The 228,655-nt window shown below is 72.4% G+C and carries 205 protein-coding genes and 1 riboswitch (2 of these 206 cut by a window edge); of the genes, 89 read left to right on the top strand and 116 right to left on the bottom strand.

What is annotated here, in order from left to right:
• The 6 genes in view from JX575_RS05115 to JX575_RS05090 are tightly spaced (at most 32 nt apart) and all read left to right on the top strand, a layout consistent with a single transcriptional unit that may run on beyond the window.
• Nucleotides 1-477, top strand: partial view of an acyl-CoA carboxylase subunit beta gene (locus JX575_RS05115; RefSeq protein WP_186341400.1) — the final stretch only. The gene continues 1,161 nt to the left of window position 1, outside the view; 477 of the gene's 1,638 nt are visible here — the last part of the coding sequence; the start codon falls outside the window, past its left edge; its stop codon occupies nt 475-477.
• Complete coding sequence (locus JX575_RS05110; protein WP_206054521.1) at nt 477-737, top strand: acyl-CoA carboxylase subunit epsilon; 261 nt, start codon at nt 477-479, stop codon at nt 735-737. The genes JX575_RS05115 and JX575_RS05110 overlap by 1 nt, the downstream gene beginning before the upstream one ends.
• 32 nt (nt 738-769) lie before the next feature.
• Complete coding sequence (locus tag JX575_RS05105; RefSeq protein WP_186341399.1) at nt 770-2,458, top strand: DUF885 domain-containing protein; 1,689 nt, start codon at nt 770-772, stop codon at nt 2,456-2,458.
• On the top strand, nt 2,455-3,084 hold the full coding sequence (locus tag JX575_RS05100) for a nucleoside triphosphate pyrophosphatase (RefSeq protein WP_186341398.1): 630 nt from the start codon (nt 2,455-2,457) through the stop codon (nt 3,082-3,084). Before JX575_RS05105 ends, JX575_RS05100 begins: the two co-directional genes overlap by 4 nt.
• 18 nt (nt 3,085-3,102) lie before the next feature.
• Nucleotides 3,103-3,738, top strand: coding sequence for a CDP-alcohol phosphatidyltransferase family protein (locus JX575_RS05095; protein ID WP_241005341.1), 636 nt, complete (start codon nt 3,103-3,105; stop codon nt 3,736-3,738).
• Nucleotides 3,738-4,196 (top strand): VTT domain-containing protein, encoded by a 459-nt coding sequence (locus JX575_RS05090; RefSeq protein ID WP_186341397.1) that lies wholly within the window; start codon nt 3,738-3,740, stop codon nt 4,194-4,196. The genes JX575_RS05095 and JX575_RS05090 overlap by 1 nt, the downstream gene beginning before the upstream one ends.
• Before the next feature lie 14 nt (nt 4,197-4,210).
• Here JX575_RS05090 and JX575_RS05085 read toward each other — a convergent pair whose 3' ends face one another.
• The 4 genes from JX575_RS05085 to JX575_RS05070 all read right to left on the bottom strand — a co-directional run bounded on the left by JX575_RS05085 (nt 4,211) and on the right by JX575_RS05070 (nt 8,468).
• On the bottom strand, nt 4,211-5,428 hold the full coding sequence (locus JX575_RS05085; protein WP_186341396.1) for an ABC transporter permease: 1,218 nt from the start codon (nt 5,426-5,428) through the stop codon (nt 4,211-4,213).
• On the bottom strand, nt 5,425-6,306 hold the full coding sequence (locus JX575_RS05080; protein WP_186341395.1) for an ATP-binding cassette domain-containing protein: 882 nt from the start codon (nt 6,304-6,306) through the stop codon (nt 5,425-5,427). The genes JX575_RS05085 and JX575_RS05080 overlap by 4 nt, the downstream gene beginning before the upstream one ends.
• Before the next feature lie 114 nt (nt 6,307-6,420).
• On the bottom strand, nt 6,421-7,119 hold the full coding sequence (locus JX575_RS05075; RefSeq protein WP_277395313.1) for a response regulator transcription factor: 699 nt from the start codon (nt 7,117-7,119) through the stop codon (nt 6,421-6,423).
• A complete protein-coding gene (locus JX575_RS05070) occupies nt 7,116-8,468 on the bottom strand; it encodes a sensor histidine kinase (protein WP_186341394.1) in 1,353 nt (450 codons plus the stop codon). The genes JX575_RS05075 and JX575_RS05070 overlap by 4 nt, the downstream gene beginning before the upstream one ends.
• A 154-nt stretch (nt 8,469-8,622) precedes the next feature.
• On the opposite strand from JX575_RS05070, the gene JX575_RS05065 reads away from it, so the two are divergent.
• A complete protein-coding gene (locus JX575_RS05065; RefSeq protein ID WP_186341393.1) occupies nt 8,623-9,978 on the top strand; it encodes an HNH endonuclease signature motif containing protein in 1,356 nt (451 codons plus the stop codon).
• 56 nt (nt 9,979-10,034) lie between these two features.
• On the top strand, nt 10,035-10,370 hold the full coding sequence (locus JX575_RS05060; protein ID WP_186341392.1) for a YnfA family protein: 336 nt from the start codon (nt 10,035-10,037) through the stop codon (nt 10,368-10,370).
• A gap of 24 nt (nt 10,371-10,394) precedes the next feature.
• Here the strand turns inward: JX575_RS05060 and JX575_RS05055 are convergent, their stop codons facing one another.
• Nucleotides 10,395-11,591: an acyl-CoA dehydrogenase family protein gene (locus tag JX575_RS05055; protein ID WP_186341391.1), complete on the bottom strand. Its 1,197-nt coding sequence runs from the start codon at nt 11,589-11,591 to the stop codon at nt 10,395-10,397.
• A 495-nt stretch (nt 11,592-12,086) separates the two neighbouring features.
• On the opposite strand from JX575_RS05055, the gene JX575_RS05050 reads away from it, so the two are divergent.
• Nucleotides 12,087-13,868: a biotin carboxylase N-terminal domain-containing protein gene (locus JX575_RS05050; protein ID WP_241005340.1), complete on the top strand. Its 1,782-nt coding sequence runs from the start codon at nt 12,087-12,089 to the stop codon at nt 13,866-13,868.
• A gap of 12 nt (nt 13,869-13,880) precedes the next feature.
• Here JX575_RS05050 and JX575_RS05045 read toward each other — a convergent pair whose 3' ends face one another.
• On the bottom strand, nt 13,881-14,828 hold the full coding sequence (locus JX575_RS05045; protein WP_186341390.1) for an AraC family transcriptional regulator: 948 nt from the start codon (nt 14,826-14,828) through the stop codon (nt 13,881-13,883).
• 83 nt (nt 14,829-14,911) lie between these two features.
• Here JX575_RS05045 and JX575_RS05040 point away from each other — a divergent pair, with 83 nt between their 5' ends.
• The gene (locus tag JX575_RS05040) at nt 14,912-15,403 is read left to right on the top strand and encodes an anthrone oxygenase family protein (RefSeq protein ID WP_186341389.1); all 492 of its coding nucleotides are present in this window, start codon (nt 14,912-14,914) and stop codon (nt 15,401-15,403) included.
• 15 nt (nt 15,404-15,418) lie between these two features.
• On the opposite strand, the gene JX575_RS05035 is transcribed toward JX575_RS05040, so the two are convergent.
• Complete coding sequence (locus JX575_RS05035; RefSeq protein ID WP_186341388.1) at nt 15,419-16,177, bottom strand: TetR/AcrR family transcriptional regulator; 759 nt, start codon at nt 16,175-16,177, stop codon at nt 15,419-15,421.
• 124 nt (nt 16,178-16,301) lie between these two features.
• Here JX575_RS05035 and JX575_RS05030 point away from each other — a divergent pair, with 124 nt between their 5' ends.
• Nucleotides 16,302-17,243: an NAD-dependent epimerase/dehydratase family protein gene (locus tag JX575_RS05030; RefSeq protein ID WP_186341387.1), complete on the top strand. Its 942-nt coding sequence runs from the start codon at nt 16,302-16,304 to the stop codon at nt 17,241-17,243.
• 60 nt (nt 17,244-17,303) lie between these two features.
• Nucleotides 17,304-20,696, top strand: a complete 3,393-nt coding sequence (locus JX575_RS05025; protein WP_186341386.1) for a pyruvate carboxylase — start codon at nt 17,304-17,306, stop codon at nt 20,694-20,696.
• Here JX575_RS05025 and JX575_RS05020 read toward each other — a convergent pair.
• Genes JX575_RS05020 through lpdA form a run of 4 tightly spaced genes read right to left on the bottom strand, consistent with a single transcriptional unit; the run spans nt 20,683 to nt 25,717 of the window.
• Nucleotides 20,683-21,624 (bottom strand): SGNH/GDSL hydrolase family protein, encoded by a 942-nt coding sequence (locus tag JX575_RS05020; protein ID WP_186341385.1) that lies wholly within the window; start codon nt 21,622-21,624, stop codon nt 20,683-20,685. The two genes, JX575_RS05025 and JX575_RS05020, sit on opposite strands and share 14 nt — an antisense overlap.
• Nucleotides 21,621-22,853, bottom strand: coding sequence for a SpoIID/LytB domain-containing protein (locus JX575_RS05015; RefSeq protein WP_186341384.1), 1,233 nt, complete (start codon nt 22,851-22,853; stop codon nt 21,621-21,623). The genes JX575_RS05020 and JX575_RS05015 overlap by 4 nt, the downstream gene beginning before the upstream one ends.
• Nucleotides 22,854-22,911: 58 nt before the next feature.
• On the bottom strand, nt 22,912-24,303 hold the full coding sequence (locus tag JX575_RS05010; RefSeq protein ID WP_186341383.1) for an NAD(P)H-quinone dehydrogenase: 1,392 nt from the start codon (nt 24,301-24,303) through the stop codon (nt 22,912-22,914).
• Between the two features lie 10 nt (nt 24,304-24,313).
• Entirely contained in the window at nt 24,314-25,717 is a 1,404-nt protein-coding gene (gene lpdA / locus JX575_RS05005; protein WP_186341382.1) for a dihydrolipoyl dehydrogenase, read from the bottom strand.
• 67 nt (nt 25,718-25,784) lie between these two features.
• Here lpdA and JX575_RS05000 point away from each other — a divergent pair, with 67 nt between their 5' ends.
• From JX575_RS05000 to JX575_RS04980, 5 genes are all read left to right on the top strand, one after another.
• Nucleotides 25,785-26,237 (top strand): gamma-glutamylcyclotransferase, encoded by a 453-nt coding sequence (locus tag JX575_RS05000; RefSeq protein WP_186341381.1) that lies wholly within the window; start codon nt 25,785-25,787, stop codon nt 26,235-26,237.
• A gap of 45 nt (nt 26,238-26,282) precedes the next feature.
• Nucleotides 26,283-27,095 (top strand): purine-nucleoside phosphorylase, encoded by an 813-nt coding sequence (locus tag JX575_RS04995; protein WP_186341380.1) that lies wholly within the window; start codon nt 26,283-26,285, stop codon nt 27,093-27,095.
• A 7-nt stretch (nt 27,096-27,102) separates the two neighbouring features.
• Nucleotides 27,103-27,900, top strand: coding sequence for an NAD(P)-dependent oxidoreductase (locus JX575_RS04990; protein ID WP_186341379.1), 798 nt, complete (start codon nt 27,103-27,105; stop codon nt 27,898-27,900).
• Between the two features lie 270 nt (nt 27,901-28,170).
• Nucleotides 28,171-28,323, top strand: a complete 153-nt coding sequence (locus JX575_RS19590) for a hypothetical protein (protein ID WP_241005339.1) — start codon at nt 28,171-28,173, stop codon at nt 28,321-28,323.
• Between the two features lie 34 nt (nt 28,324-28,357).
• The gene (locus JX575_RS04980) at nt 28,358-29,350 is read left to right on the top strand and encodes an aldo/keto reductase (protein ID WP_186341378.1); all 993 of its coding nucleotides are present in this window, start codon (nt 28,358-28,360) and stop codon (nt 29,348-29,350) included.
• Nucleotides 29,351-29,378: 28 nt separating this feature from the next.
• Here JX575_RS04980 and JX575_RS04975 read toward each other — a convergent pair whose 3' ends face one another.
• The gene (locus tag JX575_RS04975; RefSeq protein WP_186341377.1) at nt 29,379-30,698 is read right to left on the bottom strand and encodes a DUF2252 domain-containing protein; all 1,320 of its coding nucleotides are present in this window, start codon (nt 30,696-30,698) and stop codon (nt 29,379-29,381) included.
• A 38-nt stretch (nt 30,699-30,736) separates the two neighbouring features.
• Here JX575_RS04975 and tpx point away from each other — a divergent pair, with 38 nt between their 5' ends.
• Complete coding sequence (gene tpx, locus JX575_RS04970) at nt 30,737-31,234, top strand: thiol peroxidase (protein ID WP_186341376.1); 498 nt, start codon at nt 30,737-30,739, stop codon at nt 31,232-31,234.
• A 59-nt stretch (nt 31,235-31,293) separates the two neighbouring features.
• On the opposite strand, the gene JX575_RS04965 is transcribed toward tpx, so the two are convergent.
• The gene (locus tag JX575_RS04965) at nt 31,294-34,458 is read right to left on the bottom strand and encodes an amidohydrolase family protein (RefSeq protein WP_186341375.1); all 3,165 of its coding nucleotides are present in this window, start codon (nt 34,456-34,458) and stop codon (nt 31,294-31,296) included.
• Nucleotides 34,459-34,690: 232 nt separating this feature from the next.
• On the opposite strand from JX575_RS04965, the gene JX575_RS04960 reads away from it, so the two are divergent.
• From JX575_RS04960 to JX575_RS04930, 7 genes are read left to right on the top strand one after another with little or no spacing between them, the layout of a single operon-like run.
• Nucleotides 34,691-35,851 carry an ABC transporter substrate-binding protein gene (locus JX575_RS04960; RefSeq protein ID WP_186341374.1) on the top strand — a complete coding sequence of 387 codons (1,161 nt, stop codon included), beginning with the start codon at nt 34,691-34,693 and terminating at the stop codon, nt 35,849-35,851.
• 29 nt (nt 35,852-35,880) lie between these two features.
• Nucleotides 35,881-36,963 (top strand): iron ABC transporter permease, encoded by a 1,083-nt coding sequence (locus tag JX575_RS04955; protein WP_186341785.1) that lies wholly within the window; start codon nt 35,881-35,883, stop codon nt 36,961-36,963.
• Entirely contained in the window at nt 36,960-37,811 is an 852-nt protein-coding gene (locus JX575_RS04950) for a heme ABC transporter ATP-binding protein (protein ID WP_186341373.1), read from the top strand. The genes JX575_RS04955 and JX575_RS04950 overlap by 4 nt, the downstream gene beginning before the upstream one ends.
• Nucleotides 37,805-39,004, top strand: coding sequence for a hypothetical protein (locus JX575_RS04945; protein ID WP_186341372.1), 1,200 nt, complete (start codon nt 37,805-37,807; stop codon nt 39,002-39,004). Before JX575_RS04950 ends, JX575_RS04945 begins: the two co-directional genes overlap by 7 nt.
• Complete coding sequence (locus JX575_RS04940; RefSeq protein WP_186341371.1) at nt 39,001-40,449, top strand: hypothetical protein; 1,449 nt, start codon at nt 39,001-39,003, stop codon at nt 40,447-40,449. The genes JX575_RS04945 and JX575_RS04940 overlap by 4 nt, the downstream gene beginning before the upstream one ends.
• Nucleotides 40,446-42,692: an Ig-like domain repeat protein gene (locus JX575_RS04935; RefSeq protein ID WP_186341370.1), complete on the top strand. Its 2,247-nt coding sequence runs from the start codon at nt 40,446-40,448 to the stop codon at nt 42,690-42,692. The genes JX575_RS04940 and JX575_RS04935 overlap by 4 nt, the downstream gene beginning before the upstream one ends.
• 7 nt (nt 42,693-42,699) lie before the next feature.
• Nucleotides 42,700-43,374 (top strand): biliverdin-producing heme oxygenase, encoded by a 675-nt coding sequence (locus tag JX575_RS04930; protein ID WP_206054519.1) that lies wholly within the window; start codon nt 42,700-42,702, stop codon nt 43,372-43,374.
• A gap of 97 nt (nt 43,375-43,471) precedes the next feature.
• Here JX575_RS04930 and JX575_RS04925 read toward each other — a convergent pair whose 3' ends face one another.
• Nucleotides 43,472-44,119, bottom strand: coding sequence for an MOSC domain-containing protein (locus tag JX575_RS04925; RefSeq protein ID WP_186341369.1), 648 nt, complete (start codon nt 44,117-44,119; stop codon nt 43,472-43,474).
• A 16-nt stretch (nt 44,120-44,135) separates the two neighbouring features.
• A complete protein-coding gene (locus JX575_RS04920; protein WP_186341368.1) occupies nt 44,136-44,507 on the bottom strand; it encodes a VOC family protein in 372 nt (123 codons plus the stop codon).
• A 102-nt stretch (nt 44,508-44,609) separates the two neighbouring features.
• On the opposite strand from JX575_RS04920, the gene JX575_RS04915 reads away from it, so the two are divergent.
• The 3 genes from JX575_RS04915 to yidC all read left to right on the top strand — a co-directional run bounded on the left by JX575_RS04915 (nt 44,610) and on the right by yidC (nt 47,506).
• The gene (locus tag JX575_RS04915; RefSeq protein WP_186341367.1) at nt 44,610-46,274 is read left to right on the top strand and encodes a phospho-sugar mutase; all 1,665 of its coding nucleotides are present in this window, start codon (nt 44,610-44,612) and stop codon (nt 46,272-46,274) included.
• A gap of 105 nt (nt 46,275-46,379) precedes the next feature.
• Complete coding sequence (locus JX575_RS04910) at nt 46,380-46,658, top strand: hypothetical protein (protein ID WP_186341366.1); 279 nt, start codon at nt 46,380-46,382, stop codon at nt 46,656-46,658.
• A gap of 56 nt (nt 46,659-46,714) precedes the next feature.
• Nucleotides 46,715-47,506: a membrane protein insertase YidC gene (gene yidC / locus JX575_RS04905; RefSeq protein ID WP_186341365.1), complete on the top strand. Its 792-nt coding sequence runs from the start codon at nt 46,715-46,717 to the stop codon at nt 47,504-47,506.
• A 6-nt stretch (nt 47,507-47,512) separates the two neighbouring features.
• Here the strand turns inward: yidC and JX575_RS04900 are convergent, their stop codons facing one another.
• Nucleotides 47,513-48,118 carry a hypothetical protein gene (locus tag JX575_RS04900; protein ID WP_186341364.1) on the bottom strand — a complete coding sequence of 202 codons (606 nt, stop codon included), beginning with the start codon at nt 48,116-48,118 and terminating at the stop codon, nt 47,513-47,515.
• A 141-nt stretch (nt 48,119-48,259) separates the two neighbouring features.
• Between JX575_RS04900 and deoC the strand changes: the two genes are divergently transcribed.
• From deoC to JX575_RS04885, 3 genes are read left to right on the top strand one after another with little or no spacing between them, the layout of a single operon-like run.
• On the top strand, nt 48,260-49,192 hold the full coding sequence (gene deoC / locus JX575_RS04895) for a deoxyribose-phosphate aldolase (protein WP_206054598.1): 933 nt from the start codon (nt 48,260-48,262) through the stop codon (nt 49,190-49,192).
• Between the two features lie 5 nt (nt 49,193-49,197).
• Nucleotides 49,198-50,637 carry an aldehyde dehydrogenase family protein gene (locus JX575_RS04890; RefSeq protein ID WP_206054518.1) on the top strand — a complete coding sequence of 480 codons (1,440 nt, stop codon included), beginning with the start codon at nt 49,198-49,200 and terminating at the stop codon, nt 50,635-50,637.
• Entirely contained in the window at nt 50,634-51,494 is an 861-nt protein-coding gene (locus JX575_RS04885) for an aldehyde dehydrogenase family protein (RefSeq protein ID WP_186341362.1), read from the top strand. The genes JX575_RS04890 and JX575_RS04885 overlap by 4 nt, the downstream gene beginning before the upstream one ends.
• Before the next feature lie 25 nt (nt 51,495-51,519).
• Here the strand turns inward: JX575_RS04885 and JX575_RS04880 are convergent, their stop codons facing one another.
• Nucleotides 51,520-52,497: a winged helix-turn-helix domain-containing protein gene (locus JX575_RS04880; RefSeq protein WP_186341361.1), complete on the bottom strand. Its 978-nt coding sequence runs from the start codon at nt 52,495-52,497 to the stop codon at nt 51,520-51,522.
• Between the two features lie 94 nt (nt 52,498-52,591).
• On the opposite strand from JX575_RS04880, the gene JX575_RS04875 reads away from it, so the two are divergent.
• On the top strand, nt 52,592-53,137 hold the full coding sequence (locus JX575_RS04875) for a nuclear transport factor 2 family protein (RefSeq protein WP_186341360.1): 546 nt from the start codon (nt 52,592-52,594) through the stop codon (nt 53,135-53,137).
• Here the strand turns inward: JX575_RS04875 and JX575_RS04870 are convergent.
• Nucleotides 53,127-54,794, bottom strand: a complete 1,668-nt coding sequence (locus tag JX575_RS04870) for a substrate-binding domain-containing protein (RefSeq protein ID WP_186341359.1) — start codon at nt 54,792-54,794, stop codon at nt 53,127-53,129. The two genes, JX575_RS04875 and JX575_RS04870, sit on opposite strands and share 11 nt — an antisense overlap.
• A 97-nt stretch (nt 54,795-54,891) precedes the next feature.
• Between JX575_RS04870 and JX575_RS04865 the strand changes: the two genes are divergently transcribed.
• Nucleotides 54,892-55,500, top strand: coding sequence for an ATP-binding protein (locus tag JX575_RS04865; protein ID WP_186341358.1), 609 nt, complete (start codon nt 54,892-54,894; stop codon nt 55,498-55,500).
• Here the strand turns inward: JX575_RS04865 and JX575_RS04860 are convergent.
• Nucleotides 55,484-56,563 carry an adenosine deaminase gene (locus JX575_RS04860; protein ID WP_186341357.1) on the bottom strand — a complete coding sequence of 360 codons (1,080 nt, stop codon included), beginning with the start codon at nt 56,561-56,563 and terminating at the stop codon, nt 55,484-55,486. The two genes, JX575_RS04865 and JX575_RS04860, sit on opposite strands and share 17 nt — an antisense overlap.
• A gap of 36 nt (nt 56,564-56,599) precedes the next feature.
• Here JX575_RS04860 and JX575_RS04855 point away from each other — a divergent pair, with 36 nt between their 5' ends.
• Nucleotides 56,600-57,052 (top strand): MaoC family dehydratase, encoded by a 453-nt coding sequence (locus tag JX575_RS04855; protein ID WP_186341356.1) that lies wholly within the window; start codon nt 56,600-56,602, stop codon nt 57,050-57,052.
• Nucleotides 57,053-57,061: 9 nt separating this feature from the next.
• On the opposite strand, the gene JX575_RS04850 is transcribed toward JX575_RS04855, so the two are convergent.
• From JX575_RS04850 to JX575_RS04840, 3 genes are all read right to left on the bottom strand, one after another.
• Nucleotides 57,062-58,648: a VWA domain-containing protein gene (locus JX575_RS04850; protein ID WP_186341355.1), complete on the bottom strand. Its 1,587-nt coding sequence runs from the start codon at nt 58,646-58,648 to the stop codon at nt 57,062-57,064.
• A 94-nt stretch (nt 58,649-58,742) separates the two neighbouring features.
• Nucleotides 58,743-60,026 (bottom strand): thymidine phosphorylase, encoded by a 1,284-nt coding sequence (locus JX575_RS04845; RefSeq protein WP_186341354.1) that lies wholly within the window; start codon nt 60,024-60,026, stop codon nt 58,743-58,745.
• Nucleotides 60,023-60,436: a cytidine deaminase gene (locus JX575_RS04840; protein ID WP_186341782.1), complete on the bottom strand. Its 414-nt coding sequence runs from the start codon at nt 60,434-60,436 to the stop codon at nt 60,023-60,025. The genes JX575_RS04845 and JX575_RS04840 overlap by 4 nt, the downstream gene beginning before the upstream one ends.
• A gap of 280 nt (nt 60,437-60,716) precedes the next feature.
• On the opposite strand from JX575_RS04840, the gene JX575_RS04835 reads away from it, so the two are divergent.
• The 4 genes from JX575_RS04835 to JX575_RS04820 all read left to right on the top strand — a co-directional run bounded on the left by JX575_RS04835 (nt 60,717) and on the right by JX575_RS04820 (nt 66,205).
• Complete coding sequence (locus JX575_RS04835; protein WP_186341353.1) at nt 60,717-61,835, top strand: BMP family ABC transporter substrate-binding protein; 1,119 nt, start codon at nt 60,717-60,719, stop codon at nt 61,833-61,835.
• A gap of 265 nt (nt 61,836-62,100) precedes the next feature.
• Entirely contained in the window at nt 62,101-63,624 is a 1,524-nt protein-coding gene (locus JX575_RS04830) for an ABC transporter ATP-binding protein (protein ID WP_186341352.1), read from the top strand.
• Nucleotides 63,621-64,907, top strand: coding sequence for an ABC transporter permease (locus JX575_RS04825; protein ID WP_241005338.1), 1,287 nt, complete (start codon nt 63,621-63,623; stop codon nt 64,905-64,907). The genes JX575_RS04830 and JX575_RS04825 overlap by 4 nt, the downstream gene beginning before the upstream one ends.
• Entirely contained in the window at nt 64,904-66,205 is a 1,302-nt protein-coding gene (locus JX575_RS04820; protein WP_241005337.1) for an ABC transporter permease, read from the top strand. Before JX575_RS04825 ends, JX575_RS04820 begins: the two co-directional genes overlap by 4 nt.
• A 60-nt stretch (nt 66,206-66,265) precedes the next feature.
• Here the strand turns inward: JX575_RS04820 and JX575_RS04815 are convergent, their stop codons facing one another.
• The 9 genes from JX575_RS04815 to JX575_RS04775 form a co-directional block, all read right to left on the bottom strand.
• Nucleotides 66,266-67,453 (bottom strand): amidohydrolase, encoded by a 1,188-nt coding sequence (locus tag JX575_RS04815; protein WP_186341351.1) that lies wholly within the window; start codon nt 67,451-67,453, stop codon nt 66,266-66,268.
• Between the two features lie 12 nt (nt 67,454-67,465).
• Nucleotides 67,466-68,455 carry a methylmalonyl Co-A mutase-associated GTPase MeaB gene (meaB, locus tag JX575_RS04810; RefSeq protein WP_186341350.1) on the bottom strand — a complete coding sequence of 330 codons (990 nt, stop codon included), beginning with the start codon at nt 68,453-68,455 and terminating at the stop codon, nt 67,466-67,468.
• Nucleotides 68,455-70,623, bottom strand: a complete 2,169-nt coding sequence (gene scpA, locus JX575_RS04805) for a methylmalonyl-CoA mutase (RefSeq protein WP_186341349.1) — start codon at nt 70,621-70,623, stop codon at nt 68,455-68,457. The genes meaB and scpA overlap by 1 nt, the downstream gene beginning before the upstream one ends.
• A complete protein-coding gene (locus JX575_RS04800) occupies nt 70,620-72,464 on the bottom strand; it encodes a methylmalonyl-CoA mutase family protein (RefSeq protein WP_186341348.1) in 1,845 nt (614 codons plus the stop codon). The genes scpA and JX575_RS04800 overlap by 4 nt, the downstream gene beginning before the upstream one ends.
• A gap of 88 nt (nt 72,465-72,552) precedes the next feature.
• Nucleotides 72,553-73,329, bottom strand: coding sequence for a succinate dehydrogenase/fumarate reductase iron-sulfur subunit (locus JX575_RS04795; protein ID WP_186341347.1), 777 nt, complete (start codon nt 73,327-73,329; stop codon nt 72,553-72,555).
• Between the two features lie 8 nt (nt 73,330-73,337).
• On the bottom strand, nt 73,338-75,197 hold the full coding sequence (locus JX575_RS04790) for a fumarate reductase/succinate dehydrogenase flavoprotein subunit (RefSeq protein WP_186341346.1): 1,860 nt from the start codon (nt 75,195-75,197) through the stop codon (nt 73,338-73,340).
• Entirely contained in the window at nt 75,197-76,009 is an 813-nt protein-coding gene (locus JX575_RS04785) for a hypothetical protein (RefSeq protein ID WP_186341345.1), read from the bottom strand. The genes JX575_RS04790 and JX575_RS04785 overlap by 1 nt, the downstream gene beginning before the upstream one ends.
• A gap of 93 nt (nt 76,010-76,102) precedes the next feature.
• The gene (locus JX575_RS04780) at nt 76,103-77,710 is read right to left on the bottom strand and encodes an APC family permease (protein WP_186341344.1); all 1,608 of its coding nucleotides are present in this window, start codon (nt 77,708-77,710) and stop codon (nt 76,103-76,105) included.
• Between the two features lie 28 nt (nt 77,711-77,738).
• Entirely contained in the window at nt 77,739-78,806 is a 1,068-nt protein-coding gene (locus tag JX575_RS04775; RefSeq protein WP_186341343.1) for a DUF2776 family protein, read from the bottom strand.
• Nucleotides 78,807-79,022: 216 nt separating this feature from the next.
• On the opposite strand from JX575_RS04775, the gene JX575_RS04770 reads away from it, so the two are divergent.
• The 5 genes from JX575_RS04770 to JX575_RS04750 all read left to right on the top strand — a co-directional run bounded on the left by JX575_RS04770 (nt 79,023) and on the right by JX575_RS04750 (nt 82,346).
• Nucleotides 79,023-80,495 (top strand): APC family permease, encoded by a 1,473-nt coding sequence (locus JX575_RS04770; protein WP_186341342.1) that lies wholly within the window; start codon nt 79,023-79,025, stop codon nt 80,493-80,495.
• Nucleotides 80,496-80,536: 41 nt separating this feature from the next.
• Entirely contained in the window at nt 80,537-80,941 is a 405-nt protein-coding gene (locus tag JX575_RS04765) for a hypothetical protein (RefSeq protein WP_186341341.1), read from the top strand.
• A gap of 73 nt (nt 80,942-81,014) precedes the next feature.
• Nucleotides 81,015-81,224: a hypothetical protein gene (locus tag JX575_RS04760; RefSeq protein ID WP_186341340.1), complete on the top strand. Its 210-nt coding sequence runs from the start codon at nt 81,015-81,017 to the stop codon at nt 81,222-81,224.
• The gene (locus tag JX575_RS04755; RefSeq protein WP_186341339.1) at nt 81,221-81,895 is read left to right on the top strand and encodes a hypothetical protein; all 675 of its coding nucleotides are present in this window, start codon (nt 81,221-81,223) and stop codon (nt 81,893-81,895) included. The genes JX575_RS04760 and JX575_RS04755 overlap by 4 nt, the downstream gene beginning before the upstream one ends.
• Nucleotides 81,896-82,004: 109 nt before the next feature.
• Nucleotides 82,005-82,346 carry a hypothetical protein gene (locus JX575_RS04750; RefSeq protein WP_186341338.1) on the top strand — a complete coding sequence of 114 codons (342 nt, stop codon included), beginning with the start codon at nt 82,005-82,007 and terminating at the stop codon, nt 82,344-82,346.
• 12 nt (nt 82,347-82,358) lie between these two features.
• Here the strand turns inward: JX575_RS04750 and JX575_RS04745 are convergent, their stop codons facing one another.
• The gene (locus JX575_RS04745) at nt 82,359-84,578 is read right to left on the bottom strand and encodes a LuxR family transcriptional regulator (protein WP_206054516.1); all 2,220 of its coding nucleotides are present in this window, start codon (nt 84,576-84,578) and stop codon (nt 82,359-82,361) included.
• A 65-nt stretch (nt 84,579-84,643) separates the two neighbouring features.
• The gene (gene bsh, locus JX575_RS04740) at nt 84,644-85,615 is read right to left on the bottom strand and encodes a choloylglycine hydrolase (protein WP_186341337.1); all 972 of its coding nucleotides are present in this window, start codon (nt 85,613-85,615) and stop codon (nt 84,644-84,646) included.
• Nucleotides 85,616-85,881: 266 nt separating this feature from the next.
• On the opposite strand from bsh, the gene JX575_RS04735 reads away from it, so the two are divergent.
• The 3 genes from JX575_RS04735 (at nt 85,882) to JX575_RS04725 (ending at nt 89,480) form a co-directional block, all read left to right on the top strand.
• The gene (locus tag JX575_RS04735) at nt 85,882-86,583 is read left to right on the top strand and encodes a succinate dehydrogenase cytochrome b subunit (protein ID WP_186341336.1); all 702 of its coding nucleotides are present in this window, start codon (nt 85,882-85,884) and stop codon (nt 86,581-86,583) included.
• A 43-nt stretch (nt 86,584-86,626) separates the two neighbouring features.
• Nucleotides 86,627-88,648, top strand: a complete 2,022-nt coding sequence (locus tag JX575_RS04730; RefSeq protein ID WP_186341778.1) for a fumarate reductase/succinate dehydrogenase flavoprotein subunit — start codon at nt 86,627-86,629, stop codon at nt 88,646-88,648.
• An 88-nt stretch (nt 88,649-88,736) separates the two neighbouring features.
• Complete coding sequence (locus tag JX575_RS04725; RefSeq protein WP_186341335.1) at nt 88,737-89,480, top strand: succinate dehydrogenase/fumarate reductase iron-sulfur subunit; 744 nt, start codon at nt 88,737-88,739, stop codon at nt 89,478-89,480.
• 85 nt (nt 89,481-89,565) lie between these two features.
• Here the strand turns inward: JX575_RS04725 and JX575_RS04720 are convergent, their stop codons facing one another.
• Together JX575_RS04720 and JX575_RS04715 are read right to left on the bottom strand one after the other, a co-directional pair.
• Nucleotides 89,566-90,630: a YihY/virulence factor BrkB family protein gene (locus JX575_RS04720; protein ID WP_186341334.1), complete on the bottom strand. Its 1,065-nt coding sequence runs from the start codon at nt 90,628-90,630 to the stop codon at nt 89,566-89,568.
• Nucleotides 90,627-91,142: a 2'-5' RNA ligase family protein gene (locus JX575_RS04715; protein ID WP_186341333.1), complete on the bottom strand. Its 516-nt coding sequence runs from the start codon at nt 91,140-91,142 to the stop codon at nt 90,627-90,629. The genes JX575_RS04720 and JX575_RS04715 overlap by 4 nt, the downstream gene beginning before the upstream one ends.
• A 59-nt stretch (nt 91,143-91,201) precedes the next feature.
• Between JX575_RS04715 and trpS the strand changes: the two genes are divergently transcribed.
• Entirely contained in the window at nt 91,202-92,257 is a 1,056-nt protein-coding gene (gene trpS / locus JX575_RS04710) for a tryptophan--tRNA ligase (protein ID WP_241005336.1), read from the top strand.
• 34 nt (nt 92,258-92,291) lie between these two features.
• Here trpS and JX575_RS04705 read toward each other — a convergent pair whose 3' ends face one another.
• From JX575_RS04705 to JX575_RS04695, 3 genes are all read right to left on the bottom strand, one after another.
• Complete coding sequence (locus JX575_RS04705; protein ID WP_186341332.1) at nt 92,292-92,450, bottom strand: hypothetical protein; 159 nt, start codon at nt 92,448-92,450, stop codon at nt 92,292-92,294.
• Nucleotides 92,451-92,614: 164 nt separating this feature from the next.
• Entirely contained in the window at nt 92,615-93,862 is a 1,248-nt protein-coding gene (locus JX575_RS04700; RefSeq protein WP_186341331.1) for an MFS transporter, read from the bottom strand.
• Nucleotides 93,863-93,930: 68 nt separating this feature from the next.
• Complete coding sequence (locus tag JX575_RS04695; RefSeq protein ID WP_186341330.1) at nt 93,931-96,144, bottom strand: NADP-dependent isocitrate dehydrogenase; 2,214 nt, start codon at nt 96,142-96,144, stop codon at nt 93,931-93,933.
• A gap of 174 nt (nt 96,145-96,318) precedes the next feature.
• Here JX575_RS04695 and JX575_RS04690 point away from each other — a divergent pair, with 174 nt between their 5' ends.
• Entirely contained in the window at nt 96,319-97,449 is a 1,131-nt protein-coding gene (locus JX575_RS04690) for an aquaporin (RefSeq protein ID WP_186341329.1), read from the top strand.
• Between the two features lie 7 nt (nt 97,450-97,456).
• Here JX575_RS04690 and JX575_RS04685 read toward each other — a convergent pair whose 3' ends face one another.
• The gene (locus JX575_RS04685; protein WP_186341328.1) at nt 97,457-98,161 is read right to left on the bottom strand and encodes a hypothetical protein; all 705 of its coding nucleotides are present in this window, start codon (nt 98,159-98,161) and stop codon (nt 97,457-97,459) included.
• A gap of 106 nt (nt 98,162-98,267) precedes the next feature.
• Between JX575_RS04685 and JX575_RS04680 the strand changes: the two genes are divergently transcribed.
• Nucleotides 98,268-99,257, top strand: a complete 990-nt coding sequence (locus JX575_RS04680; protein WP_241005335.1) for a malate dehydrogenase — start codon at nt 98,268-98,270, stop codon at nt 99,255-99,257.
• A gap of 116 nt (nt 99,258-99,373) precedes the next feature.
• Here JX575_RS04680 and JX575_RS04675 read toward each other — a convergent pair whose 3' ends face one another.
• The 7 genes from JX575_RS04675 to JX575_RS04645 all read right to left on the bottom strand — a co-directional run bounded on the left by JX575_RS04675 (nt 99,374) and on the right by JX575_RS04645 (nt 106,772).
• On the bottom strand, nt 99,374-99,748 hold the full coding sequence (locus JX575_RS04675; RefSeq protein ID WP_186341326.1) for a DUF3017 domain-containing protein: 375 nt from the start codon (nt 99,746-99,748) through the stop codon (nt 99,374-99,376).
• 1 nt (nt 99,749) lies between these two features.
• Nucleotides 99,750-100,598, bottom strand: a complete 849-nt coding sequence (locus JX575_RS04670) for a bifunctional methylenetetrahydrofolate dehydrogenase/methenyltetrahydrofolate cyclohydrolase (protein ID WP_186341325.1) — start codon at nt 100,596-100,598, stop codon at nt 99,750-99,752.
• A 26-nt stretch (nt 100,599-100,624) separates the two neighbouring features.
• On the bottom strand, nt 100,625-101,959 hold the full coding sequence (locus JX575_RS04665; protein ID WP_241005334.1) for an MFS transporter: 1,335 nt from the start codon (nt 101,957-101,959) through the stop codon (nt 100,625-100,627).
• A gap of 18 nt (nt 101,960-101,977) precedes the next feature.
• Nucleotides 101,978-103,555, bottom strand: a complete 1,578-nt coding sequence (purH, locus tag JX575_RS04660) for a bifunctional phosphoribosylaminoimidazolecarboxamide formyltransferase/IMP cyclohydrolase (RefSeq protein WP_186341323.1) — start codon at nt 103,553-103,555, stop codon at nt 101,978-101,980.
• Nucleotides 103,556-103,580: 25 nt separating this feature from the next.
• A riboswitch (ZMP/ZTP riboswitch) is annotated at nt 103,581-103,658 on the bottom strand.
• Between the two features lies 1 nt (nt 103,659).
• Nucleotides 103,660-104,277: a phosphoribosylglycinamide formyltransferase gene (gene purN / locus JX575_RS04655; RefSeq protein ID WP_186341322.1), complete on the bottom strand. Its 618-nt coding sequence runs from the start codon at nt 104,275-104,277 to the stop codon at nt 103,660-103,662.
• A gap of 9 nt (nt 104,278-104,286) precedes the next feature.
• On the bottom strand, nt 104,287-105,489 hold the full coding sequence (locus JX575_RS04650) for a YibE/F family protein (RefSeq protein WP_186341321.1): 1,203 nt from the start codon (nt 105,487-105,489) through the stop codon (nt 104,287-104,289).
• Nucleotides 105,490-105,491: 2 nt separating this feature from the next.
• Complete coding sequence (locus JX575_RS04645) at nt 105,492-106,772, bottom strand: DUF6350 family protein (protein WP_186341320.1); 1,281 nt, start codon at nt 106,770-106,772, stop codon at nt 105,492-105,494.
• A gap of 115 nt (nt 106,773-106,887) precedes the next feature.
• Between JX575_RS04645 and JX575_RS04640 the strand changes: the two genes are divergently transcribed.
• Genes JX575_RS04640 through JX575_RS04630 form a run of 3 tightly spaced genes read left to right on the top strand, consistent with a single transcriptional unit; the run spans nt 106,888 to nt 109,795 of the window.
• Nucleotides 106,888-108,786 (top strand): hypothetical protein, encoded by a 1,899-nt coding sequence (locus JX575_RS04640; RefSeq protein WP_186341319.1) that lies wholly within the window; start codon nt 106,888-106,890, stop codon nt 108,784-108,786.
• A gap of 36 nt (nt 108,787-108,822) precedes the next feature.
• Nucleotides 108,823-109,560 carry a hypothetical protein gene (locus JX575_RS04635; RefSeq protein WP_186341318.1) on the top strand — a complete coding sequence of 246 codons (738 nt, stop codon included), beginning with the start codon at nt 108,823-108,825 and terminating at the stop codon, nt 109,558-109,560.
• 40 nt (nt 109,561-109,600) lie between these two features.
• Nucleotides 109,601-109,795 carry a hypothetical protein gene (locus JX575_RS04630; RefSeq protein ID WP_186341317.1) on the top strand — a complete coding sequence of 65 codons (195 nt, stop codon included), beginning with the start codon at nt 109,601-109,603 and terminating at the stop codon, nt 109,793-109,795.
• A 19-nt stretch (nt 109,796-109,814) separates the two neighbouring features.
• On the opposite strand, the gene sucD is transcribed toward JX575_RS04630, so the two are convergent.
• Together sucD and sucC are read right to left on the bottom strand one after the other, a co-directional pair.
• Nucleotides 109,815-110,696, bottom strand: a complete 882-nt coding sequence (sucD, locus tag JX575_RS04625; protein ID WP_186341316.1) for a succinate--CoA ligase subunit alpha — start codon at nt 110,694-110,696, stop codon at nt 109,815-109,817.
• A gap of 17 nt (nt 110,697-110,713) precedes the next feature.
• A complete protein-coding gene (gene sucC / locus JX575_RS04620; RefSeq protein ID WP_186341315.1) occupies nt 110,714-111,883 on the bottom strand; it encodes an ADP-forming succinate--CoA ligase subunit beta in 1,170 nt (389 codons plus the stop codon).
• 128 nt (nt 111,884-112,011) lie between these two features.
• Between sucC and JX575_RS04615 the strand changes: the two genes are divergently transcribed.
• A complete protein-coding gene (locus JX575_RS04615) occupies nt 112,012-113,346 on the top strand; it encodes a deoxyribodipyrimidine photo-lyase (RefSeq protein WP_186341314.1) in 1,335 nt (444 codons plus the stop codon).
• A 208-nt stretch (nt 113,347-113,554) separates the two neighbouring features.
• Entirely contained in the window at nt 113,555-114,322 is a 768-nt protein-coding gene (locus JX575_RS04610; protein WP_206054515.1) for a M23 family metallopeptidase, read from the top strand.
• Between the two features lie 36 nt (nt 114,323-114,358).
• Here the strand turns inward: JX575_RS04610 and pcrA are convergent, their stop codons facing one another.
• The 6 genes from pcrA to JX575_RS04580 form a co-directional block, all read right to left on the bottom strand.
• On the bottom strand, nt 114,359-116,716 hold the full coding sequence (gene pcrA / locus JX575_RS04605) for a DNA helicase PcrA (protein ID WP_186341312.1): 2,358 nt from the start codon (nt 116,714-116,716) through the stop codon (nt 114,359-114,361).
• A 36-nt stretch (nt 116,717-116,752) separates the two neighbouring features.
• Nucleotides 116,753-117,106: a hypothetical protein gene (locus JX575_RS04600; protein WP_186341311.1), complete on the bottom strand. Its 354-nt coding sequence runs from the start codon at nt 117,104-117,106 to the stop codon at nt 116,753-116,755.
• 9 nt (nt 117,107-117,115) lie between these two features.
• Nucleotides 117,116-117,574, bottom strand: coding sequence for a universal stress protein (locus tag JX575_RS04595; protein WP_186341310.1), 459 nt, complete (start codon nt 117,572-117,574; stop codon nt 117,116-117,118).
• A gap of 1 nt (nt 117,575) precedes the next feature.
• Nucleotides 117,576-118,991, bottom strand: a complete 1,416-nt coding sequence (locus JX575_RS04590) for an APC family permease (RefSeq protein WP_186341309.1) — start codon at nt 118,989-118,991, stop codon at nt 117,576-117,578.
• A gap of 67 nt (nt 118,992-119,058) precedes the next feature.
• The gene (locus JX575_RS04585) at nt 119,059-119,724 is read right to left on the bottom strand and encodes a response regulator transcription factor (RefSeq protein ID WP_186341308.1); all 666 of its coding nucleotides are present in this window, start codon (nt 119,722-119,724) and stop codon (nt 119,059-119,061) included.
• Nucleotides 119,721-121,079, bottom strand: coding sequence for an ATP-binding protein (locus JX575_RS04580; protein WP_186341307.1), 1,359 nt, complete (start codon nt 121,077-121,079; stop codon nt 119,721-119,723). The genes JX575_RS04585 and JX575_RS04580 overlap by 4 nt, the downstream gene beginning before the upstream one ends.
• 143 nt (nt 121,080-121,222) lie before the next feature.
• Between JX575_RS04580 and JX575_RS04575 the strand changes: the two genes are divergently transcribed.
• Both JX575_RS04575 and JX575_RS04570 read left to right on the top strand, forming a co-directional pair.
• The gene (locus tag JX575_RS04575; RefSeq protein ID WP_186341306.1) at nt 121,223-122,416 is read left to right on the top strand and encodes a PspC domain-containing protein; all 1,194 of its coding nucleotides are present in this window, start codon (nt 121,223-121,225) and stop codon (nt 122,414-122,416) included.
• Nucleotides 122,417-122,427: 11 nt separating this feature from the next.
• The gene (locus tag JX575_RS04570) at nt 122,428-122,811 is read left to right on the top strand and encodes a hypothetical protein (protein WP_186341305.1); all 384 of its coding nucleotides are present in this window, start codon (nt 122,428-122,430) and stop codon (nt 122,809-122,811) included.
• Nucleotides 122,812-122,814: 3 nt separating this feature from the next.
• On the opposite strand, the gene JX575_RS04565 is transcribed toward JX575_RS04570, so the two are convergent.
• Both JX575_RS04565 and JX575_RS04560 read right to left on the bottom strand, forming a co-directional pair.
• Nucleotides 122,815-124,503 (bottom strand): aminotransferase class V-fold PLP-dependent enzyme, encoded by a 1,689-nt coding sequence (locus tag JX575_RS04565; protein WP_241005333.1) that lies wholly within the window; start codon nt 124,501-124,503, stop codon nt 122,815-122,817.
• Nucleotides 124,500-125,540, bottom strand: a complete 1,041-nt coding sequence (locus tag JX575_RS04560) for a glycerophosphodiester phosphodiesterase family protein (protein ID WP_241005332.1) — start codon at nt 125,538-125,540, stop codon at nt 124,500-124,502. The genes JX575_RS04565 and JX575_RS04560 overlap by 4 nt, the downstream gene beginning before the upstream one ends.
• A gap of 59 nt (nt 125,541-125,599) precedes the next feature.
• Here JX575_RS04560 and JX575_RS04555 point away from each other — a divergent pair, with 59 nt between their 5' ends.
• From JX575_RS04555 to JX575_RS04540, 4 genes are read left to right on the top strand one after another with little or no spacing between them, the layout of a single operon-like run.
• On the top strand, nt 125,600-126,160 hold the full coding sequence (locus JX575_RS04555) for a YbaK/EbsC family protein (RefSeq protein WP_186341304.1): 561 nt from the start codon (nt 125,600-125,602) through the stop codon (nt 126,158-126,160).
• Between the two features lie 53 nt (nt 126,161-126,213).
• Nucleotides 126,214-127,254, top strand: a complete 1,041-nt coding sequence (locus JX575_RS04550) for an LLM class F420-dependent oxidoreductase (protein WP_186341303.1) — start codon at nt 126,214-126,216, stop codon at nt 127,252-127,254.
• 34 nt (nt 127,255-127,288) lie between these two features.
• Nucleotides 127,289-128,437 (top strand): acyl-CoA dehydrogenase family protein, encoded by a 1,149-nt coding sequence (locus JX575_RS04545; RefSeq protein WP_186341302.1) that lies wholly within the window; start codon nt 127,289-127,291, stop codon nt 128,435-128,437.
• A gap of 21 nt (nt 128,438-128,458) precedes the next feature.
• Nucleotides 128,459-128,674 carry an amphi-Trp domain-containing protein gene (locus tag JX575_RS04540; protein WP_186341301.1) on the top strand — a complete coding sequence of 72 codons (216 nt, stop codon included), beginning with the start codon at nt 128,459-128,461 and terminating at the stop codon, nt 128,672-128,674.
• Here the strand turns inward: JX575_RS04540 and JX575_RS04535 are convergent.
• Nucleotides 128,664-129,551, bottom strand: coding sequence for an alpha/beta hydrolase (locus JX575_RS04535; RefSeq protein ID WP_186341300.1), 888 nt, complete (start codon nt 129,549-129,551; stop codon nt 128,664-128,666). The two genes, JX575_RS04540 and JX575_RS04535, sit on opposite strands and share 11 nt — an antisense overlap.
• A gap of 56 nt (nt 129,552-129,607) precedes the next feature.
• Here JX575_RS04535 and JX575_RS04530 point away from each other — a divergent pair, with 56 nt between their 5' ends.
• Complete coding sequence (locus tag JX575_RS04530; RefSeq protein WP_186341299.1) at nt 129,608-130,432, top strand: DinB family protein; 825 nt, start codon at nt 129,608-129,610, stop codon at nt 130,430-130,432.
• Nucleotides 130,429-130,794: a hypothetical protein gene (locus tag JX575_RS04525; RefSeq protein ID WP_186341298.1), complete on the top strand. Its 366-nt coding sequence runs from the start codon at nt 130,429-130,431 to the stop codon at nt 130,792-130,794. Before JX575_RS04530 ends, JX575_RS04525 begins: the two co-directional genes overlap by 4 nt.
• An 8-nt stretch (nt 130,795-130,802) precedes the next feature.
• On the opposite strand, the gene JX575_RS04520 is transcribed toward JX575_RS04525, so the two are convergent.
• Nucleotides 130,803-131,750, bottom strand: a complete 948-nt coding sequence (locus JX575_RS04520) for an FAD-dependent oxidoreductase (RefSeq protein WP_222129640.1) — start codon at nt 131,748-131,750, stop codon at nt 130,803-130,805.
• Between the two features lie 49 nt (nt 131,751-131,799).
• Nucleotides 131,800-133,500, bottom strand: coding sequence for an NAD(P)/FAD-dependent oxidoreductase (locus tag JX575_RS04515; protein ID WP_186341297.1), 1,701 nt, complete (start codon nt 133,498-133,500; stop codon nt 131,800-131,802).
• 158 nt (nt 133,501-133,658) lie between these two features.
• Here JX575_RS04515 and JX575_RS04510 point away from each other — a divergent pair, with 158 nt between their 5' ends.
• Entirely contained in the window at nt 133,659-134,852 is a 1,194-nt protein-coding gene (locus JX575_RS04510; RefSeq protein ID WP_206054514.1) for an MFS transporter, read from the top strand.
• Entirely contained in the window at nt 134,849-135,031 is a 183-nt protein-coding gene (locus JX575_RS04505) for a hypothetical protein (RefSeq protein ID WP_186341296.1), read from the top strand. The genes JX575_RS04510 and JX575_RS04505 overlap by 4 nt, the downstream gene beginning before the upstream one ends.
• Before the next feature lie 6 nt (nt 135,032-135,037).
• On the opposite strand, the gene JX575_RS04500 is transcribed toward JX575_RS04505, so the two are convergent.
• Nucleotides 135,038-136,438, bottom strand: coding sequence for a DUF222 domain-containing protein (locus JX575_RS04500; protein ID WP_241005331.1), 1,401 nt, complete (start codon nt 136,436-136,438; stop codon nt 135,038-135,040).
• Between the two features lie 173 nt (nt 136,439-136,611).
• Nucleotides 136,612-138,798 carry a hypothetical protein gene (locus tag JX575_RS04495; protein WP_186341295.1) on the bottom strand — a complete coding sequence of 729 codons (2,187 nt, stop codon included), beginning with the start codon at nt 138,796-138,798 and terminating at the stop codon, nt 136,612-136,614.
• 1,388 nt (nt 138,799-140,186) lie between these two features.
• On the opposite strand from JX575_RS04495, the gene JX575_RS04490 reads away from it, so the two are divergent.
• On the top strand, nt 140,187-140,972 hold the full coding sequence (locus tag JX575_RS04490) for a sigma factor-like helix-turn-helix DNA-binding protein (RefSeq protein WP_186341294.1): 786 nt from the start codon (nt 140,187-140,189) through the stop codon (nt 140,970-140,972).
• 784 nt (nt 140,973-141,756) lie between these two features.
• Nucleotides 141,757-142,173, top strand: coding sequence for a hypothetical protein (locus tag JX575_RS04485; RefSeq protein WP_186341293.1), 417 nt, complete (start codon nt 141,757-141,759; stop codon nt 142,171-142,173).
• A gap of 119 nt (nt 142,174-142,292) precedes the next feature.
• Here the strand turns inward: JX575_RS04485 and JX575_RS04480 are convergent, their stop codons facing one another.
• Nucleotides 142,293-143,447, bottom strand: a complete 1,155-nt coding sequence (locus JX575_RS04480; protein WP_206054513.1) for an IS30 family transposase — start codon at nt 143,445-143,447, stop codon at nt 142,293-142,295.
• A 566-nt stretch (nt 143,448-144,013) separates the two neighbouring features.
• Between JX575_RS04480 and JX575_RS04475 the strand changes: the two genes are divergently transcribed.
• The 3 genes from JX575_RS04475 to JX575_RS04465 all read left to right on the top strand — a co-directional run bounded on the left by JX575_RS04475 (nt 144,014) and on the right by JX575_RS04465 (nt 147,382).
• A complete protein-coding gene (locus JX575_RS04475; RefSeq protein WP_186342340.1) occupies nt 144,014-144,817 on the top strand; it encodes a hypothetical protein in 804 nt (267 codons plus the stop codon).
• Between the two features lie 664 nt (nt 144,818-145,481).
• Nucleotides 145,482-146,255 (top strand): hypothetical protein, encoded by a 774-nt coding sequence (locus JX575_RS04470; RefSeq protein ID WP_186342341.1) that lies wholly within the window; start codon nt 145,482-145,484, stop codon nt 146,253-146,255.
• 269 nt (nt 146,256-146,524) lie between these two features.
• A complete protein-coding gene (locus tag JX575_RS04465; protein WP_206054512.1) occupies nt 146,525-147,382 on the top strand; it encodes a YihY/virulence factor BrkB family protein in 858 nt (285 codons plus the stop codon).
• A gap of 136 nt (nt 147,383-147,518) precedes the next feature.
• Here JX575_RS04465 and JX575_RS04460 read toward each other — a convergent pair whose 3' ends face one another.
• Entirely contained in the window at nt 147,519-148,172 is a 654-nt protein-coding gene (locus tag JX575_RS04460; RefSeq protein WP_186342343.1) for a flavin reductase family protein, read from the bottom strand.
• A 76-nt stretch (nt 148,173-148,248) separates the two neighbouring features.
• Entirely contained in the window at nt 148,249-149,601 is a 1,353-nt protein-coding gene (locus JX575_RS04455; RefSeq protein WP_186342344.1) for a carotenoid oxygenase family protein, read from the bottom strand.
• 184 nt (nt 149,602-149,785) lie between these two features.
• Between JX575_RS04455 and JX575_RS04450 the strand changes: the two genes are divergently transcribed.
• Nucleotides 149,786-149,971 carry a PspC domain-containing protein gene (locus JX575_RS04450; protein ID WP_186342345.1) on the top strand — a complete coding sequence of 62 codons (186 nt, stop codon included), beginning with the start codon at nt 149,786-149,788 and terminating at the stop codon, nt 149,969-149,971.
• A gap of 21 nt (nt 149,972-149,992) precedes the next feature.
• Here the strand turns inward: JX575_RS04450 and JX575_RS04445 are convergent, their stop codons facing one another.
• Entirely contained in the window at nt 149,993-150,943 is a 951-nt protein-coding gene (locus tag JX575_RS04445) for a class II glutamine amidotransferase (RefSeq protein ID WP_186342346.1), read from the bottom strand.
• 123 nt (nt 150,944-151,066) lie between these two features.
• Between JX575_RS04445 and JX575_RS04440 the strand changes: the two genes are divergently transcribed.
• Both JX575_RS04440 and JX575_RS04435 read left to right on the top strand, forming a co-directional pair.
• Nucleotides 151,067-152,800: a helicase gene (locus JX575_RS04440; protein ID WP_241005330.1), complete on the top strand. Its 1,734-nt coding sequence runs from the start codon at nt 151,067-151,069 to the stop codon at nt 152,798-152,800.
• A 34-nt stretch (nt 152,801-152,834) separates the two neighbouring features.
• Nucleotides 152,835-154,478 (top strand): ABC-F family ATP-binding cassette domain-containing protein, encoded by a 1,644-nt coding sequence (locus JX575_RS04435; RefSeq protein WP_186342347.1) that lies wholly within the window; start codon nt 152,835-152,837, stop codon nt 154,476-154,478.
• A gap of 156 nt (nt 154,479-154,634) precedes the next feature.
• On the opposite strand, the gene JX575_RS04430 is transcribed toward JX575_RS04435, so the two are convergent.
• Complete coding sequence (locus JX575_RS04430) at nt 154,635-154,910, bottom strand: excalibur calcium-binding domain-containing protein (protein WP_186342348.1); 276 nt, start codon at nt 154,908-154,910, stop codon at nt 154,635-154,637.
• A gap of 67 nt (nt 154,911-154,977) precedes the next feature.
• On the opposite strand from JX575_RS04430, the gene JX575_RS04425 reads away from it, so the two are divergent.
• Entirely contained in the window at nt 154,978-155,313 is a 336-nt protein-coding gene (locus JX575_RS04425; RefSeq protein ID WP_186342349.1) for an HNH endonuclease signature motif containing protein, read from the top strand.
• 15 nt (nt 155,314-155,328) lie between these two features.
• Here JX575_RS04425 and JX575_RS04420 read toward each other — a convergent pair whose 3' ends face one another.
• Nucleotides 155,329-155,610 (bottom strand): hypothetical protein, encoded by a 282-nt coding sequence (locus tag JX575_RS04420; RefSeq protein ID WP_186342350.1) that lies wholly within the window; start codon nt 155,608-155,610, stop codon nt 155,329-155,331.
• Nucleotides 155,611-155,649: 39 nt separating this feature from the next.
• Here JX575_RS04420 and JX575_RS04415 point away from each other — a divergent pair, with 39 nt between their 5' ends.
• Nucleotides 155,650-156,159 carry a metallophosphoesterase gene (locus JX575_RS04415; RefSeq protein ID WP_186342351.1) on the top strand — a complete coding sequence of 170 codons (510 nt, stop codon included), beginning with the start codon at nt 155,650-155,652 and terminating at the stop codon, nt 156,157-156,159.
• Here JX575_RS04415 and JX575_RS04410 read toward each other — a convergent pair.
• Entirely contained in the window at nt 156,128-156,661 is a 534-nt protein-coding gene (locus tag JX575_RS04410) for a DUF2243 domain-containing protein (protein WP_186342352.1), read from the bottom strand. The two genes, JX575_RS04415 and JX575_RS04410, sit on opposite strands and share 32 nt — an antisense overlap.
• Nucleotides 156,662-156,697: 36 nt before the next feature.
• Nucleotides 156,698-156,898 (bottom strand): hypothetical protein, encoded by a 201-nt coding sequence (locus JX575_RS04405; protein WP_186342353.1) that lies wholly within the window; start codon nt 156,896-156,898, stop codon nt 156,698-156,700.
• Between the two features lie 94 nt (nt 156,899-156,992).
• Between JX575_RS04405 and JX575_RS04400 the strand changes: the two genes are divergently transcribed.
• From JX575_RS04400 to JX575_RS04390, 3 genes are all read left to right on the top strand, one after another.
• Nucleotides 156,993-158,852 (top strand): AMP-dependent synthetase/ligase, encoded by a 1,860-nt coding sequence (locus JX575_RS04400; RefSeq protein ID WP_186342354.1) that lies wholly within the window; start codon nt 156,993-156,995, stop codon nt 158,850-158,852.
• A 44-nt stretch (nt 158,853-158,896) separates the two neighbouring features.
• Nucleotides 158,897-159,982 carry a hypothetical protein gene (locus tag JX575_RS04395; protein ID WP_186342355.1) on the top strand — a complete coding sequence of 362 codons (1,086 nt, stop codon included), beginning with the start codon at nt 158,897-158,899 and terminating at the stop codon, nt 159,980-159,982.
• 121 nt (nt 159,983-160,103) lie between these two features.
• A complete protein-coding gene (locus JX575_RS04390; protein ID WP_186342356.1) occupies nt 160,104-162,254 on the top strand; it encodes an MMPL family transporter in 2,151 nt (716 codons plus the stop codon).
• 3 nt (nt 162,255-162,257) lie between these two features.
• Here the strand turns inward: JX575_RS04390 and map are convergent, their stop codons facing one another.
• From map to JX575_RS04360, 6 genes are all read right to left on the bottom strand, one after another.
• The gene (map, locus tag JX575_RS04385; protein ID WP_186342357.1) at nt 162,258-163,028 is read right to left on the bottom strand and encodes a type I methionyl aminopeptidase; all 771 of its coding nucleotides are present in this window, start codon (nt 163,026-163,028) and stop codon (nt 162,258-162,260) included.
• Nucleotides 163,029-163,038: 10 nt separating this feature from the next.
• The gene (locus JX575_RS04380; protein WP_186342358.1) at nt 163,039-163,731 is read right to left on the bottom strand and encodes a hypothetical protein; all 693 of its coding nucleotides are present in this window, start codon (nt 163,729-163,731) and stop codon (nt 163,039-163,041) included.
• 48 nt (nt 163,732-163,779) lie between these two features.
• Nucleotides 163,780-165,012, bottom strand: coding sequence for an ROK family transcriptional regulator (locus JX575_RS04375; protein WP_186342359.1), 1,233 nt, complete (start codon nt 165,010-165,012; stop codon nt 163,780-163,782).
• Between the two features lie 8 nt (nt 165,013-165,020).
• Entirely contained in the window at nt 165,021-166,316 is a 1,296-nt protein-coding gene (locus JX575_RS04370; protein WP_186342360.1) for an ABC transporter permease, read from the bottom strand.
• 20 nt (nt 166,317-166,336) lie between these two features.
• Nucleotides 166,337-167,113: an ATP-binding cassette domain-containing protein gene (locus tag JX575_RS04365; protein WP_186342361.1), complete on the bottom strand. Its 777-nt coding sequence runs from the start codon at nt 167,111-167,113 to the stop codon at nt 166,337-166,339.
• Nucleotides 167,114-167,206: 93 nt separating this feature from the next.
• Nucleotides 167,207-168,298 (bottom strand): substrate-binding domain-containing protein, encoded by a 1,092-nt coding sequence (locus tag JX575_RS04360; RefSeq protein ID WP_241005329.1) that lies wholly within the window; start codon nt 168,296-168,298, stop codon nt 167,207-167,209.
• Between the two features lie 221 nt (nt 168,299-168,519).
• On the opposite strand from JX575_RS04360, the gene aceB reads away from it, so the two are divergent.
• On the top strand, nt 168,520-170,100 hold the full coding sequence (gene aceB / locus JX575_RS04355; RefSeq protein ID WP_186342363.1) for a malate synthase A: 1,581 nt from the start codon (nt 168,520-168,522) through the stop codon (nt 170,098-170,100).
• Here aceB and JX575_RS04350 read toward each other — a convergent pair.
• From JX575_RS04350 to JX575_RS04295, 12 genes are all read right to left on the bottom strand, one after another.
• Nucleotides 170,057-171,436, bottom strand: a complete 1,380-nt coding sequence (locus JX575_RS04350) for a guanine deaminase (RefSeq protein ID WP_186342364.1) — start codon at nt 171,434-171,436, stop codon at nt 170,057-170,059. The two genes, aceB and JX575_RS04350, sit on opposite strands and share 44 nt — an antisense overlap.
• On the bottom strand, nt 171,433-172,248 hold the full coding sequence (xdhC, locus tag JX575_RS04345; RefSeq protein ID WP_186342365.1) for a xanthine dehydrogenase accessory protein XdhC: 816 nt from the start codon (nt 172,246-172,248) through the stop codon (nt 171,433-171,435). Before xdhC ends, JX575_RS04350 begins: the two co-directional genes overlap by 4 nt.
• Before the next feature lies 1 nt (nt 172,249).
• A complete protein-coding gene (xdhB, locus tag JX575_RS04340; RefSeq protein WP_186342366.1) occupies nt 172,250-174,625 on the bottom strand; it encodes a xanthine dehydrogenase molybdopterin binding subunit in 2,376 nt (791 codons plus the stop codon).
• Nucleotides 174,622-176,007: an FAD binding domain-containing protein gene (locus JX575_RS04335; RefSeq protein WP_241005328.1), complete on the bottom strand. Its 1,386-nt coding sequence runs from the start codon at nt 176,005-176,007 to the stop codon at nt 174,622-174,624. Before JX575_RS04335 ends, xdhB begins: the two co-directional genes overlap by 4 nt.
• 111 nt (nt 176,008-176,118) lie before the next feature.
• The gene (locus JX575_RS04330) at nt 176,119-176,958 is read right to left on the bottom strand and encodes a bifunctional allantoicase/(S)-ureidoglycine aminohydrolase (protein WP_186342367.1); all 840 of its coding nucleotides are present in this window, start codon (nt 176,956-176,958) and stop codon (nt 176,119-176,121) included.
• Nucleotides 176,955-178,289: an allantoinase AllB gene (gene allB, locus JX575_RS04325; RefSeq protein ID WP_186342368.1), complete on the bottom strand. Its 1,335-nt coding sequence runs from the start codon at nt 178,287-178,289 to the stop codon at nt 176,955-176,957. Before allB ends, JX575_RS04330 begins: the two co-directional genes overlap by 4 nt.
• Nucleotides 178,279-178,599: a hydroxyisourate hydrolase gene (gene uraH, locus JX575_RS04320; RefSeq protein WP_186342369.1), complete on the bottom strand. Its 321-nt coding sequence runs from the start codon at nt 178,597-178,599 to the stop codon at nt 178,279-178,281. Before uraH ends, allB begins: the two co-directional genes overlap by 11 nt.
• Nucleotides 178,599-179,108: a 2-oxo-4-hydroxy-4-carboxy-5-ureidoimidazoline decarboxylase gene (gene uraD, locus JX575_RS04315; RefSeq protein WP_186342370.1), complete on the bottom strand. Its 510-nt coding sequence runs from the start codon at nt 179,106-179,108 to the stop codon at nt 178,599-178,601. Before uraD ends, uraH begins: the two co-directional genes overlap by 1 nt.
• The gene (gene pucL / locus JX575_RS04310; protein WP_186342371.1) at nt 179,105-179,959 is read right to left on the bottom strand and encodes a factor-independent urate hydroxylase; all 855 of its coding nucleotides are present in this window, start codon (nt 179,957-179,959) and stop codon (nt 179,105-179,107) included. Before pucL ends, uraD begins: the two co-directional genes overlap by 4 nt.
• A gap of 35 nt (nt 179,960-179,994) precedes the next feature.
• The gene (locus JX575_RS04305) at nt 179,995-181,260 is read right to left on the bottom strand and encodes an aldolase (RefSeq protein ID WP_186342372.1); all 1,266 of its coding nucleotides are present in this window, start codon (nt 181,258-181,260) and stop codon (nt 179,995-179,997) included.
• 20 nt (nt 181,261-181,280) lie between these two features.
• Nucleotides 181,281-181,598, bottom strand: a complete 318-nt coding sequence (locus tag JX575_RS04300; protein ID WP_186342373.1) for a hypothetical protein — start codon at nt 181,596-181,598, stop codon at nt 181,281-181,283.
• Between the two features lie 11 nt (nt 181,599-181,609).
• A complete protein-coding gene (locus tag JX575_RS04295; protein WP_186342374.1) occupies nt 181,610-183,322 on the bottom strand; it encodes a sodium:solute symporter family protein in 1,713 nt (570 codons plus the stop codon).
• Between the two features lie 150 nt (nt 183,323-183,472).
• Here JX575_RS04295 and JX575_RS04290 point away from each other — a divergent pair, with 150 nt between their 5' ends.
• A complete protein-coding gene (locus tag JX575_RS04290; protein WP_186342375.1) occupies nt 183,473-183,871 on the top strand; it encodes a hypothetical protein in 399 nt (132 codons plus the stop codon).
• 69 nt (nt 183,872-183,940) lie between these two features.
• Here the strand turns inward: JX575_RS04290 and guaA are convergent, their stop codons facing one another.
• From guaA to JX575_RS04275, 3 genes are all read right to left on the bottom strand, one after another.
• Nucleotides 183,941-185,518 (bottom strand): glutamine-hydrolyzing GMP synthase, encoded by a 1,578-nt coding sequence (guaA, locus tag JX575_RS04285; RefSeq protein WP_186342376.1) that lies wholly within the window; start codon nt 185,516-185,518, stop codon nt 183,941-183,943.
• Nucleotides 185,519-185,846: 328 nt separating this feature from the next.
• The gene (locus JX575_RS04280) at nt 185,847-187,565 is read right to left on the bottom strand and encodes a GMC family oxidoreductase (RefSeq protein ID WP_186342377.1); all 1,719 of its coding nucleotides are present in this window, start codon (nt 187,563-187,565) and stop codon (nt 185,847-185,849) included.
• Nucleotides 187,562-189,178, bottom strand: a complete 1,617-nt coding sequence (locus tag JX575_RS04275) for a succinic semialdehyde dehydrogenase (RefSeq protein ID WP_186342378.1) — start codon at nt 189,176-189,178, stop codon at nt 187,562-187,564. The genes JX575_RS04280 and JX575_RS04275 overlap by 4 nt, the downstream gene beginning before the upstream one ends.
• Before the next feature lie 117 nt (nt 189,179-189,295).
• Here JX575_RS04275 and JX575_RS04270 point away from each other — a divergent pair, with 117 nt between their 5' ends.
• On the top strand, nt 189,296-189,829 hold the full coding sequence (locus JX575_RS04270) for a hypothetical protein (protein ID WP_186342379.1): 534 nt from the start codon (nt 189,296-189,298) through the stop codon (nt 189,827-189,829).
• A gap of 22 nt (nt 189,830-189,851) precedes the next feature.
• On the opposite strand, the gene JX575_RS04265 is transcribed toward JX575_RS04270, so the two are convergent.
• The 4 genes from JX575_RS04265 to guaB form a co-directional block, all read right to left on the bottom strand.
• Nucleotides 189,852-191,576, bottom strand: a complete 1,725-nt coding sequence (locus JX575_RS04265; RefSeq protein WP_186342380.1) for a glycerol-3-phosphate dehydrogenase/oxidase — start codon at nt 191,574-191,576, stop codon at nt 189,852-189,854.
• A gap of 31 nt (nt 191,577-191,607) precedes the next feature.
• Nucleotides 191,608-192,717 (bottom strand): GuaB3 family IMP dehydrogenase-related protein, encoded by a 1,110-nt coding sequence (locus tag JX575_RS04260; RefSeq protein WP_186342381.1) that lies wholly within the window; start codon nt 192,715-192,717, stop codon nt 191,608-191,610.
• Nucleotides 192,718-192,808: 91 nt separating this feature from the next.
• Nucleotides 192,809-194,809, bottom strand: a complete 2,001-nt coding sequence (locus JX575_RS04255; RefSeq protein ID WP_186342382.1) for a pre-peptidase C-terminal domain-containing protein — start codon at nt 194,807-194,809, stop codon at nt 192,809-192,811.
• A 138-nt stretch (nt 194,810-194,947) separates the two neighbouring features.
• Nucleotides 194,948-196,450 carry an IMP dehydrogenase gene (gene guaB, locus JX575_RS04250; RefSeq protein ID WP_186342383.1) on the bottom strand — a complete coding sequence of 501 codons (1,503 nt, stop codon included), beginning with the start codon at nt 196,448-196,450 and terminating at the stop codon, nt 194,948-194,950.
• 46 nt (nt 196,451-196,496) lie between these two features.
• Between guaB and JX575_RS04245 the strand changes: the two genes are divergently transcribed.
• Entirely contained in the window at nt 196,497-198,044 is a 1,548-nt protein-coding gene (locus JX575_RS04245; RefSeq protein ID WP_186342384.1) for a hypothetical protein, read from the top strand.
• 77 nt (nt 198,045-198,121) lie between these two features.
• Here JX575_RS04245 and groL read toward each other — a convergent pair whose 3' ends face one another.
• Together groL and groES are read right to left on the bottom strand one after the other, a co-directional pair.
• Nucleotides 198,122-199,741, bottom strand: a complete 1,620-nt coding sequence (groL, locus tag JX575_RS04240; RefSeq protein ID WP_186342385.1) for a chaperonin GroEL — start codon at nt 199,739-199,741, stop codon at nt 198,122-198,124.
• A gap of 98 nt (nt 199,742-199,839) precedes the next feature.
• Nucleotides 199,840-200,133 (bottom strand): co-chaperone GroES, encoded by a 294-nt coding sequence (gene groES / locus JX575_RS04235; RefSeq protein ID WP_056605525.1) that lies wholly within the window; start codon nt 200,131-200,133, stop codon nt 199,840-199,842.
• Between the two features lie 222 nt (nt 200,134-200,355).
• On the opposite strand from groES, the gene JX575_RS04230 reads away from it, so the two are divergent.
• Nucleotides 200,356-201,546 (top strand): methyltransferase domain-containing protein, encoded by a 1,191-nt coding sequence (locus tag JX575_RS04230; protein WP_186342386.1) that lies wholly within the window; start codon nt 200,356-200,358, stop codon nt 201,544-201,546.
• Nucleotides 201,547-201,564: 18 nt separating this feature from the next.
• On the opposite strand, the gene JX575_RS04225 is transcribed toward JX575_RS04230, so the two are convergent.
• Nucleotides 201,565-203,409 (bottom strand): glycoside hydrolase family 3 protein, encoded by a 1,845-nt coding sequence (locus JX575_RS04225; protein WP_186342387.1) that lies wholly within the window; start codon nt 203,407-203,409, stop codon nt 201,565-201,567.
• 322 nt (nt 203,410-203,731) lie between these two features.
• On the opposite strand from JX575_RS04225, the gene JX575_RS04220 reads away from it, so the two are divergent.
• The gene (locus JX575_RS04220) at nt 203,732-204,331 is read left to right on the top strand and encodes a helix-turn-helix transcriptional regulator (protein WP_186342388.1); all 600 of its coding nucleotides are present in this window, start codon (nt 203,732-203,734) and stop codon (nt 204,329-204,331) included.
• 22 nt (nt 204,332-204,353) lie between these two features.
• On the opposite strand, the gene JX575_RS04215 is transcribed toward JX575_RS04220, so the two are convergent.
• The 3 genes from JX575_RS04215 to JX575_RS04205 form a co-directional block, all read right to left on the bottom strand.
• Complete coding sequence (locus JX575_RS04215) at nt 204,354-204,992, bottom strand: MBL fold metallo-hydrolase (protein WP_186342389.1); 639 nt, start codon at nt 204,990-204,992, stop codon at nt 204,354-204,356.
• On the bottom strand, nt 204,992-206,125 hold the full coding sequence (locus JX575_RS04210) for an S-(hydroxymethyl)mycothiol dehydrogenase (protein WP_186342390.1): 1,134 nt from the start codon (nt 206,123-206,125) through the stop codon (nt 204,992-204,994). The genes JX575_RS04215 and JX575_RS04210 overlap by 1 nt, the downstream gene beginning before the upstream one ends.
• A gap of 117 nt (nt 206,126-206,242) precedes the next feature.
• Nucleotides 206,243-206,857, bottom strand: a complete 615-nt coding sequence (locus JX575_RS04205; RefSeq protein WP_186342391.1) for a hypothetical protein — start codon at nt 206,855-206,857, stop codon at nt 206,243-206,245.
• Nucleotides 206,858-206,992: 135 nt separating this feature from the next.
• Between JX575_RS04205 and JX575_RS04200 the strand changes: the two genes are divergently transcribed.
• Nucleotides 206,993-207,391, top strand: a complete 399-nt coding sequence (locus JX575_RS04200; RefSeq protein ID WP_186342392.1) for a hypothetical protein — start codon at nt 206,993-206,995, stop codon at nt 207,389-207,391.
• Nucleotides 207,392-207,394: 3 nt separating this feature from the next.
• A complete protein-coding gene (locus JX575_RS04195; RefSeq protein WP_186342393.1) occupies nt 207,395-208,894 on the top strand; it encodes a hypothetical protein in 1,500 nt (499 codons plus the stop codon).
• 100 nt (nt 208,895-208,994) lie between these two features.
• Here the strand turns inward: JX575_RS04195 and tsaD are convergent, their stop codons facing one another.
• From tsaD to glmS, 9 genes are read right to left on the bottom strand one after another with little or no spacing between them, the layout of a single operon-like run.
• Complete coding sequence (gene tsaD, locus JX575_RS04190) at nt 208,995-210,041, bottom strand: tRNA (adenosine(37)-N6)-threonylcarbamoyltransferase complex transferase subunit TsaD (protein WP_186342394.1); 1,047 nt, start codon at nt 210,039-210,041, stop codon at nt 208,995-208,997.
• Complete coding sequence (locus JX575_RS04185) at nt 210,034-210,489, bottom strand: GNAT family N-acetyltransferase (RefSeq protein WP_186342395.1); 456 nt, start codon at nt 210,487-210,489, stop codon at nt 210,034-210,036. The genes tsaD and JX575_RS04185 overlap by 8 nt, the downstream gene beginning before the upstream one ends.
• A complete protein-coding gene (tsaB, locus tag JX575_RS04180) occupies nt 210,486-211,124 on the bottom strand; it encodes a tRNA (adenosine(37)-N6)-threonylcarbamoyltransferase complex dimerization subunit type 1 TsaB (RefSeq protein ID WP_186342396.1) in 639 nt (212 codons plus the stop codon). The genes JX575_RS04185 and tsaB overlap by 4 nt, the downstream gene beginning before the upstream one ends.
• A 10-nt stretch (nt 211,125-211,134) precedes the next feature.
• The gene (gene tsaE / locus JX575_RS04175) at nt 211,135-212,025 is read right to left on the bottom strand and encodes a tRNA (adenosine(37)-N6)-threonylcarbamoyltransferase complex ATPase subunit type 1 TsaE (protein ID WP_186342397.1); all 891 of its coding nucleotides are present in this window, start codon (nt 212,023-212,025) and stop codon (nt 211,135-211,137) included.
• Nucleotides 212,022-213,086 carry an alpha/beta hydrolase gene (locus tag JX575_RS04170; protein ID WP_186342398.1) on the bottom strand — a complete coding sequence of 355 codons (1,065 nt, stop codon included), beginning with the start codon at nt 213,084-213,086 and terminating at the stop codon, nt 212,022-212,024. The genes tsaE and JX575_RS04170 overlap by 4 nt, the downstream gene beginning before the upstream one ends.
• On the bottom strand, nt 213,083-214,234 hold the full coding sequence (gene alr, locus JX575_RS04165) for an alanine racemase (RefSeq protein WP_186342399.1): 1,152 nt from the start codon (nt 214,232-214,234) through the stop codon (nt 213,083-213,085). The genes JX575_RS04170 and alr overlap by 4 nt, the downstream gene beginning before the upstream one ends.
• A 7-nt stretch (nt 214,235-214,241) precedes the next feature.
• A complete protein-coding gene (locus tag JX575_RS04160; protein ID WP_186342400.1) occupies nt 214,242-215,642 on the bottom strand; it encodes an NAD(P)H-hydrate dehydratase in 1,401 nt (466 codons plus the stop codon).
• A gap of 9 nt (nt 215,643-215,651) precedes the next feature.
• Nucleotides 215,652-216,005, bottom strand: coding sequence for a holo-ACP synthase (locus JX575_RS04155; RefSeq protein WP_186342401.1), 354 nt, complete (start codon nt 216,003-216,005; stop codon nt 215,652-215,654).
• Nucleotides 216,006-216,009: 4 nt separating this feature from the next.
• Complete coding sequence (gene glmS, locus JX575_RS04150) at nt 216,010-217,854, bottom strand: glutamine--fructose-6-phosphate transaminase (isomerizing) (RefSeq protein ID WP_186342402.1); 1,845 nt, start codon at nt 217,852-217,854, stop codon at nt 216,010-216,012.
• Between the two features lie 65 nt (nt 217,855-217,919).
• Between glmS and coaA the strand changes: the two genes are divergently transcribed.
• Nucleotides 217,920-218,888 (top strand): type I pantothenate kinase, encoded by a 969-nt coding sequence (coaA, locus tag JX575_RS04145; RefSeq protein WP_186342403.1) that lies wholly within the window; start codon nt 217,920-217,922, stop codon nt 218,886-218,888.
• Between the two features lie 6 nt (nt 218,889-218,894).
• Here coaA and JX575_RS04140 read toward each other — a convergent pair whose 3' ends face one another.
• The 4 genes from JX575_RS04140 to rplM all read right to left on the bottom strand — a co-directional run bounded on the left by JX575_RS04140 (nt 218,895) and on the right by rplM (nt 222,724).
• A complete protein-coding gene (locus tag JX575_RS04140) occupies nt 218,895-219,890 on the bottom strand; it encodes a GNAT family N-acetyltransferase (RefSeq protein WP_186342404.1) in 996 nt (331 codons plus the stop codon).
• A 418-nt stretch (nt 219,891-220,308) separates the two neighbouring features.
• Nucleotides 220,309-221,655 (bottom strand): phosphoglucosamine mutase, encoded by a 1,347-nt coding sequence (gene glmM, locus JX575_RS04135; protein ID WP_186342405.1) that lies wholly within the window; start codon nt 221,653-221,655, stop codon nt 220,309-220,311.
• 107 nt (nt 221,656-221,762) lie between these two features.
• On the bottom strand, nt 221,763-222,263 hold the full coding sequence (gene rpsI, locus JX575_RS04130) for a 30S ribosomal protein S9 (protein WP_186342406.1): 501 nt from the start codon (nt 222,261-222,263) through the stop codon (nt 221,763-221,765).
• A gap of 17 nt (nt 222,264-222,280) precedes the next feature.
• Nucleotides 222,281-222,724, bottom strand: a complete 444-nt coding sequence (rplM, locus tag JX575_RS04125) for a 50S ribosomal protein L13 (protein WP_186342407.1) — start codon at nt 222,722-222,724, stop codon at nt 222,281-222,283.
• A gap of 225 nt (nt 222,725-222,949) precedes the next feature.
• Between rplM and JX575_RS04120 the strand changes: the two genes are divergently transcribed.
• Nucleotides 222,950-224,275: an FAD-binding oxidoreductase gene (locus tag JX575_RS04120; protein ID WP_186342408.1), complete on the top strand. Its 1,326-nt coding sequence runs from the start codon at nt 222,950-222,952 to the stop codon at nt 224,273-224,275.
• A 119-nt stretch (nt 224,276-224,394) separates the two neighbouring features.
• Nucleotides 224,395-225,699, top strand: a complete 1,305-nt coding sequence (locus JX575_RS04115; RefSeq protein ID WP_186342409.1) for a citrate synthase — start codon at nt 224,395-224,397, stop codon at nt 225,697-225,699.
• Between the two features lie 71 nt (nt 225,700-225,770).
• On the opposite strand, the gene JX575_RS04110 is transcribed toward JX575_RS04115, so the two are convergent.
• Genes JX575_RS04110 through JX575_RS04100 form a run of 3 tightly spaced genes read right to left on the bottom strand, consistent with a single transcriptional unit; the run spans nt 225,771 to nt 228,230 of the window.
• Complete coding sequence (locus JX575_RS04110) at nt 225,771-226,382, bottom strand: hypothetical protein (RefSeq protein WP_186342410.1); 612 nt, start codon at nt 226,380-226,382, stop codon at nt 225,771-225,773.
• A complete protein-coding gene (locus tag JX575_RS04105) occupies nt 226,375-226,770 on the bottom strand; it encodes a hypothetical protein (protein ID WP_186342411.1) in 396 nt (131 codons plus the stop codon). Before JX575_RS04105 ends, JX575_RS04110 begins: the two co-directional genes overlap by 8 nt.
• The gene (locus tag JX575_RS04100; protein WP_186342412.1) at nt 226,770-228,230 is read right to left on the bottom strand and encodes a hypothetical protein; all 1,461 of its coding nucleotides are present in this window, start codon (nt 228,228-228,230) and stop codon (nt 226,770-226,772) included. The genes JX575_RS04105 and JX575_RS04100 overlap by 1 nt, the downstream gene beginning before the upstream one ends.
• 158 nt (nt 228,231-228,388) lie before the next feature.
• On the opposite strand from JX575_RS04100, the gene JX575_RS04095 reads away from it, so the two are divergent.
• On the top strand, nt 228,389-228,655 hold the beginning of the coding sequence (locus JX575_RS04095) for a trypsin-like peptidase domain-containing protein (RefSeq protein WP_186342413.1). Its footprint extends 1,002 nt past the window's final position; 267 of the gene's 1,269 nt are visible here — the first part of the coding sequence; it begins with the start codon at nt 228,389-228,391; its stop codon lies beyond the right edge, outside the window.

The following is a 228,655-nucleotide window of genomic DNA, read 5'->3' as shown; positions in this document are numbered from 1 at the left end:
GTGCCCGGCTTCCTGCCCGGCACCGACCAGGAGTGGAACGGCATCATCCGCCGCGGCGCCAAGCTGATCTACGCCTACGCCGAGGCCACCGTCCCGCTGATCACCGTCATCACCCGCAAGGCCTACGGCGGCGCCTACGACGTGATGGGCTCCAAGCACCTCGGCGCCGACATCAACGTCGCCTGGCCCACCGCCCAGATCGCCGTCATGGGCGCCCAGGGCGCGGCCAACATCCTGCACCGCAAGACCCTCCAGGCCGTCGCCGACGAGGGCGGCGACGTCGAGGCCCGCCGCGCCGAGCTGGTCGACGAGTACGAGACCACGCTCGCCAACCCCTACATCGCGGCCGAGCGCGGCTACATCGACGCCGTCATCGCGCCGCACGAGACCCGGGTCGAGATCATCCGGTCGCTGCGGCTGCTCCGGTCCAAGCGGGAGGCCCTCCCGGCCAAGAAGCACGGGAACATCCCCCTCTGATGGGAGACCTGACGGGAGACCTGATGGCCGCCGGGAGCCAGCCCGACCCCGCCGCACGGACGCCGCTGCTGCGGATCGTCAACCCCGACGCGACGCCCGAGGAGGTCGCCGCCCTGGTGGCCGTGCTGTCAACGCTGGGCCCCGGCGCCGGCGCGGCCCCGGCGCCGCCCCGGCCGTCGTGGACCGACCCCGCCCGGGGCGTACGCGGTGTGCACCGCCACGGCCCCGGGTCCTGGCGCTCGAGCGGGCTGCCCGGCTGACCCCCGGGCCACGGCCCGGCTAGGGTCGCGCCGTGAGCCCACGCACCGTCGACGCCCTCTGCAACGCCTACGTCGAGGACTACTGCGCCCTCGACCCGCTGACCGCCACCTCGATCGGGGTGGCCGGGCACGAGCACGAGCTGACCGACTACTCCCCCGCGGGCTTCGACGCCCGCCTCGAGCTGGCTCGCCGGGCCGTCGCCGCGGTCGAGGCGGCGACCCCGGTCGACGACCGCGAGGCCGCGGCGCGCGACTCGTTCCTCGAGCGCACCCGGCTGGAGATCGAGCTGGAGGAGGCGGGCGTCAACCGCGCGCGCATGTCGGTCCTGTGGAGCCCCCTGCACGAGATCCGCGGGGTGTTCGACCTGATGCCGACCGAGGGCGAGGAGGCCGTCGCGGCGATCGCCTCGCGCCTCGCCGGCGTGCCGGCCGCCCTGGAGGGCCTGCGGGTGACGCTCTCCGACGAGGCGCGCCGCGGTCACGTCGTCGCGGCCCGGCAGTACGCCGAGGTGGCCGAGCAGGTGCGGCGCTGGACCGGGCAGACCGGCGAGGCGGGCGACTTCTACCTCAACCTCGTCGAGCGCCTCGACGGCGGCGACGCGACCCACCTGCGTGCGCTCGCCGGCGCCGCGAGCGCCGCCACCGCGGCGTTCGGGCTCTTCCTGACCGACGAGCTCGAGCCCCAGGGTCGCGAGCGGCAGGGCGTGGGCCGCGAGGTCTACGCGCTGGCCAGCCGCTACTTCCTCGGCGCCGAGGTCGACCTCGACGAGACCTACGCCTGGGGCTGGAGCGAGCTCCGGCGGCTCTCCGACCTGATGGACGCCACCGCCGAGCGGATCCTGCCCGGCGCCGACGTCGACGCCGCGGTGGCCCACCTCGACGGCGACCCGGACCGCGTCGTCCACGGCCGCGAGGCGTTCCGCGACTGGATGCAGGACCTCGCCGACCGCACGATCGCCGAGATGGCCGACGTGCACTTCGACATCCCGCCCCCGATCCGGCGCATCGAGTGCATGCTGGCCCCCACCAACGACGGCGGCATCTACTACACCGGCCCCTCGGAGGACTTCGAGCGCCCCGGCCGCATGTGGTGGTCGGTGCCCGACGGCATCGAGGACTTCCACCCCTGGCGGGAGGTCACCACCGTCTTCCACGAGGGCGTCCCCGGGCACCACCTCCAGGTCGCCCAGACCGCCTACCGCAGCGACACCCTCAACCGCTGGCAGCGCCTCATGTGCTGGTGCAGCGGGCACGGCGAGGGCTGGGCGCTGTACGCCGAGCGGCTGATGGAGGAGCTCGGCTTCCTCGACGACCCCGCCGACCTGCTCGGGATGCTCGACGGGCAGTCGATGCGCGCCGCGCGCGTCATCGTCGACATCGGCATGCACCTCGAGCTGACGATCCCCGAGGACAACCGGCTCGGGCCCGGTGGCACGCCGTTCCACCCGGGCGAGACCTGGACGCCGGAGCTGGGCCTGGAGTTCATGCGGCTGCACTGCCGGATGGACGACGAGGTCATCCAGTTCGAGGTCAAGCGCTATCTCGGCCTCCCCGGCCAGGCGCCGTCCTACAAGGTGGGCGAGCGGATCTGGCTCGACGCCCGCGCCGAGGTGCGCCGGCGCCAGGGCGACGCGTTCGACCTCCGCGCCTTCCACCGGGCGGCGCTCGACCTGGGCTCGCTCGGCCTCGACCCGCTCCGCGCGGCGCTGGGTCGGCTGTGACCGCCCGGGTCCCCCTCGTCCTCGCCTCCGCCTCGCCCGCCCGCCTGGCGACGCTGCGCGCCGCCGGGATCGAGCCGACGGTCGTCGTGAGCGGGGTCGACGAGACGCAGCTGACCGGGCTGGCGCCGGCCGAGCTCGCGCTCCGACTCGCCGAGCTCAAGTGCGCCGTCGTGGCCGCGCGTGACGACCTGCCTCCCGGCGCGCTCGTCCTCGGGTGCGACTCGGTGCTCGAGCTGCAGGTGCCGCCGGGCACGCCCGGACACGGCGAGGCGCTCGGCAAGCCCCGCGACGCCGCCGAGGCACGGGAGCGCTGGCGCTCGATGCGCGGGCGCACCGCGGTGCTGCACAGCGGCCACAGCCTGCGCGACGTGACGACCGGGCGGGCGGTCGCGGCGACCGGTTCGACCCTCGTGCACTTCGCGGACGTCGGCGACGCGGAGGTCGACGCCTACGTCGCGACCGGCGAGCCGCTGCACGTGGCCGGCGCGTTCACCATCGACGGGATCGGGGGCGCGTTCGTCCGCGGGATCGAGGGTGACCACCACAACGTGGTGGGCGTCAGCCTGCCCCTCCTGCGCGACCTCGTGCTCGAGCTGGGGCACGCGTGGCCCGACCTGTGGACGTGAGCCGATAGCATCTCGCACGTGGGCAGCGGGGCGGACGGCGTGGCAGCGCCGCTGGTCGACCCCGAGGGCGTCTACGGCGTACGGGACGAGCGGCTGCTCACCGGCGCCACGGTCATCACCGGCGTGCGCACCGTGGCCTCCGTCGTCCTCGCGGCCATGGCCGCCCACCAGCAGAGCCTGACGCTGCTGGTCGTCGCGTTGGTCGTCTATTGGGTGGGCGACATGCTCGACGGCTTCTACGCCCGGGTCCGCGACTGCGAGACCCGCATCGGCGCGGTGCTCGACATCATGTGCGACCGCTTCAACGCCGCGGCGTTCTACATCGGGCTCGCGTGGCTGCAGCCCGACCTGTCGCCGGCGATCTTCGTCTACCTGGCCGAGTTCATGGTGATCGACTGCTTCCTGTCGATCGCGTTCCTGGCCTGGCCGATCCGCAGTCCCAACTACTTCTTCGTCGTCGACCGGTGGATCTGGCTGTGGAACTGGTCCAAGCCCGCCAAGGCCGTCAACAGCGCGCTGTTCGCCGTGCTGCTGCTGGTCACCGGCTGGATGTGGGTCGGGCTGGCCATCGCCACCGCGCTGCTGGTGCTCAAGTGCGTGTCCCTGCACCGGCTGACCCGGATCGGCCTGCCGGTGCCCGGGGCGACTCGCTGATGCTGTTCTGGAGCGTCCTTGGCGCCTCGATGGCGTCCGCCCTGGTGCCGCTCATCAACATCGAGGCGATCCTCGTGGTCGCGGTGAGCCGGTCCCCCGGCAGCGCCTGGGGGCTGCTTCTCGCGGCCACGATCGGGCAGATGCTCGGCAAGATCCTCTGGTACTGGGGCGGCATGCACCTCGACCGGGCCCCCTGGGTGCACAAGCACCTCGAGAAGCCGAAGGTCCGCGCCTCGCTCGACAAGTGGCACGAGCGGGCGGAGGGCCGTCCGTGGTTCACGGCCGGGCTGCTCTTCGTGTCCGCGAGCACCGGCATCCCGCCGTACGCGGTCACCGCGGTGCTCGCCGGCACCCTGCGCGTGCCGTTCTGGATCTTCATGGTGACCGGCCTGCTGGGGCGCGGCCTGCGGTTCTGGGCCGTGGTGGCGGGGACCTCGTCGGTGGTCGACCTCTTCTGAGGTCCCCGCCCGGCTCACTCGGCAGTGGCCCAGGCCTGGCGGAGGCTGACGCGTCCGCCGGTCTGCAGCAGGGCGCGGCGGTAGAGGCGCTCGCCGATCCAGACGGTGACCGCGGCGAAGGCGGCGAGCAGGCCCAGCGCCAGCAGCGGCTCCCACCACTCGACCCCGCCGGCCAGGATCCGCTTGGGCATCACGACGGCCGACACGGGCGGCACGAACGACGCGATCACCTGTCCCCGCCCGTCGAGGGAGACGCCGCCGAAGAACATCACCAGCATCAGCATCGTCAGTGGCGTCGAGGTGGACTGCAGGTCCTCCGTGCGCGACGCGAGTGACCCCGCGACCGCCCAGAGGCAGGCGAGCGCCACGAAGCCGGCGAAGAAGAACGCGATGAACCACGCGGTCGGGCCCGACAGCGCCGGGACGTAGGACTTGTAGGGCGTGAACGACAGCCCCACCAGGCCGACCGCGAGGTAGACGAGCAGCTGGATCATCGCCAGCGCCGTGTTGCCGAGCACCTTGCCGGCCAGCAGGTGGCGCAGCGGGATCGCGGCGGCGATGATCTCGACGATGCGGCTCTGCTTCTCCTCGATCACCGACGACGCGAGCTGCATGCCGAAGATCAGCGCGGCGAAGTAGAAGAGGAAGACGAACACGAAACCGACCGCCTCGGCGACACCCGCCTTCTCGGCGTCACCGCGCAGGAACTCGGTCGACACGGTGCTGCCGGCCTGGAGCGCGTCGACAGTGGTGCCCGCGCTGGCGGCGTTGTCGGCCAGCACCTGCTCGGCCACGATCACGCGCGTGACGTCGGTGAGCGCGTCCTGCTCGCTGGACTCCGAGGTGAGCTGCCAGCCGCCGTCGACCGGATGCAGCCACGCGTCGGCCTCGTCGGCGCGGAGCACCGCCTCGGCGGCGTCGGCGTCGTCGACCTCGAGGAGGGTGACCTCCACCCGGTCGTCCACCGCGGGAGCACCCTCGGCGATGGCGCTCGCCATCGCGACGGCGTCCGGGGTGGCGGCGAGGGTGACCTGGTCGGTGCGCTCGGCCTGCCAGGCGGTGAAGCCGATGTAGCCGGCGATCAGCACGACCATGAACGCGGTGCCGAGCAGGAACGACTTGTCGGTGATCCGCGAGACGACCTCGCGGCGGGTGACCAGCAGCCAGGGCGGCTCGCCGGTCGACCCTCGTGCGTCGCGGTTGTCGTCTCGGGTGTCGTCGTGGGTGCTCATGCGGTGGCCTCCCGGTAGATCTCGCTCAGGGCCGGGCGGACCCGGACGAACTCGTGGACGTGGCCGCGGCCGGTCGCCTCGGCGACGAGGTGCTGCTCGGCGCCGTCCTGGTGGACCTCGACGAGCGCGGTCGCGCCGTCGATGTCGAGCACCTCCAGACCCGGCAGGCCGCGGACCCAACCGGCGTCGCCGCCGAGGACGAGGCGGAAGCGCGGCACCCCCGCGTCGCGCAGCTCCGCGACCGTCCCGGCGGCGACCCGGCGTCCGTGGGACAGCACGACCAGGCGGTCGCACAGTCGCTCGACGAGGTCGAGCTGGTGGCTGGAGAACAGGACCGGCACCCCGTCGCGGGTGTACTCGCGCAGCAGGTCGACCATCGAGTCGACCGCCAGGGGGTCCAGGCCCGAGAACGGCTCGTCGAGCACGAGCGCGGCCGGCCTGGGCAGCACCGAGGCGATGATCTGCACCCGCTGCTGGTTGCCCAGCGACAGCTTCTCCAGGTGGTCCTTGGTCCGCTCGCCCAGCCCGAACCGCTCCAGCAGCTCGGCCACCTCGGCGCGGGCCGCGGTGCGGTCCATGCCCTTGAGCTGGGCGATGTAGACGAGCTGGTCGAGGATCGGCTGCTTGGGATAGAGGCCGCGTTCCTCGGGCATGTAGCCGATGCGGCGGCGGTCCAGCCGGGTGATCGGCCGGCCGTGCCACAGCACCTCGCCCTCGTCGATGCCGAGCACGCCCATGATCATCCGCATGGTCGTGGTCTTGCCCGCGCCGTTGCCGCCGACGAAGCCGGTCATCTGCCCGGCCGGCACCTCGAACGACACGTGGTCGACGGCGGTGTTGTCACCGAACCGTCTGGTCAGCTCCCTGATCTCCAGCATGGCGACGACGCTAGTGGTGCGCGACCCGCCTGTGATCCGTCGCCGGAGGGAGCTCTGGGGTGGAGGTGCGGTGGAGGTCGGGGGGATGTGGGATGGAGGTGCGACCCGCCTGGCTCAGTCCTCCGCCGGGAGGATGAGGCCGGCCTCGTAGGCGTAGATGACCGCCTGCACGCGGTCGCGCAGGTGCAGCTTGGCGAGCAGGTTGGACACGTGGGTCTTGACCGTCGCCTCGCCGAGCACCAGCGTCGCCGCGACCTCGCCGTTCGACAGTCCCCGGCCCAGCAGCGTCAGCACCTCCCGCTCACGGGCCGTCAGCAGGGCGAGCTCCTTGGGCTCGGCCCGGGTCGCGGGGCTCGACCCGCCTGCCGACGTCTCGCCGCGGGCGCCGCCGGCCATCTCGGCGATCACCCGCCGCGTCACCTCCGGCGCGAGCAGCGCGTGCCCGCGCCCGGCCGCGCGTACGGCGTCGAGCAGCTGCTCCGGGCCGGCGTTCTTCAGCAGGAAGCCACTCGCCCCGGCCCGGAGGGCGTCGAAGAGGTAGTCGTCGCGGTCGAAGGTCGTGACGATGACGACGTGCCCGAGGTCGTCGGCGACGAGGTGGCGGGTCGCCTCGATGCCGTCCATCCGCGGCATCTGGACGTCCATCAGCACCACGTCGGGCCGCGTGGCGCGGGCCCGCTCGATCGCCTCGATGCCGTCGGCCGCCTCTCCCACGACCTCGATGTCGTCCTCGACCGACAGCACCATGGCGAAGCCCGAACGCACCATCGCATGGTCGTCGACGAGCAGGACGGTGAGCGGTCGGTCGGTCACGACGCCGCCAGGGGGTAGCGCACGCGCACGCGGTAGCCGCCGGTCACGCGGGGGCCGATGTCGACCTTGCCGTTGTGCGTGGCCGCGCGCTCCCGGATGCCGAGCTGGCCGAGGCCGCTGCCCGAGGTGCCGTGCCGCGGTCGCCCGTTGTCGACGACCTCGACCTCCGCGTACGCCGCCGCCTCGTCGACCCGGACCACCACCGAGACCGCGTCGGCGGTGCTGTGACGACGCACGTTGGTCAGTGCCTCCTGGACGGTGCGGTAGATCGCCAGCCCGATCCCGCGCGGCAACCGGCTGGCGGCGGACGACTGCTCCTCCACGACGTCGAGGCGCACCGCGAGGCCCTGCCGGGAGGTCTGCGCGACCAGCTCGGGCAGGTCGTCCACGCCCGCCTCCGGCGTACGCGCTCCGGTGCCGCCGTCCGCGGCGTCGGGCCCACCCTCGGCTCCGCCGTCGACGGAGCCCGCGCGCAGCGTGCCGAGCAGGCGCCTCATCTGGGTGAGCGCATCGCGAGAGGCCTCCTCCACGCGCGAGAGCGCGGTGCGCGCCGCGTCGGGATCGCGGTCGAGGACCCGCCGCGCGGCCCCGGCCTGGATGCCCATCGCGGACACTCCGTGGGCGACCACGTCGTGCAGCTCGCGGGCGATGCGCAGCCGCTCGTCGACGACGGCCTGCTCGCGCAGCCGACCCTCCTGGGCAGCGATCGTGGCGGCCTGCTCCTGGAGGCGCAGGCGCTGGCGCGCCGCCCGCCAGGCCACCCCACCGCCGACGATGGCGCCACCGAAGTAGATCACGTTGACCAGGAGGGTCATGGCCACCGTAGCCGGGATCGGCGCGAACGCCCCGACGCGCTCGGCATCCTCGAACTCGTCCACCATCTCCTGCGCGGCCGATCCCACGGCGAACTGCCAGGTGATCCACGCGAACATGAACAGCAGGATCGTGCCGATGACGACCACCATGGCCCGCCGGTCGCGGGCGTAGGCGACACCGGACAGCAGCGCCACGAAGTAGACGATCTGCAGCGAGAGCTGCCCCATCACCTGAGGCATCGTCACTCCGGCGACGAACATGTGCAGCGCCGCGAGGCTCGCGACGACGAGCGGCCACCGGCGGCGACCGAGCAGCAGCGCCGCTCCCGTGGACACGGCGAGCCACTGCGCCCAGACCGGCCCGTCGGTGTGCTCGAAGCCGCCGGCACTGCGCACGAGCTCGAGTGCGAGCAGGCTGACCGCCTCGACACTCGCGGCGAGCACGAGGTCCTGGCGACCGATCGGCGGCCTCGGCCGCTCCCACTCGTCGTCGACGCCCAACCACGTGAGGACGCGCTGACTCGTGCTCGACATGGGGCGAGGGTAGATCGCGAGACGGGTGACCGGATCCGCCGGGAGGAGGAGAAGCAAGCCGCCGATCATCCACAGGCGGACGCGACGGGCGGCTCTCCACAGCCGGTCGCCACGAGCGGAGCGGACTGTCCGGAGCGGCTGCTTCGGTGGCGCCATGACCACCAGCCCGCCCCAGCACGCCTCCCCCGGCGCCTCCCCCGTCGTCGAGGTCGCCGACGTCGCGGCGATGTGCGGGCGGCTGCGTGCCTCGGTGGCGACCGCGCCGCAGCTCGACGCGGCCGCGCTGGTCGACCTGCTCGGCGAGCTGGAGACGCTCGGTCGGGTGGTGGGCGCGGTCCAGGCAGAGCTCACCGGTCGACTCGACGAGCTGCTCACGCAGGATCAGGCCGCCGCCGGCGCGAGGCCCGAGGAGCTCGGCGCCGGTGTGGGCAACGTCGTCGCGGCCGCGCGGCGCGAGTCGCCCCACCGCGGCCGACGGCACGTGAGCCTGGCCCGCGTCGTCCCGACGGAGCTGCCGCACACGTGGGCGGCGTGGCTCGAGGGGCGCATCGACGAGTGGACGACCACCATCATCGCCCGCGAGACCGCCTGTCTGCCGCTCGAGCACCGGCTCGCCGTCGACGAGATCGTCGCCGGCGACTCCGACGCCCTCGAGCAGCTGAGCCCACGTCGGCTGCTCGCGCGGCTACGCGTGGAGTCCGAACGACTCGACCCCGCGGCGTGCGTGGCCCGCCGACGGCACGCGGAGTCCGAGCGCCGGGTGACCCTGCGTCCCGCGCCCGACTCAATGACCTGGCTCACCGCCCTCCTCCCGGTGAAGGACGGCGTGGCCGTCTACACCGCTCTGACCGGCGAGGCCGACCGCGCCCGGGCGCGGGGCGAGGAGCGCGGGCGCGGCCAGGTCATGGCAGACCTGCTGGTCGCCACCGTGCTCGGGGACGCCACGGCCGGCCCGGTCAGCGTCCCGGTCACCCCGGTCGCCCTGGGGGTCGTGATGAGCGATCACGCCCTCTTCGGCGGGGCCGACGACGAGGCGCACCTCGAGGGCTTCGGCCCGATCCCCGCCGAGCTGGCGCGCGAGATCGTCTGCGGCGCCCTCACCGCCGAGGAGGAGGTGAGCATCCGCCGTCTCTACGCCTCGCCGACGACCGGCGAGCTCGTCACGATGGACGCCCGCACGCGCACGTTCCGCGGCAGCCTCGCCCGCTTCGTCCGACTGCGCGACCGCACCTGCCGCAGCCCGTGGTGCGACGCACCGGTGCGCCACATCGACCACGTCGAGCCCCGGGCCGCCGGTGGCGCGACGTCCGCGCACAACGCCCAAGGGCTGTGCGAGGCCTGCAACTACGCGAAGAAGGCCCACCGCTGGCGGGCCAGGCCCGGGCCGGACGGGAGCGTGACCACGACCCTCCCCACCGGCCGCACCTTCACCACCAGGCCGCCGCCGATCGCCACGATCCGGCGCGGGCCAGTCCCACCGATCCACATCGAGTACGTCTCCACCGGTTGAGCCGCCAGTGGGCGCGGGCCCGGGTCGCAGCACCTCGGGCTGCCAGACTCCCGGACATGTCCGTCGTGATGTCGCTCGTCCTCTTCGCCTTCGCCGCCCTGGTCGAGATCGGCGGTGCCTGGCTGGTCTGGCAGGGCATCCGCGAGGACCGCGGCTGGCTCTGGGTCGGCGCCGGCTTCATCGCACTGGGCCTCTACGGCCTCGTCGCGACGCTGCAGCCCGACGCCAACTTCGGGCGGATCCTGGCGGCCTACGGCGGGGTGTTCGTCGTCGGCTCGCTCGCGTGGGGCATGGCGGTGGACGGGTTCCGACCCGACCGCTACGACCTCGCGGGCGCCCTGGTCTGCCTGGTCGGCGTCGCGGTGATCATGTACGCCCCGCGCTCGACCTGACCGCCCCGCGTCTTCGCCCCCGGCTCACTCGACCGGCAGGCCGAGCCCTCGCGCGATCAGCATCCGCTGGACCTCCGAGGTCCCCTCGCCGATCTCGAGGACCTTCGCGTCGCGGTAGAAGCGCGCGACGGGGTACTCCTCCATGAACCCGTAGCCGCCGAAGACCTGCGTCGCGATGCGGGTCGCGGTCACGGCCGACTCCGTGGCGTAGAGCTTGGCGACCGCGGCCGCCTGCTTGAAGGCGCCCATCGAGACCGACCCACCTGCGTCCATCGCGTCCTTCATCGCGGCCGCCTTGTAGGTCAGGAGACGCGAGGCGTCGAGCATCACCTGCAGGTCGGAGACTTGGAAGGCCACGCCCTGCTTGCGTCCGATCGGGCCGCCGAAGGTCTGCCGCTCGCCGGCGTACTCCAGCGACATGTCGAGGCACGCCTGGATGCAGCCGACGGCCAGGGCCGCGATGGCGACGCGCCCGTCGTCGAGCGTGGCGAGGAACTGCGCGTAGCCACGACCCCGCTCCCCCAGCAGGTGCGACTCGGGCACCCGAGCGTCGGTGAAGGAGAGGGGGTGGGTGTCGGAGGCGTGCCAGCCGAGCTTGTCGTAGGCCTTCTCGGCGGTGAAGCCGGGCGTGCCGGAGGGGACCATGATGGTCGAGATCTCCGGACGACCGTCCGCGCGATCGCCGGTGCGGGCGGTCACCGTGACCAGGGAGGTGATGGACGAGCCGGAGTTGGTGATGAACTGCTTCGCGCCGTTGACGACCCACTCGCCGTCCTCGAGGACGGCCTTGGTCCGGGTCGCGCCCGCGTCGGAGCCGGCCCCAGGCTCGGTGAGTCCGAAGCCGGCGACCTTCTCGCCGGCGACGAGCTCGGGGAGCCAGGTCTTCTTCTGCTCGTCGGTGCCGAAGGTGAGGATCGGGTTGATCCCGAGCCCGACGGCCGCCTCGAGCGTGATGCCCATCGACTGGTCGACGCGCCCGACCTCCTCGATCGCCAGGCACAGCGACGTGAACCCGCCGTCCTCCCCGGCCATCCCCGCCCCGCCGAACTCCTCCGGGGCGGTCAGCCCCATCAGCCCGAGGGCGCCCATCTTCTGCACGACGTCGGTGGGGAAGTGGTGCTCGCGGTCCCACTGGGCGGCGTGCGGCGCGATCTCGGCCTCGGCGAAGTCGCGGACGCTGCGGCGGAACTGCTCGTGCTCGGGGGACAGCTCGAAGGTCATGCCTCGCACCCTAGCGCCGCTAGGTTAGCGATCGCTAACCACAGGAGTGACGCACGCAACACGTCGGGCGTCGCACGCGCCCGAGCCCACCCGTCATCGCGGTGCTGACGACACCTCGTGCAGACGACTCCGCGGCCGTGCCGTCGCGCTGGCCGCCGAGCCCCGACCCCCCCCCATCACCATCGCCCCCGTCGCTTCCGGAAAGCCGTGGGTGCCCACCTGCGGGCGCGGCGGCTGCCCACGCGGGTCGCAGGCACCCCGCCGCGGAGCGCCTGTCCATCTCCTCACGCCCCGGAGGTCGACGGCGCCCGAGAACGCCGGCCACCAGCGCTCGTCCCTGTGGCGTCGCTCACAGCCGGCATCGCCTACGCGCGCATGGCACAGCCCACGCGGCAAGCGGCCCGTCGCGCGGCACTCGGAGCGCGGTAGCCTGCCGAGCGGTACGCCCTCCGGCTGCCCGTCCCCGCCCCTCAGTGTCACCGCAGGAGTCCTCGCGTGAGTTTGAAGAAGGTCCTCATCGCCAACCGTGGCGAGATCGCCGTCCGCGTCATCCGCGCCTGCAAGGACGCCGGCATCGGCTCGGTGGCGGTGTACGCCGACCCCGACCGCGACGCCCTCTTCGTCCGCCTCGCCGACGAGGCCCACTCCCTCGGTGGCGCCACCCCGGCCGAGTCCTACCTCGACATCGCCAAGATCATCGCGATCGCGGAGCGCTCGGGCGCCGACAGCATCCACCCGGGCTACGGGTTCCTCGCCGAGAACGCCGAGTTCGCCCAGGCCGTCATCGACGCCGGGCTGATCTGGATCGGCCCCCCGCCGGCCGCGATCGAGGCGCTGGGCGACAAGGCGAAGGCCAAGCACATCGCCGACCGGGCCAAGGCGCCGCTCGCGCCCGGCACCAAGGACCCGGTCAAGGACGCCGACGAGGTCGTCGAGTTCGCCAAGGCCAACGGCCTCCCGGTCGCGATCAAGGCCGTCTTCGGCGGCGGCGGCCGCGGCCTCAAGGTCGCCCGCACGCTCGAGGAGATCCCCGACGCCTACGAGTCCGCGGTCCGCGAGGCGGTCACCGCGTTCGGTCGCGGCGAGTGCCTGGTCGAGAAGTTCCTCGACAAGCCCCGCCACGTCGAGACCCAGTGCCTGGCCGACCAGCACGGCAACGTGGTCGTCGTCTCCACCCGCGACTGCTCGCTGCAGCGCCGCAACCAGAAGCTCGTCGAGGAGGCCCCCGCGCCGTTCCTCACCGACGAGCAGGTCGCCGAGCTCTACGAGTCCTCCAAGCGCATCCTCACCGAGGCCGGCTACCACGGCGCCGGCACGTGCGAGTTCCTCGTCGCCCAGGACGGCACCATCTCCTTCCTCGAGGTCAACACCCGCCTCCAGGTCGAGCACTGCGTCTCCGAGGAGGTCACCGGCATCGACCTCGTGCGCGAGATGTTCCGCATCGCCGCCGGCGAGGAGCTCGGCTACGGCGACCCCGAGGTCCGCGGGCACTCCATCGAGTACCGCATCAACGCCGAGGACGGCGGCCGCAACTTCATGCCCGCCCCCGGCACCCTCACCCGCTGGCACCCGCCGGCCGGTCCCGGCGTACGCCTCGACGGCGGCTACGACCAGGGCGAGACCATCCCCGGCTCGTTCGACTCCCTGATCGCCAAGCTCATCGTCACCGGCAAGGACCGCACCCAGGCCCTCGAGCGGTCCCGGCGAGCGCTCGACGAGTTCGTCGTCGACGGCATGCCCACCGTCATCCCGTTCCACCGCGCGGTGGTGCGCGATCCGGCCTACGTCGGCGCGTCCACCCCCACCGGGGAGGGCGAGTTCAGCGTCTACACCCAGTGGATCGAGACGGAGTTCGACAACCGGATCGAGCCCTACGCTGGCGACAGCGCCGAGGCCGACGCCCCCGGCGACCGGCAGACGGTCACCGTCGAGGTCGGCGGCCGCCGCCTCGAGGTCGTCCTGCCTGCCGGGCTCGGCGGCCTCGCCGCGGGCGGCAACGGCGGCGCAGGCGGGTCGAAGAAGCCGAGGCGCGCGGCCAAGAAGGCCGGTGCCGCGGCCTCGGGCGACGCCGTCACCTCCCCGATGCAGGGCACCATCGTCAAGGTCGTCGTCACCGAGGGCCAGGAGGTCGCCGAGGGCGACACCGTCGTCGTCATGGAGGCGATGAAGATGGAGCAGCCGCTCAAGGCCCACAAGGCCGGCACCGTGACCGGCCTGCAGGCCGAGGTCGGCGCCACGGTCACCAACGGCGCCGTGATCTGCGAGATCAAGGACTGAGCCGCCGCGACGTCATGGGATCTCCCGATCAGCAGCCCGCCGGTGGTCGCGCGGGCTGATCCCCCGCTCCCGCTTGAACGCCGCGCTCAGCGCGAACGGGCTCGCATAGCCCACCCGGCGTGCGACCGCGGCGAGCGTCGCGTCGGGCTCCAGGAGGAGGTCGGCGGCGAGGGTGATGCGCCAGTCGAGGAGGAACGCCATCGGCGGCTCGCCGACCAGCTCGGTGAACCGTCGGGCGAAGCCCGCCCGGGACACCCCGGCGCGCGCGGCGAGCTCAGCCACGGACCACGGGTGCGCGGGGTGCTGCTGCATCAGGCGCAGCGCGGGTCCCACGACGGCGTCCGCCTGCGCGGCGTACCACGCCGGGGCACCCGATCGCGGACGCGCGAACCAGGTGCGCAGCAGGGTGATGAGCACCAGGTCGAGGAGGCGGTCGAGCACCGCCTCCTGCCCTGGAGCGTCGCGGACGACCTCCTCCCCCAGCAGGTCGAGCAGCGGCGTGTCGAGCTCCTCGGCCCGCAGCACCAACGTGCGCGGCAGGGACCGGACCAGCCTGCGGGTGACCTCGCCCTCGAGCTGGTAGACCCCGGTGAGCAGCACCGTCTCGCCCACCGTGCTGTTGCCCCAGCTGCGCACCCCCTGGCTCATCTCCTCCACCACGACATGCCCGTCGACGGTGGTGCAGACCTGACCGGGGTGGATGACGAGCTGGTCGGGGGCGCCGGGGTCGTCGGCGATCGTCCAGTGGTCACGGCCGACCCACACCACGACGTCGCCAGCCGCCAGGCGGACCGGCTCCTCCCCGTCGGGGCGCACCCAGAGGTGGCCGCGCACCACGGAGGTCAGCGACAGCGGCGCCTCGTCCGCCAGCCGTATCGACCAAGGCGGGTCGAGCAGGATCCGGAGCAGGAAGGCGCGCCGGGCGCGCGGTCCGTCGAGCAGTCCGGTGAGTGCGTCCATCCCGTCCCACACTAGACGCACGCGCATGCCCGCGCGCTCCGTGACCATGGCAGGGCTCCACCGGCTGCGGTGGACTGGGTGCCATGACCAGCACCCCTCTCGGCCCCGCCCTCGTCCTCTCCCTCGCTGCGACCGTCGTCGCCGGGCTGCAGGCGGGCACCTACTTCACCTGGGCCACCGGGGTGATGCCCGGTCTGGCGCGGGTGGACGACCGGACCTTCGTGGCCACCATGCAGCAGGTCAACGTCGCGATCGTGAACCCGATCTTCCTCGCCACGTTCGCCGCACCGCCCCTCCTCGCGGGCGCCGTCGCGGTCCTGGGCACCGGGCCGGCGCGGCCCTGGGCGATCGCGGCCACGGTGCTGGCGGTGGGGACCGTCGCGATCACCGTCGCCGGCAACGTCCCGCTCAACGACGCCCTCGCGGCCGCCGGGCGCCTCGACGCCATCGCCGAGCTCGCCGCGGTCCGCGCGGACTTCGAGTCGCGCTGGGTCGCGCTCAACATCGCGCGCTGCCTCACCTCGGCCGGTGCGCTGGCCTGCCTCGCGGTGGCGGCCCTCCGGCTCAGGGGATGACGGGACCGGCGGGGCTCACCCCAGCCCGACCGTGCCGACCAGCAGGTCGAGGTGGTGCTCGAAGACGTCCTCGGGGTCGGTGAACGTGTCCGCGCCGTACTGGCCGAACACCTCGAACGACACGCAGCCGAACAACGCCGCCCAGGCGAAGAGGCCGCGGGCCACCAGCCGGTCGGGGACGGAGAGGTGCACCTCCTCGCGGATCCGCGCCAGGTCGCGCGAGAGCCGGGGCGGGTCGAGCGGTGCGTCGTCGACCACGATCGCCCCCGCGCGCCACGCGTCCTCCCACACCTCCACGAGCCGCTCGACCACCCGCGTGCCCGGCCCGGTCGTCCGCTCGGCGGGCGCCTCGTAGCCGGGCACCGGGCTGCCGAAGAGCAGGGCGTACGTCGCGGGCTCGCGCAGCGCCCACGCCCGGGCGGCGCGGGCGATGGCGACCATGCGTCCCGCGTGGTCGGCCGGATCCACCTCGGCCAGCGCCGCGTCCACGGCGTCGCCCAGTTCGTCGTAGCCGTCGATGACGAGCAGCGTCAGCAGCTCGTCGCGGCTCGCGACGTAGCGGTAGACGGCGGAGGACACCAGGCCCAGGTCGCGCGCGACGGCCCGCAGGGACAGCGCGGCCGCGCCGTCGGTGGCGAGGTGATCCCGACCGATCCGCACGATGTCGCGCATCGTCTGCTCACGTGCCCGGGCGCGCGGCGAGGAGGCGCGGGCGGCGGGCGCAGATGGGGTCGGCGAGGCGGGCGAGGAGGGCTTCGTCCGGGAGTCGGCCATCCCGACATCCTCGCACATCGGTGAGCACGTGTGCCGAAAGAGAGCATCGCTCTTGCTTTTGTCGTCGGACGTCGCCATGATGGTCGAACCGAGAGCACCGCTCTCTCAATCCCCGGGAGATCCCATGAGCACCGTCCACGTCGTCACCGGAGCCGGCCCCGTCGGCTCCACCGTCGCCCTCCAGCTGGCCGACGCCGGCCAGCGGGTCCGCCTGCTCACCCGCTCGGGCAGCGGGCCCGTCCACCCCCTGGTCGAGCGCCACCGCGTCGACGTCTCGCGCCCGGAGGAGCTGGGCGACGCGTTCGCCGGGGCGGTCGCGGTCCACCACTGCATCCACGGCTCGGCGTACGACGCTCGCGTCTGGCGCGCCGAGCTGCTTCGGGCCGAGCGGGTCGTGCTGGAGGCGGCGGGACGGGTGGGGGCCGTGGTCGTGTTCCCCGAGAGCCTCTACGCCTACGGGCCGGTGACGGAGGTGATCACCGAGGTCACCCCGCGCACCGCGAGGACGGGCAAGCTCGGGGTCCGCACCGAGCTGCTGGCCCAGCGCGACGCCTCCCCCACCCCGACCGTCAGCGTGGCCGCGTCCGACTTCTACGGTCCGCTGGTCCGCAACGCCCACGCGGGCGAGCGGATGGTGCCCACCGTCCTGGCCGGGCGGACCATGCGCGTGCTGGGCAGCCCCGACCAGCCGCACTCGTTCACCTACGTCCCCGACCTGGCGGCGGCGATGATCACGGCCGCTGCCCGCGAGGACCTGTGGGACTCGTTCCTCCACGCCCCCACCGCTCCCGCCCCCACGCAGCGCCGGCTGGTCGAGATGGTGGCCGAGGCGGCCGGGGTACGCACGCCGCGGGTCGCCTCGGTCCCGGTGCCGGTGCTCGGCGCCGCGGGCCTGCTCTCGCGCCGGGTGCGGGAGATGGCGGAGACCGGCTACATGTTCGCCCGCCCGTTCGTCATGGACTCGACCGCGAGCGAGCGCCGGCTCGGCCTCGCCCCGACCCCGCTGGCGGAGGGGGTGGCACGGACGGTGGCGTGGTGGCGCGAGGAGCAGCACGCTGCCGCCTGAGCCGCCCGGGGTACGGACAGGTGATCCACCTCACACCCGGCGCTCGATAGCGTGCGGCACATGTTCTCCAAGGTGCTCGTCGCCAACCGTGGCGAGATCGCAGTCCGGGCGTTCCGTGCCGCACGCGAGATCGGCGCGCGCACGGTGGCCGTCTTCCCCTACGAGGACCGCGGGTCCGAGCACCGGATGAAGGCCGAGGAGGCCTACCAGATCGGCGAGGTGGGCCACCCGGTCCGCGCCTACCTCGACCCGCAGGCCATCGTCGACGTGGCGGTGCAGTGCGGGGCCGACGCGATCTACCCCGGCTACGGCTTCCTGTCGGAGAACCCCGCGCTCGCCGAGGCGTGCGCCGCCGCCGGCATCACCTTCATCGGTCCCAGCGCCGAGGTGCTCACGCTGACCGGCAACAAGGCACGCGCGATCGCGGCCGCCCGCGGCGCGGGGGTGCCCGTGCTCGAGTCGGTGCCGCCGTCCACGGACGTCGAGGAGCTCCTCACCGCCGCCGAGCGCATCGAGGCGCCCCTCTTCGTCAAGGCCGTCGCCGGTGGCGGCGGTCGCGGCATGCGGCGCGTGGAGGACCGGGCCGACCTGCGCGAGGCGATCGAGACCTGCATGCGCGAGGCGGAGGGCGCGTTCGGCGACCCGACCGTCTTCATCGAGCAGGCCGTCGTCGACCCGCGCCACATCGAGGTGCAGATCCTCGCGGACGGCACCGGCTCCGACGGCGGCGTCATCCACCTCTACGAGCGCGACTGCTCGGTGCAGCGCCGCCACCAGAAGGTCATCGAGATCGCCCCGGCGCCCCACCTCGACCCGGAGCTGCGCGAGCGCATCTGCGCCGACGCGGTCCGCTTCGCCCGCGAGATCGGCTACACCAACGCCGGAACGGTCGAGTTCCTCCTCGACCCCGCCGGGCGCTACGTCTTCATCGAGATGAACCCCCGCATCCAGGTCGAGCACACGGTGACCGAGGAGGTCACCGCCGTCGACCTCGTGCAGTCGCAGATGCTGATCGCGGCCGGCGCCACCCTCGCCGACCTCGACCTGACCCAGGACTCGGTGCGCCCCCGCGGCTTCGCGCTGCAGTGCCGCATCACCACCGAGGACCCAGCCAACGGCTTCCGCCCGGACACCGGCCGGATCACCACCTACCGCTCCCCCGGCGGTCCGGGCGTGCGGCTCGACGGCGGCACCACGTACTCGGGCGCCGAGATCAGCCCCCACTTCGACTCGATGCTCGCCAAGCTCACCTGCCGCGGGCGTACGTTCGAGGCGGCCGTGCAGAAGGCCCGGCGGGCGCTGCTCGAGTTCCGCATCCGCGGCGTCGCCACCAACGTCGGGTTCCTCCAGGCCGTGCTGGCCGACCCCGACTTCGCGGCCGGGGGCGTCACGACCTCGTTCATCGAGGACCACCCCCAGCTGCAGAGCGCCAGCCTCGGCGGCGACCGCGCGACCAAGCTGCTGGCCTACCTCGCCGACGTCACGGTCAACCAGCCGCACGGCGCCGCACCGGTGAGCGTCACCCCGGTGAGCAAGCTGCCGCAGCTCGACCGCTCCGGGCCCGTGCCCGACGGCACCCGCCAGCTGCTCCGCGAGGTCGGGCCCGAGGAGTTCGCCCGTCGGCTGCGCGCCCAGGACCGGGTCGCGGTCACCGACACGACGTTCCGCGACGCCCACCAGTCGCTGCTCGCCACCCGCGTCCGCACCCGCGACCTCCTCGCGGTCGCCGACCACGTGGCGCGCACGACGCCGCAGCTGTGGTCGGTGGAGTGCTGGGGCGGGGCGACGTACGACGTCGCGCTCCGCTTCCTGTCCGAGGACCCGTGGGAGCGGCTCGCCGCACTGCGCGAGGCCATCCCCAACGTCGGCCTGCAGATGCTGCTGCGCGGGCGCAACACGGTCGGCTACACGCCCTACCCCACCCAGGTCACCGAGGCGTTCGTGCAGGAGGCCGCCGAGACCGGCATCGACGTGTTCCGCATCTTCGACGCCCTCAACGACGTCTCGCAGATGCGCCCGGCCATCGACGCGGTGCGGGCCACCGGCACCTCGGTGGCGGAGGTCGCGCTCTGCTACACCGGCGACCTGTCCTCGCCCGACGAGCGCCTCTACACCCTCGACTACTACCTGCGCCTGGCCGAGCAGATCGTCGACGCCGGCGCCCACGTGCTCGCGATCAAGGACATGGCCGGCCTGCTGCGCGCGCCCGCCGCCCGCACCCTGGTCGCGGCGCTGCGCGAGCGCTTCGACCTGCCGGTGCACCTCCACACCCACGACACCCCCGGCGGCCAGCTGGCCACGCTGGTCGCGGCCATCGAGGCGGGGGTCGACGCCGTCGACGCCGCATGCGCGGCGATGGCCGGCACCACCTCGCAGCCCGCGTTGTCGGCGCTGGTCTCCGCGACCGACCACTCCGCGCGGGAGACCGGGCTGTCGCTGGCCGCGGTCAACGCGATGGAGCCCTACTGGGAGGCCGTACGCCGGGTCTACGCGCCCTTCGAGTCGGGCCTGCCGTCCCCGACCGGGCGGGTCTACCGCCACGAGATCCCCGGCGGCCAGCTGTCCAACCTGCGCCAGCAGGCCATCGCGCTGGGCCTGGGCGAGAAGTTCGAGCAGATCGAGGACATGTACGCGGCCGCCAACGACATCCTCGGCAACGTCGTGAAGGTGACGCCCTCCTCCAAGGTGGTCGGCGACCTGGCCCTCGCGCTCGTCGCCGCAGGCGCCGACCCGGCCGACTTCGAGGCCGACCCCGCCTCCTACGACGTCCCGGACTCGGTGATCGGCTTCCTCAACGGCGAGCTCGGCGACCCGCCGGGCGGCTGGCCCGAGCCGTTCCGCACCAAGGCCCTCGCCGGCCGCACCTGGAAGCAGCCGGTCGAGAGCCTCACCGACGACCAGCGGGCCCGCCTCGCCGACGACCGGCGGGCGGCCCTCAACGAGCTGCTCTTCCCCGGCCCGACCGCGGCGTTCGAGGAGTCGCGCGCGGCCTACGGCGACCTGTCGGCGGTCTCCACGCTCGACTACCTCTACGGCCTGCGCCGCGGCGAGGAGCACCGCGTGCAGGTGCGCGAGGGACGCGAGATGCTGTTCGCCCTCGAGGCCATCAGCGAGCCGGACGACCGCGGCTTCCGCAACGTGATGGCCACCGTCGACGGCCAGATGCGCCCGGTGCAGGTGCGCGACCGCAGCATCTCCGCCGACGTCGCGTCCGCCGAGAAGGCCGACCCGACCGACGGCGGCCACGTCGCGGCCCCCTACGACGGCGCCGTGACGGTCGCCGTGGCCGAGGGCGACGACGTCGAGGCCGGTCAGACGGTCGCGACGATCGAGGCGATGAAGATGGAGGCCGCGATCACCGCCGCCGTGGCCGGCACGGTGCAGCGACTGGCGGTCCGCTCCACGCAGGCCGTCGAGGGCGGCGACCTGGTGCTGGTGATCAGCCCTCGTTGACGACGACCACGTCGGGGTCGGGCTCGGCGTGCTCGGTGACCTCGGGGTCCTCCCCCGTCACCTCGCGGAACACCTCGGTCGCCACGGCACGCATGCCGTTGACCTTGGGATGGAACGGCGCGGCGATGCCTGCGCGGAACTGCGGTCCGTTGACCCAGGCGCGGCCCTTCGCGCACACGTCGTGCCCGTCGGAGACCGCCGCCATGTCGACGTAGGACGCGCCCGCGGCCAGTGCACCCCTGCGCAGCGAGTCGTTGAGGACGCCGGCGACCTCCGCCACCGGCCGCAGGACGTCGGCGGGCACACCGACGGCGGGGCAGGAGCCGTCGCTCGGCAGGATGTCCGGATAGCCGACGACCAGCACCTCGGCGTCCGGCGCGGCACGCGTGATGCGTCGCACCGCCTGCTGGATCCGTCCGGCGACCCTGGCCGCGTCGGCGCGCAGCCGCTCGACCGGACAGGCGGCCCCCGTGCCGGCCTGGCACTGGATCAGCGCCTCGTAGATCCCGAAGTCGTTGCCCCCCATCCCGAGGGTGACCAGGTCGGTGTCGGCCGAGACCGCGTCGAGCTGCGGAGGGGTCGTCTGGCCGTCGAACGTCAGCATCGGCTCGTAGAGGTCGGCCGTCGTGGCCGCGGAGCAGGTCACATCGGTGTAGCTCGCGACCTCGAGCCAGTCGGCCAGGAAGGCGGGGTAGTTGTCCTTGGAGCGGGCGCAGCCCTGGGGGTCGGTGCGCATCGTGCCGATGAACGGTCCGGCCGAGAACGAGTCGCCCAGCGCGACGTAGTCGATGTCGCTGGTCGGCTCGGTGCCGAGGCCGAGGTCCGGCAGGTCGGTCTCGCCGTCGCCGGCCGCCTGGCCGGAGTCGCACGCGGAGGCGGCGAGCGCGAGGGCGACGAGCGCCGCCGCGAGCCGGAGGCGTCGGGTCACGGGCGGGCGGGGCCGTTCTGGCGCGGGGTCACGGCGAAGGTGAACCAGTCGGAGTAGAGGCCGAGGTAGGAGCGGACGGTGTCGCCGCTGACGGTGGCCCGGCCGCCGGTGAAGACGAACGCCATCTCGGTGACGCGACCGCCCCAGTCGCCGTTGCCGTCGCGGGAGACGACCTCGATGCCGGTGAGGTCGCCCAGGTCGGGCCAGTGCTTCTCGACCTGCGTGTCGTCGACGGTCGTCGACCACGTGGCGTACGTCGGGTTGGCCAGGCCGTCATAGGGGTCGGCCTGCGCCACGAGGTAGGGCATCGACCCGGCCGAGGAGAAGCCGCCGTTGCTGGCGGAGAACTGGGTGAACGCCGGGCGGCCGCCGTGGAAGAGGCCCTGACGGGCGGTGGCGCGGATCGCGGCGGTGGCGGACGGGTGCTCGACGTCGGCGCCGCCGTAGACCTGGCAGAGCGCGGTGTCGCAGAGGTCGTAGTGGGGCGCTGCGGGGTGCGAGCGCTCGAACGCCGCATAGGTGCGCGCCGCCACGGACTGGGCGCTGACCGCCGCGGGCTCCCAGAGCGCCGGCACCTCCTCGGGCACGACGCCGCGCAGGTAGGCCTCCATGCCGATGCGGTTGACGGTCTGGCGCTTGCCGCCCTGGCGGGCCGCGACCGACTGCAGGGTGCCGCGGTAGTCGCGCCGGCCGCCGGGCAGCACCAGGGTGAGCCGGCCGTCGGCGGCGCGGAACTCGCCCTCGCCGCGGAACGTCTTCCACGTGCGCCACCCACCGCCCTTGGTGCGCTGGACGGCGGTGCGGTCGCCCTGCGCGATGAGCCGCCACTTCTTCGCCGGCAGCTGCGGGATCCGCCAGGTGCGGCCGCGGCCGAGGCTGGTGACCTTGAGCCCGCGCTCGGCCACGACCTGGACGTCGCGGCCGGTGTCGGCGGTGATCAGCACGCGCAGCTTGCCGCGCACCTGCCCCCAGGTGGTGCCGGGGTAGTAGAACTCGTTGATCTGCTGCCAGGTGAGGCCCTGCTGGGCCGCGCCGAGGGCGCCGTACTGCGACATGCCGCGCCCGTGGCCGTAGCCGTGCCCGGTGATGGTGATCGCCGTGCTGCCGGGCGTGGACCACGCCTCGACACGTTGCCGCGGCTCTGCCGACGCGGGCGCGGAGACGGCCGCGGGCAGCAGCAGCGCGCTCACGGCGAGCGCGAGCGGCAGCAGGCGGGAACGGGTCTTCATGTCTCTTCTCCCCCAAGGACGAACGTCGAACCCCCGAGGTTACAGGGGGCGCGGGGACTCAGACGTGGTGCAGCCGGCGGGCGGCCTCGGCGATCGAGCCGCTCATCGACGGGTAGACCGTGAACGCGTGGGCGAGCTGGTCGGCCGTGAGCGACTCCGCGACCGCGACCGACACGGGGTGGATGAGCTCGGACGCGCGGGGACCGACCACGACTCCCCCGACGACGATGCCGGTGCCGGGCCGGCAGAAGAGCTTGACGAAGCCGTCGCGCACACCCTGCATCTTGGCGCGGGCGTTGCCGGCCAGCGGCAGGGTGACGACCTCGGCGGCGATCTCGCCGGCGTCGACGGCGTGCTGCGACCAGCCGACGGTGGCGATCTCCGGGGAGGTGAACACGTTGGAGGAGACCTTCTTGAGGTCGAGGGGCGCGACGGCGTCGCCGAGGAAGTGCCACATCGCGATGCGGCCCTGCATCGCCGCCACCGACGCGAGCATCAGCACGCCCGTGCAGTCGCCCGCGGCGTAGATGCCGCGCGCCGAGGTGCGCGAGACCCGGTCGACGGTGATGAAGCCGCCCTCGTCGACGGCCACTCCGGCCTCCTCGAGCCCGAGGTCGGCGGTGTTGGGCACCGAGCCGAGGGCGAGGATGCAGTGGCTGCCGGAGACCGTGCGACCGTCGGTGAGCGTCACGGTGACCTCGTCGCCGTCGCGGGTGACCGACTGCATGCGCGAGCGGCCGAGCACGTTCATCCCGCGACGGGTGAGCACGTCCTCCAGCACGGCCGAGGCGTCGGCGTCCTCACCGGGCAGCACCCGGTCGCGGCTGCTGACCAGCGTCACGTCGATGCCGAGCGAGAGGTAGGCGCTGGCGAACTCCGCGCCGGTGACGCCCGAGCCGACCACGATGAGCTTCTCGGGCACCTCGGTGAGGTCGTAGACCTGCTCCCAGGTGAGGATCCGCTCGCCGTCGGGCTGCGCGCTGGGCAGCGTGCGCGGCGCCGCGCCCGTCGCGACGATGACGGCGTCGGCCTGCAGCGTCTCCTCGCCGTCGGCGGTCGTGGCGACCACCGTCAGGTCGGGGCCCAGGCGGCCGCGGCCGGTCAGCACGCGTACGCCGTCGCGGTCGAGCCGGGCCGCGATGTCGCTCGACTGGTCGGCCGCGAGCTGCTTGACGCGGGCGTTGACCCGGGCCAGGTCGACGTTGATCGTCGTGGCCGCGTCGCCCTGGAGGTCGTGGAAGTTGACCCCGAGCTCCTGCGCCGTCGACATCTCGGTCATCAGCTCGGCGGTGGCGATGAGCGTCTTGCTCGGCACGCAGTCGGTGAGGACCGCGGAGCCGCCGACGCCGTCGGTGTCGACGACGGTGACCTCGGCCCCGAGCTGGGCGGCGACGTGGGCGGCCTCGTAGCCGCCGGGGCCGCCGCCGATGATGACGATGTGATCACTCATGCAGCAGGCCTCAGAGGTTGATCATGTGACCGGCGATGCCGTGGACGGCCTCCTTGACGGCCTCGCCCAGGGTCGGGTGAGCGAAGACGTTGCGGGCCACCTCGTCGGCGGTCAGGTCCCACTTCTGGGCCAGGGTCATCACGGGCAGCAGCTCGGTGACGTCGGGGCCGATCATGTGGGTGCCGATGATCTCGTTGTGCTCGGCGTCGGCGACGACCTTCACGAAGCCGAACGCCTCGCCGAGGCCCATCGCCTTGCCGTTGGCGGTGAAGGGGAACGTCGCGGTCTTGACGTCGTAGCCCTTCTCCGTGGCCTGGGCCTCGGTGTAGCCGAACGACGCGATCTGCGGCATGCAGTAGGTCGCGCGGGGCACGAAGTCGTACTCGACCGGCATCGTCTCGGCGCCGTTGATCGTCTCGGCGGCCACGATGCCCATCGCCTCGGCGACGTGGGCGAGCATCAGCTTGCCGGTGCAGTCGCCGATGGCGTAGACGTTGTCGACGTTGGTGCGGCAGTAGTCGTCGATCTCGATGGCCCCGCGCTCGGAGACGGCGACGCCGACGTTCTCGAGGCCGAAGCCCTTCACGCGCGGGGCGAAGCCGAAGGCCGCGAGGAACTTGTCGGCCTCGAGCACCTGCTCGTCACCGCCCGCCGCGGGCGCGATGGTGACCTTGACGCCCGAGCCGGTGTCCTCGACCTTCTTCACCGCGGTGGAGGTCAGCACCTTCACGCCGAGCTTCTTGTAGTGCTTGAGCAGCTCCTTGGACACGTCGGCGTCCTCGGTGGGGACCATCCGGTCGAGGAACTCCACGATCGTCACGTCGACACCGAAGTTGGCCATCACGTAGGCGAACTCCACGCCGATCGCGCCGGAGCCGCCGATGACGATCGAGCCCGGCAGCTGGTCGGTGAGGATCTGCTCCTCGTAGGTCACGACGTTGTCGCTGAGCTCGACGCCGGGCACGAGGCGCACCGTGGCGCCGGTGGCGAGGATCAGGTTGTCGAAGGTGTAGCCGGTGGTCTGGCCGTCCTTGTCCTTGACGTCGATGCCGGTCGCGCTGGTCAGGGTGCCCCAGCCGTCGATCTCGGTGATCTTGTTCTTCTTCATCAGGAAGTGGACGCCCTTGACGATGCCGGCGCTCACGTCGCGGCTGCGCTTGTGGGTGGGGCCGAACGCCATGGTGGCGTCGCCCTCGATGCCGTACTTGGCCTTCTCGTGCTGGAGCGTGTGCGCCAGCTCGGCGTTCTTCAGCAGGGCCTTGGACGGGATGCACCCGACGTTGAGGCAGACACCTCCCCAGTACTTCTCCTCCACCACGGCCACCTTCTGGCCGAGCTGGGCTGCGCGGATCGCGGCGACGTAGCCACCGGGGCCGGCGCCGAGGACGAGGGTGTCGAAGTGGGTGTCGGTCACCCGACCAGCCTAGTTGTCCTCCGCGCAGAGGGAACACCCGAGGTGGTGGCTGGTTATCGTGTGGCCCGTGACCCTGTACGCCGCCTACGGGACCAACCTCGATCCCGCCCGCATGGGGGAGCGCTGCCCCCACTCGATCCTGCACTCCACGGGCTGGCTCACGGGCTGGCGGCTGACGTTCGGCGGCGAGGAGCACGGCTGGGACGGCGCCCTGTCGACGATCGTGCAGGACCCCTTCGAGCAGGTGTTCGTGGCGGTCTACGACGTCACGCCGGAGGACGAGCGCGCGCTCGACGGCTGGGAGTCCGCCGACACCGGCCTCTACCGCAAGACCAAGGTGCGGGTGCAGACCCTCACCGGCGAGCTGGTGGTGTGGGCCTACGTCCTCGACGCCTACGAGGGCGGCCTGCCGTCGGCGTCCTACCTCGGCGTCCTCGCCGACGCGGCCGAGGCCGCGGGTGCTCCCGAGGACTACGTCGCCGCGCTGCGCCGGCGCGCCTGCCGCTCCACCGGCCTCTGAACGCCGGGGCCGGGCTCGGGCACCGGTCCGTCTAGAGTTCGCGACGTGAGCCATGCAGACGTCGCCCCCACGCCCTACCAGACCGCCGCCGAGGCCGCCGCCAGGCTCGCCGAGCTGACCGGCGTCGAGCGCCACGACATCGCCCTGGTCCTGGGCTCCGGCTGGCTCCCGGCCGTCGACGCCCTCGGCGACGCCACCGCCGAGATCGACACCACCGACCTACCCGGCTTCAGCGCCGCCGCGGTCGCCGGGCACAGCGGCAAGATCCGCTCCATCCGCAGCGGCGAGAAGAACCTGCTCGTCTTCCTCTCCCGCACCCACTTCTACGAGGGCAAGGGCGTCGCAGCGGTCGTCCACCCGGTGCGTACGGCGGCCGCGGCCGGCTGCTCGGCCATCGTCCTCACCAACGGGTGCGGCGGCCTCAAGGAGGGGTGGCAGCCCGGCCAGCCGGTGCTGATCTCCGACCACATCAACCTGACGGGCACCAGCCCCGTCGTGGGCGCCAACTTCATCGACCTCACCGACCTCTACAGCCCCCGCCTGCGCGCGATGTGCCGTGAGGTCGACCCCACGCTCGACGAGGGCGTCTACGTGCAGTTCCCCGGCCCCCACTACGAGACCCCCGCCGAGGTGCGCATGGCCGGCATCATGGGCGGGCACCTCGTCGGCATGAGCACCACGCTCGAGGCGATCGCGGCCCGCGAGGCGGGCATGGAGGTGCTGGGCATCAGCCTGGTCACCAACCTCGCCGCGGGCCTGAGCGGCGAGCCGCTCAACCACGAGGAGGTCCTCGAGGCCGGACGGTCCGCGGCCAGCCGGATGGGCGGCCTGCTCAGCCAGGTCGTCACCAGGATCTGAGGTCGGGGTGCGCGTCCTGGTCACCGGCGCGGCCGGCAGCATCGGTCGGGTCGTCACGGCCGGGCTCGTCGACCTCGGGCACGACGTCGTCGGCCTCGACCTGGTGCCCGCGCCCGACGGCACCCCGTTCGCCTGGCACGAGGCCGACTGCGCCGACGCGGACGCCGTCGAGGCGGCGTTCGCCGCGCAGCCGCTCGACGCGGTCGTGCACCTCGCGGGCATCCCCCGGGAGGCGTCGCTGCCCGACGAGCTGACGTCCCACGTCGTCACCACCGCGGCCCTGCTCGACGCGATGGTCGGCCACGACGTGCCCCGCGTGGTCTACGCCTCCTCCAACCACGCCGTGGGCCGGACGCCGCGTGCCGACGGCGAGCTGTCCGTGCAGGCCCTGCCGCGGGCCGACACCTACTACGGCGTCGCGAAGGTGGCGGCGGAGGCGCTGCTGCAGCTCTTCTCCGACCGCCACGGCCTCGACGTCGTGGCGTGCCGCATCGGCTCGTTCCTGGAGGAGCCGACGAGCGTGCGCAGCCTGTCGACCTGGCTCTCGCACGGCGACTGCGTGCGCATGGTCGAGGCCGCGCTCACCACGCCCGCGCCGGGCTACGCGGTGCTCTACGGCATCAGCGCCAACACCCGCGCGTGGTGGGACCTCGAGCCCGGTCGCCGGCTGGGCTACGAGCCGCAGGACGACGCCGAGGCCCACGCCGGGCGCGTCGAGCCCGGGCCGCACGACGACGCGGAGGCCGAGTACGTCGGCGGGCCCTACGCCACCGCGGAGGCGGTCCGGCCCGCGCTCGGCGACTGACCCGCGGGGCTTGACTTCGAGCACGCTCCAGGTCTCACACTGGTCCGATGACCGGCCTGAGCATCGCCGAGGCGGCCGCACGGAGCGGGCTGACCGCCCACACCCTGCGCTACTACGAGCGCGACGGGCTCCTGCTGCACGCGGTCGAGCGGGCCCCGTCGGGTCACCGCCGCTACACCGAGGAGGACCTGCGGTGGATCGAGATGGTCACCCGGCTGCGGGCCACCGGCATGCCCATCCGTGACGTGCGCCGCTACGCCGCCCTGGTGCGTGCAGGCGACGGCACCGAGGCCGAGCGGCTCGGACTCCTGCTCGCCCCACCGCGACGTCGTCGAGCGCGAGCTCGCCGAGGTGACCTCCCACCTCCGCGCCATCGACCACAAGATCGCCCTCTACGAGCACCAGGTCGCGCCGACCCCTTGACCTGGAGCGCACTCGAAGGCGAAGGGTGGTGGCCATGACCATCCAGACACGACAGATCGGCACCCTCACCGTCTCGGCGCTCGGCCTGGGCTGCATGGGGATGTCGGAGTTCTACGGCACCCCCGACGAGCAGTCGGGCATCGACACGATCCACCGCGCCCTCGACCTCGGCGTGACCTTCCTCGACACCGCCGACATGTACGGCCCGTTCACCAACGAGCGGCTGGTCGGCCGGGCCATCGACGGCCGGCGCGACGAGGTGCAGCTCGCCACCAAGTTCGGCAACGAGCGCAACCCCGACGGCTCCTGGGTCGGCATCAACGGCTCGCCCGACTACGTCCGCCGCGCGTGCGACGCCTCCCTCGAGCGGCTCGGCGTCGACCACATCGACCTCTACTACCAGCACCGGGTCGACCGGTCGGTGCCCATCGAGGAGACCGTCGGCGCGATGCAGGAGCTGGTCCAGGCCGGGAAGGTCCGCCACCTCGGCCTCTCCGAGGCCTCCGCCGAGACGATCCGGCGCGCCCACGCGACGCACCCGATCACCGCGCTGCAGTCGGAGTACTCGCTGTTCACGCGCGACCTCGAGGACGAGGTCATCCCGACCCTGCGCGAGCTCGGCATCGGCCTGGTCCCCTACTCCCCCCTCGGGCGCGGCATCCTGACCGGCGCCGTGACCCGTGAGTCGCTGGCGGCCGACGACTCCCGCGCGACCGGCCGCTTCCCGCGCTTCAGCGGCGACGCCCTCGACGCCAACCTGGCCCTCGTCGACAAGGTCCGGGAGATCGCCGCCACCAAGGGGTGCACCCCCGGACAGCTCGCGCTCGCCTGGGTGCTCGCCCAGGGCGACGACGGCCTCGGCGTCGCGCCGATCCCCGGCACCAAGCGGGTGCGCTACCTCGAGGAGAACGTCGGCGCCCTCGACGTCGACCTCACCGCCGACGACCTGGCCGCGCTGGAGCAGGCCGTGCCGCGCGACGCCGTCACCGGCGACCGCTACGGCGACATGTCCACCGTCGACGCCTGAGCGCGTCGCCCGCGCAGCCGGGCCCGGGTCACGTCGACGCGATCCCGACCCGGCCCTCGCGGAAGGCGTCGACGAACAGCGCGTGGTCGGCCCGCACGCGCTCGGCGTAGGCGATGCCCCAGTCGCCCAGCCAGGTCACGAAGTCGTTGCGGCGACCCTCCAGCGCGGCGGCGATCGCGGTCTCGACCTGGAAGTCCACGAGGTCCTGCTCGCTGTCCTCGTCGGAGGCGCAGTGGATCTTGGCGCTCGCCCGACCGAGCAGGTCCACCACCGACCGCATCTCGGCGGGCTCGTTGATCCGGCTCCAGTCGAGGTCGACCTCGTAGGGCGAGACCTCCGAGACCACGTAGCCGACGCCGTCGATGCTGGTGTGCCCGAGGAGCGGGTCGGTGTGCACCTGCAGCGCCCGCTGGCTCACGGCGGTGCGGTGGCCCTCGTGCTCGAAGTAGGCGTCGACGTCGCCGGTGTCGACGAAACGGCTCACCGCCGGCACGTTGGCCTGCTTCATGCTCAGCACCACGTCGTTGTCGAGCGCCTGGCTGTAGCCCTCCACGAGCACGTTGTACGCCGGCAGCCCGGCACTGCCGATGCCGAAGCCGGTCTTGCCGACGACATCACGCAGCTCGTAGAACAGGTCCCGGTCGAAGCGCTTGGACTCCGGGATCGTGTCGAGGTAGGCGCGGAACGCGGCCAGGACCCTCGTCCGCTCCTCGCGCGGCAGCCGTCTCGTGCTCGCGTCCTCGACGAAGCGACGGGTGCCGCGCTCCACCACCGTGAGGTCGTCGAGGAGGTCGGCGCGCCGCACCTCCCGCGCGAGCGTCAACGCGTCGAGGACCGGTCCCTCGGCGTTGTCGAGGCGGATGGCGAAGTCGTGGTCGTCGTCGGAGGCGACGTAGTGGTTGACCTGCGCGAGGTAGCTGCGTGCGTAGCGGGACACCAGCTTGCGGATCGCGTCCTCCGGCAGCGCCTTCTGCCAGCCGAGGAGGGCCAGGCTCGCCGCGAAGCGCTGCAGGTCCCAGGTGAACCTGCCGAGGTAGGCCTCGTCGAAGTCGTTGACGTCGAAGACCAGCCGGCCCGAGGAGTCGAGGTAGGTGCCGAAGTTCTCCACGTGGAGGTCGCCGTGGATCCAGATGCGATCCGCGCCGTGCCCGGCCCAGTCGTCCTCCTCGGCCGTCACGTCGCGGTAGAACAGGCAGGCGCTGCCGCGGTAGAACGCGTGCGGGTCGCGGGCCATCGTGCGGTACTTCGCGCGGAAGGCCTTCGGGTCGGCGCGCATCAGCGGGGCGAACGCGTCACGGAGCACCTCGATGATGGTGTCGCTCCGGTCGGCGGTGCGCGCGGTGGCCATGCGGGCACTCTAGGTCTGGTGGCCAGTAGGTTGGCGTCATGGCAACCACACAACTTGGCCCCAACACCATCAGCACCGTCGGCGAGCTCCCCGCCGTGGGGACGAAGGCTCCCGGCTTCGACCTGGTCGACTCCTCGTTCCAGCCGCTCACCGACGCCGACGTGGCCGGCAAGCGGGTGGTGCTCAACATCTTCCCGAGCATCGACACCGGCGTCTGCCAGGCGAGCGTGAAGCGGTTCAACGAGCTCGCGGCCGGCCTCGACAACACCGCGGTGGTCTGCGTCTCGCGCGACCTGCCCTTCGCCCAGGCCCGCTTCTGCGGCGCCGAGGGCATCGAGGACGTCCTGGTCGGCTCGGCCTTCCGCTCCTCCTTCGGCCAGGACTACGGCATCGCGATCGACGGCGGCGGCTGGGACCAGCTCTTCGCCCGCGCGGTGGTCGTCATCGACACCGACGGCACGGTGCTCCACACCCAGCTCACCGACGCGGTCGGCGACGAGCCCGACTACGACGCCGCGGTGGCCGCCCTGGGCTGAGCGCCCCGACCACCGGCGAGTGGCCGCGGACCCCGGCGGGTCCGCGGCCGCTCGTGTCCTCAGTGGTCGTGCCGGCCCTGGTGCGCCAGCGCCTCGTAGGCGTCGCAGGCGTGCGCGTACTGCTCGGCGACGACGTCGGGGTCGTGCCACCAGAACCTGCTGCCCGCGGAGGCGGGCACCCGGCTGCGCACCGACGTGGCGGGACGCGGCCCGGGCAGCGCGTCGCCGCGCTCGGAGGCCCGCACCCTGCGGAACGGCTTGAGCAGCTGGCGCGGGGTGTGGCGCTGTCCCCCCACCATCGTCATCCGCACCCGGGACGCGGCCTCGACGTCGCGCAGCGGGTTGCCCTGCACGGCGATCAGGTCGGCCACCTTGCCCGGCTCGAGCGTGCCGACGTCGTCGCTGACCCCGAGGTAGCGCGCGGGCGTGACGATCGCCGCCCGCAGCGCGGCGTACGGCGTCCACCCGTAGCCGACCATCTCCTGCAGGTTGGCGTGCACCCCGATCGCGACGTTGTCGAGCGGGCTGTCGGTGCCGACGAGCACCTGGCCGCCGGCGCGGTGGATGCGCAGCAGGGTCTGCACCTCCATGCACTCGGCGGAGGCGCAGTCGGGGTCCGTCGGCTCGGCGGCGTTGTCGGCGGTCGCCGCCAGCAGCGCCTCCCGCTTCCACGGTGGCAGCAGCCGCAGCCGGGGGTCACCCTCGAGCTCCCCGGCGGTGAGGAAGTCGGTGGTGAACAAGGTGGTGGTCACCGTGCGGTTGCCGCGGCCGTAGAGCGCCGGGACGTCGGCGTAGCTGTGGCCCGTCGGCGTGAGCGTGTGCGCATAGCCCAGCCGCTGGGTCGCGGCGAGGTGCGTCGTGCCGTCCTGGCCGACCATCGCGCCCGGCGTGAGGTAGTGCGAGGACGACGGCACGCCGAGCGCGTGGGCGGCCGAGACGACCATCGCCATCCGGGTCGCCTGGAGCCGGACGTAGGACTTCACGAAGTCGTAGTCCAGCTGCCGCGCCCGGGTCAGCTCGCGGCGCACCTGTGCGTCGGTCGTGGTGGGCCGCATGAAGTTGTAGTAGACCCGGGCCCCGTCGACCGGCTCGCCGGTGGCGTAGAAGCGCGGCCCGATCCGGGCGCCGGCGCGCAGCGAGTCGCGGTCCTCCATCGCGCGATAGACCTGGTCGCCCACCGACAGGGTCGAGGTGATGCCCCACGCGAGGCTGACCCGGCCCTGCCGGTCGCCGAAGAAGCGGGACTCGTAGGCCTGGTGGACGTGGGAGTCCATCAGCCCCGGCATGACGGTCAGCCCGGAGGCGTCGACCACGCGGCCCGAGCGGTGCGGGCGGTGCGGGGTGATGCTGCGGATCCGGTTGTCGACGATGGTGATGTCGACGTTGCGGCGCAGCGACCGGGACCTGCCGTCCCAGAAGCGGCCCGCGTGGACGACCTGGCGCCCGGTCCGGACCTTCGGGCGGTAGCGCAGCGGCACCTCCACGGTGCGCGCCCTGCCGGTGCGGGCGTCGGCGAGGCGCAGCCGGCCCTGGGAGAGGTAGAGCAGCCGGCGCGAGTCGCCGCTCCACGACGGCGCGTCGGCGACCTCGCGGTTGACCCGCCGCGGCGCCCCGGTCGGGGTGCCGGTCGCGTCGACGGCCATCACGTGCAGCTGCGAGCCCATCACGAACGCGATCTGCGCGCCGTCGGGCGACCAGACCGGCCCGTCGTCGCCGCGGGTGGACAGCGACGCGTGCCGCTCGCCCGGCTCGACGTAGCGCTGCGCACCGGTCGCGACGTCGACGACGAGGATCTGGCTCACGCCCTCGCGGAACCGCTGGGAGTAGGGCCGGACGGCGGCGAACGCCAGCGTCCGCGAGTCGGCCGACCACGTGGGCCGGCCGGGCCCGAACAGCGGCGTCACCAGCTCGCGCACGTCACCGCTCGCGAGGTCGAGGACGTACGTCGCGCCCGTCTCGTCCTGGAACGCCATCGACCTGCCGTCCGGGGAGAACGACGCCGAGACCTCGGCGGAGGGCAGGGCCGTGACCCGGCGCTGCGTGCCCGCGCGCAGGTCGCGGACGTAGACGTCCTGGGTGCCGGCCTTGTCGGAGCTGTAGGCGATCCGGCGGCCGTCGCGCGACCAGACCGGGTTGACCTCCTGGTAGGAGTCGCGCGTCAGGCGCCGCGGGGCGCCGCCGATCCGCATCACCCACAGGTCGTTGAGGGCGACGAAGAGCACCCGCTTCCCGTCGGGCGAGAGCTGGGGGGTGAGCACCCCGGAGAGGCGCCGCGGCCCCCGGGAGTCGAAGTCGTGCTGCTTCTTCGGGTAGGTGCGGCCGGTCAGCCGGACGTCGGCGCGGAAGCGGATCGAGGTGGTGGCCCCGGTCGACGCGACGACGGTGCGGATGCCGCCGTCGGCGGTGTAGAGGAGGCCGTCGGGCCCGGTCCACTCCGGGGTGAAGAGGAAGACGTCCTGGCCCTGGGTGACCGGTCGGCCGTCGACCATGAGGTCGGCGCGCGTGCCCTGCTGCTCGACGTAGGCGACCCGCTGGCCGTCCGGCGCCATCGCCGGGACGTTGAGGGTGACGCCCTGCGCCGGGCGGGCGACCAGCACCGTCGAGGCGCCGCTGCGGTCGGTGGCCACCACCTGGTTGTCGGCGACGTGGACCACCCGGGTGCCGTCCGGCGACCAGGAGGGCGTGAACTCCTGCCCCGGGGCGTCGGTCCACTGCGTGAGCGCGCCCGTGGCCACCTCGAGGCTCCAGATGTCGTAGCTGCCGCCGCGGTCGGAGGAGAAGGCGACGTGCGCCCCGTCGGGCGACCAGCGGGGCTCGCGGTCGTCGAAGCCCCCGCTGGTCAGCCGGGTCAGGTCGCTGCCGTCGGGTCGGATGGTCCAGATGTGGTAGCCCCCGTCGCGGTAGGCCTGGAAGACGATGCGGCCGTCGGGGCCGACGTCGGGACGTGCCGCCTCGTCGGCGACGGTCGTGAGCCGCCGGGTCGTGCCTCCGCCCGCGGGGACGCGGTGGAGGATGCCGTGCAGGTCCATCACCACGGAGCCGTCGGGGGCGATCGCCGCGGCGATGTTGGTGCCTTCGGTGAGGGTGACGGTGCCGGCGCGGGGCTGGGTCGAGCCGTCGTCGGCCGCGCCGACCGGTGGTGCTGCCAGTGCGGCGGCGACGGCCAGCGAGATGCCGACCGCGCCCGCGCGCAGCAGGCATGGGGTCCTTCGTGTCGTGTCCATGATGCTCCCGAGAGTGAGTGGTCGCCGTGGTGTGACCACCGTCACTGTGCGCATCGATCGCGGGGGCGCGCCACTCGCTCCGGGACCAGCGGTCGGACCTGTGCGGCGAGCGGTCGCGCGCGGCCGCGCCGTCATCCGGAAGGAGCGGGACACGCACCCGTGGACCGATGGTCGGTGGAATCAAGGTTAGGTTAGGCTCTGCTTACTTAGGCAAGGCTAACCAAAGGTAGACATGTCCCACTCCCCCGTTCCCCGAGGCGGTGGTCGGCGCTCGGGAACGACGCCCGCCCGCCGCGCAGTCACCTCGACCGTCACCTCGACCGTCACCGCGGTCGCCGCCGCGCTGCTGCTCGGCGCCTGCGCCCCCGTCGCCTCGCCGAGCGCCTCGGCGCCGGCCACCCCGACCGCGATCCCGTCGGTCTCCGACGTCGAGCCGCTGGCCGACCCGCGATCCTGGACGGGGGTGGTCGACATCGCGCTGCCCGACGCCGACGTCGCCCCGGTCGCCGACGACCCGACGCCGCGCCTGCCGGTCACCGTCACCGACGCGCAGGGCACGGACGTCACCGTGACCGACGTGTCGCGGATCCTCGCGCTGGACGTCCACGGCACCCTCGCCCGGACGGTCTTCGAGCTCGGACTGGGCGAGCGGGTGGTCGGTCGTGACACGTCCTCGCAGTTCACCGCGATCGCCGACCGCCCGCTGGTGACGGGCAACGGCCACGAGCTCAACGCCGAGGCGATCCTCGCCCTCGACCCCACGGTCGTGCTCACCGACACCTCTCTCGGCCCCTGGGACGTGGTGCTCCAGCTCCGCGACGCCGGCATCCCCGTCGTGGTCACCGACTCCCACCGCGGGCTCGACAACCTCGCGCCGCTGAGCAGCCAGGTGGCGGACGCGCTCGGCGTGCCCCGCGAAGGCAGGCGTCTCGGCGAGCGCATCACCGCCGAGGCGGAGGCGACCAGGGAGGCCATCGCCCGCCTCGCTCCGGCGAGGCTCACCGACCGGCTGCGCACCGTCTTCCTCTACGTCCGCGGCAGCTCGGGCGTCTACTACATGTTCGGCCAGGACTCGGGCGCCGACTCGCTCGTCGAGGCGGTCGGGGGCTACGACGTCAGCGCCGAGATCGGCTGGACGGGCATGCGACCGCTGACCGACGAGGGCCTCGTCGCCGCCCAGCCGGACGTGGTGCTCATGATGAGCAAGGGCCTCGACTCGGTCGGTGGCGTCGACGGGCTGCTCGAGCGGTTCCCCGCCCTCGCCCAGACGCCGGCCGGCGACAACGAGCGCATCGTGGCCATGGACGACGACCAGGTCCTCAGCTACGGGCCGCGCACCGCCGACGTCCTCAACGCGCTCGCGATCGCCCTCTACGCCCCGGACTCCCTGTGACGGCCCCCGTCCTGCGGCCCGCCCCGGCCGTGCATCCAGGCCCCCAGCCGCACCCTCGACCGCGGGTCCGCGGGGCGCGCCCGCTCGCGCTCGCGGCGTTCTTCGCCCTCCTCGGTGCCGCACTGGTGACCGCACTCATCGTCTCCGCCGGGTCGGGACAGCTGGCCGTCCCCGCCGACGAGGTGGCGGGGTCGCTGCTGCACCGCCTCGGCATCGACCGGCTGCCGCTGCCCACCCATCCCCGCGGTGACGACACCCTGTGGAGCGTGCGCTTCCCGCGGGTGGCGATGGCGGCCCTGGTCGGCGCCGCGCTCGCGGTCGCCGGAGCCCTGATGCAGGGCGTCTTCGGCAACCCGCTCGCCGAGCCCAGCATCGTGGGCGTCTCGTCCGGCGCCGCCGTCGCCGCGGCGACGGTCATCGTCTTCGGGCTCACCTTCGCCGGCGACTGGACCGTCGCCGTCGCCGCCTTCGCCGGAGGCCTGCTCACCACCCTGGTCGTCTACGCGCTCGCCCGCTCCGGCGGTCGTACCGAGGTGGTGACGCTCGTTCTCACCGGCATCGCGGTCAACGCCGTGGCGGGCGCGCTGCTGGCGATGCTGATGTTCCTCGGCGACACCCAGGCCCGTGAGCAGATCGTCTTCTGGCAGCTCGGCAGCCTCAACGGCAGCCGGTGGCCCTACGTCGCCGTCGTCGCCCCGCTCACGGTCCTCGGCATCGCCCTGGCGCTGCTCAGCGCGCGCAGCCTCGACCTGCTGGCCCTCGGCGAACGCCCGGCCCGCCACCTCGGCGTCCACGTGGAGGGCCTGCGCATCGGCCTGATCGTCGTCGTCGCGCTGCTCACCGCCGCCGCCGTGTCGTTCTGCGGGATCGTGGGGTTCGTCGGGCTCGTCGTGCCCCACCTCGTGCGGATGGTGACCGGGCCCGGCCACCGCCTGGTCCTGCCGGCCTGCGTGCTCGCGGGCAGCCTGGTCCTCGTCGTGGCCGACCTCGCGGCGCGCACGCTGGTCGCCTACTCCGACCTCCCGCTCGGCATGCTCACCTCCCTCGTCGGCGGCCCGTTCTTCTTCTGGCTCCTGTGGCGCACCCGTCGTACGTCGGGCGGGTGGGCATGACCGCCGCGCGACACACCACCGCCGAAGTGGGCACCGCCGTCGCGTCCGTGCGAGGTGTGACGACGTCCTTCGGCACCCGCCGCGTCCTCGACGACGTCGACCTCGACCTCCACGCCGGCGAGGTGCTCGCCCTCGTCGGGCCCAACGGCACCGGCAAGTCCACCCTGCTCGCGGTCGTCGCCGGGGACCTCGAGCCGGAGCGCGGCGCCGTCACGGTGCACGGCCGCCCGGTGCGGCAGTGGCGTCTCCAGGCACTCGCCCGGGAGCGCGCCGTGCTCACGCAAGAGCAGCGCGTGTCCTTCCCGTTCCCCGTGCGCGAGGTCGTCGAGATGGGCCGCGCGCCGTGGCGCGGCCACCCCGAGGAGGACCTCGACGACCTCGAGGTCGCCGCCGCGATGCAGACCACCGAGGTCGAGCACCTCGCCGTCCGCTCCTTCGGATCGCTCTCCGGCGGCGAGAAGGGCCGCGCCTCCTTCGCCCGCGTGCTCGCGCAGCAGACGGGGATCCTGATGCTCGACGAGCCGACCGCCGCGCTCGACATCGGGCACCAGGAGACCCTGCTCGCCACCGCCCGCCGGCGTGCCGCTGCTGGGGCCGCCGTCCTGGTCGTGCTCCACGACCTGACGCTCGCGGCCGCCCACGCCGACCGGATGGTGCTGCTGGAGGACGGCCGCGTGGCGGCCGTCGGCACCCCCCGCGAGGTACTCGACCCGGCGCTGCTCACCCGCGTCTACCGCCACCGGATCGAGGTGGTGGCCCACCCGCGCACCGGCGACCCGATCGTCCTCGCCGACCGCAGGCCCGCCCCTGCCCTCGACGACCCGTTGTCCCAGGAGGACCCGTGCTGACCCACCGCCGCACCACCCGACACGCCGCGGCCCTCGCGAGCGGCGTCCTCGCCCTCGGTGGCGTGCTCGTCACCGCCAGCCCGGCGCACGCCGAGGCGCGGATCGGCATCAGCAACGACCACGGGACGGCGCTGGCCGACGACGGCCGGGCGACGACCTTCACGGTCCGCGGGTCGGGGTTCCAGGCGGTGACGGGCGGCTTCGGCGGCGTCTACGTCGCGTTCGGCTGGGTCCGCGACCCGGCGGGCGGCGGGTGGCGGCCCTCGCGCGGCGGGGTGACGGGCCGCGACTACCGCTACGTCCCCGACTCCGAGAGCGGGGACAACGCCGGCTACCTCCGCTTCGTCTCCTTCCCCGGCAGCTCCACCACCGGCGAGGCGCAGGCGGTGATGACCCGGGCCGGCGCGTTCACCGTCTCCCTCACCGTGCCCGGGCCGACGTTCCGGGCCGTCGACCGCGACGGCGACCTGGTCGACGTCGACTGCCGCGCGGTCACCTGCGGGGTGATCACCTTCGGCGCCCACGGGCTGAAGAACGCCCGCAACGAGACCTTCACCCCGATCCGCTTCGGCGCGGCCCGGGCCGACGACGCGGCGCCGACCCAGACGCAGACGCAGCCGACGCCGGAGCGGTCCGACGAGGCCGTGAGCGCCGGCGACGGCCGGACGACCGGGACCGGGGCCGAACCGTCCCTGCGAGCGGCCGGAGGGGCCGGGTCGCCCGGTCGCGACGACGCGCGGCGCGGTCGCCCGACGGTCCTCACCGAACGGCAGACGGCGCAGGCCGGCCGGGCGCTCGCCTTCACCGGGCGCGGCTTCGAGCCCGGCGAGCAGGTGCTCGCCCTCCTCGACGACGGCGTGGTGGCCCTCGGTCCCCTGGTGGCGGGAGCGGCGGGGGACGTGGCCGGCGTGATGTCCCTGCCCGTGGACATCGCCGGGGGCACCCACGAGCTGCGGCTCGTCGGCGCGGCATCCGGGGCGCGACCGCGCGAGCGGTTCCCGGTGCGGGCGGCGGCCCCTGCTGGGTCGCCGGCCGACGCCGCCCCGGTCGCCGACGACGACGGCGACGTGGCCGCGACGGCGTTCGTCGCGCTCGCGGGACTCGCTCTCACCGGCTCCCTCGTCCTGCTCGTCCTGCGCCTGCGATTGCGTCGCCGCCTCCGGCGCCCGGTCGCGGCCGAGGCCGTGGCATGAGCGCCGCCGCTCGCGGTCGTACGACCGCCCGGACCGGGGTCGTCGCGCTGGCCGCCACCGCGCTGACGACCCTCGCCGTGCTGCTGCTCGCGGTCGCCCCCTTCTCCCCGGCCGTCGAGCCGGCCCGGGGAGCGGCCCCGGCGGGCGGCGAGCCGTTCGCCGTCACCGGCGCGCAGCTGCGGTGGGGCCTCTCCAACGAGGCCAACAACCGGGCCTTCGCCCCCCAGAGCCACAACTTCCTGTCCGCGGGCGTCGTGCCCGACCCGGGCCGCGGCGGCACGACCCTGCCGCCGAGCGCCTGGAAGGCGGCCGACGGCAACGTGCGGATCGAGAAGCAGCAGGCCGACGGCTCGTACGCCGCTGCCACGTGGGCCGGGCTCACCACGACCCCGCAGGGCACGGCCATCCCCAGCCCGACCAGCGGCCGGTTCAGCAACCACCAGGTGGTGCTCGACGCGGGCGCCGGCACGGTCGACCCCGCCGCCGGATCCGCCACCATCTCGTGGACGGGGTCCTTCTCGGTGGTCTTCTACTCCGGGCTCAGCTACTTCACCGTCACCGACCCGACCCTCGAGGTGGCCCCCGAGCGGGCCCAGCTGACGGCGACCCTCGGCGGCCACGCCTCCGACATGGACGACCAGTCGCAGTGGACCCCGCTGCCGCCCACCCGGGTCGTGCTGGCGGACCTGCCGCGTGCCGAGGTCGACCTCGCCGCCTCCGACGGCTTCGCCAGCACGCCGGCCTACCTCGGCGTCGCCTGGCAGGCACCCTCCGATCAGGCGACCCAGGTGGGCGGGCCCTGGAAGGGAGCCTTCCCCAGCAGCTTCCTCGACTTCCTCGCGAGGGCGGGCACGGCCGGCTACTGGTACTCCACCGGTGGCGCCACCGACGCCTTCAAGCCGGCCCTCCCCCTCACGGTGAGCTGGGCGGGCGCGCCCGTCGCGACCCCCACGCCCACCCCGACGGCCCCGCCCACGAAGGGCTCAGACACCTCGCCCACCACGGGCCCGACCAAGGGCCCGACCAAGGGATCAGGGCAGGGATCGGGCCAGGGATCGGGCCAGGGATCGGGCCAAGGACCGACGAAGACGCCCACTGCCAACCCCACCACGAGCCCCACGACTCCCCCGCTCGCGACGCCCACGGCCCGCCCGGGCGACATGACGGCGCCGGACCCCGACGGGCTGGCCGGCGCCGATCCCGGCGCGGCCGACCCGGACGCCTCCGGCGCCGCTGCCGCGGGGGTGGGCGGCACGCCACTGGCCGTCCAGCCGCTGCAGGTCCCGGCCACCACCTCCGACCCCCCGATGCCGGCCGCAGCCGCGGCCGGCGAGACCGAGACCCACACCCTGTGGCTGCTCGGCTGCGTGCTGCTCCTCGGAGCGCTCGCAACCACCCTGATCAGCACCACCCTGGTCAGCAACCCTGTGGAAGGAAAGAAATGAAGCACGCGCACAGCGGCACCCGCCGCTCCGTGGGCAGCATCGCAAGCCTGGCGCTCCTCGCCGGGGGGATCGCGGTCCTCGCGAGCCCCGCGCCGGCGCAGGCGGCGACCACGACCATCGACCACGCTGAGCTCCGCTGGGACCTCAACCAGGAGAGCACCGGAGGCGCCTTCGCGCCGGGCACCTGGAACCTGTTCTCCGCGGGCAGGCTGCACGACCCCGGCGCCGGCTCCCAGACCCTCACGGTCTCCGACCGGGGCGCCACCTGGACCAACGGCAGGCCGGCCGGGTGGTCGGCCAGCGAGGGCAACGTCACCATCGAGGACAAGCAGGCCGACGGCAGCTACGCCCCTACCACCTGGCAAGGCACCAGGACCAACGCGGCGGGCCAGACCGTCAACGCCGGCGCCACCCTGTCGGAGAACGTGGTCTCCTTCGCCAACGGGACCGGCACGGTCGACCCGGCGACGGACACCGGCACCATCTCGTGGGACGGCGACTTCACGGTCGTCTACTACTCCGGCATGTCCTTCTTCCACGTGTCCGACCCCGAGCTGAGCGTCACCGACGGCAACGGCACCCTGACCGCCACGCTCAGCGGGTACGGCTCGCAGATGGGCGACCAGTCGCAGTGGAGCGCCCTCCCCGCGACCGAGGTCACCCTCGCCGACCTCACCGGCGTCGACCTCACGACCAGCGGGCTCACCGTCACGCCCGACTACCTCGGCGTCACCGTCGACACGGCGCCGGGCACCACCCCGCAGTCGACGGCCGACCCGACGACGTCCGGCTCCTTCCCGCAGTCGTTCATCGACTTCCAGGAAGCGGTCGGGACGGCGTCGTACTGGTACTCCAGCGGCGGCAGCGTCGACGCACGCAAGGTTGCCACCCCGCTGTCCGTCGCGTGGGCGCCCCGGGTCACCGTGACCCGCACGACGCTGCTCCCGACCGGTGAGCAGGAGGTGACGGTCGAGGGCACGGGCTTCGACCCGGCCCTCGCCACCGGCACCCGCCCGCCGCTCGCCGGCAAGCCCGGCGGCGCCTACATCGCCTTCGGCCGCTACGCCGACGTGTGGCGTCCCTCGGCGGGCGCACCGTCCACGGCGCGGGTGAACCAGGGTGGCGCGGGCCTCAGGTGGGCCGTGCGCGCCGAGGACGTCGCGGCGCTCGGCAGCCAGGCCTCGTCGGCGGTCGTGCTCGACCCCGACGGCAGCTTCACCGCGACGCTGGTCGTGGACAAGGCAGCGATGGACGCCGCCGCGACCTCGGGCAACTACGGCATCTACACCTACCCGGGCTCCGGCGCGACGCAGGCGCTCTACGAGACCTTCACGCCGATCAGGTTCGCCGACTCCGCTGCCACGGTCGAGGTCGACGCGCCGGCCGTCGTCTTCGGCGACGACCAGCTCGTCACCGTCGACGTGACCGGGTCGGGGAGCGGCACGGTCACCCTCCGCGAGGGGGAGGCCGTCCTGGGACGTGCCAGCCTCGACTCCGGCGCCGCGGTCCTCCGGCTGCGCAGGCCCGGGGCCGGCGCCAGGCACCTGTCGGTGACGTACTCGGGAGACCCCGCCACCGCCGGCGCCACCACCACCACGACCGCGACGGTCGCCAAGGCCGTCCCGGCGATGACCGTGCGGGCGCAGGGTGCCACCGCGCCCGAGCCGGTGTCCGTCTCGGTGGCGCTGCCCGCCGCCGCGACGGGTGTGGTGAGCCTCGCCGAGGGAGCCACCGCCCTGGGCTCCGCCGACATCGTCGGCGGCACGGCTGAGCTGGCCGTCGGCGGGCTCGCCGTCGGTCCGCACACGCTCACCGCGACCTACGCCGGCGACCGCAACCACGAGGCCGGCACCGCGACGACGACGGTCACGGTCACCGCACCGGCCCCGGCGCCCGTCCCGGCGCCCGTCCCGACTCCCACGCCCACCCCGGTGCCGCAGCCGGGCACGCTCGGGGGGCCGGCGAAGGGCATCGCGACGCTCACGTGGGGCAGCAGGCCCCGGGCCGGCAAGCGCGGCACCGCCGTCGTGACGGTCAGCGAGCTCGCCACCGGCAGGGCGACGGTGCTCGTCCGCACCGCGAAGGGCAAGAGGGTCGCGTCGCTGAAGGTGCGGATCAAGGCCGGCACGGTCCGCGCGAGGCTGCCCAAGCTCCCCGCCGGGAGGTACTCCCTGGTGGCAAAGGTCCCTGGCAACGACGCCGTGGGCAAGGCGAAGGTGACCCGCACCTTCCGAGTCAAGTGAGGACGTCATGACGATGCTCGACCCGGCTCCGGCCACCGCTGCACTCTCCATCGCGATGCGCGACGGCTCCCAGGAGGCCCACACCGAGGCGGAGGGCTCGGCGTTCATGGCCGAGCTCACCTCGGCGCGCATCAACGCGCTGGGCGTGCGTGACTACCTGCTCCGATTCCGCGAGGTCTACCGCACGCTGGAGGCGCTCGGCACCGAGCTCGCCGGCGACCCCGCCGTCGCCGCGGTCGTCGACCCGGCGCTCGACCGGCTCGCCGCGATCGAGGAGGACCTCGCGTTCTGGGCGCAGGCCGCCGGCGCGCCCGCGCCCGCGGAGTTCCACAGCCCCGCGACCGACGCCTACGTCGCCCGGCTGCACGAGGTCCGTACGTGCGCGCCGCTGTTCGTGGCCCACCACTACACCCGCTACCTCGGCGACCTCTCCGGCGGTCAGGTCATCGGCCGCGTCCTCGACCGCGAGCTCGGGCTGGAGGGTCGGGGCACGGCGTTCTACGCCTTCCCCGCGATCGCGAAGCCCAAGCCCTACAAGGACCGCTACCGCGCCCGCCTCGACGCCCTCGACCTCACGGCCGAGCAGCAGCGCGCGGTCGTCGGCGAGGTGAGCGTCGCGTTCGCGCTCAACCAGGCGGTCTTCACCGAGCTGGGCGCCGACCTGGCGACCTACCGCCGCTGATCGGGCCGCGTCCCCGCTGGACACGTCGTATCCGACGTGTTGAGCGGGGACGAGCCCGCTTGAGCCGGGGTCAGCCGGGGTCAGCTCCTCCGGGCCCTCAGCTCCTCCGGGCGAGCAGCCAGGCGTGCTCGGCGGCCGGCAGCACCTCGGCCTCGAGGAGGACCGCGGCGAGCTGCCTGTCGCCCATGAGCGCGCGGAAGTAGATCGGCAGGGTCAGCCCGTGCCCCGGCCGGTGCACGACCTCCACCGGGTCGCCCGCCCGGATCGCACCGGGATCGAGCACCGCGAGATAGGCACCCGTCAGGCCGCGCTCGGCGAAGCGACGCACCCACGCGCGCTCGGCCATGTGCTTGGCGAACGTCGCGCACGGGATGCGCGGGCCGCAGACCTCCAGGAGGGTCTCGCCGACCTGCCAGCGCTCCCCCACCTCGGCCGTGTCGACCGCCAGGCCGAGCGTCGTGAGGTTCTCCCCGAACATGCCGTCGGCCAGGTCGCGGCCGAGGTGCTCGCCCCACCAGTCGAGCTCCTCGCGGGCGACGGCGTAGACGGCCTGGGTGGTGCCGCCGTGGTGCCTGCGGCTGATGACCGCGTCGCCGACGACCCCGCTGCCGAGGCCACCGCGCTTGGGCCCGGGGTCGCGGACCTCGATGACCTCGACCGGGCGCTTGTGGATGCCGCTGGGGCGCTTCAGCCCCGGGACCGGCTCGGGGCTGCCGGCGTTGACGGAGCGGACCCGGGCTGGCACCCGCACACGCTAGCCGTCAGGAGTCGCCGCCGTGGCACACGGCCTCGATGTTGTTGCCCTCGGTGTCGCGGACGAAGGCGCCGTAGTAGCCCTCGTGGTACTCCGGCCACAGCCGCGGCTCGTGCAGCGACTCCGCACCGGCGGCGAGCGCCTCGGCGTGCCAGGCGCGCACGGTCGCGGCGTCGGGGGCGGTGAAGGCGAGGTGGACCTCCCGGTTGGGGCCGACGCCCGCGAAGGTGCCGATCCAGAAGTCCGGCGTGTCGGTGCCGTAGCCGATGGCGACGCCGACGTCCATCAGGCGCCGGTGCCCCAGCACGCCCAGGACCCGGTCGTAGAACGCGGCCGCGCGCGCCAGGTCGGTGCAGTTGATGCCCAGGTGATCGATCATGGAAGGCATCGTGGCACCGCCCACCGACATCGGCCCCCTGCGTCACGCGAGCGGGCGACCGCCGCAGCGCCGGGGCCGAGCCGGTGGGGATAGCGTGCGTCCATGACCGCGCACCAGACCGACCCCGACCTGCTCGACCGCGCCCGCGCCTGGGCCGCGGAGGACCCCGACGAGCAGACCCGCGCCGAGCTCGAGGCCGTCCTCGCCGCCGCCGGGCGGGGCGAGCAGACCGACCTGGCCGACCGATTCGCGGGCACCCTCGAGTTCGGCACCGCCGGCCTGCGGGGAGCGCTCGGCGCCGGCCCCAACCGGATGAACCGCGTCGTCGTCACCCGGGCGGCAGCCGGCCTGGCGGCCTACCTCCGCGACACCGGCCACGCCGGCGGATCGGTCGTCATCGGCTTCGACGCCCGCCACAACTCCGCCGTCTTCGCGCGCGACACCGCCGAGGTGATGACCGGCGCGGGGTTCAAGGCGCTGGTGATGCCGCGGCCCCTGCCCACCCCGCTCCTCGCGTTCGCGATCCGCGAGCTCGGCTGCGCGGCCGGCGTGATGGTCACCGCCAGCCACAACCCGCCGGAGGACAACGGCTACAAGGTCTACCTCGGCGACGGCAGCCAGATCGTCCCGCCCGCCGACAGCGAGATCGCGGCCCGCATCGCCGCGGTCGGCCCGCTGGCCGACGTGCCGCGTGGCAACGCCGGCACCCTCGTCGGCGAGCAGATCGTCGACCGCTACCTCGACACCGTCGCGGGCCTGGCCGAGGACGGTCCGCGCGACCTGCGCATCGTCTACACCCCGCTCCACGGGGTGGGCGGCGCGACCGTCGCGCAGGTGCTGGAGACGGCCGGCTTCGACGCGCCCCAGGTCGTCGAGGAGCAGGAGCACCCCGACCCCGACTTCCCGACCGTGGCGTTCCCCAATCCCGAGGAGCCGGGCGCGATGGACCTCGCCCTCGACCTCGCCAGGAAGCACGGGGCCGACCTGGTGGTCGCCAACGACCCCGACGCCGACCGCTGCGCCGTCGCCGTCCCCGACGCCCACGGGTGGCGGATGCTGCGCGGCGACGAGGTGGGCGCCCTGCTCGCGCACCACCTGCTCGCCCGCGGACAGCGGGGCACCTACGCCAACTCCATCGTGTCGTCGAGCCTGCTCGGCAAGATGGCGGCCGCGGCCGGCCAGCCGCACGAGGAGACGCTCACCGGCTTCAAGTGGATCGGCCGGGTCGAGGGGCTAGCCTTCGGCTACGAGGAGGCGCTGGGCTACTGCTGCGACCCCGAGCACGTCAGGGACAAGGACGGCGTCTCGGCGCTCGTGCTGGTCTGCGAGCTCGCGGCGCAGGCCAAGGCCGACGGCCGGGCGCTCACCGACATCCTCGACGACATCTCGCGCGTGCACGGCCTGCACGCCACCGACCAGCTCTCCGTGCGCTTCGACGACCTCGCCGCGATCCCCGCGACCATGCAGCGGCTGCGGGCCACCCCGCCCCGCTCGCTCGGCGGCCTGGCCGTGGAGCGGGTCGAGGACCTCTCCGAGGGCTCCGACCGGCTGCCCCCCACCGACGGGATGCGCTACACGCTGGCCGAGGGCGGGCGGGTCATCGTGCGCCCGAGCGGCACCGAGCCCAAGGTGAAGTGCTACCTCGAGGTCGTCGTACCCGTCGGCGACGGCCCCGGCGAGGGCGGGGTCGACGCCGCCCGGATCGCCGCGGTCGGCCGGCTCGACGCGATCACGGCCGACCTGCGCGGCACCGTCTTCGGCGGCTGAGCCCGCCCACCGCCGACCCGGCGCGCAGCGTCAGGGGAATCCCCGCCTCGGACCGGGCATTCCCATGACGTCCCGCCGGGGGAGCGGCGGGCTAGGGTGGCGGACATGCTCCGGACCGTGGTGCTCGCGCTGGCGTCGATCGCCGCCGCCATCACGATCGCTCCGACGGTCTCGACGATGCCGGCCGAGGCGCTCGTGGTGCTCGCCGCGCTCGCCGCCGCCACGACCCTGATGGGCGTACGCGGCCCTGCTGTCGTCCCCGACGCGACCCTGCGCTCGCTGCGACCGCGGCGACGTGCCGCCGACGTGCCCCTCGTGCTCGCGGGGCGGACGACCGACGCGGGGCACCACCCGGTGCGACCGCGTGCGCCGGGACTGGTCTGACCCTCGCCTCCGGCGAGCCCGTCCAGACCCGTCCCCACCGTCCCAGGAGCACACCCATGTCCTTGCTCGACCCGATCTCGCACGCCCTCGCCGCGGTCCTCGCCGCCACCCACGACGCCCTCACCTCCCTCGGCGCCCCGCCCGATGCCGCCGCGACCTGGGTGCTCGGCATCGCCGCCCTCGTCGTCCTCGTACGCCTCGCGGTGCTGCCGCTCGTCGTCCACGGCGTCCGCCAGGCGCACGCCGCCGCCCGGGCGCGGCCCCACCTGCAGGGCATCGCGGAGCGCTACCGCGGACGCACCGACGCCGAGAGCGTGCGTGCCCTGATGCGGGAGCGGCGCACGGTGTCGGCCGAGCACGGGGTGAGCCGGCTGGGCTGCCTGCCGGTGCTGCTCCAGCTGCCCGTGTGGATCGCGCTCTACCACCTCGTGGCGGACGTCGCCTCGGGCGCGGCGGTGGGCGCGATGGGCCCCGGCCTGGTGTCGTCCTTCGGCGCGGCGTCGGTCGTCGGCGTCTCGCTGGCCGGCCGCGGCTACCTCGGCGGTGGCGGGGTGCACCTCGCCGTCGTCGCCGGACTGGCCCTGACCGCGGCGGTGCTGTCCTACGTCACCCAGCGCTTCGTCGTCGCGCCCAACACCCCCCTCGAGGGGATGCCGGAGGCGATGGTGGCGGCGCAGCGGATCATCCCCGTGATGTCGGCAGGCGGGATGCTCGTGGCGGGCGGCGTCGTGCCGGTGGCCCTGCTCGTCTACTGGGTGTGCAGCTCGACGTGGACGCTCGGGCAGTCGGCCGTCGTCGCTCGCTGGTTCCCCACGCCGGGCACCGTCGCGGCCGCTCGCCGCGCCTGAGGGACCTCAGACGAAGAGGCTGACCAGCAGCGCCACGACGGCCGCCCCGGTCAACGCGAGGGGCAGCACCGCCGGCTCGCGGCGCACGGCGTCGGGCAGGGCCAGCTGCTCCTTCGACCCGGGCCGCACCCCCGTGCGGTCGCGGGCGGCGTCGACCAGCTCGTGGAGGCGGTGCTCGGCCCAGTCGGCGTAGGGCATGCCCTCGCGCGGACCGTCGTCGGTGGAGCCCCTGCGCGAGACGATCGCCTTGCGCCAGCTGCGTCCCAGCACGGTGCTGACGAAGCGCTGGTCGGCGGCGCGGACCGCCAGGACCTGGCGCACGGCCAGCTCCTCGATCGCGTCGAGGCGGATGTGGACGGTCTCGGCGAGGTTGCGCATGACGAGGTGCTCCTCGGTGACCCACAGCGCCGGGCGCAGGTTGGCCGCCCACGCCAGCACGCCGACGAGCAGGCCCGCGGCGGTCACCCAGGCGGGGAACCCGTCGTCGAAGTAGGCCACGCCGGCCACCACGAGGAGGGCGGACAGCACGAGCGTCGCCCAGCCCGAGAACCGGCCACTGGATGGCTGGAACCGCTCGACCACGACCTCGTGGTCGTCCTGCAGGGATGCCATGTCGTCCTCGTCGATGTGAGCAGACCGTCGGCCATCACGGATTGCGGGGGGCCTTCGACCCAACTCTATGCTGGGCCGGTGACACCCACTGCCAGCCCAACGGCGAGCACCTCCGCGACCCACGGCGGCGTCTTCGACGACATCGTGCGCTCGGACTCCTCGCTCCGTCGATTCCTCCACGGCCTCCCCGGGGTCGACCAGGTCGGGTGCGAGGCTCGCGCCGCGGGCCTGGCCACCCGGTCGATCAAGACGACGTCGAAGGCCTTCGCCATCGACCTGGCCATCCGCATGGTCGACCTGACCACGCTCGAGGGCCAGGACACGCACGGCAAGGTCCGCGCGCTCGCCTCGAAGGCGATGCGTCCCGACCCGGCCGACCCGACCTGCCCGGCCACCGCCGCCGTGTGCGTCTACCCCGACATGGTCGCCACCGCCAAGCAGACGCTCGGCGACAGCGGCGTCCACGTCGCGGCGGTCGCCACCGCGTTCCCCAGCGGTCGCGCCGCGATGGACATCAAGCTCGCCGACACCCGTGACGCGGTCGAGGCCGGCGCCGACGAGATCGACATGGTCATCGACCGCGGGGCGTTCCTCTCGGGGCGCTACCTCGACGTCTTCGAGGAGATCGCCCTGGTCCGCGAGGCCTGCGCGAGGCCCGACGGCACCAGCGCGCACCTCAAGGTGATCTTCGAGACCGGTGAGCTGCAGACCTACGACAACGTCCGGCGCGCCAGCTGGCTGGCGATGATGGCCGGTGGCCACTTCATCAAGACCTCCACCGGCAAGGTCCAGCCCGCCGCGACCCTCCCGGTCACCCTGATCATGCTCGAGGCGGTGCGCGACTTCCGCGACCAGACCGGGCAGATGGTCGGCGTCAAGCCCGCCGGCGGCATCAGGACCACCAAGGACGCCATCAAGTACCTCGTGATGGTCAACGAGATCTGCGGCGGCGACTGGCTCGACCCCGACTGGTTCCGCTTCGGCGCCTCCACGCTGCTCAACGACCTGCTGATGCAGCGCACCAAGATGACGACCGGACGCTACTCCGGTCCCGACTACTTCACGCTGGACTGATGGGGATGACCAACATTTTCGAGTACGCCCCCGCGCCCGAGTCGCGCGCCATCGTCGACATCAAGCCGTCCTACGGCCTGTTCGTCAACGGCGAGTTCGTCGACGGCAGCGGCACGTCGTTCAAGACCGTCAACCCGGCCACCGAGGAGGTCCTCGCCGAGATCGCCGAGGCCAGCGACGCCGACGTCGACGAGGCCGTCAAGGCCGCCCGCCGCGCCTACACCCGCGTCTGGTCGCGGATGTCCGGGGCCGAGCGCGCCAAGTACCTCTACCGGATCGCCCGGATCATCCAGGAGCGCGGCCGCGAGCTCGCCGTCCTGGAGTCGATCGACAACGGCAAGCCGATCAAGGAGTCGCGCGACGTCGACGTGCCGATCGTCGCCGCCCACTTCTTCTACTACGCCGGCTGGGCCGACAAGCTCGAGTACTCCGGCTACGGCTCGACGCCGCTCGGCGTCGCCGGCCAGGTCATCCCGTGGAACTTCCCGCTGCTGATGCTGGCCTGGAAGATCGCCCCGGCGCTGGCGTGCGGCAACACGGTCGTGCTCAAGCCCGCCGAGACCACGCCCCTGACCGCGCTGCTCTTCGCCGAGATCTGCCAGCAGGCCGACCTGCCGCCCGGCGTCGTCAACATCGTCACCGGCGCCGGCGACACCGGCCGCGCGATCGTGTCGCACCCCGACGTCGACAAGGTCGCCTTCACCGGATCCACCGAGGTCGGCAAGGCCATCGCCCGGGCGGTCGCCGGCACCGACAAGAAGGTGACGCTCGAGCTCGGCGGCAAGGCCGCCAACATCGTCTTCGACGACGCCCCGCTCGACCAGGCCGTCGAGGGCATCGTCAACGGCATCTTCTTCAACCAGGGCCACGTCTGCTGCGCGGGCTCGCGCCTGCTGGTGCAGGAGTCCGTCGCCGACGAGGTGATGGACCGGCTCAAGCGCCGGATGGCCACGCTGCGCGTGGGCGACCCGCTCGACAAGAACACCGACGTCGGCGCGATCAACTCCGCCGAGCAGCTCGCCAAGATCCGCGAGCTGTCCGAGGTCGGCGAGTCCGAGGGCGCCGAGCGCTGGTCCGCGCCGTGCGAGCTGCCCGCCAACGGCTACTGGTACGCCCCCACCGTCTTCACCGGCGTCACCCAGGCGCACCGGATCGCGCGTGAGGAGATCTTCGGCCCGGTGCTGTCGGTGCTGACCTTCCGCACCCCCTCCGAGGCGGTCGAGAAGGCCAACAACACGCCGTTCGGCCTCTCGGCGGGCGTGTGGACCGACAAGGGCTCGCGGATCCTGTCGATGGCCAACCAGCTGCGGGCGGGCGTCGTGTGGGCCAACACGTTCAACAAGTTCGACCCCACCTCGCCGTTCGGCGGCTACAAGGAGTCCGGCTACGGCCGCGAGGGCGGCCGCCACGGTCTCGAGGGCTACCTGAAGGGAGCGGACGCGTGAGCCGCATCGACGTACGCAAGACCTACAAGCTCTACATCGGCGGGCAGTTCCCCCGCTCGGAGTCGGGTCGCACCTTCGTCGTCGACGACGCCAAGGGCAAGCTCCTCGCCAACGCGGCCCTGGCCTCGCGCAAGGACGCCCGCGACGCCGTCGTCGCCGCCCGCAAGGCCTTCGGTGGCTGGTCGGGCCGCACGGCCTACAACCGGGCCCAGGTCGTCTACCGCATCGCCGAGGTCCTCGAGGGCCGACGCGAGCAGTTCGAGGCCGAGCTCCGTGCCGCCGAGGGGATCTCGCAGTCGAAGGCGCGCGCCTACGTCGACGCCGCGATCGACCGCCTGGTCTGGTACGCCGGCTGGGCCGACAAGATCACCCAGGTCGTCGGCAACGCCAACCCGGTCGCCGGCCCCTACTTCAACCTCTCGACCCCCGAGCCCAGCGGCGTCATCGCCGTGGTCGCGCCCCGTGGCCCCCTGCTCGGCCTGGTCAGCGTCGTCGCGCCGCTGATCGTCACCGGCAACACCGTCGTGGTGATCGCCAGCCAGGCCAACCCGCTGACCGCGATCACCCTCGGCGAGGTGATGGCCACCAGCGACCTGCCCGGCGGCGTGGTCAACGTGCTCACCGGCTCGCAGGCCGAGATCGCCCCGTGGCTGGCCTCGCACATGGACGTCAACGGCATCGACCTCACCGGTGTCGAGGACGCCGAGCTCGCCACCGAGCTCGAGGTCGCCGCCGCCGACAACCTCAAGCGCGTACGCCGTCCCGCGCCCGACACCGACTGGCTCGCGGCTCCCGGGCTGGACCGGATGACGCAGTTCCTCGAGACGAAGACCGTCTGGCACCCGATCGGCGTCTGAGCAGCCAGCACCCTGCTCCGGCCGCTCAACCCAGCGTGACCTCGGGGCGGCGGAGCAGGGCCTCGGCCCGGCCGCTGCGCTGGTAGTCCACGACGTTGCCGTGACGCACGCGGGTGACCAGGCCGCACTCGTGCAGGATCCCCAGGTGGTAGGAGACGGTCGCCGCGCTCAACCGGTGGCGCTCGCTGAGCGTCGCCGTGCACCGCGGGGTGGCCAGGTCGTAGAGCAGGGCGACGCGGGTGTCCCCCATGAGCCTGCCGAGCGCGCGACGCCTCACCGTCGCGATCGGGTCGCCCAGGGTACGTACCGGGTAGCGCAGCACGGCCTGGTCCGGGCGGCACAGCTGGGGGGACACGTGGGGCCGGTCCAGCAACGCCGGCGAGACCACCAGCTCGGTGCCACGCAGCACCCCGGCCTCCTCCCAGGGCGGCATCCACACCCGTAGGCACGAGCCGTCGTAGGTGACGTGCGGGTGCAGGGTCTCGAGCATCGCGGTCACGCCGGAGCGGCCCTGGACGGCCGACAGCCGGGCGATGTCGGCCTCCACCAGGTGCCCGAAGGCTCCCCAGACCTCACCCACGGCGTGGCGCCACAACGACTCGAGGCCACGCGCTGCCCGCACCGCCATGGTGCCCGACTCGATCGCTCGCACCACCGCCGCGGGAGCGGGTCCGTCCGCGAAGGTCTCGGTCAGCACCTGGTGCCGCGCCTCGTCGTCGGGCGTCGCGGCGACCTGCGCGAGCTGCGCGTCGAGCGCGTCCGCGGTCCCGGGCTTGGGAGTCAGGAAGTCGGGCAGGTAGCCGCTGGTCCCCCCTGCCACCAGCGCGACGAGGAGCTGCACGTCCACGTCGCGCGACAGCGGGCCGGCGAGTCGGGGCCGCCCGACCAGGGTGTCGCGCCGACCGGCGACGGCCAGGCGCAGCCACGCCATCGCCTCGGCCGCGGGCGACGGTGCCAGGCGGACCCGCGAGGCAGTGGCGGCGTCGAGCTCCGCGACGATCACGGCGGACCTTCGTCGAACCTCATCGAATCGCTCCCGTCGACCGGGTGCTCGGGCCTTCGATGGAGGCCCGGACCACCTCGAGAAGGAGCACCGTATGTCCATCACCACCCTGCTGTCGACGGCCCTGGCCACCGCTCTCGGCGCCGCCGTGCTGACCGGGACGGCCGCCGGCGCCGTCCCACTCGGCGTCCCGCTCGCCGTCCCACTTGCCGGGCAGGCCGCCGGTCAGGCCGGCGGCGTACCCGCCTCGGAGCGTGCCCACGGCGGCGACCGTGCCTGCGAGCGCAGGTTCGACCGCGCCGTGCGGACCTACGTCGAGGCGACCGACGAGCGCGACGCGCGCACCTTCAACGCCCTCCTGCATCCGGAGGTCACCGCGGTGCTCCCCGGCGGCGCCACGCTGGTCGGCAGGACGGAGGTCGCCGGCTTCATCGAGGGCTTCTTCGCCCGCACCGAGTGGACACAGACCCTGGAGGTCCGGCACACCGCAGTCGCGGGCTGCGACACCGCGCTGGTCCTCTTCGACTCCGTCTACACCGACGGCGACGGAGCGGTCCCTCTGGCGATCATCATCACCTGGACCTACGAGCGGGGGCAGTGGCAGGTGCTCGTCGACCAGAACACCGTCGTCAGCGGTTGAGCAGGGCCTGCGCCAGCACGCCGAGGATCTGGTTGGGGTCCTCGACGAGGTAGTTCTGCCCGCCCGTCGCCGCCGCGATCTCCTCGAGCTCGCCGGTGTCGGCGTCCGGCGAGATGCCGATGATGACCACCTTGACGGGCTTGGCCGGGTCGCGCAGCGACGTGAGCTGGTTGACCAGCGACTCGAGGGACAGCGAGCTGGAGTCGTCCCGCGCGCCGTCGGTCATGATCACCACGGAGTTGAACCACGCCGGGTCCCACTTCTCCTGGGCGTGCTTGTAGGCCGCGAGCGTGGTGTCCATGACGCCGGTGCCGCCCCGCACCCGGCTGGGCAGGAGGTCGGCCTCCGCGCGGACCACGTCGCCGTGGGTCCTGCCGCCGTCCGCCGGCGCGTCGAGGCGCTCGAGCGGGGCGTACTCGGCCCACGACGCGCCGCCCTTGCCACGGTTCTTCGAGAAGCCCCAGATCCCGATGCGCGCCTGCGAGGGGAACGCGTCGAGCGCGACCTTGGAGGCGGTCATGGCGAGCCGGATGCGCGTGGTGTCGCCGATGGCGGTCTTCATCGAGCCCGACAGGTCGACCACCGCGAGGATGCTGGAGGGCACCGACAGCACGCGCCACCCGCGCAGCACGTCGTCGGTGGTCTGCTGGGGCACCTTGCCCAGCACCCTGGCCTTGCCCAGCCCGATGTCGTTGGGGAGCGGGGCGCCGTCGGGGCCGCGCAGCTCGGCGGCCGAGATCGCCTCCACCCCGGCGCTCGAGGCGAACCAGCGGCCCAGGGCGCGGCCCACGCGGGCGGACAGGTCGCCACCGGAGCTGAGCATGTCCTTGCTGCCGCGATTGACGTCGATGAGCGGGAACTGCAGCATCGGCACGCCGGTCTTCGGGGCCACCAGGGCGAGCTGGTCGTTGCTGCGGCGCGCGGCGAGGTAGTCGTGCTCCGTGGCGGGCACCAGCTGGGTGCTGGATGCGGTGATCGTGGACAGGTCGGTCTCGTTGACGCTGCCGGCCACGGCGCGCTCGCCGTAGGTCTGGGCGACGGGGACGGTCTTCTGGTCGATCGACTCCGGGGTCTCGCCGGTCCGCTTCATCTCGGCGTAGGGCGCCAGCAGGGCGAGCGCCGACGCGCCCTCCGCGCTCGGGTCGGCCATCGCCAGGCTGCCGCTGCCGAGCGCGGCGACCCAGGAGGCCGGCGCCTCGGCGGCCGGCCCGCCGATGAGGCCGACGGGCGTCTGGGCCAGCACGGCGGCGATCGGCGTGCCCGCCCAGCCGGCGCTGGTGAGCTGGCCCTTCCAGGTCGGGCTGTCGGGGATCCAGATGTCGGGGAGCTCGGCGCTGGGGTCGCCGAGGAGGGAGACGACGTCCTTCACCGTGCCGGCGGTCACCTGGATGTCGATGCACGGCTCGTCGGCGTTGACGTCCTTGACGGCCTGGTGCACCAGGTCCTCCATGACCGGCGCAGTGGTGAGCGTGATCACCTCGGAGATGCAGTCTGCCCCCTCCGGCTCATCCCCTGCTCCGCGCATCGTGAAGAATGCGACGGTCGCGACGACCAGCGCCAGCGCGAGTCCCACCAGCACGAAGCGCTTGCTGCCGCGTCCGACGGGGCCACCGGGCGTGCCGGCGTCCTCGGGCGCGGTCGAGTCGAGATGACTCATGGACGTCCTCCCCACAGAGGTGTCGAGCAGTGATCTGCGCGACACTATGTCCTGCCCTCACGCCGCGTGGCCGAACGACGAAATGAGTCCGCAACACATGAGCACAGCCCAGGTGGTCATCTTGGCGGGCCCCAGCGGCGCGGGCAAGTCCCGCCTCGCGGAGCGTCTCGGCCTGCCCGTCCTGCGCCTCGACGACTTCTACAAGGACGGCGACGACCCCTCGCTCCCCCGCATCACGACGGGCGCCAACGCCGGCCTGGTCGACTGGGACCACCCCGACTCCTGGCACGAGGCCGACGCGCTCGCCGCGCTGCGCGAGCTGTGCGCCACCGGGCGCAGCGAGGTCCCGGTCTACGACATCTCGCGCAGCGGCCGCTGCGGCACCCACACGGTCGACCTCGCCGGCAGCCCCTTCTTCGTCGCGGAGGGCATCTTCGCGCCCCACGTCGTCGCGGCGTGCCGCGACGAGGGGATCCTCGCGGCGGCCTACTGCATCACCCAGCACCCGCTCGTCACGTTCTGGCGGCGCCTGACCCGCGACCTGCGCGAGCACCGCAAGCCGCCGCTCGTCCTGGTGCGCCGCGGCCTGGCGCTGATGCGCGACCAGCAACGGGTGGTCGCCCACGCGGTGCGGCAGGGGTGCCGCCGCGCCACCGGCGACCAGGCCTACGCCGAGCTGACCGCCGCGGCTACCGAGCGTCGATGAGCGCGGCGTAGCCGGGCCTGATGACGCCCTCGATGAGCGCGAGCCGCTCGTCGAAGGGCAGGAACGCCGACTTCATCGCGTTGATGGTGAACCAGCGCAGGTCCTCCAGGGTGTAGTCGAACGCCTCCACGAGCCCGAACATCTCGCGGGTCATCGACGTGCCGCTCATCAGGCGGTTGTCGGTGTTGACCGTCACCCGGAACCGCAGGTCGGTCAGCAGCCCGATCGGGTGCTGGGCGAACGACTCCGCGGCCCCTGTCTGGATGTTGGAGCTGGGGCACATCTCGAGCGGGATCCGCTTGTCGCGCACGTAGGCGGCCAGCCGGCCGAGCTCGACCGACCCGTCGTCGTTGACGGTGATGTCGTCGATGATGCGCACCCCGTGGCCGAGGCGGTCGGCACCGCACCACTGGATCGCCTCCCAGATCGAGGGCAGCCCGAACGCCTCGCCGGCGTGGATGGTGAAGTGCGCGTTCTCGCGCTGGAGGTACTCGAAGGCGTCGAGGTGGCGGGTGGGCGGGAAGCCCGCCTCGGCCCCGGCGATGTCGAAGCCGGCCACGCCGCGGTCGCGCCAGTCGATCGCGAGCTCGGCGATCTCCATCGACCGCGCCTGGTGCCGCATGGCGGTGAGGAGCTGGCGGACGACGATCCTGCCGCCGCTGGCGGCCATGCCGGCGTCGAAACCCTCCTGCACCGCGGCGACCACCTCGTCGAGCGTCATGCCGCCGCCGACGTGCTGCTCGGGGGCGTAGCGCACCTCGGCGTAGACGACGCCGTCGGCGGCGAGGTCCTCGACGCACTCGCGGGCCACGCGCGCGATCGCCGGGCCGTTCTGCATGACCGCGACCGTGTGGTCGAAGGTCTCGAGGTAGCGCACGAGCGAGCCGGAGTCGGCCGACTCGGTGAACCAGCGGCCCAATGACTCGGCGTCGGACGCCGGCAGCTCGTGGCCGGCCTCCGCGGCGAGCTCGACGATGGTCTGCGGGCGCAGCCCGCCGTCGAGGTGGTCGTGCAGCAGGACCTTGGGAGCGGCCTGGACCTGGTCGCGCGTGGGGGTGCTCATCGGCCCATCCAATCAGGGCCCACTATGTTCGTCCGCATGCGCACCTTCACCACGCTCGACGAGGTGGCGGCCGCCGCCCGCGCCGAGATCGGCACCAGCGAGTGGCTCACCGTCGACCAGGCCCGCATCGACGCCTTCGCCGACGCGACGCTCGACCACCAGTGGATCCACGTCGACGTCGACGCCGCGGCGCAGGGCCCCTTCGGCACGACCATCGCCCACGGGTTCCTCACCCTCAGCCTCCTGCCGCACTTCGCCTCGCAGGTCTTCCGGCTCGAGACGCCCGGCGCCCGCCTCAACTACGGCCTCGAGAAGGTCCGCTTCCCGGCCCCGGTGCCCGTGGGCAGCCGGCTGCGCTCGCACGTGCGCTTCGGCGAGGTGCGCGACCTGCCCGCCGGCCGGCAGCTCGTCGTCGAGCACACGGTCGAGATCGAGGGCCACGACAAGCCGGCCTGCGTGGCCGCGCACGTCGTGCTCCTCCTCGGCTGACCTCCGCGCTCAGCGGGACAGCACGGCCTGGGCGAACACGCCCAGCACGTCCTCGGGCTGCGCTGCCAGGTAGGCCTCCCCGCCGGTCACCCGCGCCATCCGGCGCAGCGCCGCGAGGTCGGCGTCGCCGCTGATCGCGATCCCGACCAGCCGCACCGGCCGCTGCGGGTCGCGCAGCTCGCCCAGGCGCCGCAGCAGGGCCGTCAGGGTGATCGAGCCGGGGTCCTCGTTGCGCCCGTCGGTCATCAGCACCACGGCGTTGGCGTAGTGCGGGCGATAGCTGCGCAGCGCCTCCCGGTAGGCGGCGAGCGCGGTGTCGTAGAGCCCGGTGCCGCCGTCGGTGAGGCCGGGCAGCTCCGCCGCGCGCTCGCGCAGGGCGTAGCGCTGGGTGCGGCCGAAGCGGAGGTCGTCGAGGCGGCGGATGGGCTCGAGCTCGCGCCAGTCGCGACCTGGCCCGCCCTTGTCCTCCGAGAAGACCCACAGCCCCACCCGGGCGTGGTCGGGCAGGAACCCGAGCCCGATCCGGGCGGCGTCGGCGAGCAGGTCCATCCGCGATCCCATCCCGGTGTCGAGGTCCATCGAGCCCGAGGCGTCCACCACCGCGAGCATCGCGGAGGGGACGCTCCACAGGTTCCACGACTGGACCGCGCGGGCGATCGTCGGCGCCGCGGGCGGGCGCAGGTCGCCTCGACCCGTCCCCGGGGCGCGGAGGCCCTCGTCCGCGATCAGCGCGCGTCCCGCCTCGCCCCGGAGGTGCTGGGCGAGGGCGCGGGCCAGCGCCCGCGCCCCCGGGGCCGCGTCGCCGCTGACGAGGAGCGGGAAGTCGAGGACCGGCGCGCCCACGGCCGGGGTCAGGTCGCGCAGGTCGTCACGTCCGGACACGGTGCGCAGCTGCTGCTCGGTGCTGACCACCAGGCGCGGCGAGCGTCGCGCGAACATGGCCGGCCCGACGGACTCGTCCTGGCCACGCACGGCACGCGCGCTCTGGGCCTGGGCGAACGGGACCACCAGCCGGCGGGCGTCGGCCCGACTGCGGCCGACCACGCGGGCCTCGGCCTCGGGCGCCGTCACCGCGAGGGCACCCGCCGCCGACGAGCCGGGGTCGGGCACCGTGACGAGGCCCGACGCCTCGGCGTCGCCCCAGGACGCGAAGCGACGCGCCGCCGCGCCGCCCACCAGCACCACGCGCGTACGCGCCAGGCTCCGCACGAGGAGCCGCGGCCGGGCCGAGCCGAGGTAGGCCGTGGCGGTGAGGAAGTGCGCCTCCGGGATCCAGACGTCGGGCAGTGCGCCCCCCATCGAGGCACTGCGGGCCACGTCGACGCCCGAGCGCATCGCCGGGTCGACCTGCACGCAGTCGGGGGTCACGTCGGCGAGCGCCGCGACCACCGCGCCGTACATCTCGGGCGCCACCGCGAGGTCGAGGCCACGGAACCCCTCGCACCCCGTCGAGTCGGTGCTGGAGCCGGGGCGCGAGAGCGCCAGCCAGGTCGCGCCCGCGCCGACCGCGAGCCCGGTCACCAGCACCACGACCGCCAGCACGGCGGTCGAGCGCGACGTGGCGCGGCCCCCGCCGCGCTCGTGGCTCGTCTGCATCGGGCCCCCAAGATCCCTGGATGAAGGGAAACGTAGGCGGGGACCCCGGTCAGCCGGGCGCTACTGACCGGTCATCGTCAGTTGTGGGGACCGGTCAGCCGATCCGGTCGAGCACGATCTCGCGACTGGCCGACCCGTCGTCGTCGCCGATGTCGAAGCCCCCCTCGAGCGAGGCGAGCGCGCGATCGAAGCGCTGCGGCTCGTCGGTGAGCAGCGTCAGGAGCGGCTCGCCCTCGGTGACCCGGTCGCCCGGCCGCGCGTGCCACACCACGCCGGCGCCGGCCTGCACCGGGTCCTCCTTGCGGGCCCGACCCGCCCCGAGCCGCCAGGCGGCCATGCCGACCGCCATCGCGTCGAGGCGGGTGAGGGTGCCGCTCGCCGGAGCGGTCACCACGTGCGACTCCCTCGCCTGCGGCAGCTCGGCGTCCGGGTCGCCGCCCTGCGCGCGGATCATCGCCTTCCACACGTCCATCGCCGAGCCGTCGGCCAGCTTGTCGGCCGGGTCGACGTCGTCGCGCCCGGCGCCGGCGAGCATCTCGCGGGCAAGGGCGAGGGTGAGCTCCACGACGTCGGCGGGCCCGCCGCCTGCCAGCACGTCGACCGACTCCTGCACCTCGACCGCGTTGCCGGCGGTGCGGCCCAGCGGGGTCGCCATGTCGGTCAGCAGGGCGACCGTGCGCACGCCCGCGTCGGTGCCGAGCGCGACCATCGTCTCGGCGAGCTCGCGGGCGGTGGCGAGGTCCTTCATGAACGCGCCGCTGCCGACCTTGACGTCGAGCACCAGGGCGCCGGTGCCCTCGGCGATCTTCTTGCTCATGATCGAGCTGGCGATCAGCGGGATCGCCTCCACGGTGCCGGTCACGTCACGCAGGGCGTAGAGCCTCTTGTCGGCCGGGGCGAGGCCGTCGCCGGCCGCGCAGATCACGGCGCCGACGTCCTCGAGGATGGCGAACATCTCCTCGTTGCTCAGCGCCGCGCGCCATCCCGGGATCGACTCGAGCTTGTCGAGGGTGCCGCCGGTGTGGCCCAGCCCGCGGCCCGAGAGCTGCGGGACGGCGACGCCGCAGGCAGCGACCAGGGGCGCGAGCGGGAGGGTGATCTTGTCGCCCACGCCACCCGTGGAGTGCTTGTCGGCCGTCGGGCGCGACAGCGTGGAGAAGTCCATCCGCTCCCCCGACGCGATCATCGCTCCCGTCCAGCGCGAGATCTCCCGGCGGTTCATCCCGTTGAGCAGGATCGCCATGGCGAGCGCCGACATCTGCTCGTCGGCGACGTCACCGCGGGTGTAGGCGTCGATCACCCAGTCGATCTGGCTGTCGGAGAGCTCGTGCTTGTCGCGCTTGGCGAGGATCACCTCGACGGCGTCGTGGGCGGTCATGGGGTTCCTTCCGGGGCGGCACCGGCCGCCAGGTCGTCGGGTCCGAAGGCGTCGGGGAGCACCTCGGACATGGGCCTGATGCCCGAGATGGTCCAGACCAGCAGGTCGCGACCACCGTGCTCGAACAGCAGCTGGCGGCACCGGCCGCACGGCATGATGACCTCGCCGGCGCCGTTGACGCACACGAAGTGTGTCAGCCGTCCGCCGCCGGTGGCGTGCAGGTGCGAGACCAGCCCGCACTCGGCGCACAGCCCGACGCCGTACGACGCGTTCTCCACGTTGCAGCCGACGACGACGCGGCCGTCGTCGGTGAGCGCGGCAGCCCCCACCGAGTAGTGGGAGTAGGGGGCGTAGGCCCGCTTCACCACGTCGAGGGCCGCGGCCTTGAGCTCGTCCCAGTCGACCCCCACGGGGCCGTCGCCCGAGGCGTCCCTCGTGCCGTCGTGCGTCACGTCGCCCGCCCCGCCGGCTGCCTCGTCGTGCACCGTGTCCTCCGCGTGTCTTCCACGCCGCAACTATGGCGCATGGGACGAAGGTGGTGCCTGTGGCGGGTTCCGCCGGAAGTCTTGTGGTGAGTTCTATGTCTCAAACGGGTCTCGAAGGCTGCGAACCGCGTGATTTGTCGCCGGGCGGCAGGCATCATGCTCCCCGAAAGCGACCCCGCCTGGGGGTCACGAACTTGGAGGCACTGTGAACAAGTCGAGGAAGGTCGTCTCGAGCGGCCTCGTGGCCCTGCTGGCGGCCGCGACCCTGGCAGCGTGCGGCGACGCGCCCGAGGAGGAGACCACCGGCGGCGGAAGCGGCAGCAGCGAGGCTGCGGCCAGCGACTTCACGCCGTGCATCGTCTCCGACGCGGGCGGATTCGACGACAAGTCGTTCAACCAGCTCGGCTACGAGGGTGCGAAGCAGGCCGCCGACGAGCTGGGTGTCGAGCTCATCGACGTCGAGTCCAACAGCGAGAACGACTACGGCCCCAACCTGGAGAGCCTGATCGGCGAGGGCTGCGACGTCATCGTGACCGTCGGCTTCGCCCTGGCCGCCGCGACCAAGGAGTCGGCCGCGGCCAACCCCGACGTCGAGTACGTCCTGATCGACGACTCCGCCGACGGCGGCGACGACGGTGCCACCTTCGACGGCAAGGCCGACGAGAAGAACATCAAGCCGCTGCTCTACAACACCGCCGAGGCCGCCTTCCTGGCCGGCTACGCGGCTGCCGACTACACCAAGACCGGCAAGGTCGGCACCTTCGGCGGCATGCCCTTCCCGACCGTCACCATCTTCATGGACGGCTTCAAGCAGGGCGCGGAGTACTACGCCAAGGAGAAGGGCAAGGACGTCGAGGTCGTCGGCTGGGACGGCAAGAACGGCTCCTTCACCGGTGGTTTCGAGGCCAACGAGGCCGCGACCAGCACGGCCAAGCAGATCCTCGACCAGGACGTCGACGTGATCCTTCCCGTCGGCGGCCCGATCTACCAGGGCGCGATCACCGCGATCGAGGACTCCGGCAAGGACGTCGCGATGGTCGGTGTCGACGCCGACCTCTACGAGACCGACCCGAACACCCAGGACTACGTCATGACCTCGATCCTCAAGGACATGAAGGTCTCGACCTACGAGGCCGTCATGGCCGCGGGCCAGGACGAGTTCGACTTCGAGCCCTACATCGGCACCCTCGAGAACGGCGGCGTCAGCATCGCCGGGTTCCACAACTTCGAGGACAAGGTCAGCGACGAGCTCGCCGCTGAGCTCGACGAGGTCAAGGCCGGCATCGTCGACGGCTCCATCAAGGTCAAGTCCTACCTGGGCTGAGCACCACCACGCTCCACCACGCGCCATCACGGGGGAGGCCGACGGGTTCGTCGGCCTCCCCCGTGCCGTGCCGGCCACCTGCCAGACGGCGGCCGTGACCTTTGGCACATCTCGTGGCAGTGCCGCGACAGCGCCGGCCGTTACCCTGCCCGCGCGCTTCCACGCCTGCCGTACGAGAGCGCCTGCCCGGGCCCGCCCGCCCTGGCCCCCAGTACCAGACCCTGGTCCAGCCCCCCGGACCTCTGCGACCCTAGGATGCGATGCCATGAGACTCGTCCTGCGAGGCATCACCAAACGCTTCGGCAGCGTGGTGGCCAACGACTCGATCTCCCTGACGGTGGAGCCGGGGCAGATCCACTGCCTCCTCGGCGAGAACGGTGCCGGCAAGTCCACGCTGATGAACGTGCTCTACGGCCTCTACAAGGCCGACGAGGGCGAGATCGAGCTCGACGGCGAGGTCCAGCACTTCACCGGCCCCGGCGACGCGATGGCGGCCGGCATCGGCATGGTCCACCAGCACTTCATGCTCATCCCGGTCTTCACCGTGGCCGAGAACGTGATGCTCGGCAACGAGTCCACGGGCTTCGCCGGCACGCTCGACCTCGACGCCGCCCGCGCGCGGGTCACCGAGATCTCGGAGCGCTTCGGCTTCCACGTCGACCCCGACGCGGTCGTCGAGGACCTGCCGGTCGGCGTGCAGCAGCGCGTCGAGATCATCAAGGCCCTCTCCCGCGACGCCGAGCTGCTCGTCTTCGACGAGCCGACCGCGGTGCTCACGCCCCAGGAGACCGACGAGCTGATGCAGATCATGCGCCAGCTCCAGGAGGCCGGCAAGGCCATCGTCTTCATCACCCACAAGCTCCGTGAGGTCCGCGAGGTCGCCGACCGGATCACCGTCATCCGCCACGGCAAGGTCGTCGGGGAGGCCGAGCCCAGCGCCACCAACGCCGAGCTCGCCTCGATGATGGTCGGGCGCCCGGTGGAGCTCGTCGTCCAGAAGGACGCCGCCACGCTCGGTGACGACGCGCTCGTCGTGCGCGACCTCGTCGTGCGCGACCTCGCCGGGCGCACGCAGCTCGACGGCCTGAGCTTCACGATCCGCGCCGGGGAGATCCTCGTCGTCGCCGGCGTGCAGGGCAACGGCCAGACCGAGCTCACCGAGGCCCTGCTCGGCCTCCAGGACGACGTCCACGGCTCGATCACCCTCGACGGCGTGGAGCTCGTCGGCCGGTCGACCCGCAAGATCCTCGACGCGGGCGTCGGGTTCATCCCCGAGGACCGCCAGGTCGACGGCCTGGTGCCCGGCTTCACCATCGCCGAGAACCTCATGCTCAACCGCAGCTTCAAGTCGCCGTTCGTCAAGAACGGCTCGCTGCGCCTCGGCGCCCTGCGCGCCTTCGCGGAGGAGAAGCTCCAGCAGTACGACGTCCGCGCCCGCGACATCGACTCGCTGGCCTCCAACCTCTCGGGCGGCAACCAGCAGAAGGTCGTCGTGGCCCGCGAGCTCTCCCGCGACCTGCGGCTGCTCGTCGCGGCCCAGCCCACCCGCGGTGTCGACGTCGGCTCGATCGAGTTCATCCACAAGCAGATCGTCGCGACGCGCGACCGCGGCATCCCGGTCCTGGTGGTCTCCACCGAGCTGGACGAGGTGGTCGCCCTCGCCGACCGCATCATGGTGCTCTACCGCGGCCGGATCGTCGGCGTCGTGCCGGCCGACACGCCCCGCGAGACCCTCGGACTGATGATGACCGGCGAACGCCCCAAGGACCTGAAGGACGTGGTGGCGTGAGCGACTCCCGCACCCCCCAGCCCGAGAAGCCCGACGCACCCGAGACGGGCGCCGGCACGGACACCGGCACGATCACCGACACCGCCGACGCTCCCGACGCCGGGTCGAACGACACGCGCGGCCAGCGGTCCCGCTCCGTGCTGCGCGAGATCGCCTCGGGCGACCCGCTCGCCGGCGTGCTCGCCGTGTTCCTGGCGGTCTTCGTCGGGTCGGTGATGATCGCGGCGACCGACGAGTCGGTCCGCGAGGCCGCCGGCTACCTCACGGCCCGGCCCTCCGACTTCGTCACCGCCGTGTGGGAGGCCATCTCCGGCGCCTACACCGCGATGTTCCGCGGCGCGATCTTCAACTACAACGTCGACGACCCGGCGCTGCAGTGGCGCCCGCTCACCGAGACGCTCAAGTTCGCCGGACCGCTCATCCTCGGCGGCCTCGGCGTCGGGCTCGCCTTCCGTGCCGCCCTGTTCAACATCGGCGGCCGCGGCCAGATGCTCATCGCCGGCGGTGCCGCGGGCTGGATCGGCTTCCAGCTCGACCTCCCGCTCATCGTGCACCTGCCGCTCGCGATCCTGGTGGGCATGGCGTTCGGCGCCCTCTGGGGCGGCATCGCGGGCCTGCTCAAGGCCCGCACCGGCGCCCACGAGGTGATCGTCACGATCATGCTCAACTACGTCGCCTACTACCTGCTCTTCTACGCCCTCACCCGGGAGTGGCTGCTGAAGACCCCCGGGTCGGTCAACCCGAAGTCGCCGCCCATGAAGGACTCCGCGACGCTGCCCACGGTGCTGGGCGACCAGTTCAACCTGCGCCTGGGCTTCGTGCTCGCCCTCGTCGCGGTCGGCGTGGTGTGGTGGCTGCTCAACCGCTCCACCCTCGGCTACCGCATCCGCGCCGTCGGTGAGAACCCCCACGCGGCCCGCGCGGCGGGCATCAACGTCGGCAAGACCTACACCGTCGTGATGATGATCGCCGGCTCGCTGCTCGGCCTCGCGGGCGTCAACCAGGTCCTCGGCACCGTGTCCAGCGGCGTCTCGCTCGACCTCGACGCCTCCATCGGCTTCGACGCCATCACCGTGGCCCTGCTCGGGCGCTCGCGCCCGCTGGGGATCCTGGCGGCCGGCCTGCTGTTCGGTGCCTTCAAGGCCGGCGGCTTCACCATGCAGACCTCCGAGAACATCTCGGTCGACCTCGTGCTGGTGGTGCAGTCACTCATCGTCCTGTTCCTCGCCGCGCCTCCCCTGGTGCGCGCGATCTTCCGGCTCCCCGCCCAGGAGGCCAAGTGAGCACCGTGACCCCGGAGACCCCCGAAATCGGCGGTCTCGCCCCCGATCCCGCGGTGGTCCACGTGCGCCGCTACGGCCCGCGCAAGCTGCCGATCGTGCTCGGCGTGCTGACGCTGCTGCTCGCCGGCATCCTCCTGCGCTCGGGCCGCTCCGGCGACACGACGTTCCAGCTCGCCGCCGAGAGCGACATCGTCACGCTTCCCGACATCGTGGTGCCGTCGGGCCCCACCGCGTGGGTGATGGTGGTCCTCTGCCTGGCGCTCACCGCCGAGTCCGTGCGGCGCATGGTCGGGCACCTGCCGCAGCAGATCTGGATCCCGATCGGCTTCGCCGTCGCGTGGATGGTGGGCTTCCTCAGCTGGGCGGCGGCCGACGACCGCATCCGGGTGGTCAGCCTGCTCGGCGGTGCGGTGGCGCTCGCGATCCCCCTGGTCTTCGGCGCGCTCGGCGGCGTCCTGGGCGAGCGCGCGGGCGTCGTCAACATCGCCATCGAGGGACAGCTGCTGCTCGGTGCCTTCGCCGCGGCGATCACCGCCTCGACGACCGGCTCGCCGTGGGCCGGCCTCGTGGCCGCCGCGGTCGCCGGCGCCCTGGTGGCGCTCATCCTCGGACTGTTCGCGATCACCTACTTCGTCGACCAGGTCATCGTCGGCGTGGTGCTCAACGTGCTCGTGGTGGGCCTGACCAACTTCCTGTTCCGCCAGGTGCTCGCCCCCAACGCCGAGACGCTCAACTCCCCCGACCGGCTGCGCGCCGTGCCGATCCCCCTGCTCGGCGACATCCCGCTGATCGGCCCGATCCTGTTCCGCCAGACCCCGCTCGTCTACGTGCTCTACGCCGTGGTGGCGATCGTGGCCTTCGCGCTCTACCGGACCCGCTGGGGCCTGCGGGTGCGCGCCGTCGGCGAGCATCCCAAGGCAGCCGACACCGTGGGCATCAAGGTCAACCGCACCCGCTACCGCACGATCCTGCTCGCGGGCGCGATCGCCGGTCTCGGCGGGGCCTACTTCAGCCTCGTCTCGGTGGCCGGGTTCAACCGGGAGATGACCGGCGGCGCCGGCTACATCGCGCTCGCGGCGGTGATCTTCGGCAAGTGGGACCCGATCCGGGCCACGCTCGCCGCGCTGCTCTTCGGCTTCGCGACCAACCTGCAGGGCGTGCTCTCGGCCATCGGCTCGCCCGTGCCCAGCCAGTTCATGCTGATGCTCCCCTACCTCGTCACCATCTTCGCGGTGGCGGGCCTCGTCGGACGCTCCCGCGCGCCCGCGGCCGACGGGGAGCCCTACCGGCAGCAGTAGGGACGCATGCACCACGAAGGGCCCGGCGCACCGCGCCGGGCCCTTCGTGCACTGCGGGGGTCAGGAGGCCAGGGCCGTGACCGCCGTCTCGGCGAGCACGCGGGCCGCGATCGTGGTGGCCCGCTCGTCGATGCGCAGGTTGCCCTGGTGCAGGTCGTAGGTCGGCCCGCCGGGCGTGCGCGTGCCGAGCCGCGCCATCGCGCCAGGGACGGAGTCGAGGTACCAGCCGAAGTCCTCGCCCCCGAGGCTCTGGGCGGTCGAGACGCGGCCCGGTGCGCCGAGCACGCTCTCCACGGCGGCGCCGAGCAGCCGGGTCGACGCCTCGTGGTTGACGACCGGCGGGACCCCGCGCTGGTAGGTGACCTCGGCGGTGACGCTGTAGGGCGCCACGATCGCGCCGATGAGCTGGCGGATGAGGTGCTCGGCGTCGGCCCAGGCGACCGCGTCGAGCATCCGCACGGTGCCTGCCACGACACCGCCGTGGGGGATCACGTTGTGGGCCGACCCCGCGCGCACCATGCCCCAGACCACGCTCACGCCGGCCCGGGGGTCGAGTCGGCGGCTCAGGATCGCCGGCAGCTCGGTGATGACCTTGCCGAGCGCGAAGGTGAGGTCCTCGGTCAGGTGCGGCCGCGAGGTGTGGCCGCCCTTGCCGATGAGCCGGACGGTGAGTGCGTCGGCGGCACCGGTGAGCGGGCCCTCGCGCAGGCCGACCTGGCCCACGTCGAGGCTCGGGTCGCAGTGCAGGCCGAACACGTGGGAGACGCCCTCGAGCGCCCCCGCCGAGATGAGGTGGAGCGCACCACCGGGCATGACCTCCTCGGCGGGCTGGAACAGCAGCCGCACGCGGCCCGGCAGCAGCCCGCGGGCCGCGACCTCGGCCAGCGCGAGGCCGGCGCCCACGAGGCCCGCGGTGTGGACGTCGTGCCCGCAGGCGTGCGCGACCCCCGGGTTGGTGCTCTTCCACGGGTCGGAGATGAGGTCGTCGACCGGCAGCGCGTCGAGGTCGGCGCGCAGCGCGACGAGCCTGCCGCCGTGGCCGATGTCGGCGAGCACGCCCCCGCCCTCGGGCCGGGTCACCGTCCAGCCCGCACCCTCGAGGACGGTGACGACCGCCTCGGAGGTGCGCTCCTCCACCCAGCTCAGCTCGGGGTGGGCGTGGAGGTCGCGACGGAGGGCGACGAGGTCGTCGGCGTGCTTGTCGACGACCTCGGCGATGACGGGGGTGGCAGCGAGTGCAGGAGGCATGACCTGCCCAGTCTAGGTCGCGTCGGCGTCGTAGGCCGCGATGATCCGATCGGCGGCGAGCGGCGCGGGCAGCTCACCCGTCATCACGGCGCGTCGTACGTCGTCGCGCACGGCCGCGACCCCCGGTGAGGACCGCAGCCGGTGGTCGAGCTCGTCACGCACCAGGGCCCAGGTGAACTCGAGCTGCTGCCCGGCGCGCTTGTGGGCCAGTCCGTCGGCGCCGAGGTGCTCGCGGTGGGCCCCGACGCGCTGCCAGACGTCGTCGACCCCGGCCCCGGTCAGCGCCGAGCAGGTGACGACGGGCGGCGCCCACTCGGCATGCCCGCGCACCAGCCGGAGGGCTCCGGAGAGCTCGCGCGCCGCGACCCGCGAGTCGGCCTCGTGGTCGCCGTCGGCCTTGTTGACCGCGACGACGTCGGCGATCTCGAGGATGCCCTTCTTGATGCCCTGCAGCTGGTCACCGGTGCGCGCGAGGGTCAGGAACAGGAAGGTGTCGACCATCCCGGCCACCGTCACCTCCGACTGCCCCACGCCGACCGTCTCGACGAGCACGACGTCGTACGCCGCGGCCTCGAGCACGAGCATCGCCTGCGTGGTGGCCCGGGCGACCCCGCCCAGGGTGCCGGCGGACGGGGAGGGCCGGATGAACGCCATGGGGTCGACCGCGAGCGTCGACATCCGCGTCTTGTCGCCGAGCACCGAGCCGCCCGTGCGCACCGACGACGGGTCGACGGCCAGCACCCCGACGCGGTGCCCGGCCGCGGTCAGGCGGGTGCCCAGCGCCTCGATGAAGGTGGACTTGCCGACGCCCGGGACGCCGGAGATGCCCACCCGCGTCGCCGCCGGCCGGTCGGTCGCGGCGAGCGCGGTGAGCAGGTCCCGTGCCGCCGCGCGGTGGTCGACCCGGGACGACTCCACCAGCGTGATCGCGCGGGCGACGGCGGCCCTCCGGCCGGCCCGTACGTCCGCGACGAGGCCGTCGACGTCGATCGGGCGGGGCATCAGCCGGCGTGCTGTTCCCGCAGGCGCGCGATCAGGTCGAGGGCCGACTCCGCGATCACGGTGCCCGGCAGGAAGACCGCCGCGGCGCCCATCTCCCGCAGCGTCGCCACGTCGTCGGGCGGGATGACGCCGCCGATGACGATCATGATGTCGGGGCGGCCCTGGTCGGCCAGCGCCTGCTTCAGCGCGGGCAGCAGCGTGAGGTGGCCGGCAGCCAGCGACGAGACCCCGACGATGTGCACGTCGGCGTCCACGGCCTGCTGGGCGACCTCCTCGGGCGTGGAGAACAGCGGCCCGACGTCGACGTCGAAGCCGAGGTCGGCGAACGCGGTGACCACGACCTTCTGGCCGCGGTCGTGGCCGTCCTGGCCCATCTTGGCGACGAGGATGCGGGGCCGACGGCCCTCCTCGGCCTCGAACTCCTCAGTGGCCTGCAGGACCGCTGCCACGGCCGAGCCCTCGGCGGCGCCTGCCTCGTCGCGGTACACGCCGCTGATCGTACGGATCACTGCCTGGTGGCGGCCGTAGACCTTCTCCAGCGCGTCGGAGATCTCCCCGACCGTCGCCTTGGCGCGGGCCGCGTCGACGGCCAGCGCGAGCAGGTTGCCCTCGAGCGAGCCGCCGCCGACGGGGCCGCGCTCGGCGCTGGTGGTCAGCGCCTCGAGCGCGCGGCGCACGGCGTCGTCGTCACGCTCGGCACGCAGTCGCTCGAGCTTGGCGACCTGCTGGCGGTAGACGTCGTCGTTGTCGACGCGCAGCACGTCGAGCTTGTCCTCGGCGGCGAGGCGGTAGGTGTTGACGCCGATCACCTTCTGCGCGCCCGAGTCGATGCGCGCCTGGGTGCGCGCGGCCGCCTCCTCGATGCGCATCTTGGGGATGCCCTGCTCGATCGCGGCCGCCATGCCGCCGGCGCGCTCGGCCTCCTGGATGTGGGCCCAGGCGCGCTCGGCGAGGTCGTGGGTGAGCTTCTCGACGTAGTAGGAGCCGGCCCACGGGTCGATGACCTGGGTGGTGCCGCTCTCCTGCTGCAGCAGCAGCTGGGTGTTGCGGGCGATGCGCGCGGAGAAGTCGGTCGGCAGCGCGATCGCCTCGTCGAGGGCGTTGGTGTGCAGTGACTGGGTGTGGCCCTGCGTCGCCGCCATCGCCTCGATGCACGTGCGCCCGACGTTGTTGAAGACGTCCTGGGCGGTGAGCGACCAGCCGGAGGTCTGGCTGTGGGTGCGCAACGAGCGCGACTTGGGGTTCTGCGGGTCGAAGTCGTCGACCAGCCGCGCCCACAGCGCGCGGGCCGCGCGCAGCTTGGCGACCTCCATGAAGAAGTTCATCCCGATCGCCCAGAAGAACGACAGCCGCGGGGCGAAGTCGTCTATGCCCATTCCTGTGCCGAGGCCGGCGCGGATGTACTCCACGCCGTCGGCCAGCGTGTAGGCCAGCTCGAGGTCGGCGGTCGCCCCGGCCTCCTGGATGTGGTAGCCGGAGATGGAGATCGAGTTGAAGCGCGGCATCCTCTGCGAGGTGAAGGCGAAGATGTCGCTGATGATCCGCATGCTCGGCGACGGCGGGTAGATGTAGGTGTTGCGGACCATGAACTCCTTGAGGATGTCGTTCTGGATGGTCCCCGCGAGCTGCTCCGGCTTCACCCCCTGCTCCTCCGCGGCGGCGATGTAGAGCGCCAGCACCGGCAGCACGGCGCCGTTCATCGTCATCGACACCGACATCTCGTCGAGCGGGATGCCGTCGAAGAGGGTGCGGGTGTCGTAGATCGAGTCGATCGCCACGCCCGCCATGCCGACGTCGCCGCGCACCCGGGGATGGTCGGAGTCGTAGCCGCGGTGGGTGGCGAGGTCGAAGGCGACGCTCAGGCCCTTCTGCCCGGCGGCGAGGTTGCGCCGGTAGAAGGCGTTGGACTCCTCGGCGGTGCTGAAGCCGGCGTACTGCCGGATCGTCCACGGCTGGGTCGTGTACATCGTCGGGTAGGGCCCGCGCAGGAACGGCGCCAGGCCGGGCCAGGTGTCGAGGCCGTCGAGGCCCTCGAGGTGCTCGGGACCGTAGACCGGGAGGACGTCGATGCCCTCGGGGCTCGCCCACGGCTCGCCCCCGGGCGGCTGCCCTCCGGTCGCGGCGGCACCCGCCAGCGACACGTCGGCGAAGTTCTTCGGAATGCTCATCGGGCGAGCTCCTCTCGGATGTGGGCCAGGAAGCCGAGCGCATCGACCCCCATGGCGCACGAGTCGTCGACGTCGGTCACGGTCCGCTCCCCCGGCGTGCCGGCGAGCACGACGTACGACGCCCCTGCCGCCCGCAGCGCGGCCACCAGGTCGGCGCCCCACTCGGCGTAGGCCGCGTCGGTGCCGGCGAGGCACACGACGCGCTGGCCGGAGTAGGCCGCCACGACCGCGTCGACCCCGTCGGTGGGGCCGGCCGCCTCGACGGCGACACCGCCGGCCGCGAGGAGGTTGGTGGCGAAGGTCGCCCGGGCGGTGTGTGCCGCGACCGGGCCCATCGTGGCGAGGAAGACGGGGGTCGCGGCGGGCTCGGCCCTCATGTCCTCGAAGGCCCGGCCGTAGTGGTGCACGTAGCGGTGGGGCAGGTGCTCACGCTCGGGCAGCACCTCGTCGAGGTGGGGGAACTCCGAGACGCCGGTCAGGGGGCGCGACCGGTCGGCGACCTGGGCGTCGCGCTCGGCGCGTACGGCCCGCACCCGCTCCTTGACGCCGGCGCGGGCCTCGTCGGCGAGCGCCCCGCCGGCAGACTCGATCCGGCCGAGCTCGGCCCACCCGGCGGCCGCGAGGTCGTCGGTGAGCCGCTCGACGGCGTAGGACCCGCCGGCCGGGTCGGTGACCGCGGCGACGTGGGACTCCTCGATCAGGAGCGAGGAGGTGTTGCGGGCGATGCGGCGACCGAACGCGTCGGGCGCGCCGAGCGGCTCGTCGAACGGCACGACGGTGAGGGCGTCGGCGCCGCCGACGCCCGCCGCGAAGGCCGCGACGGTGCCGCGCAGCATGTTGACCCACGGGTCGCGCCCGCTGGTCATGGGGCGGCTGGTGACCGCGTGCAGCGCCATCTCGCCGGCGCCACCGGAGGCCTCGAGCACCCGGGCCCACAGCCGGCGCGCGGCGCGCATCTTGGCGATCGTGGGGAACTGCTCGTCGGTGGCGGCCAGCCGGAACTCGATGAGCCGCGCCGCGTGCTCGACGGAGAGGCCCTCGTCGGCGAGCAACCGGAGGTAGGCCACGCCGGTCGCGACCATCCAGCCCAGCTCCTGGGCGTCGCTCGCGCCCTGGTCGTGCAGCGCGGTGCCGTCGACGACGAGGCCGCGCACGCCCAGCTGGATGGCCCGGCGCGCCAGCGGGGCGAACAGGTCCCGGGCCTCGACGCGGTCGTCGCGGACGCGGTGGTGGAGCATCTCGAGGGTCTGCAGGTCGAAGGAGAGGTTGGTGGCCGGGTGCAGCGCGCCCTCCACCCCCTCGAGGAAGTCGGCGAAGGCCTCGACCTGCTCGGTCGTCGGGCGGTCGAGCACGACCGGCGCCAGGTCGAGCAGCACGCCCTCCAGCACGGTGGCCCAGTCGTGGTCGCGCTCGGTGTCGAGGTGCAGCAGCAGCGACGTGCCACCGTTCTCGAGGTCCTGCAGGGCCGCCTCGTTGGCGGCCTTGTCGTCGACCACCTCCACCTGCGTACGCACGTCCCAGGCGCCGGCGCGGGTCGGGCGGCCCGAGGTCGTGAGGGCGTCGAGGTCGGCCGGCTGCCCGATCGGTGGGACCGCGATGCCGTCGAGCGTGGTGCGGGTGAGGGCCGTCCAGACGTCGGAGTCGGGCGCGTCCTCGCCGAGCCGGCGGGCCTTGCGCAGGACGGCGGCGCTCGCCGCCTCCCATGCCGCGGCGTCGTAGCGGTCATCGTCGCCCACCAGGCGGAGCGAGCCCTCTGCGGGCTGCAGCTCCTCGGGCTCGTCGAGGCCACCTGCGAGATCACCTGCGAGATCACCTGGGAGGTCGCCAGGAAGGTCGGTCATGCTGCGCAGGATAGGCCCGCCCCGTGGGGAGGGTCACGGCCGCGGGCTATGGGAAAGGTCACCGTCGCTGCCCACGACCGGGCTCGCCTCAGACCTCCGTGCGGCCCTCGTCGTCCTTGCTCCGGAGGCCGATCTTGTTGCCGAGCCACACCAGCGGGTCGTACTTGCGGTCCACCACGCGCTCCTTCATCGGGATGATCGCGTTGTCGGTGATGTGGATGCCCTCCGGGCAGACCTCGGTGCAGCACTTGGTGATGTTGCACATCCCGAGGCCGGCCGCGTCCTGCGCGAGCCGGCGGCGGTCGTGGGTGTCGAGGGGGTGCATGTCGAGCTCGGCATAGCGGATGAGGAAGCGGGGGCCGGCGAAGTGCTGCTTGTTGTCCTCGTGGTCGCGGACCACGTGGCACACGTCCTGGCACAGGTAGCACTCGATGCACTTGCGGAACTCCTGGCCGCGCTCCACGTCGACCTGCATCATCCGCCGCCTGCCGTCCGCGTCGCGGGGCCCGAGCTCGGCGTAGGGCAGCTCCTTGGCCTTCTCGTAGTTGAACGACACGTCGGTGACCAGGTCGCGGATCACCGGGAACGTGCGCATCGGCGTCACGGTGATGGTCTCGGCCGGGTCGAAGTCGGAGAGCCGGGTCATGCACAGCAGGCGGGGCCGACCGTTGATCTCGGCGCTGCACGAGCCGCACTTGCCGGCCTTGCAGTTCCAGCGGATCGCCAGGTCGCCCGTCTGCGTCGCCTGCAGCCGGTGCAGCGCGTCGAGCACCACCTCGCCCTCGGAGACCTCGACGGTGTAGTCGGTGAGGTCACCCCCGTCGGCGTCGCCCCGCCACACGCGCATCCTCAGGTCGTAGGCCATGGCCGTCCTCACGTGTCCTGGAAGAGCTGCTCGAGGTCCTCGGGCATCACCGGCAGCGCCTTCTCGGCGATGTCGACGCCCGACCCGGTCGCGTCGAGGGTGAGCACCAGGTTCTTCGCGCCCCACTCGGGGTCGGGCCCCGGGAAGTCGTCCCGGGTGTGCCCGCCCCGCGATTCCTGGCGCGCCAGCGCGGCCTTGGCGATGCACTCGCTGACCAGCAGCATGTTGCGCAGGTCGAGCGCGAGGTGCCAGCCCGGGTTGTACTGGCGGTGACCCTCGACGACCATCGCGGCCGCCCGCTCCTTGAGGCGGTCGAGGTGACCGAGGGACTCCTCGAGCTCCGCGGCGGTGCGGATGATGCCGACCAGGTCGTTCATCGTGTCCTGCAGGTCGTGCTGGATCGTGTAGGGGTTCTCCCCCCCTCCCCCCGGGCCGGCAGAGACCTCGAACGGCGCCAGCGCGTCGGCCTGGGCCGCCTTCACGTCCGCCTCGTCGACCGCCGGCCGCGGGCCCGAGACGGCGTGCGCCGCCGCGGCCTCGCCGGCGCGCTTGCCGAACACGAGCAGGTCGGACAGCGAGTTGCCGCCCAGCCGGTTGGAGCCGTGCATGCCGCCGCTCACCTCACCCGCGGCGTAGAGCCCCTCGACGCCCGAGCGCTGGGTGTCGGAGTCGACCTCGACACCGCCCATCACGTAGTGGCACGTCGGCCCGATCTCCATCGGCTCGGCGGTGATGTCGACGTCGGCGAGCTCCTTGAACTGGTGGTACATCGACGGCAGCCGCTTGCGGATGTAGTCGGCGTCGCGGCGGCTGGCGATGTCGAGGAAGATCCCGCCGTGCGGTGACCCGCGTCCGGCCTTGATCTCGGAGTTGATGGCGCGGGCGACCTCGTCGCGTGGCAGCAGCTCGGGTGGGCGCCGGTTGTTGGCCTTGTCGTCGTACCACCGGTCGGCCTCCTCCTCGGTGTCGGCCGTCTCGGACCGGAAGAAGTCGGGGATGTAGTCGAACATGAAGCGCTTGCCCTCGGAGTTTCGCAGGATGCCGCCGTCGCCGCGCACCGACTCGGTGACCAGCAGGCCCTTGACCGACGGCGGCCACACCATGCCGGTGGGGTGGAACTGCACGAACTCCATGTTGATCAGGCTGGCCCCCGCGCGCAGTGCCAGCGCGTGCCCGTCACCGGTGTACTCCCAGGAGTTGGAGGTGACCTTGTAGGACTTGCCGATGCCGCCGGTCGCGAGCACCACGCTCGGCGCCTCGAACGTGATGAAGCGACCGGTCTCGCGCCAGTAGCCGAACGCCCCGGCCACCCGCCCGCCCTCCTTGAGCACCTCGGTGACCGTGCACTCCATGTAGACGTCGATCCCGAGCTGCACCGTGCGCTGCTGCAGCGTGCGGATCAGCTCGAGCCCGGTGCGGTCGCCGACGTGGGCGAGCCGGGCGTAGCGGTGCCCGCCGAAGTCGCGCTGGGAGATCAGCCCGTCCTCGGTGCGGTCGAACAGCGCACCCCAGTCCTCGAGCTCGAGCACCCGCTCGGGCGCCTCCTGAGCGTGCAGCTGCGCCATGCGCCAGTTGTTGAGCATCTTGCCGCCGCGCATCGTGTCGCGGAAGTGCACCTTCCAGCTGTCCTCCGGCCACCGGTTGCCCAGCGCAGCCGCGGCCCCACCCTCGGCCATCACGGTGTGCGCCTTGCCGAGCAGCGACTTGCACACCACGGCCGTGCGCGCGCCCGCCTCGTGGGCGGCGATCGCGGCCCTCAGCCCCGCGCCGCCGGCGCCGATCACCACGACGTCGTAGGTGTGGCGCTCCATGCCCGCCCGGGCCTCGGGCGACATCTCGTTGCCCGTCATCGGATGCCGCTCGCTCATCAGAAGAACCTCACGTCCTGGATCGTGCCGGTGGCGAGGAGGAAGACGTAGAGGTCGACGATCGCGACGGAGAACAGGGAGTACCAGGCCCACCTGCCGTGGCTCTCGTTGAGCCGCGACACCCAGGTCCAGAGCCGGTAGCGGACGGGGTGCTTGGAGAAGTGGCGCAGGCGGCCGCCGACGACGTGGCGGCACGAGTGGCACGAGAGCGTGTAGAGCCAGATGAAGACGATGTTGGCGATCATCAGCAGGGTGCCCAGTCCCATGTGGACCCCGCTGGTCTCACCGTCCCCGAGGGCGTACTCCGCCGGCATCGGCCGGAAGGCCAGGACCGTGTCGAAGGTGAGCACCAGGCCGACCAGCACCGCGGCGTACCAGAACCAGCGGTGCACGTTCTGCACGATCAGCGGGAACCGCGACTCGCCCGAGTAGGAGCCGTGCGGCTCGGCGACGCCGCACGCCGGCGGGCTCAGCCAGAACGCCCGGTAGTAGGCCTTGCGGTAGTAGTAGCAGGTCATCCGGAAGCCGAGGGGGAACACGAGGATGATCAGCGCCGCCGACAGCGGCCACGCCGCGAAGGGCTGGCCGAAGTCGGAGGCCCCCTCGACGCAGTCGCCCAGGCACGGGGAGTAGAACGGCGACAGGTAGGGCGAGGCGTAGTAGTCGCGTCCCATGAAGGCGCGCACGGTCGCGTAGACGACGAAGGCCGAGAAGACCACGAACGTGGTCAGCGGCGAGAGCCACCACCGGTCCCGGCGCAGCGTCCCGGCCTCGATCCGCGCCCTGGTCGGGCCGTGCACGCCTGTGCTCATCGCATCCCCGTCGCGTCGTGGTTGGGCCAGAGTCTGCACACAACGGGCGGCGATGTGAAGTGGGCCACACCGGCCACCCTCGACGGGACCGGGTCAGGACGCCCGTACCGGCGGGACGGTGGCGACCAGCGCGGCCGCGTCGGCGGCGGGCAGCGCCGAGCGCACGCCCCACTCGAACAGGGCCAGCGCGAACACGGTGACCACCACCATGTCGACCCCAGCGGGCAGCACGTCGCGGCCGCCGCCGAACCTGCCGAGGAAGGTCAGCAGCAGCGCCCCGGCGTAGTAGGGCCCGAGCCACACCAGCGAGCCCAGCGCGAGCGATCCCCGCAGCTGCGGGTCGCGCAGGACGCGCCACGCCAGCACCGCGACGCCGACGGCGATCGGGATGGTCAGCTTGACCATCGTCTCCCAGCCGGTCCAGTAGATGATCAGGGTGATCACGACGAAGGCGACCCGCGCCATCACCGACACCGCGTGGAGGCGGAACGGACGCACGCGGTCGGGCACCTGGTGCCGCAGCGCCATCACGGTCACCGGGCCCAGGCACATCGAGAGCACGATGGCACCGGAGTTGTAGGACAGGAGCTCCGACCACCCGTCGCGGAAGGCGAGCAGCAGGGCCAGCCCGACCACCAGGTTGAGCACCATCGCCCGCATCGGGACGCCGTGGCGGCTGAACGCCGACAGCGCGCGCGGGAAGAGCCCGTTCTGCGCGACGGCCACGGTGAGGCGACCGGTGGACGCGGTCGAGACCAGGCCCGCGCCGAAGGGTCCGAGCACGGCGTCCGCCACCACCAGCTTGGCCAGCACCGTCATGCCGAGGCCGGACAGCAGCGCCGCGAGCGGCCCGTTGGCCCCACCCTTGTCGAGGCCGGCCCAGCCGCTGTCGAGCTCGGCGGGGTCCACAGCGCCGACGAACCCGAGCTGGAGGAGGGTGAACAGCACGGTGCAGATGAGGATGCCGCCGACCAGGGCCACGGGGATGGTCACCTGTGGTCGCCGCGCCTCACCGGCGAGGTCCAGTGCATGCCGGAACCCGAGGAACGCGAAGACGACACCGCCCGTGGTGATGGCGCTCAGCACCCCGGTCATCCCCTCGGGGGCGAACCCCGTCTCGCGGATCGGGGCGGTGGAGAAGCGGGTGAGCAGGGCGACGGCGATCGCCACCGGGATGACGAGCTTGACCCAGGTCAGCGCGCTGTTGATGCGGGTGAAGAGGGCCACCCCGAACGCGTTGAGCCCGGTGAAGGCCACCAGCACGACCGTTGCCGCCGCGATCCCCGGCAGGCTCAGCGCACTCTCCCCGTCGGAGGCGGCTCCCGCGACGAACAGCCAGTCGAAGGCCGGCTCGTTGCTGGCGTACTCGAGCATCGCCTGCGTCTCGATCGGCGCGGCCGTCACGTAGCCGACCCAGGCCACCCAGCCGATCGCGATGCCGACCCCCTGCCCGTGGCTGTAGGTGGGCAGCAGGCCGAGGCCGCCGACGACCGGCAGCATGGCGGAGATCTCGGCATAGACCAGCGCGACGGTGACGAGCATCAACCCCGCGATCGGCCACGCGATGATCGCGGCGGGCCCGGCCTGCTGGGCCGCGAACAGGGGGGCGAACAGCACCCCGGAGCCGACCACGCCGCCGACGGCGACGAAGGTCAGCCCGATCGTGCCGATCGACCGATCGGGAGCGTGCGGCCCGTCCATCGTCGTCGCCCGTTACGTCTCGGCGGGCTCAGTCGCCGTGCGACGACGTGCCGCTCTCCAGGATGGAGACGATGGAGTAGAGCGTGAAGCAGATCGCTCCCAGCCCCACGAGCACGTGGGCGGCGATGAAGACGTTGGTGTCGGTGAACGCGGCCTGGAAGACGAACGCCGCCAGGAACAGGCAACTGAGCGCGGTGACGACCGGGATCAGGGGCACCCGGTTGGCCAGGCTGAACGTGCGCCGCCACACCAGGGCCAGCAGCCCGACCTTGCTCAGGATGCTGAAGCAGACCAGGCCCAGGCCGATCATCACGAACCCGGGTGTGCGGTAGTACGGCTCGGTGTCGAGGACCAGCAGCACGATCCCCCACAGGATCGCGGCGCTGCCCATCGCGATCACCAGCCAGGGCCACGCCACGCGGTCGCGCGGGCCGTAGGTGTCCTGGACCTGGCGCAGGATGCTCCACACCAGCCCGATGAGGCTCGTGCAGATCATCGCGAGACCGCTGACGACGTGGCCCACCGTGAAGCGGCTCGGTGAGGTGGTCATCAGCAGGTTGGCGATGCCGAAGCCCCACGCGAGCGCGGCGAGCCCGACCGGGAGCGCCCCCAGCACGGCGACGACGGGCCCGGAGAACGCCGCCGGCGGGGGCGTGCGGTCGCCGGCCGGCCTGGCGGAGTTGGCGGGGATGAGCGTGAACTTGGTCGACGCCAGGGCGACCGTGGACACGCAGCCGCAGATCAGGCCGAGACCGAGGACGACGTGCCCGGCGACGTACTCGGGGCTCTGGCCGCTGCCCGAGACCCCGGCGAACAGGGAGACGCCGTAGACCGAGGTGCCGATGGCGGACGCGTAGCCGAGAGCGGGGTAGACCACCTTGTCGACGGCGTTGAAGCGTCCGATGAGCTGCCGGATGATCGTCGCCGCCGTGCAGAACAGGCACAGGCAGATCGCGCCGAGGATGGTGACCACCCGGCCTGCCACGTAGTTTCCCGGCGCGTCCGCGGCGTTCCACACGTAGAGGCCGAAGCCGATGCAGACCGCCATCATCGCCAGCGGGATGGCACGGAAGACGACGCTGATCCAGTAGTTCATGACATCTCCGCTCCTCGTGCGACGACGCTCACGTCGGGACGATGCGGGACGCGGCAGCCCCGGGACCCACTCAGTAGAGCACCGATCCCGGGCGGGGTCAGCAGCCGACGAGGAAGGCGGATCGGGACGGCACAGACGTCACTCATTGTGAGTGATGCCGCCGCGTCGGCAGGCAACTAGCGTCGTTGGCCGGAGCAATCGGCGAAAGGCGCGGAGATGGCTACTCGGGACGACAGTCAGGCGACTGCACCGCAGGGACGGGCCCAGGCACGCACCTCGTTCATCAGTTGGACATCGATGGCGATCCTCATCGCCACAGCGGTCGCGAGCGTTCGCGGACTACCGGCCATGGCGGCCTACGACTGGGCGTCGATATTCCTCTACGTCCTGCCCGCGATCTTGTTCATGGTGCCGGTGGCGCTCGTGGCCGCCGAGCTGGCGAGCGGATGGAAGGGCGGGATCTTCGTCTGGGTCAAGGAGGCGTATGGCGACCGCCTCGGCTTCTTCGCGATCTGGCAGCAGTGGATGCAGAACGTCGCCTGGTACCCGGCCCAGCTCGCCTTCTTCGCCTCGGCCCTCGCGTACGTGTGGGATCCGGCCCTGGCCAACTCGGGCATCTTCACCGGCCTGATCATCCTGGTCGTGTACTGGATCTCGACGTTCATCGCCACCCTCGGTGTCGACGCGTTCGCCAAGGTCGGGACCTGGGGCTTCCTGGCCGGCACCCTCGTGCCGGCGGCGGCCCTGATCGTCTTCGCGGCGATCTTCTGGGCCGGCGGCGGCACCTCGCACCTCCCGCCGATCGGTGATGCGGAGTGGTTCCCGAAGTTCACCGGGCTGGCCAGCATCGTGCTGATCGTCAGCAACTTCCTCTCCTACGCCGGCATGGAGATGAACGCCGTCCACGTCAACGAGATGCGGCGGCCCAGCACCGAGTTCCCGAAGGCGATCGTCTTGTCGGTGATCCTCATCCTGTTCGTCTTCATCCTGCCCACCCTGGCCATCTCGGTCGCGGTCCCCGGCTCCAGCGTCAACCTGACCCAGGGGGTGCTCCAGGCCTTCGACGTCTTCTTCAACCACCTCGGGATGTCGTGGGGCACCACCGTGATGGCCCTGCTGATCGTCATCGGGATCCTCGCCTCGGTGGTCACCTGGATCCCGGGACCGAGCAAGGGATTGCTGCTGGTCGGCAAGGAGGGATACCTGCCCCCGCGCCTGCAGGGCACCAACAGCCACGGGATGCAGGTCCCGATCATGATGGTGCAGGGCATCATCGTGACGGCGATGGCCGTCCTCTTCGCCATCTTGCCGTCGGTGCAGTCGGTCTTCTGGATCCTCACCGCCATGGCCGTGCAGCTCTACCTGCTGATGTACATGGTCATGTTCCTCGCCGGCATGCGCCTGCGCCGCACCCACCCCGACGTCAAGCGCGGCTTCCGCACGCCTGCCATGACCCTGGTCGGGTCGGTCGGCTTCGTGGCGAGCGTCGCCGCCTTCCTCCTCGGCTTCGTCGAGCCGTCGGGCAACGCGGACGCGACGCCGCAGGGCGTGTACATCCTGATCCTCGTGGCCGGCATCGTCCTCCTCGGCGTGTGGCCGTTCGTCCTCTACAAGCTGCGCAAGCCGGAGTGGAAGATCGAGACCTCCCCGGACAACACCCATTCCGACACGACGGCCCAGGAGGCGTGAGTCCGATGATCACGAAGCGTCCACGAACAGTCCGCTCCGCAGTGCTCCGGACAGCCGGCCTGGCCGTGGCGGCGGGGCTGGGGCTCTCCGCCTGCTCCGCCGCCGGCAGCGCCTCCGACCCGGACAGCGACCGGGCACGCCAGCTCGCCGAGCAGCTCAACGTGAGGTTGTCCGAAGCCGGGTTCCCCACGGTCGACGCCTCGACGGCGACCGCCCTCTACGGCACGGACGGAGGCGTCAGCTGCGAGAACGTCGGCGAGCTGCAGCAGGAGCTGGCCCTGTCCCAGTTCGGCAACAACGCCCTGCACCTCCGGCGCGTGGTCATGGACCCCCGGATCATCGAGTACGACTTCGCGGTGGTCGAGACCTACTGCCCCGACAAGGCGGGCGAGCTGCTCGACGAGGTGGAGGACCTGGAGACCGATAGGACCATCCCGGACCGGTAGGCGACGCGCCACCCGACCCAGCCCGACCAGAGCAGAGTGTCTCGATGGCGCAGTCACGAGGAGCAGATGCCACATGGTGCACAGCAGGAACTCCGTACGCGGCGCCCTCGAGGACGACGTCTTCGCCTCGGCCGACCTGCCGGTCGCCGTACCGAAGTATCGCTTCCCGAACGACGAACAGGTGCCCCGGCACGCCTATCGGGTCGTGCACGTGGACAAGCACGGAACCAAGGAGTCCCTGACGCCGGACGAGGCACGAGCTTCCACCGCTGACCACGGATGAGACGCCCGGACTCCACCGACGACCTCGATGATCCCTATGCCGAGACCCGGTGGCCGATGGCGGCGGCGGTTGCCGTCGCCATGGGTCTCACCGTGCTGCTGCCGGGCAGCCTGCGCCTGGCCCAGCCCTGGGTGCTGCCCACGTTCGCGGGTCTCCTCGTGCTGGTGCTGCTCGCCGGCGACCCCGGCCGGATCTCGAGGCGTACGACGTTCCTGCGGGCGGCGTCCATCGCGCTGATCACCGTGATGTCCCTGGGAGCGGTCTGGTCGACGGTCCAGCTCGTCGACGACATCGTCCGAGGAGGGTCTGCCACCGACTCGGCGCCCGAGCTGCTGCAGGCAAGCGGTTCGGTGTGGCTGATCACGATCATCGCCTGCGCGCTTCTCTACTTCGAGCTCGACTGCGGCGGGGCCGCCGCCCGTGCCGAGCGGATGCCACACACCCCCGACCTCGCCTTCCCCCAGCAGCTCACCTCCGAGCTGGGCCTGGAGGACTGGCGCCCGAACTTCGGCGACTACCTCTATCTCGGTCTGACCAACGCCACGGCGTTCAGCCCGACCGACGTGATGCCGCTCGCACCCTGGGCCAAGCTCGTCATGGCGATCCAGGCGCTGACGTCACTGGCCATCATGGGCCTGGTCGTCGCCCGGGCGGTCAACGTGCTGGGCTGACGAGGGGCAGGTGGTGAGGGCGACTGGTCGCAGGATGACACGAAACAGGTGGTGCGGGGACGGCCACCACGGGCGCTAATGGGAAGAGGTCTCCAGAGGGGAGTCAGGGATGGACAACGGCGAACAGCTGCGTCGTCTGGCGTTCGGCCAGACGACGGATGACCGCGCACAGGACGTCCCCGACACCTGGCCGGCGACGGCCCTCGACGCGAGGATCCTGGCCCTGGTCCGGCTCGGCGCCCTCGCGGCGACGGGCGACGGCACCGTGCGCTCCTACGGCTCGCTCGCGGACAGCGCCCTGAGGGCCGGGGCGAGCGTCGAGGAGATCGTCGACGTCCTGGTGGGAGTGCTGCCGATCACCGGACCCGTGCGCGTGGCGACGGCCGCGCCCAAGCTGGCCCTCGTCCTGGGCTACGACGTCGACGAGGACCGCGACGATGCCGGGCCGTGACCGACCCGCTCCTCATCCCCCGAGCAGCCCGAGGAAGGTCGCCCGGTCGACCGCCTCACCGCGTGAGGTGGCACCGAGCTTGCGGTAGATGGCGGAGACCTCGGAGGCGACGGTGTTGCGCGAGAGCTGCAGTCGCTGGGCGATGTCGGCGATCCTGAGGTGGGTCGGGAGGTAGGGCAGCACGCGCAGCTCCGCGGGCGTGAGCGGGGCGTCGTGGGCCCCGGCATCGTTCCCCGCCGGGGTCGTGATCGTCCGGAGCTCCCCGACCTGCTCGACCAGGGTCCCCAGCTCGGGCCGACGCCGCAGGATGTCGTCGATCTCGCCCAGCAGGCGGCGGGCGTCGGAGTGCCCGCCGCGCGTCCAGCACGCCTTCGCGAGCTGGAGCCGGCCCCTCGTCGCGAGGCACGGAAGGGCGTACGTGGCCGCGGCACGCGCCCGCATGGCGCGCGCGAGCTGGCGGTCTGCCTCAGGGAGGTTGCCCCGGTGGACGGCCAGCCGAGCCGCGGCCGCGAACGCGAGGAGGCTGCACGCGTAGTCCTCGAGGTGGTGCTGGTCGACGGTGCGGAGCGCGAGTCCGACGTGCTCGGCCGCCTCGTCCCAGCACCCGAGGTCCATGTCGACGAGGGCCAGACCCGACTCGCTGAGCACGACCGCGCCCGTGTCGCCCGCAGCCAGGCCGACCTCCGTGGCGTCACGGAGCACGGCCCTGGCTCGCCGGGGCGAGCCCGCGACCAGGTGCGCCTCCGCGAGGACGCAGAGCGCCGTCGCACGCCACGGGCTCCGCAGCGGCTCCTGCGCCGCGGAGAACTCGGCGTCGGCCATCATCGCCTCGGGCCCCGAGGCACACGCCATGGCGCGGAGCATCGACCGCGAGGACGCGAACGACGCGCCGCCGTGGGTCGGGGTCGGGTCGAACGACACCTCCTCCACGAAGGCGGCCCACCGTTGGGCGACCACCGCCTGCCCCGCCGACGCCGCGACCCACCCCGCCAGCACGGCGAGGGGCGGATAGGCCTCGATGGTGCGCTCGCCGAGCACGCCCAGCCACCGCTGGAGGGTCGAGATCTGCCCCGCGCTGACGGTGGTGAGTGCCAGCTCGGCCACGAGCTGGGCGCACCGCTCGCGCTCCTGGGTGATGAGGAGGTACTCCACGGCCGTCGCCGGTGCGCCGTTCGCCTGGAACCAGTCGGCCGCGCGCACCTGCAGCTTCTCCACCGCCTCCGGGTCGTCGCGGAGCAGCTCGGCCAGCAGGAACTCGCGGAACAGGGGGTGGTAGCGGTACCACTCGCGTCGCCGGTCCAGCGCGACGATGAACGCGTTCGACGCCTCGAGGGTGCGCAACCGGTCCTGGGAGCTCCGCTCCCCCAGCACCGCGTCGCAGAGCGGGCCGTGGAGCCGGTCGAGGACGGCCGTGCGCCGCAGGAAGTCCCGGATCCCGGGGTCGAACCTCCGGAAGACCTCGCGCTGGAGGTAGTCGGCGATGTAGCGGTCGTCCCCGGTGGCCCGCCCGGGCTGGTCCTCCCCCTCCCGCGCGATGAGGGCAGCGAGCTGGATCCCGGCCGGCCACCCCTCGGTCCGCGCCGCGACGTCGGCCGCCTGCGCCGGGGTGACGTCGACGCGCGCGGTCGCGAAGACCTGCGCCGCGGCGGACGCGTCGAGGGCGAGGTCGCGAGTGGTGAGCTCGACCGCCTCCCCGGCCGCCCGGAGAGAGGGGAGGTGGGGCTGCTCGTGGCGGCTGGCCGTCACGACCTGGGACCCGGGGGGGACGGCCGACAGCACGACACCCAGCAGGTGGTGGCACTCGGGCGACCGGAGCTCGTGCAGGTCGTCGAGCAGGAGGATGAAGGGCACCGGCGAGCGCCTGAACGCCGACGCGATCCGGGCAGCGCCCCGGCCGCGGGCGGCGGCGTCCGGGCCGGTCACCACGGCGGCCAGGCCCGCGTGCTCCGGCACGGCTCGCTCGTAGGCCGAGGCCAGCAGGAAGAGCAGGGCACTCGGGTCGTCGTCGGACCGGTCCAGCGAGAGCCACCCGACCCTCCGGCGGTCCCGGTGGGCCCACTCGACCAGCAGCGTCGACTTCCCGTAGCCGGCGGGCGCGGTGACGCCGACCACGGCAGTGGCCGCGTCACGGACGGAGTCGAGGAGCGCCACCCTGCTGACCATGCCGCTCCGGCGCCTCGGGGGCGACAGCTTGACCGTCAGCAGGGTGTCGTCCAGCCCGATCGTCGGCACTCCTGGCCCGCAGGGCCCTCTCCCCCGACGGGCCCGAGGAGAGGGCTGGCGGAGCGGCGCGACCACTAGTTCTGGGCCAGGATGCTCTGGCCGGTGAGGAGCGGGTAGCTGGAGAGCGTGTCGCCGTCCAGGTCGACCTTGTGCATGTCGACCGCCGTCACCTGGCTGTTCTCGTAGGTCGTGTAGTAGTAGACGCCCGTGTCGGTGTTGCAGCACGAGGAGTAGATCGTGATCTCGTACCTGTCGCCGACCTCGACGCATCCCCGCTGCTGGGCGACCGATCCGAGGATGTGGAAGAACTGGCTGATGGCCTCGGACTCGGACTCGCCGGAGACCGAGTTCACGGCCGTGAACGCCGCCTTGACGAACCGCGACATCGAGGAGAGGTCACCGGGCATTCCGATGCCTCCCAGCCCCCGGCTGTAGCTGTCGAAGTGCAGCTTCTTGGAGAAGTGGGTCTCGGGCTGGCTCGGCGACAGGCTGGCGTAGTTGTTGAGGTTGAACATCTGGATGTCGAAGGTCGGGTTGTTGGTGAGCACGCCCAGCGGGTTGTCGTAGACCCGCAACCCGTCCTTGACCGACTCGACCGTGAGCGACTCCTGGCGGTCGGAGACGATCCAGTGCAGCGGTGACAGCGGGAACTGGGGGCTGAACGGGATGTCGACCAGCACCAGCCTGTCCAGCGCCTCCCGGACCTGGGCGACCGTCTCGAACTGCCCCAGGATCCACGGGATGAACTCGAAGGGCGTGATGTTGTCCTTGCCCTGGGTCTCGGGCTTGTAGTCGGCGTTGTCGGGGAAGTTGAGCCCCGCCATGCTCAGCCCCTTCTCGTTGGTGGCGTCGTAGTAGAGCGGGTAGCCGTCGGCCACCGTCGTCATCCCGACGATCGCGTGGTGGGTGCGCAGGTCGTCCACCGTGCGGAACGGCAGCACGAAGTTGCGCGGCGTGATGGTCACCGACTCGTTGTAGGAGAACTCCAGGTCCAGGTTGCGACCGAAGTAGTGGTCCTTGGCGGTGTAGTTGGTCGCAGTGCACACGGTGCTGCCTCCACGTCGTTGTCCGTCTGGGCCGACTGCGAGCAGGTGCACCCGAAGGCGCTCCTCGTGCAGACGTCTCCTTGTGAAGTTACGAGCCCCGGCCGGGTCCCCGGCAGAGCACTTCGGCCCCAGGCGGCGGCCGTCCTCCCCTGCCGGTCGACCCGGGTCGCGACCGCCTGCGGTTGGCTTCATGCGCGCGGGCAAAGGGGCGTACGTCACACTCCCCGGGGCGTCGGGCACACGTCCGCAGGCGGTAGCGTGGAGACGTGTCTACCCCCACCCTCGTCAAGGGCGCACGGGCCTCGCGCTCGACGATCGCTCTCAAGCTGTTGATGGCCGGCAGCGGCTTCCTCTTCCTCGGCTTCGTGCTGGCGCACATGTACGGCAACCTCAAGGCGTTCGGCGGTCGCAAGGCGTTCAACGAGTACGCCGAGCACCTCCGCGTGCTCGGTGAGCCGATGCTCCCGCACGGAGGCGCGCTCTGGATCCTGCGCGTGGGCCTCATCGTGGCGCTCGTCGTGCACGTCTACTGCGCGGTCGTCCTGTGGCGTCGCGCCGCGCGCGCCCGCACCACCAAGTACGTCATGAAGAAGGACACCGGCGCCACGCGCGCCAGCCTGATGATGCGCTGGGGCGGGCTCGCGATCCTCGTCTTCCTGGTCTGGCACCTGCTCAACTTCACCATCGGGAAGGTCAACCCGCAGGGCGGGGCCACCAACGACCCCTACCTCCTGATGGTCGACACCTTCGACCTGTGGTGGATGACGCTGATCTACATCGCCGCGATGCTCGCGCTCGGCGCCCACCTGCACCACGGCATCTGGAGCGCCGCGCAGACCCTGGGCTGGACCGGCACCGCGGTCAAGCGCAAGCGCGCCAAGGCCTTCGGCTTCGTGACCGCGCTCGTCATCTCCATCGGCTTCTCACTCGTCCCGCTCGCCGTCCTGGCCGGCATCATCACCAAGTAAAGAGGGGTCACCTCACGTGAGCCACGACAGCCACGACATGGACATGCCCGACACCGTCACCTCGACGGAGGCCTCGGCCAGCGGGTCCCTGGACGGCGACTACGACGACGCCGCCGGCTACTACACCCCCGGTGAGCCGCTCGCCGACACCAAGGCGCCCGACGCCCCGCTCGCCGAGCGCTGGGCGACGCGGAAGTTCGACGCTCGCCTGGTCAACCCGGCCAACCGGCGCAAGCTCTCCATCATCATCGTCGGCACCGGCCTGGCCGGCGCCTCGGCGGCCGCCACGCTCGGCGAGGCCGGCTACAACGTCAAGACGTTCTGCTACCAGGACTCGCCCCGGCGCGCGCACTCCATCGCCGCGCAGGGCGGCATCAACGCCGCGAAGAACTACAAGGAGGACGGCGACTCGGTCCACCGTCTCTTCTACGACACGGTCAAGGGCGGCGACTACCGCTCGCGCGAGTCCAACGTCTACCGCCTGGCCGAGGTGAGCACCAACATCATCGACCAGTGCGTCGCCCAGGGCGTTCCGTTCGCCCGTGAGTACGGCGGCCTGCTCGACAACCGCTCGTTCGGCGGCGTGCAGGTCTCGCGCACCTTCTACGCCCGCGGGCAGACCGGCCAGCAGCTGCTGATCGGCGCCTACCAGGCGCTCGAGCGCCAGATCTCCGCCGGCACGGTGTCGATGTTCACCCGCCACGAGATGCTCGAGCTGATCGTCGTCGACGGCAAGGCCCGCGGCATCATCGCCCGCGACATGGTCACCGGGGAGGTGCAGACCCACCTCGCCGACGTCGTCGTGCTCGCCTCCGGTGGCTACGGCAACGTGTTCTACCTGTCGACCAACGCGATGGGCTCCAACGTCACCGCCGCCTGGCGTGCGCACCGCAAGGGCGCCTACATGGCCAACCCCTGCTACACGCAGATCCACCCGACGTGCATCCCGGTCTCCGGGTCCCACCAGTCCAAGCTGACGCTGATGTCGGAGTCGCTGCGCAACGACGGCCGCATCTGGGTGCCCAAGAACCAGGCCGACTGCGACAAGGACCCGCGCGACATCCCCGAGGAGGACCGCGACTACTACCTGGAGCGGATCTACCCCGCCTTCGGCAACCTGGTCCCCCGCGACATCGCCTCCCGTGCGGCCAAGAACGTCTGCGACGAGGGTCGCGGCGTCGGTCCCGAGGTGGAGGGCGTGCGCCGCGGCGTCTACCTCGACTTCGCCGACGCGATCGACCGACTCGGCCGCGACGCCGTGGAGTCCAAGTACGGCAACCTGTTCGACATGTACGCCCGGATCACCGGCGAGGACCCCTACTCGACGCCGATGCGGATCTACCCGGCCGTGCACTACGTCATGGGCGGGCTGTGGGTCGACTACGACCTCCAGTCGACGATCCCGGGGCTGTTCGTCACCGGCGAGGCCAACTTCTCCGACCACGGCGCCAACCGCCTCGGCGCCTCGGCGCTGATGCAGGGCCTGGCCGACGGCTACTTCGTCCTGCCCCACACGATCCGCGACTACCTCGCCGACGGCCCGTTCGAGCCCGTCGCTGAGGACCACCCGGCGGTCGTGGAGGCGCGCGAGTCGGTCGAGCAGCGCATCGCGCACTTCCTGTCGGTCAACGGCACCCGCAGCGTCGACTCCTACCACCGCGAGCTCGGCAACATCATGTGGGAGTACTGCGGCATGGAGCGCAACGAGACCGGTCTCAAGAAGGCGATCGACCTCATCCGCGGCCTGCGCGACGACTTCTACCGCAACGTCAAGGTGCTCGGCGCCAGCGAGTCGCTCAACCAGTCGCTGGAGAAGGCCGGCCGCGTGGCCGACTTCTTCGAGCTCGGCGAGCTGATGTGCATCGACGCGCTCAACCGGCGCGAGTCGTGCGGCGGCCACTTCCGGGCCGAGTCGCAGACCGAGGACGGCGAGGCCATGCGCCACGACGACGAGTTCGCCTACGTCGCCGCGTGGGAGTGGACCGGCCTCGACGAGCGGCCCGTGCTGCACAAGGAGGACCTGGTCTACTCGGCCATCGAGATGAAGCAGCGGAGCTACAAGTGACGCCTGCCTCCGGCACCCTCCCCCTCCCCCGCTTCGCTCCCCCGGCCGACGACGCCGCGGGGACCCCGACACCCACGAGGACCCACCGATGAACGTGACGTTGAAGATCTGGCGTCAGCCCGACTCCGCCAGCCCCGGCGCGATGCACACCTACGAGCTGGCCGACGTGTCCCCGGACATGTCGTTCCTCGAGATGCTCGACGTGCTCAACGAGCAGCTCAACGACCAGGGCGAGGACCCGATCGCCTTCGACTCCGACTGCCGCGAGGGCATCTGCGGCATGTGTGGGCTGATGATCAACGGCGACGCGCACGGGCCCGAGGTCACCACGACCTGCCAGCTGCACATGCGCTCGTTCGAGGACGGCGAGACCATCACGATCGAGCCGTGGCGCGCCGACGCCTTCCCGGTCGTCAAGGACCTCGTCGTCGACCGCGGCGCCCTCGACCGGATGATCCAGGCCGGCGGCTACATCTCGGTCAACACCGGCTCGGCCCCCGAGGCCCACTCGGTGCCGGTGCCCAAGGACGACGCCGACCGCGCCTTCAACGTCGCGACCTGCATCAGCTGCGGTGCCTGCGTCGCGGCCTGCCCCAACGGCTCCGCCTCGCTCTTCCTGGGCGCCAAGGTGACCCACCTCGGCCTGCTCCCCCAGGGGCAGCCCGAGCGCGACGAGCGCGTGGTCAACATGGTCGCCCAGCACGACCACGAGGGCTTCGGCGGCTGCACCAACATCGGCGAGTGCACTGCGGCGTGCCCCAAGGAGATCCCGCTCGACGTGATCTCCCAGCTCAACAAGGACCTGCGCACCGCCATCAAGCACGGCCACTGAGCGGCAGCTCGAGTCGGCGCGTCCTGACGCTCAGGCAACCCCGAGTACGACAGGCAGGACGCGCCCACTCGATCCCGAACGACGTTCAGTGGCGGCGGCGGACGAGCGCGACAAGCCCGAGCATGGCGCCCGCCCCGGCGGCGAAGGCGGCCTTCGGGGAGGGGAAGGGCTCCGCCGACGGGTGGGCGGCTGCACCGGCCGACGCACCGGCCAGGTCGATCCGCGGGCCCGCGGGCAGCAGCTCGGCCACCTCCTCCGCCTCGCGGCGGGCGCGGGCCTCGCGCGAGGTGTGCGCCCACGAGGCGGCCAGCATGACGACGCGCGAGAAGTAGTTGATCCAGATCAGCAGCACGAGCGCGATGCCGAAGACGGCGAACGCCGGCTGGTTCTGCGTCGAGCTGATCAGGAAGGTCGCTGCCTGCTTGAGCACCTCGAAGCCCACCGCGCCGAGGAGCGCGCCACTCCACAGCGAGCGGTCGGGGGTGTCGTGGTCGGCCAGGATCTTGAAGATCGCGAAGAACAGCAGCGTGTTGGCGCCGAGTCCGACCGCGATCGCGAGCACGGTCAGCACCGGGCGCAGAGCGAGGTCGAGCCCGAGCCAGTCGAGGATGTGGCTGGACAGGGCGGTGACGACGCCGGAGACGGCCACGCTGAGCAGCAGCACGACGCCGATCAGCACCAGCGAGACCAGGTCCTTGAGCTTGCCCACCACGAAGCTGGGCTGTGCGCGCCGCGGCGTCTCGAACACGATCTGGAGCGCGTCGCGCAGGCCGGAGACCCACCCCAGCCCGGAGTAGAGGACACCGATGGCGCCGATGCCGGCAGCGGCGCCGGCGCCGTCCTGGAAGGCGTCGATCGAGATCTCGCCGGGACCGGCCTTGCCCTCGACCACCATCGGCAGCACCGACTGGATGGCCTTCACCACCTGCTCGGTGGCGTCTGAGTAGATGCCCGCGACCAAGCCGACCACGGCGAACGCGAGCGCCAGGATGGGGAAGAACGACAAGAAGCCGAAGAACGTGACCGCACCGGCGAGCGCGTTGCCCTTCACGGCGCCGTAGTGCTGGATCATCCGGAACAGGTGGTCGATGAACGGGCGGCGCTCGCGCACGGCGGCGACGCGCTGCTTGACCGTGTCGACGACGCTCATCGCCCGCCCAGCCGGTAGTGGTGGGTCGGCTGCCAGCCGGCCCGGTCGTCGTGGACGTAGAGGCTGAACTCCTCCACCGCGAAGCTGCACTCGAAACCGGCCAGCTCCTTGTAGGCGATGTCGAGCGTCTCGTCGTCGAGGTGGTGCGCGACGGTGACGTGCGGGTGGTAGGGGAAGTGCAGGTCGACGGCGAGCGGTCCCTGTCGTACGGCGCCGGCGAGCACCTCGCACCCCGAGATCCCCTCGGCGAGGGTGACGAAGACGACCGGCGAGACCGGGCGGAACGTCCCGGTGCCGCGCAGGTGGATGGTGAACGGGGAGACGGTGGCCGCGGCGTCGGCGAGGTGGGCGGTGATGGCGTCGAGGTCGTCGCGGCGGACCTCGGTCGGCGGGACCAGCGTGACGTGCGTGGGGATCTGCGCGGCCGTGGTGTCGCCGACGCTGGTGCGGTAGTCCTGGAGCTCGCTCGCCCAGGGCTCGGGGATCGCGATCGCTACTCCGATGGTGGGCACCCCGAAACCCTACAGAACCCGATCGCGGCGACGATCGGCCCCGTGAAAGGATCGGCCGCGTGAGTGAGACCTTCCGCGCCGCCCAGGCTCGCAGCGACGCCATCGAGGAGCAGATGGCGAAGGACCCGGCATCGCTGCGCATGCTCACCGGGGACCGTCCGACCGGGGCACTGCACATCGGCCACTACTTCGGCTCGATCCGCAACCGCCTGCGCCTGCAGGACAGCGGCGCGGAGATCTGGCAGCTCATCGCCGACTACCAGGTGATCACCGACCGCGACGTGCTCGGCGACATCTCGAGCAACGTGCGCAACCTGCTGCTCGACAACATCGCCGCGGGCCTCGACCCCGACCGGGCGACGATCTTCACGCACTCCTCGGTGCCGGCGCTCAACCAGCTGATGCTGCCGTTCCTCAGCCTGGTCAGCGTCGCGGAGCTGCAGCGCAACCCCACGGTCAAGGACGAGGCCAGGTCGGCCGGCATCACCTCGATCGGCGGCCTCCTGCTCACCTATCCCGTGCACCAGGCCGCCGACATCTTGTTCTGCAAGGCCAACGTCGTCCCGGTCGGGCGCGACCAGCTGCCCCACCTCGAGCAGACCCGCGTCGTCGCGCGCCGCTTCAACGACCGCTACGCCCCGGTGTTCCCCGAGCCCGGCGCGCTGCTGTCCGAGGCTCCTCTCATCCTGGGCACCGACGGCACCAAGATGAGCAAGTCCAAGGGCAACGTGGTCGAGCTGCGGATGAGCGCCGACGAGACCGCCAAGAAGCTCAAGGGCGCCAAGACCGACAGCGACCGCGTCATCACCTACGACCCGGACGCGCGGCCCGAGGTGGCCAACCTGCTCACCCTCATCGGCCTCTGCGAGGGCGTCGACCCGGCCGTGGTCGCCGAGGAGATCGGGGACGGGGGCGGCGGTGCCCTCAAGCGGCGCCTGACCGACGCGATCAACACCGAGCTGGCACCGCTGCGCGCCCGCCGGGCCGAGCTCGAGGCCGATCCGGCCTACCTCGACGAGATCCTGCGCCGCGGCAACGCCCGGGCCAACGAGGTCGCGGACGCGACGCTGGCCGAGGTCAGCGAGGCGATGGGCATGGTCTACAGCTGGGCCTGAGCGGCCCGAGCCCGCACTGCCCGGGTCGATCCCGTCAGACGGCCCAGCCGACGTTCTCGGCGAAGAAGTCGGCCGCGGGGTAGATCCCCTTGAGCTCCTGGCGTCGCTGCAGCAGGTCGACCACAGCGCTGACGTTGCGGTCCGCCAGCTGCCGGCGGCGCTCCACCTCGCGCACGATCTTGTCGTCGTCCATCACGTCCTCCTCGGGAAGATCTCGGGCGGCCTGCCCGCCCTTCGTGGATTGGATCGTTACAAGTCTGCGCTACGCAAGAGTTCCGCGTGTGTTAACTCCGTGCAACATCACCGGAAAATGCGTGCATCGTGGTGCGTGCAAGGCGGCGCCGAGCACCCCGGCGTTCAGGCGGGCACGGCGTCGCGCTGGCGCACGTGGAGCCTCGCGGAGAGCAGCAGGATGGCCACCCCGAGGATCGACAGGGCCAGGCCGACCAGGGCCGGGGCGCGCAGCCCCCACCCGCCGGCGATGACGAGGCCGCCGAGCCAGGCGCCCAGGGCGTTGGCGACGTTGAGCGAGGCGTGGTTCATCGCGGCACCCAGCGTCTGCGCGTCGCCCGCCACGTCCATCAGCCGCAGCTGCAGGTTGACCACCAGCACCGAGCCGAGGGTGGTGATGAGGAAGACCACCGGCAGGGCGGCCCACCCGTGGGGCGCCGCGAGCCAGAAGGCCAGCATCGTCGCGGCCATCCCGACGCCGCCGATGATCAGCGAGCGGAAGATCGACCAGTCGGCCATGATCCCGGCCAGCGAGGTGCCCGCGACCATGCCGAGGCCGAAGAAGAGCAGGAACACCGCCACCGACCGCTCCCCCAGGCCACCGACGTCGGTGACGACCGGGGCGATGTAGGAGTAGACCGCGAACATGCCGCCGAAGCCGACGGCGCCCGCCAGCAGCGTCAGCCACACCTGGGGCACCTTGAACGCCGCGAGCTCGCGCAGCCCGCTGGCCTCCGCGTCGCCGGGGACGGACGGGACGAACCAGGCGACGAGGGCGAGGGTCACCACGGCCAGGCCGCCGGCGGCCCAGAAGGCCGCGCGCCACCCGAGCTCCTGCCCGAGCACCGTCGCCGCGGGCACGCCGATCACGTTGGCGAACGACAGCCCGAGCATGACCAGCGAGACCGCGCGCCCCTTGCGGGAGGGACGGGCCATGCTCGCGGCCACGAGGGAGGCGACGCCGAAGTAGGCGCCGTGGGGCAGCCCGGCGGCGAAGCGGGCGGCCATCAGCTGCTCGTAGGACGTCGCGAGCGCGCTCAGCCCGTTGCCGGCGGCGAACGCGACCATCAGGGCCACCAGGAGGGCCCGGCGCGGGAGTCGCGCGCCGAGGAAGGCCAGCACCGGCGCGCCGACGACGACCCCGACGGCGTACGCCGAGATGACGTGCCCGCCGGTCGGGATGGAGACGTCGACGCCGCGCGCGATCTGCGGCAGCAGGCCCATCGTCACGAACTCGGTGGTCCCGATGGCGAAGCCGCCCATCGCCAGGGCGAGCACGGCCAGGCCGAAATGGCGCGCCGTCACCGAGGGGACGTCGAGGTGGCCGGACGTCGGATGGTCGGGAAGCTCGGTCGGGTCGGCGGTCGTCGTCATCACCTGGCGCAAGAGCAGGACCCCCGGGGTTTGTTCCCCGGGGGTCCTGCCTGTGACGTGCGTCGCGGTCAGTCCAGCGAGGCGATCGCGTCGTTGAAGGTCGCGGACGGACGCATCACCGCGGCGGCCTTCTCCGGGTCGGGGCGGAAGTAGCCGCCGATGTCGGCGGGCTTGCCCTGGACCGCGAGCAGCTCGTCGACGATCGTCTGCTCGGCCTCGCGCAGGGTGCCGGCGAGCGAGGCGAACGCCGCCGCGAGCTCGGCGTCCTCGGTCTGCTTCGCCAGCTCCTCGGCCCAGTAGAGGGCGAGGTAGAAGTGCGAGCCCCGGTTGTCGATCGTGCCGAGCTTGCGCCCGGGCGAGCGGTCCTCGTTGAGGAAGGTCTCGGTGGCCTTGTCGAGGGTGTCACCGAGGATGCGCGCCCGCGCGTTGTCGTCGTGGTCGGCGAGGTGCTCCAGCGAGGCCGCCAGGGCGAAGAACTCGCCGAGGCTGTCCCAGCGGAGGTAGTCCTCCTTGACCAGCTGCTGCACGTGCTTGGGCGCCGAGCCGCCGGCGCCGGTCTCGAAGAGGCCGCCGCCGTTCATCAGCGGCACGATCGAGAGCATCTTGGCGCTGGTGCCGAGCTCGAGGATCGGGAACAGGTCGGTGTTGTAGTCGCGCAGCACGTTGCCGGTCACCGAGATGGTGTCCTCGCCACGGCGGATCCGCTCCAGCGAGTACGCCGTCGCCTCCGCCGGCGCCATGATCTCCAGCGACAGGCCCTCGGTGTCGTGGTCCTCCAGGTACTTCTTCACCAGGGCGATGAGGTTGGCGTCGTGGGCGCGGGTCTCGTCGAGCCAGAACACCGCCGGGGTGTCGCTGGCGCGGGCGCGGGTGACGGCGAGCTTGACCCAGTCGCGGATCGGGGCGTCCTTGGTCTGGCAGGCGCGCCAGATGTCGCCGGCCTCGACGTCGTGCGACATCAGCACCTCGCCGGCGCCGTTGCGCACCTCGACGCGGCCGGCGGCGGGGATCTCGAACGTCTTGTCGTGCGAGCCGTACTCCTCGGCCGCCTTGGCCATCAGCCCGACGTTGGGCACCGAGCCCATGGTGGAGGGGTCGAGCGCGCCGTGGGTGCGGCAGTCGTCGATCGCGGCCTGGTAGACGCCGGCGTAGGAGGAGTCGGGGATCACCGCGAGGGTGTCCTGCTGCTCGCCGTCGGCGTTCCACATCTGGCCCGAGGTGCGGATCATCGCAGGCATCGAGGCGTCGATGATGACGTCGGAGGGCACGTGCAGGTTGGTGATGCCGCGGTCGGAGTCGACCATCGCGAGCGCCGGGCCCTCGGCCAGGCCCTTCTCGAACGCCGCCTTGATCTCGGCGCCGTTGTCGAGGGAGTCGAGGCCGGCCAGGATGGCGCCGAGGCCGTCGTTGGCCGACAGGCCGGCGGCGGCCAGGTCCTCGCCGTACCGGGCGAAGACGTCGGCGAAGTAGGCGCGCACCACGTGGCCGAAGATGATCGGGTCGGAGACCTTCATCATCGTGGCCTTGAGGTGGGCGGAGAAGAGCACGCCGTCGGCCTTGGCCCGCGCGACCTGCTCCTCGAGGAACTCGTCGAGGCGGGCGGCGCTCAGGAAGGTCGCGTCGACGACCTCGCCCTCGAGGACCTCGAGGTCGGCCTTGAGCACCGTCTCCTGGCCATCGGTGCCGACGTGGACGATGGACAGCGTGTCGTCGGCCGGCATCACCACGGACTGCTCGTTGGTGCGGAAGTCGTCGTGGCCCATGGTGGCGACCGCGGTCTTGGACTCGCTGCTCCACGCGCCCATCGAGTGGGGGTGCGTGCGGGCGTAGTTCTTCACCGACGCCGGCGCCCGGCGGTCGGAGTTGCCCTCGCGCAGCACCGGGTTGACCGCGGAGCCCTTGACCTTGTCGTAGCGGGCGCGGATCTCGCGCTCCTCGTCGGTCTGCGGGTTCTCGGGGTAGTCGGGCAGGTCGTAGCCCTGCGACTGCAGCTCGGCGATGGTCGCCTTGAGCTGCGGGACGGAGGCCGAGATGTTGGGCAGCTTGATGATGTTGGCCTCGGGCCGGGTGGCCAGCTCGCCGAGCTCGGCGAGGTCGTCGGCGAGGCGCTGCTCGTCGCTCAGCCGGTCGGGGAACTGGGCGATCACGCGGCCCGCCAGCGAGATGTCACGGGTCTCGACGTCCACACCGGCGGTCTTCGCGTAGGCGGCGATGATCGGGAGGAACGAGTACGTCGCCAGGAGCGGCGCCTCGTCGGTCTGGGTGTAGATGATCTTGGCCATGGGTACGACAGCTCCTGTAGATCGTGATCTGATCCGGGCATAACTCTTGACGTCAAGATACCTGACGTCAGACCCGCCTGACGACTTGCCTACCCTCGCACCCCCGTCCCGACGCCGCTAGGCTCGACGTGGCCTACGAGGGGTACGGCCACCCTGACCTTGGAGGACGAGCGAATGAGCGACACCGTCGAAGCCACACCCACCACCGGACAGAAGTTCACCGCGGAGGCGATGGGCACGTTCGTGCTCGTCTTCTTCGGCTGCGGTGCGGCCGTCTACACCGGAGGCGACATCGTCGCCACCGGGCTGACCTTCGGTCTCACCGTCGTGGTGATGGCCTACGCCGTCGGGCGCATCTCCGGCGGACACTTCAACCCCGCCGTGACGCTCGGCGCGGTCCTGGGCGGTCGCCTGCCGTGGAACCAGGTCGGCATCTACATGGCCGCCCAGCTCCTCGGCGGCCTCCTGGCCGGCGCGGTGCTCTTCGCGCTGGGCCACGGCTTCGACGGCTTCGTCGCCGAGGGCAACATGGGGCAGAACTTCTTCGGCGACCAGGGCTCGGGCTTCGCCTGGTGGGCCGCCCTGCTGCTCGAGGTGCTGCTGACCGCGGTCTTCCTGTGGGTCATCCTGGGCGTCACCGACGAGCGCAACGAGGTCAACGTCGCGCTCGGCCCGCTCGCGATCGGCCTCGCGCTGTCGATGATCCACTTCGTCGCGATCCCGCTGACCGGCACGTCGGTCAACCCCGCCCGCTCCATCGGCGTCGGCGTCTTCGCCGGCATGGACGCGGTCGCGCAGCTCTGGCTGTTCGTCCTCGCGCCGCTGCTGGGCGCGGCGATCGCCGGCCTGACCTACCCGCTGCTCTTCGGCCAGGGCGCTGCCCCGGTCGCCGGCTCCGGCCTCAACTTCGGCGGCGGCCGCAAGGACCAGAACGTCCCGGGCAACTACGAGGCGCAGTGGAACCAGGGCCAGCAGGGCGGCTGGGGCCAGCCCGGCGCCGCCTGGGGCGCTCCCCCGCAGCAGCAGTGGGGCCAGCCCGACCCCTACCAGCAGCCGCAGCAGCAGCCCGACCCGGCCCACGGCGCACCCCAGGGCGCGCCGCAGCAGCCGGGCCAGTGGGGCGGCCAGCCCGCGCCGCAGCAGCCCGGTCAGCAGTCGCAGCCGGGCCAGTGGGGCCAGCCCGCCCCCCAGCAGCCCGGCCAGCAGCCGCCCGTCCAGCAGCAGCCCGGCCAGAGCGCTCCGGGCCACTGGGGCAACCCTGACGGCGACGACGACGGTCGCACCCAGGTGCGCCGCCCGGACTGACTCCGGGTCAGTCGGCCGGCTCGGCGGTCCAGCCGTCGTCGAGGTCCACCAGCCCCACGAGGCCGGCACCCTTCTCGTACACCGTGCGGGTCGTGGTGCCGGCCTCGTTGCGCAGCTGCACCAGCGCGGCCGACTGGTCCTCGATCGTGCTGCTCGCCCGCGGCAGGCCGGGCACGTCGTAGGCGAGCCACCCGTCGCCGAGCCGCGGGTCGGCCGGCATCGCGAGCCCGGCCTGAGCAGCGTCCTCGCCCGCCCGCCAGCTGCCGGTGCCCCCGTCAGCCCCGTCCGCGCCGACGAGCCAGACGTTGCCCGCCGTGTCCTGGGCGTAGAGGCGGGTCTCCACGCTCGTCGTGCGGCCGGTGCCGTCGTCGAGGTCGGTCGTGGTGCGCACGGCCGTGGCGTCGAGCCCGGCGACCGGGACGGTCGCCTCGAGCACCTCCACCTCGATCGTGCCGAGGTCGCGAGCGCCGTCACCCACGTCGTAGGTCCGCCGCGCCCCCGGCTCGAGGGCGAGCCACGGGTTGTCCACGGCGTCGACGAAGTCGGCGGGCTCGGGGCTCGGCGTCGGGACGACGAGGCCGTTGATGCCCGGGGAGTCGTAGGGCGCCGGCTGGCCGACACCGCCGCAGCCCGCGAGGCCGAGCGCCAGGCCGGCGGCGAGCAGCGCCGTCGCCGCCCGCCCCCGGCGTACGACTCGTGGCGCCCTCGTCATGGGCGCCAGCATGCCAGCCGCAGACCAGCCGACGACGCCGGGCCGGGCGCTGCTAGCGTCAGCGGGACAGACCTCACCGACCTCATCTCGCGAGGAGAAGACCACCGTGACCTCCGCTGAACCTCTCAAGGTCGCCGTCACCGGCGCCGCCGGCCAGATCGGCTACAGCCTGCTGTTCCGCCTCGCCAGCGGCGCGCTGGCCGCGGACCGCCCGATCGAGCTCCGACTGCTCGAGATCGAGCCCGCCCTCAAGGCGCTCGAGGGCGTCGTCATGGAGCTGGACGACTGCGCGTTCCCGCTGCTCTCCGGCGTCGAGATCGGCGCGGACGCCGAGAAGATCTTCGACGGCGTCAACCTCGCGCTGCTCGTCGGCGCGCGTCCCCGCGGCCCGGGCATGGAGCGCGGCGACCTGCTCTCCGCCAACGGTGCTATCTTCACCGCGCAGGGCAAGGCCCTCAACGCCGTGGCCGCCGACGACGTGCGCATCGGCGTGACGGGCAACCCGGCCAACACCAACGCGCTGATCGCGATGAGCAACGCCCCCGACATCCCGCGCGAGCGGTTCTCGGCGCTGACCCGCCTCGACCACAACCGGGCGATCAGCCAGCTCGCCGCCAAGACGGGCGCGAAGGTCACCGACATCGCGAAGATGACGATCTGGGGCAACCACTCCGCGACCCAGTACCCCGACCTGTTCCACGCCGAGGTCAACGGCCAGAACGCCGCCGAGCTGGTCGGCGACCAGGCCTGGCTGGAGAACGACTTCATCCCGACCGTCGCCAAGCGCGGCGCGGCGATCATCGACGCCCGCGGCTCGTCCTCGGCCGCCTCGGCCGCCTCGGCGACCATCGACGCGGCGCGCGACTGGCTCTTCGGCTCCGCGGCCGACGACTGGGTGTCGATGGCGGTCGTCTCGAGCGGCGAGTACGGCGTCCCCGAGGGCCTGATCTCCTCCTTCCCGGTCACCACCTCCGGCGGCGACTGGTCGATCGTGGAGGGCCTCGAGATCGACGACTTCTCCCGCGCGCGCATCGACGCCTCGACCGCCGAGCTCGACGACGAGCGCAAGGCCGTCACCGAGCTGGGCCTGATCTGACGAGCAGGCGCGTCCTGACCGCTGGCTCACGTCGAGTCGGCGCATCCTGACCGCACCTCGACCGCCGAGCCGGCGCCCGTGTCCCTTCTCGGGGCACGAGCGCCGGCTCGCGGCGTTCAGAAGCCGGGCTGGTCCGGGATCGAGCCGGCGAGGAAGATCAGCGACCCGCCCAGGACGACGAGGATGAGCGCGTCCAGCACCTTGTGGCGCACGGCCAGCATCCCGGCGTCGCGCCGGCGCAGCACCAGGCGTACGAGCGCCGCGGCGATCAGCGCGCCGCCCACCATCCGGATGCCGGTGCGCCACTCGTCGAGCACCACCACGACCATCGCCACCGCGACGACGCCCAGGACGAGCAGGTAGAACGCTCCCCCGATCGTCGAGGGGTAGCGGCGCGGCTCGTCGGGGTCCTCAGGCGGCGGCTCCGCCGAGACCGGCGGCACCGACTCGGGCGGCTCGACGGACGGCTCCGGGGCGTCGGGGTCGGGCATGTCAGGACCGGACGGACTTCTCGGCGATCTCGACGATGTTGCTCAGCAGCATCGCCCGCGTCATCGGACCGACGCCCTTGGGGTTGGGCGAGACCCAGCCGGCGACGTCCCACACGTCGGGGGCCACGTCGCCGGTGACCTTGCCGTCGACCCGCGACACGCCGACGTCGAGCACGGCCGCGCCGGGCCGGACCATGTCGGCGGTGATGATGCCGGGGACTCCCGCGGCCGCGACGACGATGTCGGCCCGGCGCACGTGGGAGGCGAGGTCGCGGGTGCCGGTGTGGCAGAGGGTGACCGTGGCGTTCTCCGAACGCCGGGTCAGCAGCAGGGCGAGGGGGCGGCCGACGGTGATGCCGCGCCCGACGACGACGACGTCGGCGCCCGCGATCTCGACGCCGTGGCGGCGCAGCAGCTCGATGGCCCCGACCGGCGTGCACGGCAGCGGTCCGGCCTCGCCGAGCACGAGCCTGCCGAGGTTGACCGGGTGAAGCCCGTCGACGTCCTTGGCGGGGTCGACGCGCGACAGCAGCGCGAACTCATCGAGCCCGGTGGGCTGCTGGACGAGAAAACCGGTGCAGGCGTCGTCGGCGTTGAGCTCGTCGATGACGGCCTCCACCTCGGCCTGGGTGGCGCCCGCGGGAAGGTCGCGCCGGATCGAGGTGATGCCGATCTCCGCGCAGTCCTTGTGCTTGGCGCCGACGTACCAGTGCGAGCCGGGGTCGTCGCCGACCAGCACGGTGCCGAGCCCGGGGACCACCCCCTGCTCACGGAGTGCGGCGACTCGCTGCGCGAGCTCGGCCTTGATGGTCCGCAGCGTGGCCGCGCCGTCCAGGGTCTGTGCCGTCACGCGGGCCAGTCTAGGGATCGGCTCGCTCAGACCCCGACCGGCGCCCCGATCCGGACCAGGTGCCGCTCGGCCGCGCGGGCAGCGGGGTGGGCGACGACGGCGGCCGTCATGCCGATCACGGCGATGGCGACCCAGCCGACCGTGCCGACCGTGAGGGCGAGCCAGGTGTAGAGGGCCGGGAAGACGATCGGCTCGACCTGGTAGCCCAGGCCCCAGATCCCCTGGTAGTCGCCGAGACGCCGGTGGTCGGAGAGCTCGGCGGTGAAGCACCAGTCGGCGGCCGACTGCCACAGCTCCGCGCCGGTGATGGTGACGTGGCCGATCCAGATCAGCACGATCGAGACCCAGCCCACCGTCTCGTGGGTCCAGGCGATGAGCCCGCACGAGAGGACGAACGCGTAGCCCGACCACCGCGCCGCCCGCAGCGACCCGTCGACGGAGTCGGCGACGCGGCTCGCGCGCACCTGCAACGCGACGGCGAGGACCGTGTTGGTGCCGAACAGCCAGGCCACCAGCGTCACCGGCGCGTCGGTGCGCTCGACCAACCACAGCGGCACCACGACGTTGAGCAGCACCTGGTTGGACGAGAGCACCCCGTTGCAGACGCTCAGCACGACGAAGCCCGGGTTGCGCCAGGCCGGCGGCGCCGCGACGGGCGTCCCGTCGTCCTGCACCTCCGGCACGGCGCGCGCCACCGCCGGCAGCACCGTCGCGATCAGCAGCGCGTTGAGCACCAGGAGGGCGCCGGTGACCAACGGGATCAGGCGCACGGCGTCGAGGCCGATGCCGAGCGCCACTCCGCTGGCGCCGGCGCCCAGGGTGTAGCCGACGTTGCGGGCGGCGCGCATGTAGGCCATCGCCCGCACGCGGACCGCACGCGGGAAGACCGCGATCCGGTAGACGTTGCGCGCGTTGCGCCCGGCGGTCTCGAAGATCGCGAGCACCGACAGCATCGCGACGAAGGTCGCCATGTCGCCGATGAACGGCCACGCGAGGTAGAGCGCCGCCTCCACGAGGCTCGCCACGGCCCACAGCGGCTTGGCGCCGACCCGGTCCGCGAGCCGGCCCATCGGCAGCTGCAGGACGAGGGTGACGCCCGCGGCGATCGACATGCCCAGCCCGACCTGCGCCCCGCTCAGCCCGACGACCTGGGTGAAGTAGACGGCGGTGCCGGCGAGGAACGTGCCGGTGGCGAACGCCGACAGCACGCACTGCCAGACCAGGTCGCGCTCGAGCTTCGTCGGCGGGAGGACCCGCTGCCACCACCGCACGTCGTACCCCCACTCGGCTATCTTGACGTCAAGATAACAGGGGTCGGTGGTGCGCGCGCGGCATTTTCCGCGCCGCGGCGCCCCCTCCACGCACCGCCCGGGGGCGGGTCAGTGGAAGAAGTGCCGGGCCCCGGTGAGGTACATCGTCACGCCCGCCGCCTCGCACGCCGCGACCACCTCGGCGTCGCGCACCGAGCCGCCGGGCTGGACGATCGCCCGCACCCCCGCGTCGATGAGGATCTGCGGGCCGTCGGCGAACGGGAAGAACGCGTCGGAGGCCGCGACCGCCGACGCGGCCCGCTCCCCCGCCCGCTCGACCGCGAGGCGGCAGGAGTCGACGCGGTTGACCTGGCCCATCCCGACGCCGACGGAGGCGCCGCCGGAGGCGAGCAGGATGGCGTTGGACTTCACCGCCCGGCAGGCGCGCCAGGCGAAGGCGAGGTCGGCCAGCACCTCGTCGGAGGCGGCCTCGCCGGTCGCCAGGGTCCAGCTCGCGGGGTCGTCGCCCTCCGCGGAGAGCACGTCGCGCTGCTGCAGCAGCAGCCCGCCGGAGATCGAGCGCAGGTCGCTGCCGCCGCGGGTGAGCGGCGGGCACTCCAGGATCCGGATGTTCTTCTTGGCCTGCAGCGCCTCGATGGCGCCGTCCTCGTAGCCGGGCGCCACGACGACCTCGGTGAAGATCTCGGCCACCTGCTGCGCCATCGCGACGGAGACCGGCACGTTGGTGGCGATCACGCCGCCGAAGGCGCTGACCGGGTCGCACTCGTGCGCCTTGCGGTGGGCGGTGGCGACGTCGTCGGCGACCGCGATGCCGCAGGGGTTGGCGTGCTTGATGATCGCCACGGCCGGCTCGTCGAAGTCGTAGGCCGCCCGGCGGGCCGCGTCGGCGTCGACGTAGTTGTTGTAGGACATCTCCTTGCCGTGGTGCTGGGTGGCCTGGGCCAGGCCCGGCCCGTCGGGCAGGAAGCCGGTGCCGTAGAGCGCGGCGGACTGGTGCGGGTTCTCGCCGTAGCGGAGCGCCGCCTCCTTGGTCCACGTCGCGCCCAGCCACGCCGGGAAGCCCGAGCCGTCGCTCGTGTCGGTGAGCACGTTGCCCATCCACGACGCCACGTGGACGTCGTAGGTCGCGGTGTGGACGAAGGCCTCCGCCGCGAGGCGACGCCGCTCGGCCAGCGTGAAGCCGCCGGCCGCGACGGCGGCGAGCACGGCGTCGTACGCCGCGGGTGAGGTGACGATGGCGACGCTGGGGTGGTTCTTCGCGGCGGCGCGCACCATCGAGGGCCCGCCGATGTCGATCTGCTCCACGCACTCGTCGGGTCCGGCCCCCGAGGCGACGGTTTCGGTGAACGGGTAGAGGTTGCTCACGACGAGGTCGAACGGCTCGACGCCGAGCTCCTCGAGCTGCGCGACGTGGGAGTCGAGGCGGCGGTCGGCCAGGATGCCGGCGTGCACCCGCGGGTGCAGGGTCTTGACGCGGCCGTCGAGGCACTCGGGGAAGCCGGTGAGGTCCTCCACGCGGGTGACCGGCAGGCCGAGGGAGTCGATGAGCGCGGCGGAGCCGCCGGTGGAGACGAGCTCGACGCCGGCGCCGTGCAGGCCGCGCACCAGCTCGTCGAGGCCGGTCTTGTCGTAGACGGAGACGAGGGCGCGGCGGATCGGGACGCGGTGCTCGGCGGTGGGGGACACGGGACTCCTCGGGTGGGCAACGAGTCGGGGGCACCCAGGCGTTCGATGCTCCCCGGCGTCACTCCCTGGTGGTGACCCACCTGCGCCAGTCGTGTGGCTGCAGACTACCGAGCGGGAGCGCCGATGCGAACCCGGCGACCCTCCACCGTGATGCCGTCGCGGGCGATGCGGCCCACCGCGTCGACGAGCATGGCGCGCTCGGCGGTCTTGATCCGCTCGTGCAGCGACGCGACGTCGTCGTCGTCGGCCACCTCGACGGGCACCTGCGCCACGATCGGCCCGGTGTCGACGCCGCCGTCGACCACGAACAGGGTCGCCCCGGTCACCTTGACGCCGTGCTCGAGGGCGTCGCGCGGGCCGTGCATCCCCGGGAACGCCGGGCACAGCGCCGGGTGCGTGTTGACGGTGAGGAACCGGTCGAGGAACTCGGTGGACAGCAGCTTCATGAACCCCGCGGACACCACCAGGTGGGGCTCGAAGCGCTCCACGACCGTCGCCAGCGACGCGTCCCATCCCTCGCGGGTCTCGAAGTCCGACAGCTTGCGCACGAACGTGGGGATGCCGGCGCGCTCGGCGCGGGCCAGGCCCTCGATGCCGTCGCGGTCGGCGCCGACCGCCACCACCCGGGCGCCGTACGCCGGATCGGCGCAGGCGTCGACCAGGGCCTGGAGGTTGGTGCCGGCCCCCGAGACGAGGACGACGAGGCGGGCGGGCTGCTGCACGGGGCGATCCTAGGCGCGGTGGGACCCGCCCGCGCCCACGCCCCGGTCGCGCACCAGCCGACCCGCGACGAGGGCCGCGATCGCCGTGGTCACCGGCACCGCGGCGATGATGCCCAGGCCGCCGACCAGGCCGCGCACGACCTCCTGCGCGACGACCTCCTGGCTGATCGCGACGCCGAACGGCATCGACAGCGCCGAGAACACCAGCATCAGCGGGAGCGTGGCGCCGACGTAGGCCAGGACCAGCGTGTTGACGGTGGAGGCGACGTGCGAGCGCCCGATGCGCATCGCCCGCGTGAAGAGCGAGCGGGTGGTCGCGTCGGGGTCGACGTCGGCCAGCTCCCAGACCGCCCAGGTCTGGGTGACGGTGACGTCGTCGAGCACGCCGAGCGCGCCGATCACCAGCCCGGCCAGCAGCAGGCCGCGCAGGTCGACCTGGGCGGCGATGCCGGAGATGTACTGGCTGCCCTCGTCGACCAGGCCGGTGAAGTGGCCGACCCGGGTGAAGACCCAGCCGACGCCGCCGATCACCACCAGCGACACCAGGGTGCCGATCATCGCCACGGTCGAGCGCACGTCGAAGCCGTGGGAGAGGTAGAGCGTGACGAGCATGATCGCGGCGGCGGACGTCACCGCGACCAGCAGCGGGGAGGCGCCCCCCATGATCGCCGGCAGGGTGAACACCGCGATCAGGACGAGGGAGTACGCCAGGCTGGCGAGCGCACCGATGCCGCGCCAGCGCGACAGCGCGAGGACGCCGACGGCGAAGAGGATCGTCAGCACCAGCAGCGGCGGGCCGCGGTCGAAGTCCTGGAACGCGTACTGCTCGCCGGCGGGTGCCTGCTCGGTGAGCGACACGATGATCCGGTCGCCGGCGACCACCTCGGGCGCCCGGGGGCCGTAGGGCAGCAGCGCGTCCGCCGTGCCGGGCGCACCGGGCCCGCTGAGCAGCTCGACCTCCGCGAGCCGGCAGCCCGCCACCTCCTCGCCGTCGCGCGGCGGGCAGGGACCGACCTCGGTCACGGTCGCGGTGCCGCGCTCGACGTCGACGCCGGGCTGGTCGATCTGAAGGTCGCCGTCGGGCCACAGCACCACCAGCCCGACCAGCGTCGCGAGCACCAGCGGCCCCACGACGAGTCCGATCAGCACCGCGAGCCGACGCGGCAGCGGGCCCAGGGAAGGGCGCGCGCCGTGGCTGTGTCCAGCCCCCACGCTCAGTCCTCGGCGCCGGGGTGGGCCGGGTCGCCGGCCGGTGCGGGCACCTGGGGCACCGCCCGGGCCGCGCGCCAGGCCAGCCACGACAGCACGGCCGCACCGGCCAGCGCACCGATCCCGCACGCCGTGACCGAGTGCACCAGGACGTCGCGGGTGAACGGGCCGACGAACCGCATGCGGCCAGGCCCGGCCGCACCGCCGGACAGCGAGGCGAGCAGGGCGAAGCCGACGCCGGCCGCGAGCCCGCCACCGCAGCCGGCGAGCGCGATCCGATCCCAGGTCAGCACCCGGCCGCGCAGCGTGCGGTGGGCCGACCAGGCCGCGACCAGCGCCGGCAGCGCCATCAGCGCGCCGACCCAGCCGGCGGGCGTGCCGACGGCGGGCAGCGCGGCGAGCAGCGGCACGACCGGCAGCGGCCCCAGGACCACCGCGCCGGGCGAGACCACGGTGGCCCCACCCATCGCGAAGCCGGGGCCGAGCAGCCACGAGCCGGTGAACAGGGCCGCGTTGGGCGCGAACGCGGCGTTGACGAGCGAGTAGAGCCCGGCCTCGGCCGGGCTCTGGTGCAGCCGCGAGGTCATCGTGGCGGCGTCGTCGAAGGAGAGGGCCAGCGCGACGAGGAACACGAGCGCGGAGAGGGCGAGCAGCCGGGCCAGCACGGCTCCGGCCACGGCGGCGCCCGCGCGGACCGAGAGCGGCACGAACGCCGCCCAGATCGCCGCGCGGCCCGAGCCGATCGCGATGGCGGGCGCCGCGACGAACGCGGTCAGGAGCAGGCTCCAGCCGAGCACCCGCGGCAGGGACGGGTCGGCGGTGGTGCCGGCGGCGAGGGTCGCGACCATGACGGCCACGACGGCGTAGGCGGAGAAGAACAGGGCGATCGCGGTGGGCACGGTGAGGTCGCGCTCGCCGTCGGAGATGCGGTCGGCGTCGGGGCCGTGGCCGGAGACGGCGTCGCCGACGCGGTGGCCCAGGCGCCACATCGACCAGGCGGCGATCGCCGTGACGCCGAGGGGGACGATCGTGATCCGCGCGCCCATGACCGTGACGCCGGAGCCGTGACCGGCCAGCCAGGCCAGGGCCCCGACCCGCATCCCGTCGCGCGGGGCGCCGTGGACGCCCGCGTCGCTGGCGAACCAGCCGATGACCCCGACCGCCAGCAGCACGACGAGCGGACCGAGGGCGGCGAGGGCGCCGCCGAACGTGGCGATGAGCACGAGCGGACGCGGCCGGGGAGCCTCGGTCCGGGGGTGCTCGGGTCGGGTCAGGAGCGACGTCATGGCCGCCCCATCATCACCCGCTCCCCGCGGCAGATCGCGCTGCCACGCCGCCCCCGGCCGGGACCGGTGGGACGGATGTGCGCCGTGTGCACGCCTCCCGTACCGTGGAGCGGTCATGAGGAGCCCCGAGACCTTCGACGCCTACTACGTCGAGACGCGCACCCGCCTCCTGCACGAGGCGTACGCACTGACCGGTGACGCGCCCGCGGCCCGCACCGCCGTCCGGGACGCCTTCGTCGTGACGTGGCACCACTGGCGCAAGGTCGAGCACCTCGACGACCGCGACGGCTACGTCCGCGCCCTCGCCCTCGGTCGCGCCCGCCGACGGCACAACGCCCGCCTCTGGCACCGTGACAAGTCGCTCGACCCCGAGGTGCGCAGCACCCTCGACGCGCTGAGCAAGCTCACCGCGCGCCAGCGTGAGCTGCTCGTGCTCAACGTGCTCTCCGCCCTCTCCCTGAGCGAGCTCGCCCGCACCGTGGGCCTGCCCCGCGCCGACGCCGAGCGCGAGCTCCAGACCGCGACCGCGCAGTTCGCGCTGCACCGCGACGCGCCGAGCACCGAGATCCCCCGCCTGCTCCACGCCCTCTCCGGCCCGCTCGAGGACATCCGCTGGCCGCGGGCCACCGTGATCCGGCGCTCCGGCGCGGCGCGCCGGCGCACGCACACGGTCATCGGCGCGGCGGTCGCCACGGCGGCGCTGGTCGCCTCGGGCTCCCTCGTCGCCGCCGGGTCGGGAGCAGAGCCGACCAGCCTCGGCGAGGACAAGTCGACGCCGGGGGTCACGGTGCACCCACCGGTCTCCGACGCCGACGGCGCCGACAACGTCGCCGCCGACGCCCTGCTCTCCCCCGCGCAGCTGTCCCGGTTCGGGGCCGGGCTGGACTGGACCGAGACCGCCACCACCGACGACGTCGACGGCGACGGCCTCGTCGCGCCCTGCCAGCGGGAGCGGTTCGCCGACCCCGACGGGGTGAGCGCGCTGACGCGCACGTGGAAGGGGACCGAGACCCGCGTCGTGAAGAAGAAGGTCGGCACGGGCAAGCGCGCACGCACCCGCAAGCGCGAGGTCACCTCCGTGCGGTCCACGGCCGTCGAGGTGGTCGAGACGTCGCGCACCGCCGAGGACGCCGAGCAGGCCTTCGAGACCGCCTCGCTGTGGTTCGCCGGCTGCATCGACCCGCGCACCCAGCTCGTCACCACCCGCACCGTCACGCGCGTCGGCGACGAGGCCCGCGCCTTCAGGCTGCGCTCGTGGGGCAAGAAGTCGGCCGACATCTCCGTCGGCGTCGCGCGCACCGGCCGCCTGGTGGTGGCCCTGGTGGTGCGCAGCCAGGGCAAGCCGGTCGGCGACAAGGCGGTGCTCACCGGGCTGTCCGCGGCGGTCAACGGCGTCTGCGGCGCCGAGGGAGCCGGCACCTGCGCCGGTCGGGCAAGGGCGCGCACGAGCGCGCCGCTCCCCATCGGTACGCCGCCCGGGCTGCTGTCGGTGGTCGACCTGCCCCCCGTGTCCGCCGTCCGTGGCCCCTGGGTCGGCACCGACGCCGAGAAGGCCCGCACCAACTACGCGGCCACCCGCTGCGACCGCACCAGCTTCACCGGCAAGGGCATCAGCAAGGCGCTGACCCGCACCTTCCTGTTCCCGGAGACGCCCAACGCCAGCCAGCTCGGCCTCACCCAGACCGTCGGGGCGATGAAGCCGGCCCGGGCGCGCACGTTCGTCGACACGGTGCGCGACCGGATCCGCGAGTGCGCTCGCGCCAACCTCGGCACGAGCGTGACGCAGCTGGCGTCGAGCTCCTCGAAGTCCTCCGACCTGAGCGTGTGGGCGCTGACGTTCGAGATCAACGACCGACAGTCGTTCCCGTTCCTGATGGCCATCGTGCGCGACGGCGGCGCCGTCTCGCAGCTCGGCTTCGCCCCCGACCGCAACATGACGATGTCGCGGGCCGACTTCGTCACCCTCGCGCGCCGCGTGATGCAGCGGCTCGGTCCGCTCGACTCCGCACGCTGACACAACCTTTCCGCGCGCCGCGGCGTCTCACCGCTCATGAGGCACCGCGCACGGCTCGTCACCGTCGCGCTCGCGTGCGCGCTCGCGCTGTCGGCGTGCCGGGGCGAGTCGCCCCCCGTCCCGTCGACCGGGGCCGCACCCACGTCGGTGGCGACCGGGCCGGGGGCCGCGATCCCCGACGACTTCCCGCTCTCGGCGGGCATGGGCGGCCCGCGCGACGACGTGCCCACCTCCCGCACCGGGACCGGGCTGCGTGACCTCGACCTGTGCGGCACGTCGCCGCTGCGCGGGCTCGTCGTCCGCGACCGGATGGTGGCCGACAACAGCGGCGGCGAGTCGGCCGACACCCGCGACCTGGTCGTCCTCCCGGCGCCCGGCGACGCGAGCCGCCTGGCGGAGGACATCGCCGAGCTCGCGACGGGGTGCGAGCGGGCGGACGTGTCGGGCGACTCCGGCGACTCGGGCGACTCGGGGGACTCGGGCGGAGCGGGCGGAGCGGGCGACATGGAGACCCGCACCCAGGTGCTCGCCTCGCCCTTCGGCCCGCGCCCGGCCGCGACGCTGCTGCAGACCTACCGCGTCGACGGACGGGCCGGCGACGGCGCGACCGTCGTGCACGTCGTCCCCGCCGGGGCGGCGCTGCTGGTCACCTCGACGTACGGGCAGTGGACCGAGGACGACGTCGACCGCGCGGTCGCCCGGACGGTCGCGCCACTGCGCGAGACGGTCGCGGCGCTGACGACGTTCGCCGAGCGGTCGGCGGGCCGCGACTGATGCGCCCGGCAACACGGTGTCCACGAGAACGGGGAGAACGGTGTCCATTCCTTCGACGCTGACCAGCTCGGCCTGCCCGACCCTGCCGTCGCCGCGACGTCCCAGCGCGGTCGCACCGGTGCGCCTGCTGGGCGCGCACGTCCTGTGGCGGCTGCTGTGGCAGGCGCACCGGCCCGCCCTGCACGTGAAGACCACGACGGCCCCGCAGGTGGACCTGCGAGGCCGTCTGGAGTGAGCCCGGGGGCCCCGATGACTCAGAGTCCCTGGAGGATCTCCCGCATCAGCGCGGCGGTCTCGGACGGCGTCTTGCCGACCTTGACCCCGGCGGCCTCGAGGGCCTCCTTCTTCGCCTGCGCGGTGCCCGAGGAGCCCGAGACGATGGCGCCGGCGTGGCCCATGGTCTTGCCCTCGGGGGCCGTGAAGCCGGCGACGTAGCCGACGACCGGCTTGGTCACGTGCTCCTTGATGTAGGCCGCGGCCCGCTCCTCGGCGTCGCCGCCGATCTCGCCGATCATCACGATCGCCTTGGTCTCCGGGTCGTTCTCGAAGGCCTCGAGCGCGTCGATGTGCGTGGTGCCGACGATCGGGTCGCCGCCGATGCCGATGGCGGTGGTGAAGCCGAAGTCCTTCAGCTCGTACATCATCTGGTAGGTCAGCGTGCCCGACTTCGACACCAGGCCGATCGGGCCCTTGCCCGCGATGGTGTGCGGCGTGATGCCGGCCAGCGACTCCTCCGGCGTGATGATGCCGGGGCAGTTGGGGCCGATCATGCGGGTCTTCTTGCCCTCGAGGTAGGCCACGACCTCGGCCGTGTCGAGGACCGGGACGCCCTCGGTGATCACCACGAGGAGCGGGATCTCGGCGTCGATGGCCTCGATGCAGGCGTCCTTGGTGAACGCCGGCGGGACGAACGCGACCGACACGTCGGCGCCGGTCTCCTTCATCGCCTCCTCGACGGTGCCGAAGACCGGGAGCTCCTTGCCGCCGAGCTCGACGGTCGTGCCGGCCTTGCGGGCGTTGACGCCGCCGACGATGTCGGCGCCCGACTCGACCATGAGGGTCGTGTGCTTGGCACCCATGCCGCCCGTCATGCCCTGGACGATGATCTTGGAGTCCTTGTTGAGGTAGATGCTCATCTGTTCAGTTCTCTCTCTCAGGCCTGGTGGGCGAGCTCGGCGGCCTTGTCGGCCGCGCCGTCCATCGTGTCGACCTGGGTGACCAGCGGGTGGTTGAGCTCGTCGAGGATCGCGCGACCCTTCTGCACGTTGTTGCCGTCGAGGCGTACGACGAGCGGCTTGGTGGCGCTGTCGCCGAGGATCTCCAGCGCGCCCTTGATGCCGTTGGCCACCTCGTCGCAGGAGGTGATGCCGCCGAAGACGTTGACGAAGACGCTCTTGACCTGCTCGTCGCCGAGGATCACGTCGAGGCCGTCGGCCATCACCTGGGCGTTGGCGCCGCCGCCGATGTCGAGGAAGTTGGCGGGCTTGACGCCGCCGTGCGCCTCGCCGGCGTAGGCGACCACGTCGAGGGTGCTCATCACGAGGCCCGCGCCGTTGCCGATGATGCCGACCTGGCCGTCGAGCTTGACGTAGTTGAGGCCCTTGTCCTTGGCCTTCGACTCGAGCGCGTCGGCCTCCTCGCGGATCTCGAACTGCGCGTGGTCGGGGTGGCGGACCTCGGAGGCGTTGTCGTCGAGCGACACCTTGCCGTCGAGGGCCTCCAGCTTGTCGCCCTCGAGGCGGGCCAGCGGGTTGACCTCGACGAGGGTGGCGTCCTCCTCGACGTAGACCTTCCACAGATTCTGGACCATCTCGATGGCCTGGTCGCGCAGCTCGGCGGGGAACTTCGCCTCGTCGACGATCGCGGCGGCCTTCTCGGGGGTGACACCCTCGAGCGCGTCGATGCGGATCTTCTTCACCGCGTCGGGGTTGGTCTTGGCGACCTCCTCGATCTCGACGCCGCCCTCGACCGAGGCGATGCACAGGTGCGAGCGGTTGGAGCGGTCGAGCAGGAAGGAGAAGTAGTACTCCTCCACCGGCGGGGTCGCGGGGGTGACCAGGACGCGGTTGACCCGCAGGCCCTTGATCTCCATGCCGATGATGTCGCGGGCGTAGGACTCCGCCTCGTCGGCGGTCTTGGCGATCTTCACGCCTCCGGCCTTGCCGCGGCCGCCGGCCTTGACCTGGGCCTTGACGACGGTCACGCCGCCCATCTCCTCGGCTGCGGCGCGAGCAGCCTCCGGGGTCTCGGCGACGACACCCAGGGTGGTCGTTACTCCATGCTTGGCGAAGAGCTCTTTCGCCTGAAATTCCATCAGGTCCACGAGGTGACCGATCCTTTTCGTCTGCGAACAGTGGCGGGATATCCCTCTCGGCACCCTAGACCTCATCGGCGTGGTGGCACGAGGTCAGGTGGAGTGGCGGTGCTCACGCCCGGGCTACGGTGAGGAGCATGCCCACCTCGGACCGGGACGCGCGCTCGAGTCTCGTGTGGTTCCGCCGCGACCTGCGGGTGCGCGACAACCCGGCGCTGCTGGCGGCCCTCGAGGAGGGCACCACGACGGCGCTCTTCGTGGTCGACCCCGCCCTGTGGGCGGGGTCGGGCCCCGCCCGGCGGGCGTGGCTCGCCGCCAACGTGCTGGCCCTGGCCGAGCGCATCCCGCTGACGATCCACCACGGCGACCCGCGCGAGGTCGTGCCCCGGGTGGCCGCCGGCCGGCGGGTGCACGTCGCCGCCGAGACGACCCCCTACGGCCGTCGCCGCGACGAGGCGGTGGGCCGGGAGGTCGAGCTGGTCGCCACCGGATCGCCGTACGCCGTCGGTCCCGGGCTCGTGCGCAACGGCAGCGGCGGGCCCTACCAGGTGTTCAGCGCCTTCGCCCGGGCGTGGCGCGAGCACGGCTGGCCGGAGCCGGCCCCCACGCCCCGCTCCCCCGCGATCGAGCCGGGCCAGTCCGACCCGCGCGCGCTCGGCCTGCTCGAGGACGCGGTGGCCGGCGCGCCGTTCGACCTCCCCCCGGCCGGCGAGGACGCCGCGTGGCGGCGCTGGCGGGCGTTCCGCGACGCCGGCCTGCACGACTACGACGTGGCGCGCGACCGTCCCCACCACGACGGCACGTCGCGGCTCTCGCCCTACCTGCACCTCGGGGTGCTGCACCCCCGCTCCCTCCTCGCGGAGGTCGCGCACACCTCGACGTACGCCACCGAGCTGGCGTGGCGCGAGTTCTACGCCGACGTCCTGTGGCACGCCCCGGGGTCGGCGTGGGCCGACCTGCGCCCCGCACTGGCGGGCATGCGCTACGACGACCCGGAGGACGCCGTCGAGGCGTGGCGCACCGGCACCACGGGCTACCCGGTCGTCGACGCCGGGATGCGCCAGCTGCTGCACACCGGGTGGATGCACAACCGCGTGCGGATGATCACCGCCTCGTTCCTCACCAAGGACCTGCACGTGTGGTGGCCCGTCGGCGCCCGCCACTTCCTCGACCTGCTCATCGACGGCGACGTCGCGTCCAACAACCACGGCTGGCAGTGGGTGGCCGGCACGGGCACCGACGCCTCGCCCTACTTCCGCGTCTTCAACCCGGTCACCCAGGGCCTGAAGTTCGACCCGGACGGCGACTACGTGCGCCGCTGGGTCCCCGAGCTCGCCCACCTGCCGGGGCGGGTCGCCCACGAGCCGTGGAGGTCCGACGTGGGCCACGAGCACGACTACCCCGTGCGGATCGTCGACCACGCCGAGGAGCGGCGCGAGGCCCTCGAGCGCTACCAGGCCGCCCGCCGGTGAGGAGACCGTCCGTTTACCGACCGCCGGACCGGGGTATGTGGCCAGATTCCGTCAAGGGTTGCACTTTCCCGTGATGTTTCCGTTACAGTCGGGCGCGGTCTAGCCGACCCGAACCCCCCTGACGATCCGGCAGATTGGTAATTCCTTCATGGGCAACCACCGAGCGGAGCGCGCTCCCAAGCGCCGCACCTCGGCATCGGCTGCACCCGTGAGCGGCAAGCGGCGCGCCACCCCGGCGCCGCGCCGTTCCCTGGTGCGGCTGCCGTCCGTCCCGCTCGTGGCCGGTGTCGCCGTCCTCGCGGTCTCCGCCACCGCGGCCGTCACCGGTGCGGGGGCCGGCGTCACGACGCTGGCCTCGACGGGCTCGACGGTCGGCTCCACCCAGGCCATCGGTGCGGCCGCCGGGCAGGCGCTCTCGCGCCGCGGTCCCCTGGTCAGCCGCGGCGACATCCGCGACTCCGGCAGCGAGGAGACCGACCCCGAGCTGGTCGCCCTGGCCGAGAAGCAGGTGGCCGAGTACGCCGCCAAGCTCAAGGAGATGCGTCAGGCCGCGGAGAAGCAGGCGGCGAAGATCAAGGAGAACAAGTGGGTTCTCCCCCTCGACAGCTACGGCATCACCGCCACCTTCGGCCAGTACGGCCTCTGGGCCAGCTACCACACCGGCCTCGACTTCAACGCCAACACCGGCGACCGGATCCTGTCGGTGGCCAACGGCACGGTCACCTCGACGGGCTACGACGGCGCCTACGGCAACAAGACCGTCGTCACCCTCGATGACGGCACCGAGATCTGGTACTGCCACCAGACCTCGATCTACGTCTCGGTCGGCGACCGCGTCAACGGCGGCGAGGTCATCGGCACCGTCGGCACCACCGGCCACGTCACCGGCTCCCACCTCCACCTCGAGGTGCGTCCCGGCGGCGGCGGGCCCGTCGACCCGTTCCAGGCCTTCGTCGAGCACGGCATCGTCCCCTGACCGACCCACGCGCCGGGACCCGGACGAGCCGCGCGGCTAGAGCTTCTCGACCGGGGCGTAGCGCAGCAGCAGGCGCTTGACGCCCTCGGAGCCGAAGTCGATCGAGGCCACGGACTTCTCGGCGGCCCCCTCCACGGCCACGACCGTGCCCATGCCGAAGGAGTCGTGCACGACCCGGTCGCCCGGGTCGAGGCTGGGGATCGCGCGCGCCGGCTTGGCCTTGGAGGCCGCGTCGGCGCGCAGCGCCGCCGAGCTGAAGTTGCGGCGACCCGCGTCGGTGGGGGTGCCCAGGCGCGTGGACCCGCCGGTGAGGTCGGTGCGGCCCCACCGGGTCTGCTCGGCCGCCGTGCGTCGCCAGTCGACGAGGTCGACCGGCAGCTCGTCGAGGAAGCGGCTGGCCGGGTTGTGGCTCGGCGCCCCCCAGGCGGAGCGGACGAGGGCGCGCGAGACGTAGAGCCGCTGCTGCGCGCGGGTGAGGCCGACGTAGGCGAGGCGGCGCTCCTCCTCGAGCTCGGGCTGGTCGCCCAGCGAGCGCTGGTGCGGGAACACGCCGTCCTCGAGGCCGGTGACGAACACCACGGGGAACTCCAGGCCCTTGGCGGTGTGGAGCGTCATCAGCGTCACCACGCCCGTGTCGTCGCCGTCGGGGGTGTCGGGGATCTGGTCGGCGTCGGCGACCAGCGCCACCCGCTCCAGGAAGTCACCGAGGCCCACCGCGACCGTGCCGGCCTCCACCTCCGCCGGGTCGGCGCTGGGACCGGGCTGGGGGTCCTCGGCGAACTCGCGGGCGACGGCCACGAGCTCGGCGAGGTTCTCCACGCGGGTGCCGTCCTGCGGGTCGTCGCTGGCCTCGAGCTCGGCGAGGTAGCCCGAGCGCTCGAGCACCGACTCGAGGATGACGTCGGGGCGCTCGTCGGCCTCGACCATCGACTGCAGCTCCTGCACCATCGCGACGAACCCCTCGATGTTGCGCAGGCTGCGCGTGGCCAGGCCGGGCGCGTCGGCGGCGCGGGTCAGCGCCTCCCAGAAGGTGATCCGGTCGCGCTCGGCCAGGGCCGCGATGCACGCCTCGGCCCGGTCACCGATGCCGCGCTTGGGGGTGTTGAGCACCCGGCGCAGCGAGATCTCGTCGGCGGTGTTGACCAGCATCCGGAGGTAGGCCAGCGCGTCGCGGACCTCCTTGCGCTCGTAGAAGCGCACCCCGCCGACGACCTTGTAGGGCTGGCCGGTGCGGATGAACACCTCCTCGAAGACGCGCGACTGGGCATTGGTGCGGTAGAACACCGCGACGTCGGCGGGGCGTACGCCGGCCTCGTCGGCGAGCCGGTCGATCTCCTCGCTGACGAAGCGCGCCTCGTCGTGCTCGTCGTCGGCGACGTAGCCGACGATGCGGGCGCCCTCCCCCGCGTCGGTCCACAGCCGCTTGGGCTTGCGCCCGCGGTTGTTGCCGATGACGGAGTTGGCGGCGCTGAGGATGGTCTGCGTCGAGCGGTAGTTCTGCTCGAGCAGGATCGTCGTCGCGTCGGGGAAGTCCTGCTCGAAGTCGAGGATGTTGCGGATGTCGGCGCCGCGGAAGGCGTAGATGGACTGGTCGGCGTCGCCGACGACCATCAGCTCGCTCGGCTCGACCTGCTCGGAGCCCTGCTCCTCGAGGGACTGCCCGCACAGCTGCTGGATCAGGCTGTACTGCGCGTGGTTGGTGTCCTGGTACTCGTCGACCAGGACGTGACGGAAGCGCCGGCGGTAGTTCTCCCGGACGTCGGGGAAGGCCTGCAGCAGGTGGACCGTCGTCATGATCAGGTCGTCGAAGTCGAGGGCGTTGGCCTCGCGCAGGCGCCGCTGGTAGTGGCTGAACGCCTTGGCGTAGGCCTCCTCGAAGGAGTTGCGCGCCTCCTTGGCGGCGTCCTCGGCGTCGCGCAGCTCGTTCTTCTGGTCGGAGACCCAGTGGAGCACCGCGTTGGGCTGGTAGCGCTTGGGGTCGAGCTCGAGGTCGCGCAGCACCAGCGTCATCAACCGCTTGGAGTCGGCGGCGTCGTAGATCGAGAAGTTGGACTTGAAGCCCACCCGGTCGATCTCCTTGCGCAGGATGCGCACGCAGGCGGAGTGGAAGGTCGAGACCCACATGATGCGCGCGCGCTTGCCGACGAGCTCCTCGACGCGCTCCTTCATCTCGGCCGCGGCCTTGTTGGTGAAGGTGATCGCCAGGATCGAGCCCGGGTGGGCCTTGCGCTCGTTGATCAGCCACGCGATGCGCCGCGTCAGCACCCGCGTCTTGCCCGACCCGGCGCCGGCGACGACGAGGAGCGGCGCGCCGGCGTGGGTCACCGCCGCGCGCTGCGGCTCGTTGAGGCCGTCGAGGAGCGGGTGGTCGATCAGTGCGTCAGTGGGGCTCATGTCCTCCCCAGCCTATGCGGGAGGGGGGACACCCGATCAGGCGTGGGTGGGGGCCCAGAAGACGGCCACACCGATGTTGACGACCGTCAGGGCGAGCAGGCCCAGGTAGAGGCCCTGCGGGATGCTCGGCTTGCGCATGTTGACCATCACCAGCACCAGGATGACCAGGCCGATGCCGAACTTCACGGCGATCTTGGCGTGATCGGGCGAGGCCACCTGCTCCAGCACGCCGACCAGCAGCAGGCCGGCGACGAACGCGAGGCCGGCGCCGTCGCGCATCAGCGAGTTGACCGTCTTGGTGTCGCTGCGCACCTGGACGAGCAGCCCGCCGAGCAGGGCGGCGTAGCCGAGGATGTGGGCGAACAGCAGCACCAGGCGCAGGGTCTCCATGGGGGGAGCCTAACGATCGCTCTTGCGCCTCCGCGGCTTGGGTGCTGGGCGTACGACGAGCACCGGACACGGCGCGTAGTGCTGGACGCGCTGGGCGGTGCTGCCGACCAGGACGCTGTCGCTCAGACCCCGGCCGCCGGCCGCCACCACGACCAGCCCCGCGTCGTACTGCTTGGCCGCCTTGATGATCTCGTTGGCCGCCGAGCCGCTGCGGATGCGCTTGTGGACCTTCGGCCCCCAGCCGTCGAAGACGGCGGCGATGGCGTCGACCGCGTTCTGCGCGGCGTCGCGGAAGGAGCCGTCGAACCCGCGCTCGGACACGTCGTCGGCGAAGGCCACCGAGGCGAGCGGTCGCAGCACCGCGATCACCGAGATGTCGGTGATCTTCGCGGGGTCGGCGAAGGACTTGAGGTGCTTGGCTGCGGCCAGGGATTGGCGCGAGCCGTCGGTGGCGACGATGACGTGCATGTCAGGCTCCCTTCACGGCGCCGGTGTCGGCGGAGTCGGGGTTGCGGGACCCGAACACCTTCTCCACAACGTAGAGGATCCCGCCGAGGCCGACGAGGGCCGCGCACCAGATCAACGAGGACGGGTCGGTGACGACCACGTAGCCGAGCAGCACGATGTTGCCGATGAGTCCCAGCACGAGCAGGACGCTCGGGGCGCGGAACGTGTCGTCGGACTCGTCCTGGCCGCGCAGCTTGAAGCAGGACACGATGACGCCGGCGTAGACCGCCAGCAGGAGCGCCACCGTCACCGAGGCCAGCCGGCTCACGATGTCGACGTCGAGGCCGATGCGGCCCAGCACGTCGCCGGCGACCACCAGGCCGATGACGACGGCGGCGCTGAAGACCAGGGCGACGTAGGGGCTGCGGCGCGAGCTGTGGATCTTGCCGAACGCGGCGGGCACGACGTCCTCGCGGGCCATGCCGTAGAGGATGCGGGACTGGGTGACGACCTGGACGAGCGTGGTGTTGGTGATCGCGATCATCGCGATGATGGCGAAGATCAGCGTCATCGCCGTCACCGACAGCGGCAGGATGCCGGCCTTGACGACCTCGAGGAGGGCGGCGTCGGACTCGGCGAGGGTGTCGATCGGGACCGTGAGGGCCGCCGACATCGACACCAGCACGTAGATCACGCCGGCGGTGGCCATGCCGCCGATCAGGGCGATCGGGAAGTTCTTGCTGGGGTCGACGGTCTCCTCGGCGACGTTGGCGACGTTCTCGAAGCCGGTCATCGCGAAGAACGACAGGGCGACACCGGCGACGATCGCGAAGATGACGTTGTCGCCGGTCGAGAAGTCGCCGAGCGCGGAGAAGTCGGCCTTGCCCTGCCCGATGTAGATGATGGCGATGACGACCACGATGACCAGGCCGATGATCTCGACGAAGGTCATCAGCATGTTGGCGACCACCGACTCGGTGATGCCGATGAAGTTGAGCAGCGCGAGCAGCAGGATGAAGGCGATCATCACCAGCAGGGCGGGCGGCGCGTCCCAGACCTCGGCGACGTACTGCGAGAAGCCGGCCGCGAGCGACCCGGCGGCGGCGAAGGTGGCCGACAGGTAGGTCACCGTGGTGAGGAACGTCAGCGGTTTCTTGCCGAACGCCTTGTTGACGTAGAGCGAGGCGCCGGCCGCCTGGGGGTACTTCGTGGCGAGCTCGGCGTAGGCCAGGCCGGTGAAGCCGGCGACCGTCACACCGACGGCGAAGGCGGCCCAGAAGGCTCCGCCCACCTCGCCGGCGACGGAGCCGATGAGGACGTAGATGCCGGAGCCCAGCACGTCTCCGAGGACGTAGAAGAACAGGAGGCGACCGGTGATCGACCGCTTGAGCCCGCCGTCGTCGTCGGCGACGGTCGCGGGGGACGCAGTGTCTGCCATTCCCCGACCCCAGCGCCTCGGCGAGGGCTTTGTCAATCGCCGCCCACCCGGACGGGCGCGGTGCCGCTCAGAGCAGGCGGCGGTCGGAGGCCCACTTGGTCAGCTCGTGGCGACTCGACAGCTGGAGCTTGCGCAGCACCGACGACATGTGGGTCTCGACCGTCTTGACCGAGATGAAGAGCTCCTTGGCGACCTCCTTGTAGGCGTAGCCGCGGGCGATCAGGCGCATCACCTCACGCTCGCGCTCGGTGAGGCGGTCGAGGTCCTCGTCGACGGCGGCGACGTCGATGGAGCCGGCGAACGCGTCGAGCACGAACCCGGCCAGCCGCGGGGAGAACACCGCGTCGCCGCCCGCGACGCGCAGGATGGCGTCGACGAGCTCGGGGCCCGTGATCGTCTTGGTGACGTAGCCGCGCGCACCCCCGCGGATGGTGCCGATGACGTCCTCGGCGGCGTCGGAGACCGAGAGCGCCAGGTAGAGGGTGTCGGGCGCCGGATGGCGCCGCATCACCTCGACGCCGCCACCGCCGGGCAGGTGCACGTCGAGCAGCACCACCTGCGGCTGCAGCTCGCGCACCACGGCGACCGCGGCGTCGGCGTCGGCCGCCTCGCCGACGACCTCGACCAGCCCCGCACCGCTCGCGGCGAGCTCGGCACGCACCCCGGCGCGGAACATCGCATGGTCGTCGACGAGGACGACGCGCACGGGACGCTCTGGGCTGGCCTGGTTCATCGGGTCTCCTCGCGGTCGGGCGGGCTGTCGTGCGGGCGGTCGTGCGGGCGGTCGTGCCGTTGGGGAGCGCGCGGCATGTGCAGGCGCACCTCGGTCCCCTCACCGGGTGCCGAGCGTACGTCCGCGCTGCCGCCGTGGCGCGCCAACCGGTCCACGATGCTGCTGCGGACGCCGTGGCGGTCGGCGGCGACGGCGCCAGGGTCGAAGCCGGCGCCGCGGTCGCGCACGAACACGTCGACGGCTCCCGGGGTGGTCTCGGCGTAGACGTCGGCACGCTGGGTTCCGGCGTGCTTGGCGGCGTTGACCACGGCCTCGCGGGCCGCGAGGACGACGGGGCGCAGCGACTCGTCGAGGTCGCAGTCGCCGACGGTGACGACGTCGACGACGACGGGGTGCTGCGACTCGACGTCGGCGGCCATCTCCTTGAGTGCACCGGCGAGCGTGGTGGTGTCGGGGGTGTCGGCCTCGAAGAGCCACTGGCGCAGGTCGCGCTCCTGCGAGCGGGCGAGCCGGGCGACGGTGGTGGCGTCGTGGGCGTTCTTCTGGATGAGCGCGAGGGTCTGGAGCACCGAGTCGTGCAGGTGCGCGGCCATGTCGGCGCGCTCCTGGGTGCGCACCCGCTCGGCCCGCTCGGCGCCGAGGTCGTTGACCAGGCGCAGGACCCACGGGCCGACCACGATGGCCAGGCCGAGCAGCCCCAGCAGCCCCGCGACCACGACGGGGACCGCGATCGTCGCGCGGCCGGCGAGGGCGAAGACGACGAGCGCGGTGACGATGAGTCCCAGCCCGGCCGCGATGCGGCCGTAGGCGGCCCAGCCGCCGTTGCCGAAGATCGCCCGGAACGGGTCGATGCGGCCCGAGGAGTCCATCCAGCGCTCGCGCTGCGCCTCGTCGGCCTGGCGCCAGAGCAGTCCGACGCCGGCGATCGCGAGGACCACCGGCCAGAACAGGGCCCCCTGGCCGAACAGGGCCTCGACGCCGAGCACCACGCCGAGGAAGAGGGCGCCGAGCGCGACCGCGGGCCCGGCGTCGCGCAGCAGCGAGCGGCGCCCGGGACGCTTGCCGGTGCGGGTCGCGCTCTCCAGGCCGGGAGCGCCGACCTCGAAGTGCTGACCGGCGGGCAGGAACACCCACAGGCCGGCGTAGAGGATGAGTCCGAAGCCGCCGAGGAACGCGGTCGCGACGAAGAACCCCCGCACCCAGAGCACCGGCAGCCCGAGGTGGCGCGCCAGGCCCGAGGCCACCCCGCCCACCAGGGGTGCGGAGAGGTCGCGGTAGGCGCGGCGCGGCTCGTCCGGGTGGGACGGACGGGACGGGCGGGCGGCCGGGCGGGCGGGGGGCGGGGGATGGCTCATCGTGGCTCCATCGTCGCAGGCGCGCAGGGCCGCGACCATGAGGTTCGACCCCGAGCCGACCCTGACCCCCACCCCGGGAACCACCGCACGGATCAGGGCTGTCCCCGATGGTGGCGGGCGGCGCACGCGGGGAGAGTGGAGCCATGGACGACGTCAACCCCTCCGCCGAGCAGCCCGCCCAGGCCACCCCTCCCCCGTCGGGCCCTCGCCTCACCCGCGACGAGATGAAGGATCTCGGCCGGCTCCGGCGCAGCGTCACCGACCGGTACGTCGCGGGCGTGGCCGGCGGCATCGCCCGCCACCTCGACATCGACCCGATCATCGTGCGCGTGGCGCTGGCGGTGGGGGCCTTCTTCGGCGGCGCCGGACTCATCGTCTACGTCGCGGCCTGGCTCCTGGTGCCCGAGGAGGGCACCGCCGACGAGCCGCTGGGCCTCGACGAGCGCAACCGGACGATCGCCCTCGGCGCCGCCGGCGTGCTCGCCCTGGTCGCCGCGCTCAGCGACTGGGCCGGCGCCTTCTGGTTCCCGTGGCCGCTGGCGATCGTCGCCGCCCTCGTGGTGTGGTTCCTGCACCGCAAGCAGCCGGGGTCACCGCCCCCACGCGCCGGCACCACGTACGCGGGGCCCATGGAGCCCACGGCCTACGCTCCCCCGCCGGAGCCTGCCTGGGCACCCCCCACCGACCCGGCGTGGACGTCCTACGCCCGCACGCCGCGACCGGAGCCGCGCACCCCGCGCCGGCGCGGGCCGATCCTGTTCTGGTTCACCCTTGCGTTGATCGCGCTGGCCGAGGGCGTCCTCGGCGTGGTCGACGTCGCCGGCGTGACGGTCGCGGACAGCGCCTACCCGGCGCTGGCGCTCGGCATCACCGCCGTGATGCTGGTGCTCGGCTCGTTCTGGGGTCGCGCCGGAGGCCTGATCCTGCTGGGCCTGGTGGCGGCGATCACCACCGCCGTGACGACCGTCAACAGCACCATCGGTGACGAGAACCGCTACGTCGCCCCGACCACCGCCGCGGGCGTCGAGGACACGTACGACTTCGGGGGCGGCCGGTTCACGCTCGACCTCTCCGGGGTCTCCGACGTCGACGGGCTCGACGGCCGCGACGTCGCGATCGACGCGGTCGGCGGGCAGGTCGACGTGATCGTGCCCGAGGGGATGGACGTCGACGTCCGGGCCGAGGTGGTCGGTGGCAGCGCCGTGGTCTTCGGCCAGCGCAGCGGGGGCTTCGCCATCAGCCAGGAGGGCTTCGTCGACGGCGGCGACGGCGTCCCCGACATGTCCATCACCATCGACCTGGTCGGCGGCGAGGTCGTCGTCCGCGAAGCGGCCTGAGGAGCACTGCCATGAGCGACAACGAGAACCAGAACGACCACCGGAACGACGAGCTCCGCCCCGCGGGACTCGACGCGTTCTCCTACGACACCGGCGCCCCGGTGGACGCCACCGCCGGGCCGGACGCCTGGCCGACGGCGTACGACGAGCCGATGACCGGCCCTCTCGACGCACCCGCCCGCGCCACGGGCCTGCACCCGGTCAACGTCGGCCAGCTCGTGATGGGCGTCGCCTTCGCCGGCATGGTGGTGGTGTGGGCGCTCCTGCAGGGCGACGTGGTGGAGACCCACCAGCTGCGCTGGCTGATGCCGATGCCGTGGCTCGTGGCCGGCGCCGCCGGGCTCGCCGCCACCGTCTGGCCCACCGGGCGAGGGCCGGCGCGCTCCCAGCCGTGATGCCTAGCCCAGGGAGCAGGCGGGCAGCGCGAACCACCTGAGGGCGTCGAAGTCCTCGTCGAGGTGGGCGGTGTCGGACCAGTCGGGCGGCGACGCGGCGGCCATGATCGCGCGGCCCTCGTCGAGGTGCTCACGGAGCACCGAGACGGGGGCCGTCTGCGGGTGCGTCGGCCAGGTCATCGTGCCGTCGGGGCCGTAGGTCACGTCGGTCAGGCGCAGCGGCGGCTCGACCGGGCCGGTGCGGTGGTGCCACAGGCCGGTGAGGGGGTCGAACCGGTAGTCGCCGAGCAGCCGCCAGCCCTCGCGGGCGACGAGCCGCACCGCCTCCACGACGTAGGTGAAGACCTCCTCGTCGAGGAAGTAGTTGAAGTTGACCCGCACCCAGCCGGGCTTGATGCCCTCGCACCCGCCGGCGATCTGGGCCTCGAAGCGGTGGCTGCGGTCGAGGTCGATGTCGAGCAGGCGGTGCCCGTAGGGGCCGGCGCACGAGCAGCCGCCGCGCGTCTGGATGCCGAACAGGTCGTTGAGGAGCGCGACGACGAAGTTGTGGTGCAGGTAGGCGCCGTCGGGCGCCTTGATGACGAAGGAGACGATCGAGAGCCGCTGGGAGTCGAGGTTGCCGAGGATCTGGATGGTCGGCTCGGCGACCCACGCCTCCACGGCCCGCCCGAGCAGCTCCTCCTCGTGCTGCTGGATCGTCTCCACCCCGACGGCCTGCTTGAGCTGGAAGACCAGCCCGGCGCGGATGGACTCCACGATCGCGGGGGTGCCGCCCTCCTCCCGGTGCGCCGGGTCGTCGAGGTAGCGGTGCTCGGAGGTGTTGACGTACATCACCGTGCCGCCGCCGGGCACGACCGGCACCCGGTTGGCCATGAGCTCGCGGCGCACGACGAGGACCCCGGGGGTGCCGGGGCCGCCGATGAACTTGTGGGGGCTGAGGAAGATCGCGTCCTTGTGCGAGCCACCCGGCCCGTACATCTCGATGTCGACGTAGGGCGCGCACGCGGCGAAGTCCCAGAAGCTCAGCGCGCCGTGCTGGTGCAGCAGGTCGGCGACGCCCTCGGTGTCGGTGACGATGCCGGTCACGTTGGAGGCAGCCGAGAACGAGCCGATCTTGAGGGGCCGGTCGGCGTGGCGATCGAGCTCCTCGCGGAGGTGGTCGAGCGAGACCCGGCCGTCGGCGTCCTCGTGGATGGTGACGACGTCGGCGATGGTCTCGCGCCAGCTCACCTCGTTGGAGTGGTGCTCGAACGGGCCGAGGAAGACCACCGGGCGCTCGTCGGCGGGGATCGCGTCGCTGAGGGCGTAGCGGTCCTCGAGGGTGGAGGGCACGCGGAGGCCGAGGATGCCGATCATCTTGTCGATGGCCGCGGTGCTGCCGGACCCGCAGAAGACGACGACCGTCTCCTCGTCGCCACCGACGGCGTCGCGGATGATCCGCCGCGCGTCCTCGCGCAGCCGGGTCGTCTGGAGGCCGGTGCCGCTCGCCTCGGTGTGGGTGTTGGCGTAGGCCGGCAGCACCTCGGTGCGGATGAAGTCCTCGATGAAGCTCAGGCTGCGACCCGACGCGGTGTAGTCGGCGTAGGTGACGCGCCGGGGTCCGTAGGGGCCGTGCATCACCTGGTCGTCGCCGATCACCGATGCGCGGATGCGCTCGAGGAGCGGGGTCGAGGGGGCGCCGGCGTGGGTCACGGGGCGAGCGTACGCCGGTGCGAGGCGTTGCCTTGCACCTCCCGCACCACGGCCAGCGCCTCCTGGGGGTGGTCGGTGATCACGCCGTCGACCCCGGCAGCGAGCAGCGCCCGCACCTCGGCTGCCATGTCACCGGGTGCGTCGCGGGCATGACCGCGGCGGAGGTTGGTGGGCAGGAAGCGGTTCTCCGCGCGCACGGTCCACGCGTGGACCGTCAGCCCGCGCCGGTGGGCATCGCGCACGAGCGTGGACGGCGCGCCGATCGCTCCCCCGCCGTCGCGCGGGAGCACCAGGGAGGTGTGCGCGCCGACTCCGTCGGCGTACTCGTCGATCTTGTCGAGCTCCTCCGGCGGCGGCAGGTGCCCCGGCGCCAGCAGCTGCACCAACGGGAGCCGGGTCAGGCGGGTCAGGCGTCGCAGGACGGGCGACTCGAAGGACATCAGCGTCACCCGCGCCCAGGGGTCGTCGAGGCCGTGCCGGGCGAGGCCGCGCAGGAGCGGCACCTCGAGCGGCAGCCCCGCCGCGTCGTGGTGGGCGGCGTGCTTGAGCTCGAGCATCAGCCCGACGGGCCGACCCCGCCTGGCCGACTCCGCACCGGCCATCGCCAGCACCTCGGTGAGGCTCGGCACCCCCTCCGTCCCGTCGTAGGCCGCGCTGGCCGGGCGGGTGGCGGGCATCCGCTCACGGGCGGCGAGCGTCGTGACCTCGGCCAGCGTGAGGTCCTGGACGAACCAGGCCCGCTGGTCGACCCCGTCGATGCTGCGGGTGCGGCGCAGGTGCGCCAGCCGGGGGTGGTCGGCCACGTCGGTGGTCGCCCCCAGGTCCAGGTCGTGGCGCGCCACGAGCACCCCGTCGCGGGTGGCGACGAGGTCGACCTCGATGTCGTCGACGTCCATCCGGATGGCCGTGCGATAGGCGCCGAGCGTGTGCTCGGGACGGTGCCCGCTGGCGCCGCGGTGCGCAACCACGGCAGGGGTCGCGACCAACGACGAGGTCGAGACCGTCCTGGCCCGGGGGGCCTCGCGAGTCACCGTCACGGCACCACCGTGCCCGCCGCGGGCGACCCGGCGGTGGTGCCGAGATGGCGTCGGGATGAATGGCGGATGATGGCCCCGTGACGCTCCCCAGCCTCCCCTCCCTGACGTCCCTGCCGGCCACCGAGCACCCCGAGCTGCTCGCGCCGCCCGTCGCCGCGGCGCTCGACTCGTGGCCGGGCGCCACCGACGTGGCGGTCGTCGAGATCGCCCCCGACCTCGCCGACACCGCCGCGATGAGCGAGGCCTACGGCATCGCGATGACCGCCAGCGGCAACTGCGTCGTCGTGGCGGGCTCGCGGGCCGGCGAGGAGCGGGTCGCGGCGTGCGTGGTGCGTGCCGACACGCGGGCCGAGGTCAACACGCTCGTGCGCCGGATGCTCGACGTGCGCAAGGCGTCGTTCCTCCCCATGGAGCGCGCGGTGGCCGAGACCGGCATGGAGCACGGCGGCATCACCCCGGTCGGGCTCCCGTCCGGGTGGCGCGTGCTGGTGCACGAGGCGCTGCTCGCCGAGCCGGTCGTGGTGATCGGCAGCGGCGTACGCCGCTCCAAGCTGCTGGTGCCCGGGCCCGCGCTCGCCGGCCTCCCCGGTGCCGAGGTGGTGCCCGACCTGGGCCGCTGAGCACCACGCGGCGACCCTTGCCATCGTGACAGCGGCACTGTCACGATTGCTGCATGCGCCTCGCCTCCCTGCTGATGTACGACGGCAACCCCCGCACGGCGGCCGACGAGGTCGTCGCGCTCGAGCGGGCCGGCCTCGACAGCGTGTGGGTCGCAGAGGCCTACGGCTTCGACTCGCCCACGCTGATGGGCTACCTGGCCGCGAAGACGGAGACCGTCCGGATCGGCTCGGGCATCCTCAACATCTACTCCCGCACGCCCGGCGCCCTGCTCCAGACCGCCGCCGGGCTCGACAACGTCAGCCAGGGTCGGGCGATCCTGGGCCTCGGCGTGAGCGGTCCGCAGGTGGTCGAGGGCTTCCACGGCGTGCCCTACAGCCGGCCGATGGCGCGCACCGCCGAGGTCGTCGAGATCATCCGCAGCGGCCTGAGGCGCGAGCCGCTGTCGGCCGCCGGGGAGTTCCACCTGCCGCTCGACAAGGAGCACGGAGCGGTCACCGGCCTCGGCAAGCCGCTCAAGCTGCTCAACCGTCCCGAGCGCGACACCGTCCCGATCTGGATCGCCGCGCTGGGCCCGAAGAACGTCGAGCAGACCGCCGCGATCGCCGACGGCTGGATCCCCCACCTCTTCCACCCCGAGAAGGCGCACCGCGTGTGGGGCGGCGCCCTGGCGGCGGGCACCGCGAAGCGCCAGCCCGGCCTGGGCCCGCTGCAGGTGATGGCCGGGGGCATGGTCTCCATCGGCGATGGTCCCGACACCACCTCGCTCCTCGACTTCGCGCGCCCGATCTTCGCGCTCTACGTCGGCGGCATGGGCGCCAAGGGCAAGAACTTCTACAACGACGTCGCGCGCGCCTACGGCTACGAGCGGGAGGCCGAGCAGATCCAGGAGCTCTACCTCTCCGGCAAGAAGCGGGAGGCCGAGGCGCTGGTGCCGACCGAGTGGCTCGAGGCCGCCAACCTCGTCGGCCCGGCGTCGTACGTCAAGGAGCGGATCGAGGCGTTCCGCGAGGCCGGCGTCACCGACCTCAACATCACGCCCGTCAGCGAGGACCCTGCCGCCACCGTGGCGCAGGTGAAGGAATGGGTGTCCTGAGCCGAACGGCCCGCACCCTCACCGAGAGGAACACATGCCTGAGCGCCCCACCATCCTCGAGCAGGAGCACGAGGACTTCCGCGCCGTCGCGCGCGCCTTCTTCGACAAGGAGGTGGTGCCGCACCACACCGCGTGGGAGGAGGCGGGCATCGTCGACCGCGAGGTGTGGCGCCGGGCCGGGGAGCGCGGCCTGCTCTGCTTCGACGTCGACGAGGCCTACGGCGGGCCGGGCATCAAGGACTTCCGCTACAACATGGTGCTCGCCGAGGAGGCCGCGCGCGCCGGCGCCACCGGGCCCGGCTTCGCGGTGCACACCGACATCATCGTCCCCTACATCTCGTCGCTGGGGACCGAGGAGCAGAAGCGGCGGTGGCTCCCGGGCTGTGTCTCCGGCGACCTCGTCACCGCCATCGCGATGACCGAGCCGGGCGCCGGGTCCGACCTCCAGGGCATCCGCACGACCGCGGTCGACGCCGGTGACCACTACGTCCTCAACGGGTCGAAGACGTTCATCTCCAACGGCATCCTGGCCGACCTCGTCGTGGTGGTCTGCCGCACCGACCCCGACGCCGGCCACCAGGGCATCTCGCTGCTGGTCGTCGAGCGCGGCATGGAGGGCTTCGAGCGCGGACGCAACCTGGCCAAGATGGGGCTGCACGCCCAGGACACCGCGGAGCTGTCCTTCGCCGACGTCCGCGTGCCCAAGGCCAACCTGCTCGGCGCAGAGGGAACGGGGTTCGTCTCGCTGATGGAGAACCTGCCCCAGGAGCGCGTCTCGATCGGCTGCATCGCCGTCGCCGCCATCGAGCACGTCCTCGACCTGTGCCTGGCCTACGCCAAGGAGCGCGAGGCGTTCGGCAAGCCCATCGGGAAGTTCCAGCACAACCGCTTCGTGCTCGCCGAGATGGCCACCGAGGCGCACATCGCGCGGGTCTTCATCAACGACTGCGTGCTGCGGCTCAACGCCGGCGAGGTGGACACCGCGCTCGCCTCGATGGCGAAGTGGTGGACGACCGAGCTGCAGAAGCGCGTCGTCGACGCCGGGGTGCAGCTGCACGGCGGCTACGGCTACATGGACGAGTACCCCATCTCCAAGGCCTACACGGACTCGCGGATCCAGACGATCTACGGCGGCACGACCGAGATCCAGAAGGAGATCATCGGGCGGATGCTCGGGTTGTAGCCACCCGATAGGTTCACCGCCATGGACCTCTTCGAGATGGACGAGACCCGCACCATGACCCGCGAGGAGGCGGCCACCCGGCTGCACGCGCTCGCCGACTCGCTGGCCAAGCACAACTCCGTCGAGTTCCTGCGCGACGGCGGCAAGGTCACCGTCTCGGTGCCCGACGAGGTCAAGCTCAAGGTCGAGGTCGAGCTCGGCGAGGACAACGAGGTCGAGATCGAGCTCACCTGGTAGCGAGCACCTCGCGCAACCGCGCGGCGAACTCGTCCGGGGCGCCGGTCTGGCCGAACTCGCCACCGAGGAAGCCGTTGTGCCCGCCGGGGAACACCACCGGCTCCTGCCCGAGCGCTCGCGCGACGGCGTGGGCGGCCCGTCCCGCGATCTCGCCGTCGTCGGGACCGCCGGACTCCTCCCCCACGCCGACGACCACCCGGGTCGGCGCGGCGCGCACGGCGTCGAGGTCCGGCACCGAGATGACGCCTCCACCACGCACGTTGGCCATCAGCGGGTCGTCGCGTGAGCCGTCGTCCTCGGTCGGCAGGCCGAACATCGCCGGGTCCGGCGCCGGCTCGTCGCCGGTGACCTCGCCGCGGTGCGTCACCAGCCCGATGAACCGCGCCATCGCCGGCCCCTGGCCCGCGGCGTCGTAGGTCGCCACCATGTCGTCGCAGGCCCGGGCGATCGCGTCGGCGTCGGGCAGCAGCCCGGCCATCGGCGGCTCGTGGGCCACCAGGATGCGTACGTCGTCGGGGTGCGCGGCGAGAAGGTGGAGGAGGTTGACCGCCGCGCCGGAGCTGGCGAACACGTCCACCTGCCCCACCCCGAGCGCGGCGACGAGCGCGTGCAGGTCCTCGGCGTGCTGCTGGGGCGTCACCGCCGCCGTGGCGTCGTCGGGGGTGCTCCGTCCGGTGTTGCGCGGATCGGTGAGCACGAGGACCCGACCGTCGAGCCGGGCCGCGAGGCTGCCGAACCCCGTGCTGTCCATCGGCGACCCGGCCAGCACCAGGGGCGGGGTGTCGGGGGTGGCGTCGGCGAGGTCGCCGACGACGTCGAACGACAGGACGGCGCCGGGGACCGCGACGGTGCCGGGCGTGCGGGGTGCGGCGGTCATCGCCCCATCATCGAACCGGTCGCGGACCGTCCGCAACGCCTTCTAGCCTGCTGGGCATGACCGACTTCACCGAGCAGGACCTGGGCGGCTCCACCTTCCAGCGCGTTGATCTCTCCGGCGCCTCGTTCCGCGAGGCGGACCTGACCGGGATGGACCTGCGCGACGTCGACCTCAGCGGCACCCGCGTGCGCGCGGCCTACCTCGACGGGGTCCGGATGACCGGCGTCGAGGCCCCGCACCTCGAGATCTCCGGCGAGCTCGGGCGGGTGCTGGTCAACGGCGTCGACGTCGTGCCGCTCGTCGAGGCCGAGCTCGACCGGCGCACGCCCGAGCGCGCGCTGATGCGGCCCACGGACGCGGCAGGCCTCCGCACCGCCTTCGACACACTGGACCGCCTGTGGGCGGAGACGGTCGACCGGGCCCGAGCCCTGCCGCCGGAGGCGCTGCACGAGCAGGTGGACGGCGAGTGGTCCTTCGTCCAGACCCTGCGCCACCTCGGGTTCGCGCACGCCTGCTGGGTCGGGGGCGTCGTGCTGGCCGACCCGGCGCCGTGGCACCCGCTCGACCTGCCGTGGGACGAGGCGCCCGAGCACGACGGCGTCCCGTGGGACCGCGACGCGCGCCCGGGGCTCGACGAGGTGCTCGAGGTGCGCGCGCAGCGGCGGGCCACCGTGGGCGCGGTCCTCGACGACCTGACCGAGGAGGGCCTCGAGCGAGCGGTCTCCTCCGCCACGCCCTTCCTGCGGGACGCCGACTCGCTGACGGTCGCCGACTGCCTGCGGGTGGTGGTCCGCGAGGAGTGGGAGCACCGCTCGTACGCCGAGCGCGACCTCACGACGCTGGACTCGCGCTGGCCCACGGGAGCACACTGGGCGCCGTGAGCGGGACCCTGGGAGCACGGCTGGCGAGCGCCATCGCCGCCAAGGACGAGGCCGCGCTGCGCGCCGTGCTCGCCGACGACGTGGACTTCAAGGGCCTCACGCCCGGGCGGCTGTGGGAGGGCACCGGCCCCGACGCCGTCGTGGAGATCCTCTTCGGGTCGTGGTTCGAGCCGCCCGACGAGATCGAGCGGGTGGTCGACGTCTCCGAGCGCGAGGACGTGGCCGACACCTCGCACGTGGGCTACCGCCTCGACCTGACCAACCCCGGCGGCTCGTACGTCGCCGAGCAGCAGGCCTACTACCGCGGAGGCGACGCGATCGAGCACCTGCGGATCATGTGCTCGGGCTTCCGCCCCAGGTGACGCGGCCCTCACCCGAGCCGCTCGGCCAGCGCCCGCCCCAGGCGTACGCCCGAGAGCCAGGCGGCCTCGACCCGCGGCCGCTGCCCCCACCCGTCGCCGCAGACGCCGACCAGCCGCGCCCCCTCGACCAGGGCGAAGGGGTCGTCGCGGCGTCCCACCGGACGGGCGAAGGTCCAGCGGTGGACGTGCACGTCGTCGGGCTCGGCCGCACCGACCAGTCGGCGGACCGCACCCACGACGGCCGGGGCGGCCGCCGCCGGGTCGTCGAGGTGCCGCGCGGCGCGCTCGGGCGTCGAGTGGGCGACGAGCACGGGGGCGTCGTCACCGCGACGCCGGCCGTCGTCGGCGATCCAGCCGACATCGGGGTCGCCGTTGACGAACGCGCCCTCGAAGCGACCGCCCGGGCTCGCGTCGTCCCAGGTGCGCCGCAGCCACCGGGCGGCCACCGCGACGACCGGCTCCCATTCCCGGGTCAGGGCCTCGGCCACCGGGTGGTCGCCCACCAGTCGCCGGGCCTGCGGGTCGGGCATGGCCAGGACGACGGCGTCCGCCGCGTCGGCCTCGTCGAGGGTCGTGACGTCTCGCCGGTGGACGTCGAGGCCGCGCGCGAGGTCCTCGACCAGCGAGCGCAGGCCGTGGGCCGCCCCCCAGCGCATCGGGCCGACCGTCTCCGCGGGGTCGCCGTCGCCGAGGACGGAGAGGGTGTCGGTCCACTCGCGCGCCAGGCCGCGCGCCGCCCAGTCGTCGACGACGGCGGCGAAGCCCGGGTCGCTGACGGTGAGGTAGGACGCCCCGAGGTCGACGGGCCGGTCCCACAACCGCCGCGCGGCCATCCGGCCGCCGGGCACCCGGCCACGGTCGACCACCGTGGTGTCCAGGCCCGCCGACCGCAGCTCGCGGGCGCAGGCCACGCCGGACAGGCCGGCGCCGACGACGACCACACGACGCACACTCACGCGGCCGAGCGTACGACCGGGGGCGGGCCCGGCTGTGTCCCCGAGCCGGTCAGGCCGTGGCCCGGGGACGGCGGCGCGCGGGCCGCCGGATCGCCGACCCCGGCTTGGAGGCGAGCAGCGGGTCGAAGTCGTCCGTGATCTCGGTCAGGCGCGCCTCGTCGACGAAGACGGCCCCGTCGCGCACCTCCTCGACCAGGTCGCGCCCCAGGATGGTCCCGGCGGTGCCCATCCCGCCCCAGATCGTGGCGTTGATGCCGAACATGTGCTGGGTGCTGCCCCCGGCGAGGAAGAGCCCTGGGATGTGGGTCGTGACCCGCGGCCGGAACGGGCCGAGGTTGCGCAGGAGCGGCGCGATGCCGTAGCAGGAACCGTCGCTGGTGAGGGTGAAGCGCTCCTGGGTGATCGGCGTGGAGGCCTCGCAGAAGACCATCCGCTCGCGGAGGTCGGGGATCATCAGCTCGGCGGTGTCCAGCACCCGCTGGGTGAGCTCGTCCTTGAGCTGCCGGTAGCGCTCGTCGCGGCCGTAGCCGTCGCCGTCGCCCGGGTCGGTGTCGACGTTCCAGAACGCGTGGTCCTTCGGCGCCCAGCTCACCAGCTCGAGCGTCGAGTAGCCGGGCGGCGCGGAGTGCGTGCCCTCGGGGTCCTTGGCGGTCGGGCAGCTGATGCCCACCGGCATCAGCTCGGGGCAACGGCCGGCCGCGACCTCGCGGTAGTAGCCGTCGACGTCGTTGGTCGGCCACACCCAGGCCAGCGGCGGCGTGCCGCGCTCGCGCAGGTCGACGTCGAGCGCGACGTAGACCGCGAACATCGGCAGCGTCATCTCGAGGTTCTTCAGCCGGCGCCGCAGCCGGCGGGTCAGGTGGGCGTCGCCGACCAGCTCGGTCCACGTCTTCTTGTAGTCCGCGGCTGAGACGACGACCTCGGAGCGGATCACCTCGCCGCCGCGGAGCCGCACGCCGACGGCACGTCCGTCCTCGATGAGGATCTGCTCGACCCTGGCCTTGGTGCGCACCCGGCCGCCGTGCGACTGCACGACGTCGGTGAGGTGGGCGCCGATGACCTGGCCGCCCCCGCGCGGGTAGTAGGCGCCGGCCTGCAGGTAGTGGTGGAGGAAGCCGGCGTGCATCGCGGTGGGCGTCCGGTGCGGGGGCCACGTGTAGTCGCCGTTCTCCGCGAGGATCACCGCCTGCGCGTCGGCGCTGAGCCCGCACGCGTCCATCAGCGTCGTGATCGGGCGTACGCCCCAGCGCAGCAGCATCCACGGACGCATGTGGGGCTCCTCGCCCGCCGCGACGATCCGCATCACCCGCACGCACCGGCGCAGGCCGGCCTCCTCGTCGGGGAACGCCGCGAGGAGACGCTCGAGGTAGGTGTCCCAGCCGGTCGGCGTCTGGAACGTCGTGCCGGGGATCATGATCTGGCAGTGGCCCTCGGGGCGCTGCCGCAGCCACGTGATGCGCTCGGTCAGGGCCAGCCCGGACAGCGCGGTCTGCATCCGGCCGCCGGGACCGCACTCGCCGACGTAGTGGGTGCCGACGTCGAACTCGAACCTGTTGCCCGCACGGCGGAAGACCTGCGTGCTCCCGCCGACGACCTGGTTGGCCTCGAGGACCAGCACCCGCTTGCCGTTGGCCGCGAGGTAGGCCGCGCACGTCAGGCCACCGGGGCCGGCGCCGACCACCACGACGTCCCACGGCTCGGAGGGGGCGTCGTGCGGGGTCTCGCTGCTCGGGGCGGCGGTCTGGGTCATGTCGGCTTCTCTTCCGCGAGTGATCTGGAGTCTCACCCCAGTCAACCGCGTCCCCGCCTGCGCGGCGGGGTCGACGGGCGTACGCGACGGGTGCTCCTCGTTCACCCGGCCACACTAGGGCCGAGGTCGTCGCCCGCGCCGTCGTTAGACTCCGGGCCGTGAGCGCTGGGGGCCCGATCTGGCGGCAGCCGGGCATGGCGCCGCTGATGGCGATGTCGTGCGCCGGGTTCTCCGGCTACGCGATCCTGCTGACGGTCGCGCCGCTGTGGGCGGTCGAGGGCGGGGCGGGCACCGCCGGGGCCGGGCTCGTCAACGGCGTGCTCCTGCTCTTCACCGTGCTCACCCAGCTCTTCGTCCCCCGCGCGCTGCGCACCCTCGGCTGGGCGCCGGTGCTCACCGTGGGACTGCTGCTGCTCGGCGTCCCCGGCGTGCTGCTGACGCTGAGCGACGACCTCTGCGTGGTCCTCGCCGTGTCGGCGGTGCGAGGCGTGGGCTTCGGCGTCCTGACCGTCACCGGCAGCGCGGCCGTCGCGGGGCTGGTGGACGCCCGGCGCCGCGGGGAGGCGATCGGCGCCTACGGCCTCGCCGTCGCGGCGCCCAACCTGGTGCTCCTGCCGGCCGGGCCCTGGCTCGCGGAGAGCCTCGGCTATTGGGTGGCGTTCGTCGTGAGCGCCCTCCCCGTCGCCGGGATCCCGGCGGCGCTGCGGCTCGCCTCGGTCCTGCGCCCCGACACCCAGGAGCCGCACCCGGCGGCGGAGTCCCCCGATCCGCACGACCCGGCGTCCGCGGCGTACGTCCGGCTGCTGCGCCCGATGCTGCTGCTCCTCACGGTGACCCTGGCGGGTGGCGCACTGGTGACGTTCACGCCCCAGATGGTCGACCGCCCGTCGGTCGCGGCGGGCGGTCTCCTCCTGATGGGGCTCGCGAGCGCCCTCAGCCGCTGGCGGATCGGCGTGCTCGCGGACCGTCACGGAGTCCACCGCCTGCTCGTGCCGTTGGTGCCCCTGACCGGGGTCGGCATGGCGCTCGTGGCGTGGTCGGTCGCGGACTCCGACGGCGCGCGGGTCGGCTCGTTCCTGGTCGCGATGCTGCTGGTCGGCCTGTCCTACGGCGGCCTGCAGAACCTGACCCTGCTGATGTCGTTCACCGCCGTCTCGCGCCGCCACCACCACCTCGCCAGCGCGGTGTGGAACGTCGGCTTCGACGCGGGGACGGCGCTGGGCTCGGTGGCCGTCGGCGTGATCGCCGAGCTCACGTCGTTCACGACCGCCCTGCTGGTCGCGGGCGCGATCGCGGTGGCGACGCTGCCCCTCGCGCTGCGTCGGCCGGGGTCGCCTAGGGTCGGCGCATGAGCGCTCCGAAGGTCATCCTGCGTGGCGGCCCCGCGGACGGGCAGGTCGCCTCCTGCCCCGTCCTGGGCGACCCGCTGTCCGTCGAGGACGTGGGCGGGGGCTCGATCACCTACGTCGACGCCGGGCGGTCCGAGGAGCACGACGGCGACACCCTGCGGGTCTACGAGCCCCGACGCTGACCCGCGTCATGCCGCCAACGTGAAGAGCGCTCGCGCGAGCTGCTCCTCGGCAGGGCTGCGGCTGCTCCCGGTCGGCACCCGTCGCGTGCCGCTGTGGTCGACGAGGTAGGTCGCCCCGTGCGGGTCGCGCCACACGTAGAGGCCCGGGAACGGTTGTCGCACCTGCCACCCGCCGTGGGTCTTGATGCGGTGGTGGAAGCCGGTCATGGGTCCGTAGTTGCCCACGCTCGACTGCCCCGGTGGCCCTGCTCGCCGGAAGGGCACAGTGTGGTCGATCTGCTGGGTGCGGGAGGTGCTGACTCCCCACGGGAAGGTGTCGGCCGGCGTCATGAGATGCACGGCCTGGCGATGTCGGTCGGGGATCTCGTAGGCGTCGACGGGCGCCTGGCCGGCGAGGTCGAGGGCCGGCTTGACGGTGAAGCGGGCGTGTGGGCCGAGGTGGCGACGGACCCACTCCTCGGTGACCGGCCCGTGGCCCTCGACGCGGGCGGCGCTGGTCGGCTCGGGGCCGGCGTAGGTATGCACGTGGAGGGTGACGGTCGGCAGGAGCCTCGACCAGTCGACCGCGGGGCGATCGCCGGTGCGCCCGTGGCCGTGCCGGTCGTCGGCCGGGCACTCAGGACGGTCGCGCCACGCGATGAAGGCCTCGATGAGGGCGACGGCCTCGTGCGGACTGGCCAGGACGGCGATCGCCTTGACGCGCCTGGCCTCCAGGTCGTCGGTGTCGCCGAGGGCCTCCAGGATGTCGGCGATCCACTGCACCCGGGCGTCGAGCAGCGCGACGACGGGGAACGGCGCGCGGACGAAGAAGCCTCGCATGCCGCTCTCGGTGGAGCGCGTGGGACGGGCGACCTGGCGCGCGGCGTTGGCCCGCTCCTCGCGGTGGGCCGCCTCGGGGTCGCTGGCGACGACGAGACCCGTGACCAGGTCCTCGAAGCGGGACCACGGGATGCGCCCGTCCGCGGACTCGGCGGCGCGCTCGTCGACGTAGGACGCCTGCTCGACCGTCAGGTCGCGCGTGCGCCGCGCGACGAAGCGGGCGTAGGACGCCTTCACCTCGAGCGCCTCGACGCGCCGCCAGAGCTGCGGGAGCCGGATCACCAGATCGAGCGCGTCGGCCATCAGGGAGTGCGCCGAGCCCGTCGAGATGCCGATCCGCGCCCCCAGCGCCGCAGCCGCGAACTCGGACACGTCCGGCGTCCCCACGCCCCCGAACCGCCTGATCCGCTCGCGCCCGGGCAGTGAGCCGACCGCGGGGTCGATCCTGTCGGGGGCGTGCAGGATCGCCACCTGCAGCGCGATCCGGAGCACCTGCGCCTCGCACTCGCGCTGCATCCGCGCGACCTCGTCGGCGTGATCGAGGAGCTCGGCCTCGGTCAACACGTCGAGAGCGGTGGTCAGGTGCATGCCACTACTCAATCAGGAGGGTCCGACAGTGGGTGGCCGGTGATGCGGGGGTTGCGCTGGGGCATTCCGCCCAGAATGACGCAGCGTCGAGCCGCCAACTGCAGGGCACCGAGCCTCGCTCCACTTCGCCCAAGGCACCGGCTCGAGGCGGCGGCGCAACGCGGCGGAGGGAATTATGTGAGGCTGCCTCGCTCAGATCGGACCAGGCCGTTGGCGACCGCGCGCTGCATAACCTCTGGGACCCCTCCGTCATCGTCATTGACGAAGATCTGAACTCCGCTCTCTGCACGACTCAATGCGAGGTAGAGGAGGGAGAGGAGCCTGGTTTGCTCGTTCGGAGAACGACTCCCGATCTGCATATCGGGGATGCCAGCTACTAGGACCGTGTCGAACTGAAGCCCGGCAAGGTACTCGGCCAACCCCACCACAAGGCCTCGCTTCCGGTACCCCAACCCCTCGTCGTCTGTGCGCCCAGAGATCGTGGCGACATGGAACTTGGGAGATCCGTTGAGGCGGCCCGCCAACTCGCTGAATCTGCGCCACTGGCGCGTATCGACGATTGCGAGAGCCATCGTGCCTGCGTGGTAGCGATCATGAACCGCTTTCACGATGTCGTCTTCCTCGCCTGACCGACTGGCGGCGGCTACTAGCCGAGGCAGCGGTCCATCCTGTTGCCCCGACTCGACCGCACTGAAGTCCACGTTCCAATCGGCTCCGAGGTCTAACGTCGGAAACTCATGATGCACATGCTTCACAAGATGCAAGATCTGCGGGGTATACCGATGCACCGTCGTCAGCTCAAAATTTGCAACGTCTCCCAACTCTCCATCAGAGTCACCGGTACTTGTCGCGTGCGTCTCGTCCGAAGCGAGGCCAATGAATGCCTCCGACGGTGACTGGCGAGGGTCGAGAGCCATGAAGATCCGCGGATAGATCGTGACATCTCGAGAGAGGTAGTGCAGTACCTGGCGTTCCAGCGGATTAAAAAGGTGGAACTCATCCACGAAGATCAGGTCGTACCCCTCGGTTCGGCGCGCGCGGTTCCAAGAGTGCTTCTGGAGATCGTTAAGCAGGTCTGCCAGCACTTGGTCGCTGGTCCACAGACCGCGCGCGTCCAGGTTTTCCATGTACCGCCCGTACAGTTCGAATACGACCCGCTGGTCGTCCCGAGTCTGCAACGGAAGCATCCAAGTTGCCCTCTCGAGGGTGAGGTAGCGGCTCTCAGAGCCTGCACCGGGGAAGATGGCTGCGGCGCCGATGACGGAGCCGAATTCCACCAGCAGGTCCCAGGCCAACGCGAAACGGTCGTCCACCTCTTCTGAATCAAATCGTGCGCGGAGTGGCGGCGATACGCGCCCGCGATAGGTCACCCAGTCGCCCTGTACAAAGTCCTGGAGTAGGTCGAGAATCTCGTCTAGCTGCGCCTGTTTGCCGCTAAAGCTGTCGTTGCCAATGAGCTTGTATGCGCCGCTTGCCGCACCCGCTCCCGGAGAGATTGCAGACGCGATCTCGAGGAGCGGGAACACCTCAATTTCGGGGAGCGGTCCCAGTCCAAGGCTGTCCTTCGAGTCAGAAATCTCTGAGGCAAGAGACCAAGCATGTGTCACCATCAAGATCCGGATCTCATTGCCGGACTGGCGCGCCCGAAGCGCCTCATCCACCGCTTTGAGAGTTAGTGCAAGGGTCTTGCCGGACCCGGCGGGGCCACGCAGCCGGACTGCCTTGTCAGTCGGCGCTGCAATGAACGCCCGCTGATCGTCGCTAATGACACTCATCCACGTGTCGTACGACCAGCCCTTCATGGCTGATCGATCCAGTTCCGGCAGCGCAATCTCGACGTCCGACGGTTCCAAGCGCTCCAGACTTGCGAAGTGCCGTTCTGCCGCGCGGACGGCGTTCGCCCATTCCTCATCAATTCGCGGCGGCATCGGCTTTCTTGACGCGAACTCAGACAGGCTTGTCTTGTTGTCGGAGTTAGTTGCTTCCCAGAAGATGACGTCGGTTTGTCGTCCGGACCGAACTTCGGCGATCCATCGCGTGATGCTTCCGTCGTTGTGCGGCGAGGCATGGAACGCCATGAGGTTGTCGAATTTGTACTGGCGCCACGCTCGAGGCAGCGTTAACGGGCCGACTGCTCGTGCACGGCCAGCGAACGCGGCCATCCGCCCGATTACCTCGCGACGGTGGCGCTGAAGGCTGTCGGGGACCACTGGGTCTGCCGTAAATCCGTCGCGCATGATGACGACCCGGGACTCATCGGCGGTGTCGCCCGACGCGAGGACCAGGTCGACAGTTGCGCCTGCCCACTCAAACAGGGTTGTCGATGTGTCAATTGCGCCGGGAGCGATGCCGGTTGCCAACTCTTGGAGGGCACCGACGGTAGTCACAAGCGGCCTCACAGAAGCACCCCTTCCAAAAGGTCTGCGTGAAGATCACGAAGTTCCTCGTACTCACCCGGCAAGCCGATGGACATATAGACCAATGCAAAACGTTGAGCCAAAGCGTGCGTATACGTTTCCTGGAGTCGAGAGAGTCGGCGGTACCCGATCAGGGACCTGGACGGTCCCAAAGCGATGTCCGGCTGCCATATCTGCTCCAGGTGCCGCAAGTAGGCGAAGTACCCGTAGTCGTAGCCCTCAGCGAGGGACGAGATGAAAAGGGCGTCGCCTGGAGGCTGCTTGAAAGCGGCCTGAAGACGACCAACGAGATCGGAGGTCAAGTTCTTCGCAGACCTAGAGTTCGGGAGGCATGCTTGCGCATCCACCAGCGCGGTTACAGCCGCCTCAACGGAGGTCGGTGCTTCGTCGACGGACCTCATTGCATCGAGCAATGCACCGACGCCTTGATCGTGACCTGCCGGAATGCCTAGGTCCGGAGGATTTGTTCCGTGGTCTGCTCTGTCGGCCACTCCTTCAACCGCGCGTCGGATATCGACGGCGCATCGTACGCGCCCATCGCAGCCTGGCAGGCTTTCAAGAGCTTTGCTGATACCTGGTCGCGGATCCTCGGAACCTGGAGCTCGAGAAGGTACTCGTCCTTCGTGAGCAGAGGTACGCAGGTAACCCTGCCTTGATGCTTGTCGTGCGCGAAGTCGCAGTCTGCGGTGATCACCAAGAGGTGTCGGTTCCATGGCGTCGCATCACCTGAGGCACGCTCAAGGACATCACCTTGGCGTAGGGGGTCTGATATCGCGACGGCGCGATGCTCTGAAAACGCACCAGCTGTAACCACTGAACCCCCAAAGCCAGCGCTCGATCGCCCGCGGAACCACGGCGGGCGACAGGCTACTCGACCGAGAGCGCCCCGCGTGGGTTCCGTGCGACGTTGCGATCCGGTCATCCGCGCCACGTCCTTCGGCCGCGTTCACCTCTGGACAGCAGCGCCACTGCCGCCTGCTCAGCAGCGAAAGCTCGGGACCGCCTGGTCTAGGTCGACCTTCCGGTCCTTCGTCGGCGGGGCGTGGATCCTCTCCAGGATCCTGATAGGTCCGCGGCCGACGCGGGTGATTCGTTGAGGCCATCAGCCCGAGGTTCGGCGCGCTACGTCGACATGCGGTCGCGAGGCCAGTTGGCCGCCCAGGGCTCACCGTGTCATCCCTCCGCACTGTCGGTGCCGCGACGGACAATGGACCTGCAGGGTCGTACCTCTGGAAAAACCTCGCGAAAGTGCGGGGGGTAACGGCCGAGTCAGCACTTAAGAGGTCAACGACAGGGAGCTTGCGAGCTGCCGTTGGCCGATGAGGAGACGCATGGCTGCGAAGCCGGAGCGCGAGCCGGGGCTGCCCGGGCGTTCAGGCGAGCCACTACAACGGCCTCAGCGGGACCAAGTCCCGGAAGAGTGGCTGCACGACGCCGCACCTCAGGACCTCGCCGACAACGTCGATCGCATTCAGGGCGACGTCGAGCTGGTGACCTCGCTGGCGCTGGCGAAGTACGAGGGTCCCGACTACGAGTACTTCGCCAACGAGCTGGCGAAGTACGGCTACGCAGTCATGAAGAGCTGGATCGCCACGAAGACCATCTTCGAGCGATGCAAAACGAAGGGGTTCGGGCTGACGATCCTAGATCGACAGTTCACCCAAGAGGAGATCGAGAGCCTGGCCAACTTCACGGTGGCCATGGCTCTTAACTATTTCCGGGCCAAGGTGCTCATGAAGCGGCGCTGGGACCCAACTAAGGGCGCATCCCTACGTACGTTCTTCGTGGGTCAGTGCATCTTCCAGTTCCCGAACATCTACCGGGAGTGGCTCCTAGAGGTGAAGGTCGACTGGCGCCACGGGTTCACCGACGACGTCGCCGAGATGGACTTCCACACCGACCACACCTCAGCAGTCGATCGGCAGGCGATCGCGTCCATCGTGTCTTCACAAGCGATGGCCGAGATCACCGATCCGCGAGTACGCAAGGCCATGTACATGACTGCGGCGGGTCACCCTCAGTCCGACATCGCACGTGTTCTAGGGGTATCCACCAAGGCGGTTGAACGCATGCTCGCGCGGGCGCGCGAGATGTTGAAGAAGAAGGGAGTGGGGTGATGAGCAAGAACATCAAGGCTCAGGTCGAGCGCAGTTCGCTTGGAACGCGCACGGCCAAGGATGCTCGGCGGAGCGTGTCGAACGCAGTGTCACGGCGCATCGTCGCGCAGGCCGCCTCTGGTCGGTATGGGAGCAAGAGTCCGAAAAAGTCCGGGGGATGACCGGAGGTTCGGCACTTATACAGAGACGTCGGTTGGCCACAACGGCCAGTCAATAGGGCCCCACAAGAAGTGGGGCCCTCCAACCAGCGCGAGCCAGTCGAGGAGCCGTCACGTCGTAGCAGCGAGAAGACTACTCGACGAACTCCCGCGTGAGGGTCAGGAGGACCCGCCGTGGCCAGAGGCCGCAGTTCAGGTAAGGCGTACCGATCCGCGAGGACCGGGCGTTACGTCACCAAGGGGACGGCGACGCGGAATCCGCGTACGACTGTCACCGAGTCCGGAGGCAACAAGGGCTCCGGCAAGGCGTACCGCTCCGCCATCAGCGGCCGGTACGTGACCAAGGGACACGCTCAGCGTTCTCCCTCCACCACGGTCACCGAGAACGGGTGATCTAGCTCCACGACTGCGGGCGCCAGCCAGGAAGGTGGCGCCTGCAGTCGCTATTTCGCGTCCTGCTTCGATATCTGGTCGGCGACCTCGGGCGTCGAGCTGCCCAGCGCGGCGGTCGCTGCGAAGATCGGGAGCAGTCCGATCTAGCCCATTCCGCCGCGATGGCGCCCCGCGAGCTACCGGATCTGCCGATGTGCGGACACAGCGAGAGGGCTGTCGCTAGCGTTCCGCATGTGCCACCTGAAACTCCTACTCGCCCGTTCAGCGTCGCGTGGCTGAGCGATCGGCTGTACCGGGTTACTGCCGACCACGGGCCGGCGGGAAAGGCGGTCGAGATCGATGGCTGGAGCGACGCGGCCGAGAGTGCATGGCTGCAACTCGTCGCCCAGCCCGAAGTCGTTCGGTGGGTAGCTGACTACCTGGACTGCCGCGGCGACGAAAGCCTCACTGTGACGTTCGGTAACACCAGTCGTGTCGTCGGGCGACGCGGCTACGGGGACTTCATCGTGAGCTACCCGACCGATCTCCTCATGGCCGGTGAGGACAAGGTGTCAGCGATGCGTAGTGCAATCCTCGTCGTGCTTGACCGGCACGTGGACAGGCGCAAACTCGACGTACCGCTGCTGAGCGCGATCGTCGGCGTCGGCTGAGGCACTCGCGAATCGTCAAACACTCTCACGCGAACGTCCGCTCATGCCGCGTTGAGGGCGGCTACGCTCGCCCGGATCTGCCGCGATGAGTGCGCGGATCTGCCTGCGGGCTCAGGCGGTCAATGCAACACCTCGGCTAGTGCTTGCGATGGTGTCTTGAACCCGAGGGTCTGTCGAGGTCTGTCGTTGAGCTCGAGTGCGATGGCGTCGAGGTCGACTTGGGTGAGGGTCTTGAAGTCCAGCCGCCGCGGCAGGTACTGACGTAGAAGGCCGTTGGTGTTCTCGTTGCTCCCGCGCTGCCACGGTGACTTGGGGTCACAGAAGTAGACCTGGATCCCGGTCTCGTTGGTGAAGCGTTTGTGCTCGGCCATCTCGTGGCCCTGGTCCCAGGTCAGCGACTTGGCCAGCTGTGCAGGTAGGTGCGCGACGGCGGCGGCCAGGGCGTCAGCGACGACGTCGGCCTTGTGGCTGCCGCCGGGTAGTCCGACGAGCAGCAGGTAGCGAGTAGAGCGTTCGACCAAGGTGGCCACTGGGCTCATCTGCTTGCCGAAGACCAGGTCGCCCTCCCAGTGTCCGGGCACCGCACGGTCCTCGGCTTCAGCGGGACGCTCACTGATGTTCACGATCCCCGGCCGCCCGCCTCGACCGTCGGGGAGCCGGACCCCGTGCACGCGTCGGATCACCCGACCGGTGCGCAGGTAGGCGGTCAGCTCCTTGCGCAGCGCACCGCGTGACTGCACGAACAGCGTGCGGTAGATGCTCTCGTGCGACACGTGCATCTCCGGGTCTTCGGGATAGGTGAGCTTGAGCCAGCCGGCGATCTGCTGGGGCGACCATCGTCGCTGAAGCTTCGCGGCCACGATGCCAGCCAGCACCGGGTTGGTGGCCAGCTTGCATGCCTTGGGTCGGGTCGCCCTGGCCCAGGCGTGCTGGTCCGCGGACGCGGCCCGGTAGCCACGCCGGCCGCCGTTGCTCGCGACCTCACGGCTGATCGTCGACGGCGAGCGACCCAACCCGGCCGCGATCGCCCGCAACGACAAGTCGGCGGCCAGGCCGCGGGAGATCTCCTCACGCTCCTCGAAGCCCAACCGGCCTGCGGAGCGGTGACGTGGGTCAGGTCTGATCCCGCCGCAACGCAGCAAGTAGGCCCGCACCGTGCTCGTCGACAATCCCAACGATCGCGCGGTCGGCTTCACCGCGTGCCCAGCACGCATCCGCGACCAGATCTCATCAATGTCTGCTGGCGACAACCTCTGATAGTTCTGACGCGCCATCGCGACCTCCTCGACTTAAGGAGTGTTGCGCTGACCGGTTGAGAACGCCCCGAGATCCGGCCGCCACGCTTAGACCTGGGCGAACAGGTGACCGGTCGGCGGTCGGCGAGTAGTCAATCGTGCAGCCGGTGTAGCAGCCGAGCACCCCATCCTTGGTACACCGCAGACCGACAAAGACCGTCGATATCGCCGTCGTCACCAAGCGAGAACGCGCCCGCCACGTTGATTGCACTCCCGGCAGGGCATGTGCGTCGCCCAGTTCGGCGTCTTGGGAATGTCCGCCGAGTCAAAGATCCATGGGCCCGTCCACCCTCTGAACAGGTCCGCTGCGCGCAGCCCTCGTCGTCATCTACGCACGCCGAAGGCGTTTGAGCCGCAGCCTTCGCATTGGGCGTGCCAACGCTTCCCGCCGGACGATGGAGCGATGCGCTGTACTCGACCGGGTTCTCGCCGAGGTCTTCTGCGAGTTCTCCCAGTAGCAGGCTTCGTTCGGGAAAGCCAACGCTTGTGTAGGCGCCCGGGCATACTTCGGCGCGTAACGCCACAAACATCTAGGTCGGGGGACCATGAAGAAGCGACTCGCTGCTGCCGTCTGCGCCGCAGCTCTGCTGTCCGGCTGCTCCGCGTCGGATTCCGGCGACACGGTGAGGTCGGGGGACGGTCCAACTCCGGCAGACTCCGACAGCTCCGGGGAAGAGCCCGAATCGAGCGCTGACGATGGCGTCGGGAGCGCGTCGGTCGAGCCGACGACTTCGCCGCTGCTCAACATCAAGGGCAAGTTTGCAATCCCTGACGGCGTGGACGGAAAACTGTCGGTAGTTGTTATAGGTCAGGCCGAACCGGCATCGGGCACCGTGCCCGTCGTGATCCGCAACATGACTGCGTCCCCGCTGGCCAACCTCGAGGTGAGCGGGACTGCGCGTGATGGCGCTGGCAAGCTTATGGGCTCTGGCTCTTCGCAAGGTTTCGCTCCCGAGCTGCTGAACCCCGGAGAGTGGGCATTCGGATACGTATACATCGACGGCGTGAAGGCAGCGAAAGACACCGAGTTCGACTTCACCGCCACCGGCAGCGAGCCGGACGACTTCCTCGGTTCTGCCGATGTCGAGATCGTCGAGGTCGCCCTGACCAAGGGCGACTTCGGCGACAACCTAACCGGCATTCTGAAGAACCCGACCGACGAGGAGGTGTCCGGCCCCATCGACGTGTCCGCGGCCTGCTTCGATAAGTCGGGGTCGCTCGTCAGCACTCAGAGCGGCTTCGCTGACTCGGACTCCATGGCTCCAGGCGGCACTTCGTCCTTCTCCCTGGACCTCTTCGATGACCCCTGCGAGTTCTTCGCGATGGGCTCAAGCGGCTACAACTTCTAGCAACGGGTGGCCAGACACGGCGCCACCTATGACCCATCTTTGAAGCACACTCCGTCAGGCCTCCGGAGCCGCTGAGATTCGGTGACGACGCAATGCGTTATTCCGCCGCGTCTGCCCGGGCCTGGAGTCCGAGGCGCATGCCACATCGGGACGCAGTGTCGCGCTCGCTGGTCTCAGTGCAGGGACAGGACCCTCTGGCTAGGGCGGGCGTTTACCGGAATGATTAAGGTCCACTGTTCTGAGGGGGCCCCTAGATGGCGAAACTTGGTGAAGCCTGCGGTCGGGAGAACGCTGTCGAAATGTCCGACGACAACAAGGTCGTGCTGGTGTGCCGGCAAAGCGTCTGGACGCGTAGAAGCTCTACGGCCCCGACAGACGGCTCTGGGGGCAAGGTCTCGAGGAAGACGCGCGACGAGCTTCGAAGCGCCCAGGATGAGGCCGCGAAAGCTGCCAAGTCCGAAACGTCCTTGCGTCGGAAGGGGTGACTCGTGGCCGATGCTGATGATCGCATCAAAGAAGAGGTAGCCGCTTGGGAGGCAGCGACCACTCAGACACGGGACGTGGTCAAGTGGATCGCAACCGCGTTCGCTGGCCTCGGTGCATTGCTCATCGGCACGGCCCCACTTGCCGGACTCGACAGGTCGATCCCTCGCTACTAGCCATCTTGTTCATTGCCCTCGGTGCCCTACTTGCGTTGGGCGGCGTCGCATGGATCGTCTGGCAAACGACATCTCTCCTGGTGCCGGCGACCGTCAGCTTCGTCGAACTGCAGGATGACGCTGCTTTCGCGGGGTTGAGGGCTCGTGTTGAAGCGGATCCCGAGGCGTACCTGGGCAGTTGGGCCACGAACTTAAACGAGTTCGCGGAAGCCCGAGACAGCGAGTACGCAGTCCTCACCAATATCGTCGCGCTCCGCGAGGTGACGAGCGACCCGGACGCCTTCGCTGCTTTGGAGCAAGCTGAGAAGGACGCCGGAACGCGGATCGAAGCAGCAGGCCGAGTGACTCGTCGGCTCCTCGCGATGGGCGCGTACGTTCGCCTAAGTGCGCGGTTCGAAGCGGTTAAACCGCAGCTGTTCATTGCTGCGGCAGTAGTGGTGGTGGGGATCGTGATGTTCTTGGTAACTGTCTCCGCTTCATCTGAGGATGAGGATGAGGATGCGGGCGGTTCCGCCTCGTCGGCGACCCAAGTGCTTCAACCCGCACGCGCTTCGCTGACTGATCCGGATGGGGCGATCGCTGCGCTGCTCGGAGTCAAATGTCCAACTGCATTCGAGGTCTTGGTGATTGCAATTCCCAAGGAGCCCAGCGACGACAACGCTTCGGATGACTCTGAAGCAGCTCACTGGAGACTCGCTGTCACCGACCCCCAGTGTCGGCGAGGCCAGATTGAACCGACTACGGATGAGATCAAGATCTTGATGACACACGGCAGCTGATCGCAGCCGCAGATCGCGATCCCGCTTGACTCGCTGGCTGAACGGTCGGGGCTACCCGATGCGTGGCGAGGCCTTGGCTGTCTGCGTCACACCGCCGCGAGTCGGTATGTCGTCAGGCGTCGACACCCGGGTGGGTGGGGCGAATGATTGGTCCGGTGACGCGGAGCTCGAGGGAATCGCCGAATGCTGGGGTGGACGATGCTGTCGCTCCTGGGCGGCTGTCGGCCCGGAGCTGGGGCGAACTCGTGCGACGCGCTGCAGGGCATGTAGTGCAGGCACGTCTTCCCTTCCTCAGCGCCGGTGTCGCGTTCTTCGCTGTCTTGTCCGTCGCGCCCGTGTTGGTGACGGCGCTGTCGGTCTACGGTGCGCTCAACACCCCTGGGCAGGCCCGTAGTCAGCTCGCGGGGGTTGCGGAGGTGCTGCCGCCCCAGGTGGAAGTCCTGGTGACCGATCAGCTGACCAGCATCACGACCGCTTCGGCGGAGGTGCTGACGGTGCGCGGTCTCGTAGGTCTGGGGCTCGCCTTGTGGACAGCCACCACCGCGATGGTGGCTCTCATCGACGCGTTGAACGTGGCCTACCACGAGACGGAGTCCAGGGGCTTTGTGCGGCGCACGGTCCTGGGTCTCTCGTTCGTCCTTGGGGGTGCGCTCTTCCTGGGCGCCGCGATCGCTCTGGCCGGTGTGACGACCCGGGCCATCGACAGTTCACCAGGCTACGTCCGTGCCGTGGCGGCGGTGGCGGCGTGGCCGGCGATGGCGGTGCTGATGTGCACGACGCTCGCCGTCCTCTACAGGTTCGGCCCGGACCGCAAGGACCCACAATGGCGATGGACGACGTGGGGGGCCGTGGGCGCCACCGTGCTGTGGGCGGCGGGCTCTGTCGCGCTCTTCGTCTACGTGCAGAACCTCGGTACCTACGGGACCATCTACGGCTCGCTGGCCGGTGTGGTGATCAGCATGTTCTGGCTCTGGTTCACCGTGCTGCTGGTGGTGTTCGGAGCCGCTGTCAACGGCGAGTCCGAAAGGCAGACCACGTATGACTCCACGACGGGTCCTGAACGTCCGGTGGGCCAGCGGGGCGCGGTCGTCGCTGACAGCACGCCGCACCACCTCAATCGTCCATGACCAGCGACTTCCCTTCCTGTTCGACGTCGGCTTCGCAGCCAGTGAGACTGTCTCCCCGCTTGCGCCGCCGCCGTGAACAGTTCCGGCGGCGTTGAGATGCCGATCATCCGCATCCACCGTCAGCGTTGATCGTCCGTCAGCTGCTTCGGGCGCACGAGCGCCGATCGCCGAGCCGGCCCGGCATCCTCCAGCCCGCTGCGAGCCGCGAGGGAATCAGCGGCTGGCTGTCGCCGAAGAAGTCACAGAACTTCATGATGAGTGGGTCCCAAGCCTTCGGGTCGATGTGGTCGCTGCCGGGCAGCCGTACGGCATCGTCCACGTGGGCGCGCAGCACCCGGACGTGGATGGCGAGCGCTCCCGGAGAGTCCGGGTCGATCGGGTAGTGGCTCGACACGTGGCACTCGAGCTGGATCGGGCATTCGACCACTCGGTCCGGGGCGATCAGATCCGACGGCTCAGGGGTCAGCCCGGCGACCTCGAACTTGCGCGGCTCGTAGCGGTACCCAGTGTCACGCTTGTGCGGCGACAGCTCGGGCGAGCCGCTGAGCAGCGCAAGCCGGTCGACGTGGCCGACCAGGTCGGCTGAGGCGAGGTTGAGGACCGCCTCCCCTGTACGCAGCATGTTCTGCGTGGTGCGGGAGGAGGCGGCCAGGCCCAACACTGCGTGCTGCCCCAGCCACCAGGCAGAGGACATCGGCGCCACGTTGGTGGTGCCGTCGGGGTTGGCGGACGAGACCAGGACGACGGGCGTTCCGTAGTAGTGGACCTTGAGAGGGAGGACTCGGTGCATGCACCGAGTCTGGCGAGCGAGGCGACGGGGTTCTGGCGGAAACCGGACGGCGCGTTGGCCACCCGGGTCCGACCGCTCAGGCGAGGGCGGAGTCGGGGATCCAGTTGCCGTGGAACCCCTGCGGCACCCGGACCGGCAGGTGGACCGTGGCCACCGGTGGTCCGAAGTCGTGGGCATCGAGGATCACCAGATCGCTGGCGCCGCGCGCGGCGTCGTACACGTAGCCCATCAGCCACCCGTCGTCCTCGCCGGCCGCGCTGCCGGCCGGGACGAACGCCATTTCGCTGGAGATGCGTCCGGGGCCCAGGTCCAGCTCGGCGGTGGTGCCGCCGACGAGGTCGTGCTTGCGCACAGCGGTGCGGGGGTCGTCGCCCAGGGCGCCGAGGTCGCGCACCGAGGACGAGCCGATCGTGTAGCCGTAGCGGTGGCGACGGCCCGTGAGTCGTTCGTCCCCGCGGGGGAACTCGGTGCCGCGATCGTCGATCGTCTCGGTGAGGACCCTGCGTGCCCGCGGGTCGATCGTCCAGCGCTCCAGGCGGGGGTGATCGGCCAACGGCTCGCCGTCCTCGGCGAAGGCATGGTCGTGCACCACCAGGTCGATGATCACTCGATCACCGTCGTCGAAGGCGTTGAGGGGGTGGTAGACGAAGCACGGCTCGACGTCGATCCACACGACGTCGGACCCGGTGCCGGCCCGGGGCAGGAGCCCGACCCGAGCCCCGTTGTCGGGGCGCCAGCGGAAGGGCAGGGAGACGCCTTGGAGGGCGAGCTCGAGGTCGAAGAGCACAGGCAGGTCGAAGAGCACGACCCGGGACGCGGTCAGGCCCATGTCGTGGAGCATGACCGGAGCCGGCAGGTCGACGTCGACGGTCCTGACGAGCTCCCCGGCAGGGTCGATCACGTGATAGCGCAACGCGGGGTCGTCGAAGCCGTAGGTCATCACGTGCATCTCGCCGGTGCTCGGGTCGAACTTGGGGTGAGCGTTGATGCCACCAGGGAGCGGGCCACCGAAGTTGCGCGTGGCGACCGTCTCCAGCTCGCCCGTCAGCTCGTAGGGCAGCGACCCCTCGGTCACGGCCAGGATCCGGCCGGCGTGGGCGAACACGCTGGTGTTGCCCGAGCCGGGATACCACCCGCCGTCCGCATGGGGCACGGGAGACTCACCGAGGTGCGCGCTGGCCTCGGGACTGCGCACCCAGCGGTTGCGATACCAGCGTGGCCGGCCGCCGTGCAGGTCGACGCCGTGCACCATCCCGTCGCCCGCGAACCAGTGGTAGGTGTCGGCCTCCGCTGCGAACGGGTTGGGCCCGGTGCGGATGTACCTGCCCGCCAGGTCCGGCGGCACCGCCCCCGTGACCTCCAGATCCGTGGCGGTCACCTCGGTGGCGACCGGCGCGAAGTTGCCGTCGAGGTACGTCGCTGCAGTCATCGTCTGCTCCCTGGCATCAGGCCGCCGAGCCGGCCCCACCACTAGACACCCCTCCCCGCGACGCGTCAATGCGCCGCCTGTCGGCAAGCCCCCGGGGCACGCCGTCGCTTCTGCCCCATCCCGGATGCCTCTGCGAGGATGGCTGCGCCCCGCACCGCCGACCTCAGCCAGCCGAAGGATGCCCATGTCTACGTCACGATTGGTACGCCCCAGCGAAGGACGGTGGCTCGCTGGAGTCTGCGCCGGCCTGGCAGACAGGTTCGGGATCCCGCGGGGACTGGTCCGCCTCGGCTTCGTGGTCTTCGGCCTCGTGGGCGCGGGCGAGCTCGCGTACGTCATCGCGTGGATCGTCATGCCCAAGGGCGACTGACCCACGCACCTGACCGCCCGCCTACACCGACAGCGTGTTGACGGTCCGGGTGATGCGCCCGTCGGTCCTCTCGAGGAACACGATCTGGCCGAACTCGACGTGCGACCAGCCGTCGGCGTCCTCGGTCAGCGCCTCGGAGGCGAAGATGGCGGCCGTCGCCTCGTCCTCGTCGCACGCCTCGAAGTCGTAGGCGGTGTCGTCGCGCGGCACGTGGCGGCCGACGAGCAGGTACATCGGCTCGAGGAGCATCGACAGGGCGAAGTCGTCCGTGCCCGGACCGGACTCCCGCAGCGTCTTCCAGTCGCCCGCCGGGTGGGTCTCGCCCTGGTGCCCGAGACCGACGTTGACCCCGATGATCCGGTGGGGCGACACCAGCGCCATCTTCAGCTTGGTCAGGGCGGGCAGGTCGAGGTCCTTCATCGCCTGCGCGATGAGGCCCACCATCTCCTCGATCGCGCGCTGGACGTCCTTGTCGGTGTCGCCGTCGAGCAGCGAGAGCAGCAGCACGTAGAGGAACTCCGTGTCCGTGGTGCCCCGCATCTGCGCGAGGTACCTGTCCTCGCAGTGCTGCAGCAGCTCCCTCTGCAGGAGCATCCAGTGGGGCAGGTCGCCGTTCTGGGCGATGACCCAGGGGGTCTCGTCGAAGGCGAAGGGGTGGCAGTTCTCGTCGACGATGACGGCCGCCGAGTCATAGCTGGCCGCGCGCACGTGGGCGAGCATCGTGTTGGCCCGGAGGCTGGGGACGATGTGCGGGGCGTTGTCGTCGTAGAAGGCCGCCATGGGCCGGCGGTAGTGGAAGGGGTCCTCCGGCTTGAGCAGGTGCTCGCTCCAGGCCGCGAACCCCCAGCCCGCCAGCTGGAGGTCCGGGTAGTGCTCAGGGTCGAGGGCCTGGTTGACCAGGCTGTTCGACGGTGTGAGCAGCAGGCTCTCGAGCGGCGTCTCCGGCCCGATGTAGGCGAGCACTCGGCACATGGAGTTCCTTCACTGACGACAGGACGCGCCGGGGTCGGCGTCCAGGTGGGCCCCGAGACGGGCGTCGCCACCCTATGGGCGGGGCGCGGCTGCTCGTGAGGGAGACCCCGATAGCGTCCCGGGGTGGCCAGCCCTCGACGATCCGGTGCTCGTCGGCGCGGCGCACCCTCGCGCCGCGGCGGCGCACGTACGCAGCAGCGGCCGCTGCCGGTCGCCGGGCCGGGCGAGCGGGTGTGGGTGCTCGACGTCCCCTACGGGACCCAGGTCGACGGCGCCGCGTGGCACCCCGCCGTGAAGACCCACCTGTACGTCGGGCGCGCGCTGCCCGCGCACCTCGAGCCCTACGCGCCGGGTCCCCACACCCTCGGCCGGTTCATCGAGAACACGCTCAACCCCGACGACCCGACGCCCGCCCCCGAGCCGAGCGACACGCTCGAGCCGCGGCGGATCCAGTTCGAGGCGGCCGACGCGATCGCGGCGCGGGCCGAGGCGGGCGGGCGGCAGTTCCTGCTCGCCGACGAGCCCGGCGTCGGCAAGACGATCTCCGCGGTGCTCGGGGCGCAGGCCGTCGGCGACCTGCGTGGCGCGAAGCGGGTGCTGGTCGTCGCCGACCGGCCCGCCGCGATCACGATCGGCCACTGGTGCCGCACGATCACCGCGCTGGGCGACGGCGGCCTGGAGTGGGTCGTGATCACGTGGGACCGGCTGGACAAGGTCACGGGCCACGACTGGGACGTGATCATCGCCGACGAGGCCCACGCCCTGCGGCGCACCACGACGAAGCGGTGGAAGCTCTGGGCGCGGATCTCCGGTCATGGGAAGCCGCACGACCGGGCGCCGTTCGTCATCGCCACCACCGCGACGCCCGGGCACACGCCGCTGGAGCTGCCCTACCTCGCCCCGGCGTACGCGCAGGTGCTCGGCGAGCCGATGCGGGAGTGGACGTCGGCGACCCGACCCGGCGACGTCTTCGCCGCCGCGCTCGAGCGCCACGGCGTCGGGGTGGAGCAGGGACGCTACGGCGCGACGTGGACCGCCGACCCGGCGCGGCGCGCGGCCGACCTCGAGCTGGTGCGGGGCTGGCTCGACGACGCGAGCCCCGCGGCGATGCTGCACCGCGCCGCGCCGTGGGGGCCGGTGCCCATCTCCGGCATGCCGGTGGCGCTCACGCCCACGGAGCGAGCGGCGTACGAGGCGGAGTGGGGCGAGTTCTGCCGCGAGATGGACATCGCGCGACGCGGCCGCAACGTCGCCAAGGGGCGGGCCGCGCTGCTGCGCTTCCGGCAGAAGGCCGGGCTGATCCGGGTCGACTCGACGGTGGCCTGGATCGCCCAGCAGGTCGAGGCCGAGCGACAGGTGGCGTGCTCGGTCGAGTTCGTCGGCACTGCCGCCGACCCGATCGCCGACCGGCTGCGCGACAGCGGCATCGAGGTCGCCACGATCTACGGCCGCGACCGGTTCGACCCCGAGGCCGAGCGGCTCCGGTTCCAGACCGGGCAGGCGAAGGTCTGCGTGTTCACGACGGTCGCCTCGATCAGCCTGCACGCCGGCGAGACCCTGGACGGGGGCCGTCAGGCGAGCACGGAGCCGCGGGTCGGGGTCTTCCACCAGGCCCGCTTCTCGGGCATCGCCGGCCGACAGGTGACCGGTCGCACCCACCGCGACCACCAGGTCTCGCCGTGGCACATCGCCTACGCCGAGGGCACGGTCGAGGAGCAGGTCGGCAAGGTCATGGTCGAGCGCATCGCCGCGGCCTCCGACACGGTGGGCGGCGACACCAGCGGACTCGCCGACCTCGCCCAGCTCCTCGGCGCCGACTGGCTGCCCGCCACCACCCTGGTCGAGGACGGCGCCTGAGCGGCCCCCTCGGTGCGGACGTAGGCTCCTCCGCGTGAACGCCACCCTCGTCGCGAAGGACCTCGCCGGCGGGCACGGCCACCGGGTGCTCTTCGAGGGCCTCGACCTCACCGTCGCGCCGGGCGACGTGATCGGCGTGGTCGGCGCCAACGGCGCGGGGAAGTCGACGCTCCTGTCCCTTCTCAGCGGGTCGGTGCCGCCGATGGCCGGCTCCGTGGAGTGCGCGCCCCGGGACGCCTTCGTCGGCTGGCTGCCGCAGGAGCACGAGCGCGTGCCCGGCGAGACGATCGCGCACTACCTCGCGCGCCGTACGGGTGCAGCCGAGGCGACCGCGGCGATGGAGTCGGCCGCCGAGGCGCTCGGCTCGGGCGAGCCCGGGGCGGACGACGCCTACGCGGCGGCGTTCGACCGGTGGCTGGCGAGCGGTGCGCCCGACCTCGAGGACCGGATCGCCCCGGTGCTGGCCGACCTCGGCCTCGACGTCGGCCCGGACGCCCTGATGACCACGCTCTCCGGTGGGCAGGCCGCCCGGGTGGCGTTGGCCGCGCTCCTGCTCAGCCGCTTCGACATCGTGCTGCTCGACGAGCCGACCAACGACCTCGACCTCGACGGGCTGGCGCGGCTGGAGGCGTTCGTGCAGGGGCTGCGCGGTGGCGTGGTGCTGGTCTCGCACGACCGCGAGTTCCTCGCACGCTGCGTCACCCGGATCGTCGAGCTCGACCTCGCCCAGGGCAGGGTCAGCGTCTACGACGGCGGCTACGAGGCGTTCCTGGAGGAGCGGGCCGTCGCCCGCCGTCACGCGAGGGACGCCTACGAGCAGTACGCCTCGACCCGCGCCGACCTCGTGCAGCGGGCGCGCACCCAGCGCGAGTGGAGCTCGCAGGGGGTGCGCAACGCGATGCGCAAGAGCCCCGACAACGACAAGATCCGGCGCCGCGCCGCCACCGAGTCGTCGGAGAAGCAGGCCCAGAAGGTGCGCCAGATGGAGTCGCGCATCGCGCGGCTCGACGAGGTGGAGGAGCCGCGCAAGGAGTGGGTCCTGCAGTTCGACATCGCCGCCGCCCCGCGCTCCAGCGCGGTCGTGGCCACGCTCAACGAGGCGACCAAGAGCTTCGGCGACTTCCGCCTCGGGCCCGTCTCCGCGCAGGTCGACGCGGGCGACCGGATCGGCATCACCGGCCCCAACGGGGCAGGCAAGACCACGCTCCTGCGCCTGCTGCTCGGGCGCACGGAGCCCGACACCGGCACCGCCTCGCTGGGTGCGTCGGTGTCCATCGGCGTCATCGACCAGGCCCGCACGGGCCTGGCGGAGGACCTGCCGCTCGGCGACGCCTTCGAGGCCGTCGTCCCGGAGCTGACGCAGGCCGAGGTGCGCACGCTGCTCGCCAAGTTCGGGCTCAGGGCCGACCAGGTCGCCAGCCCGGTCGCGCGCCTCTCCCCCGGCGAGCGCACCCGTGCGGCGATGGCGCTGCTCCAGGCGCGCGGGGTCAACCTGCTGGTCCTCGACGAGCCGACCAACCACCTCGACCTGCCGGCCATCGAGCAGCTCGAGGACGCGCTGGCGTCGTACGACGGCGCACTCCTGCTGGTCTCGCACGACCGCCGCCTGCTGGCCAACGTCCGGCTCGACCAGCGGTGGGAGGTCGACGGCGGCCGTCTGGTCGTGCGCCACGCCTGACGTCCAGCCTCGACGAGTGCAGGTCGACAGCGCCCGGCCTGGACGGGGGCCTCGGAGCTCGCCGTCGCCGGCGGCATGGCGGGCCCGCTGCTGCGCGCCGCGACGGGCCGCGACGGCTGCCCCCGGCTTCTCGGTCCTGTGACGGGCGGCCGCGCGTCAGTTCTCGCAGGCCGTGCCGTCCTTGTCGCGGTCGAGGCTGCGGTAGTTGGTCCAGTAGACCTGCACGGCGAGCTTGGTGGTGGCCGGGCGGGAGTAGCCGTCACGCACCGCCTTGGAAGCCGCCGCCGGCCCCTTGGCGACACCGTTGGGCCACTTGGCGGTGAGGGCGTCGCACGAGCGGAAGGAGGGGGCAGCCGCGTCGGCCGGCGTCAGCACCAGCAGCGGTGCGGTGAGGGCGAGGGCGGCGAGGGCGCCGCAGAAGTTCCTGGTCATGCCGGGACCGTACGTCCGGCCTCCGCGCCTGCGCAGGGAAAGCGGGAATCCCCCCTACGCTGGCGCCATGCCTGCCGCCCGGACCCGCCGCGCCCGCGCGGCGAGGAAGCGCCAGCGGCGGATGGCGGGCGTCGAGCACGACCTGAGCGCGGACGAGTGGGCAGGGCTGCAGGAGGCGTGGGGAGGCTGTGCCTACTGCGGGGCGAGCGGCGCGGCCCTGCAGAAGGACTGCGTGCTGCCGATCTCGCGCGGCGGCCGCTACACGGTGCTCAACGTCGTGCCCGCCTGCGCGTCGTGCAACGCGAGCAAGTGCAACGACGAGGTCACCGGCTGGCTGCGCCGCAAGCGGCTCGACGAGCGCGCCTTCCTGACGCGGCTCGCCGAGGTCCACGCCGGGCTGTAGGGGCGGCAGCGGCGCCTACAGCGGAGTGTCCTCCGGCACCACCCGCAGCACGCTGAGGGTGCCGGCGTCCCGGCCGAGCACGACCTTGACCCCGTCGAGGCGCTCGAGCGCGCCGCGCACGTCGTCGACCTCGAGGCGGGTGTCGACGGCGATGTCGACGTCGCGGACCGGCACGGTCGTCTCCGGCCACTCGGACGCGTCGACCTCGAAGGGGTCGAAGTCGGTCTGGGCCGCTGACCACAGCTGCAGCGCGGACTCGGCGACCATGTCGTCGGTGGTGCTCTCATCGGGGGTCATGCCTCGAAGGTACCCACCCGCGTGCAGTTGACTGGGGCCATGGTCACCCGGCTGCTGCTCCTCGCCGACACCCACCTGCCCAAGCGAGCCCGCGACCTGCCGGCCGAGGTGTGGCGCGCGGTCGAGGAGGCGGACGTCGTCGTCCACGCCGGCGACTGGGCCGACGTCGGGCTGCTCGACGAGCTCGAGGCGCGCTCGGCGCGGCTCCTCGCGTGCTGGGGCAACAACGACCACGGGGAGCTGCGCGAGCGCCTGCCCGAGGTGGCCCGGGCCGAGCTCGAGGGCGTACGCCTCGGGGTGGTGCACGAGACCGGTCAGGCCAAGGGCCGCGAGGAGCGGATGGCGGCTGCGTACGCCGACCTCGACGTCCTGGTCTTCGGCCACAGCCACATCCCGTGGGACACCGTGGCCCCGACCGGGCTGCGGCTGCTCAATCCCGGCTCACCCACCGACCGACGGCGCCAGCCGCACTGCACCTACATGACCGCGAGCGTCGCTGACGGAGAGCTCAGCGACGTCACGCTCCACCGGCTCCCGCCACGGGCGTAGGCGTCCACGCCCGGTCCTCCAGCTCGCGCGAGCCCGCGCGCATCAGGACCCAGCCGGCCGCGACCAGCAGCGCGCCGAACGCCAGGAAGCCGAGGTCCCACGCGAGCGGACCGCCGAGGTCGTCGCGCACGTGGTGCACGCCCAGGATCTGGTGGTCGACCAGTCCCTCCACGAGGTTGAAGCCGCCCCACCCGGCGAGCAGCCCGCCGACGTGGAAGCGCCAGCTCGGCGGGAGCCGGCCGTGACGCCACTGCGCCAGCGTGACGATGGAGGCACCGACCACGACGAACCACGTGACGAGGTGGAAGAAGCCGTCGGCGAGGGTGTTGACCTCCAGGCCCGCGACGGTCGTGGTCGGGTAGTCGGCGCTCACCATGTGGTGCCACTGGAGGATCTGGTGCAGCACGATCCCGTCGACGAACCCGCCCAGCCCGACGCCGTACATCAGGCTCGCGGCCGCGGACGGGGGGTCTCCCACGGAGGTCGGCACTGAGGTCGGCATGCCGGTCCGGTACCCCACTGGTCCCTCGTCCACCACTCAGGCGTCGGGCCCGTCGGGCCGTCGGGTGGGACAGTCGGGGTTGGTGCACGCGCGCAGGTCGACGGTCGGGTCGCCGCCGCCGACGACGCCGTCGGCGGGCCCGGCCGGGCCATCGGTCGAGTCGCCGTCGGTGCCCGGGTGCGGCAGCAGCCGCACCGCGGAGCCGCAGACGGCGCACGGGGCGTGGTCGGAGTACACGTGCAGAACCCTAGCCAGCCGGGACGTGCTCCACCATGATGTGACCCCCGCCACACCGTCGAGCCGACGACGACCCGACCCCAGGAGCCCGCACATGACCGCGACCCAGACCGACCCCGACGTCCTCGCCGTCCGCGAGGACTACGAGTCCCGCATCGTCGGCCTCCACATGCCGGCCACCGTGCGCCGGGCCGCCGAGGAGAACCCCGACCTGCCCGCGTTCTCCGACCGCTTCGACGTGGCGGCGGGCGAGACCTGGTCGACCATCACCTGGGCCGAGACGTGGGAGCTCACCCGGCAGGTCGCCGCCGCGCTCATCGACCTGGGCGTGCAGACCGGCGACCCGGTGGCGATCATGGCCGCCAACCGCACGGCGCACACGCTGGCCGACTACGGCGCGATGACGGCGGCGGCCGTGCCGATGTCGATCTACAACACCCTGGCGCAGGAGCAGGTCGCGTTCATCGCCGGCGAGTCGCGGCCGGTCGTCGTGGTGCTCGAGGACCACGACCGCTACCAGCGCTGGGAGCCGGCCCTCGACCGGGTCGACTCGATCCGCCACGTGGTCATGCTCGCCGACGCCGACCGGGTCGACGACCCGCGCGTGATGACGTGGGAGGAGCTGCTGGCCCGCGGCGCCGACACCGGCGCGGTCGACGCGCGGATGGAGCAGATCACCCCCGACCTGCCCGCGACGTTCCTCTACACCTCCGGCACGACCGGCAACCCCAAGGGCGTGGTGCTCACCCACCACAACGTCATGTACGAGGCCGTCTCCACCCTCGACGCCGGCGGCCTGCACGGCCCGCAGCGCACGATCAGCTACCTCCCGCTCGCGCACATCGCCGAGCGGATCCTCGCGACGTACGCTCCCCCGTTCCTCGGCAGCCACGTGCACGCCATCCCCGACCCCGCCGGCCTGCTCGGCGCACTCGGCGAGGTGCACCCGACCGCCTTCTTCGGCGTGCCGCGGGTGTGGGAGAAGATCAAGACCGGCATCTCGGCCAAGCTCGCCGAGGACCCCGACCCCGCCAACCAGAAGCTCGTCACCGACGCGATGGCGGCCGGGCTCGCGTGGACGCAGGCCCACGAGTACGGCAACGAGATGACGCCCGAGGTCGAGGAGGCCTTCGCTAAGGCCGACGAGGCGATCCTCGCCTTCCTCCGCCTGCTGCTCGGCCTCGACCAGGTGACGTGGGCCGCCAGCGCCGCGGCGCCGATGCCCCTGGAGGTCGCGAAGTTCATGGGCGGGCTCGGCCTGCGCGTCTACGACGTCTACGGCATGACCGAGACCACGGGCGCCTTCACCTCCAACGGCCCCGACGCGTTCAAGCTCGGCACCGTCGGGCGGCCCAACCCGGGCATCGAGGTGCGGCTCGCCGAGGACGGCGAGATCCTCGTCCGGGGACCGGTCAACACCCCGGGCTACTACAAGCAGGAGGAGGCCACGCGCACCCTCCTCGACGAGGACGGATGGGTGCACACGGGTGACATCGGCACCGTCGACGAGGACGGGTTCTACTCCGTCGTCGACCGCAAGAAGGAGCTGATCATCACCTCGGCGGGCAAGAACATCGCGCCCTCCAACATCGAGAACTACCTCAAGGAGTCGCCGATCATCGGCCACGCGATGGCCATCGGCGACGACCGGGCCTACGTCGTCGCGATCCTCACCCTCGACGGGGAGATCGCCCCCCTCGTCGCGCAGAAGATGGGCCTCGAGTTCATCGACCTCGCCGACCTGTCGTCCCGGCCCGAGATCCGGGCGATGGCGCAGGCGGCGGTGGACAAGGCCAACGAGCGGCTCTCGCGTCCCGAGCAGGTCAAGGCGTGGGAGCTGCTGGCCGACGAGTGGACGGCCGAGTCCGAGGAGCTCACCCCGACCCTCAAGCTCAAGCGCCGCGTCGTGCGCACCAAGTACGCCGACGTGGTCGACGGCCTCTACACCGGCTGAGCGCGGCCGGGCAACCTCCGACCCCAGCCGGGCGTCTCCTCGTCATGACCACCTCACTCCGCATCCCTCTCGTTGCCGGCCTGACCGCCGTCGCCACCCTCGTCGCCCCCCTCTCACTGGGCCTCACCCTCGCCACCCCCACCGCAGCGAGCCCGGCGCCCGCCGGGGGCGCCGAGCGTGCCGCTCCGCGGACGGTCCTCGACGTCCGCGGGCTCGACCGCGGCGCGCCACCCGCGGTCGCCTGGAGCGAGCGGCGCGCGGGCCGGACCGTCGTCCACGGCGCCGACGGCACCCGGACCCCGGTGGACAACAGGGTCGTCGAGCTCGCGCCGATGGGGTCGGGCTACGTCGTCCAGTCCGTCGGCGGGGCGGCGGCCAGGACCCGGTGGGTCGACGCCGACGGCTCCCCCGGGCGGCGCGAGTGGCGCACCGGCTACGGCCTGGCCGTCTCGGCGCAGGGCGGGGCGGTCGCCTTCTCGGGCCGGGCTGGCAGGGTGTGGTCGATCGACGACGCGGGCGACCGGGTGCTGTCGTTCCCCGCGGTCCCGATCGCCGGGCGGGGCCGGGCCGTCGCGGTGGTCGGCGAGGACTGCAAGGAGGACGCGACCAGCAACGGCTGCACGGTCTACGTCAACGGCGCCCGCGCCTGGCGCACCTCCTCGCACGGCATCGTCGACCGGGTGGGGCGGCTGCGCCTGACCTCCACCGCCCGGGGACGCTGGGTCGGCGGCATCACCTCCCTCAGCGACACCGGCTCCTGCAGCGCCATGCTGCGCGGGTCGCGGCTGCGGTGGCGCACCTGCGACAACCAGCTCTCCGACATCTCGCCCGACAACCGCCGCGTCCTCGGCACCCCGGCGTACGCCGACGGCTTCGGCCCCCGTGCCCTCGACATCCTCTCGACCGCCGACGGGTCGGTGGCGCGCTCGTTCGCCTCCGCCCGCGACGCCCGGTCCGCGACCTACTTCGACGAGGTGTGGGAGGACGCCGAGCACGTGCTCGTGGTGACCTACCAGGCCGACCGCTGGGCGGTCGTCCGCCTCGGCGTCGACGGCTCGATGGAGTACGCCGTCGCTCCCCGCCGCGGGTCGATGGACACCCGGTCGCCGTTCCAGCTCCAGACGCGCTGACGACCGTCGGGGACGCCGGGCAAGGGGGTAGGCCCCGGAGCCGACCCCGGGATCGACCTGGTCTAGACCTCGGGGGTATTACGGATGCACAGGCGCGGCGACCGCTGTTCTTCTGGAACGCATGCATCGACGGATCGCAGGGTCATTGACGGGCCGCATCACGAAGTGGATCGTCCTCGCCGCCGCGGTGGCCATCACCGGGTTCATGGGGATGTTCTCGAGTCAGCTGGCCGACGTCCAGAACAACGAGGCGTCGTCGTGGCTGCCGGAGTCGGCGGAGTCGACGCAGGTGCTCGACGAGCTCTCGGAGTCGGTGGACCCCAACGACATCCCGACGCTGGTGGTCTACCAGCGCGACGGCGGGCTCACCGACGACGACCTCGCGCAGCTGGAGTCCGACGGCGCGGAGATCGCCGAGCTCGACGGCCTGACCGGCGACGGGGTGCTGACGCCGGCCGCCGCCGAGGCCGCGGCCGCCAAGGGCGCTCCGGTGCCGACCCTCGTCTCGGAGGACGGCGAGGTCGCCTACCTCTACTTCGTGCTCAACTTCGGCAGCGACGGGTGGAACGCCATCCCCGACGCGGCCGACGAGATCCGTGACATCGCCCAGCTCGACGGCGGGGAGGTGCACCTGGCCGGCTACGGCGGGCAGGCGGCCGACTCGGCCGAGGCGTTCGAGGGCATCGACACCGACCTCATCCTGATCACCCTCGGCGTGGTGGTGGTGATCCTGCTCTTCACCTACCGCAGCCCGGTGCTGTGGCTGCTGCCGATCATCTGCGCCGTCGTCGCCAACACCGTCGCGACGGGTCTGGTCTACCTGCTGGCCAAGCACGCCGGCCTCACGGTCAACGGCCAGAGCCAGGCCATCTTGAGCATCCTGGTGATCGGCGCCGGCACCGACTACGCCCTCCTCCTCGTCGCCCGCTACCGCGAGGAGCTGCGCCGCCACGCCGACCGCCACGAGGCGATGGCCGTCGCGCTGCACCGCGCCGCCCCGGCCATCCTCGCCAGCGCGGCGACGGTCGCGGTCGGCATGCTGAGCCTGTCCTTCGCCGAGCTCAACTCGACCGCCGGGCTCGGCCCGGTCAACGCCATCGGCGTCGCGGTGACGATGGTCGTGATGCTCACGCTCCTGCCCGCGCTGCTGGTGATCTGCGGGCGCTGGATCTTCTGGCCCAAGCGCCCCGCGTTCGGCAGCCCCGAGCCCACCGCCGACGGTCTCTGGGCCCACGTCGGGCGCCGGATCAGCCACCGCCCGCGCCGGGTGTGGGTGACCACCACGGGGCTGCTCCTGCTGGCGTGCCTCGGCCTGTTCCGCCTCGACGCCTCGGGGCTGTCCACCGAGGACACCTACACCCAGGAGTTCGACTCCATCAAGGGACAGAGGCTGCTCGAGGACCACGGGCTGTCCGACAACTCCAACACCCTCCAGGTCGTCACCGACGCCGACCGCGCCCCCGACGTGGTCGACGCCCTCGCGGGCATCGACGGCCTCGGCGCCCCCGGCGAGGTGCAGCCCCTGTCCGAGGGTCGCGCGTGGTTCGAGGCCACGATCGAGGCGGACGTCTCCTCCACCGCCGCGGCCGACATCGTCGAGGAGTCGCGCGACGTCCTGCACGCGGTCGACGGTGCCGACGCCCTCGTGGGAGGCGGCTCGGCGTTCTACCTCGACACCAAGATCGCCTCCGAGCGCGACAGCTGGGTGATCATGCCGCTCGTCCTGCTCGTGGTGCTGGTCATCCTCATCGGGTTGCTCCGTGCGCTGGTCGCGCCGCTCATCCTGATCGCCACCGTCGTGCTGTCCTTCGGTGCGGCGCTCGGCATCTCCGCGCTGCTCTTCGAGTACGTCTTCGGCTTCGCCGGCTCCGACCCGGGGTTCCCACTGTTCGCCTTCGTGTTCCTCGTGGCGCTCGGCATCGACTACAACATCTTCCTGATGACCCGGGTGCGGGAGGAGACCGAGCAGCACGGCACCCGCCGCGGCTCGCTGATCGCACTGGCCTCCACCGGGGGCGTGATCACCTCCGCCGGCATCGTGCTCGCGGCGACGTTCCTCGTGCTCGGCTCGCTGCCGCTGGTGTTCCTCGCCGAGCTCGGCGTCGCCGTCGCGCTCGGGGTCATGCTCGACACCCTGGTGGTCCGCTCGGTCCTGGTGACCGCGCTCAACCTCGACCTCGGCGGGAGGATCTGGTGGCCCAGCAGGCTCGACCGGGAGGACGCCCCCCTCACGCCCGCCGAGGCGGAGGCACCGCTCGAGACGGTGCACTGAGCCTCACCCCACGCGGGTGAGGACCTCTGCCCCGTCGTCGGTGATGGCGACGGTGTGCTCGCTGTGCGCCGTCAGGCAGCCGGTGGCGCTGCGCAGCGTCCAGCCGTCGTCGTCGGTGACCAGCTCGTCGGTGTCGACCATGATCCACGGCTCGAGCGCCAGCAGCAGGCCCGGGCGCAGCTGGTAGCCCCGCCCCGGGCGGCCGTCGTTGGCGACATGGGGGTCCTGGTGCATCGTCGTGCCGATCCCGTGGCCACCGAACTGCAGGTTGATGGGATAGCCGGCCGCGGTGAGCACCGTGCCGATGGCGTGCGAGATGTCGCCGATCCGGGCGCCCGGGCCCGCCGCGGCGATCCCCGCCGCCAGCGCGCGCTCGGTCGTCTCGATCAGCTCGACGCTGCCGGCCGGGCGGCTCTGCCCGGCCACGAAGCTGATGGCGGAGTCGGCCGCGACGCCGTCGAGGCGCACGGCGAGGTCGAGGCTGACCAGGTTGCCGTCCGCCACCCGCTGGTCGCGCGGGCGGCCGTGCAGCACGGCGTCGTTGACCGAGGTGCAGACGTAGTGGCCGAAGGGGCCGCTGCCGAAGGAGGGGGCGTAGTCGACGTAGCAGGACTCGGCGCCCGCGTCTCGGATCATCTCGGCCGTCCAGCGGTCGAGGTCGAGCAGGTTGGTGCCGACCTCGCAGCGCGAGCGGAGGGTCTGCAGGATCTCGCCGACGAGCGCGCCGGTGCGGCGGGCGCGGTCGACCTGGGCAGGGGTGAGGATCTCGATCATCGCGGCGCCATCATCTCAGCCCCAGCCTCGCACACCGCTTGCTCGTGTCGCCGCTGCACAGCTCGTCGATGGTGAGCACACCGTCGGCGACCAGCACCGAGGTGAGCGTGTCGACGGTGACCTCGCTGTCGGGGTAGAGCCACGACTCGACGCCGTCGACCTCCACCCCGCCCTCCGCGGGCTCGCCGGCGAGGAAGGCGACCGCCACGTCGGCGGCCTGCTCGCTCATCTGCCGGGTCGGGACGTAGGCCATCGACCGCTCCTCGCCCCGGAGCACCTCGCGGGCGGCCTCGAGGTCACTGCCCGGCTGGGACGGCGGCGCGCCGCTCTCGAGCCCGACGAAGGCCTCCGAGCCCGGCACCAGCTCGCCGAGCGAGACGACCGGCAGGTCGCCGCCGATGAGGGTGCCGAGCCCGTCGGGGTCGACCGGCACCACCACCAGGGCACCGGCCGAGGACGCCTCCGCCTGGCGGGCCTGGTTCTTCTGGGTCCCGGCGTCGCCCTCGGCGTCGTAGACCCGCACCCGGCACTCGTCGCAGGTGGCCTCGACCCGCTCGGTGAACTGCTCGACGTCGACCGCGCGCGAGGAGGAGTCGCCGCCGTCTGCGACGAGCAGCGCGATCGTCGGCTCGTCGTTGATGCAGGCGGACAGCGCAGGCGCGACGGCGAGCAGGCAGGCGGTGAGCAGACGGGCGCGGGACATCCCGAGGAGGTTATCGGCTGCGCCGCCCGGGCCCGGCCCCGGCCGCCGTCAGCCCGCGAGTCGCGCGCCGACCCCGACCAGCGCCGTGGAGAGGGCGGCCACCGGGTCGACGAACAACGGCTCGAGGGCGATCTCCGCGGCTCCCAGCAGCGACGAGTCGCCGTCGAGCCCCGGCAGGGTCAGCGTCACCGACTCCAGCGGCGCCGGGAGCGCGCGGTCGGCGAGGCCGGCCTGGACCTGGGGGCCGACCAGCGCGTAGAGCGAGCGGAAGTAGCCGCCGAGCACGACCTGGCGGGGGTTGAACACGTTGACGATGCTGGCCAGCCCGTGCCCCAGCGCGGTCCCGGTCTGGCGCAGCGCCGCCGACGGCTCGCCGAACCCGTCGAGCACCTCGCCGAGCTGCGCCACCCGGTCGGTGGGGCAGTGGATCGCCTCGGCGATCGCGTGGGCGCCGACCTCGGTCTCCCAGCAGCCCCGGTTGCCGCAGTGGCACTCGCGCCCGGCGGGGTTGAAGCGCAGGTGGCCCACCTCGCCGGCGTAGCCGCCCGCGCCCTCCAGCCGGACGCCGCCGGTGATGACGCCCGCGCCGACGCCGACGTTGCCCGTGACGTAGATGAGGTCGTCCACCCCGACCGCCACGCCGCGCACGTGCTCGGCGAGGGCGCCCAGGTCGGCGTCGTTGGCGATGGACACGGGGACGTCGAGGCCCAGGGCGGCCAGCACGATCCCCCCGAACGACACGTCGTGCCAGCCCAGGTTGGGGGCCAGCCGGATGAGGCCGTCGTTGCTGCGCACGAGGCCCGGCACGCTGATCCCGATGCCGACCATCGGGGACGTGTCGGGCACGTCCGCGACCACGCACCGGATCAGCCCGGCCACCGCGGCGCCGACCTGCCAGGCCTCGCCCTCGCTGTGGACCGGCGCCTGCGAGCGCGCCAGCACCCGTCCGCCGAGGCCGATCCGCGCCACCACGGCGCGGTCGACCCCGAGGTCCACGGCGATGACGAACGGCCCGTGGGCGGCGATCCGGACGCCCGCGGACGGGCGACCGGCGCCCTGGCGGGGGGCGTCCTCGGGCGGGAGCGCCCGCTCGGTGACGCCGAGCGCCTCGAGCTCGTTGACGAGCGCCGCGATCGTGCTGCGGTTGAGACCCATCCGCCCGGTCAGCTCGGCACGCGAGAGCTGGCCGGCGCCGTGGACGTGGCGCAGCACCGTGCCCAGGTTGTGGCGACGCGCGAGCTCCTGGTTGGTGCCCAGGCCCGGGCGCCGACGCGTGGTCATGCCCGGCCCTACACGCCCGCGGACGAGCGGCGGCGCCGGGAGACGGCGTCGACGCTCGCGGCGAGCAGCAGCACCCCGCCGGTGACGAGGAAGTTGATGTAGCTCGCCTGGTTGAGCAGGCCCAGGCCGTTGGGGATGGTGGCGATCACCAGGCCGCCGATGACGGCGTCCATCGCCCGGCCCCGGCCGCCGAAGAGGCTGGTGCCGCCGATGACCGCGGCGCCCACGGCGTAGAGCAGCTCGTTGCCGCCACCCGAGCCCGGCGAGACCTTGCCGGTGTAGGAGGCCGCGAGCATGCCGCTGATCGCGGCCATCGAGGAGCAGATCACGAACGCGAGGATCTTGACCCGGCGCACGTTGATGCCGGCGCGGCGGGCGGCCTCGGCGTTGCCGCCGACGGCGTAGAGGTGGCGACCGAAGCGGGTCTTGGTCAGCACGAAGGTCCAGAAGAGCAGCAGCGCGATCACGACCGGGGCGACCCACGGGATGCCGCTGATGGTGAACAGCGCCGGGTTGGGCGCGCGGTTGGCGCTCAGCAGGGCGGTCAGACCGAGGACGATCACCCCCAGCACGACGATGCGGATCAGCACGAGCCCGAGCGGGCGGTGGACCAGGCCCTTGGAGGCGAGCGAGCGGTAGCGCCACAGCGAGACCGCGGCGAAGCCGACCACGATGAGCACCGCGGCGATCCAGCCGGCGGTGACCGGGACGTTCTTGATCGACAGCCCGCGCAGCACCTCGTCGTTGAAGCGCAGCGAGCCGCCCGAGCCGATCAGCCGCAGCGGCACCGCCTGCAGCGCCAGGAAGAACGCGAGCGTGACGACGAACGACGGGATGCCGAGCCCCGACACGAGCGCGCCGATGGCGAAGCCGATCACCGCTCCGACGGCGACGCCGGCGAGGGTGGCCAGCCACCACGTCCAGTCGTAGTCGATGAGCATCAGCGCGATGATCGTCGCGGAGGCGCCGCCCGCGACGCCCGCGGACAGGTCGATCTCCCCGAGCAGCAGCACGAAGACGATGCCCATCGCCAGCACGATGATCGAGCCGGCCTGCACGACCAGGTTGGCCATGTTGTAGGTCGTCAGGAACCGGTCGTTGAGCGAGGAGAAGACGACGAAGAGGACGATGAGGCCCAAGATCGCGGGCAGCGAGCCCATGTCTCCGCCGCGCAGCCGGTTGACGTAGTCGCGGGCCGAGTCGGCGATCGTGACGGCCTGGACGTCGTCGTCGGCGAAGCCGACATGGGGGGTGGGGTCGGTCGACGAGGGGCCGGCGTCGGTCGCGGTGCCTGAATCGGTCATGGTGTGGTCTCCGGTCCTTCTCAGACGGTCGCGGTCGCGGGGTTCTCGGAGATGCCGAGGCTCCCGGAGCGTCCGGCGGTGATCAGCTCGACCACCTGGCTGTGGGTCACGTCCTTCACCGAGACGTCGGCGGCCACCCGGCCGAGGTAGAGCGCGGTGATCCGGTCGGCGACCTCGAAGACGTCGCCCAGGTTGTGCGAGATCAGCACCACGCCGAGGCCCCGGTCGGCGAGGCGCCGCACCAGGTCGAGCACCTGGCGGGTCTGCGCCACGCCCAGCGCCGCGGTCGGCTCGTCGAGCAGCACGATCTTGGAGTTCCACAGCACGGCCTTGGCGATCGCCACCGTCTGGCGTTGACCACCCGACAGGCTCGCCACGCTCTGGCGCACCGACTTCACGGTGCGCACCGAGAGCGACGACAGGGTCTCGCGGGCGCGCGACTCCATCGTCACCTCGTCGAGGCCGATGCCCTTGACCTCCTCGCGGCCCAGGAACATGTTCTGGACGATGTCGAGGTTGTCGCACAGCGCGAGGTCCTGGTAGACGACCTCGACGCCGAGTGCGGCCACGTCGCGGGGGCCGTGCACGTCGACCTCGCGGCCCTCGAAGAGGTAGCTGCCGCTGTCGCGGCCGTAGATGCCCGCGATGATCTTGACGAGGGTCGACTTGCCCGCGCCGTTGTCGCCGACCAGGGCGGTGACCTGTCCGGGGCGGACGGCGAAGTCGACGTCGTGCAGCACGTGCGCCACGCCGAAGCTCTTGTTGACCCCGCGCAGCTCCAGCAGCGGTTCCGGCATTGACCTACTCCGATCGGGACGAGGTTTGTTGTCTGCGGGGACGCGACGGTGCCCGAGCCGGCTGCGGCTCGGACACCGTCGACGCCAGCCGGGTCAGGAGATGCCGGCCTCGGCGCACAGGTCGGCGAACTTGCCCGTGCAGATGTCCGCCGCCTTCTGGCCGCCGTCGTCGATCACGTCAGTGATGTTGTCCTTGGTGATGGCCTGCGGATCGAGCAGGATCGAGGGGACCTCGCTGTCGTCGGAGGAGTCGACCGTGGTGCCCGTGGTGTCTGCCTCCTCGCCGTTGGCGAGCGCGATGGCGACGTCGGCCAGCGCCTGCGCCTCCTGCGTGGCGGACTTGTAGACCGTCATGCACTGGGTGCCGGCGAGGATGTTCTGCAGGCCCTCGACCGTGGCGTCCTGACCGGTCACCGGCACCTTGCCGGCCTGGCCGTTGCCCTCGAGGATGCTGATGGCGGCGCCACCCAGCCCGTCGTTGGCCGCGAGCACGCCGTCGACCTTGCCGTCCGCGGCGGTGTAGAGCTGCTGGAAGATCGTGGCGGCCTCCTCGTTGTCCCACTCCGGCACGGCCTGTTCGCCGACCACCGTGTAGTTGCTCATCTCGTCCAGCACGCTGTGCGCGCCCTCGGCGAAGAGGGTGGCGTTGTTGTCAGTGGGCGAGCCGTTGAGGTAGACGATGTTGGCCTTCTTGTCACCGAGGCAGTCCGCGAGGCCCTGGCCCTGCAGCTCGCCGACGACGGTGTTGTCGAAGGACACGTAGTACTCCGCCGAGCCGCCGAGCGTGAGGCGGTCGTAGTCGATGGTGGCGACGCCCTGGGACTTGGCCTTCTCCTGGATGGCCGCCCCGGACTCGGAGTCGAGGTTGACGATCGCGAGCACCGTCACGCCGTTGCCGATCATGGTGTCGGCGATCTGGGTCATCCGCTCCGCGTCGTTCTCGGCGTTCTGGATGTCGTAGTCGACGCCGGCCTCCTCGAAGGCGGCCTCGAGCGCGGGACGGTCCGCGCTCTCCCACCGCACCGAGGACTCGGTGTCGGGCAGGATCACGCCGACCTTGCCGGTCGCCGCGGCGCTGCTGCTCTCGCTGCTGCTGTCGTCGCTGGTGTCGTTGCCCGAGCTGCTGTCGTCGTTGCCGCAGGCGGTCAGCGCCATGGCGGCGCCGAGCAGGGGGATGAGGACCAAACTGTGCTTCCGCTTCACACGAACCGCCTCCTAGCGATCTCGCACGTCGACCCGCGGGAGCGCCGGACGTCCATGCATATGTTGTGCCACGCAACATATGGAGTGACGGAGGTCACGTCCAGACGGCTGGGGTCGGTGTTGCCCGTTCGTTACCAAACCCCGCGGGGCGAGCGTCCGCCGGACTGGACCACCCGGGCTCGGCGACGGCTAGCGTGGCGGCCATGACCGGCCTCGAGGTGTCCGCCCCGTCCGTGCCGAGGTCGCAGGAGGTCCTCACGCCCGAGGCGCTGGACTTCGTGGCCGGCCTCGACGCCCGCTTCCACGAGCGCCGCGACGAGCTGCTCGCCGCGCGCCGCACCCGACGCGAGGAGATCGCCCGCACCGGCCGACTCGACTTCCTCGCCGAGACCGCCGAGGTGCGCGCGTCGGACTGGCGGGTCGCCCCGGTGCCCCACGACCTGCGGGACCGCCGCGTCGAGATCACCGGTCCCACCGACCCCAAGATGGCGATCAACGCCCTCAACTCCGGAGCGCGGGTGTGGCTGGCCGACCTCGAGGACGCCAACACCCCCCACTGGCGCAACGTCGTCGGCGGACAGCTGACGCTGCACGACGCCGTCCGGGGGCGCCTGTCGTACACGTCGCCGGAGGGCCGGCAGTACGCCGTCGCCGACCCCGCGAGCGCGCCGGTGGCCCTCCCCCGCCCGCGCGGGTGGCACTTCGACGAGGCCCACCTCACCGCCGCCGGCCGCCCGGTCGTCGCCGCGCTGGTCGACTTCGGCCTGCACTTCTTCCACAACGCCCGCGAGCTGCTCGCGGCGGGGAGCGGTCCCTACTACTACCTGCCCAAGCTGGAGTCCCACCTCGAGGCCCGGCTGTGGAACGACGTCTTCACCCACGCCCAGGCCGAGCTCGGGGTGCCGCACGGCTCGGTGCGCGCGACCGTCCTCATCGAGACGATCACCGCGGCGTTCGAGATGGACGAGATCCTCCACGGGCTGCGCGACCACGCGGCCGGGCTCAACGCGGGCCGTTGGGACTACCTCTTCAGCATCATCAAGAACTTCCGCGACGCAGGCCCCGACTTCACCCTGCCCGACCGCAACGCGGTGACCATGACGGCGCCGATGATGACCGCCTACAGCGACCTGCTCGTCCGCACCTGCCACCGGCGCGGCGCCTTCGCCATCGGCGGGATGGCGGCGTTCATCCCGAGCCGCCGCGACCCCGAGGTCAACGCGCGCGCCTACGCCAAGGTGCGCGAGGACAAGACCCGCGAGGCGCGGGCCGGCTTCGACGGGTCGTGGGTGGCGCACCCCGACCTGGTGCCGGTGTGCGCGGAGGTCTTCGACGCGGTCCTCGACGGGCGCGACAACCAGCTCGACGTGCTCCGCGAGGACGTCTCCGTGCGGGCCGGCGACCTCCTCGCGGTGGCCGCGACACCCGGCGAGCGCACGGAGGCGGGGCTGCGCGGCAACGTCCGGATCGGCATGCAGTACCTCCACGCCTGGCTCTCCGGCAACGGCGCCGCCGGCATCGACCACCTCATGGAGGACGCGGCGACGGCCGAGATCTCGCGCTCGCAGGTGTGGCAGTGGGTCCACAACGACGCCACCCTCGACTCCGGCGAGGCGATCACCCGCGAGCTCGTCGAGCGGCTGGTCGCCGAGGAGTTCGAGACCCTCGGCGGTGCGGTCGACGACGACGCCCGGCGGCTGTTCGTCGACTGCGCGCTCGGCGACGACTTCCCCGACTTCCTCACCCTGCAGGCGTACGACGTGCTGCTGGCGCGGGGCGACTGACCGGGCGGACGAACCCGCCGCTGGCGACCTGGTCGCCGCCGACCCACACGTCGGCGACGTCGGCGTCGTGGGCCAGCGCGAAGATCTTGCCGAGGGCCTCCTCCGGCGACCCGGCGTGGCGCAGCCCGATGTCGAGCGCGGTGCCGACCCGCGGGCGCAGGCAGATCGCGTCGAACTGCTTGCCGGGGCCGAGGTCGCCGGTGACGTCGCCGAGCCCGAGCGCCGCGGCGCCCGCCGCCGTGCTCAGGTGCAGCAGGTGTCCGGCGGTCAGCTGCAGCCCGTCGGCACCGAGGAGGTGCTGCAGGAAGTAGGCCTGCAGGCCCTCCTTGAAGATCGAGAAGCCGGTGCCCGCGCCGACGTCGCTGCCGAGGGCGACGCGCACCCCCGCCGCGACGTGGCGTCGCAGCGAGAACATCCCCGAGCCGAGGGCGGAGTTGCTCGTCGGGCAGTAGGCGACCGCCGTGCGCCGGGCGGCCAGCACGGCGAGCTCGGCGTCGGTGGGGTGCACGTCGTGCGCCAGCACGGCGAGCCCGCCGAGCAGCCCGTGGTGGTCGTAGGTGTCGACGTAGTCGGCGCGGTGGGGGAACTGACCGGCCACGGTGGCGATCTCGTCGTTGTTCTCGTTGACGTGGGAGGTGAAGAACGCGCCGTCGACGGCGGCGAGCACGTCGGCGCACGCCGCCAGGATCGCGTCGGAGGCGGACAGGGCGAACCGCGGCGTCACGGCGTAGCGCAGCCGGCCACGCGCGTGCCAGTCCGCCGCCAGCCGGAGGGCGTCGTCGCGGGCCCGCTCGGGGGTGGTGAGCAGCGGCTCGGGCAGGATCCGGTCGCTGACCACCAGCCCGCTCGTCACCCGCAGCCCGTAGCGCTCGGCCTCCGCGAAGAGGGCGTCGACCGCCGGGGCGAAGTGCGAGCCGAAGACCAGCGACGTCGTCGTCCCGGCGGCGATCAGGCCGGCGACCATCTCCTCGGCGACCGTGGCGGCGTAGGCGGTCGAGGCGAGGCGCACCTCCTCCGGCAGGGCGCACCGCTCCAGCCACTCCAGCAGCGGCATGCCGAGGGCGCCGATCACCCGCACCTGCGGGAAGTGGACGTGCGTGTCGACGAGGCCGGGCAGCAGGATCCCGGCGCGCAGGTCGATCACCGGCGCACCCGGACGGGCCGCGGCGACCTCGGCGAACCGGCCGCGGTCGACGATGACCCCGTCGCCCGAGACGGCCAGGCCGAGGTCGTCGTCGTAGCGGAACGCAGGCCCGGACACGGTGAACGGGTCGTCGGGAGCGTCGAAGGCGCGGGCGCGGTAGACGACCTCGGCGGCCGGCTGGCCAGGGCTCATGCGCGGGTCCGGGCTCGGTCGGCGGCGAGGAGGTCGAGCAGCTCCGCCGCGACCGAGACGGCGATCGCGGCGGGCGCCTTGGACACCGCTGCCGGCAGGCCGATCGGGCAGCGGATGCGCGCCAGTGCCGCCTCGTCGTGTCCCTCCCGCGCCAGGCCCGCGCGGAAGCGCGCCCACTTGGCGGCCGAGCCGATCAGCCCGATCGAGCCGAGGTGGGCGCACCTCAGGGCCTCGTCGCAGAGCGCGAAGTCCTCGGCGTGGTCGTGGGTCATCACCAGCACGTGGGTGCCGAGCGGGAGCGTGCCGAGCACCAGCTCGGGGACGGGCGCGTGGTGCACCCGCACCCGCGCCTCACCGTCTCCCGGCAGCGCCAGGCGCTCCTCGGACAGCTGGGCGGCACGCGAGTCGACGAGGTGGAGGTCGAGGTCGTGGGCGGCCAGGACGCGGGCCAGCTGGAGGCCGACGTGCCCGACGCCGACGACCGCCACCGACCCCACCACGGGCAGCGGCTCGAGCAGCAGGGTGACCTCGCCGCCGCAGCACTGGCGGCCGTGGTCGGTGCGTGCCTTGTCGGTGAGCCCGAGGACGAGCTGCTCGGGATCGGCGGCGCCCGCGGCCAGCATCGCCCGGGCCCGGGCCAGCGCGGTCTCCTCGAGGTTGCCGCCTCCGACGCTGCCCCACGCGCCGTCGGCGGAGACCACCATCTTGGCGCCCGGGTCGCGGGGGGCGTGGCCACGCACGCCGGCCACCGTCACGAGCACGCCGGCCCGCCGCTCGTCGCGGAGCCGTCCGACCGCTGCCAGCCAGTGCACGTCAGGCCTCCCCTGCCGCGTGGGCGGCCCGCTCGGAGCGTGGGCGCAGCGGGGGCGCCGCCGGGTCGGGCCGGTCGGGCTCGACGCCGGGCAGGCCCTCGACGACCCGGCCGGGAGCCGCGGCCCGCGCGCGCTCCACCGCCCAGAACACCGCCTCGGGGGTGGCCGGCGAGGCGAGCTCGACGCTCGTGCCCTCCGGGCCGAACGCGGCGGCGGCCGCCCGCAGCGCCTCGCGCACCGCGAAGGCCAGCATGACCGGCGGCTCGCCGACCGCCTTCGAGCCGTAGACCACGCCCGTCTCGGCGGCCTGCTCGAGGAGCGCGACGTGGAGCTCGTCGGGCAGCTCGCCGAGGCTCGGCAGCTTGTAGGTGCTGGCCGACTGCGTCGTCAACCGGCCGCGGGCCGGCCCGTGCGACTCGTCCCAGCGCAGGTCCTCGAGCGTCAGCCAGCCCACGCCCTGCGCGAAGCCACCCTCCACCTGGCCGAGGTCGACGAGCGGGGACAGGCTGTCGCCGACGTCGTGCACGATGTCGACGCGTCGCGTGCGGTGGGCGCCGGTGAACCCGTCGACCTCGACCTCGGCCGCCGCGACGCCGTAGGAGAAGTACTTGAACGGGTGGCCCTGCATCAGCGTGGAGTCCCAGTGGATGCCCTCGGTGCGGTAGAAGCCGGCCGCCCAGAGCTGCACCCGGCTGGCGTAGGCCTCGCGGACGACCTCCGCCCAGGGCAGTCCCCGCCCCGCGTCGACCTCGCGCAGGCGGGCCAGGATCTGCTCGCACGCGTGCTTCACCGCCCCGCCGTTGAGGTCGGTGCTCGAGCTCGCCGCGGTCGCAGACGTGTTGGGCACCTTGTCGGTGCGGGTGGGCGCGACCCGCACCCGGGCGAGGGGCACGCCGAGTGCGGTGGCCGCGACCTGCAGCATCTTGGTGTGCAGGCCCTGGCCCATCTCGGTGCCGCCGTGGTTGATCAGCACGGACCCGTCCTTGTAGACGTGCACCAGCGCCCCCGCCTGGTTGAAGGCGGTGAAGTTGAACGAGATGCCGAACTTGACCGGCGTGATCGCCAGTCCGCGCTTGCGGTGGGGGTGGGCGGCGTTGAACGCCTCGACCTCGGCGCGTCGGCGTACGACGTCACCGGAGGCGATCACCTGGTCCCAGGCGGCGGCGAGCCGCTCGGGGTGGCGCACCGGCTGGCCGTAGGGCGTGGACTGGCCCTCGACGTAGAAGTTGCGGCGGCGCAGCTCGGCCGGGTCGATCCCGAGGAGGGGCGCGCAGCGACCGAGGATGTCCTCGATCACCAGCATCCCCTGCGGTCCGCCGAAGCCGCGGAAGGCGGTCTGGGAGGTCTTGTGGGTGCGCGCCACCCGGCCGTGCAGACGCACGTCGGGGATCCAGTAGGCGTTGTCGACGTGGCACAGCGCGCGGGCCAGCACGGGCTCGCTGAGGTCGAGGCTCCAGCCGCCGTCGGAGGTCAGCGTCGCCTCGAGCGCGGCGAGCCGGTCCTCGCCGTCGAAGCCGACCCGCCACTGCGCGTGGAAGCCGTGGCGCTTGCCGGTCATCGTCATGTCGTGGGTGCGGCTCAGCCGCAGCCGCACCGGGCGGCCCGTGAGGACGGCCCCGAGCGCCGCCACCGCGGCGAAGCCGTGCGGCTGCATCTCCTTGCCGCCGAAGCCGCCGCCCATCCTCAGGCACTGGACGGTGACGTGGTGGCTGTCGAGGCCCAGCACGTGGGCCACGATCTCCTGCGTCTCGCTCGGGTGCTGGGTGCTGCACTGCACGAAGACCTGCCCGCCCTCGTCGACGAGCGCGAGCGAGGCGTGGGTCTCGAGGTAGAAGTGCTCCTGGCCGCTCATCTCGGTCACGCCGCTGAAGACGTGGGCCGCCCCCGCGAGCCCTTGCTCGACGTCGCCGCGCGCGACGACCGGCCGGCCGCCCTGGAAGCTCCCGGCCTCGATCGCCTCGGTGAGCGCCACGACCGCGGGGAGCGGCTCGTAGCCGACCTCCACGGCCGCCGCGCCGAGGCGGGCGGCCTCGATCGTCTCCCCCAGCACCCAGCACACCGCGTGCCCCACGAACATCGCGATCTCGGGGAACAACGGCTCGTCGTGCTTGACGCCGGCGTCGTTGGTGCCGGGCACGTCGGCGGCCGTCAGCACCCGCACCACGCCCGCCACCTCCAGCGCCGGCGCGGGATCGAGGCGGACGACCCGGGCGTGCGGGTGCGGCGAGCAGACCGGGTGGGCGTGCAGGACGTGGGGCGTACGGTGCACCAGGTCGTCGGTGTAGAGCGCGTGGCCGGTGACGTGCAGCGCGGCGCTCTCGTGGGGCAGCGACAGCCCGACGACCGCGTCGTCGGGGCGCCGGGACAGCTCGCTCACCGCTCCCCCCACCCCTCCGCCCACCAGGCTCGCAGCGCGTTGCCGAGCATCGCCGCGCGATAGGCGGCGCTCGCCCGCTGGTCGTCGATGGGCGTGCCCTCCCCGGCCAGCACGACGGCCGCGGCCTCGACGGTCTCGGCCGACCACGGCCGGCCCGCCAGGGCGGCCTCGGTGGCGCGCGCCCGCACCGGGGTGGCGGCCACCCCGCCCAGGCCGACGCGCGCCCGCGCGACGGTGCCGTCGACGACCTCGAGCGCGATCGCGACCGCGACGCTGGAGATGTCGTCGACGCGGCGCTTGGCGACCTTGCGGAACGTGGTGTGCGACGCGAGCGGCGTCGGCACCCGGACGCACCGGATCAGCTCGCCGGGGCGCAGCACGCTCTCGCGGTAGCCGGTGAAGAACTCCGCCAGCGCCACCTCCCGCTCGCCGGCGGCGGACGCGAGCACGAGGCTCGCGTCGAGAGCGAGCAGGGCGGGGACCAGGTCGCCGATCGGGGACGCGGTCGCGAGGTTGCCGCCGATGGTGGCGCCGTTGCGGATGAGCGGCGAGGCGAACTGCGGCCACAGCTCGGCCAGCAGCGGGACGGTGTCGCCGAGCGCGGCCGCGACCTCGTTGAGCGTGAGCGCGGCGCCGATCTCGACCGGTCCGCCGGCGGTGATCCCGCGCAGCTCGGGCAGCCGGTCGATCGCGACGAGGTGGGCGACCCGGCGTCCGCGCAGGTTGACCTCCACCCCCCAGTCGGTGGACCCGGCGACCACCGTGGCGTCGGGGTGCTCCGCCAGCAGCGCGAGCGCGTCGGCGAGGTCGGCGGGACGGGTGAACCCGGCGACGCGGGTCGGCACCGGCCCGGGCGCCGGGGCGGCCTGCCGCTGCGCGAGGGGGTCCCCCGGCTCGGGGCTGCCGAGCGCGAGGGCCGCGTCGCGGATCGGGCGGTAGCCGGTGCAGCGGCAGAGGTTGCCCGCGATGGCGTGCAGGTCGAACCCGCCGGGACCGTCCTCCCGGTCGGGCCGGTAGTACTCCGCGGCCATCGAGCAGGCGAACCCCGGGGTGCAGTAGCCGCACTGCGAGCCGCCGCGCACCGCCAGCTCGGACTGGACCGGGTGCAGGTCGTCGGGTCGGCCCAGGCCCTCGGCGGTGAGCACCTCCTGGCCGTCGAGCGCGAGCGCGGGGACCAGGCAGGCGTTGACCGGCGTCCACCGGCTGCGTGGCCCGTCGGGCCGGGCGACCAGGACGGCGCAGGCGCCGCACTCGCCCTCCGCGCAGCCCTCCTTGGCGCCGGTCAGCCCGCAGCCGCGCAGGAAGTCGAGCGCGTTGGTGTGGGCGGGCGTGCCGGTGAGCGGGCGCGGGCGCCCGTTGACGGTGATGTGCGGCTCGGGCACGTTCCTCCCCGTGGTGCGTGGCGCAGTGCGGTCGCATGGTTCGGGAGTCACGGGCCGCCGGTTGTCCATGCCGAACGACGACCTGCCGCCCGCCATGCTACGTGACCTGGGTCACGTCGCGGGAGAGGACGGACGAAGCCGCGGGTGCCGGTTGACGTCCTTGTAGAGCAGGTAGCGGAACCGTCCCGGGCCGCCGGCGTAGCAGGCCTGCGGGCAGAACGCGCGCAACCACATGAAGTCGCCCTCCTGCACCTCGACCCAGTCCTGGTTGAGCAGGTAGACCGCCTTGCCCTCCAGGACGTAGAGGCCGTGCTCCATGACGTGGGTCTCCGGGAACGGGATCGCGCCGCCCGGCTCGAAGCCGACGATGTTGACGTGCATGTCGTGGCGCACGTCGAGGGGGTCGACGAAGCGCTGGGTGGCCCACGCCCCGTCGGTGTCGGGCATCGGCTCGGCGGTGACGTCGTCCTCGTGGACGACGAACGCCTCGGGCACCTCGACGCCGTCGACGCGCTCGTAGGCCTTGCGGATCCAGTGGAAGGTCGCGGTCGCCTCGCCGCCGTTGCGCAGCGTCCAGCGCGCACCGGGCGGCAGGAACGCGTAGCTGCCGGCGCCCAGGGGGTGGCTCGCGCCGTCGATCGTCAGCAGCGCCTCGCCGTCGACGACGAGCAGCACCGACTCGGCGTCGGGGTCGTCGTCGGGGCGCTCGGTGCCCCCGCCCGGCGCCACCTCGACGACGTACCACGAGAACGTCTCCGCGAAGCCGGACAGCGGCCGGGCCAGCACCCACAGCCGGGTGTCGTCCCAGTGGGGCAGCCGGCTGGTGACGATGTCGCTCATCGTGCCGCGCGGCAGCACGGCGTAGGCCTCGGTGAAGACCGCCCGGCCCGACTGCCCGGTGGTCAGCTCGGCCTGCGCCGGCAGCCCGCCCCTCGGCACCCAGTAGCTCATCGCCGCTCCCCTCTCCTCAGCAGTCGTCCGCGCGGCGGGGCGGCCGGGTCGACCGGGCGTCCGCGCAGCCAGGTCGCCCGCACCGTGCCGGTGAGCGTACGCCCGGCGTAGGGCGTGACCGGGTTCTTGTGGTGCAGCGCCGCCGGGTCGACGACCCACGTCTCGTCGGGCGCGAAGACGCACAGGTCGGCGTCGGCCCCCACGGCGATCTCACCCTTGGCGGCCAGCCCGACCCGGCGGGCGGGCGCGGTGGCCATCCAGCCGACCACGTCGGCGAGGGGGACGCCGCGCTCCCGGGCACCCGTCCAGACGACCGGCAGGCCGAGCTGGAGGGAGGCGATCCCGCCCCAGGCCGCGGCGAAGTCGCCGGTGTCGCGGGCCTTGAGGTCGGCGGTGCACGGCGAGTGGTCGGTGACCACCAGGTCGATGTCGCCGTCGACCAGGGCCCGCCAGAGCGCGTCGCGGTTGGCCGCGCCCCGGATCGGCGGGCAGCACTTGAGCTCGGTGGCGCCGTCGGCGACCGAGGCGGCGTCGAAGTGCAGGTAGTGGGGGCAGGTCTCCACCGACACGTCGACCCCGGCGGTGCGGGCGGCCCGCAGGGCCGGCACGGCGCCCGAGGCGCTGAGGTGCACGACGTGCGCGCGGGCACCGGTGCGGCGCGCGGTCTCGACGACGAGCGCGACCGCGCGCTCCTCCGCCGCGTCGGGCCGGCTCTCCAGGAAGCCGCGGTAGGTGGTGCCGTGCGCGCACTCGCCCACCTCGTCGGCGTCCTCGGCGTGGACCACCAGCAGCGAGCCGAGGCGCGCGGACTCGCCCATCGCGGCCGCCAGCTCGGCGGGCGAGAGGTGGCCGAACTCCTCGACCCCCGAGTCGAGCAGGAAGCACTTGAAGCCGAACACCCCGGCCTCGTGCATCGGGGCCAGGTCGGCGACGTTGCCCGGCACCGCACCGCCCCAGAAGCCGACGTCCACCCACGCCTGCCCGGTCGCGACCGCTCGCTTGGCCTCCAGGGCCGCGAGGGTCGTGGTCGGCGGGACGCTGTTGAGCGGCATGTCGACGATGGTGGTGACTCCCCCGGCCGCCGCCGCGCGGGTGGCGCTGGCGAAGCCCTCCCACTCGGTGCGGCCCGGCTCGTTGACGTGGACGTGGGTGTCCACCAGACCGGGCAGCAGCACCTCGTCCGCGTCAAGCACGACCTCGGTGGCGCCCGCGGCGTCGGCGTCGAGGGCCGCGACGCCGACGATGACCCCGTCGCGGACGCGTACGGAGGCCGACCGCTCGACGCGCCCGACCACCGCTCGCCGGGCGCGCACCAGCAGCTCAGCTGCCACGGTAGGTGGAGTAGCCGTAGGGGTTGAGCAGGAGCGGGACGTGGTAGTGCTCGTCGGCGCCGACGGCGAAGGTCACCGCGACCTCGGGGTAGAACGCCTCGACGCCCGCCGCAGCGAACCAGGCGCCGGTGGCGAAGCGGATCCGGGCCTCGCCCCGGGGCACGTCGCTGGCCAGCTCCCCGACGCGTCCGTCGGCGTCGGTCACGGCCGACGCGAGGACCGTGCCGTCGACCGTCTCCAGCGTGACGCGGACGCCCGCGGCCGGGCGGCCGGCGGAGGTGTCGAGGACGTGGGTGCTCAACGACGCCATCACGCCACCGTCCCTGCCAGCTGCTCCCGCAGGCGCAGGACCGCGATCTGGGTCAGCTGGTCGACGGTCGCGGCGCGCTCGAGCTCGTCGCTGTTGTCGAGGCGCTGCCGCAGGTGCTCCAGGATCTCGGGCCCGCTGCGGCCGGCCGCGCGCACGATGAAGACCCGGCCGAACCGCTGCTCGTAGGCGCGGTTGCCCTCCTCCAGGCGGCGGGCGAGGTCGGCGTCGGCGTGGTCGACGCCCGACTGCTCGCGGGCGGAGTGCTCCGCGTCGTGCCGGTCGGCGTCGGCGCGCTCGCCGATCCGCGGGTGGCGGGCGAGTGCGGCGACGAGGTCGGCGTCGTCGATCGTCGCCGACGCGGCGAGCAGCGCCGCCTCCACCTCGCCGAGGTCGGCGTAGGGCCGCCCGGCCAGCACGCGGTCGACCCAGCCCGGGGCGTCGAGGCAGGTGAGCAGCACCGCCCGGGCGTCCTCCCGCCCCGCGGCGTTGAACGCGTCGAGGTCCCTCACGCCCCCTCCCGCACGACCGTGGCCTCGATGAGCCCGTAGGGGCGGTCGGCCGCGTGGAAGACCTCGCCCGGGTTGTCGAGCCCGAAGGGCTCGAGGTCGACGAGGAAGTGGTGCTTGTTGGGCGCCGCGAACGCGATCGCGGCGATCTCCTCGTGGGCCTCGAGCACGGCGCGTCCCATGGCGTAGAGGGTCTCCTGCAGCGCGCGGCTGTAGGTCGTCGCGAAGGTCGACAGCAGCAGCGCACGCACCGCGTCGTGGGCCGCGTTCCAGTCGACCTGCGCGCCGTCGCGGTAGCGCCACTGGGCACGCAGGGCCGTGGCGAGGATCCGGTCGTCGGCGTCGGGCAGCGTCGTGTAGTCGTCGCGGAGGAAGCCCTTGAACTCCGAGCCGGTCGACTTGAGCACCACCAGGTCCTTCAGCCCGGACGTCACCGTCGGGCCGGCCGGCGACTGCTCGACCACGACGGTGCGCACCTCGCCGCCGCGCCGCACGAACGCGTGGTCGTGGCCGTGACCGTCGACGGGGATCCGGTCCCAGGCGTGCTCCTCGACCTGCACGACCGCCCCCTCCGCGGCCGGGGTGGCCTCGAGCAGTCGGGCGCCGAGCGCGATCGCGTAGTCCTCGGGCGACGACACGCCGTGGCGCTTGGCGAGGGCGAACGCGGTGTTCTTCTGCGTGTCGGTCGGCAGCACCTGCGACTGGTCGCCGTCGGTGTGCGCGGCCGCGAAGTCACCGTGGAGCGACGTCGACACGGTGAGGTCGCGGATCTCGTGGCGCGGCGTGTCGCGCACGATCCGCACCACCCGCGACTCGGCCTTGCCGTAGCGGTTCGGTCCCAGCACGATTCCCATTCCGGCTCCTGCTCCCTGTGATCTCGTCGTCGCCGTCACGCGCGGCCCTCCACGGCACGGTGCGCCAGCCCCGCGAGCCGGTCGGCGGCCAGGCCGGTGCCCGCGCCCACCTCCTCGGCCGACAGCGCGCCGCAGTCGACTCCGCGCAGCAGGAAGTCGGCGAGGGCGCGGGCGGTGGCCGGCTCGTCCAGGACCCCGGAGTCGCGGCGCTCGACGTAGCTGCGCAGCCTGCTCGCCGCGGCGGCCAGGCCGTCGCGGTAGAACCCGAACGTCGCCGCGAACCGCGTCGGCAGCTGGGCCGGGTGGAGGTCCCACCCCTGGTAGTAGCCGCGCGCCAGCGAGCGGCGCACGAGCCGCAGGTGGGTGGCCCAGGCGGCGGCGACCTCGTCCGGCCCACCGACCGGCAGCACGTTGGTGGAGCCGTCGGAGAGGCGTACGCCGGTGCCGGCCGCCGCGGCCTGCATCACCGCCTTGGCGTGGTCGGCCACCGGGTGCTCCAGGCTCTGGTGGGCCGCCGCGATGCCGCACGCCGCGGAGTAGTCGTAGGTGCCGTAGTGCAGCCCGGTGCAGCGCCCCGCCGAGGCGTGCACCATCCGCGCCACCAGCGCGCCACCGTCGGGCCCCAGGATCGACTGCGGCGTCTCCACCTGGATCTCGAAGCGCAGCGCCCCGTCGGCCAGGCCGAGGCCCGACTCGAGCCGGCCGGCAGCGTGCACGAGCGCCTCCACCTGCTCGACCGCGGTCACCTTGGGGAGCGTGACGACGAACGTGTCGGGCAGCGGGCCGTCCTCGACGAGGCGGGACACGAACAGCGCGAGCGTGCGCACCCCGCGGCTGCGGGTGGGGGCCTCGAAGCCCTTGAACCTGATGCCGGAGAACGGCGCGGCGGAGCCCGTGTCGAGCGCCGCGCGCAGCTCGTCGGCCGCGCGGCGGACGTCGGCGTCCTCCTCGGCGTCGGGGCGGGTGCCGTAGCCGTCCTCGAGGTCGATCCGGAGGTCCTCGACGGGCTCGCGGGCGAGCTTGTCGCGCACCCGCGCCACCAGGTCGGCGTCGCCGTCGACGAGGGCCAGCAACCGGTCCTCGTGGGCGTCGACCGCGCGCAGCGACGCGGCGCCGTGCTCGGCGACCAGACCGGCGTGGAAGCGGTCGGCCGGCACGTAGACGGTGTGCACCGGCTGGCGTCCCGCGCGCTCGCCCGGGTAGTGCCTCGCCAGCGCGGCGTCGGCGTCCGCGAGCCGCGCGTCGAGCTCGCTCGTGAGCCCTCCCACGAGGCGGTCGAGTCCGGGCGCCAGGCTCTCCATGCGCCGACCCTAGACCCGCGTCAGTGCGCTGGGGGGCGCTTCCGCTGTGGCGCCGGGCGGGTCGGATCGTCGTCCGGCCGGTCGACGTCGGCCGGCACGACGATGGGCCGCAGACGCGCCCACGCCAGGAAGCCCAGTCCCACCGCCAGCAGGGCGAGGCCCGTCCAGAGGTTGGCGTTGATCCCGCCGGTCTTCTCCGGCTCGTGCTCGCCGAGCAGTCCGGCGAGCGCGAGGATCACGCCGTACAGCGCCAGCAGGGCGCCGATGATGTTGCGGATGTCGAAGAGGCCGGCCTTCTTCTTGGGCTTGCCGTCGGTCTCGGACGTCGTGGTGGACATGGCGCTCCCTCTCAGAAGACGAAGTTGAGGACGATGACCATCGCGAGCGCGATGCCGGCGAGCGGTGCGGTGCGGCGGTACCACGGGTACGACGCCTCGAGCGGGTCGGTGCGGTCCTCGCGAGGCGTCTCGGAGTAGACCAGCCCCCGGAGCTCCTCGGCCGGCTTGGGCCTGGTCACCAGCGACACCACGATGCTGAGCACGATGTCGACGACGAAGGCGACCGACGCGGCGAGGAACGCCACGCCCTGGCCCGACAGCTCGAAGACCCCGGCCGCCGCGGTGCGGTCGACCGCGATGGCCGACAGCGTTCCGGCCACCAGGCCCACCCAGCCGGCGGTCGGGGTCATCCGCTTCCAGAACATGCCGAGGATGAACGTCGCGAAGAGCGGGGCGTTGAAGAACCCGAACAGCGTCTGGAGGTAGTTCATGACGTTGTCGTAGCCGAGCGCGATCTGGGCGGTGAAGATCGCGATGACCGTCGCGCCGACGGTGGCCAGCCGGCCGATCCGCAGGTAGTAGTCGTCGCTGTGGTCCTTGCGGATGTAGCGCTGCCACAGGTCGTAGGAGAAGACGGTGTTGAACGCCGAGATGTTGGCCGCCATGCCGGCCATGAACGCCGCGAGCAGGCCGGCGATCGCCAGGCCCAGCAGGCCGTTGGGGAGGACGTCGCGCATCAGGAGCAGGAGCGCGTCGTTGTAGGCCACCCCCTCGCCCGACGCCCCGCCCGCGGGACTGCCGCCGTCCTTGAGCTCGATCATCTCCGCGACCAGGACGGCCGAGACCATGCCCGGCACGATGACGATGAACGGCACGAACATCTTGGGGAAGGCGCCGATGATCGGGGTCTTGCGGGCCGCCGAGATGGAGTCGGAGGCCATCGCGCGCTGCACCTCGACGAAGTTGGTCGTCCAGTAGCCGAAGGACAGCACGAAGCCCAGCCCGAACACGATGCCGATGACCGACAGGAGCGGGGAGTCGAAGCCGGAGAGCGCCTGGCCCGGCCAGGCGTTGAGCTGCTCCGACGCAGGTGGCGCCTCGGACGCCGACGACGCCCCCGCCGCGGCGGCGGTGATCTTCTCGGTGAGGCCGTCCCAGCCGCCGACCCGGTGCAGGCCGATGAGCGTGAGCGGGGTCAGCGAGGCGACGATCACGAAGAACTGGAGCACCTCGTTGTAGATCGCCGCGCTCAGCCCGCCCAGGGTGATGTAGGACAGCACGACCGCGCCGGCCACGATCAGCGAGACCCAGATCGGCCAGCCGAGCAGGGCGCGCACGATGCCGGCCAGGAGCGCGAGGTTGACGCCCGCGATCAGCAGCTGGGCCACCGCGAAGCTGATCGCGTTGACCAGGTGGGCGCCGGTCCCGAACCGGCGGAACATGAACTCCGGCACCGAGCGGACCTTGGAGCCGTAGTAGAACGGCATCATCACGACGCCGAGGAAGAGCATCGCCGGGACGGCGCCGACCCAGAAGTAGTGGAACGTCGGCAGGCCGAGCTCCGCGCCGTTGGCCGACATGCCCATGATCTCGACGGCGCCGAGGTTGGCCGAGATGAACGCCAGGCCCGTCACCCACGCCGGCAGCGAGCGTCCCGACAGGAAGAAGTCGATCGAGTCCGACACCGAGCGCCGTGCCATCACACCGATGCCGAGGACGAAGCCGAAGTAGATCGCGACCAGCAGGTAGTCGAGCCAGTTGGCGTCGATCAGGGTGTCGGACACGTGGTGCCTCCCGAGAGTCGGCGGTGATCCAGTGGGGCCCTCAGCAACCTAGACCTCCCGCCACGCCTCGCGCGACCACCCCGTGGAAGGTCCTGGCGGTGCAGCGCGCGGCCCATGCCGCGGCCCCTGGACCTCTGACAAGGTGGCGGGGTGGACCGCCAGCCCGTCTCCCCACCCGTCCCCCGGCCCGTCTCCCAGCACGTCTCGGCGCCCGTCATCGCGGCGCTCGTCGTGCTCGGCGTGGGGCTCGCCGCCGTTCCGGCGTTCGCCGCCGGATTCACGGTCTGCGGGGTGTCGGGCTGCTCCGGGGGAGGGTTCGGCCGCTCCACCGACCCCGACCTGACCCGGCTGCTGCTGCTCGCGACCGGGGTGGTCGCCGCCCTGCCGCTCGCCGGCTACGCGCTCGTGCGCCGCAGCGGCCGGCTGGCGGCGTACGCCCTCGGAGTCGCCGTGCTCGCGACGCTCCTCGCCGGCGTCGTCGTCGGCTCCGACCTCCGCGGCTGCCCGCGCAACGTGTCGCACGAGACCTGCCTCGAGGAGTCGCGCTGACGAGGGAGGATCCGAGCCGCCATGTGACCCGGAACCTCCACGGTCACCGTCGTGCGGGAGGCGCGGGGCTCACTCCCACTCGATGGTGCCCGGCGGCTTGGACGTGATGTCGAGGGTGACCCGGTTGATCTCGGCGACCTCGTTGGTGATGCGGGTGGAGATGCGCTCCATCACCTCGTAGGGCAGGCGCGCCCAGTCGGCCGTCATCGCGTCCTCGGAGGTGACCGGGCGGATCACCACGGGGTGGCCGTAGGTGCGGCCGTCGCCCTGGACGCCGACCGAGCGGACGTCGGCGAGCAGGACCACCGGCATCTGCCAGATGTCGCGGTCCATCCCGGCGCGGGTCAGCTCCTGGCGCGCGATGGCGTCGGCGCGACGCAGGATGTCGAGGCGCTCGGCGGTCACCTCGCCGATGATGCGGATGCCGAGGCCGGGGCCCGGGAAGGGCTGGCGCCAGACCATCTCGGCCGGCAGGCCGAGCTGCTCGCCGACGAGGCGCACCTCGTCCTTGAAGAGGGTGCGCAGCGGCTCGACGAGCTCGAACTCGAGGTCCTCGGGCAGCCCGCCGACGTTGTGGTGCGACTTGATGTTGGAGGTGCCGGCGCCACCGCCCGACTCGACGACGTCGGGGTAGAGGGTGCCCTGCACGAGGAAGCCGACCTTGGCGCCGGACTCGGCCGCCTCTCCCAGCACCTCGACCTCGGCGGCCTCGAACGCGCGGATGAACTCGCGGCCGATGATCTTGCGCTTCTCCTCCGGGTCGGTGACCCCGGCGAGGGCGGCGAGGAAGGTCTCGCGCGCGTCGTAGACGTGGAGGTTGACGCCGGTGGCGGCGACGAAGTCACGCTCGACCTGCTCGGCCTCGCCCTCGCGGAGGAGGCCGTGGTCGACGAAGACGCAGTGCAGCCGGTCGCCGATCGCGCGCTGCACGATCGCGGCAGCGACGGCGGAGTCGACGCCGCCGGACAGGCCGCAGATCGCCACCCCGGTCTCGCCGATCTGCTCACGCACCCGCTCGATCTGCTCCTCGGCGATGTTGAGCATCGTCCAGGTCTGCCGGGCGCCGGCGATGTGGTGCAGGAAGTGCTCGAGCACCTTCTGGCCGTGCTCGGAGTGCAGCACCTCGGGGTGCCACTGCACGCCGGCGAGGCCGCGCCCGACGTCCTCGAAGGCGGCGACCGGGGTGTCGGCGGTCGAGGCCAGCACGGTGAACCCCTCGGGCGCCTGGGCGACGGAGTCGCCGTGCGACATCCAGACCCGGTGCTCGGCGGGGATGCCCTCGAGGAGGGTGCCGGGCTCGCTGACCGTGACGGGCGTACGTCCGTACTCGCGGGCGCCCGTGTGGGCGACCTCGCCGCCCAGGCCCTTGGCCATCAGCTGGAAGCCGTAGCACATGCCGAACACCGGGACGCCGGCCGTGAAGACGTCGTCGTCGATGCCGGGGGCGCCGTCGGAGTAGACGCTCGCCGGGCCGCCGGACAGGATGATCGCCTTGGGCTTGCGCGCCAGCATCTCGGCGACCGGCATCGTGTGGGGCACGATCTCGGAGTAGACCCGCGCCTCGCGCACCCGCCGCGCGATGAGCTGGGCGTACTGCGCCCCGAAGTCGACGACGAGGACCAGGTCGTGCTCTCCAGGCTGCGTCACGCGTGGAGTCTATCGGCGCGCGGTGCGCTCGGGGCGGCCCGGGGCGGCGTCCTGGGACGGACCTTGGAGGACCAGTCCGACACCTGGAGGCGGTTGCAACGGCCTCCAGGTGTCGGAGTCCCCGCTCGAGCGGGGACTCCGACGGCCCCGACGAGGCGTCGCTCCAGGGCCCGATCGAAGAGGGAGGGTGATCGGGCCCTGGAGCTTTGGTCCCAGCCACTGCGGACAGCGCCGAGATCCGGGAGCCCGACCCCTTGGGAGGGAGGGAGCGTGCAGCCGGACTCCGTACCCCGCCCAACGACGCCACCGGAGCGGGGTTACGGACCGATCAGCTGACGCCCACGATGGGCAGGCGCAGGGCACCGGGGGCGGCCTCGGGCACCACCGGGTTCTTCGGCTCGACGGGAGCGAGCCGGCGGTAGGCCGAGCCGAGGGCGGGCCGCGGGTCGGCCTCGCCCTTGTTGGGCCAGAACGCCATCGCGCGCTCGGCCTGGGCGGTGATCGTCAGCGACGGGTTGACGCCGAGGTTGGCCGAGATGGCCGACCCGTCGACGACGTGCAGGCCCTCGTGGCCGTAGAGCCGCTGCCACGGGTCGACCACCCCGCTCTGCGGGGTGTCGCCGATGGTGCAGCCGCCGATGAAGTGCGCGGTCATCGGGCGGTCGAACGGCTCGCCGAGGGTGCCTCCGGGCGTGCCGCCGATGAGGTCGGCGATGCGGCGCACGGCCTCGTGGCCCACCGGGATGTAGGTGGGGTTGGGAGCACCGTGGCCCTGCCTGCTGGTCATCCGCCACCCCCACCGACCGCGGACGCCTACGGTGGTGATCGAGTTGTCGAGCGACTGCATCACCAGCGCGATGACCGCGCGCTCCGACCAGTGCTTGAAGTCGTAGAACCGGCGGGCGTGGCGGCGTTGGGTCCACAGCTCACGCAGCCAGGTGCGCACCCTCGGCGTGCCCGGCACGTCCTCGGCCAGCACGGTCTGCAGCAGCGCCATCGCGTTGGAGCCGCGGCCGTAGCGCACCGGCTCGATGTGGGTCACCTCGTCGGGGTGGAACGACGAGGTGATCGCCACCCCGCGGGTGTAGTCGACGGAGCGGTCGCTCGCCACGGCGCCGAGGATCGCCTCGGAGTTGGTGCGCGTCAGCATGCCGAGCCGGTCGCTGATGTCGGGCAGGTGCCCCTCGCCCTTGAGCCGGTGCAGCAGCTTCTGGGTGCCGAGCGACGCCGCGGAGAACACCACCTGGTCGGCGGTGAAGGTGCGGGTGGCGGTGCGTCGCGACAGCTTGGCCTTGGTCCAGCGCGCGGTGACCTCGTAGCCGCCGCCGTCGCGGGGGCGTACGCGCGTCACGGTGGTCAGCGGGTGGACGACGGCGCCCGCCTGCTCGGCGAGGTGGAGGTAGTTCTTGACCAGGGTGTTCTTGGCGTTGTGGCGGCACCCGGTCATGCACTCGCCGCAGTTGAGGCAGGCGTTGCGGGCCGGCCCGGCTCCGCCGAAGAACGGGTCGGCCACCTCCTCGCCGGGCGCGGCGTCGGGGCCGCCGAAGAACACCCCGACCGGGGTCCGGCGGAAGGTGTGGCCGACGCCCATGTCGTCGGCGACCTGCTTCATCACCGCGTCCGATGGCGTGTGGAGGGGGTTGTCCACCACGCCCAGCATCCGCTTGGCCTGGTCGTAGTAGGGCGCGAGCTCGCTGCGCCAGTCGGCGATCCGCGCCCACGACGGGTCGGTGTAGAACGCGTCGAGCGGCTCGTAGAGCGTGTTGGCGTAGACGAGCGACCCGCCGCCCACGCCGGCCCCGGCCAGGATCAGGCAGTCCCTGACCATGTCGATGCGCTGGATGCCGTACATCCCCGCGGCGGGGGCGAACAGCCACCGCCTGGCGTCGAAGGACGTGGCCGGGAAGTCGTCGTCGGTGAAGCGGGCGCCCGCCTCCAGCACACCGACCCGGTAGCCCTTCTCGGTCAGCCGCAGCGCCGTCACCGACCCCCCGAAGCCGGACCCGACGACGACGACGTCGTAGTGGGTGACCGGGGCGGTGCTCATGCGCGGCCGAGCTTGTTGAGCAGGCGCAGCGCGACCGTCATCACCTTGGCGTTGGTCTCCTCCGACATGCCGAGCACCGGCGCGATCGGCACCAGCCGCTGGGTCCCGACCGACTGCGCCTCGGTGTAGCGGTGGATGCCCTCGGCGCCCTGGCGACGCCCGAGGCCCGACTCGCGCATGCCGCCCATCGGCGCCCCGAGCGAGCCGAACGTCGCGCCGTAGGCCTCGTTGACGTTGACCGTGCCGCAGGCGATGCGACGCGCGATCGCCCGCCCGCGGGCGGCGTCGCGGGTCCACACCGAGGCGTTGAGGCCGTAGGTGCCGTCGTTGGCGCGCTCCACGGCCTCGTCCTCACCGTGGAAGCGGTAGAGCGAGACGACCGGGCCGAAGGTCTCCTTGCCGAAGCAGGTCATGTCGGCCGTGACGCCCTCGAGGATGGTGGGCTCGAAGACGAACGGGCCCAGGTCGGGACGGTGCCGGCCGCCGGTGAGCACGCGGGCGCCCTTGGCGACGGCGTCCTCGACGTGGGCGGTCACGGTGTCGAGCTGGGCCTGGGAGATCAGCGAGCCGATGTCGACCGACCAGTCCTGGCTGGCGCCGAGGGTCATCGCCTCGGTGCGCCCGACGAACGCGTCGACGAAGCGGTCGTAGACCTGGTCGGCGACGAAGAGCCGCTCCATCGACACGCACAGCTGGCCGGCGTTGGAGAAGACCGCGCGGGTGGCGCCCTCCGCGGCGCGGTGCACGTCGGCGTCACGGAGCACGAGCATCGGGTTCTTGCCGCCGAGCTCGAGCGAGCAGCCGATGAGCCGCTCGGCGCACCCCTGGGCGATGATCCGCCCGGTGGCCGTGGAGCCGGTGAAGCAGACGTAGTCGGCGTGGGCGACGATCGCGCCGCCGACCTCCGCCCCGGGACCGGCGACGACCTGCCAGGTCTCCGGAGGGAACCCGGCCTCCTCGAGCAGCTGGGCGGCGAGGAGGGCGGTCAGCACGGTCTGCGCGTCGGGCTTGGACACCACGGCATTGCCGGCGAGGAGGGCCGGGATGCCGTCGCACAGCGCCATGGTGAGGGGGTAGTTCCACGGCGAGATGATGCCGACGACGCCCTTGGGCACCCGGTTGACCTCGGCGCGGGTCAGCAGCGGGAACATGCCGCCCACGCGCCGGGTGTCGAGGTGCTGGTGGGCGGTGCGGGCGTAGTAGCGCGCGGTCAGCGCGAGGTGCGCGACCTCGAGGTAGGCGTCCTTGCGGGCCTTGCCCGACTCCCACACGACGAGGTCGATGAGCTCCTCCTGCCGGTCGAGCAGCAGGTCGTGCAGCCGCAGCAGCGCCGCGGCCCGCTCGTCGATGGACGTGGCCGCCCAGGACACCTGCGCCCGGCGCGCCCGGGTGAAGGCCTCGGCCACGTCGGCCGGGCTCGACCGGGGCACGTGCGCCAGGGGGGTGCCGCCGATCGGGGACACCACGGCGGCCGTCTCGCCGGTCGTGCTGACCAGGCGCCGGGTCAGGCTGGCGACGTAGGAGCGGTCGAGGGCGTAGGTGGCGGTGGCGTCGTGCTCGGGGTCCGCCGGGCCATCGGTGACGGGACCACTGGCGGGCGTCTGCTCGGTCATCCCCGAAGCGTAGATCGCTCGCGAAGCGCCCGCTACCGGTCGGTCACTTCGCCCGGGACGCGACCGACCGACCCCACGTGCGCGCAGCGCGTCCGCTCCGCCCCTAGGCTTCGCCGCATGTCGACGCCACTCCCCGATCCCGCATCCTTCGCCCGCTCGACCCGCGTCCTCGCGGCGACCCTCATGGGCGGGCTCGTCGTGGTCGGCGTCGTGCTGGCGGTGGTCCTTCCCGCGCCCGTGTGGGGCGGGGAGGCGCTCGTCGTGCTCGCCGTGCAGGTGGTGGCGGGCGTCGCCGCGCACCTGGTGCTCGAGACCATCGGCTACCGCACGCCGGCGCTGTCCACCGATCTCACCGACGCGGACGCGGCCGCCCGGGCCCGCACCCGGTGGCAGTCGTCGATGATCCTGCGGTTCGCGATCAGCGAGTCGATCGCGATCGTCTCGATCGCCGCCGCGTTCGTGCTGGCCGACGGCAGCATCCTCACCTACCTCGGCGGTGCGGCAGTGTCGCTGGCGCTGATGCTCGTGCACGTGTGGCCGAGTGCCCGGCCGGTCGGCAAGGTCGCCGAGGCCCTCGAGGCGGACGGCCGACGCTCGGGCCTGCGGGAGAGCTTCGGCCTGTCGTCATCCGGCGCGATCCAGCGGCTCTGACCCCGGGCGGTCCCCGCTCGGGTCACACGATGTCGCGCGCCTTGACCCGCGCCTCGTCGGCCTCCTGGTCGGTCGGCATGAGCTGGCTCTGCCGCTCCGCCTCCACGCGCCGCAGGTAGTGGTCGACCTCGTCGTCGAGCTGGGCCCGGTCCCAGCCGAGCGCCTCGGCCATCAGCTCCGCGGCCGGCCGGGCGGCCGCGATCCCGCGGTCGAACGTCTCGATCGACACGCGCGTACGCCGCGCCAGCACGTCGTCGAGGTGGCGTGCGCCCTCGTGGGTCACGGCGTAGAGCACCTCGGCGCGCAGGTAGTGCTCGGCCCCCGGCAGCGGCTCGCCCAGCTCGGGCCGCTCGTGGATGAGCGCGAGCAGCTCGTCGACGAGGCCGCCGTAGCGGCCGAGCAGGTGGTCGACGACCCCGACGGCCAGGCCCGACGCCCGGCTCAGCGCCACGCGCTGGTTGGTGCGCGCCGCGTGGCCCCAGGCCCCCATCAGCGGCACCCGGTCGGTGATCGAGGCGGGCGTGGCGTCGAAGTCGCGGATCGCGTGGTCGACGGCGTCACGCGCCATCACCCGGTAGGTGGTGAGCTTGCCGCCCGCGACGAGCACGAGGCCGGGCACCGGGTTGGCGACCGTGTGCTCGCGGGAGAGCTTGGTGGTCTCCCCCATCTCGCCGTCCTTGCGCATCGGCTTGAGCAGTGGCCGCAGCCCGGCGTAGACGCCGACGACGTCGCGATGGTCGAGGGGGTCCTTGAGGAGCCGGTTGGCGTGCTCGAGCAGGTAGTCGATGTCGCTCTTGCTCGCGGCGGGGTGGGCCAGGTCGAGGTCCCACGCGGTGTCGGTGGTGCCGATGATCCAGAACTGGTCCCACGGGATGATGAAGAGCACCGACTTCTCGGTCTTGGTGATGAAGCCGCACTCGGACCGGATGCGGTCCTTGGGCACGACCACGTGGATGCCCTTGCTGGCGTCGACGTCGAGCTGCGCCCGGCCGCCGAGCAGCTCCTGCACCTCGTCGGTCCACACGCCGGCGGCGTTGATCACCACCCGGGCCCGGATCTCGAGGTCGCGCTGGCCCTCGAGGTCGCGGGCGCGCACGCCGACCACGCGGGCGTCGTCGCCCTCCCCGTCGCGCAGGAAGCCGGTCACCTTGGTGCGCGTCGCCACGTGGGCGCCGTTGTTGGCGGCGGTCCGGGCGATGGTCATCACCAGCCGCGCGTCGTCGACCTGGCAGTCGTAGTAGCGGATCGCGCCGTGCAGGTCGTCGGTGCGCACGTCGGGCGCCATCCGCGCCAGCTGCCTGCGGAAGACGTGCTTGTGCCGGGGCACGCCCATGTCGTACCGGCCGGCCATCGCCATGGCGTCGTAGAGCGCCACGCCGGCCCCGACGTAGGGCCGCTCCCAGGCGTGCTCGAGGGGGTAGAGGAACGGCACCGGCCGCACGAGGTGGGGCGCGAGCCGGGTGAGCAGGAGCCCGCGCTCCTCGAGCGCCTCCTTGACCAGCGCGAAGTCGAACATCTCCAGGTAGCGCAGCCCGCCGTGCACCAGCTTGGAGGAGCGTGACGAGGTGCCGGAGGCGAGGTCGCGCTGCTCGACCAGGCCGACCTTGAGCCCGCGGGTCACCGCGTCGAGGGCCGCTCCGACGCCGACGATCCCGCCGCCCACGACGAGCACGTCGAGCTCACCCGACCCGAGCTGGTCGAGCGCGTCGGCACGCTGGTCGGCGTCGAGGGCCTTGGCGAGCGGCATGGTGCCAGTGTCGCAGGCGCCACCGAACGGGTCAGTGCTGGACGACGACCTCGATGCGCTGGAACTCCTTGAGCTCGGTGTAGCCGGTCGTCGCCATCGCGCGGCGGAGGGCGCCGACGAGGTTCATCGTGCCGTCGGCGACGCGCGAGGGGCCGAACATGATCTCGTGCAGCGACCCGACGGGGTCGAAGCCCACCCGCTCGCCGCGGGGCAGCTGGGCGTGGGTGGCCTCGCTTCCCCAGTGGAAGCCGAGGCCGGGGGCCTCGGTCGCACGGGCCAGCGGCGAGCCGATCATCACGGCGTCGGCGCCGCAGGCGATCGCCTTGGCGATGTCGCCCGAGCTGCCGATGGAGCCGTCGGCGATCACGTGGACGTAGCGACCGCCCGACTCGTCGAGGTAGTCGCGGCGGGCCGCGGCGACGTCGGCGACCGCACTGGCCATCGGCACCGCGACGCCGAGGACGGTGCGGGTGGTGTGGGCGGCCCCGCCGCCGAAGCCGACCAGGACGCCGGCGGCGCCGGTGCGCATGAGGTGCAGCGCGGCCTGGTAGGTCGCGCACCCGCCGACGATCACGGGGACGTCGAGCTCGTAGATGAACTCCTTGAGGTTGAGCGGCTCGGCCTGGCTGCTCACGTGCTCGGCCGAGACGGTGGTGCCGCGGATGACGAACACGTCGACGCCCGCGTCGACGACGGCCTTGACGTGGTCCTTGGTGCGCTGCGGCGACAGCGAGCCCGCGACGGGCACGCCGGCGGCGCGCACCTCCTCGAGCCGGGCGGTGATGAGCTCGGGCTTGATCGGCTCGGTGTAGATCTCCTGCATCCGCCGGGTCGCCTCGGGACCATCGAGGGCGGCGACCTCCTCGAGCAGGCCGCTGGGGTCGTCGTAGCGAGTCCACAGGCCCTCGAGGTTGAGCACCCCCAGTCCGCCCATCTGGCCCAGCGCGATGGCGGTGGAGGGCGACATCACCGAGTCCATCGGCGCCGCCAGGACGGGGATCTCGAAGCGGTAGGCGTCGATCTGCCAGGCGGTGCTGACCTCCTCCGGGTCGCGCGTGCGCCGCGAGGGCACGATCGCGATGTCGTCGAAGGAGTAGGCGCGGCGTCCGCGCTTGGCTCGGCCGATCTCGATCTCGCTCACCGGGCCAGCCTATCGGCGCCCGCGCCCCGTGCGTACGACGGCGCGGCCGCCCCGGTGGGGACGACCGCGCCGCCGATCGGTGCGCTGCGGGTCAGCGGCCCGCGTAGGCCCAGGAGGTCACGTTCTCGGTGTCCTCGAGGCCGGTGAAGCCCTCGACCGGCGAGTAGGTGTCGGTCTGGAACTGGATGTTCTCGTCGTCGGCCGTGCCGCCCACGTTGTCCGGGCCGACCCCGTAGAGGTTCTGCCCGAAGTTGGCACCGCCAGAGTCCATCATGTTGTGGATCTCGTTGGCGTTGTCGGTGTGGTAGTTGCCGATGGTGTGGCCGACCTCGTGGGCGGTCACGTTGGCCACCGCGTTGGAGACGAACGTGAACCGGTCGCTGCTGGCGTTGATGTAGGTGTTGAGCGACGACGCGGGTCCGGCCGGGTTGCTCAGCACGTCGAGCAGGACGATGGCCTCGTCCTGGTGCCCGAAGTTGCCCGGGTCGATGTACTGCGCGATGCCGATCGTGTTGATGCCGGTCTCGGCGATCGTGCCGGCGATGTAGATCCGCGAGACGTTGTCCTGCCCGATCAGCTCCTGGTTGTCGCGCGCGTTGAGCACCTGGACGTTGACGGACGGGTTGGTGCCGGCGATCTCGTCCTGCAGGTTGCGGCGGACCTGGTTGACGATGCGGTTCTCCAGGCGGCGCGCGTCGGCGCGCGCGATGCCCCACAGCGGGACGAACGAGGAGAGCGGCGACACCGAGCGCGTGCCGGGGCCGCCCCAGGTGCCGGTGTTGACCCGGCCCGGCGCGAAGTCGAGCAGGACCGTCTGCTGGCGGCCGCGGTCGCCCTGGGTGCCGGGCCGGTAGCCCTCCACCGTCACGTCGTAGGCGCCGGTGCCCCCGCTGACCTGCACGGAGTACCAGCCGGCCTCCTCGGCGACGTAGGCGATGGCGGTGTTGCCGCCACCGATCAGCGGCGAGGTGGGCGGGTAGAGCGACGAGGCGTCGGTGCCCACGCCGCCCACGCGCTCCTCGCCCGAGGGCGTACGCACCTTGAGCCCGGTGGCGGTGCCCTCCGCGCTGGAGCCGATGACGTCGCCGGGGCGCAGCCGCAGGGAGAAGAAGTCGGCGTCGAGCCGACGGCTCGCGATGGTGACGCGGTAGGCGCCGGTGTCGGCACCGCCGGCACCGCTGCCCGAGTCGAACGGGTCGGCCGGGAGCGGGTCGAAGGCGTAGCCGCCGACCATCACGTAGTAGGTGCCGGGCGCCTCGGGCTTGTAGGACACCGAGCTGAGCAGGCCCGTGCCGCCGTCGTCGTCGGCCGCGAGCGGCGTGCCCTCGGCGTCCCAGACGACGAGGATCGTGTCGGTGCCGGTGGCACTGCCCTCGGTGTTGGCCGTCAGCGTCTCGCCGGCCCCGACCTGGACCGAGAAGAAGTCGAAGTCGTTGCTGCCCGAGCCGCCCGAGGCGACGGGGCCGTGGGGGCCGTCACCGAGGACCGAGTCGGTGACCGAGGCGCCGTTGCCGACGATGCCGGTCGACGTGGCGAGCGGGATGGAGCCCTGGTCCTCGGTGGTGGTCACGGTGCGCGTGGTGACCGCCGCCGGTGCGGCGAGCTCGCCCAGGATGCGGACGGCGGGCATGCGGGCGGCCGCCGTGCCGAAGCCGGGGATCGGCTCGGCGTCGGGGTGCGTGTCGTTGGACCCCGACCGGCCGGCGGGCTCCTCCTCGTCGTGGACGAACGGGGTCAGCACCGCGCGGGCATTGACGCCTCCGGCCTTGGCGCCGAAGGCCGCGCGGCGGTTGGCGGCCAGCTTGGCGGAGTCGGCCCGCTGCTCGGCGCGCTCGTGCATCACCTTGTTCCAGGCGAAGTAGTTGGCGTCGGTGAGGTCGGGCAGGTTGGCCAGGTAGGGGTTGGGGTTGGTCCGTGCCGCCAGGGCGGCGGCGTCGGAGTCCTTGGGGGCCACCTGGATGCCCAGGTCGAGGGCCTCCTGCTGCGACGGCGTGACGGTGTCGTCACCGGCTGGTGCGGCGACGGACAGGGCTGGGGTGACGACGGCCAGCAGCCCGGCACAGCCGGTCGCGACCAGGATATTTCTGCGCACTGAAGCGCTCCTCCCGAGAGAAATCGGGATCGAGCGCCCAAGGGCGATGGATCGCATCGTCGTCGTGGGGCCCGATCCCCTGACGCGAGTCAACGTATGCCCACGCGACCGCTTTGCGGAAGGGCCGGAAGGGAGTGATCAGGCGCCGGTGTAGTTGGGCGCCTCGACGGTCATCTGCACGCCGTGGGGGTGGCTCTCCTTGAGCGAGGCGGAGGTGATGCGCACGAAGCGCCCCTTCTCCTGCAGCTCGGGGACCGTGCGAGCGCCGACGTAGAACATCGACTGGGTCAGACCGCCGACGAGCTGGTGGGCGACCGCGGCCAGCGGGCCGCGGTAGGCGACCTGGCCCTCGATGCCCTCCGGGACGATCTTGTCGTCGCTGGCGACCTCGGCCTGGAAGTAGCGGTCCTTGGAGTAGGACTTCTTGCCGCGGCTGCTCATCGCGCCGAGCGAGCCCATCCCGCGGTAGGACTTGAACTGCTTGCCGTTGACGAACACGACGTCGCCGGGCGACTCCTCACAGCCCGCAAGCATCGAGCCGACCATGACCGCGTCGGCGCCGGCGACCAGCGCCTTGGCGATCTCACCGGAGTGCCTCATCCCACCGTCGGCGATCAGCGGCACGCCGGCGGGCCTGGTGGCCAGCGACGCCTCGTAGACCGCGGTCACCTGCGGGACGCCGACCCCGGTGACGACGCGGGTGGTGCAGATGGAGCCGGGCCCCACGCCGACCTTGACCGCGTCTGCCCCCGCATCGACGAACGCCTGCGCCCCCTCGCGCGTGGCGACGTTGCCGCCGATGACCTGGACGTGCCTGGTCGCCGGGTCGGACTTGAGCCGGCGGACCATGTCGAGCAGGAGGTGCACGTGCCCGTGGGCGGTGTCGGCGACGAGCACGTCGACGCCGGCCTCGACCAGGGTGGTGGCGCGCTCCCAGGCGTCGCCGAAGTAGCCGATGGCCGCGCCGACGAGCAGCCGGCCGTCGGCGTCGTAGGACGCCTGGGGGAACTGCTCGCCCTTGACGAAGTCCTTGACCGTGATGAGCCCACCGAGGCGGCCGTCAGCGTCGACCAGCGGCAGCCGCTCGCGCTTGTGGGCCCGCAGCAGCGTGGTGGCCTCGTCGCGGGAGATGCCGACGTGGCCGGTGATCAGGCCCTCGCGCGTCATCACCTCGTCGACCTTGGTGGTCGCCCACTCCGCGACCGGGGTGAAGCGCAGGTCGCGGTTGGTGATGATGCCGAGCAGGCGGTTGTCGAGGTCGACCACGGGCAGGCCGGAGACGCGGTACTCGCCGCAGATCCGGTCGAGCTCCTCCAGCGTCGCGTCGGGACCGATCGTGACGGGGTTGGAGATGATGCCGGTCTGGGTGCGCTTGACCAGGTCGACCTGACGGGCCTGGTCGTCGATGGAGAGGTTGCGGTGGAGCACGCCGATGCCGCCCTCGCGGGCCATCGCGATCGCCATCCGCGCCTCGGTGACGGTGTCCATCGCCGCGCTGACCAGAGGCACCCGGATGGAGATCTCGCGGGTGAGCCGCGTGGTGGTGTCGATGTCGCTCGGCGCGAGGTCGGACTCCCCCGGCAGCAGCAGCACGTCGTCGTAGGTGAGGCCGAGCGCAGCGAACTTCTCCGGGATCTCCACACCCTCATTCTACGGCCGTTCGCCACGGCTCTGGGACAGTGTGGGGGTGGGGGTGGACACGTGGCGCTCGGGGCGCATGGTGTGGGTGGCGGCTGCCCTCGCCTTCCTCGCGCGGTTCCCCTCGCTGCTCTGGCCGCTGCGCCCCGACGAGGCCGGCTTCCTGCTCGTCGCGCAGGCCTGGCAGCCCGAGGTCGACTCGGTCTTCGGCCGCTACTTCGTCGACCGGCCGCCGGTGGTCATCGCGCTGATGCGGGCCGTCGACGCCGTCGGCGGGGCGTACGCCCACCGGCTGGTGGCTGCGGTCGGGTGCGCGCTGCTCGTGCTGGCCGCCGCGGCGGCGGCCCGCGAGGTGGCGGTCCGGGCGGGGGTGCTCGACCCTCACGCGGTGCGGCGGGTGACCGGCTGGACGGCGGTGGCGGCGGCCGCGCTCGTCAGCAACGCCGACATCGACCCGGCCGGCGCCAAGGGCGAGCTCTTCGGCATCCCGCTGGTGATGGGCTCGTGCTGGCTCGCGCTGCGGGCCGCGCGCCGCGGGTCGGGCCGCGACGCGTTCCTCGCCGGCCTGCTGGCGATGCTCGCCGTCGGGATGAAGCAGAGCATGGCCGGGGGCCTGGTGTTCGGGGCCACGCTGCTGGTCGGGTCGCTGGTGGCCCAGCGGCTCGACGTGCGCGCCCGGCTGCGGTGCACCGCGTCCGCCCTGGCCGGCGCGGTGGTGCCCGTCGTGGGCGTCGTGGCCTGGGCGGTCGTGGCGGGCGTACGCCTGGACGAGCTCTGGTACACGGTCGTGACGTTCCGATCGGAGGCCAGCGAGGTCCTCGCCGCACAGGACTCCCCCGCGGCGCTGGGCCGGGGCGTGGACGTGCTGCTCGTCTTCGTCGGCACGGGCATGGTGCTCGTGCTGGTGCTGTTCGCCCTGCGCCTGCGCGGCCTGCTGCGACGCGACCCGGTGGTGGTCGTCGCGATCACGGCGACGCTCGTGGCCGACCTGCTCGGAGTCGCGCTGAGCGGGAGCTTCTGGGTGCCCTACCTCTTCGTGCCGATCCCCGGCCTCGCGCTCGCCGTGGCGGCGCTGGCCGCCCACGACCAGGTCGACCGGGTGCCGCGCTGGGCCACGCCGGCGACGGTGGGCGTCCTGGTCGTCTCCAGCGTGGTCGCGCTCCTGCTCTGGACGGGCTCGTGGGTGCGCGGCCGCGTGCCTGTCGAGGTGCGCACGGGCGAGGCGATCGCCGCGGCCGGGAGGCCCGGTGACCGGGTGCTGGTCTACGGCGGCCGGGCCGACATCCAGTGGGCGAGCGGCGCCCCCTCGCCCTACCCGTACCTCTGGTCGCTGCCGATGCGCACGCGCGACCCGGACCTCCAGCAGCTCGAGGAGGTGCTGACCGGGCCCAATCCGCCCACGTGGTTCGTCGAGGCGGCGCACATCGACGCGTGGGCCGATGACGGGACCCGGCCGGTCGAGCGGTCGCTGATCCGCAAGTACGAGTTCGTGGGCACCGCCTGCGACCGCTACCGGGTCTACCACCTCAACACGGTCGATCCGATCCGCCTCGACGTCGACTGCACGACGCCCTTCCGCACGATCCGGGGTCACTGAGCCGGCCCGGCACGGCGACAGGCCCGCACCGGAGTCCGGTGCGGGCGTGTCGTGTCGTGCAGGTGGGACGAGGTGGATCAGTGGCCGTGGCCGTGACCCTGTCCGGCGGCGGCCGGCTCCTCCTCCTCGGGCTTTTCCACGACGAGGGTCTCCGTCGTGAGCAGCATGGCTGCGATCGAGGTCGCGTTGACCAGCGCCGAGCGGGTCACCTTGACCGGGTCGAGGACGCCCTGGGCGACCAGGTCGCCGTACTCCTCGGTCGCGGCGTTGTAGCCGTTGCCGACGCCGAGCTCGCGGACCTTGGTGGTCACGACGTAGCCGTTGACGCCGCCGTTCTCGGCGATCCAGCGCAGCGGCTCGTCGGCGGCCTTGCGGACCACGCGGACACCGGCGGCCTCGTCGCCGGTCAGGCCGAGGTTGTCCTCGAGCACCGACACGGCGTGGATGAGCGCGGAGCCACCGCCGGGGACGATGCCCTCCTCGATCGCGGCGCGCGTCGCGGAGACGGCGTCCTCGATGCGGTGCTTCTTCTCCTTCAGCTCCACCTCGGTGGCGGCGCCGACCCGGATCACGCAGACACCGCCGGCGAGCTTGGCGAGGCGCTCCTGGAGCTTCTCGCGGTCCCAGTCGGAGTCGGTGTTCTCGATCTCGGCCTTGATCTGGTTGACGCGGCCCTCGACGGCGGTGCCGTCGCCGGCGCCGTCGACGATCGTGGTGTGGTCCTTGGTGATGACCACGCGACGCGCCTGGCCGAGGACCTCGAGGCCCACCTGGTCGAGCTTGAGGCCGACCTCGGGGGCGACGACCTGGCCGCCGGTCAGGATCGCGATGTCCTGCATCATCGCCTTGCGGCGGTCGCCGAAGGCCGGGCTCTTCACCGCGGCGACGTTGAAGGTGCCGCGGATCTTGTTGACGACCAGCGTCGACAGCGCCTCGCCCTCGACGTCCTCGGCGAGGATGAAGAGCGGCTTGCCGGTGCCGATGACCTTCTCCAGCAGCGGGAGCAGCTCCTGGATCGCGGAGATCTTGCCCTGGTGGAGCAGGATGTAGGGGTCGTCGAGGACGGTCTCCATCGACTCCGGGTCGGTGACGAAGTAGGCCGAGATGTAGCCCTTGTCGAACTGCATGCCCTCGGTGAACTCGAGGTCGGTGCCCATGGTGTTGGACTCCTCGACCGTGATCACGCCGTCCTTGCCGACCTTGTCGAAGGCCTGGGCGAGCAGGTCGCCGATGTGGCTGTCGCGGCTGGAGATGGTCGCGACGGACGCCATGTCCTCGCGGGTCTCCACCTCGCGGGCGGCCTCGCGCAGCGCGTCGCCGACGGCCTCGGCCGCGGCGTCCATGCCACGCTTGAGGCCCATCGGGTTGGCGCCGGCCGCGACGGCGCGCAGGCCCTCGTGGACCATGGCCTGGGCCAGGACGGTGGCGGTGGTGGTGCCGTCACCGGCGATGTCGTTGGTCTTGGTGGCCACCTCCTTGGTGAGCTGGGCACCGAGGTTCTCGAACGGGTCGTCGAGCTCGATCTCGCGAGCGACGGTCACGCCGTCGTTGGTGATGGTGGGGGCGCCCCACTTCTTGTCGAGGACGACGTAGCGGCCCTTGGGGCCGAGCGTCACCTTGACGGCGTTGGCGAGGGCGTCGACACCGCGCTCGAGGGCGCGGCGGGCGTTCTCGTCGAACTCCAGGATCTTGGGCATTGCTGTGCTCCTAGGAACAGGTGAAAGGGGTTCGCCCGGACGTCATGGCCGCTGGTCGCCGGAGCGACCGGCAGCCATGACGTGCCGGGCGAGGGGAATCAGGAGACGACGGCGAGGATGTCGCGCGCAGACAGGATCAGGTACTCCTGGCCGGCGTACTTGACCTCGGTGCCGCCGTACTTGCTGTAGATGACCTTGTCACCCACGGCGACGTCGAGCGGGACGCGGTTGCCGTTGTCGTCGATGCGACCGGGACCGATCGCCACGACCTCGCCCTCCTGGGGCTTCTCCTTGGCGGTGTCCGGGATGACCAGGCCGGAGGCGGTGGTCTGCTCGGCTTCGAGGGTCTGGACGACGATGCGGTCCTCGAGGGGCTTGATGTTGACCGACACTTCGGATCAACCTCCACTTTCTCAAAACAAGAGATCTTCAGGAGCCCGGATCGATTTCCGCCCGGGGCTCCCAGGACGTGGGCTCGCGGACCGCGGCATGCCGTCGCGGGGGTCGTGCCTGGCTCACGAGCGTTGGCATTCTCAGGGCGAGAGTGCCAACGCAGACGCTAGCACTCTGCCCGCTCGAGTGCTAGCCGGTGCCGCCGCTGACAGGATGACGGCGTGGAGATCGAGACGCTGGACTGGTTGCGCACGCCCGACGGCGCCCGTCTGCTCGCCGCCGCCACGCAGGCGTGGGCCGACCACCCGGGCGACCCGGTGCGGGTCGCCGGCGTCGTCCGCCGCCTCGAGCCCGACCCCGAGCGGGCGGCCGCGGCCACCACGCAGGCGCAGCTGCGCGAGCGGGCCGTCGCCAAGTTCGGCGACGCCGCACACCACATGTTCTTCACCCCCGACGCGCTCGAGCAGGCGACCCGGGCGCGGGTCGCCGACCACCGGGCCGCCCGGCTCGCCGCCGCGATCCCCGGCGGCAGCGTCGTCGACCTGGGCTGTGGCATCGGCGGGGACCTCCTGGCCTTCGCCCGGGCCGGGCTGGTCGCGGGCGGCATCGACCAGGACCCGGTGCGGGTGGCGATGGCGCGGGCCAACCTCGAGGCCCTCGGCCTCCCGGGGGCCGTCCAGGTGGGCGACGCCACCGCGATCGACCCGCGGGCGTTCGACGTCGCGTTCGCCGACCCCGCGCGACGCGGCGGCCGCGGCCGGGTCTTCGACGTCGAGGGGTGGACGCCGCCCTGGTCGTGGGTGCTCGACCTGCTGCAGCGGCGCGCGCTGGTCAAGGTGGCGCCCGGCATCGGCCACGACCTCGTGCCCGCGGGCGTGGAGGCGGAGTGGGTCAGCGACGCCGGCGACGTCAAGGAGGCCGCGCTGTGGTCCCCCGACCTGGCCACCACCAGACGCCGCGCCACCGTGATCGCCGACGGCGGGCTCGCCAGCCTCACCGACGAGGACTCGCCCGCCGACGGCGAGGCCGGCACCGAGGTCCGCGAGGTCGGCGCCTTCCTCTACGAGCCCGACGGCGCCGTCATCCGCGCCGGCCTGGTCACGGCGGTCGCCGCCGGCGTCGGTGGCGGGCTGGTCGACCGGCACATCGCCTACGTCACCAGCGACGCCTCGTTCCACACGCCGTTCGCGCGCAGCTACCGGGTGGTCGAGCACCTGCCCTACCGCGAGAAGCCGCTGCGCGCGGCCCTGCAGGAGCGCGGCGTCGGCCGGCTGACGATCAAGAAGCGCGGGGTGCAGGTGGTGCCCGAGGAGCTGCGCAAGCGGCTGGCCCTCAAGGGCGACAACGAGGCCACGCTGGTGCTGACGCGCGTGTCGGGGCAGGGCACCGCCCTGCTCGTCCAGCCGTTCTGAGCCGTTTCGAGCCGCCGCTCAGCAGCCGTCGCGGGCCACGCCCTGGACCGTCACCGGCAGGCGGCCCTTCGCGGGCTGCGCACCGGTCAGCACGTCGACCAGCGCCTCCATCGCCGCAGGCGTGTCCCCGTAGGTGGCCAGGCGCGTCGGGGCACTCACCCGGCCGAGCACCCACGGGCTGTCGGTGGCCACCGCGACCTCCCCGTCGACGGGGGCGTCGCGGTAGCCGGTGAAGCCCACCTGGGCGCCCGCGGCGAGGCGGGCGTCCTCGCGTGCGGTCCAGGCGGCCAGGCGCTCCGACCGCTTCGCCTCGGCCGCCTTCCAGGCGCGCACCCGCTTGCGGAACGCAGGTTTGCGCTCCTTCTTCCTGCGCTCCGGGCGGGGCTCGGCCGTGGCCAGCGCCGCCGGCGGCGAGCGACGCGCCAGCACGGTGATGCCCGCCGCGCGCGCGGCCGCGGTGAACGCACCCACCGCGCCCGCGTCGCCGTAGGCGTGCACCGTGTCGCCGACCAGCCGGCCCGAGCACGCGCCGTGGGTGAGCGTCACCGCGGCGGCCGACAGGCGTCGCGAGGCGGCACGTGCCGAGTCGGGAGGCGCGGCCCCGGTGCCCGATCCTTCGGTGCCGGTGCCGGTGCCGGTGCCGGTGCCGGTGCCGGCGTCGGCGAGGTGCGTCAGCAGGGCGATCTGCCGTGCCGCGGCCTGCTCGAGGCGCCGGCGAGGCAGGTCGTCGCGGCGCACCGCGCGGACCAGCGCGGCGCGGGCGGCGGCCGGCGACGGCGGCATGAGCAGGACGTCGGAGCCGGCCCGCATCGCCTGCACGGCCGTCCGCCCCGGGTCGCGGCCGCGCGTCACCGCCGCCATCTGGAGCGAGTCGGTCACCACGAGCCCCTCGAACCCGAGGTCCTCGCGCAGCAGGCCGGTCACCACCTTGCGCGACAACGACGAGGGCTCGCGCCGGTCCACGGCGCGCACGTCGAGGTGGCCCACCATGACCGCGGGCAGCCCGGCCTCGACACTGCGCGCGAAGGGCACGAGGTCGGTGTCCCTCAGCTCGGCCAGCGACTTCGTCTGCACCGGCAGGCTGAGGTGGCTGTCGGCCGGCACCGACCCGTGGCCCGGGAAGTGCTTGATGACCGGCAGCACGCCGGCCGAGACGAACCCGTCGGCGGCCGCGACCACCTGCTCGGCCACGATCGCCGGTCGCGACGACGCCGAGCGCGACCCGATCGTCGGGTCCTCCGGCCCGGAGGTGACGTCGGCGACGGGCGCGAGGTCGGCGGTGAACCCGAGGCCGCGCAGCTCCGCCGCTCCGGCGGCGTACACCTCCTCGGTCAGCGCGGCGTCGTCCGCGGCCCCGGTGCTCATGAACGCGGGGAAGCGGGTCGCGGCGCCGCGCAGCCGCTCGACCACCCCACCCTCCTGGTCGACGGCGAGGAAGAGCGGCCACTTCCGCGGGACCCGACGAGCGAGCGTCCGGTTGACCGACCTCACCTGGTCGGCGGAGGCGACGTTCGCACTGAAGGCGATCACCCCGCCGAGGTGGAGGTCGCGCACCATCCCCACGGGCGCTGCCGTGCCCGCCCAGTCGGCGACGATCACCTGTCCGGCGAGGTCGGGGAGCCGCATCCGGCCGACGGTCCGCGCGGCCCGGTCGAGCTCGGCGCGGTCCGGCCCCCACCCCTCCACCAGCCCGAGCTCCTCGGAGGGGGTCGGCGGCACCGTGGGCGTACTCGTGGCAGCCGGGCCCCCGCTCGAGGGATCCTCGTCCTCCCCCGGTGCCGCGCCGTCACAGGCGGCCAGCGAGGCGACCGCAGCGAGGGAGACGCCGAGGCTCGCCAAACGGGTGGCCGGACGCGAGCGCATCCAGCCATGGTGGCACGCCCTCGGGAGCCCGCCCGCTCGTCGCGCCACCGCCCTCTCCCTCTCCCTCTCCCTCTCCCTCTCTCCTGTCATCTGAGTCTCCGGGCGACTCAGATGACAAGGCGGCCCCGCAGAAGGAGCCCGCACCCCCACGCGTCGTCCTGCCACCTGAGTCTCTCCGCGACTCAGGTGCCAGTGCGGGCGGGTGGTCGCACCGGGATTGAGCTGGCCTGTGGACGAGCGATCGCCGGTTGTCGGTGCGGACGACTGGGATGGCAGGACCGAGGACGAGACGACGTCCACGACCGACGGAAGGGGCTGAGAGATGCGGACGACGGAGGAGTGGGACGCGGAGTGCGAGTGGACCGACGACGAGGTGGAGTGGTACCTGATGGGCCCGTTCGACGGAGGCGTGCCCGGTCTCGTGCGCCGCATCAGGCGGATCCTGGACGTGTCGCAGCGCGGGCTGGCGGCCATGATCGGGGTGTCGCAGTCAGTCGTCGCGAGGTGGGAGACCGGCCGCACCAGCCCGCGGGTGAGCGTGATGCAGCACCTGCTCGGCCTCGCCGGACTGGGCAGCACCGTCCACGACGCCGACAGCGGCGAGGTCGTCGAGCCGATGCGCGACGACGGGGCGCGGGACCGGGGCGGGAGGCGCTACCCCGCCCACGTCGACCTCAAGGCCACCGGGTGGTACGTCCCGCGCGGCCTCGAGTGCACGCCCGAGCCCGCTCGGTGGCGGCGCGCCTCACGCGCCCGGAGGGAGCCGCTCGTCCTCCACCACACCTCGCCCTACTGGCGCTGGCTCCAGCGGCGCGTGTTCGGCACGCCCGTCGACCATCCGGCGTCCCGCCAGCTGGCGGCCGAGGCCGAGCACCTCGACGAGGTGAGGGAGGCCCGCCAGCAGCAGTGGCGGGCCGCCTGACCCCGGCTGGCCACAACCGACCTCAGCCGGCGAGCCGCTCCCGCTCGGCCCCGATGGTGGTGTCGGGACCGTGGCCGGTGTGCACGACCGTCTCGTCGGGCAGCTCGAGGAGCCGCGACCGGATGGACTCCTTGATCAGGTCCTCGTCGGAGTAGGAGCGACCGGTCGCCCCGGGCCCGCCCTGGAAGAGGGTGTCACCGGTGAAGACGCACCCGAGGTCGTGGACGTAGAGGCACACGGCGCCGGGAGCGTGGCCCGGCGTGTGGATCACCGTGACGGCCGCCCCGCCGATCGTGAGCGTCTGACCGTCGGCGAGGTCGACGTCCCAGAGCTCGGCCCCCTCCTCGTCACCACCGTGGGTCAGCTCCCACAGCGGCCGGTCGTCGGGGTGCAGCAGCACGGGCGCCCCGGTCCGGCGGCGCAGCTCGGGCGCGACCCGCACGTGGTCGTCGTGCGCGTGCGTGCACACGATCGCCTTCACGGCGCGGCCGCCGACGACCGCGAGGATCGCGTCGACGTCGTGCGGGGCGTCGATGACCAGGCACTGCTCGTCGTCCCCGATCACCCACACGTTGTTGTCGACGTCGTAGGTCTCTCCGTCGAGGGAGAACGTGCCCGAGACGACGCCGTGGTCGACCCGCACGCCGCGCGGCCCGGTCATCAGAGCACCACCACCGAGCGGAGCACGCTGGGGCCGTCTTCTGGCCCGTGGTGCATCTTCTCGAACGCCGCCTCGACGTCGCCGATGCCGATCTCCTCGGTCACGAAGGCGTCGAGGTCGAGCCGGCCCTGCTGGTAGAGGTCGACCAGCATCGGGAAGTCGCGCGAGGGCAGGCAGTCGCCATACCAGGAGGACTTCAGCGAGCCGCCGCGGCCGAAGACGTCGATGAGCGGGATCTCGGGGATCGTCATGTCCGGCGTCGGCACACCGACGAGGACGACGGTGCCGGCCAGGTCGCGGGCGTAGAAGGCCTGCTTCCACGTCTCCGGGCGACCGACGGCGTCGATCACCACGTCGGCCCCGCCCTCGTGGCCGGTGTCGTCCTGCGGCGGGGTCAGCTCGCGGATGGCGGTCACGGCGTCGACCTCGGCGGAGTTGACCGTGTGGGTGGCACCCATCGAGCGCGCCATCTCGAGCTTGCGGTCGTCGATGTCGACGGCGATGACCCGGGACGCTCCGGCGAGTGCGGCGCCCGCGATCGCTGCGGCACCGACGCCGCCGCAGCCGATGACGGCGACGGTGGAGCCGCGGGTCACGTTGCCCGTGTTGATGGCAGCACCCAGGCCGGCCATCACCCCGCACCCGAGCAGGCCGACGGCGGCGGGACGCGCCGAGGGGTCGACCTTCGTGCACTGGCCGGCCGCGACCAGCGTCTTCTCGGCGAACGCCCCGATGCCCAGCGCCGGCGACAGCTCGGTGCCGGCGAGGTCGCCCTCGGCGAGCGTCATCTTCTGGGTGGCGTTGTGGGTGGCGAAGCAGTACCACGGCTCACCGCGGTTGCAGGCGCGGCACTCGCCGCACACCGCGCGCCAGTTGAGGACGACGAAGTCGCCCGGCTCGACGCTCGTGACGTCCGGGCCGACCGACTCCACGACGCCGGCGGCCTCGTGGCCGAGCAGGAAGGGGAAGTCGTCGTTGATCCCGCCCTCGCGGTAGTGGAGGTCGGTGTGGCACACCCCGCAGGCCTGGATCTTCACGACCGCCTCGCCCGGGCCGGGGTCGGGGACGTTGATGGTGGTGAGCTGCACCGGCTCGCCCTTCGCGAGCGCGACGACCGCCTGGACCTGCTGCATCGATGTGCCTCCTCTGTGTCTGGGTCGACGCGAACGCTGCGACGCCGACCCCACAGATGCAACCACCCCGGGTGTCACGGTGTGCTCACCGGGACCCGGGCCAGCCCCGGGTGCCGCTCAGTCCAGGTCGGTCTTGAAACTGGCGAGCAGGGAGTCGGTCACACCCTGCATCTCGTCGTCGGTCAGCGGCTGCGGCACGCCGTCGAGGTTGTGCCGGATGGTGATGGTCCAGCTCGAGTCGAGGAACATCACCCCGAAGGTGTGCACGCGGTACTGCGGGTCGGACGTCTCGTCGACGACGTGCCAGGCGTTGTACTTGCCGCCGGCCACCGCGTCGTCCTGGCGCACCTGGACCTTCGGGCCGTCGTGCTGGCGGATCCACTCCTTCGCGAAGGCGTCGAGCGAGGCCGTGTCGGTCAGCGCCGGCGCCAGCGTCACGCCGCTCTGGCCGTCGCGGAAGCCCTGCACGATGCCGAAGTCGCTGTTGCGGGTGTAGGTCGCCAGGCCGTGCATGCTGGCGCCGGGGACCTTGATCCGGGGCCCGTCCGCCGGCTCCACGACCGTGCTCGTCGCGGTCGGGACCGGGGTCGGCGGGGCGGACGACGACGTGGGCGAGCCGCCGACCGGGTCGGCGTCCGTGCCCTCCCCCGACGACTGGCACCCGCTGGCCAGGACCGCGACCAGACCGACGCACGCCGCCACCAGACGGACCCGCTCTCCCCGAGACATCATGCGCGGGAGCCTATCGGGCCGGACGACACGTCCCGGGGCACCGCGTTTTCCCTGGAGGATGCCTCGCGAGGCAGTTCGCCCACATAGGGTGGTTTTGGTTCTGCGACGAGGGGGAAAGGACAGATCATGCTGCCGTTGGAAGACCGTGAACTGCTCAACCAGACCATGGTCGGGCTCAACATCGATCCCGAGACGACCGCCTCCTTGATGGCCTCCTTCGACAAGGCCGCCGAGGGCGTCGTCAACAATCCCGTCGTGCCCGTCGCGAGCACCTCGTTCGGTCAGTCCTACACCGGTGGATACCGCCTCGGCACCAACACCGAGATGGCCCACCAGACCGTCGCCGACGAGCTCAAGAAGATGGCGGCCGGGCTGCGCGGGATGGCCGAGTCGGTGGAGCTCTTCAACAAGGACATGGAGACGACGACCGAGCAGACCGCCGCGACGATGCGCCTGATCCAGACGTCGACGAGCTGCGTGGCTGCCCCCGACTTCGGCACCGACCAGTGCACCATGCCCACCGAGGAGGACTGAGCCGTGACCAAGGGACCCAACCGTCAGGTTCTCGACACCTACCTCGACTCCGCGGCCGGGGGTGAGATCAAGAACGCCGGCGACGCCTGGAAGGAGAAGGCCGCCGACCTGAAGGTGCTGGGCGACGCCCTCAGGAACGCCGCTCAGCAGGCCGAGCTCCGCATCGGCGAGTCGACCCTCACCGGTCCGGCCCTGCGCGCCGGGATGGAGGAGTCGGCGACCTCGATCATCGCGAAGTCCGAGCAGCTCGAGGCGGCCGGCGAGGCCCTGCGCCAGGTGGGACTCCAGATCGAGGACACCCGGACCACGCGCGACAACATGGCTGACCTCGGCGACAAGCCGGCTCCCTACCAGGCTCCCGCGGGCACGCCCGGCGTCGAGCCGACCAAGGAGGAGCTGCAGGCGCAGGCGGCCGCGTCCAGCGCGCGGGCCAACGCGCGCTCGTCCTGGCAGGCGGAGTACGAGAAGCAGGAGGCCAAGGCTCTCGCGCTCACCAAGGACCTCGATGCGGCCTTCCTCGGTGCGATCCCGCCGATGAAGGAGATCCACGGGCAGCCCGACCCGACCGAGCCGCCGCCCAGCGTCCCGACCGGTCCGTCGGGTCCCTACCTGCCGGGCACCAAGGCGCCGGGCGTTCCGACGACGCCCGAGGGTCCCGGCAACGGCAACCCGCCGGGCACCTGGAACCCGACCCCGCAGCCGCCCACCGGCCCCCCGATCCCTGAGCCGCCCCCCGGCGACCCGACTCCTCAGCCGCCCACCGGCAACCCGCCCCCTCCGCCCACCACGGAGCCGACTCCGCCGACCCACACCCCGCCGACCCACACCCCGCCGACCCACACCCCGCCGGGCACGACCCCGACCTACCCGGGAGCCACGCCGGGCGAGACCAGCACGGTCGCGGGCTCGTCGCAGGGCGGGGTGAGCTACACCCCCGGCGGCTCGCAGGTGGCGGCGCCCGGCGCGGCGGGCGCGGCCGGAGCGGGCGCCGGCGGCGTCAACGCCGCGGCGATGGGCGCTGCCGGTGCGGCCGGCGGTGCCAGCGGCATGATGGGCGGCGTCCGCGCCGGCTCGGTGTCCTCCCCCGGTTCGTCCACCACCCGACCGATCGGAGCCACCGGTCGCAGCGGCAGCGCCGGCGCGTTGTCGCGTCCGACCAGCGCGGGTGCGGCAGGTGCGACCGGACGCGGCGGCGCGGCGGCCGGCAGCCCCACCTCGCGCGGAGCCGGCTCGGCGGCCGCACGCGGGGCCTCCACCGGTGGGTCGTCAGCCCGCGGTGCCGGCTCGGCGGGCAGCCGCGGCGCGGCGGCCGGCTCGAGCACCGGCTCCCGCTCCGGCGGGCGCGGCTCGAGCGGGGCCCGCGGTGCGGGTGCAGCGGCTGGTGGCGCCTCCGGGCGCGGCGGCCGCAAGGGCGACCGCGACCAGGCCGCAGAGCGCGACAGCCTGGTCTACGACCAGGACTGGCTCGGCGACGACGAGGTCGCTCCGAGCGTCCTCGACTGACGACCACGGCGCACGAGTGCGCGTGACGAAGGCCCCCGCTCTCGGGCGGGGCCTTCGGCGTCCCCGATGGGGCAACGGTGGGGCAACGGTGCCGGAGCGGTCAGGCCACGACGGTCGTGATCGGCTGCGAGGAGTCGGCGGGGAGGTCGAGCGAGGAGGGCGTACGCCCCCGTGCGACGAGCTCGGCGCCGAGCGCGGCGACCATGGCCCCGTTGTCGGTGCACAGGCCCGGGCGCGGCACCCGCACCCGGATGCCACGGGCGGTGGCGCGCTCCTCGGCCATGGCACGCAGGCGGCTGTTGGCAGCCACCCCGCCGCCGATCAGGATGTCCTCGATCCCTCGGCTCGTCGCCGCGTCGATCGCCTTGCGGGTCAGCACGTCGCATACGGCCTCCTGGAACGACGCGGCCACGTCGGCGACGTCGATCGCGGCCCCCGAGCGCTGCTGGGCCTCCACCCAGCGGGCCACGGCGGTCTTCAGTCCGGAGAAGGAGAAGTCGAAGCGGTGACGCTCGAGGTCGCGCCGGCTGGTGAGCCCGCGCGGGAAGTCGATGGCGACGCTGTTGCCCGAGCGCGCCTGCTTGTCGATGTGGGGGCCGCCGGGGAAGGGCAGGCCGAGCAGCCGGGCGACCTTGTCGAAGGCCTCCCCCGCGGCGTCGTCGATGGTGGCGCCCATCGGCTCCACGCCGACCGTGACGTCGGTGACCTCCAGCAGGCTGGAGTGACCGCCCGAGACCAGCATCGCCAGGCACGGCTCGGGCAGCGGACCGTGCTCGAGCTGGTCGACGGCGACGTGGGCGGCGAGGTGGTTGACGCCGTAGATCGGCTTGCCGAGGCCGAGCGCGAGCGCCTTGGCGCTCGCCACGCCCACCAGCAGCGCGCCGGCGAGCCCGGGCCCGCTGGTCACGGCCACCGCGTCGATGTCGGACAGGGAGATGCCGGCGGTCTCGGCGGCCCGCTCGATCGTGGGCACCATCGCCTCGAGGTGGGCGCGGCTGGCGACCTCGGGCACGACGCCGCCGAAGCGGGCGTGCTCCTCGACGCTGCTGGCGACGGTGTCGGCGAGCAGCGTGTGGCCTCGGACGATGCCGACGCCGGTCTCGTCGCACGAGGTCTCGATGCCGAGGACGAGCGGTGCGTCAGTCATGGGCGGTCTCCGTCTGCTCCCTCGCCGCGCCCGGGAGCCAGCGGCACATCACCAGCGCCTCCGACCCGTCGCGGTAGTAGTGCGGTCGTACGTCGATGACGCTGAACTGCCGGGCGACGTAGAACCCGACGGCGGGCGCGTTGGCCACGCTCACCTCCAGCAGCATCCGCGAGGCGCCGTCGGTGTCGACGAGGAGCTCCTCGAGGAGCCGGGAGGCGAGGCCGGCGCGGCGCGCGTCGGGGCGTACGCCGATGCGCAGCAGGTCGACGATGTCGCCGGCGGTCATCGTCACCGCGTAGCCGGAGAGGTCGTCGGCGACCAGGAAGCGTCGCCCGGGCCCCTCGATCTCCTCGCGCACGAGCGCCTCGCTCCACGCGTCGGGACCGAAGAGCTCCTGCTCGAGGGCGAGGAGTGCCGGCAGGTCGGCGAGCGTGGCGGGACGGATCACGAGACGGGCTTCCGGGGTGCGCCGGCGACCGCGTCGGGGCGGCGCAGGTAGAGGGGCTCGGGGTCGAGCAGCTCGACGAGCTCGTCGGCCACGCCGACGGCCAGCCAGCCGGCGCCCGGCCGGGTGGGAGCGATCGCGTGGGGGAACGCGTCGGGGTAGAGCTCGGGACCGGCGCCGGCGACGGGTGCGCCCGTGGCGACCTCTGCCGGGCGGGTCACGACGGGGCCCTCGAGGCGGCGGCCGTCGGCGTCGTAGGAGGCGAGGTAGACCTCCTTGCGGCGCGCGTCGGTGGCGACGAGGAACCCGCCGTCCGGTGCGCCGGCGCCGACGACCTCGAGGGCGACGGCGTCGAGCGAGCACACGCCGTAGACCGGGACGTCGAGGACGAAGCCGAGGGTGCGCGCGGTGACGACGCCGACCCGGAGCCCGGTGAACGGTCCGGGGCCGACCCCCACTGCGACCCCGGAGAGGTCCTGCCGCACGATGCCGGCGTCCTCCATCGCGCGGGCGATGAGCGGCGCGAGGTGCTCGCCGTGCTTCATCGGCTGCTCGGAGGAGTGCTCGACGACCACCCGCTCACCGTCGTGCAGGGCGACGGAGACCAGCGGGGTCGCGGTGTCGAAGGCGAGCAGCACGGCGTCGAGGCTACTGTCCGACGATCCAGCGCAGCGAAACCCGGCGCGGGTCGGCCCCGTCGTCGGCCGGCGCGTCGCCCACCGTCCGCTCGATCACGACCTCGAGGCGCGACTCGGCCAGCCCCTCGGCCAGGCCCGCCCCCCACTCGACGACGGTCACGGCCGTGTCGAGGGAGGTGTCGAGGTCGAGGTCGTCGAGCTCGTCGAGGCCGCCGAGTCGGTAGGCGTCGACGTGCACGAGGTCGGGCCCCTCCCCCAGCGCGGGGTGCACCCGGGCGATCACGAACGTCGGCGACGTCACGCCGCCGCGCACGCCGAGCCCCTCGCCCAGGCCCTGGGTGAACGTCGTCTTGCCGGCGCCCAGCTCACCGGTGAGCACCACCAGGTCGCCGGCGACCAGGCTGGCGCCGACCCGGGCCCCGAGCCGGCGCATCGTCTCCGCGTCGGGGGCGTCGAACGACGTGCCCAGCCACCTCGCGAGCTCGACGTAGGGGCTCGCGCCGCCCGTGACGACGAAGTCGTGGGCCTCCCAGAACGCGACGGTGCCGGGCAGCTCCTCGCGGGCGACGACCCGCACCGCCGACCGCCCGGCGGACGCCTCCACGGCCGCCTCGACGAGTGCGGTGGCCACTCCCCTGCCCTGCGCCGCCGGTGTCACGCCGAAGCGGCGGAGCACCAGCCCGTCGGGCCCCGGGTCGAGGACGACGCAGCCGACCGGCTCCCCGTCGAGGCACGCCAGCAGACCACCCCGGCGCGCGAGCAGGCGCCGCAGGGAGTCGACGTCCTCGCCCAGGGCGTCCGCCGGCGGGTCGAGGGCCGGGCGGGCACCGAAGGCCTCCCGCACCACGGCCAGCACGTCGGCGGCCGACTCGGGGCCGACCCTGCGCACGACGAGGCTCACGACAGGTCCTGCCCCTGGGCCAGCGAGATCAGGTCGTCGAGCTCGGCGGTGACCTGCTTGTGGCGCTCGAGCAGCACCATGTGGCCCGCGCCCTCGCACTCGAGCAGGCTCGAGCCCGGGATCCGGCTGTGCAGCTTGCGGCTGTGACCGACGGAGGTGATCTTGTCGGCGGTGCCGCAGATGATCGAGGTGGGGACCTGCCCCAGGGGCGCGAGGTGGTCGAAGTGGTCGAGGGTGGCGAAGGCGGGGTAGAAGTCCGCGACCACCGCGAACGGCGTCGCGTCGAGCATCGAGTAGACGAAATCGACGTGCGAGGCGGGGACGTCGTCGCCGAAGGCGTAGCGGTCGGTGATGACGTCGGCGATCGCGTGGCCCCAGGACCGCGCGAGGTCGACGGCCTTGTGGCCGCGGTCGAGGGTGCGTACGGCACGGCCGACGAACCGCCCGCCGAGGCCGAGCGGCAGCATCGGGAACAGGATGCGACCCGGGTCGAGGCCTCCGGCCGTGGTGGAGATCAGCGCGGCGCCGCGGACCTTGTCGCCGAAGAGGTCGGGGTGCTGCTGGGCGAGCGAGATCACGCTCATCCCGCCCATGGAGTGGCCGACCACCACGCACGGACCGGGCACCGTCGTCTCGATGACGCGGCGCAGGTCGTGGCCGAGCTGCTCGATCGTGCAGTGCTTCTCGTCGGAGCGCGCGGAGCGGCCGTGGCTGCGCTGGTCGTAGAAGACGGTGCGCACCTGGCCGCGGTAGGCCGCGCGCTGGTAGTGCCAGCAGGCGAGGTTGAGGGAGTAGCCGTGCACGAACACCACGGTGAGGTCGTCGTCGGTCGTGGCGCGGCCGCCGAAGTCGGCGGGCTCGTCGATCTCCACGTGCAGGGCGAGGCCGTCGTCGGCGACCACCACCCGCGGCGGGCTGTGCAGCTCGCCGAAGGCGACCGTCTCCCCGGCGGCGCGGTTGCCGATGACGCGGTTCTGGCGCGCGATGCCCACGGCGCCGGCGGCGGCGGCCAGGCCCGCCGCGCCCACGACCGAGCCGAAGACGCGGCCCTTGACGCTCACGGTGCGGTCCCTCCGGGCTCGTCGCCGTCGACGTGCCGGCGGACGAACCGGCCGCCGATCCGGGTGACGATCTCGTAGCTGATCGTGCCCACCGCGTCGGCCCACTCCTGCGCGGTCGGCTCACCGGCGTCGCCGGGACCGAAGAGGACGACCTCGGTGCCGGGCGGCGGCAGCTCGCCGTGCAGCTCGATCACCAGCTGGTCCATGCACACGCGTCCCCGGACGGGGCGTCGCGAGTCGCCCACCCAGACGGCGGCGGTGTTGCCTGCTGCCCGCGGGACGCCCTCGGCGTAGCCGACCGGCACGACGCCGACGCTCGTGTCGCGCTCGGCGTGCCAGGTGTGCCCGTAGGAGACGCCGTCGCCGGCCCGCACCTCCTTGCTGAGCAGCAGGCGGGCCCGCACCGTCATCGCCGGCCGGAGGCCAAGGAGCGGGCTGACGCCGGGTGCCGGGTCGAGGCCGTAGGCCGCGATGCCGCAGCGGACCATGTCGAAGTGGGAGGACGGACGCAGGACCGCCGCCGCCGAGTTGGCCAGGTGGGCCACGTCCGGGTCGAGACCCGCCTCGGCGGCCAGCGCGAGGGCGTCGCGGAAGGCGGCCTCCTGCGCGTCGTTGGCCGGGTGCTCGGGCTCGTCGCTCGCGGCGAGGTGGGACCAGATGCCCGTGACGGTGATGCGGCCCTGGCGCTCGAGCAGGCTCGCCCTGGCGAACAGATCGGACCACTCCGCGCGGGGCGCGCCGCCGCGGGAGAGGCCGGTGTCGACCTTGAGCTGCACGCGGGCAGCGCCCACGGCGGCGATCTCCTCGAGCTCGGCCAGCGAGTAGGCGGTGACCTCGATGCCGGCCGCCACGGCGGCCGCGAAGTCGTCGCCCGGGGCGCTCAGCCAGCACAGCAGCGGGCCCGAGTCGCCGGCGGCCCGCAGGGCGAGCGCCTCCTCGATGGTGGCCACCCCCAGCCAGTCGGCCCCGGCATCGCGGGCGGCCGCGGCCACCTCGGCCATGCCGTGGCCGTAGCCGTCGGCCTTGACGACCACCATGAGCGCGACGGGGCCGTCGACGTTGACGAGGTCCTTGAGGATGCGCACGTTGTGGCGCACGGCGGCGAGGTCGACGACGATCTCGGCGCGTGGCGGCACAGGATCGCTCATGGGACGATCATCCCAAACCCGCGAGCGTGTCACGCACCAGGCGCGGGATCTGGTCAGCGACGCGGCCCGCGGTGAGCGGTCCGTCGCCGGACGCCTGCGTCGCTGCGGCGCCGTGCAGCCAGGAGCCCACGGACGCGGCGTCGAAGGGATCGAGGCCCGCGGCGAGCAGCGCGCCGATGAGTCCGGCGAGCACGTCGCCGGCCCCGGCGGTGGCGAGCCAGGGCACACCGGTGGTGGTGGCCCGCACCCGCCCGCCGGGGTCGGCGACGAGGGTGTGGTGGCCCTTGACGAGCACCACGCAGTCGAAGCGGTCGGCCGCCCGGCGTGCGTGCTCGAGCGGGGCTGCCTCGACCTCGGCGCGCTCCAGGCCGAGCATGGCGGCCAGCTCGCCGGCGTGCGGGGTGAGGACCCAGCCGGGCGCGCGGCCGTCGACGTGGCGCAGTGCGTCGGCGTCGGCCACGACGGGCACGTCGTCGGAGCGGGCCGCGGCGACCATCGCCTCGGCGTCGTCGCCGCCCCCGGGGCCCACGACCCAGGCCTGGACCCGTCCGTCGCCCACGACCTCCGGGTGCGCGCTGCGGACAGCGGCGGCGACCTCGTCGGGGCCGACGTAGCGCACCATCCCGGTGAGGCCGCACGCGGCGCCGGCGACCGCCAGCAGGGCGGCCCCGGGGTAGGTGCTCGACCCGGCGCGGACGCCCACCACGCCGCGGGTGTACTTGTGCGCGGTGGGTCCCGGCCGGGGCAGCAGGCGGCGGACGTCGGCCGGCTGGAGCGCCTCCACCGCCGGCGCGCCGAGGTCGCCGTCGTCGAGGCCGAGGTCGACGAGGTGGACCGCCCCGCTGGCCAGGCAGGCGGGGTCGACGAGGTGGGCGACCTTGTGGGTGCCGAAGGTGACCGTCAGGTCGGCGCGCACGTGCGCGCCGTCGAGGGTGCCGCCGTCGACGTCGACACCGGACGGCACGTCGACCGCGACCACCGGCACGCCGGCGAACCGCTCGAGCGCCGCCACCGCGTCGGGCCGCAGCCCGGGCCGGCCGCCGATGCCGACGATGCCGTCGACCACCACGTCGGGGTGGGGGTCGAGGTCGTCGGCGTTCCGGGTCGTACGCCCCCCGGCGGCGAGCAGCGCGGCGTGGCCCGCCTCGTGGGCGTGGTCGGCGAGCAGCAGACCCTCGACCGAGGCGCCGCGGGCGGCGAGCCGGGCACCCGCCCACAGCGCGTCGCCGCCGTTGTCGCCGGGCCCGACCAGCAGCAGGACGCGCCGGCCGTAGCCCCCGCCGAGCAGGTCGAGGACGGCGGCTGCCAGGCCTGCCGCGGCGCGCTGCATGAGTGCGCCCTCGGGCAGGCGCGCCATCGCGGCGGCCTCCGCGCGGCGTACGTCCTCGACGGTGTGGGCACGCAGCATCGCGACTCCTCAGGACTCCAGCACGACCACGGCCGAGGCGATGCCGGCGTCGTGCGACAGCGAGACGTGCACGTGCACGACCCCCAACGCCTCGGCGCGCGCGGCGACCGTCCCGCGGATCTCGAAGCGCGGCCGGCCGGTCTCCTCCGAGACGATCTCGGCGTCGTGCCAGGCCATCCCGACGGGCGCGCCGAGCGCCTTGGCCATCGCCTCCTTGGCCGCGAAGCGCGCGGCCAGCGACGCCGGAGGACGCACCGACTCGGCCTCGGTGAACAGTCGACCGCGCAGCCTTGGGGTGCGCTCGAGGGACTGCGTGAAGCGGTCGATGTCGACCACGTCGATGCCGACGCCGATGACCGGCATGCGTCTACTCGACCGTGACGGACTTGGCGAGGTTGCGGGGCTGGTCGACGTCGTGGCCGAGCAGCGTGGCGAGCTCGCACGCGAACAGCTGCAGCGGCACCACGGCCAGGATCGGCTGGAGGAGCACCGGCACCTGCGGCAGCGTGATGAGCTCGTCGGCGTAGGGGACGATGGTCGTGTCGCCCTCCTCGGCCAGGCAGATCGTCCGGGCGCCGCGCGCGCGGACCTCCTGGATGCCGCTGATCATCTTGTTGTGCAGGTGGTCGCGGCCCCGGGGCGGCACGACGCACAGGACCGGGAGCCCTTCCTCCACCAGCGCGATCGGCCCGTGCTTGAGCTCGCCGGCGGCGAAGCCCTCGGCGTGCAGGTAGGCGATCTCCTTGAGCTTGAGGGCCCCCTCCAGCGCAACCGGGTAGCCGGCGTGGCGGCCCAGGAACAGCACCGAGCGGTTGTCCACGTGGTCGCGGGCGAGCGCGTAGACCTGCTCGGCCTTCTCCAGCACGGTCTCGACGTGGCCGGGCATCTCGTCGAGCTGGTCCATCACCAGGGAGATCTCGTCGCCGAAGCGGGTGCCCTTGACCTGCGCGAGGTAGAGCGCGAGGAGGTAGCAGGCGACGAGCTGGGTGAGGAAGCCCTTGGTCGAGGCGACGCCGATCTCGGGGCCGGCGTGGGTGTAGATGACGCCGTCGGACTCACGCGGGATGGTCGAGCCGTTGGTGTTGCAGATGGCCAGCACCTTGGAGCGTTGCGCCCGGGCGTGCCGGATGGCCTGGAGCGTGTCGGCGGTCTCGCCGGACTGGCTGATCGCGACCACCAGGGTGGCGTTGGTCAGGATCGGGTCGCGGTAGCGGAACTCGCTGGCGAGCTCGACCTCGACCGGGATCCGGCACCAGTGCTCGATGGCGTACTTGGCGACCATGCCGGCGTAGAACGACGTGCCGGCCGCGATGATGATGATCTTGTCGATGTCGCGCAGGTCCTGGTCGGAGAGGCGCATCTCGTCGAGCTGCAGGTGCCCGTCGGCGCCGCGGCGGCCCAGCAGCGAGTCGGCGACGGCACGCGGCTGCTCGAAGATCTCCTTGCGCATGAACCAGTCGTGGCCGTCCTTCTCGGCGGCCGAGAGGTCCCAGTCGACGTGGTAGCGGCGGCCCTCGGCCGGGGTGCCGTCGAAGCCGGAGACGCTGACGCCCTCGCGGGTGATCGTGACGACCTGGTCCTGGCCGAGCTCCAACGCCTCGCGGGTGTGCTCGATGAAGGCGGCCACGTCGGAGCCGACGAAGTTCTCGCCCTCGCCGACGCCGACCACGAGCGGGCTGTTGCGGCGTGCCGCGACGACGCGGTCGGGGTCGTGGGCGTCGACGGCGACGAGGGTGAACGCGCCCTCGAGGCCGCGGCAGACGTTCTGCATGGCGACGGTCAGGTCGACGCCGGTCTCGAGCTGTTCCTCCAACAGGTGCGCCGCGACCTCGGTGTCGGTGTCGGAGGCCATCTCGATGCCGTCGGCCTCCAGGCGCGCGCGCAGGTCGGCGAAGTTCTCGAGGATGCCGTTGTGCACCAGCGCCACGCGACGCTGACGGCCCAGGTGCGGGTGGGCGTTGCGGTCCGTCGGCGGGCCGTGGGTGGCCCAGCGGGTGTGCCCGATGCCGGTGGTGCTGGCCGGGAGCGGGGCGTCGATGATCGCCTTCTCGAGGTTGGCGAGCTTGCCGGCGCACTTCTCCGACACGATCGACCCGGCGTCGACGAGCGCGATGCCGGCGGAGTCGTAGCCGCGGTACTCCAGGCGCCGCAGTCCCTCGATGATGACGCCCTGGGCCGGCTTGGGACCCACGTACCCGACGATTCCGCACATGGGCCGGGAGTCTATCGGCAGGGTGCTGCGCGGCCCGACGCAGCGGCGGTGCCACAATCGCACCCATGCCCGAGGACAGCGCGCCCTCCAACGGCGGCGAGTCCTCCCCCTACGTCGAGCTCGACCGGGCGGCGTGGGCGCAGCTGGCGGGCACGGCCGAGACCACCCTGACGCGCGAGGAGGTCGCCCGTCTCCGGGGTCTGGGCGACCAGCTCGACCTGCGCGAGATCGAGCAGGTCTACCTCCCGCTCTCGCGGCTGCTGAGCCTCTACGTCGCGGCCAACTCGCGCCTGCACCGCAAGCAGGAGGAGTTCCTGCACCGCGTCACCCCGCCGCGTACGCCGTTCGTGATCGGCCTCGCCGGGTCGGTGGCGGTCGGCAAGTCGACCACCGCGCGCGTGCTGCAGCAGATGCTCGCCCACTGGCCCGAGCACCCCAACGTCGCCCTCGTCACCACCGACGGCTTCCTGCTGCCCAACGCCGAGCTCGAACGCCGCGGGATCCTGCACCGCAAGGGGTTCCCGGAGTCCTACGACCGCCGGGCGCTGCTCAAGTTCGTCATCGACATCAAGTCGGGCCGCGACGAGGTCGAGGCGCCGATCTACTCCCACCTGGTCTACGACGTGCTGCCCGACGAGAAGGTCGTGGTCAAGCGCCCGGACATCGTGATCATCGAGGGCCTCAACGTCCTCCAGCCCGCACGGGTCCGCGAGGACGGACGCACCGGGCTGGCGGTCAGCGACTTCTTCGACTTCAGCGTCTACGTCGACGCTGCCCTGGCCGACATCAAGCGGTGGTACGTCGACCGCTTCCTGCGGCTGCGCGAGACCGCCTTCCGCGACCCGGCGTCCTACTTCCGCAAGTACGCCGCGCTCTCCCACGACGAGGCCGTCGACCAGGCCACCCGCATCTGGGACTCGACCAACGGGCCCAACCTCGTGCAGAACGTCGCCCCCACCCGCTCCCGCGCCAACCTGGTGCTCCGCAAGGACGCCGACCACTCCGTGCGCTACGTGCGGCTGCGCAAGCTCTGAGTGGCCTCAGAGCCGCTTCTGCAGCTCCAGCAGCGTCTCGATCGTGCGGTAGCCGAGCGCGTCGTTGACGGCGTTCATCCAGGTGTTGACCTCGGCGTTGGAGGTGTCGAGGGAGACCAGGCCGGGATGGGTGGCGAGGGCGAGGTCGTGCGTGGCGACCTTGAGCGCCAGGCCGAGCCGGCGGCCGCGGTGGACCGGGTCGACGAGGGTGATGCCGACCTGGCCGTGGGCCGGGTCGCTGTCGTCGACGCGTACGTCGGAGACACCCGCCACCGAGCCGTCCGGTGCGATCGCCAACGCCGTGTGGACGTGGCGGCCGATCGCGACCTGGCGCTGCTCGGCCTCGCGGATCCGCTCCGGCGTCCAGTCCGACGCCGTGAGGTCGAGCTCGCCGAGCGGGATCTCCGACATCAGCATGCCGAGGATCCGGCCGAACGACGCGAGGTGCTCCTCGGGGCACACGGTGTCGAAGGTGACGACGCGGTAGCCGTCGGGCACCGGCGCAGTCGCCACCAGCTCGTCGCGGCGGGCGCGGTAGTCAGCGAGCGCCAGCTCCTTGATCGACTCGCGGCTGGCGACGTCGTAGCCCATCGCCCGGGCGAAGTGCTCGGCCGGGCCGGACCCGCCGGGCGGGACGTAGGCCTCCCCCTGGATCGTCGTACGCCCGTCGCCCGCGGCCACGACCTCGAGCTCCTCGGCCAGCCGGCGCCCGATGCCCTGCCGCGTGCGGTCGGGGCGGACGTAGACGAACGCCATGGCGGAGTGCAGGTTGTCCTTGAGCGTCCGGGTGAGCAGGCCGGCCCCGACCATCTCACGGCCGTGGATCGCCCCGACGATCGTGACGCCCCGCTCGGGGTTGGGCGCCGGCAGGGCGACCCGGCTCTGCTCCCACACCGGCCACGGCATGCCGGGCCGCTCGGCCGTCGCCGCTCGCCCGACCTCCCACCACGCGCGGAGGGCCGCCTCGTTGCGCGGGTCGATCTGCTCGATGTCGACGCCCACGGCGGCGACGGTAGTCGGCGGGGCCTGCCGGGTCACCCCGATTAACGGCGTGCGCCCGGCGTCACGCTGCTGCAGGGTCGTCGGATGACGACCGACTCACCGCTCCGCAGCTGGCTGCGCACGGCGCTGCTCGACGCCCGCCGTGCTCCCGCGCGAGGCCGGCTGGCCCACTAGACACGCCCCGTCCCCGCTAGGACACCCGGATCCGGGCCGTTGAGCGGGGACATCCCCGCTCCAGCACCGCCACGCTCCCGCGCGAGTCTGGCTGGCCCACTACACACGTCCCGTCCCCGCTAGGACACCCGGATCCGGGCCGTTGAGCGGGGACATCCCCGCTCAACCCCGGTGGTCTTCGCCTGCCGACCTCATTCAGATCGCGTCGTCACACGATCTCGACCCACGTGCTCGATCAGTACGGCTAGAGCGCGAGCTCCCGGCGGACGACCTCGGCGAGCCGGGAGGCGACGTCCTGCGCCTCGTCCTCGCTGGGGGCCTCGACCATCACCCGCACGATCGGCTCGGTGCCGGAGGGACGGAGCAGGATGCGGCCGCGGTCGCCCAGGAGCGCCTCCTCCTCGGCGAGGGCCGCGGCGACCACCGCGTCCTCGTCGGCCCGCGACTTGTCGACGCCCGAGACGTTGAGGAGCACCTGCGGCAGCCGGTGGACCACCGAGGCGAGGTCGGCCAGCGACCTGCCGGTGGTCGCCATCCGCTCCAGCACGTGCAGCGCGGTCAGGATGCCGTCACCGGTGGTGGCGTGGTCGGCGAGGATGACGTGGCCGGACTGCTCGCCGCCGAGGTTGTAGCCGGAGACCCGCATCGCCTCGAGGACGTAGCGGTCTCCGACCTTGGTCTGGCGCACGCCGACGCCGGCCGCGCGCAGCGCCTGCACGAAGCCCAGGTTGCTCATCACCGTCGCGACGACGGTGTCCTTGGCGAGCTTGCCCTGCTCGCGCATGGACAGGGCGAGGATCGCGAGGATCTGGTCGCCGTCGACGACGTTGCCCTCGGCGTCGACGGCCAGGCAGCGGTCGGCGTCGCCGTCGAGCGCGAAGCCGGCGTGGGCGCCGTGCTCGACCACCGCGGCGCGCAGCGACTCCAGGTGCGTGGAGCCGCAGTTGTCGTTGATGTTGATGCCGTCCGGGTCGGCGTGGATCGCGATCACGGTCGCGCCGGCGTCCTCGAGGGCACGCGGGCCTGCGGCGTGCGCCGCCCCCTCGGCGCAGTCGAGCACCACCGTGAGCCCGGCCAGCGGATGGCTGATCGTGCTCTCGAGGTGGGCGGCGTACTCCTCCACTGCGGTGTCGTAGGCCCGCACGCGGCCGACGTCGCCGCCGGTCGGCCGCTCCCACGGCTCGCCCATCCGGCGCTCGACGGCGTCCTCGATGACGTCGTCGAGCTTGTGCCCGCCGCGCGCGAGGAACTTGATGCCGTTATCGGGCATCGGGTTGTGCGAGGCCGAGAGCACCACGCCGAGGTCGGCGCCGAGGCGGTCGGTCAGGTAGGCCACCCCCGGGGTGGGCAGCACGCCGAGCAGCAGCACGTCGACGCCGGCCGAGGCGAGCCCGGCCACGACCGCCGCCTCGAGGAACTGCCCGGAGATGCGGGTGTCGCGGCCCACCACCGCCAGGGGCCGGTGCCCCTCGAACTCACCGCGGTCGGCCAGCACGTGCGCCGCACAGACGGAGAGGTCGAGGGCAAGCTCGGCCGTGAGGTCGGCGTTGGCCAGGCCCCTGACCCCGTCGGTGCCGAAGAGTCGCGTCATGGCCCGGCAGCCTACGGGTCGTCGGTGCCTGACGCGGCACCGAGGCCGCACATGCGACGAGGCCCGCACCGTCGTAGGACGGTGCGGACCTCGAGGTGCAGGCTGGATCAGCGCTTGCTGAACTGCGAGGCCTTGCGGGCCTTCTTGAGACCGGCCTTCTTGCGCTCCACGACGCGGGCGTCGCGGGTGAGCAGCCCGGCCTTCTTGAGCGCGGGGCGGTTGGCCTCGGTGTCGATCCCGTTGAGGGAGCGGGCCACGCCGAGGCGCAGGGCGCCGGCCTGGCCGGCGATGCCGCCGCCGTGGATGCGGGCGATCACGTCGAAGCGACCCTCGAGCTGCAGCTCGACGAACGGCTCGTTGGCGATCTGCTGGTGCAGCTTGTTGGGGAAGTAGCTGTCCATCGAGCGACCGTTGATGGTCCACTCGCCGGTGCCGGGGACGATGCGCACGCGGGCGACGGCCTCCTTGCGACGGCCGGTGGCCGCGCCGGGGGCGATGGTCGCCGGGCGGGCCGGGGAGTCCGCGGAGGCGTCGCTCTCGGACGTGTAGGCAACGCCCTCGGCGTCGGTCTCGAAGGTCTCCTCGACCTCGGTGGTGTTCTCAGTCATCTGTGCGTCCTCAGTCGTCACTGGGAGATCTGCGTGATCTCGAAGGGAGTGGCCTGCTGGGCCAGGTGCGGGTGGTCGGGGCCTCCGTAGACCTTCAGCTTCTTCAGCATCTGGCGACCGAGCTTGTTCTTGGGGAGCATGCCCCACACCGCGTTCTCGATGGCCTTGCGCGGGTCCTTCTCGAGGAGCTCGCCGAACGGGGTGGCCGAGAGGCCGCCCGGGTAGCCGGAGTGGCGGTAGGCCATCTTGGTGGTCTTCTTGGACCCCGACAGCGACACCTTGGAGGCGTTCACGATGATCACGAAGTCGCCCATGTCCATGTGAGGAGCAAAGGTCGGCTTGTGCTTGCCGCGGAGGAGGTTGGCGGTCTGGACGGCGAGGCGGCCCAGGACCACGTCGGTGGCGTCGATGACGAGCCACTCACGCTGGATGTCAGCGGGCTTGGGGCTGTACGTGCGCACGGCGGTGTCCCGTTCTGGTTCGTTGGTCCCGGCCCTCGGACGAGGGCCGGCTGGTGCTGCTGCGGCTTCTGACGAACACGGCCCGGATCGCTCCCCCGACTCAGGGAGGATGACGTCCGGATCTGCACCCGGTCCCGGAGGGAGCGGACGCGGCAGGAGTCGCGACCATCAAGACTACGGCCCGCCCGCGGGGCGGTCAAAACGCCGGGGCACCACAATGGGCGCGTGCGCAACGGCGGCGTGTCCTTCTGGTGGCAGCAGGTCGGGCTGCCCTCCCCCACCGACCACCTGGCCGGCGACGCGTCGTGCGACGTGGCCATCGTAGGCGGGGGCCTCACCGGCCTCTGGACGGCCTTCTACCTCGCCGAGGCCGACCCGACGCTCGACGTGCGCGTCGTCGAGGCGAAGTTCGCCGGGTTCGGGGCGTCGGGGCGCAACGGCGGCTGGCTCTCCAGCGAGCTCGCCGGCAGCCCCCGGGCCTACGCCGCGGTGGCCGGCGAGGACGGCGTACGACGCCTGCGCGAGGCGTTGCGCTCGACGGTCGGCGAGGTGATCGGCGTGGCCGCCCGCGAGGGCATCGAGGCCGACATCGTGCGCAGCGGCGTGCTCACCGTCGCGCGCTCGGAGGCCCAGCGCCGGCGGCTCGGCGGCGAGCTCACCGCGGCACAGGTGGCCGAGCGGGTCCGGGTGGCCGGAGCCGTCGCCGGGCACTTCGACCCCGACTGCGCGCGGGTGCAGCCCGCCCGGCTGGTGGCGGGGGTCGCGCGCGCCGTCCGCGCGCGCGGCGTGCGGATCCACGAGGGCACGCGGGCCACGTCGGTCACCGCCGGGACGGTCGTCACCGACCGCGGCACCCTGACCGCGCCGGTGGTGCTGCGCTGCCTGGAGGGCTTCACCGCCGGGCTGCCCGGGCACCGCCGCGACTGGCTGCCGATGAACTCCGCCATCGTCGTCACCGAGCCGCTCGACCGGGCACGGTGGGACGAGATCGGCTGGAGCGGCGCGGAGCTGCTCGGCGACGAGGCGCACGCCTACTGCTACGCCCAGCGCACCGCCGACGGGCGCATCGCGATGGGCGGGCGCGGCGTCCCCTACCGCTTCGGCTCGCGCACCGACGTCGACGGCCGCACCCAGCCGCAGACGGTCGAGTCGCTGCGCTCGACCCTGACGACGCTCTTCCCGTCGCTGGCCGGCGTGCGGCTCGACCACGCCTGGTGCGGCGTGCTGGGCGTCCCGCGCGACTGGAGCGCGAGCGTGGCGTACGACCCCGCGACCGGTCTCGGCCACGCCGGCGGCTACGTCGGCTCCGGCCTGACCGCCACCAACCTGGCGGGTCGCACCCTGCGCGACCTCGTGCTCGGCCACGACACCGACCTGACCCGGCTCCCGTGGTCCGGGCACCGGGTGCGGAGGTGGGAGCCGGAGCCACTGCGGTGGGCAGGCGTGCACGCGCTGTACGGCCTCTACCGCACCGCCGACCGACGCGAGGACGCGGGGCTGGGTCGCACCAGCCGCATCGCCCGCGTCGCCCACCGCGTCGCCGGCCGGTGACGGCGTGCAGGGATCATGGGCGTCCCTCTGTCTGGACACCTGATTCGCGGTCGTTGCGGACGCCGGTCTAGGTTGAGGGGACCCCACAGACGTACAAAGACGTATGAACAGGAGCCGACGTGACCGACGTTGCGGCCAAGGATTCCCTGACTGTCACCGACAATCGGACCGGTCAGACGTATGACATCGCGATCACCGACAACACGATCGCGGCCAAGGACCTCGGGCAGATCCGCCTCGACGAGGAGCAGCCCGGACTCGCGACCTACGACCCCGGGTTCGTCAACACCGCCTCGTGCCGCTCGTCGGTGACCTACATCGACGGCGACAAGGGCATCCTGGAGTACCGCGGGTACCCCATCGAGCAGCTCGCGGAGAAGTCCAACTTCCTCGAGGTGGCCTACCTCCTCATCCACGGCGAGCTCCCCACCAAGGAGCAGTACGACGCCTGGGTGCACGAGATCACCTACCACACGTTCGTGCACGAGAACGTGAAGAACTTCATGCACGGCTTCCGCTACGACGCCCACCCGATGGGCATGCTGATGGCCTCGGTCGGCGCCCTGTCGACGTTCTACCCCGACGCCCGCAACATCAGCGACGCCGACAACCGGCACATGCAGATCGTGCGCATGATCGCGAAGATGCCGACCCTCGGCGCCTGGTCGTTCCGCCACGCGCAGGGCAAGCCCTACGTCTACCCCGACAACGACCTCGGCTACACCGCCAACTTCTTGTCGATGCTGTTCAAGATGAGCGAGCAGAAGTTCGAGGCCGACGAGCGCCTGGTCAAGGCCCTCGACGTCCTCTTCATCCTGCACGCCGACCACGAGCAGAACTGCTCGACCAACGCGGTGCGCTCGGTCGGCTCCTCGCAGGTCGACCCCTACTCGGCGGTCTCCGCCGGCATCGGCGCCCTCTACGGCCCGCTGCACGGCGGCGCCAACGAGGCCGTGCTGCGGATGCTCAAGCGCATCGGCAGCAAGGAGAACATCCCCGCCTTCATCGAGGGGGTGAAGGACGGCAACGAGCGGCTGATGGGCTTCGGGCACCGGGTCTACAAGAACTACGACCCGCGCGCCAAGATCATCAAGAAGTCCGCCGAGGACGTCTTCGAGGTCACCGGCACCAACCCGCTGCTCGACATCGCACTGGAGCTGGAGAAGATCGCGCTCGAGGACGAGTACTTCGTCAAGCGCAAGCTCTACCCCAACGTCGACTTCTACTCGGGCCTGATCTACGAGGCGTTCCAGTTCCCGCCGGAGATGTTCACGGTGCTGTTCGCCATCGGCCGCACGCCGGGCTGGCTCGCGCAGTGGTCGGAGCTGGTGCAGGACAAGGACCAGAAGATCGCCCGCCCGAAGCAGATCTACACCGGCGACCGCGAGCTGACCTTCACCCCCGCGTCCGAGCGCTGGGCCTGAGTCCCCGCTCCACCGTCGTACGAACGAACGCCCCCGGCCGCGCGGCCGGGGGCGTTCGTCGTGTCCGGGCCTCAGGCGGCCGCGACCACCTGCTCGGCGACCGAGAGCACCACCCGCTCGTACTGCTCGACCTGCTTCGGCTCGGCACCGGGCGCGAGCAGCCTGATCGTCAGCAGGCGGTCGCCGGCGAGCGTCGCGAGGTTGACGTAGACCGGGCTGCCCGCTCCTCTCACGAGCAGTGCGGGGCTGCCGCCGACCGTCACGTCCTCGATCTCCTCCTGGCCCGAGATCTGGAGGGCGGCTCCCTCCTGGTCGAGGTCGCCGTGCTCGGTCACGAGCTCGACCTCCACCACCGTGGGCTCGTCCTTCTGGAACAGCGAGCAGCCCTCGTCGCCGCCGATCTCGCCGACACCCGACGGCTCCTCGAGGGGCACGTCGTTGTCCGCTCCGGCGACCTGGACGTCGATCGCCTCGCAGGCATAGCCGTCGCCACCCGCGGCGCCACCGGACGTGGGCTCCTCCGTGGGCTCCTCCGTGGGCTCCGCTGACGAGGTGCCGCTCGGGCTGCTCGTCGCACTCCCCGGGTCGGTGGGCGCCGGCTCGTCGTCGCCGCCGCACCCCGATGCCACCAGCACCAGGGCCACGGCCGCGAACGCCGTCGTCACCCGTCTCAGGTCAGTCACGCTGCTCCTTCGTGTCGAGTCGGGCGAGGGTCTCGCCGGTCTCTCGTGTCGTCCGCACGATCGCGGCCTGGATGATCTCGAAGCCACGGTATTCGTCGTGCGGTCGCTGCCAGAACCGGTCCCAGGTCGTCGCCCGCCGCTCGACCCGCTCGTACACCCGCCGGAAGTGGTCGGGCGCGTCCTGCGCCCCGGTGATCTGCTCGAGTGCCGCGACGATGTCGGCGTCGAGGGGCTGCGCCCCCTCCTCCTCGAGGATGCGATCGACCAGGTCGTCGACCTCGTGCAGGCGCTCGAGCAGGGCCGACGTCGTGGCGTCCGCGCCGAGGTCACCGAGGACCTGCTCGATCGGGTCCTGCGGAGCGGCGCTCGAGGCGTCGTAGAACTCCATCAGCGACCACCCACCCGCTCGGCGACCTTCGGGACGCGCACGTCGTCCTCGGGCACCGCCACCTGCGGCGGCGCCATCGGGGGGTGCCACTCGGGCGGCAGGACCGACGGGCCGAACATGCCGGGCTGGCCCGCGGGCGGGTCGTCGGGCACGCAGTCCTCGTCGTAGTGGACGCTGGGATCCGTCTTGCCGGCCTCGTTCACGCCCTCGTCGACGGCCGCCTCGAGGTCGTCGAAGGCCTCGCCCTCGGGGTCCCCGAAGTCGGTCTTGAGGTCCTTGAGCGACTTCTCGACGTCGGTCACGTCCTTGGGCAGGTCGCTGAGGCTCATCTTGCCGCGCGCGTGCGGCAGCTTCTCGATGATGGTGACGACCTGCTTGACGGTGTTGATCCGGTCTGCCTGCTCCTTGGCCCACTCCTCCACGTCGTCGGCGAGCCCGAAGGCCACCTTGATGAGCTTCGTGACGGTCTTGACGTCGTCGACGAGGTCGGTGAAGAACGCCGTGCCCTTCTCGGCGATCTCCTTGATCGTCACGAAGATCCCGACGGCCGCGTTGATGCGCTTGAGCAGGAACTTCATCAGCTTGAAGAGCTTCTGGGCGAGCACCCGGATGATCTTCTCCACCTTGATGGCGATCTTCTCGCTCATCTCCGCCAGCTCGTCGAAGACCTTGGCCAGTCCTGACACCACGGCCGAGATCGCGGTCATCACGGTGCCGTAGAGACCGATGTGGGCCGTCAGCGTCAGACCCGCCTGGCCCTTCATGGCCGCCGAGGCGTTGATGGCGAGGAGTCCGAAGTTGTAGGCGTAGTCCTTCAACGCCTTGGACAGGTTGCGGCACGCCGAGGCGTTCTGCTGGATCGCGTAGTAGTCACCCGACAGCGGGAAGACGATGAAGTCCTCCAGGCTCTTGTCGGGAAGCTCGTCGAAGATGTCGATCTTGTGGTCGCGGCACCACTTGATGCACTCGTTGATCTTGTCGCGCGCGTCGTCCCAGCCGGTCACGACCGACTGGAACGGCTGGTCGTGGTCCTTGGGGAACTGCTGCTCGCCCGGAGGCGGTGCGGTGAGGACGTCCGTGGGGTCCTTGAGGTTCTTCAGCCGCACCTCGATGCCGGCGCCCTCGCCCCCGGCCTGTCCGGGCTCGCCGGTGAGCCTGTCGATGTCGAACTTGATGCTGTCGTCGGTCGCGTAGACGTCCTTGGCCGTGGTGACCACCGCCTCGCGCAGCCCGTCGTAGCGCGTCTCGAACGTGCTCTTCACCGTGGTGAAGTGGCCACGCATCGTGCCCATCGCATCGGCGAGCTTCTTGAGTGCGAAGGGCTCGAAGTCGAAGCCCGCCGCGTTGCACACGTGCGTGCCGACGTACGTGTCGATGCTGTCCACCTGGTCGCGGATCGCGACCATGTCCTCGAGCAGCATGTCGAGACTGCCCCACTGGATCTGCAGAGTCTGGCCCATCGTTATCCCCCCGGTTCGGTGCTGACGCCACCCGTCTACCCCGTTGCCCGCGCCGTACACCTGGCTGCCGGACGTGCCCTTGCGAGGTGCCGCGAGGTCATCGCGGCTTTACAGCGGGCTCTCAGCGCATCCACAGGGTCCCGGCGCACAGTGGAGCCATGACCGAGCGACCCACTTCCCAGTACGGCGGCCCGCAGACCCCGCGCCCCGCCGGTGACAACCCGTTCCAGCAGGCCACGGCGGGACCAGGAAGCACTGACAGCGTGCACCCCGCCACCGGCGCGGCCACGCCGCCGGGACAGTACCCCGTGACCGCACCCCCGCCCCAGCGGCGCCCGAGCGGTCGCGCCGGGCTCGCCGCCGCTGTCCTCGCCACCTCGCTGCTCGTCGGCGGAGGCGCCGGCTTCGGTGGCGCGGCGCTGTGG

It is taken from the genome of Nocardioides sp. zg-1228, assembly GCF_017086465.1.
In the GTDB taxonomy this organism is placed as follows: domain Bacteria; phylum Actinomycetota; class Actinomycetes; order Propionibacteriales; family Nocardioidaceae; genus Nocardioides.
The sequence above is the reverse complement of the archived record's forward strand: the minus strand, read 5'-3'. Positions and strand labels throughout refer to the sequence as shown.

What these genes read in the sequence shown, in the direction of transcription:
- JX575_RS05110 (WP_206054521.1), top strand. Translation starts at nt 477, where the DNA reads ATGGGAGACCTGACGGGAGACCTGATGGCCGCCGGGAGCCAGCCCGAC.
- JX575_RS05090 (WP_186341397.1), top strand. Translation starts at nt 3,738, where the DNA reads ATGCTGTTCTGGAGCGTCCTTGGCGCCTCGATGGCGTCCGCCCTGGTG.
- JX575_RS05085 (WP_186341396.1), bottom strand. Translation starts at nt 5,428, where the DNA reads ATGAGCACCCACGACGACACCCGAGACGACAACCGCGACGCACGAGGG.
- JX575_RS05080 (WP_186341395.1), bottom strand. Translation starts at nt 6,306, where the DNA reads ATGCTGGAGATCAGGGAGCTGACCAGACGGTTCGGTGACAACACCGCC.
- JX575_RS05070 (WP_186341394.1), bottom strand. Translation starts at nt 8,468, where the DNA reads ATGTCGAGCACGAGTCAGCGCGTCCTCACGTGGTTGGGCGTCGACGAC.
- JX575_RS05065 (WP_186341393.1), top strand. Translation starts at nt 8,623, where the DNA reads ATGACCACCAGCCCGCCCCAGCACGCCTCCCCCGGCGCCTCCCCCGTC.
- JX575_RS05060 (WP_186341392.1), top strand. Translation starts at nt 10,035, where the DNA reads ATGTCCGTCGTGATGTCGCTCGTCCTCTTCGCCTTCGCCGCCCTGGTC.
- JX575_RS05055 (WP_186341391.1), bottom strand. Translation starts at nt 11,591, where the DNA reads ATGACCTTCGAGCTGTCCCCCGAGCACGAGCAGTTCCGCCGCAGCGTC.
- JX575_RS05045 (WP_186341390.1), bottom strand. Translation starts at nt 14,828, where the DNA reads ATGGACGCACTCACCGGACTGCTCGACGGACCGCGCGCCCGGCGCGCC.
- JX575_RS05040 (WP_186341389.1), top strand. Translation starts at nt 14,912, where the DNA reads ATGACCAGCACCCCTCTCGGCCCCGCCCTCGTCCTCTCCCTCGCTGCG.
- JX575_RS05035 (WP_186341388.1), bottom strand. Translation starts at nt 16,177, where the DNA reads ATGGCCGACTCCCGGACGAAGCCCTCCTCGCCCGCCTCGCCGACCCCA.
- JX575_RS05030 (WP_186341387.1), top strand. Translation starts at nt 16,302, where the DNA reads ATGAGCACCGTCCACGTCGTCACCGGAGCCGGCCCCGTCGGCTCCACC.
- JX575_RS05025 (WP_186341386.1), top strand. Translation starts at nt 17,304, where the DNA reads ATGTTCTCCAAGGTGCTCGTCGCCAACCGTGGCGAGATCGCAGTCCGG.
- JX575_RS05015 (WP_186341384.1), bottom strand. Translation starts at nt 22,853, where the DNA reads ATGAAGACCCGTTCCCGCCTGCTGCCGCTCGCGCTCGCCGTGAGCGCG.
- JX575_RS05010 (WP_186341383.1), bottom strand. Translation starts at nt 24,303, where the DNA reads ATGAGTGATCACATCGTCATCATCGGCGGCGGCCCCGGCGGCTACGAG.
- JX575_RS04980 (WP_186341378.1), top strand. Translation starts at nt 28,358, where the DNA reads ATGACCATCCAGACACGACAGATCGGCACCCTCACCGTCTCGGCGCTC.
- JX575_RS04975 (WP_186341377.1), bottom strand. Translation starts at nt 30,698, where the DNA reads ATGGCCACCGCGCGCACCGCCGACCGGAGCGACACCATCATCGAGGTG.
- tpx (WP_186341376.1), top strand. Translation starts at nt 30,737, where the DNA reads ATGGCAACCACACAACTTGGCCCCAACACCATCAGCACCGTCGGCGAG.
- JX575_RS04965 (WP_186341375.1), bottom strand. Translation starts at nt 34,458, where the DNA reads ATGGACACGACACGAAGGACCCCATGCCTGCTGCGCGCGGGCGCGGTC.
- JX575_RS04960 (WP_186341374.1), top strand. Translation starts at nt 34,691, where the DNA reads ATGTCCCACTCCCCCGTTCCCCGAGGCGGTGGTCGGCGCTCGGGAACG.
- JX575_RS04950 (WP_186341373.1), top strand. Translation starts at nt 36,960, where the DNA reads ATGACCGCCGCGCGACACACCACCGCCGAAGTGGGCACCGCCGTCGCG.
- JX575_RS04940 (WP_186341371.1), top strand. Translation starts at nt 39,001, where the DNA reads ATGAGCGCCGCCGCTCGCGGTCGTACGACCGCCCGGACCGGGGTCGTC.
- JX575_RS04935 (WP_186341370.1), top strand. Translation starts at nt 40,446, where the DNA reads ATGAAGCACGCGCACAGCGGCACCCGCCGCTCCGTGGGCAGCATCGCA.
- JX575_RS04930 (WP_206054519.1), top strand. Translation starts at nt 42,700, where the DNA reads ATGACGATGCTCGACCCGGCTCCGGCCACCGCTGCACTCTCCATCGCG.
- JX575_RS04920 (WP_186341368.1), bottom strand. Translation starts at nt 44,507, where the DNA reads ATGATCGATCACCTGGGCATCAACTGCACCGACCTGGCGCGCGCGGCC.
- JX575_RS04915 (WP_186341367.1), top strand. Translation starts at nt 44,610, where the DNA reads ATGACCGCGCACCAGACCGACCCCGACCTGCTCGACCGCGCCCGCGCC.
- JX575_RS04910 (WP_186341366.1), top strand. Translation starts at nt 46,380, where the DNA reads ATGCTCCGGACCGTGGTGCTCGCGCTGGCGTCGATCGCCGCCGCCATC.
- yidC (WP_186341365.1), top strand. Translation starts at nt 46,715, where the DNA reads ATGTCCTTGCTCGACCCGATCTCGCACGCCCTCGCCGCGGTCCTCGCC.
- JX575_RS04900 (WP_186341364.1), bottom strand. Translation starts at nt 48,118, where the DNA reads ATGGCATCCCTGCAGGACGACCACGAGGTCGTGGTCGAGCGGTTCCAG.
- JX575_RS04890 (WP_206054518.1), top strand. Translation starts at nt 49,198, where the DNA reads ATGACCAACATTTTCGAGTACGCCCCCGCGCCCGAGTCGCGCGCCATC.
- JX575_RS04875 (WP_186341360.1), top strand. Translation starts at nt 52,592, where the DNA reads ATGTCCATCACCACCCTGCTGTCGACGGCCCTGGCCACCGCTCTCGGC.
- JX575_RS04870 (WP_186341359.1), bottom strand. Translation starts at nt 54,794, where the DNA reads ATGAGTCATCTCGACTCGACCGCGCCCGAGGACGCCGGCACGCCCGGT.
- JX575_RS04865 (WP_186341358.1), top strand. Translation starts at nt 54,892, where the DNA reads ATGAGCACAGCCCAGGTGGTCATCTTGGCGGGCCCCAGCGGCGCGGGC.
- JX575_RS04860 (WP_186341357.1), bottom strand. Translation starts at nt 56,563, where the DNA reads ATGAGCACCCCCACGCGCGACCAGGTCCAGGCCGCTCCCAAGGTCCTG.
- JX575_RS04855 (WP_186341356.1), top strand. Translation starts at nt 56,600, where the DNA reads ATGCGCACCTTCACCACGCTCGACGAGGTGGCGGCCGCCGCCCGCGCC.
- JX575_RS04850 (WP_186341355.1), bottom strand. Translation starts at nt 58,648, where the DNA reads ATGCAGACGAGCCACGAGCGCGGCGGGGGCCGCGCCACGTCGCGCTCG.
- JX575_RS04845 (WP_186341354.1), bottom strand. Translation starts at nt 60,026, where the DNA reads ATGACCGCCCACGACGCCGTCGAGGTGATCCTCGCCAAGCGCGACAAG.
- JX575_RS04830 (WP_186341352.1), top strand. Translation starts at nt 62,101, where the DNA reads ATGAGACTCGTCCTGCGAGGCATCACCAAACGCTTCGGCAGCGTGGTG.
- JX575_RS04815 (WP_186341351.1), bottom strand. Translation starts at nt 67,453, where the DNA reads ATGCCTCCTGCACTCGCTGCCACCCCCGTCATCGCCGAGGTCGTCGAC.
- meaB (WP_186341350.1), bottom strand. Translation starts at nt 68,455, where the DNA reads ATGCCCCGCCCGATCGACGTCGACGGCCTCGTCGCGGACGTACGGGCC.
- scpA (WP_186341349.1), bottom strand. Translation starts at nt 70,623, where the DNA reads ATGAGCATTCCGAAGAACTTCGCCGACGTGTCGCTGGCGGGTGCCGCC.
- JX575_RS04800 (WP_186341348.1), bottom strand. Translation starts at nt 72,464, where the DNA reads ATGACCGACCTTCCTGGCGACCTCCCAGGTGATCTCGCAGGTGATCTC.
- JX575_RS04795 (WP_186341347.1), bottom strand. Translation starts at nt 73,329, where the DNA reads ATGGCCTACGACCTGAGGATGCGCGTGTGGCGGGGCGACGCCGACGGG.
- JX575_RS04790 (WP_186341346.1), bottom strand. Translation starts at nt 75,197, where the DNA reads ATGAGCGAGCGGCATCCGATGACGGGCAACGAGATGTCGCCCGAGGCC.
- JX575_RS04785 (WP_186341345.1), bottom strand. Translation starts at nt 76,009, where the DNA reads ATGAGCACAGGCGTGCACGGCCCGACCAGGGCGCGGATCGAGGCCGGG.
- JX575_RS04780 (WP_186341344.1), bottom strand. Translation starts at nt 77,710, where the DNA reads ATGGACGGGCCGCACGCTCCCGATCGGTCGATCGGCACGATCGGGCTG.
- JX575_RS04775 (WP_186341343.1), bottom strand. Translation starts at nt 78,806, where the DNA reads ATGAACTACTGGATCAGCGTCGTCTTCCGTGCCATCCCGCTGGCGATG.
- JX575_RS04770 (WP_186341342.1), top strand. Translation starts at nt 79,023, where the DNA reads ATGGCTACTCGGGACGACAGTCAGGCGACTGCACCGCAGGGACGGGCC.
- JX575_RS04760 (WP_186341340.1), top strand. Translation starts at nt 81,015, where the DNA reads ATGGTGCACAGCAGGAACTCCGTACGCGGCGCCCTCGAGGACGACGTC.
- JX575_RS04755 (WP_186341339.1), top strand. Translation starts at nt 81,221, where the DNA reads ATGAGACGCCCGGACTCCACCGACGACCTCGATGATCCCTATGCCGAG.
- JX575_RS04750 (WP_186341338.1), top strand. Translation starts at nt 82,005, where the DNA reads ATGGACAACGGCGAACAGCTGCGTCGTCTGGCGTTCGGCCAGACGACG.
- JX575_RS04730 (WP_186341778.1), top strand. Translation starts at nt 86,627, where the DNA reads ATGCCCGACACCGTCACCTCGACGGAGGCCTCGGCCAGCGGGTCCCTG.
- JX575_RS04725 (WP_186341335.1), top strand. Translation starts at nt 88,737, where the DNA reads ATGAACGTGACGTTGAAGATCTGGCGTCAGCCCGACTCCGCCAGCCCC.
- JX575_RS04720 (WP_186341334.1), bottom strand. Translation starts at nt 90,630, where the DNA reads ATGAGCGTCGTCGACACGGTCAAGCAGCGCGTCGCCGCCGTGCGCGAG.
- JX575_RS04705 (WP_186341332.1), bottom strand. Translation starts at nt 92,450, where the DNA reads ATGGACGACGACAAGATCGTGCGCGAGGTGGAGCGCCGCCGGCAGCTG.
- JX575_RS04700 (WP_186341331.1), bottom strand. Translation starts at nt 93,862, where the DNA reads ATGACGACGACCGCCGACCCGACCGAGCTTCCCGACCATCCGACGTCC.
- JX575_RS04695 (WP_186341330.1), bottom strand. Translation starts at nt 96,144, where the DNA reads ATGGCCAAGATCATCTACACCCAGACCGACGAGGCGCCGCTCCTGGCG.
- JX575_RS04690 (WP_186341329.1), top strand. Translation starts at nt 96,319, where the DNA reads ATGAGCGACACCGTCGAAGCCACACCCACCACCGGACAGAAGTTCACC.
- JX575_RS04685 (WP_186341328.1), bottom strand. Translation starts at nt 98,161, where the DNA reads ATGACGAGGGCGCCACGAGTCGTACGCCGGGGGCGGGCGGCGACGGCG.
- JX575_RS04675 (WP_186341326.1), bottom strand. Translation starts at nt 99,748, where the DNA reads ATGCCCGACCCCGACGCCCCGGAGCCGTCCGTCGAGCCGCCCGAGTCG.
- JX575_RS04645 (WP_186341320.1), bottom strand. Translation starts at nt 106,772, where the DNA reads ATGACGTCGCTCCTGACCCGACCCGAGCACCCCCGGACCGAGGCTCCC.
- JX575_RS04640 (WP_186341319.1), top strand. Translation starts at nt 106,888, where the DNA reads ATGAGGAGCCCCGAGACCTTCGACGCCTACTACGTCGAGACGCGCACC.
- JX575_RS04635 (WP_186341318.1), top strand. Translation starts at nt 108,823, where the DNA reads ATGAGGCACCGCGCACGGCTCGTCACCGTCGCGCTCGCGTGCGCGCTC.
- sucD (WP_186341316.1), bottom strand. Translation starts at nt 110,696, where the DNA reads ATGAGCATCTACCTCAACAAGGACTCCAAGATCATCGTCCAGGGCATG.
- JX575_RS04615 (WP_186341314.1), top strand. Translation starts at nt 112,012, where the DNA reads ATGCCCACCTCGGACCGGGACGCGCGCTCGAGTCTCGTGTGGTTCCGC.
- pcrA (WP_186341312.1), bottom strand. Translation starts at nt 116,716, where the DNA reads ATGAGCCCCACTGACGCACTGATCGACCACCCGCTCCTCGACGGCCTC.
- JX575_RS04600 (WP_186341311.1), bottom strand. Translation starts at nt 117,106, where the DNA reads ATGGAGACCCTGCGCCTGGTGCTGCTGTTCGCCCACATCCTCGGCTAC.
- JX575_RS04595 (WP_186341310.1), bottom strand. Translation starts at nt 117,574, where the DNA reads ATGCACGTCATCGTCGCCACCGACGGCTCGCGCCAATCCCTGGCCGCA.
- JX575_RS04590 (WP_186341309.1), bottom strand. Translation starts at nt 118,991, where the DNA reads ATGGCAGACACTGCGTCCCCCGCGACCGTCGCCGACGACGACGGCGGG.
- JX575_RS04585 (WP_186341308.1), bottom strand. Translation starts at nt 119,724, where the DNA reads ATGAACCAGGCCAGCCCAGAGCGTCCCGTGCGCGTCGTCCTCGTCGAC.
- JX575_RS04580 (WP_186341307.1), bottom strand. Translation starts at nt 121,079, where the DNA reads ATGAGCCATCCCCCGCCCCCCGCCCGCCCGGCCGCCCGCCCGTCCCGT.
- JX575_RS04575 (WP_186341306.1), top strand. Translation starts at nt 121,223, where the DNA reads ATGGACGACGTCAACCCCTCCGCCGAGCAGCCCGCCCAGGCCACCCCT.
- JX575_RS04570 (WP_186341305.1), top strand. Translation starts at nt 122,428, where the DNA reads ATGAGCGACAACGAGAACCAGAACGACCACCGGAACGACGAGCTCCGC.
- JX575_RS04555 (WP_186341304.1), top strand. Translation starts at nt 125,600, where the DNA reads ATGGCGGATGATGGCCCCGTGACGCTCCCCAGCCTCCCCTCCCTGACG.
- JX575_RS04550 (WP_186341303.1), top strand. Translation starts at nt 126,214, where the DNA reads ATGCGCCTCGCCTCCCTGCTGATGTACGACGGCAACCCCCGCACGGCG.
- JX575_RS04545 (WP_186341302.1), top strand. Translation starts at nt 127,289, where the DNA reads ATGCCTGAGCGCCCCACCATCCTCGAGCAGGAGCACGAGGACTTCCGC.
- JX575_RS04540 (WP_186341301.1), top strand. Translation starts at nt 128,459, where the DNA reads ATGGACCTCTTCGAGATGGACGAGACCCGCACCATGACCCGCGAGGAG.
- JX575_RS04535 (WP_186341300.1), bottom strand. Translation starts at nt 129,551, where the DNA reads ATGACCGCCGCACCCCGCACGCCCGGCACCGTCGCGGTCCCCGGCGCC.
- JX575_RS04530 (WP_186341299.1), top strand. Translation starts at nt 129,608, where the DNA reads ATGACCGACTTCACCGAGCAGGACCTGGGCGGCTCCACCTTCCAGCGC.
- JX575_RS04515 (WP_186341297.1), bottom strand. Translation starts at nt 133,500, where the DNA reads ATGACCCAGACCGCCGCCCCGAGCAGCGAGACCCCGCACGACGCCCCC.
- JX575_RS04505 (WP_186341296.1), top strand. Translation starts at nt 134,849, where the DNA reads ATGAGCGCTCCGAAGGTCATCCTGCGTGGCGGCCCCGCGGACGGGCAG.
- JX575_RS04500 (WP_241005331.1), bottom strand. Translation starts at nt 136,438, where the DNA reads ATGCACCTGACCACCGCTCTCGACGTGTTGACCGAGGCCGAGCTCCTC.
- JX575_RS04490 (WP_186341294.1), top strand. Translation starts at nt 140,187, where the DNA reads ATGGCTGCGAAGCCGGAGCGCGAGCCGGGGCTGCCCGGGCGTTCAGGC.
- JX575_RS04480 (WP_206054513.1), bottom strand. Translation starts at nt 143,447, where the DNA reads ATGGCGCGTCAGAACTATCAGAGGTTGTCGCCAGCAGACATTGATGAG.
- JX575_RS04475 (WP_186342340.1), top strand. Translation starts at nt 144,014, where the DNA reads ATGAAGAAGCGACTCGCTGCTGCCGTCTGCGCCGCAGCTCTGCTGTCC.
- JX575_RS04460 (WP_186342343.1), bottom strand. Translation starts at nt 148,172, where the DNA reads ATGCACCGAGTCCTCCCTCTCAAGGTCCACTACTACGGAACGCCCGTC.
- JX575_RS04455 (WP_186342344.1), bottom strand. Translation starts at nt 149,601, where the DNA reads ATGACTGCAGCGACGTACCTCGACGGCAACTTCGCGCCGGTCGCCACC.
- JX575_RS04450 (WP_186342345.1), top strand. Translation starts at nt 149,786, where the DNA reads ATGTCTACGTCACGATTGGTACGCCCCAGCGAAGGACGGTGGCTCGCT.
- JX575_RS04445 (WP_186342346.1), bottom strand. Translation starts at nt 150,943, where the DNA reads ATGTGCCGAGTGCTCGCCTACATCGGGCCGGAGACGCCGCTCGAGAGC.
- JX575_RS04430 (WP_186342348.1), bottom strand. Translation starts at nt 154,910, where the DNA reads ATGACCAGGAACTTCTGCGGCGCCCTCGCCGCCCTCGCCCTCACCGCA.
- JX575_RS04425 (WP_186342349.1), top strand. Translation starts at nt 154,978, where the DNA reads ATGCCTGCCGCCCGGACCCGCCGCGCCCGCGCGGCGAGGAAGCGCCAG.
- JX575_RS04420 (WP_186342350.1), bottom strand. Translation starts at nt 155,610, where the DNA reads ATGACCCCCGATGAGAGCACCACCGACGACATGGTCGCCGAGTCCGCG.
- JX575_RS04415 (WP_186342351.1), top strand. Translation starts at nt 155,650, where the DNA reads ATGGTCACCCGGCTGCTGCTCCTCGCCGACACCCACCTGCCCAAGCGA.
- JX575_RS04410 (WP_186342352.1), bottom strand. Translation starts at nt 156,661, where the DNA reads ATGCCGACCTCAGTGCCGACCTCCGTGGGAGACCCCCCGTCCGCGGCC.
- JX575_RS04400 (WP_186342354.1), top strand. Translation starts at nt 156,993, where the DNA reads ATGACCGCGACCCAGACCGACCCCGACGTCCTCGCCGTCCGCGAGGAC.
- JX575_RS04395 (WP_186342355.1), top strand. Translation starts at nt 158,897, where the DNA reads ATGACCACCTCACTCCGCATCCCTCTCGTTGCCGGCCTGACCGCCGTC.
- JX575_RS04390 (WP_186342356.1), top strand. Translation starts at nt 160,104, where the DNA reads ATGCATCGACGGATCGCAGGGTCATTGACGGGCCGCATCACGAAGTGG.
- map (WP_186342357.1), bottom strand. Translation starts at nt 163,028, where the DNA reads ATGATCGAGATCCTCACCCCTGCCCAGGTCGACCGCGCCCGCCGCACC.
- JX575_RS04380 (WP_186342358.1), bottom strand. Translation starts at nt 163,731, where the DNA reads ATGTCCCGCGCCCGTCTGCTCACCGCCTGCCTGCTCGCCGTCGCGCCT.
- JX575_RS04375 (WP_186342359.1), bottom strand. Translation starts at nt 165,012, where the DNA reads ATGACCACGCGTCGGCGCCCGGGCCTGGGCACCAACCAGGAGCTCGCG.
- JX575_RS04370 (WP_186342360.1), bottom strand. Translation starts at nt 166,316, where the DNA reads ATGACCGATTCAGGCACCGCGACCGACGCCGGCCCCTCGTCGACCGAC.
- JX575_RS04365 (WP_186342361.1), bottom strand. Translation starts at nt 167,113, where the DNA reads ATGCCGGAACCGCTGCTGGAGCTGCGCGGGGTCAACAAGAGCTTCGGC.
- aceB (WP_186342363.1), top strand. Translation starts at nt 168,520, where the DNA reads ATGACCGGCCTCGAGGTGTCCGCCCCGTCCGTGCCGAGGTCGCAGGAG.
- JX575_RS04350 (WP_186342364.1), bottom strand. Translation starts at nt 171,436, where the DNA reads ATGAGCCCTGGCCAGCCGGCCGCCGAGGTCGTCTACCGCGCCCGCGCC.
- JX575_RS04330 (WP_186342367.1), bottom strand. Translation starts at nt 176,958, where the DNA reads ATGAGCTACTGGGTGCCGAGGGGCGGGCTGCCGGCGCAGGCCGAGCTG.
- uraH (WP_186342369.1), bottom strand. Translation starts at nt 178,599, where the DNA reads ATGGCGTCGTTGAGCACCCACGTCCTCGACACCTCCGCCGGCCGCCCG.
- pucL (WP_186342371.1), bottom strand. Translation starts at nt 179,959, where the DNA reads ATGGGAATCGTGCTGGGACCGAACCGCTACGGCAAGGCCGAGTCGCGG.
- JX575_RS04305 (WP_186342372.1), bottom strand. Translation starts at nt 181,260, where the DNA reads ATGGAGAGCCTGGCGCCCGGACTCGACCGCCTCGTGGGAGGGCTCACG.
- JX575_RS04300 (WP_186342373.1), bottom strand. Translation starts at nt 181,598, where the DNA reads ATGTCCACCACGACGTCCGAGACCGACGGCAAGCCCAAGAAGAAGGCC.
- JX575_RS04280 (WP_186342377.1), bottom strand. Translation starts at nt 187,565, where the DNA reads ATGAGCACCGCCCCGGTCACCCACTACGACGTCGTCGTCGTCGGGTCC.
- JX575_RS04275 (WP_186342378.1), bottom strand. Translation starts at nt 189,178, where the DNA reads ATGACCGAGCAGACGCCCGCCAGTGGTCCCGTCACCGATGGCCCGGCG.
- JX575_RS04270 (WP_186342379.1), top strand. Translation starts at nt 189,296, where the DNA reads ATGTCGACGCCACTCCCCGATCCCGCATCCTTCGCCCGCTCGACCCGC.
- JX575_RS04265 (WP_186342380.1), bottom strand. Translation starts at nt 191,576, where the DNA reads ATGCCGCTCGCCAAGGCCCTCGACGCCGACCAGCGTGCCGACGCGCTC.
- groL (WP_186342385.1), bottom strand. Translation starts at nt 199,741, where the DNA reads ATGCCCAAGATCCTGGAGTTCGACGAGAACGCCCGCCGCGCCCTCGAG.
- JX575_RS04225 (WP_186342387.1), bottom strand. Translation starts at nt 203,409, where the DNA reads ATGCGCTCGCGTCCGGCCACCCGTTTGGCGAGCCTCGGCGTCTCCCTC.
- JX575_RS04220 (WP_186342388.1), top strand. Translation starts at nt 203,732, where the DNA reads ATGCGGACGACGGAGGAGTGGGACGCGGAGTGCGAGTGGACCGACGAC.
- JX575_RS04215 (WP_186342389.1), bottom strand. Translation starts at nt 204,992, where the DNA reads ATGACCGGGCCGCGCGGCGTGCGGGTCGACCACGGCGTCGTCTCGGGC.
- JX575_RS04210 (WP_186342390.1), bottom strand. Translation starts at nt 206,125, where the DNA reads ATGCAGCAGGTCCAGGCGGTCGTCGCGCTCGCGAAGGGCGAGCCGGTG.
- JX575_RS04205 (WP_186342391.1), bottom strand. Translation starts at nt 206,857, where the DNA reads ATGATGTCTCGGGGAGAGCGGGTCCGTCTGGTGGCGGCGTGCGTCGGT.
- tsaD (WP_186342394.1), bottom strand. Translation starts at nt 210,041, where the DNA reads ATGACTGACGCACCGCTCGTCCTCGGCATCGAGACCTCGTGCGACGAG.
- alr (WP_186342399.1), bottom strand. Translation starts at nt 214,234, where the DNA reads ATGAGCGATCCTGTGCCGCCACGCGCCGAGATCGTCGTCGACCTCGCC.
- JX575_RS04160 (WP_186342400.1), bottom strand. Translation starts at nt 215,642, where the DNA reads ATGCTGCGTGCCCACACCGTCGAGGACGTACGCCGCGCGGAGGCCGCC.
- JX575_RS04155 (WP_186342401.1), bottom strand. Translation starts at nt 216,005, where the DNA reads ATGCCGGTCATCGGCGTCGGCATCGACGTGGTCGACATCGACCGCTTC.
- glmS (WP_186342402.1), bottom strand. Translation starts at nt 217,854, where the DNA reads ATGTGCGGAATCGTCGGGTACGTGGGTCCCAAGCCGGCCCAGGGCGTC.
- coaA (WP_186342403.1), top strand. Translation starts at nt 217,920, where the DNA reads ATGCCCGAGGACAGCGCGCCCTCCAACGGCGGCGAGTCCTCCCCCTAC.
- glmM (WP_186342405.1), bottom strand. Translation starts at nt 221,655, where the DNA reads ATGACGCGACTCTTCGGCACCGACGGGGTCAGGGGCCTGGCCAACGCC.
- rpsI (WP_186342406.1), bottom strand. Translation starts at nt 222,263, where the DNA reads ATGACTGAGAACACCACCGAGGTCGAGGAGACCTTCGAGACCGACGCC.
- JX575_RS04105 (WP_186342411.1), bottom strand. Translation starts at nt 226,770, where the DNA reads ATGGAGTTCTACGACGCCTCGAGCGCCGCTCCGCAGGACCCGATCGAG.
- JX575_RS04100 (WP_186342412.1), bottom strand. Translation starts at nt 228,230, where the DNA reads ATGGGCCAGACTCTGCAGATCCAGTGGGGCAGTCTCGACATGCTGCTC.